217 protein-coding genes, 1 tRNA gene, 2 other RNA genes, 1 riboswitch and 6 other annotated features (1 of these 227 running past the window's edge) are annotated in these 230,686 nt (G+C 39.2%); of the genes, 185 read left to right on the top strand and 35 right to left on the bottom strand.

Annotated elements, in window-relative coordinates:
• Positions 1 to 9: 9 nt before the first annotated feature.
• Both trmB and AC2TFD_RS23980 read left to right on the top strand, forming a co-directional pair.
• The gene (gene trmB / locus AC2TFD_RS23985; RefSeq protein ID WP_335516229.1) at positions 10 to 651 is read left to right on the top strand and encodes a tRNA (guanosine(46)-N7)-methyltransferase TrmB; all 642 of its coding nucleotides are present in this window, start codon (positions 10 to 12) and stop codon (positions 649 to 651) included.
• Positions 652 to 729: 78 nt separating this feature from the next.
• Entirely contained in the window at positions 730 to 1,569 is an 840-nt protein-coding gene (locus tag AC2TFD_RS23980; protein ID WP_335516227.1) for a YtnP family quorum-quenching lactonase, read from the top strand.
• A gap of 53 nt (positions 1,570 to 1,622) precedes the next feature.
• On the opposite strand, the gene AC2TFD_RS23975 is transcribed toward AC2TFD_RS23980, so the two are convergent.
• The gene (locus AC2TFD_RS23975; RefSeq protein ID WP_335516225.1) at positions 1,623 to 1,949 is read right to left on the bottom strand and encodes a PepSY domain-containing protein; all 327 of its coding nucleotides are present in this window, start codon (positions 1,947 to 1,949) and stop codon (positions 1,623 to 1,625) included.
• 165 nt (positions 1,950 to 2,114) lie between these two features.
• Here AC2TFD_RS23975 and AC2TFD_RS23970 point away from each other — a divergent pair, with 165 nt between their 5' ends.
• The 7 genes from AC2TFD_RS23970 to murC all read left to right on the top strand — a co-directional run bounded on the left by AC2TFD_RS23970 (position 2,115) and on the right by murC (position 9,928).
• Positions 2,115 to 3,188 carry a M42 family metallopeptidase gene (locus AC2TFD_RS23970; protein WP_335569817.1) on the top strand — a complete coding sequence of 358 codons (1,074 nt, stop codon included), beginning with the start codon at positions 2,115 to 2,117 and terminating at the stop codon, positions 3,186 to 3,188.
• A gap of 60 nt (positions 3,189 to 3,248) precedes the next feature.
• Complete coding sequence (locus AC2TFD_RS23965) at positions 3,249 to 3,770, top strand: DUF84 family protein (protein WP_335516219.1); 522 nt, start codon at positions 3,249 to 3,251, stop codon at positions 3,768 to 3,770.
• 133 nt (positions 3,771 to 3,903) lie between these two features.
• Positions 3,904 to 4,395: a hypothetical protein gene (locus AC2TFD_RS23960; protein ID WP_335569815.1), complete on the top strand. Its 492-nt coding sequence runs from the start codon at positions 3,904 to 3,906 to the stop codon at positions 4,393 to 4,395.
• Between the two features lie 30 nt (positions 4,396 to 4,425).
• Positions 4,426 to 4,740: a thioredoxin family protein gene (locus tag AC2TFD_RS23955; protein WP_335519973.1), complete on the top strand. Its 315-nt coding sequence runs from the start codon at positions 4,426 to 4,428 to the stop codon at positions 4,738 to 4,740.
• A gap of 86 nt (positions 4,741 to 4,826) precedes the next feature.
• Positions 4,827 to 5,639, top strand: coding sequence for a DUF1444 domain-containing protein (locus AC2TFD_RS23950; protein WP_335519975.1), 813 nt, complete (start codon positions 4,827 to 4,829; stop codon positions 5,637 to 5,639).
• A 93-nt stretch (positions 5,640 to 5,732) separates the two neighbouring features.
• Positions 5,733 to 8,399 carry a DNA translocase FtsK gene (locus AC2TFD_RS23945; protein WP_484674104.1) on the top strand — a complete coding sequence of 889 codons (2,667 nt, stop codon included), beginning with the start codon at positions 5,733 to 5,735 and terminating at the stop codon, positions 8,397 to 8,399.
• A gap of 227 nt (positions 8,400 to 8,626) precedes the next feature.
• Entirely contained in the window at positions 8,627 to 9,928 is a 1,302-nt protein-coding gene (gene murC, locus AC2TFD_RS23940) for a UDP-N-acetylmuramate--L-alanine ligase (protein WP_335515737.1), read from the top strand.
• Positions 9,929 to 10,064: 136 nt separating this feature from the next.
• On the opposite strand, the gene AC2TFD_RS23935 is transcribed toward murC, so the two are convergent.
• Positions 10,065 to 11,180, bottom strand: coding sequence for an aminopeptidase (locus AC2TFD_RS23935; protein WP_335567185.1), 1,116 nt, complete (start codon positions 11,178 to 11,180; stop codon positions 10,065 to 10,067).
• Positions 11,181 to 11,392: 212 nt separating this feature from the next.
• Between AC2TFD_RS23935 and AC2TFD_RS23930 the strand changes: the two genes are divergently transcribed.
• The 5 genes from AC2TFD_RS23930 to ccpA all read left to right on the top strand — a co-directional run bounded on the left by AC2TFD_RS23930 (position 11,393) and on the right by ccpA (position 15,183).
• Positions 11,393 to 11,854, top strand: a complete 462-nt coding sequence (locus AC2TFD_RS23930; protein ID WP_335567184.1) for a DUF948 domain-containing protein — start codon at positions 11,393 to 11,395, stop codon at positions 11,852 to 11,854.
• A 30-nt stretch (positions 11,855 to 11,884) separates the two neighbouring features.
• Positions 11,885 to 12,250 carry a YtxH domain-containing protein gene (locus AC2TFD_RS23925; protein ID WP_335567183.1) on the top strand — a complete coding sequence of 122 codons (366 nt, stop codon included), beginning with the start codon at positions 11,885 to 11,887 and terminating at the stop codon, positions 12,248 to 12,250.
• Between the two features lie 75 nt (positions 12,251 to 12,325).
• On the top strand, positions 12,326 to 12,661 hold the full coding sequence (gene ytxJ, locus AC2TFD_RS23920; protein WP_335567182.1) for a bacillithiol system redox-active protein YtxJ: 336 nt from the start codon (positions 12,326 to 12,328) through the stop codon (positions 12,659 to 12,661).
• Between the two features lie 227 nt (positions 12,662 to 12,888).
• A complete protein-coding gene (locus AC2TFD_RS23915; RefSeq protein WP_335514373.1) occupies positions 12,889 to 13,965 on the top strand; it encodes a bifunctional 3-deoxy-7-phosphoheptulonate synthase/chorismate mutase in 1,077 nt (358 codons plus the stop codon).
• A 219-nt stretch (positions 13,966 to 14,184) separates the two neighbouring features.
• Positions 14,185 to 15,183 carry a catabolite control protein A gene (ccpA, locus tag AC2TFD_RS23910; protein ID WP_335514370.1) on the top strand — a complete coding sequence of 333 codons (999 nt, stop codon included), beginning with the start codon at positions 14,185 to 14,187 and terminating at the stop codon, positions 15,181 to 15,183.
• 77 nt (positions 15,184 to 15,260) lie between these two features.
• On the opposite strand, the gene acsA is transcribed toward ccpA, so the two are convergent.
• Positions 15,261 to 16,979, bottom strand: a complete 1,719-nt coding sequence (gene acsA, locus AC2TFD_RS23905) for an acetate--CoA ligase (RefSeq protein WP_335514368.1) — start codon at positions 16,977 to 16,979, stop codon at positions 15,261 to 15,263.
• A gap of 183 nt (positions 16,980 to 17,162) precedes the next feature.
• Between acsA and AC2TFD_RS23900 the strand changes: the two genes are divergently transcribed.
• The 3 genes from AC2TFD_RS23900 to AC2TFD_RS23890 are packed head-to-tail and all read left to right on the top strand — an operon-like array spanning position 17,163 to position 19,614.
• The gene (locus AC2TFD_RS23900; RefSeq protein WP_335514365.1) at positions 17,163 to 17,801 is read left to right on the top strand and encodes a GNAT family N-acetyltransferase; all 639 of its coding nucleotides are present in this window, start codon (positions 17,163 to 17,165) and stop codon (positions 17,799 to 17,801) included.
• On the top strand, positions 17,798 to 18,445 hold the full coding sequence (locus AC2TFD_RS23895; protein WP_335514361.1) for an acetoin utilization AcuB family protein: 648 nt from the start codon (positions 17,798 to 17,800) through the stop codon (positions 18,443 to 18,445). The genes AC2TFD_RS23900 and AC2TFD_RS23895 overlap by 4 nt, the downstream gene beginning before the upstream one ends.
• Entirely contained in the window at positions 18,442 to 19,614 is a 1,173-nt protein-coding gene (locus AC2TFD_RS23890; RefSeq protein WP_335514357.1) for an acetoin utilization protein AcuC, read from the top strand. The genes AC2TFD_RS23895 and AC2TFD_RS23890 overlap by 4 nt, the downstream gene beginning before the upstream one ends.
• A 729-nt stretch (positions 19,615 to 20,343) precedes the next feature.
• Here the strand turns inward: AC2TFD_RS23890 and AC2TFD_RS23885 are convergent.
• Positions 20,344 to 23,082, bottom strand: coding sequence for a transglycosylase domain-containing protein (locus tag AC2TFD_RS23885; RefSeq protein ID WP_335567181.1), 2,739 nt, complete (start codon positions 23,080 to 23,082; stop codon positions 20,344 to 20,346).
• 145 nt (positions 23,083 to 23,227) lie between these two features.
• Positions 23,228 to 23,445 (top strand) — a binding site (T-box leader).
• A gap of 52 nt (positions 23,446 to 23,497) precedes the next feature.
• Between AC2TFD_RS23885 and tyrS the strand changes: the two genes are divergently transcribed.
• Both tyrS and AC2TFD_RS23875 read left to right on the top strand, forming a co-directional pair.
• Positions 23,498 to 24,754: a tyrosine--tRNA ligase gene (gene tyrS, locus AC2TFD_RS23880; RefSeq protein WP_335520156.1), complete on the top strand. Its 1,257-nt coding sequence runs from the start codon at positions 23,498 to 23,500 to the stop codon at positions 24,752 to 24,754.
• 285 nt (positions 24,755 to 25,039) lie between these two features.
• Positions 25,040 to 25,228 carry a DUF6954 family protein gene (locus tag AC2TFD_RS23875; protein ID WP_335520154.1) on the top strand — a complete coding sequence of 63 codons (189 nt, stop codon included), beginning with the start codon at positions 25,040 to 25,042 and terminating at the stop codon, positions 25,226 to 25,228.
• 44 nt (positions 25,229 to 25,272) lie between these two features.
• Here AC2TFD_RS23875 and rpsD read toward each other — a convergent pair whose 3' ends face one another.
• Positions 25,273 to 25,875, bottom strand: a complete 603-nt coding sequence (rpsD, locus tag AC2TFD_RS23870) for a 30S ribosomal protein S4 (protein ID WP_335509178.1) — start codon at positions 25,873 to 25,875, stop codon at positions 25,273 to 25,275.
• A gap of 369 nt (positions 25,876 to 26,244) precedes the next feature.
• Here rpsD and AC2TFD_RS23865 point away from each other — a divergent pair, with 369 nt between their 5' ends.
• Together AC2TFD_RS23865 and megL are read left to right on the top strand one after the other, a co-directional pair.
• Positions 26,245 to 27,333 (top strand): sensor domain-containing diguanylate cyclase, encoded by a 1,089-nt coding sequence (locus AC2TFD_RS23865; RefSeq protein ID WP_335515674.1) that lies wholly within the window; start codon positions 26,245 to 26,247, stop codon positions 27,331 to 27,333.
• A gap of 108 nt (positions 27,334 to 27,441) precedes the next feature.
• Positions 27,442 to 28,629: a methionine gamma-lyase gene (megL, locus tag AC2TFD_RS23860; protein WP_484674103.1), complete on the top strand. Its 1,188-nt coding sequence runs from the start codon at positions 27,442 to 27,444 to the stop codon at positions 28,627 to 28,629.
• 26 nt (positions 28,630 to 28,655) lie between these two features.
• Here the strand turns inward: megL and AC2TFD_RS23855 are convergent, their stop codons facing one another.
• Complete coding sequence (locus tag AC2TFD_RS23855) at positions 28,656 to 29,138, bottom strand: GAF domain-containing protein (RefSeq protein ID WP_335515668.1); 483 nt, start codon at positions 29,136 to 29,138, stop codon at positions 28,656 to 28,658.
• A 155-nt stretch (positions 29,139 to 29,293) separates the two neighbouring features.
• On the opposite strand from AC2TFD_RS23855, the gene refZ reads away from it, so the two are divergent.
• From refZ to mbcS, 6 genes are all read left to right on the top strand, one after another.
• Complete coding sequence (gene refZ / locus AC2TFD_RS23850) at positions 29,294 to 29,923, top strand: forespore capture DNA-binding protein RefZ (protein ID WP_335515665.1); 630 nt, start codon at positions 29,294 to 29,296, stop codon at positions 29,921 to 29,923.
• A gap of 274 nt (positions 29,924 to 30,197) precedes the next feature.
• Entirely contained in the window at positions 30,198 to 31,883 is a 1,686-nt protein-coding gene (gene ezrA, locus AC2TFD_RS23845) for a septation ring formation regulator EzrA (protein ID WP_335515662.1), read from the top strand.
• Between the two features lie 130 nt (positions 31,884 to 32,013).
• Positions 32,014 to 33,168 (top strand): cysteine desulfurase family protein, encoded by a 1,155-nt coding sequence (locus tag AC2TFD_RS23840; RefSeq protein ID WP_484674102.1) that lies wholly within the window; start codon positions 32,014 to 32,016, stop codon positions 33,166 to 33,168.
• The gene (gene thiI, locus AC2TFD_RS23835; RefSeq protein ID WP_335515656.1) at positions 33,158 to 34,363 is read left to right on the top strand and encodes a tRNA uracil 4-sulfurtransferase ThiI; all 1,206 of its coding nucleotides are present in this window, start codon (positions 33,158 to 33,160) and stop codon (positions 34,361 to 34,363) included. The genes AC2TFD_RS23840 and thiI overlap by 11 nt, the downstream gene beginning before the upstream one ends.
• 411 nt (positions 34,364 to 34,774) lie before the next feature.
• Positions 34,775 to 34,981 (top strand): alpha/beta-type small acid-soluble spore protein, encoded by a 207-nt coding sequence (locus AC2TFD_RS23830; RefSeq protein WP_335567177.1) that lies wholly within the window; start codon positions 34,775 to 34,777, stop codon positions 34,979 to 34,981.
• A gap of 148 nt (positions 34,982 to 35,129) precedes the next feature.
• Positions 35,130 to 36,713, top strand: coding sequence for an acyl-CoA synthetase MbcS (mbcS, locus tag AC2TFD_RS23825; protein WP_335567176.1), 1,584 nt, complete (start codon positions 35,130 to 35,132; stop codon positions 36,711 to 36,713).
• A gap of 45 nt (positions 36,714 to 36,758) precedes the next feature.
• Here mbcS and AC2TFD_RS23820 read toward each other — a convergent pair whose 3' ends face one another.
• Positions 36,759 to 37,577, bottom strand: coding sequence for an NAD kinase (locus tag AC2TFD_RS23820; RefSeq protein ID WP_335513679.1), 819 nt, complete (start codon positions 37,575 to 37,577; stop codon positions 36,759 to 36,761).
• Positions 37,578 to 37,909: 332 nt separating this feature from the next.
• On the opposite strand from AC2TFD_RS23820, the gene sppA reads away from it, so the two are divergent.
• The 9 genes from sppA to AC2TFD_RS23775 all read left to right on the top strand — a co-directional run bounded on the left by sppA (position 37,910) and on the right by AC2TFD_RS23775 (position 45,314).
• Entirely contained in the window at positions 37,910 to 38,920 is a 1,011-nt protein-coding gene (gene sppA / locus AC2TFD_RS23815; protein ID WP_484674101.1) for a signal peptide peptidase SppA, read from the top strand.
• Positions 38,921 to 38,932: 12 nt separating this feature from the next.
• Complete coding sequence (locus AC2TFD_RS23810) at positions 38,933 to 39,400, top strand: RDD family protein (RefSeq protein ID WP_484674100.1); 468 nt, start codon at positions 38,933 to 38,935, stop codon at positions 39,398 to 39,400.
• 74 nt (positions 39,401 to 39,474) lie between these two features.
• Entirely contained in the window at positions 39,475 to 40,173 is a 699-nt protein-coding gene (locus AC2TFD_RS23805) for a DUF2953 domain-containing protein (RefSeq protein ID WP_335567174.1), read from the top strand.
• Between the two features lie 17 nt (positions 40,174 to 40,190).
• Positions 40,191 to 40,703, top strand: coding sequence for a GerW family sporulation protein (gene ytfJ / locus AC2TFD_RS23800; RefSeq protein ID WP_484674099.1), 513 nt, complete (start codon positions 40,191 to 40,193; stop codon positions 40,701 to 40,703).
• 164 nt (positions 40,704 to 40,867) lie between these two features.
• Positions 40,868 to 41,368, top strand: a complete 501-nt coding sequence (gene tpx, locus AC2TFD_RS23795; protein ID WP_335567172.1) for a thiol peroxidase — start codon at positions 40,868 to 40,870, stop codon at positions 41,366 to 41,368.
• Positions 41,369 to 41,436: 68 nt separating this feature from the next.
• On the top strand, positions 41,437 to 42,420 hold the full coding sequence (locus tag AC2TFD_RS23790; protein WP_335513666.1) for a class I SAM-dependent methyltransferase: 984 nt from the start codon (positions 41,437 to 41,439) through the stop codon (positions 42,418 to 42,420).
• Between the two features lie 243 nt (positions 42,421 to 42,663).
• Positions 42,664 to 43,851, top strand: coding sequence for an acetate kinase (locus AC2TFD_RS23785; RefSeq protein WP_335567171.1), 1,188 nt, complete (start codon positions 42,664 to 42,666; stop codon positions 43,849 to 43,851).
• A gap of 112 nt (positions 43,852 to 43,963) precedes the next feature.
• Positions 43,964 to 44,800, top strand: coding sequence for an EcsC family protein (locus AC2TFD_RS23780; RefSeq protein ID WP_484674098.1), 837 nt, complete (start codon positions 43,964 to 43,966; stop codon positions 44,798 to 44,800).
• Position 44,801: 1 nt separating this feature from the next.
• A complete protein-coding gene (locus AC2TFD_RS23775; RefSeq protein ID WP_335567169.1) occupies positions 44,802 to 45,314 on the top strand; it encodes a MogA/MoaB family molybdenum cofactor biosynthesis protein in 513 nt (170 codons plus the stop codon).
• Between the two features lie 375 nt (positions 45,315 to 45,689).
• On the opposite strand, the gene AC2TFD_RS23770 is transcribed toward AC2TFD_RS23775, so the two are convergent.
• A complete protein-coding gene (locus tag AC2TFD_RS23770; RefSeq protein ID WP_335513659.1) occupies positions 45,690 to 46,004 on the bottom strand; it encodes a hypothetical protein in 315 nt (104 codons plus the stop codon).
• An 88-nt stretch (positions 46,005 to 46,092) separates the two neighbouring features.
• Positions 46,093 to 46,548: a universal stress protein gene (locus AC2TFD_RS23765; protein WP_335513657.1), complete on the bottom strand. Its 456-nt coding sequence runs from the start codon at positions 46,546 to 46,548 to the stop codon at positions 46,093 to 46,095.
• Between the two features lie 104 nt (positions 46,549 to 46,652).
• Here AC2TFD_RS23765 and AC2TFD_RS23760 point away from each other — a divergent pair, with 104 nt between their 5' ends.
• From AC2TFD_RS23760 to ald, 3 genes are all read left to right on the top strand, one after another.
• Positions 46,653 to 46,805 carry a hypothetical protein gene (locus AC2TFD_RS23760; RefSeq protein WP_335567167.1) on the top strand — a complete coding sequence of 51 codons (153 nt, stop codon included), beginning with the start codon at positions 46,653 to 46,655 and terminating at the stop codon, positions 46,803 to 46,805.
• A 143-nt stretch (positions 46,806 to 46,948) separates the two neighbouring features.
• The gene (locus AC2TFD_RS23755; protein ID WP_335567166.1) at positions 46,949 to 47,353 is read left to right on the top strand and encodes a hypothetical protein; all 405 of its coding nucleotides are present in this window, start codon (positions 46,949 to 46,951) and stop codon (positions 47,351 to 47,353) included.
• Between the two features lie 104 nt (positions 47,354 to 47,457).
• Positions 47,458 to 48,579: an alanine dehydrogenase gene (ald, locus tag AC2TFD_RS23750; protein ID WP_335513655.1), complete on the top strand. Its 1,122-nt coding sequence runs from the start codon at positions 47,458 to 47,460 to the stop codon at positions 48,577 to 48,579.
• A 242-nt stretch (positions 48,580 to 48,821) separates the two neighbouring features.
• Here the strand turns inward: ald and ssrS (AC2TFD_RS23745) are convergent.
• Together ssrS (AC2TFD_RS23745) and AC2TFD_RS23740 are read right to left on the bottom strand one after the other, a co-directional pair.
• Positions 48,822 to 49,018, bottom strand: a non-coding RNA gene (gene ssrS / locus AC2TFD_RS23745) — 6S RNA.
• A gap of 56 nt (positions 49,019 to 49,074) precedes the next feature.
• Positions 49,075 to 50,169, bottom strand: coding sequence for a M24 family metallopeptidase (locus AC2TFD_RS23740; protein WP_484674097.1), 1,095 nt, complete (start codon positions 50,167 to 50,169; stop codon positions 49,075 to 49,077).
• A gap of 164 nt (positions 50,170 to 50,333) precedes the next feature.
• On the opposite strand from AC2TFD_RS23740, the gene AC2TFD_RS23735 reads away from it, so the two are divergent.
• From AC2TFD_RS23735 to AC2TFD_RS23725, 3 genes are all read left to right on the top strand, one after another.
• On the top strand, positions 50,334 to 51,014 hold the full coding sequence (locus AC2TFD_RS23735; protein WP_484674096.1) for a metal-dependent hydrolase: 681 nt from the start codon (positions 50,334 to 50,336) through the stop codon (positions 51,012 to 51,014).
• Between the two features lie 62 nt (positions 51,015 to 51,076).
• Positions 51,077 to 51,310 (top strand): hypothetical protein, encoded by a 234-nt coding sequence (locus AC2TFD_RS23730; protein WP_335513650.1) that lies wholly within the window; start codon positions 51,077 to 51,079, stop codon positions 51,308 to 51,310.
• A 134-nt stretch (positions 51,311 to 51,444) separates the two neighbouring features.
• Positions 51,445 to 52,764 carry a DRTGG domain-containing protein gene (locus AC2TFD_RS23725; RefSeq protein WP_335513648.1) on the top strand — a complete coding sequence of 440 codons (1,320 nt, stop codon included), beginning with the start codon at positions 51,445 to 51,447 and terminating at the stop codon, positions 52,762 to 52,764.
• Positions 52,765 to 53,030: 266 nt separating this feature from the next.
• Here AC2TFD_RS23725 and AC2TFD_RS23720 read toward each other — a convergent pair whose 3' ends face one another.
• Entirely contained in the window at positions 53,031 to 53,342 is a 312-nt protein-coding gene (locus AC2TFD_RS23720; RefSeq protein WP_335513646.1) for a YtpI family protein, read from the bottom strand.
• Between the two features lie 93 nt (positions 53,343 to 53,435).
• On the opposite strand from AC2TFD_RS23720, the gene AC2TFD_RS23715 reads away from it, so the two are divergent.
• The gene (locus AC2TFD_RS23715) at positions 53,436 to 54,380 is read left to right on the top strand and encodes a DHH family phosphoesterase (protein WP_335513644.1); all 945 of its coding nucleotides are present in this window, start codon (positions 53,436 to 53,438) and stop codon (positions 54,378 to 54,380) included.
• Positions 54,381 to 54,604: 224 nt separating this feature from the next.
• Here the strand turns inward: AC2TFD_RS23715 and ytrI are convergent, their stop codons facing one another.
• A complete protein-coding gene (gene ytrI / locus AC2TFD_RS23710) occupies positions 54,605 to 55,108 on the bottom strand; it encodes a sporulation membrane protein YtrI (protein WP_335513642.1) in 504 nt (167 codons plus the stop codon).
• On the bottom strand, positions 55,105 to 55,440 hold the full coding sequence (gene ytrH / locus AC2TFD_RS23705) for a sporulation membrane protein YtrH (protein WP_132093129.1): 336 nt from the start codon (positions 55,438 to 55,440) through the stop codon (positions 55,105 to 55,107). Before ytrH ends, ytrI begins: the two co-directional genes overlap by 4 nt.
• A gap of 175 nt (positions 55,441 to 55,615) precedes the next feature.
• Here ytrH and dnaE point away from each other — a divergent pair, with 175 nt between their 5' ends.
• The 8 genes from dnaE to AC2TFD_RS23665 all read left to right on the top strand — a co-directional run bounded on the left by dnaE (position 55,616) and on the right by AC2TFD_RS23665 (position 66,828).
• Positions 55,616 to 58,978 carry a DNA polymerase III subunit alpha gene (dnaE, locus tag AC2TFD_RS23700; protein WP_484674095.1) on the top strand — a complete coding sequence of 1,121 codons (3,363 nt, stop codon included), beginning with the start codon at positions 55,616 to 55,618 and terminating at the stop codon, positions 58,976 to 58,978.
• 129 nt (positions 58,979 to 59,107) lie between these two features.
• The gene (gene ystJ, locus AC2TFD_RS23695) at positions 59,108 to 60,346 is read left to right on the top strand and encodes an NADP-dependent malic enzyme (RefSeq protein ID WP_335513637.1); all 1,239 of its coding nucleotides are present in this window, start codon (positions 59,108 to 59,110) and stop codon (positions 60,344 to 60,346) included.
• Between the two features lie 7 nt (positions 60,347 to 60,353).
• Positions 60,354 to 60,977, top strand: coding sequence for a FadR/GntR family transcriptional regulator (locus tag AC2TFD_RS23690; RefSeq protein ID WP_335567162.1), 624 nt, complete (start codon positions 60,354 to 60,356; stop codon positions 60,975 to 60,977).
• Positions 60,978 to 61,178: 201 nt separating this feature from the next.
• On the top strand, positions 61,179 to 62,054 hold the full coding sequence (gene accD, locus AC2TFD_RS23685; RefSeq protein ID WP_335513633.1) for an acetyl-CoA carboxylase, carboxyltransferase subunit beta: 876 nt from the start codon (positions 61,179 to 61,181) through the stop codon (positions 62,052 to 62,054).
• Positions 62,048 to 63,022: an acetyl-CoA carboxylase carboxyl transferase subunit alpha gene (gene accA / locus AC2TFD_RS23680; RefSeq protein ID WP_335513631.1), complete on the top strand. Its 975-nt coding sequence runs from the start codon at positions 62,048 to 62,050 to the stop codon at positions 63,020 to 63,022. Before accD ends, accA begins: the two co-directional genes overlap by 7 nt.
• Before the next feature lie 310 nt (positions 63,023 to 63,332).
• Entirely contained in the window at positions 63,333 to 64,292 is a 960-nt protein-coding gene (gene pfkA / locus AC2TFD_RS23675; RefSeq protein ID WP_335513629.1) for a 6-phosphofructokinase, read from the top strand.
• 100 nt (positions 64,293 to 64,392) lie between these two features.
• A complete protein-coding gene (gene pyk / locus AC2TFD_RS23670) occupies positions 64,393 to 66,156 on the top strand; it encodes a pyruvate kinase (RefSeq protein WP_335513627.1) in 1,764 nt (587 codons plus the stop codon).
• A gap of 285 nt (positions 66,157 to 66,441) precedes the next feature.
• A complete protein-coding gene (locus tag AC2TFD_RS23665; protein WP_335519800.1) occupies positions 66,442 to 66,828 on the top strand; it encodes an FxsA family protein in 387 nt (128 codons plus the stop codon).
• Positions 66,829 to 66,870: 42 nt separating this feature from the next.
• Here the strand turns inward: AC2TFD_RS23665 and ytvI are convergent, their stop codons facing one another.
• Positions 66,871 to 67,986 (bottom strand): sporulation integral membrane protein YtvI, encoded by a 1,116-nt coding sequence (gene ytvI, locus AC2TFD_RS23660; RefSeq protein WP_335519802.1) that lies wholly within the window; start codon positions 67,984 to 67,986, stop codon positions 66,871 to 66,873.
• A 106-nt stretch (positions 67,987 to 68,092) separates the two neighbouring features.
• Between ytvI and AC2TFD_RS23655 the strand changes: the two genes are divergently transcribed.
• The 11 genes from AC2TFD_RS23655 (at position 68,093) to coaE (ending at position 80,525) form a co-directional block, all read left to right on the top strand.
• On the top strand, positions 68,093 to 68,554 hold the full coding sequence (locus AC2TFD_RS23655; RefSeq protein WP_335567160.1) for a DUF441 domain-containing protein: 462 nt from the start codon (positions 68,093 to 68,095) through the stop codon (positions 68,552 to 68,554).
• Between the two features lie 370 nt (positions 68,555 to 68,924).
• A complete protein-coding gene (citZ, locus tag AC2TFD_RS23650) occupies positions 68,925 to 70,043 on the top strand; it encodes a citrate synthase (protein ID WP_335567159.1) in 1,119 nt (372 codons plus the stop codon).
• Between the two features lie 126 nt (positions 70,044 to 70,169).
• Complete coding sequence (gene icd, locus AC2TFD_RS23645) at positions 70,170 to 71,438, top strand: NADP-dependent isocitrate dehydrogenase (protein WP_335519810.1); 1,269 nt, start codon at positions 70,170 to 70,172, stop codon at positions 71,436 to 71,438.
• A 107-nt stretch (positions 71,439 to 71,545) separates the two neighbouring features.
• The gene (mdh, locus tag AC2TFD_RS23640; RefSeq protein WP_335519813.1) at positions 71,546 to 72,484 is read left to right on the top strand and encodes a malate dehydrogenase; all 939 of its coding nucleotides are present in this window, start codon (positions 71,546 to 71,548) and stop codon (positions 72,482 to 72,484) included.
• A gap of 80 nt (positions 72,485 to 72,564) precedes the next feature.
• Complete coding sequence (locus AC2TFD_RS23635; protein WP_484674094.1) at positions 72,565 to 73,041, top strand: MaoC/PaaZ C-terminal domain-containing protein; 477 nt, start codon at positions 72,565 to 72,567, stop codon at positions 73,039 to 73,041.
• Between the two features lie 130 nt (positions 73,042 to 73,171).
• Positions 73,172 to 73,888 (top strand): winged helix-turn-helix domain-containing protein, encoded by a 717-nt coding sequence (locus AC2TFD_RS23630; protein ID WP_335519820.1) that lies wholly within the window; start codon positions 73,172 to 73,174, stop codon positions 73,886 to 73,888.
• Positions 73,885 to 75,642, top strand: coding sequence for a two-component system histidine kinase PnpS (gene pnpS / locus AC2TFD_RS23625; protein WP_484674093.1), 1,758 nt, complete (start codon positions 73,885 to 73,887; stop codon positions 75,640 to 75,642). Before AC2TFD_RS23630 ends, pnpS begins: the two co-directional genes overlap by 4 nt.
• A gap of 18 nt (positions 75,643 to 75,660) precedes the next feature.
• Positions 75,661 to 78,294 (top strand): DNA polymerase I, encoded by a 2,634-nt coding sequence (gene polA / locus AC2TFD_RS23620; RefSeq protein WP_484674092.1) that lies wholly within the window; start codon positions 75,661 to 75,663, stop codon positions 78,292 to 78,294.
• Positions 78,295 to 78,348: 54 nt separating this feature from the next.
• Positions 78,349 to 79,176: a DNA-formamidopyrimidine glycosylase gene (gene mutM / locus AC2TFD_RS23615; RefSeq protein WP_335517830.1), complete on the top strand. Its 828-nt coding sequence runs from the start codon at positions 78,349 to 78,351 to the stop codon at positions 79,174 to 79,176.
• A gap of 84 nt (positions 79,177 to 79,260) precedes the next feature.
• Positions 79,261 to 79,902 (top strand): sporulation membrane protein YtaF, encoded by a 642-nt coding sequence (ytaF, locus tag AC2TFD_RS23610; protein WP_335517832.1) that lies wholly within the window; start codon positions 79,261 to 79,263, stop codon positions 79,900 to 79,902.
• A 17-nt stretch (positions 79,903 to 79,919) separates the two neighbouring features.
• Complete coding sequence (gene coaE / locus AC2TFD_RS23605; protein ID WP_484674091.1) at positions 79,920 to 80,525, top strand: dephospho-CoA kinase; 606 nt, start codon at positions 79,920 to 79,922, stop codon at positions 80,523 to 80,525.
• A gap of 213 nt (positions 80,526 to 80,738) precedes the next feature.
• On the opposite strand, the gene AC2TFD_RS23600 is transcribed toward coaE, so the two are convergent.
• Positions 80,739 to 81,647 carry a nuclease-related domain-containing protein gene (locus tag AC2TFD_RS23600; protein ID WP_484674090.1) on the bottom strand — a complete coding sequence of 303 codons (909 nt, stop codon included), beginning with the start codon at positions 81,645 to 81,647 and terminating at the stop codon, positions 80,739 to 80,741.
• Positions 81,648 to 81,990: 343 nt separating this feature from the next.
• On the opposite strand from AC2TFD_RS23600, the gene AC2TFD_RS23595 reads away from it, so the two are divergent.
• From AC2TFD_RS23595 to AC2TFD_RS23535, 13 genes are all read left to right on the top strand, one after another.
• Positions 81,991 to 83,022 carry a glyceraldehyde-3-phosphate dehydrogenase gene (locus AC2TFD_RS23595; RefSeq protein ID WP_335567153.1) on the top strand — a complete coding sequence of 344 codons (1,032 nt, stop codon included), beginning with the start codon at positions 81,991 to 81,993 and terminating at the stop codon, positions 83,020 to 83,022.
• Positions 83,023 to 83,322: 300 nt separating this feature from the next.
• Positions 83,323 to 83,697 (top strand): adenosylmethionine decarboxylase, encoded by a 375-nt coding sequence (gene speD, locus AC2TFD_RS23590; RefSeq protein WP_484674089.1) that lies wholly within the window; start codon positions 83,323 to 83,325, stop codon positions 83,695 to 83,697.
• A gap of 110 nt (positions 83,698 to 83,807) precedes the next feature.
• Positions 83,808 to 84,197: a hypothetical protein gene (locus tag AC2TFD_RS23585; protein ID WP_335567152.1), complete on the top strand. Its 390-nt coding sequence runs from the start codon at positions 83,808 to 83,810 to the stop codon at positions 84,195 to 84,197.
• Positions 84,198 to 84,277: 80 nt separating this feature from the next.
• Positions 84,278 to 84,739, top strand: a complete 462-nt coding sequence (gene nrdR, locus AC2TFD_RS23580; RefSeq protein ID WP_045523558.1) for a transcriptional regulator NrdR — start codon at positions 84,278 to 84,280, stop codon at positions 84,737 to 84,739.
• A gap of 52 nt (positions 84,740 to 84,791) precedes the next feature.
• Positions 84,792 to 86,177, top strand: coding sequence for a replication initiation and membrane attachment family protein (locus AC2TFD_RS23575; RefSeq protein WP_335567151.1), 1,386 nt, complete (start codon positions 84,792 to 84,794; stop codon positions 86,175 to 86,177).
• Between the two features lie 12 nt (positions 86,178 to 86,189).
• Positions 86,190 to 87,119, top strand: a complete 930-nt coding sequence (gene dnaI, locus AC2TFD_RS23570; protein WP_335509279.1) for a primosomal protein DnaI — start codon at positions 86,190 to 86,192, stop codon at positions 87,117 to 87,119.
• Positions 87,120 to 87,260: 141 nt separating this feature from the next.
• Entirely contained in the window at positions 87,261 to 88,124 is an 864-nt protein-coding gene (gene ytxC, locus AC2TFD_RS23565; RefSeq protein ID WP_335567150.1) for a putative sporulation protein YtxC, read from the top strand.
• Between the two features lie 494 nt (positions 88,125 to 88,618).
• Positions 88,619 to 90,556 (top strand): threonine--tRNA ligase, encoded by a 1,938-nt coding sequence (thrS, locus tag AC2TFD_RS23560; protein WP_335567149.1) that lies wholly within the window; start codon positions 88,619 to 88,621, stop codon positions 90,554 to 90,556.
• Positions 90,557 to 90,725: 169 nt separating this feature from the next.
• Positions 90,726 to 90,857: a sequence feature (ribosomal protein L20 leader region), on the top strand.
• 133 nt (positions 90,858 to 90,990) lie between these two features.
• Positions 90,991 to 91,494, top strand: a complete 504-nt coding sequence (gene infC / locus AC2TFD_RS23555; protein WP_034676878.1) for a translation initiation factor IF-3 — start codon at positions 90,991 to 90,993, stop codon at positions 91,492 to 91,494.
• Between the two features lie 17 nt (positions 91,495 to 91,511).
• Positions 91,512 to 91,712, top strand: a complete 201-nt coding sequence (gene rpmI / locus AC2TFD_RS23550; RefSeq protein WP_045523549.1) for a 50S ribosomal protein L35 — start codon at positions 91,512 to 91,514, stop codon at positions 91,710 to 91,712.
• A gap of 35 nt (positions 91,713 to 91,747) precedes the next feature.
• Complete coding sequence (gene rplT / locus AC2TFD_RS23545) at positions 91,748 to 92,107, top strand: 50S ribosomal protein L20 (RefSeq protein WP_335513161.1); 360 nt, start codon at positions 91,748 to 91,750, stop codon at positions 92,105 to 92,107.
• A gap of 57 nt (positions 92,108 to 92,164) precedes the next feature.
• Positions 92,165 to 92,428, top strand: coding sequence for a DUF1294 domain-containing protein (locus tag AC2TFD_RS23540; protein WP_335567148.1), 264 nt, complete (start codon positions 92,165 to 92,167; stop codon positions 92,426 to 92,428).
• Positions 92,429 to 92,496: 68 nt separating this feature from the next.
• The gene (locus tag AC2TFD_RS23535) at positions 92,497 to 93,084 is read left to right on the top strand and encodes a TVP38/TMEM64 family protein (RefSeq protein WP_484674088.1); all 588 of its coding nucleotides are present in this window, start codon (positions 92,497 to 92,499) and stop codon (positions 93,082 to 93,084) included.
• Positions 93,085 to 93,088: 4 nt separating this feature from the next.
• Here AC2TFD_RS23535 and AC2TFD_RS23530 read toward each other — a convergent pair whose 3' ends face one another.
• A complete protein-coding gene (locus AC2TFD_RS23530) occupies positions 93,089 to 93,469 on the bottom strand; it encodes a sigma-w pathway protein ysdB (RefSeq protein ID WP_335513155.1) in 381 nt (126 codons plus the stop codon).
• A 101-nt stretch (positions 93,470 to 93,570) separates the two neighbouring features.
• On the opposite strand from AC2TFD_RS23530, the gene AC2TFD_RS23525 reads away from it, so the two are divergent.
• Both AC2TFD_RS23525 and AC2TFD_RS23520 read left to right on the top strand, forming a co-directional pair.
• Complete coding sequence (locus tag AC2TFD_RS23525) at positions 93,571 to 94,062, top strand: dUTP diphosphatase (RefSeq protein WP_484674087.1); 492 nt, start codon at positions 93,571 to 93,573, stop codon at positions 94,060 to 94,062.
• Positions 94,063 to 94,124: 62 nt separating this feature from the next.
• Positions 94,125 to 95,210, top strand: a complete 1,086-nt coding sequence (locus tag AC2TFD_RS23520; protein WP_484674086.1) for a M42 family metallopeptidase — start codon at positions 94,125 to 94,127, stop codon at positions 95,208 to 95,210.
• Between the two features lie 33 nt (positions 95,211 to 95,243).
• Here AC2TFD_RS23520 and AC2TFD_RS23515 read toward each other — a convergent pair whose 3' ends face one another.
• Both AC2TFD_RS23515 and sspI read right to left on the bottom strand, forming a co-directional pair.
• Positions 95,244 to 95,675, bottom strand: coding sequence for a hypothetical protein (locus tag AC2TFD_RS23515; protein WP_484674085.1), 432 nt, complete (start codon positions 95,673 to 95,675; stop codon positions 95,244 to 95,246).
• 36 nt (positions 95,676 to 95,711) lie between these two features.
• Complete coding sequence (gene sspI, locus AC2TFD_RS23510) at positions 95,712 to 95,918, bottom strand: small acid-soluble spore protein SspI (protein ID WP_335513147.1); 207 nt, start codon at positions 95,916 to 95,918, stop codon at positions 95,712 to 95,714.
• Between the two features lie 111 nt (positions 95,919 to 96,029).
• Here sspI and AC2TFD_RS23505 point away from each other — a divergent pair, with 111 nt between their 5' ends.
• The 3 genes from AC2TFD_RS23505 to pheT all read left to right on the top strand — a co-directional run bounded on the left by AC2TFD_RS23505 (position 96,030) and on the right by pheT (position 100,641).
• Complete coding sequence (locus AC2TFD_RS23505) at positions 96,030 to 96,779, top strand: TrmH family RNA methyltransferase (protein WP_335567144.1); 750 nt, start codon at positions 96,030 to 96,032, stop codon at positions 96,777 to 96,779.
• Positions 96,780 to 96,840: 61 nt separating this feature from the next.
• Positions 96,841 to 97,082 (top strand) — a binding site (T-box leader).
• Between the two features lie 68 nt (positions 97,083 to 97,150).
• Positions 97,151 to 98,188: a phenylalanine--tRNA ligase subunit alpha gene (gene pheS / locus AC2TFD_RS23500; protein ID WP_335567143.1), complete on the top strand. Its 1,038-nt coding sequence runs from the start codon at positions 97,151 to 97,153 to the stop codon at positions 98,186 to 98,188.
• A 38-nt stretch (positions 98,189 to 98,226) separates the two neighbouring features.
• Positions 98,227 to 100,641, top strand: a complete 2,415-nt coding sequence (gene pheT, locus AC2TFD_RS23495; RefSeq protein ID WP_484674084.1) for a phenylalanine--tRNA ligase subunit beta — start codon at positions 98,227 to 98,229, stop codon at positions 100,639 to 100,641.
• A 90-nt stretch (positions 100,642 to 100,731) separates the two neighbouring features.
• Here the strand turns inward: pheT and AC2TFD_RS23490 are convergent, their stop codons facing one another.
• Entirely contained in the window at positions 100,732 to 101,184 is a 453-nt protein-coding gene (locus AC2TFD_RS23490) for a cupredoxin domain-containing protein (protein ID WP_335517398.1), read from the bottom strand.
• A gap of 345 nt (positions 101,185 to 101,529) precedes the next feature.
• Entirely contained in the window at positions 101,530 to 102,465 is a 936-nt protein-coding gene (gene rnhC, locus AC2TFD_RS23485; RefSeq protein WP_335517395.1) for a ribonuclease HIII, read from the bottom strand.
• 134 nt (positions 102,466 to 102,599) lie between these two features.
• On the opposite strand from rnhC, the gene zapA reads away from it, so the two are divergent.
• The 13 genes from zapA to AC2TFD_RS23420 all read left to right on the top strand — a co-directional run bounded on the left by zapA (position 102,600) and on the right by AC2TFD_RS23420 (position 117,666).
• Positions 102,600 to 102,860 (top strand): cell division protein ZapA, encoded by a 261-nt coding sequence (gene zapA / locus AC2TFD_RS23480; RefSeq protein WP_335517391.1) that lies wholly within the window; start codon positions 102,600 to 102,602, stop codon positions 102,858 to 102,860.
• Positions 102,861 to 102,867: 7 nt separating this feature from the next.
• Positions 102,868 to 103,422, top strand: a complete 555-nt coding sequence (locus AC2TFD_RS23475; protein ID WP_335517388.1) for a CvpA family protein — start codon at positions 102,868 to 102,870, stop codon at positions 103,420 to 103,422.
• A gap of 52 nt (positions 103,423 to 103,474) precedes the next feature.
• Positions 103,475 to 105,196, top strand: coding sequence for a DNA polymerase/3'-5' exonuclease PolX (gene polX / locus AC2TFD_RS23470; RefSeq protein WP_484674083.1), 1,722 nt, complete (start codon positions 103,475 to 103,477; stop codon positions 105,194 to 105,196).
• Positions 105,197 to 105,208: 12 nt separating this feature from the next.
• Positions 105,209 to 107,563, top strand: coding sequence for an endonuclease MutS2 (locus AC2TFD_RS23465; RefSeq protein WP_335517382.1), 2,355 nt, complete (start codon positions 105,209 to 105,211; stop codon positions 107,561 to 107,563).
• A gap of 64 nt (positions 107,564 to 107,627) precedes the next feature.
• A complete protein-coding gene (locus AC2TFD_RS23460; RefSeq protein ID WP_335517379.1) occupies positions 107,628 to 108,035 on the top strand; it encodes a DUF350 domain-containing protein in 408 nt (135 codons plus the stop codon).
• Between the two features lie 246 nt (positions 108,036 to 108,281).
• The gene (locus AC2TFD_RS23455; protein ID WP_484674082.1) at positions 108,282 to 109,985 is read left to right on the top strand and encodes a long-chain-fatty-acid--CoA ligase; all 1,704 of its coding nucleotides are present in this window, start codon (positions 108,282 to 108,284) and stop codon (positions 109,983 to 109,985) included.
• Positions 109,986 to 110,283: 298 nt separating this feature from the next.
• Positions 110,284 to 110,868 (top strand): fatty acid metabolism transcriptional regulator FadR, encoded by a 585-nt coding sequence (gene fadR / locus AC2TFD_RS23450; RefSeq protein WP_335517372.1) that lies wholly within the window; start codon positions 110,284 to 110,286, stop codon positions 110,866 to 110,868.
• 30 nt (positions 110,869 to 110,898) lie between these two features.
• Positions 110,899 to 111,672, top strand: a complete 774-nt coding sequence (locus AC2TFD_RS23445) for an enoyl-CoA hydratase (RefSeq protein ID WP_335567137.1) — start codon at positions 110,899 to 110,901, stop codon at positions 111,670 to 111,672.
• Between the two features lie 96 nt (positions 111,673 to 111,768).
• Positions 111,769 to 112,542 (top strand): electron transfer flavoprotein subunit beta/FixA family protein, encoded by a 774-nt coding sequence (locus AC2TFD_RS23440; protein WP_484674081.1) that lies wholly within the window; start codon positions 111,769 to 111,771, stop codon positions 112,540 to 112,542.
• A gap of 63 nt (positions 112,543 to 112,605) precedes the next feature.
• Positions 112,606 to 113,583: an electron transfer flavoprotein subunit alpha/FixB family protein gene (locus tag AC2TFD_RS23435; protein WP_335517363.1), complete on the top strand. Its 978-nt coding sequence runs from the start codon at positions 112,606 to 112,608 to the stop codon at positions 113,581 to 113,583.
• Positions 113,584 to 113,745: 162 nt separating this feature from the next.
• Positions 113,746 to 114,060: a thioredoxin gene (trxA, locus tag AC2TFD_RS23430; protein ID WP_335517360.1), complete on the top strand. Its 315-nt coding sequence runs from the start codon at positions 113,746 to 113,748 to the stop codon at positions 114,058 to 114,060.
• Between the two features lie 213 nt (positions 114,061 to 114,273).
• Complete coding sequence (uvrC, locus tag AC2TFD_RS23425) at positions 114,274 to 116,046, top strand: excinuclease ABC subunit UvrC (protein WP_484674080.1); 1,773 nt, start codon at positions 114,274 to 114,276, stop codon at positions 116,044 to 116,046.
• A 104-nt stretch (positions 116,047 to 116,150) separates the two neighbouring features.
• Positions 116,151 to 116,328, top strand: a riboswitch (Lysine riboswitch).
• Positions 116,329 to 116,442: 114 nt separating this feature from the next.
• Positions 116,443 to 117,666, top strand: a complete 1,224-nt coding sequence (locus tag AC2TFD_RS23420) for an aspartate kinase (RefSeq protein WP_484674079.1) — start codon at positions 116,443 to 116,445, stop codon at positions 117,664 to 117,666.
• 48 nt (positions 117,667 to 117,714) lie between these two features.
• Here the strand turns inward: AC2TFD_RS23420 and AC2TFD_RS23415 are convergent, their stop codons facing one another.
• Complete coding sequence (locus tag AC2TFD_RS23415; RefSeq protein ID WP_484674078.1) at positions 117,715 to 118,167, bottom strand: YslB family protein; 453 nt, start codon at positions 118,165 to 118,167, stop codon at positions 117,715 to 117,717.
• Between the two features lie 449 nt (positions 118,168 to 118,616).
• On the opposite strand from AC2TFD_RS23415, the gene AC2TFD_RS23410 reads away from it, so the two are divergent.
• From AC2TFD_RS23410 to AC2TFD_RS23355, 12 genes are all read left to right on the top strand, one after another.
• Positions 118,617 to 119,225 (top strand): succinate dehydrogenase cytochrome b558 subunit, encoded by a 609-nt coding sequence (locus AC2TFD_RS23410; RefSeq protein WP_335514985.1) that lies wholly within the window; start codon positions 118,617 to 118,619, stop codon positions 119,223 to 119,225.
• A 62-nt stretch (positions 119,226 to 119,287) separates the two neighbouring features.
• Positions 119,288 to 121,045: a succinate dehydrogenase flavoprotein subunit gene (gene sdhA / locus AC2TFD_RS23405; protein WP_484674077.1), complete on the top strand. Its 1,758-nt coding sequence runs from the start codon at positions 119,288 to 119,290 to the stop codon at positions 121,043 to 121,045.
• A 6-nt stretch (positions 121,046 to 121,051) separates the two neighbouring features.
• On the top strand, positions 121,052 to 121,813 hold the full coding sequence (sdhB, locus tag AC2TFD_RS23400) for a succinate dehydrogenase iron-sulfur subunit (RefSeq protein ID WP_484674076.1): 762 nt from the start codon (positions 121,052 to 121,054) through the stop codon (positions 121,811 to 121,813).
• A gap of 164 nt (positions 121,814 to 121,977) precedes the next feature.
• Entirely contained in the window at positions 121,978 to 122,568 is a 591-nt protein-coding gene (locus AC2TFD_RS23395; RefSeq protein WP_335514978.1) for a class D sortase, read from the top strand.
• 155 nt (positions 122,569 to 122,723) lie between these two features.
• On the top strand, positions 122,724 to 122,948 hold the full coding sequence (gene gerE, locus AC2TFD_RS23390) for a spore germination transcription factor GerE (protein ID WP_009796032.1): 225 nt from the start codon (positions 122,724 to 122,726) through the stop codon (positions 122,946 to 122,948).
• A 174-nt stretch (positions 122,949 to 123,122) separates the two neighbouring features.
• Positions 123,123 to 123,572 carry a MarR family winged helix-turn-helix transcriptional regulator gene (locus AC2TFD_RS23385; protein ID WP_335514974.1) on the top strand — a complete coding sequence of 150 codons (450 nt, stop codon included), beginning with the start codon at positions 123,123 to 123,125 and terminating at the stop codon, positions 123,570 to 123,572.
• Positions 123,573 to 123,775: 203 nt separating this feature from the next.
• The gene (gene racE / locus AC2TFD_RS23380; protein WP_335567131.1) at positions 123,776 to 124,570 is read left to right on the top strand and encodes a glutamate racemase; all 795 of its coding nucleotides are present in this window, start codon (positions 123,776 to 123,778) and stop codon (positions 124,568 to 124,570) included.
• 643 nt (positions 124,571 to 125,213) lie between these two features.
• Positions 125,214 to 126,260 (top strand): GerMN domain-containing protein, encoded by a 1,047-nt coding sequence (locus tag AC2TFD_RS23375; protein WP_335567130.1) that lies wholly within the window; start codon positions 125,214 to 125,216, stop codon positions 126,258 to 126,260.
• 119 nt (positions 126,261 to 126,379) lie between these two features.
• Entirely contained in the window at positions 126,380 to 127,132 is a 753-nt protein-coding gene (rph, locus tag AC2TFD_RS23370) for a ribonuclease PH (protein ID WP_335514967.1), read from the top strand.
• 13 nt (positions 127,133 to 127,145) lie between these two features.
• Entirely contained in the window at positions 127,146 to 127,751 is a 606-nt protein-coding gene (locus AC2TFD_RS23365) for an XTP/dITP diphosphatase (RefSeq protein ID WP_335567129.1), read from the top strand.
• Between the two features lie 2 nt (positions 127,752 to 127,753).
• Positions 127,754 to 128,272 (top strand): metallophosphoesterase family protein, encoded by a 519-nt coding sequence (locus AC2TFD_RS23360; RefSeq protein ID WP_335567128.1) that lies wholly within the window; start codon positions 127,754 to 127,756, stop codon positions 128,270 to 128,272.
• 505 nt (positions 128,273 to 128,777) lie between these two features.
• A tRNA-Arg gene (locus AC2TFD_RS23355) sits at positions 128,778 to 128,854 on the top strand.
• A gap of 121 nt (positions 128,855 to 128,975) precedes the next feature.
• Here AC2TFD_RS23355 and AC2TFD_RS23350 read toward each other — a convergent pair.
• Positions 128,976 to 129,935, bottom strand: a complete 960-nt coding sequence (locus AC2TFD_RS23350) for a Vgb family protein (protein ID WP_484674075.1) — start codon at positions 129,933 to 129,935, stop codon at positions 128,976 to 128,978.
• A gap of 191 nt (positions 129,936 to 130,126) precedes the next feature.
• Between AC2TFD_RS23350 and AC2TFD_RS23345 the strand changes: the two genes are divergently transcribed.
• From AC2TFD_RS23345 to yihA, 6 genes are all read left to right on the top strand, one after another.
• The gene (locus AC2TFD_RS23345; RefSeq protein ID WP_484674074.1) at positions 130,127 to 131,152 is read left to right on the top strand and encodes a tetratricopeptide repeat protein; all 1,026 of its coding nucleotides are present in this window, start codon (positions 130,127 to 130,129) and stop codon (positions 131,150 to 131,152) included.
• 170 nt (positions 131,153 to 131,322) lie between these two features.
• Entirely contained in the window at positions 131,323 to 132,600 is a 1,278-nt protein-coding gene (tig, locus tag AC2TFD_RS23340) for a trigger factor (RefSeq protein WP_335510688.1), read from the top strand.
• Positions 132,601 to 133,131: 531 nt separating this feature from the next.
• A complete protein-coding gene (clpX, locus tag AC2TFD_RS23335; protein WP_484674073.1) occupies positions 133,132 to 134,391 on the top strand; it encodes an ATP-dependent protease ATP-binding subunit ClpX in 1,260 nt (419 codons plus the stop codon).
• Between the two features lie 160 nt (positions 134,392 to 134,551).
• Positions 134,552 to 136,219, top strand: a complete 1,668-nt coding sequence (gene lonB, locus AC2TFD_RS23330) for an ATP-dependent protease LonB (RefSeq protein WP_484674072.1) — start codon at positions 134,552 to 134,554, stop codon at positions 136,217 to 136,219.
• A gap of 199 nt (positions 136,220 to 136,418) precedes the next feature.
• The gene (lon, locus tag AC2TFD_RS23325) at positions 136,419 to 138,746 is read left to right on the top strand and encodes an endopeptidase La (protein ID WP_484674071.1); all 2,328 of its coding nucleotides are present in this window, start codon (positions 136,419 to 136,421) and stop codon (positions 138,744 to 138,746) included.
• Complete coding sequence (yihA, locus tag AC2TFD_RS23320; RefSeq protein WP_335510695.1) at positions 138,743 to 139,324, top strand: ribosome biogenesis GTP-binding protein YihA/YsxC; 582 nt, start codon at positions 138,743 to 138,745, stop codon at positions 139,322 to 139,324. The genes lon and yihA overlap by 4 nt, the downstream gene beginning before the upstream one ends.
• Positions 139,325 to 139,610: 286 nt before the next feature.
• Here yihA and AC2TFD_RS23315 read toward each other — a convergent pair whose 3' ends face one another.
• A complete protein-coding gene (locus AC2TFD_RS23315; protein ID WP_484676361.1) occupies positions 139,611 to 140,099 on the bottom strand; it encodes a LiaF transmembrane domain-containing protein in 489 nt (162 codons plus the stop codon).
• Positions 140,100 to 140,363: 264 nt separating this feature from the next.
• On the opposite strand from AC2TFD_RS23315, the gene hemA reads away from it, so the two are divergent.
• From hemA to ysxE, 8 genes are all read left to right on the top strand, one after another.
• The gene (gene hemA / locus AC2TFD_RS23310; protein WP_335567121.1) at positions 140,364 to 141,704 is read left to right on the top strand and encodes a glutamyl-tRNA reductase; all 1,341 of its coding nucleotides are present in this window, start codon (positions 140,364 to 140,366) and stop codon (positions 141,702 to 141,704) included.
• Between the two features lie 12 nt (positions 141,705 to 141,716).
• Entirely contained in the window at positions 141,717 to 142,550 is an 834-nt protein-coding gene (locus AC2TFD_RS23305) for a cytochrome C assembly family protein (RefSeq protein ID WP_335567120.1), read from the top strand.
• Between the two features lie 12 nt (positions 142,551 to 142,562).
• Entirely contained in the window at positions 142,563 to 143,501 is a 939-nt protein-coding gene (gene hemC, locus AC2TFD_RS23300; RefSeq protein WP_335510703.1) for a hydroxymethylbilane synthase, read from the top strand.
• Positions 143,495 to 144,268, top strand: a complete 774-nt coding sequence (locus tag AC2TFD_RS23295; RefSeq protein ID WP_484674070.1) for a uroporphyrinogen-III synthase — start codon at positions 143,495 to 143,497, stop codon at positions 144,266 to 144,268. The genes hemC and AC2TFD_RS23295 overlap by 7 nt, the downstream gene beginning before the upstream one ends.
• Positions 144,269 to 144,286: 18 nt before the next feature.
• Positions 144,287 to 145,267, top strand: a complete 981-nt coding sequence (gene hemB, locus AC2TFD_RS23290) for a porphobilinogen synthase (protein ID WP_335567118.1) — start codon at positions 144,287 to 144,289, stop codon at positions 145,265 to 145,267.
• Positions 145,268 to 145,292: 25 nt separating this feature from the next.
• The gene (gene hemL / locus AC2TFD_RS23285; RefSeq protein WP_484674069.1) at positions 145,293 to 146,579 is read left to right on the top strand and encodes a glutamate-1-semialdehyde 2,1-aminomutase; all 1,287 of its coding nucleotides are present in this window, start codon (positions 145,293 to 145,295) and stop codon (positions 146,577 to 146,579) included.
• A 570-nt stretch (positions 146,580 to 147,149) separates the two neighbouring features.
• A complete protein-coding gene (gene spoVID, locus AC2TFD_RS23280; RefSeq protein WP_484674068.1) occupies positions 147,150 to 148,268 on the top strand; it encodes a stage VI sporulation protein D in 1,119 nt (372 codons plus the stop codon).
• A 259-nt stretch (positions 148,269 to 148,527) separates the two neighbouring features.
• Complete coding sequence (ysxE, locus tag AC2TFD_RS23275; RefSeq protein ID WP_484674067.1) at positions 148,528 to 149,565, top strand: spore coat protein YsxE; 1,038 nt, start codon at positions 148,528 to 148,530, stop codon at positions 149,563 to 149,565.
• A gap of 17 nt (positions 149,566 to 149,582) precedes the next feature.
• Here the strand turns inward: ysxE and AC2TFD_RS23270 are convergent, their stop codons facing one another.
• Positions 149,583 to 149,780, bottom strand: coding sequence for a hypothetical protein (locus AC2TFD_RS23270; RefSeq protein WP_335510713.1), 198 nt, complete (start codon positions 149,778 to 149,780; stop codon positions 149,583 to 149,585).
• Positions 149,781 to 149,950: 170 nt separating this feature from the next.
• Positions 149,951 to 150,194 (top strand) — a binding site (T-box leader).
• Positions 150,195 to 150,429: 235 nt separating this feature from the next.
• Here AC2TFD_RS23270 and AC2TFD_RS23265 point away from each other — a divergent pair.
• From AC2TFD_RS23265 to minD, 25 genes are all read left to right on the top strand, one after another.
• Positions 150,430 to 153,075 carry a valine--tRNA ligase gene (locus AC2TFD_RS23265; protein ID WP_484674066.1) on the top strand — a complete coding sequence of 882 codons (2,646 nt, stop codon included), beginning with the start codon at positions 150,430 to 150,432 and terminating at the stop codon, positions 153,073 to 153,075.
• Between the two features lie 118 nt (positions 153,076 to 153,193).
• Positions 153,194 to 154,516 carry a bifunctional folylpolyglutamate synthase/dihydrofolate synthase gene (locus tag AC2TFD_RS23260; protein WP_484674065.1) on the top strand — a complete coding sequence of 441 codons (1,323 nt, stop codon included), beginning with the start codon at positions 153,194 to 153,196 and terminating at the stop codon, positions 154,514 to 154,516.
• Positions 154,517 to 154,586: 70 nt separating this feature from the next.
• On the top strand, positions 154,587 to 156,305 hold the full coding sequence (locus AC2TFD_RS23255; RefSeq protein WP_484674064.1) for a sensor domain-containing diguanylate cyclase: 1,719 nt from the start codon (positions 154,587 to 154,589) through the stop codon (positions 156,303 to 156,305).
• Between the two features lie 187 nt (positions 156,306 to 156,492).
• Entirely contained in the window at positions 156,493 to 156,927 is a 435-nt protein-coding gene (locus tag AC2TFD_RS23250) for a type IV pilus modification PilV family protein (protein WP_484674063.1), read from the top strand.
• A 5-nt stretch (positions 156,928 to 156,932) separates the two neighbouring features.
• Positions 156,933 to 157,331: a PilW family protein gene (locus tag AC2TFD_RS23245; RefSeq protein ID WP_484674062.1), complete on the top strand. Its 399-nt coding sequence runs from the start codon at positions 156,933 to 156,935 to the stop codon at positions 157,329 to 157,331.
• Positions 157,332 to 157,343: 12 nt separating this feature from the next.
• Entirely contained in the window at positions 157,344 to 158,732 is a 1,389-nt protein-coding gene (locus AC2TFD_RS23240) for a PilX N-terminal domain-containing pilus assembly protein (protein WP_484674061.1), read from the top strand.
• A gap of 295 nt (positions 158,733 to 159,027) precedes the next feature.
• A complete protein-coding gene (locus tag AC2TFD_RS23235) occupies positions 159,028 to 160,011 on the top strand; it encodes a UbiA family prenyltransferase (RefSeq protein ID WP_484674060.1) in 984 nt (327 codons plus the stop codon).
• A 29-nt stretch (positions 160,012 to 160,040) separates the two neighbouring features.
• Complete coding sequence (locus AC2TFD_RS23230) at positions 160,041 to 161,330, top strand: G5 domain-containing protein (RefSeq protein WP_484674059.1); 1,290 nt, start codon at positions 160,041 to 160,043, stop codon at positions 161,328 to 161,330.
• Between the two features lie 24 nt (positions 161,331 to 161,354).
• Positions 161,355 to 163,016, top strand: coding sequence for a GspE/PulE family protein (locus AC2TFD_RS23225; protein WP_484674058.1), 1,662 nt, complete (start codon positions 161,355 to 161,357; stop codon positions 163,014 to 163,016).
• 10 nt (positions 163,017 to 163,026) lie between these two features.
• Positions 163,027 to 164,076: a type IV pilus twitching motility protein PilT gene (locus AC2TFD_RS23220; RefSeq protein ID WP_484674057.1), complete on the top strand. Its 1,050-nt coding sequence runs from the start codon at positions 163,027 to 163,029 to the stop codon at positions 164,074 to 164,076.
• The gene (locus tag AC2TFD_RS23215) at positions 164,069 to 165,283 is read left to right on the top strand and encodes a type II secretion system F family protein (protein WP_484674056.1); all 1,215 of its coding nucleotides are present in this window, start codon (positions 164,069 to 164,071) and stop codon (positions 165,281 to 165,283) included. Before AC2TFD_RS23220 ends, AC2TFD_RS23215 begins: the two co-directional genes overlap by 8 nt.
• A 148-nt stretch (positions 165,284 to 165,431) precedes the next feature.
• The gene (locus tag AC2TFD_RS23210) at positions 165,432 to 165,920 is read left to right on the top strand and encodes a type II secretion system protein (protein ID WP_484676360.1); all 489 of its coding nucleotides are present in this window, start codon (positions 165,432 to 165,434) and stop codon (positions 165,918 to 165,920) included.
• Between the two features lie 43 nt (positions 165,921 to 165,963).
• Positions 165,964 to 166,725, top strand: coding sequence for a prepilin peptidase (locus AC2TFD_RS23205; protein ID WP_484674055.1), 762 nt, complete (start codon positions 165,964 to 165,966; stop codon positions 166,723 to 166,725).
• 16 nt (positions 166,726 to 166,741) lie between these two features.
• Complete coding sequence (gene pilM, locus AC2TFD_RS23200) at positions 166,742 to 167,737, top strand: type IV pilus biogenesis protein PilM (protein ID WP_484674054.1); 996 nt, start codon at positions 166,742 to 166,744, stop codon at positions 167,735 to 167,737.
• Complete coding sequence (locus AC2TFD_RS23195; protein WP_484674053.1) at positions 167,737 to 168,513, top strand: PilN domain-containing protein; 777 nt, start codon at positions 167,737 to 167,739, stop codon at positions 168,511 to 168,513. Before pilM ends, AC2TFD_RS23195 begins: the two co-directional genes overlap by 1 nt.
• Positions 168,510 to 169,274: a hypothetical protein gene (locus AC2TFD_RS23190; RefSeq protein ID WP_484674052.1), complete on the top strand. Its 765-nt coding sequence runs from the start codon at positions 168,510 to 168,512 to the stop codon at positions 169,272 to 169,274. The genes AC2TFD_RS23195 and AC2TFD_RS23190 overlap by 4 nt, the downstream gene beginning before the upstream one ends.
• 25 nt (positions 169,275 to 169,299) lie before the next feature.
• On the top strand, positions 169,300 to 169,758 hold the full coding sequence (locus AC2TFD_RS23185) for a prepilin-type N-terminal cleavage/methylation domain-containing protein (RefSeq protein ID WP_484674051.1): 459 nt from the start codon (positions 169,300 to 169,302) through the stop codon (positions 169,756 to 169,758).
• Between the two features lie 111 nt (positions 169,759 to 169,869).
• A complete protein-coding gene (locus tag AC2TFD_RS23180; protein ID WP_484674050.1) occupies positions 169,870 to 170,952 on the top strand; it encodes a hypothetical protein in 1,083 nt (360 codons plus the stop codon).
• A gap of 230 nt (positions 170,953 to 171,182) precedes the next feature.
• Positions 171,183 to 171,752, top strand: a complete 570-nt coding sequence (locus tag AC2TFD_RS23175; RefSeq protein WP_484674049.1) for a Maf family protein — start codon at positions 171,183 to 171,185, stop codon at positions 171,750 to 171,752.
• A 41-nt stretch (positions 171,753 to 171,793) separates the two neighbouring features.
• Positions 171,794 to 172,483, top strand: coding sequence for a RadC family protein (gene radC / locus AC2TFD_RS23170; protein WP_045523430.1), 690 nt, complete (start codon positions 171,794 to 171,796; stop codon positions 172,481 to 172,483).
• A 156-nt stretch (positions 172,484 to 172,639) separates the two neighbouring features.
• Positions 172,640 to 173,662 carry a rod shape-determining protein gene (locus AC2TFD_RS23165; RefSeq protein WP_335511063.1) on the top strand — a complete coding sequence of 341 codons (1,023 nt, stop codon included), beginning with the start codon at positions 172,640 to 172,642 and terminating at the stop codon, positions 173,660 to 173,662.
• A 78-nt stretch (positions 173,663 to 173,740) separates the two neighbouring features.
• A complete protein-coding gene (gene mreC, locus AC2TFD_RS23160) occupies positions 173,741 to 174,622 on the top strand; it encodes a rod shape-determining protein MreC (protein WP_335511061.1) in 882 nt (293 codons plus the stop codon).
• Positions 174,619 to 175,137 (top strand): rod shape-determining protein MreD, encoded by a 519-nt coding sequence (mreD, locus tag AC2TFD_RS23155; protein WP_484674048.1) that lies wholly within the window; start codon positions 174,619 to 174,621, stop codon positions 175,135 to 175,137. The genes mreC and mreD overlap by 4 nt, the downstream gene beginning before the upstream one ends.
• Positions 175,138 to 175,442: 305 nt before the next feature.
• Positions 175,443 to 176,123, top strand: coding sequence for a septum site-determining protein MinC (minC, locus tag AC2TFD_RS23150; protein ID WP_484674047.1), 681 nt, complete (start codon positions 175,443 to 175,445; stop codon positions 176,121 to 176,123).
• A 1-nt stretch (position 176,124) separates the two neighbouring features.
• Positions 176,125 to 176,925 carry a septum site-determining protein MinD gene (gene minD, locus AC2TFD_RS23145; RefSeq protein WP_335511055.1) on the top strand — a complete coding sequence of 267 codons (801 nt, stop codon included), beginning with the start codon at positions 176,125 to 176,127 and terminating at the stop codon, positions 176,923 to 176,925.
• A gap of 248 nt (positions 176,926 to 177,173) precedes the next feature.
• Here minD and speD (AC2TFD_RS23140) read toward each other — a convergent pair whose 3' ends face one another.
• From speD (AC2TFD_RS23140) to AC2TFD_RS23130, 3 genes are all read right to left on the bottom strand, one after another.
• Complete coding sequence (speD, locus tag AC2TFD_RS23140) at positions 177,174 to 177,554, bottom strand: adenosylmethionine decarboxylase (protein WP_335567096.1); 381 nt, start codon at positions 177,552 to 177,554, stop codon at positions 177,174 to 177,176.
• A 112-nt stretch (positions 177,555 to 177,666) separates the two neighbouring features.
• Complete coding sequence (locus AC2TFD_RS23135; RefSeq protein ID WP_484674046.1) at positions 177,667 to 179,436, bottom strand: spermine/spermidine synthase domain-containing protein; 1,770 nt, start codon at positions 179,434 to 179,436, stop codon at positions 177,667 to 177,669.
• Between the two features lie 323 nt (positions 179,437 to 179,759).
• The gene (locus AC2TFD_RS23130; protein WP_484674045.1) at positions 179,760 to 180,725 is read right to left on the bottom strand and encodes an SMP-30/gluconolactonase/LRE family protein; all 966 of its coding nucleotides are present in this window, start codon (positions 180,723 to 180,725) and stop codon (positions 179,760 to 179,762) included.
• A 398-nt stretch (positions 180,726 to 181,123) separates the two neighbouring features.
• On the opposite strand from AC2TFD_RS23130, the gene AC2TFD_RS23125 reads away from it, so the two are divergent.
• The 10 genes from AC2TFD_RS23125 to pheA all read left to right on the top strand — a co-directional run bounded on the left by AC2TFD_RS23125 (position 181,124) and on the right by pheA (position 189,086).
• Positions 181,124 to 181,909 (top strand): peptidoglycan DD-metalloendopeptidase family protein, encoded by a 786-nt coding sequence (locus AC2TFD_RS23125; RefSeq protein ID WP_484674044.1) that lies wholly within the window; start codon positions 181,124 to 181,126, stop codon positions 181,907 to 181,909.
• Positions 181,902 to 182,768, top strand: coding sequence for a M50 family metallopeptidase (locus tag AC2TFD_RS23120; RefSeq protein WP_335567092.1), 867 nt, complete (start codon positions 181,902 to 181,904; stop codon positions 182,766 to 182,768). Before AC2TFD_RS23125 ends, AC2TFD_RS23120 begins: the two co-directional genes overlap by 8 nt.
• Before the next feature lie 251 nt (positions 182,769 to 183,019).
• Positions 183,020 to 184,480: an Rne/Rng family ribonuclease gene (locus tag AC2TFD_RS23115; protein WP_335567091.1), complete on the top strand. Its 1,461-nt coding sequence runs from the start codon at positions 183,020 to 183,022 to the stop codon at positions 184,478 to 184,480.
• Between the two features lie 48 nt (positions 184,481 to 184,528).
• Positions 184,529 to 184,611: a sequence feature (ribosomal protein L21 leader region), on the top strand.
• Between the two features lie 12 nt (positions 184,612 to 184,623).
• Positions 184,624 to 184,932 (top strand): 50S ribosomal protein L21, encoded by a 309-nt coding sequence (rplU, locus tag AC2TFD_RS23110; RefSeq protein WP_045523405.1) that lies wholly within the window; start codon positions 184,624 to 184,626, stop codon positions 184,930 to 184,932.
• A 13-nt stretch (positions 184,933 to 184,945) separates the two neighbouring features.
• Positions 184,946 to 185,275 (top strand): ribosomal-processing cysteine protease Prp, encoded by a 330-nt coding sequence (locus AC2TFD_RS23105; protein ID WP_335511038.1) that lies wholly within the window; start codon positions 184,946 to 184,948, stop codon positions 185,273 to 185,275.
• A gap of 12 nt (positions 185,276 to 185,287) precedes the next feature.
• On the top strand, positions 185,288 to 185,581 hold the full coding sequence (gene rpmA / locus AC2TFD_RS23100) for a 50S ribosomal protein L27 (protein WP_034674968.1): 294 nt from the start codon (positions 185,288 to 185,290) through the stop codon (positions 185,579 to 185,581).
• A 211-nt stretch (positions 185,582 to 185,792) separates the two neighbouring features.
• Entirely contained in the window at positions 185,793 to 186,323 is a 531-nt protein-coding gene (locus AC2TFD_RS23095) for a Spo0B C-terminal domain-containing protein (RefSeq protein ID WP_335511034.1), read from the top strand.
• Positions 186,324 to 186,367: 44 nt separating this feature from the next.
• The gene (obgE, locus tag AC2TFD_RS23090; RefSeq protein ID WP_335511032.1) at positions 186,368 to 187,657 is read left to right on the top strand and encodes a GTPase ObgE; all 1,290 of its coding nucleotides are present in this window, start codon (positions 186,368 to 186,370) and stop codon (positions 187,655 to 187,657) included.
• A 76-nt stretch (positions 187,658 to 187,733) separates the two neighbouring features.
• Positions 187,734 to 188,189, top strand: a complete 456-nt coding sequence (locus AC2TFD_RS23085; RefSeq protein WP_045523396.1) for an ACT domain-containing protein — start codon at positions 187,734 to 187,736, stop codon at positions 188,187 to 188,189.
• Between the two features lie 48 nt (positions 188,190 to 188,237).
• A complete protein-coding gene (gene pheA / locus AC2TFD_RS23080; RefSeq protein ID WP_335511030.1) occupies positions 188,238 to 189,086 on the top strand; it encodes a prephenate dehydratase in 849 nt (282 codons plus the stop codon).
• A gap of 612 nt (positions 189,087 to 189,698) precedes the next feature.
• Here pheA and AC2TFD_RS23075 read toward each other — a convergent pair.
• Entirely contained in the window at positions 189,699 to 190,238 is a 540-nt protein-coding gene (locus AC2TFD_RS23075) for a transcription repressor NadR (RefSeq protein ID WP_335512789.1), read from the bottom strand.
• Between the two features lie 31 nt (positions 190,239 to 190,269).
• A complete protein-coding gene (locus AC2TFD_RS23070; RefSeq protein WP_484674043.1) occupies positions 190,270 to 191,400 on the bottom strand; it encodes an IscS subfamily cysteine desulfurase in 1,131 nt (376 codons plus the stop codon).
• 187 nt (positions 191,401 to 191,587) lie between these two features.
• Here AC2TFD_RS23070 and nadB point away from each other — a divergent pair, with 187 nt between their 5' ends.
• From nadB to AC2TFD_RS23020, 10 genes are all read left to right on the top strand, one after another.
• Positions 191,588 to 193,165, top strand: a complete 1,578-nt coding sequence (gene nadB / locus AC2TFD_RS23065) for an L-aspartate oxidase (RefSeq protein WP_484674042.1) — start codon at positions 191,588 to 191,590, stop codon at positions 193,163 to 193,165.
• Positions 193,134 to 193,982 carry a carboxylating nicotinate-nucleotide diphosphorylase gene (nadC, locus tag AC2TFD_RS23060; RefSeq protein WP_335512795.1) on the top strand — a complete coding sequence of 283 codons (849 nt, stop codon included), beginning with the start codon at positions 193,134 to 193,136 and terminating at the stop codon, positions 193,980 to 193,982. Before nadB ends, nadC begins: the two co-directional genes overlap by 32 nt.
• Positions 193,983 to 193,984: 2 nt before the next feature.
• The gene (gene nadA, locus AC2TFD_RS23055; RefSeq protein WP_335567087.1) at positions 193,985 to 195,082 is read left to right on the top strand and encodes a quinolinate synthase NadA; all 1,098 of its coding nucleotides are present in this window, start codon (positions 193,985 to 193,987) and stop codon (positions 195,080 to 195,082) included.
• Positions 195,083 to 195,243: 161 nt separating this feature from the next.
• On the top strand, positions 195,244 to 197,661 hold the full coding sequence (gene safA, locus AC2TFD_RS23050; protein ID WP_484674041.1) for a SafA/ExsA family spore coat assembly protein: 2,418 nt from the start codon (positions 195,244 to 195,246) through the stop codon (positions 197,659 to 197,661).
• Positions 197,645 to 198,625 carry a phosphotransferase gene (locus tag AC2TFD_RS23045; protein WP_335568523.1) on the top strand — a complete coding sequence of 327 codons (981 nt, stop codon included), beginning with the start codon at positions 197,645 to 197,647 and terminating at the stop codon, positions 198,623 to 198,625. The genes safA and AC2TFD_RS23045 overlap by 17 nt, the downstream gene beginning before the upstream one ends.
• Positions 198,626 to 198,727: 102 nt before the next feature.
• Complete coding sequence (locus AC2TFD_RS23040) at positions 198,728 to 199,426, top strand: YhcN/YlaJ family sporulation lipoprotein (RefSeq protein ID WP_335568522.1); 699 nt, start codon at positions 198,728 to 198,730, stop codon at positions 199,424 to 199,426.
• Between the two features lie 131 nt (positions 199,427 to 199,557).
• Positions 199,558 to 200,109 carry a BofC C-terminal domain-containing protein gene (locus tag AC2TFD_RS23035; protein WP_484674040.1) on the top strand — a complete coding sequence of 184 codons (552 nt, stop codon included), beginning with the start codon at positions 199,558 to 199,560 and terminating at the stop codon, positions 200,107 to 200,109.
• Between the two features lie 781 nt (positions 200,110 to 200,890).
• Entirely contained in the window at positions 200,891 to 201,616 is a 726-nt protein-coding gene (locus AC2TFD_RS23030) for an SDR family NAD(P)-dependent oxidoreductase (RefSeq protein ID WP_335568520.1), read from the top strand.
• Complete coding sequence (locus AC2TFD_RS23025; RefSeq protein ID WP_484674039.1) at positions 201,616 to 202,644, top strand: S-adenosylmethionine:tRNA ribosyltransferase-isomerase; 1,029 nt, start codon at positions 201,616 to 201,618, stop codon at positions 202,642 to 202,644. The genes AC2TFD_RS23030 and AC2TFD_RS23025 overlap by 1 nt, the downstream gene beginning before the upstream one ends.
• Positions 202,645 to 202,658: 14 nt before the next feature.
• The gene (locus tag AC2TFD_RS23020; protein ID WP_484674038.1) at positions 202,659 to 203,021 is read left to right on the top strand and encodes a VOC family protein; all 363 of its coding nucleotides are present in this window, start codon (positions 202,659 to 202,661) and stop codon (positions 203,019 to 203,021) included.
• Here AC2TFD_RS23020 and AC2TFD_RS23015 read toward each other — a convergent pair.
• Complete coding sequence (locus tag AC2TFD_RS23015) at positions 203,013 to 203,306, bottom strand: hypothetical protein (protein ID WP_484674037.1); 294 nt, start codon at positions 203,304 to 203,306, stop codon at positions 203,013 to 203,015. The genes AC2TFD_RS23020 and AC2TFD_RS23015 overlap by 9 nt on opposite strands.
• A 180-nt stretch (positions 203,307 to 203,486) precedes the next feature.
• On the opposite strand from AC2TFD_RS23015, the gene AC2TFD_RS23010 reads away from it, so the two are divergent.
• The 7 genes from AC2TFD_RS23010 (at position 203,487) to yajC (ending at position 209,580) form a co-directional block, all read left to right on the top strand.
• Entirely contained in the window at positions 203,487 to 204,596 is a 1,110-nt protein-coding gene (locus AC2TFD_RS23010; protein ID WP_484674036.1) for a GAF domain-containing sensor histidine kinase, read from the top strand.
• A 14-nt stretch (positions 204,597 to 204,610) separates the two neighbouring features.
• Entirely contained in the window at positions 204,611 to 205,249 is a 639-nt protein-coding gene (locus tag AC2TFD_RS23005) for a response regulator (RefSeq protein ID WP_335511790.1), read from the top strand.
• A 135-nt stretch (positions 205,250 to 205,384) separates the two neighbouring features.
• Complete coding sequence (gene ruvA, locus AC2TFD_RS23000; RefSeq protein WP_484674035.1) at positions 205,385 to 205,996, top strand: Holliday junction branch migration protein RuvA; 612 nt, start codon at positions 205,385 to 205,387, stop codon at positions 205,994 to 205,996.
• A gap of 11 nt (positions 205,997 to 206,007) precedes the next feature.
• Positions 206,008 to 207,009 (top strand): Holliday junction branch migration DNA helicase RuvB, encoded by a 1,002-nt coding sequence (gene ruvB / locus AC2TFD_RS22995; protein ID WP_484674034.1) that lies wholly within the window; start codon positions 206,008 to 206,010, stop codon positions 207,007 to 207,009.
• A gap of 24 nt (positions 207,010 to 207,033) precedes the next feature.
• Positions 207,034 to 208,062, top strand: coding sequence for a tRNA preQ1(34) S-adenosylmethionine ribosyltransferase-isomerase QueA (gene queA, locus AC2TFD_RS22990; protein ID WP_335568514.1), 1,029 nt, complete (start codon positions 207,034 to 207,036; stop codon positions 208,060 to 208,062).
• Between the two features lie 50 nt (positions 208,063 to 208,112).
• A complete protein-coding gene (tgt, locus tag AC2TFD_RS22985) occupies positions 208,113 to 209,252 on the top strand; it encodes a tRNA guanosine(34) transglycosylase Tgt (RefSeq protein ID WP_335511798.1) in 1,140 nt (379 codons plus the stop codon).
• Between the two features lie 28 nt (positions 209,253 to 209,280).
• Positions 209,281 to 209,580 carry a preprotein translocase subunit YajC gene (gene yajC / locus AC2TFD_RS22980; RefSeq protein ID WP_335511800.1) on the top strand — a complete coding sequence of 100 codons (300 nt, stop codon included), beginning with the start codon at positions 209,281 to 209,283 and terminating at the stop codon, positions 209,578 to 209,580.
• 39 nt (positions 209,581 to 209,619) lie between these two features.
• Here yajC and AC2TFD_RS22975 read toward each other — a convergent pair whose 3' ends face one another.
• The gene (locus AC2TFD_RS22975) at positions 209,620 to 210,012 is read right to left on the bottom strand and encodes a TIGR04086 family membrane protein (protein WP_335511802.1); all 393 of its coding nucleotides are present in this window, start codon (positions 210,010 to 210,012) and stop codon (positions 209,620 to 209,622) included.
• 192 nt (positions 210,013 to 210,204) lie between these two features.
• On the opposite strand from AC2TFD_RS22975, the gene AC2TFD_RS22970 reads away from it, so the two are divergent.
• Positions 210,205 to 210,867, top strand: coding sequence for a DUF421 domain-containing protein (locus AC2TFD_RS22970; RefSeq protein ID WP_484674033.1), 663 nt, complete (start codon positions 210,205 to 210,207; stop codon positions 210,865 to 210,867).
• A gap of 35 nt (positions 210,868 to 210,902) precedes the next feature.
• Here AC2TFD_RS22970 and spoVB read toward each other — a convergent pair whose 3' ends face one another.
• Positions 210,903 to 212,453 carry a stage V sporulation protein B gene (gene spoVB, locus AC2TFD_RS22965; RefSeq protein WP_335568512.1) on the bottom strand — a complete coding sequence of 517 codons (1,551 nt, stop codon included), beginning with the start codon at positions 212,451 to 212,453 and terminating at the stop codon, positions 210,903 to 210,905.
• Between the two features lie 325 nt (positions 212,454 to 212,778).
• On the opposite strand from spoVB, the gene AC2TFD_RS22960 reads away from it, so the two are divergent.
• From AC2TFD_RS22960 to dtd, 6 genes are all read left to right on the top strand, one after another.
• Complete coding sequence (locus tag AC2TFD_RS22960; RefSeq protein WP_335511917.1) at positions 212,779 to 213,075, top strand: post-transcriptional regulator; 297 nt, start codon at positions 212,779 to 212,781, stop codon at positions 213,073 to 213,075.
• A gap of 132 nt (positions 213,076 to 213,207) precedes the next feature.
• Positions 213,208 to 215,472, top strand: a complete 2,265-nt coding sequence (secDF, locus tag AC2TFD_RS22955; protein WP_484674032.1) for a protein translocase subunit SecDF — start codon at positions 213,208 to 213,210, stop codon at positions 215,470 to 215,472.
• A gap of 110 nt (positions 215,473 to 215,582) precedes the next feature.
• Positions 215,583 to 217,937 carry a single-stranded-DNA-specific exonuclease RecJ gene (gene recJ, locus AC2TFD_RS22950; RefSeq protein ID WP_484674031.1) on the top strand — a complete coding sequence of 785 codons (2,355 nt, stop codon included), beginning with the start codon at positions 215,583 to 215,585 and terminating at the stop codon, positions 217,935 to 217,937.
• On the top strand, positions 217,937 to 218,449 hold the full coding sequence (locus tag AC2TFD_RS22945) for an adenine phosphoribosyltransferase (protein WP_335568509.1): 513 nt from the start codon (positions 217,937 to 217,939) through the stop codon (positions 218,447 to 218,449). The genes recJ and AC2TFD_RS22945 overlap by 1 nt, the downstream gene beginning before the upstream one ends.
• Positions 218,450 to 218,676: 227 nt before the next feature.
• On the top strand, positions 218,677 to 220,872 hold the full coding sequence (locus AC2TFD_RS22940; protein ID WP_335511925.1) for a RelA/SpoT family protein: 2,196 nt from the start codon (positions 218,677 to 218,679) through the stop codon (positions 220,870 to 220,872).
• A gap of 14 nt (positions 220,873 to 220,886) precedes the next feature.
• The gene (gene dtd, locus AC2TFD_RS22935) at positions 220,887 to 221,330 is read left to right on the top strand and encodes a D-aminoacyl-tRNA deacylase (RefSeq protein ID WP_335511927.1); all 444 of its coding nucleotides are present in this window, start codon (positions 220,887 to 220,889) and stop codon (positions 221,328 to 221,330) included.
• Between the two features lie 82 nt (positions 221,331 to 221,412).
• Here dtd and AC2TFD_RS22930 read toward each other — a convergent pair whose 3' ends face one another.
• The gene (locus AC2TFD_RS22930) at positions 221,413 to 223,152 is read right to left on the bottom strand and encodes an N-acetylmuramoyl-L-alanine amidase family protein (protein ID WP_484674030.1); all 1,740 of its coding nucleotides are present in this window, start codon (positions 223,150 to 223,152) and stop codon (positions 221,413 to 221,415) included.
• Positions 223,153 to 223,307: 155 nt separating this feature from the next.
• Between AC2TFD_RS22930 and AC2TFD_RS22925 the strand changes: the two genes are divergently transcribed.
• The 7 genes from AC2TFD_RS22925 (at position 223,308) to AC2TFD_RS22895 (ending at position 230,606) form a co-directional block, all read left to right on the top strand.
• Positions 223,308 to 223,484, top strand: coding sequence for a hypothetical protein (locus AC2TFD_RS22925; RefSeq protein WP_165903056.1), 177 nt, complete (start codon positions 223,308 to 223,310; stop codon positions 223,482 to 223,484).
• A 56-nt stretch (positions 223,485 to 223,540) separates the two neighbouring features.
• Positions 223,541 to 223,781: a binding site (T-box leader), on the top strand.
• A 78-nt stretch (positions 223,782 to 223,859) separates the two neighbouring features.
• Positions 223,860 to 225,128 carry a histidine--tRNA ligase gene (hisS, locus tag AC2TFD_RS22920; RefSeq protein WP_484674029.1) on the top strand — a complete coding sequence of 423 codons (1,269 nt, stop codon included), beginning with the start codon at positions 223,860 to 223,862 and terminating at the stop codon, positions 225,126 to 225,128.
• Positions 225,129 to 225,145: 17 nt separating this feature from the next.
• Positions 225,146 to 226,936, top strand: a complete 1,791-nt coding sequence (gene aspS, locus AC2TFD_RS22915; protein ID WP_484674028.1) for an aspartate--tRNA ligase — start codon at positions 225,146 to 225,148, stop codon at positions 226,934 to 226,936.
• A gap of 48 nt (positions 226,937 to 226,984) precedes the next feature.
• A non-coding RNA gene (ssrS, locus tag AC2TFD_RS22910) (6S RNA) lies at positions 226,985 to 227,181 on the top strand.
• Between the two features lie 685 nt (positions 227,182 to 227,866).
• The gene (locus AC2TFD_RS22905) at positions 227,867 to 228,634 is read left to right on the top strand and encodes a tRNA threonylcarbamoyladenosine dehydratase (protein ID WP_335511914.1); all 768 of its coding nucleotides are present in this window, start codon (positions 227,867 to 227,869) and stop codon (positions 228,632 to 228,634) included.
• Between the two features lie 102 nt (positions 228,635 to 228,736).
• Positions 228,737 to 229,663, top strand: coding sequence for an ABC transporter ATP-binding protein (locus AC2TFD_RS22900; RefSeq protein WP_335568505.1), 927 nt, complete (start codon positions 228,737 to 228,739; stop codon positions 229,661 to 229,663).
• Positions 229,656 to 230,606 (top strand): ABC transporter permease, encoded by a 951-nt coding sequence (locus AC2TFD_RS22895; RefSeq protein ID WP_335511910.1) that lies wholly within the window; start codon positions 229,656 to 229,658, stop codon positions 230,604 to 230,606. The genes AC2TFD_RS22900 and AC2TFD_RS22895 overlap by 8 nt, the downstream gene beginning before the upstream one ends.
• 28 nt (positions 230,607 to 230,634) lie before the next feature.
• Here the strand turns inward: AC2TFD_RS22895 and AC2TFD_RS22890 are convergent, their stop codons facing one another.
• A protein-coding gene (locus AC2TFD_RS22890; protein WP_335511908.1) for a replication-associated recombination protein A crosses the window boundary here: on the bottom strand, positions 230,635 to 230,686 show its final stretch. 1,220 nt of this gene lie beyond the right edge of the window; only the last 52 of its 1,272 coding nucleotides appear in the window; the start codon falls outside the window, past its right edge — the gene reads right to left on this strand; its stop codon occupies positions 230,635 to 230,637.

Here is a 230,686-nt window from a genome sequence, read left to right as displayed (position 1 = left end):
AGTGGCAAAATGAGACTTAGGAATAAACCATGGGCAAGGGAATATATTGAGGCACATCCACAGTATATTGTGGCCGACCCAGAAACTTATAAAGGAAAGTGGCATGAGGTTTTTAACAATCAACAGCCGCTTCATATCGAGGTAGGGACAGGCAAGGGACGTTTTATTACAGAAATGGCTAAGGCCCACCCCGACATTAATTATATGGGAATTGAAATTTATGATTCGGTTATTGTGAAGGCGTTAGATCGGCTAATTGAAGCAGATTTACCAAACCTAAGGCTTCTTAATGTGAATGCGGGTGACTTAAATAAATATTTTGAAAAAAATGATGTTGATAGGGTCTATTTGAATTTCTCAGATCCTTGGCCAAAAACTCGTCATGAAAAAAGAAGATTAACCTATAAGGATTTCTTAAAGCTTTATGAATCCATATTGGTGGATAAAGGAGAAATCCACTTTAAAACGGATAATCAAGGATTATTTGAATATTCTTTAAAGAGTTTTTCTGAATATGGGTTATTATTAACCTTCCTCAGCCTTGATCTTCATAAAAGTGAATTTGAAGGAAACATCATGACAGAGTATGAGCAAAAGTTCTCTGAAATGGGAAATCGTATCTATCGTTGTGAAGTAAAATATCAAAACTAATCGCAGGACAGTCTTTCAAAGGGACTGTCCTTTTTATATGTGTTAATATGGAAATAACAGGACAAAGGAGGGAAGGAAATGGAAACGTTAACAATCGGCAGGGTTCAGCTTACATGGTTATCAGGAGGAGTCACAAATTTAGATGGCGGTGCAATGTTTGGTGTAGTTCCCAAAGTATTGTGGTCGAAAAAGTATCCGCCTAATGACAAAAACCTAATTGAACTTCCTACAGATCCAATCTTAATCCAAATGGATGGCAAAAATATTTTAGTGGAAGCAGGAATCGGAAGCGGAAAATTATCGGAAAAACAACTTCGGAATTTTGGTGTTACTGCGAAATCTGACGTGGAGGGCTCATTACAAAAGTTAGGGTTACATCCAGAAGATATTGATTATGTTTTAATGACACATATGCATAATGATCATGTGGGTGGATTGACCAAGTTGGAAGATGGGGAGTATCAATCAACATTCCCTAGAGCCAAGATTATTACCTCAACCATTGAATGGGATGAAATGCGGAATCCAAATATACGCTCAAAAAGTGCATATTGGAAGGAAAATTGGGAAGCAATCCAATCACAAGTGATTCCATTTGATGAAAAATGGAGTTTGGGAGCCATTAGTATGTTTCATACGGGAGGTCACAGCAATGGACATTCTATCCTTATGATTGAGGATGAAGGAGAAATGGCTATCCATATGGCAGACTTAATGCCGACACATGCCCATAAAAATCCTTTATGGGTTATGGCCTATGACGATTACCCGATGGATTCAATAGCGGCAAAGGAAAAATGGGGGAACTATGTGAAGGATAAAAATGCTTGGTTCACTTTTTATCATGATGCTTTTTACCGAGCAGTTAAATGGGGCCCAGATGGGCAAATTCTCGAAAGCATAATGAGAGTAAAATAAGGTCAAAATAACAACGAAACTGCCGTACCCATTATGGATACGGCTTCTGTCTTTTATAGGGCTGGCTCTGTGGCTGCTTTTACGTCTAAAAGGGTACCTGTTGAAGCGTCTGCTATAAATTCAAATTGCTCATTAACTCCATTATGGCTTTTTGAGATACCGCCCTTATAAACCTGATACTTGATTTGGTGCTTTTCAAAAGGCTCTGTGACCATATGTATCCAAGAGCCGCTAATCGGTCCATTTTGATTAAATTGTTTTTTGACGTTCTCCAATACTTTTTCAGGGGAAACATATGTCTTTTGTGAAATGATTTCCTTAACAGCATAGCCGCTGATGACTCCGACTGCGGCCCCAAGGATAAATGATTTCCAGTTCATAAAGCACCTCCAAAATAAAATTGCGCTTATTTCCAGTATATCTCATTTAGTAAGAGGAACATAATAATTCCTTTAGACAAATTAATTATTGGTAAGCGATGCAAAATTTCAGTAATATAAAAATATACATATTGTTGTACATACTCAATTGAGGGGGAAATATCTTTGAATCAACAGACATTGAATCTTTTTAAAACATTAACGGAACTACAAGGGGCACCTGGCAATGAACATTTAGTCAGAAATTTCATGAGAGAACAGTTAGCCCAATATTCAGATGAAATTGTCCAAGATAAACTAGGAAGTATATTTGGGGTTAAAAAAGGTACTCAAACGGGACCAACCATCATGGTTGCTGGTCACATGGATGAAGTAGGATTCATGGTTACGCAGATTACGGACAATGGGATGCTGAGGTTTCAACCACTAGGAGGCTGGTGGAGTCAAGTATTATTAGCGCAGCGTGTTCAGGTTATGACAAATAACGGACCAGTAATTGGAGTCATAGGCTCTATACCTCCACATTTATTAGATGAATCTAAGAAAAACAAACCAATGGATATTAAAAATATGCTCATTGATATTGGTGCGGATGATCGTGAAGACGCAGAACGCATCGGAATTAGACCAGGTCAGCCGATCTTGCCAATTTGTCCTTTTACACCAATGGCAAATGAAAAGAAAATTCTCGCAAAAGCGTGGGACAACCGTTACGGCTGTGGTCTTGCTATTGAACTTCTTCAGGAGGTAAAAGACGAAACCTTGCCGAATATCCTCTATTCTGGGGCAACGGTTCAAGAGGAAGTAGGACTCCGTGGTGCACAAACTGCAGCCAATATGATTAAACCAGATATCTTTTTTGCATTAGATGCGAGCCCTGCAAACGATATGTCTGGAAGTAAATCAGAATTTGGTCAATTAGGGAAGGGAGCGTTACTCCGAATTCTAGATAGATCAATGGTAACACACCGTGGATTAAGAGAATTTATTCTTGATACGGCAGAAACAAACAAAATCCCGTACCAATATTTCGTTTCGCAAGGTGGAACCGATGCAGGACGCGTACATCAATCAAATGAAGGTGTCCCAAGCGGTGTAATCGGTATTTGTTCACGCTACATTCATACACATGCTTCTATGATTCATACGGATGATTATGCTGCAGCGAAGGAATTACTTGTTAAGCTTGTAAAGGCTTGTGATCAAACAACGGTAGATACCATCAATGCAAACAGTTAATTGAGATGAAGGAGGCATGGATGATGCCTTCTTTTTATGTGGAAAAAAGGAGACTGAAATATGAAAGTAATTATTGGGTCAAATAATCCTGCAAAAGTTGCTGCAGTAAAAAGATCTTTTCATAATCAACAAACGGAGTTTCTTTCGTTAGACATCCCCTCAGGAGTAAGTGAACAGCCATTTTCAGATGAAGAGACCATTAAAGGAGCTATTAATCGAGCAGTTGGTGCAATGCAAATGGGGAATGGCGATATTGGAATCGGTCTTGAAGGAGGGGTACAGGAATCTGCTCATGGTTTGTTACTGTGTAATTGGGGTGCTTTAGCTTCAAAGAATAGGGAACCGATTATTGCTGGCGGTGCAAGGTTACTCCTCCCAGAAGAAATTGCAGGGAGATTAAGAGCTGGAGAAGAACTAGGACCAGTAATGGCCGATTATGCTAAAAAAGAAAATGTCCGTAAGAATGAAGGAGCGATTGGCATCTTTACCAATGGTTTGATAAACCGTTCAGAGATGTTTTCACATATTACGAATCTTTTAGTAGGACAATATCACTATCAAACAGCCTTGAAAAATAAATAATAGTGATATCTATCCTGTTTTGTCGCTAAATATCGACAAAAAACTTGTCATTTCTACTTTATGGAATGTATGATGTAGATAGGATAATTGTCGTTATAGGAGGCGAAGGAAGCTGAGATTCTTTAATGCCATTTTGATTGTACTCGTATCCATTTTTTTACTAAGTGCCTGTGGAAAATCGAACTTTAAAGCAGAAAGTAAAGAAACAATTAAAGTAGTAAAAGAAGCACTTAATGAAAAGGACAAAAAGACAAATAAAAATAGTGGAGATATTGATTTTTACTTACCATTTGGTTATGAGATCGAAGATGAATCTCCGAATAATATACTTTTAAAAAATGGATCAAAAAAATATATTCTTTTTAATAATCCTCAAGAAAATAAAGCAAGCGATGTCGTGTATAAATCAACAGTTGCACAAAATAAAGACATTGAGATAAATGAGAAATTTAAGGAAAACGATCAGTTTGGTTACTTAATTATCAACCAATTAGAAGAAGATATGAATGAAATGACCATTGGGATAGGTGGAACAAAAATTACTACCCTGATTAAAACAAGCAGCTTAAAAAATGAGGCGGCAGCGATGACACAAATCGTTAAATCTGTGGAAAATGGAAAATAACGAGAATTTTTTTAAAAGGAGAGGTTTGGTTTGGAAAATTTAGCTTCTATAGAGCAATTTGAACAGCTTCGTGATGGAGAAAAAACAATATTCATGTTTTCAGCAAACTGGTGTCCTGATTGTCGGGTTATTGAGCCGATACTCCCAGAAGTAGAGGCGAAGTATAGTGAATTCACTTTTATTCATGTTGATCGAGATCAGCATATTGAGTTATGCCAACAGTTAGAGGTCTACGGTATTCCAAGCTTTATCGCATTTGAAAACGGGAAAGAACTAGGTCGATTTGTAAGCAAAGATCGGAAAACCCAAGAAGAAATAGAAGAATTTATTAATGGTTTAAAATAAACCATTCCAAAACCTCCATCGTCTTTCTTTTGCGATAGAGGTTTTTTCATGTACAATGAAGGGGCTATGGAGGGATGAAAATGAAAATGGATAGTATTAAAATGAAAAGAGAATTAGAATCACGCTTAGCTGGTGATGATCGGTTAATCACATATGATCGAGAAAAGGATCAGCTGCGGATTGAAAATAAAAGTATTGGAAAAGGAATAACGATAACGTTAGCAGGTATTGTTGCTAAGTGGTATACAGAAAAAGAAAAGGCAATTGATGAAGTGGTTTATTATGTAGAAGAAGGTCTAAAGGCCATGACGGATACAGTCCAGTTAACAGACCATGAGAAAAAAATTTTTCCAGTTATTCGCTCTACCTCCTTTCCGCTTGAAGCCGAAGAAGGTGTTGCATTTTTAACGGATGATCATACAGCGGAAACCAAAATATATTATGCTTATGATATGGGAAATACATACCGTCTAATAGATTCACGAATCATGGAAAAAGAGGGATGGCAGGCAAGCCGGATTAAAGAAATTGCCTTATTTAATGTCAGATCCCTGAAGACAGCTTTGAAAGAGGACAAAGTAGCTGGAAATACATTTTACTTTCTAAATTCAAATGATGGATACGATGCAAGCCGGATATTAAATAAAGGCTTTTTAAATGAGATGAATAAAAAAATCACTGGGACCATGGTACTTGCTGTTCCCCATCAGGACGTCTTAATTATCGCCGATATTCAAAATAACACAGGGTATGATGTATTAGCACAAATGGCCATGAGCTTTTTTGCGAATGGCCGTGTGCCAATAACGGCATTATCTTTCTTGTATGAGGATGGAGAACTAGAACCAATATTTATCCTAGGGAAGACAAGAAATACGGACGGAAAAGGATCACGATAAGTGGTCTTTTTTGCTTATTCTTAGATTTTTTGTCGAAAAATTAATAATACCTGTTAAAATAGAGTGATAGAAAGAGTAGAAAGAGTGATTGTTTTGAGCTGGATACAAAACTTTTTTCAAAAGTTTATAAAGGACAAGGATGATGAATATGCTGAATATGACATACATAACAAGCAGCAGGATAGAATTTCGTCTCATAAAATATTGGAGGGCCGTCATTATCTAGAAACTAAAATTTCTTATCAATATCCTAAAGGAAGCCTTAAATTCCAGCTGAAATCTGAGGTACCTATAGTTAAATCTGAAAAGGCAGACCGCCGAATTAGGCAAGAGCAAGCTCCTGAAAGTAAAAGTTCAGAGAAAAAGAGCTTGCCGGAAATTAAAAAAATTCTGCCTCCTGTTCAGAAAAAACCGTTCCAGCTGACAGAAATCCCTTCACCTATTTTTGGGTTTAACAGACCTGCTAAAGCAACAGAGACTGTTGTAGAACATGAGTTGAGCCATTTCTTTGATGATGAAATAGAATACCAATTGGATTCAAGGACCCAAGCAATAGAGCCAGAGTCATATACTGAAATTGAAATAGCTGCTTCTGAGACTGCCGTTGGGTTAACCGAAGTAGTGGAGACTGTTATTGATTCGCCGGTAACTGAAATTGGGTTAACCGAAGTAGTGGAGACTGTTATTGATTCGCCGGTAACTGAAATTGGGTTAACCGAAGTAGTGGAGACTGTTATTGATTCGCCGGTAACTGAAATTGGGTTAACCGAAGTAGTGGAGACTGTTATTGATTCGTCGGTAACAGAAATTGGGTTAACTGAAGTAGTGGAGACTGTTATTGATTCGTCGGTAACTGAAACGAAAGTTGAAGAAAATACTCAAGAACCTAAAGAAAAAGAGAAACCAAGACGCTCTCCTCTTCCGTTCAACGTCATGATGCTAAAACAGGATAGGTTAAAATGGGAAGAACGTAAAAGAACAAAAACAGTCCCTCCGAATGAGACTCAGACCAAGGTTGTCTCTCATGAGAATAAAACGATCGAGGTACAACCGGAAAATACTGCTGTAGGAGATAAACCGGAAGGGGTCCAATCGGAAAATACCGCTCCTGTGGATAAACCGATTGAAAGCCAACCAGAGACCCTTGCAGTAGTGGATAAACCGAAAGAGATTCAATCAGAAACGATTGCTTTAGAGGTTCAACCAAAAGAGTCTCAACCAGAAACCATTGCGCTAGTAGATAAACAGAAAGAGTCTCGACTAAAAACCAATGTTTCAGCATTGCCTAAAAAAGAAATCCTAATAGAGGAAAATCATGTGGAGTCGGGACCAAGCGTATATGAGTTTCCTAAAATGGATTTGTTAAACCCGCCCGTTTTGGTAGAAGACGATACGGCATGGCTATTGTATCAAGAAGAACTTTTAAACCAAACGTTACAAAATTTTAATGTCGGTGCAAGTGTTGTCAATGTCACACAAGGTCCAGCCGTTACTCGGTTTGAAGTCCAGCCGGAGCCGGGGGTAAAAGTAAATAAAATTACAAATTTAAGTGATGATATCAAGCTAAGTCTTGCAGCGAAAGATATCCGGATTGAAGCACCGATTCCTGGTAAACATACGATCGGTATCGAGGTGCCAAACAAAAAATCACGTCCAGTGCTCATCACTGAGATTATTCAAAGCTCGGTTTTTAGAGAGTCTGAATCTCCCTTAACTGCTATCCTAGGTCTAGATATATCCGGAAAGCCAATCGTTACGGATCTTAATAAAATGCCCCATGGGTTAATTGCCGGGGCAACAGGTTCTGGAAAAAGTGTATGTATAAACACCATTTTAATAAGTTTATTATTTAAAGCCAGTCCAGAAGATTTAAAGCTATTATTAATCGATCCTAAAATGGTGGAGCTTGCTCCATATAATCGAATTCCGCATTTGGTTAGTCCTGTTATAACAGACGTAAAAGCAGCCACGGCAGCCTTAAAATGGGCAGTAGATGAAATGGAACGACGCTATGAACTATTTGCGCATACAGGAGTCCGCGACATAAAACGATTTAATGAAATTGCAATGAAGCATAAGCAATACTCTGATAAACTTCCTTTTATTGTAATCATTATTGATGAATTAGCAGATTTAATGATGATGTCACCTGCAGATGTGGAAGAGGCAATATCTAGGATCGCTCAAAAAGCAAGAGCATGCGGTATCCATTTAATTGTTGCGACTCAAAGGCCATCAGTGGATGTTATTACAGGACTAATTAAAGCCAACATCCCTACAAGGATTGCCTTTTCTGTTTCTTCACAGGTGGATTCTCGGACCATTATTGATATTAGTGGCGCTGAGAAATTACTGGGTCGAGGCGATATGCTCTTTTTAGAAAATGGTTCTTCAAAACCAGTTCGTCTCCAAGGAACCTATGTCTCGGATGAAGAAATCGATCTTGTTGTTGGACACGTCAGAGAGCAGCGCGAGCCGCAATATTTATTTGAACAAGAGGAACTATTAAAAAAGGCACAGATAACAGAGGACGAAGATGAGCTTTTTTATGAAGCTTGTGAATTTATTATTGAACAGGGGCTGGCATCTACCTCCAGCTTACAGAGGAGATTTAAAATCGGCTATAATCGGGCAGCACGACTTATGGATATGCTTGAATCCAATGGTTTTATCACAAGTGCCAACGGCAGTAAGCCTCGAGAAGTCTTGATTACAGAGTCAGACTTAGAATTGCTCCACGAAACTGGGGCAATAAATTAATCTTGGTATTTTTTGATAACTTGAACAAAAAATAAGATGTGAAGATGTATCAAATAGTTTTTATTGATAAACAATGTTATAATACTTAAATGTGATTCAAATATAGACTTTTTTCCGTTAGCAAGTTAAAGCGCCAAGGCGCTTCCGCTTTCCGGTTTAAAAATTAGCATTTCAAGATAGATGTCATATACTGTTTTACAGATAGACGTTGGTTGGAGGTTCTTTATATGACTATTTACCATTTTGTAGGTATAAAGGGGTCAGGAATGAGTGCATTAGCACAAATTCTCCATGATATGAATTTCGATGTACAAGGCTCCGATGTCGAAAAGCGCTTTTTTACTCAACTGGCCCTTGAACAATCAGGAATAAAGATTCTCCCCTTTCAAAAGGAAAACATTAAACCGGGGATGAACATTATTGCTGGTAATGCATTTCCTGATACACATGAGGAAATTCAAGAGGCTATGAAGCTCGGTTTACCAATTATTCGTTACCACCGATTTTTAGGCGATTTCATGCAGAATTTTATAAGTGTGGCCGTAACAGGTGCACACGGTAAAACGTCAACAACAGGTCTGCTTGCCCATGTCATTAAAGGTGCTAAGCCAACTTCGTTTTTAATCGGTGACGGTACAGGTAAGGGCGAAGAAGGCTCTAAATATTTTGTTTTCGAAGCATGTGAATATAGAAGACACTTTTTGTCCTATTTTCCAGACTATGCAATTATGACAAATATTGATTTCGATCATCCAGATTATTTTGCCAATATTGATGATGTGTTTTCAGCATTCCAGGAAATGGCCGTTCAAGTGAAGAAGGGTATTTTCGCTTATGGGGATGATGAACAACTTCAAAAAATCCAAGCAAAGGTTCCTGTTTTATTTTATGGCTTTGAAGAGGGAAATGATTATCAAGCCAAAAATCTTGTAAAGACTACAAGCGGAACCAGCTTTGATGTATTTATTCGGAATACATTCTATGATACATTTTCAATCCCTACCTTTGGTGAGCATAGTGTTTTAAATGCACTAGCTGTTATTGGTGTGTGTCACTATGAGGAAATTGATGTTGCGATTGTAAAGGAACAATTAATCACTTTCCAAGGTGTGAAACGTCGATTCACCGAGAAAAGAATAGGGTCACAAATTTTGATTGATGATTATGCCCATCATCCAACAGAAATTAAAGCAACGATTGATGCGGCCAATCAAAAATACCCAGATCGTGAAATTGTTGCTGTATTTCAGCCTCATACGTTTTCCCGAACGCAAGCATTTCTTGAGGACTTTGCAAAAAGCTTGAGACTTGCTGATAAAACCTATTTATGTGAAATTTTCGGATCCGCCCGGGAGAATCATGGGAAACTGACTATTAACGACCTGCAGAAAAAAATCGAAGGTGCGGAAATCTTATCAGAAGATAATACTTCGCTGCTTGAGAAACATCAAAATAGTGTAATTATTTTTATGGGTGCTGGAGATATTCAAAAATTCCAAGAATCCTATGAAAACCAATTAACCTTATAAAAACAAAGGATGTCAGTCCAACTGACATCCTTTGTTTTATTATTGTATAGCTCCAGCGCCTGGGCACTAAGGAAAGCTCCTTAGATTAATCCTCGCAGGAACAAGCTGTGCTTGTTCCAAAGGCGCTTCCGCTTTTCTATTTTAAATTCTCTGGGTTTAATCCTTCTAGTTCCGGAATGACGAAAAGCCCGTCTCTGCGGATCAAGACATCATCAAAATAGATTTCTCCCCCGCCGTATTCTGGGCGCTGTATGTTAACCATATCCCAGTGAATATTCGAATGATTTCCGTTAAAGGCTTCATCATAGCATTGACCAGGAGTAAAATGGAAGCTGCCTGCAATTTTTTCATCAAACAAAATATCTTGCATCGGATTTAAGATATATGGATTCACACCGATGGCAAATTCTCCAACATAGCGTGCTCCTTCATCGGTATCTAATATTTTATTGATTCGTTCTGTATCATTCGCAACAGCCTCAACAATTTTTCCATCCTTAAAGGTTAGCTTTACATTTTCAAAAGTAAACCCTTGGTAAGGGGATGGCGTATTATAGGTGATCACACCATTAACTGAATCACGCACAGGCGCAGTATAAACCTCTCCATCTGGGATATTTGCTTGACCAGCACACTTAATAGCAGGGATATCCTTTATAGAAAAGCTGAGGTCCGTTCCAGGACCCGTTAGACGAACTTTGTCTGTACGGTTCATCAAATCAACTAGGCTCTCCATTGCCTTGTCCATTTTTCCATAATTCAAATTGCAAACGTCAAAATAGAAATCTTCAAAGCCCTCCGTACTCATTTTTGCAAGCTGTGCCATGTTGGATGTTGGGTAACGAAGGACCACCCATTTTGTTTTTGGTACTCGGATGTCACGGTGGACTTTTTTACCGATTGTATTTCCATGAATCTTGACCTTATCATCTGGTACGTCTGCCTGCTCATTAATGTTATCACCAGAACGAAGTCCTATGTATGCATCCATTTTGCTCATGACATTTGCTTCAAAATCAGCAATCATGTTAAATTGTTCTTCCTGTGCACCTAGCAGCAGAGCACGATCTACCTGCTGATCCTTTAGCAGTACAAATGGGTATCCGCCAGCAAGATAGGCTTCCTTCACTAGTGCGGTTACCAGTTCACGCTGCAGACCAAAGTTTTCAATTAAAACCTTTTCACCTTTTTGCAGCTCTACAGAGTAATTAATTAAATTTTTTGCTAATTTATCAATACGAGGATCTTTCATGTTTACGCCTCCTAGAACGAAAAATGTTAAACCATATCATCTATTGTAACCGATTACCAAGGATTTTGATAAATTTTAACATTTAAAAGTGAAACGTATTGTAATCCCTGGCAGGAAAATGAGACAATCATCTTGAAGTAGTATTAGATCCTTTCTAGGTTTAACAGGTGAATAGTTAGGTAATACATAAGGTATATACGGAGGTAAAAAATATGGAAATCATTTTATACTTTAGTGTCGCATTGATAGCGATTGCGTTTTTAGTGCTTGTGATTTATTTATCAAAAACACTTAAATCTCTCCAAGGAACCCTTCAAAGTGTTTCAACTACGTTAAGTGGTTTAGAAAAACAATTGGATGGCGTTACGAAAGAAACAACAGAGCTATTACAAAAAACGAATGCACTAGCGGAAGATATTCAGGAGAAATCACAGAATTTAAATAGTGTTGTCACAGCGGTAAAAGACGTTGGGGCAACTGTCAGTAAATTCAATGGTTCCTTAAGGAATTTAACCAATTCATTTGATATACATGTGGAGGAAAATAAAGAAAAAGTTTCCCAAATTGTACAATGGAGTAACATCTTTTTTGAACTAAAAGATAAATGGAATGAGAAAAAGGAAGCAAAAAAGGCGAGCAATACCGAAGCGATGAAGAGAGTTAGGTCAAGATAATTTTTATTATATTTAAGGGAGGATTCCATAATGAGTAGTAAGGATTATGAAATGCGGGAAGCCAGCCAAAGCAAGCGGGAGGAATCATCAAGCAGTTTTTTACTTGGAGCACTTATCGGCGGATTAGTAGGTGCAGCAGCAGCCATCTTCTTAGCACCAAAATCAGGGAAAGAGCTTCGAAGCACGCTTAACAGTCAGGCGGGAACATTAAAGGAAAAAACGGTACAACTTATGAATAAAACAAAGGCAGCAGATGAAGAAGTAGAAGATGATTACTACATTCCAATCGGTGACGTTCCTAAATCAGAAGGGTCTGTAGACGAACTAGCGATAAGAAAAAAATTAGAAGAGGCCAAAAAAGCATTCGAAGAGGAAGAATACAAAGTAACCCATTAGGCAATCTAAATATTTGTAACAGTAATGGTGAAGTGATAGAATTACTTCACCGTTTATTTTTTTGGAGGGAAGTATATGTTAACAAAAATTGATACTTTTGAACAATTTGAAGATGTACTAAAGAAGGATGAGCCATTTTTTCTTTTAAAACATAGTATAACATGTCCGATTAGTGATGCAGCTTACAAGGAATACGAGAAATTCTCAGGGGAAGATGAAAGCGTTCCAACCTATTATTTAGCCGTTCAAGAAGCTCGTCCTTTATCAACTGAAATTGCTGAGAAATTTGAAATAAAACATGAATCACCTCAAGTACTTTTATTTAATAAAGGTGAGGCTGTCTGGAATACTTCACATTGGAAAATCACCAATAAGTCTTTAAAAACAGCAAAAGTTGAAAATAATTTGTAGTCAACTTTGGTATATCTATGCATAGAATGACTAAGAATACAACATTTCACTTTAGTGCTTAAAAGCGTTTAATCATTAAAGAAAAGCGTGACAAACAAATTCTTTTTGGATATAATGAGCCTAATTATTAAATTTTTCTAACAACTTATTTCTAAGGGAGCTAGCTGGCAGGGTACCGCAGCCTTGATGAGGAATCTGTCATGCTATCGAAAGGACGGGGACTAAAATTGAGCAAAAGTAATTTGGAACTATTAAGGACACGTGTTGATGATCTAAACCTAGAATTGTTGAAATTAATTAATGAAAGGGCTCAGCTCGTCCAAGAGATTGGAAAGGCTAAAGAAAGTCAAGGTGTTTTCAAATACGACCCAGTGCGTGAGAGAAAAATGCTGGATGTTATTAAAGAGCATAATGACGGGCCATTTGATAATGCAACAATTGACCATTTATTTAAGGAAATTTTCAAAGCAGGCTTAGATTTGCAAAAAGATGACCATCAGAAAGCACTTCTAGTCTCTAGAAAAAAGAAACCTGAAAATACGATTGTTAATATAAAAGGTCAAACTGTCGGTGACGGGAAACAACATTTTGTGTTTGGTCCATGTGCAGTTGAGTCTTATGAACAAGTCGCAACAGTTGCAAAAGCAATGAAGGAAAAAGGATTGAAACTACTTCGCGGCGGTGCTTATAAGCCTAGAACTTCTCCTTATGATTTCCAGGGTCTTGGCGTGGAAGGCTTAAAGATTCTAAAAAGAGTAGCAGACGAATACGATATGGCTGTTATTAGTGAGATTGTAAATCCTGCTGACATTGAGATGGCTATTGATTATATTGATGTAATCCAAATTGGAGCACGCAACATGCAAAACTTTGAATTACTAAAAGCTGCAGGCGCAGTAAATAAACCTGTTCTTTTAAAACGAGGAATTGCGGCGACGATTGAAGAATTTATAAATGCGGCTGAATACATTATGGCGCAAGGTAATGGGCAAATCATTTTATGTGAGCGTGGAATTCGAACATACGAACGTGCAACAAGAAATACGCTTGATATTTCTGCTGTACCGATTCTAAAGCAAGAAACACATTTACCAGTTATGGTCGATGTCACTCACTCAACAGGAAGAAGAGATTTACTCCTTCCATGTGCAAAAGCGGCACTTGCCATAGGTGCAGATGGCGTTATGGCAGAGGTTCATCCAGATCCAGCAGTAGCTCTTTCTGATGCACAGCAGCAAATGAATCTTGATCAGTTTGATACGTTCTATAATGAACTACTAGCTTCCAACCTTGTTCGTATTTAAATAAGTGAAAAACCCTCTGTTGTTGTCTAGCGGAGGTCTTTTTTTATTATTTAATGAAAATATAGTGAAAATGAGAACAAATACAATTGCGACTTATTTGTACTTATCGTATGATTAAATACATATAAAAGTTTGTATATTTTATCACAATGACTAAATCATTGAAGAATGCTGTAAAATAAGAAAAATACGTATCGTTTTTTAAGGAGAGTGTAAAACGTGAATATTACAATTTATGATGTTGCCAGGGAGGCAAATGTTTCAATGGCAACCGTTTCACGTGTTGTCAATGGTAATCCAAATGTTAAACCTGTTACCCGCAAAAAGGTTTTAGAAGTAATTGAAAGACTTGGCTACCGGCCAAATGCTGTTGCTAGGGGACTGGCTAGTAAGAAGACTACAACTGTTGGGGTAATTATTCCCGATATTTCGAATATCTTTTTTGCAGAATTAGCACGTGGAATTGAAGATATTGCAACCATGTATAAGTACAATATTATTTTAAGCAATTCCGACCAAAACAAAGAGAAAGAATTACACTTATTAAATACAATGCTTGGTAAACAAGTGGATGGGCTTGTATTTATGAGTGGCAATATTACAGAGGAACATGTAGTGGAATTTGGAAAGTCACCAGTACCAATTGTTTTAGCTGGATCGATTGAAGAATCTGAACAGATTCCTTCTGTTAATATTGATTATGAGCAAGCAGTTTATGACTCAGTAAAGGAATTTATTGATAAAGGACATAAAAATATTGCATTCGTTGTTGGACCATTACAAGAACCAAGAAATCTCCATAAAAAACTTAAGGGGTATCAACGAGCATTAGCAGAAGCTGGAATGGATTATAATGATGCGCTAATCGTAGAAGGTGATTATACCTATGACTCGGGCGTTGAAGCGTTCGAAAAATTATTAGAAGCCACAGACAGACCAACTGCAATTCTTGTTGGATCAGATGAAATGGCATTGGGTGTCGTTCATGGTGCCCAAGATAAAGGATATAAAATTCCTGAGGATTTTGAAGTAATCACTTCAGATAATACCAGACTATCCCTAATGGTTCGTCCGCAGCTAACCACACTCGTTCAGCCATTATATGATATTGGTGCTGTTGCAATGCGATTACTTACTAAACTTATGAACAAAGAAGAAGTAGAAGAGCAAACGGTTATTCTTCCACACCGCATTGAACACCGTCAATCAACAAATTAAATTGAAAAGCGTAAGCGTCTTGGTGCTGGAGCTGGACAAAAGAAAAGCGTAAGCGCCTTGGCGCTTACGCTTTTTTATTAGTCTTCCATCGTTGAAAGGTCACCAGTTGGTAAATTAAGCTCCCATGCTTTTAAAACACGTCTCATAATCTTACCACTTCTCGTTTTCGGAAGCTTATCTCGGAAATCGATTTCTCTAGGAGCTGCATGTGCTGCTAGTCCTTTTTTTACAAAAACCCTGATTTCTTCCTTCAGCTCATCAGATGGCTCATATCCATCTCTTAGCGCAATGAATGCTTTAATGATTTCCCCGCGTACTGGGTCAGGCTTTCCAATTACCCCGGCTTCAGCTATCGCAGGGTGCTCTACAAGCTTGCTTTCAACCTCAAATGGTCCAACGCGCTCGCCAGAGGTCATAATAACATCATCAACCCGGCCTTGGAACCAGAAGTATCCATCTTCATCCATATACGCAGAATCACCTGAGAAATACCAGCCGCTCGGCATAAAATAGGAATCATATTTTTCAGGATTATTCCAAATTAAGTGCATCATGGATGGCCAGCCCTTTTTAATCGCAAGATTCCCCATACGATAAGGAGGAAGTTCATTGCCTTGGTCGTCAACGATTGCAGCAACGACACCAGGAATCGGTTTACCCATTGAGCCTGGTTTAATCTCCATACATGGATAGTTACTAATAAGTTGTGCGCCTGTTTCCGTCATCCACCAGTTATCATGTATACGTTTGTTAAAGACCTTCACACCCCATTTTACAACCTCAGGGTTTAACGGCTCCCCAACACTTAATACATGACGAAGGCTGCTTAAATCATATTTCTTAACAAGTTCATCTCCTGCTCCCATTAACATTCGGAAAGCAGTTGGGGCACTATACCAAACAGTCACCCCGAAGTCTTCAATCATTTTATACCAAGTATCTGGACTAAAGCGACCGCCAACAATGACATTAGATGTTCCTGTTAACCATGGTCCAAAAATTCCGTAGGATGTTCCGGTTACCCAGCCTGGGTCAGCTGTACACCAGTACACATCATCTTCTTTCAGATCCAGAACCCATTTGGCTGTTTGATATTGTTGAATCATTGCATTATGTACATGCAGAACGCCTTTAGGTTTACCAGTTGAACCAGAAGTATAATGAAGAATCAAACCATCTGTACGGTCAACCCATTCAATTCTTAACTTGTTGCTTGCAGTCTCGAATTTACTCAAAAAGTTAAGGTATGGTCCTTGTTCTTCAATATTTTCACCGATAAGGAAAATGTGTTTTAATGCTGGCAGCTCATCAACCGGGACACGTTCCAATAGTTCAGGAGTAGTAACCAGTACTTTCGCTTCGCTATCTTGTAAACGATCTCTAACGGCCCCCTCCATGAAAGCTTCAAATAATGGACCCACAATGGCCCCAAGCTTAATTGCACCCAAAACGGTAAAATATAGTTCTGGTGAGCGAGGCATAAAGATGAAAACGCGGTCGCCTTTTTCTACATCTCCATATGTTTTTAAGACATTGCCGGCCTTATTTGAGAGCTCTTTCATTTCTTTAAACGTATACTTTTCATTTCGAGAATTATCGCGATAATAAAGAGCTACTTTATTTTTTCGAAAGGTTTCTGTATGACGGTCAATTGCTTCATAGGCCATATTAACAAGACCCGTTTCATGCCAAGAGAATTCCCTTTCAGTCTCCTCCCAACTAAAGTTTTTATACGTTTGATCATAGTTCGCTAAGTTATGCTCACCTTGCATGACCGGCAGCTTTTCCACTTTCATTCCAATTCCCCCTTTTGATGGTATGAAATTATTATAGCAGAAACTATTCTTAATTTTAAAATAATTTTATCTTTTTGTAAAATTAACACAAAATAAGACGAAAATTATGTAAAGGTGCTAAATATAGAATGAAATTATGTATAATAGAAGTGATTCGCGAATGATTTTTCAGGTGGTGTAGGGATGGAACACAAAAAAACGTATAATGCCAAAGAATTAAAAACTCCCCATGGTAACTTAATCATTGAGGGTCCTATTTCCTCAGATAAACTTGCTGGATATGAATTTCATGAACATCTTACCGCTTTTCGTCAGCCAGAACAGCAGCATCAAGCTTTAGTTGGAATTGCCCAGTTAGAAGAAGGAAGAATCATAATTGCTAGACATCACCATACCATCGTAGGTTATGTGACATATCTTTTTCCTGACCCTCTTGAACGATGGTCAGAAGACAGAATGGATAATTTAATTGAATTAGGAGCAATAGAAGTAATTCCTAAATTTAGGGGCTGCTCCGTCGGAAAAAATCTTCTCACAGTGTCGATGATGGATGATGCCATGGAGGATTACTTAATCATTACAACCGAATATTATTGGCATTGGGACTTAAAGGGAACAGGGCTAAATGTTTGGGAGTATCGTAAAATTATGGAGAAAATGATGAATGCTGGCGGGCTCCAATGGTATGCCACCGATGATCCTGAGATTTGTTCACACCCTGCAAACTGCCTGATGGCGAGAATTGGCAAAAGAGTGGATGTAGAGACGATACAACGGTTTGACCGTCTCCGTTTTATGAACCGAGGGGGGTATTTGGGATGATTGCTGAAGAGATTATGAAAACGAAGGTTTACACAGTTACTCCAGCTGTATCAATTGCTGACACATTGAGATTAATGGAAGAAAGAAAAATTCGGCATATACCTGTGATTAATGCCAATCAACAGCTAGTTGGTATTGTAACCCTATCAGATATTCGCGAGGCTGCACCATCAATATTTCGTGCAAACGAGCATTTGGAGGATTTGCAAAAACCAATTGAATCTATCATGAAAAAAGACGTTATTACTGGTCATCCGCTCGATTTTGTAGAGGAAATAGCAGCTCTCTTTTATGAACACAAAATTGGCTGCCTGCCGATCACAAATGATCAGAAACTGGTAGGAATCGTGACTGAAACGGATTTATTAAGAACACTTGTGGAGTTAACTGGTGCGCACCAGCCTGGTTCCCAAATTGAAATAAGGGTGCCAAATCTTGCAGGAAAGCTTAGTGATATTACAAGTATCATAAAGGGACGAAAAGCAAATATCCTGAGTGTTCTCGTTTATCCTGACAAAAAGGATGACCAATTTAAGATTCTCGTTATAAGGTTACAAACGATGAATCCTACGGCGCTTATCCAAGATTTAAAGCAATCTGGTTATGACGTTCTATGGCCCAATCTGCCAGGTGTATCCCTATGACTGACCAATGTTCATTTGTTTTTTCAGAAGACTTGTTGAAATATAAATTTAACAGTAATCATCCTTTTAATCAGTTTCGTCTCAAACTAACTGTTGATTTGCTGCATAGATTAAATGCCCTGGATGATAATTTTGTAGTTCCTCCTAGAATGGCAACAGAGGAAGAACTAAGCCTTGTTCATGACCCAAGCTATATCGAGGCAGTAAAAATGGCTGGACAGGGACAGCTGCCGCAGCTAGTGGCTGAAAACCATGGGTTAGGTACTGAAGATACTCCTATCTTCCCTAATATGCATGAAGCCAGCGCCTTCCTTGTTGGAGGAACATTAACGGCGGTTGATCAAGTCATGACAGGTCAAGCGCTGCATGCTCTACACCTAGGAGGGGGATTACATCATGGCTTTCGAGGAAAAGCCTCTGGATTTTGCATTTACAATGATAGTTCAGTAGCTATTAAATATTTGCAAGAGAAATATAATGCCAGGGTTCTTTATGTTGATACCGACGCCCATCATGGAGATGGTGTTCAATGGTCCTTTTATGATGATCCCAATGTTTGTACCTTGTCTATTCATGAAACAGGTAGATACTTGTTCCCAGGCACCGGTAATGTTAATGAAAGAGGTCAAGGAAAAGGTTACGGGTATTCATTTAATATTCCTGTTGATGCATTTACAGAGGACGAATCATGGCTTCAGGTTTATACTCAAGCATTGAAGGAAGTAGCTGATTTTTTTAAGCCAGACGTTATTCTTACTCAAAATGGGGCTGATACCCATTATTATGATCCCCTAACTCATTTATCTGCTTCCATGAAAATCTATCGTGAAATCCCAAAGCTAGCTCATGAAATTGCCCATCAATATTGTGGAGGTAAGTGGATTGCAGTCGGCGGAGGGGGCTATGATATTTGGAGGGTGGTCCCGAGAGCCTGGGCACTTATATGGATGGAGATGACTGAAAAATCAAACTGTTATGGCAACTTGCCGAAGGATTGGCTGGATTTCTGGCAAGCAAAGGCACCAGTTACTCTTCCTGCACATTGGGATGATCCACATGATATGTACAAGCCAATCCCAAGGAAAGCGGAAATAACGGAAAAAAATCTACTTACCCTTGAAAAAGCACTCTATCCAATTAGAAATTATCAAAAAAGTGAATCGTCATAGTAGGAAGATAACGGAAAAAGGAGCTTGGATTTCCAAGCTCCTTTTTCAGAATGTAGAGAAAAGGTATTTTTGTAGGCATTATTTTTTTATGTGCCTTGAGGACAAATTGTTCGCGCCGTTGGTCAGATTTGTCCCCAATACAGGTGCTTGAGGACGAAACGCATGAACACCGAGCAAAGATTTGTCCTCAATACGGGGGCTTGAGGACGAAACGCATGAGCACAAAGCAAAGATTTGTCCTCAATACAGGGGCTTGAGGACGAAACGCAGAAGCACCGAGCAAAGATTTGTCCTCAATACAGGGGCTTGAGGACAAATTGTTCTAGCCGTTGGTCAGATTTGTCCTCAATACAGGGGCTTGAGGACGAAACGCATGAACACCGAGCAAAGATTTGTCCTCAATACGGGGGCTTGAGGACGAAACGCATGAGCACAAAGCAAAGATTTGTCCTCAATACATGTGCTTGAGGACGAAACGCATGAACACCGAGCAAAGATTTGTCCTCAATACGGGGGCTTGAGGACGAAACGCAGAAGCACCGAGCAAAGATTTGTCTCAATACAGGGGCTTGAGGACGAAACGCATGAGCACCGAGCAAAGATTTGTCCTCAATACACGAATCAGCACTAGTCCACTTTAAACCATTGCCAAAAACCATAAAGGCTGCCAATACCTCCTCGACAGCCTAAAAAAAGGAGCTTGGGAATCTTTCCAAGCTCCTTTTTCCGTTATTCAATAGGTGTAACTCCAACATCCACTTTATTAGAGGGAGGTGATTCCTTCCCAGCAATATCTACAGCCGCAACATAATAAGAACCGGCTGAAGCAGTGAAGGAAAGGCTTGAACCGCTTTTGATACTTGCGACCTTTTTACCATTGTGATACACACGATACCCAACGATATCATTATCGGCCGGCTGTGACCAAATAAGGTTGTTACCGGATAGTGAAAGCGTCACACCATCAGGGTGTTTGCCATTATCGACTATTTTATTATTAGAAACTAAAATATTTGCCCAACGATCCATTTTAGGTATTAGCTGACTAGGATTGCTAAAATTCTTTCCAACCATTTGCGCAATGAAGTCAGGATTTAGGATGACTCCTTGCTGCGAAAATTCGGCTGGTGTAGAATCTAATGCCAAATACTTTTTGTCGCCAATTTGCACATAGTTCCCAGCAATTAAACTATCATCTCGTTTTGTAGGAACATTATCAGCGTTAAAATAATCACTTTCGACTAACCCTGCCTTTGAACAGGCATCAGAAGGCAACAGGCCTGAAACGACACAGTACGAGCGCTTTACAATTCCTGCTGGTACAGGAAATGATTCAGCAGGACTAATTAACTCAGGTTTAATGTCATATGCTGCATTTATTAATGCCGCCCATAAATTGTTCGTTCTTTGTGAATAGGACATCCCGCCAGTTTTTAATGACTTCGGCGTATCATAGCCATTCCAGATTCCAAACGTTACATTTGGGTTGGTAGCCACAAACCAATTGTCATGATAATCATGTCCAGTCCCAGTTTTACCTGCCCAATCGGCCCTAAACTTCAATTTACTGTTGAGACCAGCTGCAGTACCACTTTTGATTACATCCCGCATCATATCAAGCGTCAAAAATGCTGTCTGCGGTTTGAAAACATCGACTGGTTTTACCTCATGCTGGTAGATAGTCTTGCCGTTTTTATCCACTATTTTTTCAATCATGTACGCATCAATAAATTTACCCTGATTTGCAAAGGTACCAAATGCATTGGTGTTTTCTTCGACAGTTACCCCATTTTTCATTGATCCAATAGAAGTTGAGAGATTGGTATAATCCTCACTTCTTAGGGAGGTAAAGCCCATTTTTTCAAGATATTTTGCAGGCTGCTGATCAAGTATATCTTTGTATAGCTTAACAGCTGGAACGTTATAAGATTTCTTTAGTGCATGTCTTGCTGAAGTAATCCCGCTGTATCGTCTGTCATAGTTGTTTGGCCATGGTCTCGAAATAGAGGGTTCAAGTCTTAAAGCTACATCCGGTAATGGAGTACCTGGTGAAGCTTTTCCAAGTTCTATAGCAGGTGCATAAACAAGTAAAGGCTTCATGGTAGAACCATTTTGACGAACAGCACCCGTTGCATGATTCAATTCTTGTTGATTATGGTCTCTTCCACCCACAAAACTGATAATTTTACCTGTTTTATTCTCAATGAGCATTGCGCCTACTTCAACTGGTTCCATAACAGTAATTGGTTCATTCGTTTCCGGATCAAGTTTCTGTTCTGCCTTAGCAGGTCCATAATGCGGGTAGTTATTTTTTACTTCTTGAAATACATCATATATTTCTTTGTTAATCGTTGTATGGATTTCGTATCCATTTTGTCTTAAATTTTGCTTTGCTAATGTTTTGTACTTATAAAAAAGATTCTCGTCTTCCTTTAAAGCTGTCTCATCATAGCCATCATTTTTCGCCAATACATTGGTTAATACTTCGACAGCTCGCTTTTCAATTTCAAATGATAAGTATGGATATTTTTCAAGAGGATTTTCTCCTGCTGGAACAAAATCCTTTGTAATATCGTAGGCGGACGCTTCTGCATACTGTGTTTCATCAATATGACCGCCATCATACATTCGTTTTAGAACGGTCTTCATACGAGTAAGCCCTGGCTCTAAATTGTTTTTTACTGTACCTTCTCGAGTAAAAGGTGTATACCCAAAGGGACTTTGTGGTAAACCTGCAATAAAGGCAGCTTGTGGAAGAGTTAATTCACTAGCATTTTTTCCAAATATGCCTTTTGCAGCTGCTTGAACGCCACCGATATTTTTACCTGATGAGTTTCTTCCAAAGGTTGAAACATTTAAATACGCTTCAAGAATTTCCTTTTTGCTAAAATATTTCTCTAAGCGAAGGGCAAGTAAGATTTCATTTGCTTTTCTTTCAAATGAAACTTCATTTGTTAAAATTTGGTTCTTGATTAATTGCTGTGTTAAAGTACTACCGCCTGATTGAACAGCAGAGTTGGTTACCTCTTGGAAAAGTGCACGAAAAACAGCTTTTGGCACAACACCTTTGTGTGTATAAAAATACTCATCTTCCGTTGCAATGACTGCTTTTATAAGGAAATCAGATACTTGATCAATTTTTACCTCTTCACGTTCAAGATCTGTCCTCAGCTTTCCAAGATAAACATTATCAGAAAAATATAAGTCCGAAGTTTCTGTATAATTATAAATATCCTTTTTCATGCTGTCGTAAGACCGGACAGGTTCGTCCTTAACAAGCGAGGCAAAATATCCCGCACCCACACCCGTTGCAAATGCTCCCCCTAGGATGACGACCGTCATAACTAGCAGCAAAAGGTTCCAAAATACCTGGTAGGTAATTCGTGCGCCTTTTACAGTTTTTTTATGGGTAAACAAGCTGGGTATGGACTTTGCTTTCGCTTTCCATGCTTGCAATTTATCATTCATAGAATCACCTCGTTTAAAATCACATATATTATAGCATAATGAGGATTATAAAAATGACAAACTTCTACATTTTTCTGATATTACCAGTTCATGTTTGACAACAGAAGTATATTATGGTAAAAATTCTATAAGTTATAAATTAAATAATCAAGCGTTGAAGGGAATCTACTGTAGTTCTTCTATCCCTGTTAATAGAGAGTCAGCGGCTGGTGTAAGCTGATACAAATAGAAGAGTGAATTACGTCCCAGAGCTTTCCCCGTGAATATAGAAGTAGCGGAGAACGGTCAAAAACCGTTAATTTTTCGAGTTGGAGGAATTCATTCCTCAAGCCGGGTGGTACCGCGCGTATATGCGTCCCTGCAATTTTGCAGGGGCGCTTTTTGTTTTTATTTTGAGTAAATGGAGGACAATGACATGGATTTATTACAGGATTTAGCTTGGCGGGGACTTATCTACCAGCAGACAGATGAAGAGAGTCTTAAAGATTTAATGGGAAAGGAGAAAATTTCCCTTTACTGTGGAGTTGATCCAACAGCAGACAGTTTGCATATCGGTCACATGGTGCCGTTTTTAACGCTGAGAAGATTTCAGCAGCACGGACATCGTCCAGTTGTTTTAGTTGGTGGTGCAACAGGTCTGATTGGTGATCCGAGTGGAAAAAGTGAAGAGCGTAATCTCCAAACACTAGAAGCTGTACAGAAAAACGTAGTGGGCATTCAAAAACAGTTAGCTGCGATATTTGACTTTGATGGTGAAAATGGGGCTATTATGGTGAATAACTATGACTGGGCTGGATCCATGGATATCGTTACGTTTTTAAGAGATATTGGGAAGCATATTGGGGTTAATTATATGCTTGCAAAGGATACAATTGCTTCAAGACTTGAATCAGGGATTTCCTTTACAGAGTTTACCTACACGATTCTCCAAGCAATGGATTTCAATCACCTTTATGAGAATTTCAACTGTAAGTTACAGGTTGGAGGAAGTGACCAATGGGGGAATATCACTTCCGGCCTTGAATTGATTCGTAAAATGCAGCCGGAAGGTTCTAAGGCATTTGGATTAACCATTCCACTTGTTACAAAAGCGGACGGTACTAAATTCGGAAAAACAGAGGGCGGAGCAGTTTGGCTTGACGCTAAAAAGACGACTCCTTATGAATTCTACCAATTCTGGATCAACGCCGCAGATGCGGACGTAGTTAAATACTTAAAGTACTTTACTTTCTTGTCACACGAAGAAATCGAAGGCTTAGAAAAGTCCGTTCAAGAGGAACCGCATTTACGTAAGGCTCAAAAGGCTTTGGCGGAGGAAATGACTCGTTTGATTCATGGGGAAGAATCGTTACAGCAGGCGATTAAAATAACGGAAGCATTATTTAGTGGTGATGTTCGAAGTCTATCCGCTTTTGAAATCGAGCAAGGGTTCAAAGATGTACCATCATTTAATGCAGCAGATGTAGAGGGCAACTTGGTTGACTTATTAGTGGCAGCGAAAATTTCACCTTCCAAGCGCCAGGCACGCGAGGACATTTCAAATGGCGCCGTTACAGTAAACGGTGAGCGAATTACAGATACATCTTATGAATTACAAGAGTCTGACCGGATTGAAGGGCAGTTTACGATTATTAGAAGAGGTAAGAAGAAGTACACGCTTATTAGATATTAATATTGTAGAGTACCGGCCTGATTTTAGGTCGGTTTTCTTTAGGACTTGACTTGCAGGAGTGGAAATACGGCAACAATCGTTTGATAATTGTGCCCGTAATTGCGGGAAAGATAAAAATACGGTAACAATAAATCGTTATTTGTGCCCGTAAAAGTAGAAATAGAAAAATACGGTCACAATAACGTGCTTAACACTAAAATGCAAACTTCAGTTTACAATCAAAAACGTAACATTAAACGTACCGACATCGTTAATGATTATAGATTCACAACAGGAGGTACTATTATGAAGTTTCTAATTCATGCTTTTTTTATCATTCTCCTACTCCTCGTTACTTTCTTTGGACTAGGACCAGTGCTATACGCTGACGGGGTATTATCAGAACGCCTTTTGACCGCAGCAGTGGTTGTCATCCTATATGCCATACTTGCATTCTTATATGCAAGGGCAATCAAATGGATAAAAAGAAAATAAAAAAACCGTGCCAAGTAAATGGCACGGTCTTTCTTTCGAACTTATTATCTTGAGTAGAACTCGACGATAAGAGTTTCGTTAATTTCAGCAGGTAATTCAGAACGCTCTGGTAAGCGAGTGAAAGTACCTTCAAGCTTGTCTGCATCAAATGTTAAATAGTCAGGTACGAAGTTATTTACTTCTAGTGCTTCTTTAACAACATCAAGATTACGTGATTTTTCACGAAGAGTGATTGTTTGACCAGCAGCTAAACGGTATGATGGAATATCTACGCGAGATCCATCAACCAAAATGTGACCGTGGTTAACTAATTGGCGAGCTGCACGACGAGTACGAGCAAAACCTAAACGGTAAACTACGTTGTCAAGACGTGATTCAAGTAGGATCATGAAGTTTTCACCGTGAACCCCACCCATTTTGCCTGCTCTATCAAAAAGGTTACGGAATTGACGCTCAGTTACTCCGTACATGTGACGAAGTTTTTGCTTTTCTTGTAATTGCAATCCGTATTCAGAAAGCTTCTTACGTTGGTTAGGACCATGTTGTCCAGGAGCGTAAGGACGCTTTTCTAATTCTTTACCTGTGCCGCTTAGAGAGATTCCAAGACGACGAGAGATTTTCCAGCTAGAGCCAGTATAACGAGCCATGAATGACTCCTCCTTAGTGTTTTTATTTTGGTAAAATAAAAACCGTTATGAAACATCAATGATAGCCATTTTGTTTTCATGCACCTTCGCCCTAGCAGCAGAGGGTTACAAGATACACCATCATATGAGTACAATTGACTCATGAGGAACAAAATGAATCCATTCACGTGTTCACATAGGCTGCAGTTATTTTACACAAAGAATATTATATAATTTTACCCGCAGAGCTGTCAAGTTAATTCACGAAACTATGAATAACCATCAATAAATCAAATAAAAATTAAAAAATCTCTATCACTCTCACCTGTTTATTTACTATAATAGTATCGATGTATAAAATTGGAAAATGGCAATAAAAAGGTGATAAATATGGATGCCAAAGAGTTACAAGAAGAGTTAACGAAATATAAGGAGCTATTTCATGCAATTAACACGATTACGTTACTAGCAAATACAGCTAGCAGCACAATTGAAGAGGCACAAATTTACAAGCAGTTTAAACAGACCATTTCAGAACTGCAATCCATGAATGAAACCTCTCAAGAATTAAATGCAAATTTCCGCTTATATAAAATCATGGAATTTATGTCGAAGCAAATTATTCAAACATTTCATGCCCAGGAAGTAGGATTTTTCCTTTTTTCCAAAGATCACAATAATCTGAGAGTACTTCCAGGTACAACCCCGTTTTTTTTGACAAAACAGTCAAAGATTTATACTGACCTCCTAGAAGCCAAGATACAAACAGAAAAAGAATCTATATTTATTGGAGACTTTAACCTTCCACACATTAATGACAGTAAAAAATTCCATTCCCTAATGGCAGTACCAATCCTTCTAAGCAATAGTATAAAAGGATTCACGATTGTGATGCACCAAAAACCTAACTACTTCACATTAGAGACATTTAATCTCTTGCAGTCACTCCTTTTTCATTCATCACTTGCATTGACCAATCTATTGCTTAGGGAGGAACTACAACATATGGTCATAACGGACCATTTAACCAAACTTCATTCCCGGAATTTCTTAGATGAAAATATACAGTATTCCATGAAGGATGATCCGGAAGGGACCTTTATTTTAATTGATATTGATAATTTTAAAGAAATCAATGACACATTTGGTCATCAGGTAGGTGACGATGTATTAATTCAGGTAGCAAAATTAATCAAAGAGAATATACGCGGAAATGACGTTGGTGCTCGGTGGGGAGGCGAAGAGCTAGCCATCTATCTTCCTAGAGTTTCAATTGACGAGGGATTAGCGATAGCCGATAGACTAGTGAAAACAATAGCACTATGTACTTTCCCAAAAATAACGGTATCCTGTGGTGTTTCCTATTGGAATAAAGATAAACATGATACATATAAATATTTATTCAAACGGGCAGACGATGCACTTTATCTTGCCAAGGGCACAGGTAAAAATAAAGTGGTTGCACAGAAAACGGCCTAATAAATGGAAGGGCACTTGAATGAAGTTGATTTGAGTGCCCTTCCTATCGTTAATGAATAGGATATAACAACCTATATTTGGAAGCGTTTACAAGCAGGAGGGGTCACATTGGAAAATAAAAATTATCGTTTTGAAACGGAAGCAATTCATTCAGGTTATCATTCTGATGAGCATAAGGGAAGCTTAGTTCCTCCTTTATATCAAACATCCACTTTTACCTTTTCAAGTGCTGAACAAGGGGAAAGGAGATTTGCAGGGCAAGAAGAAGGTTTTATTTATTCCCGGCTGGGAAATCCAACTGTTAAAGTTCTCGAAGATCGGATGGCGCATCTTGAAAGAGGTGAAGCGGGCCTGGCATTTTCCTCTGGGATGGCAGCCGTATCTGCTGTGCTCACGGCCTTAACCAAAACAGGTGACCATATCTTGTGTTCTCAAGGCGTATATGGTTGTACATTTGGTTTACTGGAGTTATTAAAGAGTAAATACAACATTGACCATGACTTTTCTGCAATGACTTCAAGTGAAACGCTGGAAAATGAGCTCCGACCTAATACTAGTTGTATTTATATTGAAACGCCAATTAACCCGACAATGCAATTAGTTGATTTAGAAATGGCAGCGAGCGTCGCAAAACAGCGTGGTATTCCTGTCGTTGTGGACAATACCTTTTGTTCGCCTTATTTACAAACCCCTATCAGTCATGGCTGCGATATTGTTATTCATAGTGCAACAAAATATATATGTGGACACGGTGATGTCATTGCTGGACTTGTAATCGGTACAAGTGAATTTATTAAAAGAGTAGCAAAAACAACGCAGAAGGATTTTGGCGGCACCATCTCTCCATTTGACGCTTGGCTTTTACTAAGGGGGTTAAAAACACTTCCGGTTCGGATGGATCGGCATTGTGAGAATGCAAGTATGCTTGTTGAGTACTTAAAAACACATCCAAAAGTGGAAACACTCTATTTTCCATGCTTCAGTGACTATGAAAATGATACTAAAATCATGCATAAACAAATGAAAAAACCAGGTGGTTTGATATCGTTTACGATTAAAGGAACAAAAGAAACCGCTCAATTATTTATGAATCATTTAAGATTGATAAAAATAGCGGTGAGTCTAGGGGATGCAGAGACGTTGATACAGCACCCTGCCACGATGACACATGCTGTCGTCCCGAAAGAAGAACGAAGAAAAATGGGAATAGAGGATACATTACTTCGTTTGTCTGTAGGTCTGGAAGCATGGGAGGATATAAAAGAAGACTTAGAGCAGGCACTACAGAATATATAAAAAACTCGCCTCGGCGAGTTTTTTATTTACAAATGCTCAACAAGTATAGCTGTAATTCCTTCTAACTGCTCTCGGTCCAATTCATCGAAACGGTTTTTCTCTGGTGAGTCAATATCCAGGACACCAAGTAATTTTCCATCCTTAATTAGCGGAATGACGATTTCAGAATTGGAGGCAGCATCACAAGCGATATGTCCGGGAAATTGATGAACATCTTCCACTCGGATGGTTTCCATATTCTTAGCAGATGTGCCGCACACACCTTTGCCAAGCGGGATGCGAACACAAGCTGGCAATCCTTGAAAGGGCCCCAATACTAGCTCACTATTGTCATCCATGAGATAGAAACCCACCCAGTTTATCCGATCAAGAAATTGATTTAACAATGCAGCAGTATTACTAAGATTCGCAATTTGATTTTTCTCGCCATGGAGCAGGGCCTGTAATTGTTTCACTAACAATTGATAGTTTTCTTGACGAGTCCCTTTGTACATTTCGACATTAAACATGTTTTTTCACCTCCCGCCAAATAAATCACTTATTTATTTTATCAAATTAACAGGAAAAAGAGCATACTTTGTCGATATTTTTATAAAGGAAAACACTGTGATTAAAAGAATTGTTATAGAAAGGGATAAGTCAAGCGAAAACAGGAGGTGTACGGATGAAAAAGGATTCTAAAGAAGAAATTGTAAAGGCAGCCATATCGCTTTTTAATTCAAATGGATTTGCTGGGACATCGATACGTGATATTGCATCCGTAGCAAGAGTGAACTCAGCAACAATAGCCTACCATTTTGAGAATAAGCGCGGTCTTTTAGAATATTGCTTTACTATCTTTTTTGAGCAATATCTTAGCATTATTGAAAAAAGGTTTTCAATGATGGAAGCAGGAGTAAAGGAATGTTTAAAACAAATTACTGCTGACCTGCTTCACTATCAATGTGAAAATAATGAACTTACAAGCTTTGTCTACCGAGAAATGTCAATGGATTCACAGGTGGTTAGAGAAATTATGTCCACATATGCTTTGAAAGAAAAGTACTATTTTCAAAAGATATTTGAAAAAGGGTTTGAAAGAAAAGAATTCCGTCCACATTCCATTCCCTACCTGATTATCCAATACAAGGGTTTATTGATGATGCCTTTTATTAATGCTCATTATTTACGAGAGGTACTTTATATTTTTCCAAATGAAAGGTTTTTTGAACAAAAGTATTTAAAGGAAATGAATAGGTGGATTGAAAATACAATGGAAATGAAAATAATTGAAAAGAAAGAGGCCATACTTTAATTGAAACGATTATACCGATATTTATATGATGAGCACTAGCTTGGAAAGAATATTTTCTTCAGGCAAGTGCTTTTTCATTTGGTTTTATCAGGGCATTCTGCTCCAATATATTAAATTCACATTTCTTTTTCAAAAAAAATGAAATTAATAGTCAAAAAATGTCGTTTACATGGTATCATAGAAACATTGAACTTAACCGAAATTTAAAGGTTTTTATAGATTCGTATCCACACCATTGGAGAATTATGAAGTGTTTGAAACAGGAGGCTTGAACGTGAAATTTATTATAGGATTCATTATCCTGCTACTCGCCTTATTCGTACTGGGATATTTTATAAAGAAGAAGTATTTTAAAGAGATGGATAGGTTAGAAGCCTGGAAAATTGATTTATTTAATCGACCAATATTGGATGAAATGTCAAAGGTTAAACAATTGAATATGACAGGGCAAACAGAGGAGTTGTTTGAGGGCTGGCGTAATCAATGGGATGATATTGTAACGGTTAAATTACCGGATCTGGAAGAGATGTTATTCGATGCTGAAGAATATATTGACAAATATCGCTTTAAAAAAGCAAAAGGAATCCAACGGGATATCAATGATAAGTTACTAGCAACTGAAAATGAGATTAATAAAATTGTTGAAGAACTTCATGAGCTTGTTGGCAGCGAAGAAAAGAACAGAATAGAAATAGAACAGCTAAAGGAACTTTACCGAGAAACGAAAAAAACGCTGCTGGCTCATCGTCATAGCTTTGGTAAATCCGAAAAATACCTAGAAACTCAATTGGATGATGTAACGAAAAAGTTTCACGAATTTGATGAGAAAACGGAGCTTGGTAATTATCTTGAAGCGCGTGAACTCGTATTATCAATACATGACCAACTTATTACGATTAAAAATAATATGGATTTAATCCCACAGCTATTAATTGAATGTCAATCTCTGATACCTTCTCAGCTGAGCGATATTCAAGATGGGTATCGTGAAATGAATGAAAAAGGGTATTACTTAAATCACCTTCAGTTAGAGCAGGAAATTGAGAGTTTGCGAGAGAATTTGACCAAGTTTTTGGGGTTTATTGAAGAAACAAAAATAGAGGAAGCGCAAGAAGGAATAGGTGAAGTGAAAGAACGCATTGACATTTTATTTGATCTTCTCGAGAAAGAAGTAAATGCGAAACATTTTATCCTTCAAAATGAAAAAGGAATGAGCGGACTGTTAACTTCTGTATTAGAAGAGCATGATCATCTTTCTAGTGAAGTAAAGCATGTTCAAGAAAGCTATCATCTTACAGACAGCGACTTTGAGATTCAACGACATTTAGAAAGCCAGCTTTCCACTGTTACCAAGCATTATGAAATTTTGATGGAAAAAATTAATCTCAATGAAACAGCATTAACCGCACTTTGTGAGGAACTAAAAGACATAAAAATGCATATTGAAATGATTCAAGAAGAGCAGGAAAGTTTTGGACTCAAGCTTCAAGCACTGCGAAAGGATGAGTTTGAAGCAAGAGAAACACTAAGGGATTTAACGAAAAAAGTGGGCGAAACCATTCGTTTAGTTTCCAAGAGCAATATTCCGGGTTTGCCGGAGGATTATAAGTACTTATTCGAAGATACAAATGAAAGTATCCAGAACGTGAAGCAGCAGCTTCAGGAAAAACCACTTAATGTTTCTGCACTAAACCAATATCTAGAAATAGCGGTTTTAACAGTGGAAAAATTATCTAATTCTACGATGGAATTGATCGAAAATGTTATACTTGCTGAAAAAGCGATTCAGTATGGTAACCGCTATCGAAGCCAATATCCTTCTATTGCTAAGGGACTGGGCGATGCGGAACATGCCTTTAGACATTATGAATATCAGGAAGCTTTAGAACAGGCAGCTGCTTCCCTCGAATCAATAGATCCGGGTGCCCTTAAAAAAATCAAAGCCACAGTTGGAAAGTAAGAAAAAATAAAGCTAAAACCGATTCAGCAAAAAAGCGAATCGGTTTTTATTTGTTGTAAATCACAAAACTTTTTCAATTGTTTAAGTTTATGGTAAGATTTATTCTGCGCAAAGATGAGGTGTATATAAAATGATTTATTTCGATAATAGTGCCACAACAAGACCTTATAAAGAAGTTCTGGATTCCTTTCTGAAGGTATCAAATGATTTTTATGGTAATCCTTCTTCCCTGCATGGGTTAGGGGTGCAGGCTGAAAAACTTCTGACACAGGCACGTTCACAAATAGCTAACCTCCTATCGGTAAAATCAACTGAGATCTATTTTACCTCCGGCGGTACAGAAAGTAATAACTTGGCAATTAAGGGGACAGCGTTAGTCCATAAAAATAAAGGGAGACACTTACTATTTTCTAGCATTGAGCACCCTTCAGTGCGTGGGGCAATGGAACAGCTAAAAAAGCTCGATTTTGATATTACCACCATCCCAGTTGACTCAAATGGAAGAGTGAATATAGAAGATGTTAAAGCGTCCATACGTAAGGATACAATCCTTGTTTCCGTAATGCAGGTAAATAATGAAGTAGGAACAATTCAACCCATTAAGGAAATTGGCAAACTTTTGAAACAATATCCTAATATTCTTTTCCATGTGGATGCTGTACAAGCAATTGGAAAGCTGCCATTGGATTTAGTGGGAAATGGTGTAGACTTATGCTCCATTTCTGCACATAAATTTCATGGATTAAAGGGAACCGGAGCGCTGTTTATTCGAGAAGGAGTTAGAATAGACCCATTATTATCTGGCGGTAACCAGGAATGGCAAATTAGAAGCGGAACGGAAAATGTCGCAGGTGCTGTAGCGATGGCAAAAGCTTTAAGAATGACAATGGAAAAAAGTGTATCGGAATTGAAAAGAATGGAAAGAGTAAAATCTGTGCTAAAAGCAGAATTAGAAAAAACGGATGGATTATCGATCAACACACCAGTGGAACATTCAGCGCCGCATATCCTGAACTTTTCAATCAAAGGAATTAAAGCAGAAGTTTTAATTCATACACTTGAACAAAAAGGAATCTATTTATCAACAACAAGTGCATGCTCCTCTAAGAAACAATTACCAAGTCAGACACTATTAGCAATGGGGGTGCCTGACGACTTAGCTGACAGTGCATTTAGGATAAGCTTATCGTATGATAATACAGAAGAGGAAGCAAAACTTGTGGCAGCAGCAATCGAAGAGGCTGCTAAACACCTAAGAAAGGTTATGAAATTAAATGAATTATGATCATATATTGATTCGCTATGGTGAAATTTCCACCAAAGGCAGAAATCGAAACAAATTTGTGGATAAGCTGCGGAAAAGTGTTCGACTTGCGCTGGCTCCCTTTCCAAAGGTAAAGATACGGGCTGAACGGGATCGAATGTATGTGTTATTAAATGGGGAAGACGCTCATGAAATTACAGAGGCATTAAAAAATATTTTTGGTATACAATCCTTTAGTCCGGCGATAAAAGTCAGCAGGGATATTGAACAAATGAAGGCTGCTGCACTTTCATTAGTGAAAAGTCTTTATAGCGAGGGAAAAACTTTTAAAATATCTCCTAAACGCTCTGATAAAACATTTGAATTGGATTCAGATGGGATTAATCATACTTTTGGCGGTCATATATTAGAAAATATACCTGGAATCAAAGTTAATGTTAAAAATCCAGATATCAATTTAAAAATTGAGGTTCGAATTGACGCCATATACATGTCCTCTGAGACCATCTTAGGTGCTGGCGGATTACCTGTTGGATCAAGTGGAAAAGCGTTGTTAATGCTTTCAGGTGGAATTGACAGCCCGGTAGCAGGGTATTTCACGATGAAACGCGGTGTGGAAATAGAGGCGGTTCATTTTTTTAGCCCGCCGTTTACAAGTGAAAGATCGAAGGAGAAAGTGGTTGATTTAGCTAAAAAGCTAGCTGAAATCTCTGGACAAATGAAACTTCATATTGTTCCATTCACTGCTATTCAGCAAACCATTAAAGAACAAATCCCTGAAAATTACTCGATGACATCGACAAGAAGGTTTATGCTTCGAATAACCGATGAAATTCGAAAAAAACAGGAAGCACTTGCGATAATTACAGGAGATAATCTCGGGCAGGTTGCCAGCCAAACATTAGAAAGTATGTACGCTATTAATGAGGTAACGAATACACCGCTTCTTAGGCCGTTGTTGACAATGGACAAAAATGATATTATAAAAATTGCGAAAGAAATTGATACCTATGATATATCAATTCGACCTTTTGAGGATTGCTGCACGATTTTTGTTCCATCTTCTCCAAAAACAAAACCAAAAAGAGAAAAAGTTCAGCGCTATGAAAGCTACTTTGATTTTGAACATTTGATTCAAGAAGCTGTTCAAAAAACAGAAACCTTAACAATAAAGCCCGATAGCAAACAAGACACTGAATTTGAAGATTTATTTTAAAAAATGGCTGTGTTAAAGAGTAATATTGATTTTGGCACCTATTGATTTGCGCGGAAGGCACGGAGACTCCTCGAAAATGCTATCGCATATTCTTCGTGCGTGGGCAAATTCGAGGAAGAAATTCAATGTCCTGCAGGAGGACGGGACAGGGGAGACCCCGCAGACGCTTTAGCGTCAAGGAGGCTTCCCGAACCGCCTGCGGAAAGCGAAGTGCCTCGGACAGGCAAAAACGGCCTGTCCCTGCGATGATTATTCCTAGAAGCTTTCCTTAGTGGAGTGCAAATCAACAGCCCAGTTAAACACAGCATAAATGAAAAATATGTGAAATATTTGTGAACATTTACCAATTGATAAAAAGAATACAGCCATGTGATTCTACACATTCTATACTCACAAGGAGGTGAATATCACATGGCAAACAACAATAGCTCAAATCAATTACTAGTTCCTGGTGTAGAACAAGCACTTGAACAAATGAAGTATGAAATTGCTTCTGAATTTGGTGTAAACCTTGGTGCTGACACAACTTCACGTGCTAACGGTTCTGTTGGTGGTGAAATCACTAAGCGTTTAGTCGCTATGGCTGAGTCTCAATTAGGCGGCGGATTTTCACGATAAAAAATGAATAAGATGGCTACAGAGGGTGGGATTTTCCCACTCTCTTTTTTGCGGATTTTTTATGACCAGATACTATAGGCTGGTTTAAATATTTCAAATAATTTTGTATAATAATGTTTGTAAAGAATTTTATGTGAGGAGGAGAAACATGAACCGCGAAGAATTAATAGCACCAGAAAAGTATAATTTAGTGTCTGAGGTTGAAAAATTTGCAAAGGATCCACAACGATTGGCGTTAAAGTGGGAAAATGAAGCAGGGGAAACACAACAGGTTACATATGCAGAATTATTGAAAAAGGTAAACCAAGCGGGAAATGTTTTCACACAAAATGGTTTAAAAAAAGGTGATGTGGCCCTAGTCATCATTCCAAGATTAATAGAGGCTTACGTAGTATACTTGGCCGCATTAAAAGCAGGGCTGGTAGTCATTCCAAGTTCGGAGATGCTCCGTGAAAAGGACCTTCAATATCGAGTTACTCATGGAGATGTAAAAGCTGTCATCAGTTATTACCCATTTGTTGATCAATTTGAAAATATTACTAGTAAACAGCCGCTTTTAAAAGTTTCCGTTGGAGAAAAGAAGGATGGCTGGGTCCACTTAGAAGAAGAAATGAAAGCAGCCTCAGAAAACTTTGAGATTGCAGATACCCTTCGCGATGACATGGCGTTTTTATCCTATACATCTGGTACAACTGGTAATCCAAAAGGTGTTGTACATACGCATGGATGGGCATTTGCACATCTAAAAACCGCAGCACCAAAATGGCTGTGTATTGAAGATGGTGATACAGTTTGGGCAACTGCGGCACCGGGATGGCAGAAGTGGATTTGGAGTCCATTTTTATCTGTACTAGGTTCAGGAGGAACTGGACTAGTGTATAACGGGAAGTTTGAGCCACAAAAGTATTTAAGTCTTTTGGAGAAATACTCCGTTAATGTCCTTTGCTGTACACCAACAGAGTATCGATTAATGGCCAAAGTAAAAAACCTAGATGAGTTTAAATTACCAAATCTTCATAGTGCTGTTTCTGCAGGGGAACCTCTCAATCGTGAGGTGATTGAAACCTTTAGGAGGCATTTTAATGTAGATGTTCGGGACGGCTATGGACAGACAGAAAATACCCTGTTGGTGGGTGTAACAAAAGGAATGGAGTTAAAACCAGGTTCAATGGGTAAACCAACCCCTGGCAATACTGTAGAAATCATTAATGATGATGGTGAAATTTGTTCAGTGGGTGAAGTAGGGGACATTGCCGTACATGTAGAGACACCTGCTTTATTTAAAAATTATTATAAAGACCCAGAACGAACAGCCATGCAGTTCCGTGGCGATTACTATGTAACAGGGGATAAGGCCAAAAAGGATGAAGATGGATACTTTTGGTTTGAAGGCCGCGGAGATGATATTATCATCAGCTCAGGCTATACCATTGGGCCTTTCGAGGTGGAGGATGCACTTGTCAAACACCCATTTGTTAAGGAATGTGCGGTTGTGGCAAGTCCAGATGAAATTCGCGGGTTTATTGTAAAAGCATTTGTCGTATTAAAAGAGGATGTCAACGCAAATGATCCGGACTTAACAAAAAACCTTCAAGAGCATGTAAAAACACTTACTGCACCATATAAATATCCAAGAAAAATTGAGTTCATTTCCGAACTGCCGAAAACAACCTCAGGGAAGATTCGAAGAATTGAACTGCGCCAACAGGAATCACAAGCCATGAAACAATAGGTATAAGGGGAGAGGGCTGTCGAAATTTCGACAGCTTTTCTTCCCTTACAAAAATGTTCTCTTAACTTTTTCCCAGAAGGAATTGTCTTTCAGTTTTAATGTTTTGATCTTTTTATCACTAAGTCTAATTTGAATCTTATCTACAAGCCGAATGCTAAGGGCCTCATTGTCTAAGCCCATTGTAGGGTGCTCATTTCCTTCTGAAATAACCTTCAGGGTAAGGGTGCGGCTGCCGCCGATAACAAAAGGAGAACCTAATGTCCGATACTTGTTATTGTTAATGGAAGCAACCTCGCTCACCTGCATGCAGGGAATTAATGGGTCAACTACAGCACCATTTACAGATTTATTGTATGCCGTACTTCCTGTCGGTGTAGCAACGATTAATCCGTCACCGCGGAAGGTTTCAAAATGAATATCACCAATAAAAACATCTAATTCAAGTGTTTTTATGATGGATGAGCGAATACTAAATTCATTCAGGCATGGAAAAATTCCCTGACCGTCGACCATTACCTCGATGATAGGATAACGCCGTACTTTTAAATCTTCATTGGTCACAGCCTCGACCTTAGAAACAGCCTCGACCATTTTTGAGGAATCATTGATTTTGAAATCACAATACATACTTAAACTATCCTTTGTTGTGATTCCACAATAAAGTACATCATCGCGAAAACCAGTCTTCCTTACTGCCTGAAGGAATGTCCCATCATCACCAATGCTTGCAATAATATTGGCGTCACGATGGTCATTTACAATTGTCAAATCATACTGCTTTGCAGAATCATCTAAGTTTCCTACCTTTTCCAGCATTTCATTATCTAAGTGATGATAAAAGAAAATATTACGTCTATGTCCCATATTGTCCTCCATTTTATGTAAATAATGTGTAAAAACACCCCTAAACCTGTTGAATTTTGGTAAACTTAGGTGGTTGCATTTATTTTAGCATTATTTTGAAACAATATTAAATTATATAGGCTGTTTTCGTAACGATTGCTGTTAAAATCTAAAGCCGATTTTAACGTGGAAATAGTTATTTTGCGCCAATGAATTAAGTTTGCAAGCTCTTTTCTTATTAAATTTTTCGCGAAAACACAGTACAATCATTAATTTTTGTTATAAGAAGCAAAGTTTAAGAAAAGAGCCATTATATAAGAAAATATTTAGATGGAAACGAGGAGGATTACAACATGAATGGGAAACGCTGGGCAGCCCTTGGAATTGCTGCCGCATTATTCTTTGTATCAGTTATGGTTAATTTTTTATCTGCCTTTGCATTTAAAGGGGTGGAAACAGACTTAAGTGAGCTTTTTGCAGCCACGGAGCTTCCTTTTACGGAGGAAATTATCCAGGAAGGAAATGAAATGAAAAAAATTGTTGTACTTGATGTCAATGGAGTTATCCAGGAAACAAATGACGCTGAGTCATTGTTTCAGTCTGCTGGATATAATCATCAAGGATTTATGAAACAATTAGACTACATAAAAGATGACGATACTGTAAAAGGGATCGTTCTTAAAGTTAACTCACCAGGCGGCGGGGTCGTTGAGAGTGCTGAGATTCATGATAAGCTTGTAGAAATCCAAAAAGAAACAAAGAAACCAGTGTATATTTCGATGGGATCAATGGCAGCATCAGGGGGCTATTATATATCTGCTGGAGCGAAAAAAATCTTTGCCAGCGAAGAAACACTAACAGGATCGCTTGGGGTAATCATGCAGGGCATTAATTATGAAGGATTGGCGGATAAATATGGTGTGGATTTTGTAACCATCAAAAGTGGCCAATATAAAGATATTATGAGTCCGACCCGACAAATGACAGATGAGGAACGGCAAATTCTCCAAAATATGATTGATAATTCTTATGAAGGTTTTGTTAAAGTCATTTCTGAAGGCAGGAATATGACAACTGAGCAGGTTAAACAGATTGCCGACGGAAGAATTTACGATGGCAGACAGGCGAAAGAATTAAATCTTATTGACGATTTTGGGTATTTAGAAGACGTAATCGAGGGTATGATGGATCAAGAGAAACTAGAAGGTGCAAAGGTTGTCCGCTATACGGATGCACTTGGATTTGGATCATTGTTAAATATAAAGGTACAAAAATTATTCAATGCAAATAGTGAGATGGCTGGACTTATGGATATTTTATCAAGGCCTAATTCTCCGCGGTTAATGTATTTATATTCAGAGTAGGGGGAACATCGGATGGAAAATGAAAATCTAGAAACCATTAAAGAAGAATCAGAAGAGAATCACTCTATTCGCTATGCTGGATTTTGGATGCGCTTTTGGGCGTATCTACTCGATTTGATTGTGGTGGGAAGTCTTGAGCGGCTAATTATGAAACCTATTTTTAGAAGCTTCGGAATGCCTTTAGTAGAATTTAATATATTTGCCCCTATTTCTATCGCTTCTGCAATCATCTTTTATTTATATTTCGTGTTGATGACCAAGTATTTTAAGCAAACCCTTGGAAAAATGGTATTTGGGATAAAAGTGATTGATTTGAAGAATGACAAATTATCATGGGGAACGGTTCTTTTTCGGGAATGGATTGGGCGGTTTATCTCTGCAACCGTCGTTGTGGGTTATATCATTGTTGCTTTTCTTCCAAAAAAACAAGGTCTTCACGACCTTTTTACGGACACCTCTGTGGTCCACGTTGAAAGATGAATTTTCGACCCGCTAACTATACGTTAGTGGGTTTATTTTTTTGTCTTCAGGTGATACTAATAGGCTGAAAGGTTGTGAAAAAATTGGTTTGGCTGCTAACCGTACTTTTTATTATTATTCTTTTACTTCTGCTAATCATTTTTTCGAAATTGACCATCCATCTTACCTATTTTCATCATAATGACAATGATGAACTAACTCTGAAGTTCAGTATCTGGTTTGGATTAATTAAATACACGATGAATGTACCCTTAATAAAAATTGATGATAATTCGCCGAGTATTGTCGTAAAGGAAAACACGAAAATGGGAGATTCGGGTGAAAGCGAAGCCTCTCAAAAGGAAGCACAAATTACAGAGGATGACATCATATCCAAATGGAATAACGCAAAAGAATTAATCCAGCATGTTTTTAATCTACAGGTGATTGTTAGCAAATTTTTAAAAAGAATAGTAATCAAGCATTTCGAATGGCATTCATTAGTTGGCATAGGGGATGCCGCCCATACAGGTGTTATAGCTGGTGCACTTTGGACAATAAAAGGAAGCATAGTAGGTTTGATTAGCCATTTTTTAAGCCTTAAAAACATGCCGGTATTATCGGTTACCCCCCATTTTCAATTGGCGATCATCCAAACTCGAATCACATGTATTATTCAGTTTCGTATCGGGTATGCTATTTTAGCAGGATTAAAACTAATTAAATTCTGGAAGGGCGGACGCCCGAATCTCAAAATGAATAATGTCTATTCAAAGGGAAATAATACCGTTTAAAAGAGGAGGCAACAGCTATGTCTGAACATCCAATTCAAGGTTTAATGACAACTGCAATGGAAAGTTTAAAAGAAATGATTGATGTTAATACGATTATCGGTGATCCTGTTGAAACACCTGATGGCAGCGTTATACTTACTGTCTCAAAGGTAGGTTTTGGCTTTGCTGCAGGTGGAAGTGAATTTAAACTTGATGGGTCGTCGTCACAGTCGAAGGGTGAAGGTCAAGGTCAAGGGCAAGGTCAGCCAAAGCTTCCATTCGGAGGCGGTAGCGGTGGAGGAGTTTCTATTACTCCAATTGCTTTCTTAATCGTAAATTCGCATGGAGTAAAAATGCTTCATCTAGATGAAAGCACCCATCTTTATGAGAAAATTTTAGAAATGGCGCCGCAGGCAGTTGATAAGATTCAGCAAATGTTCTCGAAAAAAAATGAGCAGCAAGGATCACAGCAAGGATCACAGCAAGGATCACAGCAAGGATCACAGCAATCGAAACAAAACGAACATCAAAAGCAAGAATTTGATATTTAGGAAAAAAAGTTAATCTTCCATGTGCAGAAGGAAGGTTAACTTTTTTTCGTAGAGTGTAATTGATTGCAAAAAGAATTCTGAAAAGTTATATTAACACTGTACATAATTATGATGAAGGCGTAATTTACTTCGCTTTTGTTCGTACGAAAAAGGAGGATGTTTAAATGGCAAACGTAACTTTTAAGGGGAACCCAGTAACATTGCTAGGCAACGAAGTAAAGGTAGGAGATAAAGCTCCAAACTTCAGCGTATTAGCGAATGATTTATCACCTGTAACATTAGAAAATACCAAAGGACAAGTTCGTTTAATCAGTGCAGTACCTTCACTAGATACTGGAGTGTGCGATGCGGAAACACGTCGTTTTAATGAAGAAGCAAATAGTTTAGGAGACGTGAAAATCTTAACGATCAGCGTTGACTTGCCATTTGCACAAAAGCGCTGGTGTGGAGCAGCTGGTATTGATAAAGTCCAAACATTATCTGACCACCGTGATCTTTCTTTCGGAGAAGCATTCGGTGTAGCGATTCAAGAATTAAGATTATTGACTCGTGCAGTATTTGTTGTGGATTCTACGGATACGGTTACGTATGTAGAATATGTAAGCGAGGCAACAAATCACCCGAACTATGAAGCAGCTCTTGAAGCAGCGAGAAATGCAAAGTAAGTATTAATGATGGCGAAAAAGGCCTCGTCAGTGGATGAGGCCTTTTTCATTGTCTGGGAGGTATTCGTATGAAAATTGCTCCAGTAGAACAGCTTTTTACATTATTTAGTGAAACAGCTCGTGTTTTGCAGGAAGAACTGTCTTGTACATATCTAGAAGCATTAGCAGAAACAGGGGAAAATTTATTTCACGGTTCTGTACTTCAAGATGAGTTAAGCGAAATAACGGAAAAAAGACTTAAGAAACAGTATATGGAAGTCAATTTAGGCAATTTTACAAAGGAAGAAATTCGAAAAGCATATCAGCTTGTGATCTTAAAAGGGATGAAAGAAAATGTTCAACCCAACCACCAAATGACACCTGATAGTGTGGGAATGTTGATGAGCTATTTGGTGGATAAATTTGTACAGCAGCCTTCCTTTCGTTTAATGGACCCGGCGATTGGGACCGGAAATTTATTAACGACTGTTTTAAATCAATTACAAAAAGATATACATTCCATTGGTATTGAAGTTGATGATCTGTTAATTAAACTTGCTTATGTGAACGCAAATTTACAAGAGCACCCTCTAGAGCTGTTTAATCAAGATAGTCTAGAACCATTATTTATTGACCCAGTGGATGCAGTTATTGCTGATTTGCCAGTCGGTTTTTATCCCAATGATATTCGTGCAGCAGAATACCAATTAAAAGCAAATGAAGGACACTCATACGCTCATCATTTGTTTATTGAGCAAAGTGTCCGTCACACGAAGCCCGGTGGATATTTATTTTTTATCATTCCAAATGGTCTTTTTGAAAGTGACCAGGCAGGAAAGCTTCGTGCATTCTTTAAAGATGAAGTTATGATTCAGGGGGTCCTGCAGCTGCCATTAAGTATGTTTAAGAATAAAAATGCTGCTAAAAGTATTTTAGTTTTGCAAAAAAAGGGTGAAGGAATCGTCTCGCCCAAACAGGCATTACTTGTTAATTTACCAAATCTATCTAGTGCTGTTGAGATGGAAAGCATTTTGAAAAAGATTGAGAAATGGGTTCAGGAAAATAAGCGGTAAAATCGGTTATAACAATCGGTTTTATCGCTTTTTTTATAGGCTTTAAACTATTAGGAATAATGCGAATAGATTTACATTTAAGGGGTAACCGTTTCCATCCAAAATACCCCTTGAATTGTAAAAAATACAGTGAAATAATGAGATGATGATAGCAATATTCAATGTCGGTTAGTACAAAATAACCATGTACGGAAAATGGACCTTTAACCGATGTTGCTTTTATACAAAGGAGCGGTAAACGAAATGTCTAAAATTATTGCAATTAATGCTGGGAGTTCTTCTTTGAAGTTTCAATTATTTGAAATGCCAAGTGAAGACGTAATCACAAAAGGAATCATAGAAAGAATTGGCTTAAAAGATTCAGTTTTTACTATTTCAGTTAATGGTGAGAAAGTTACAGAAACATCTGATATTCCTGATCATGAAGTAGCAGTTAAAATGCTTTTAGATAAATTAACTACTTTGGGTATTATTCAATCCCTTAATGAAATTGACGGAATTGGACACCGTGTGGTACATGGCGGAGAAACATTTAATGACTCTGTTCTTATTACAGATGAGGTACTAAATAAAATTGATGAGCTTTCCGAATTAGCCCCGCTTCATAATCCTGCTAATGTTACGGGAATTAAGGCTTTCCAACGCGTACTGCCAAACGTTCCTGCGGTTGCAGTATTTGATACAGCCTTTCACCAAACAATGCCAGAAAGTTCATACCTATACAGCCTTCCATATGAATACTATGAAAAGTATGGAATCCGTAAATATGGCTTCCATGGCACGAGCCATAAATACGTTTCACAGCGTGCAGCTGAACTTCTGGGCCGTCCGGTTGAACAGCTTCGCCTGCTTTCTTGCCATTTAGGTAATGGAGCTAGTATTGCAGCCATTGAGGGCGGAAAATCAATTGATACATCAATGGGCTTTACACCACTTGCTGGGGTAACAATGGGTACACGTTCAGGGAACATTGACCCTGCATTGATTCCATACATTATGGAAAAAACGAATAAAACCGCTGAAGAAGTGCTCGATGTATTAAACAAAGAGAGTGGAATGTTAGGTGTTTCTGGTTTCTCTAGTGACCTTAGAGACCTCGAGATTGAAGCGCGTAATGGAAACGATCGTGCACAACTGGCTTTAGACGTTTTTGCGAACCGTATTCATAAATATATTGGCTCTTACGCATCACGTATGTACGGTATCGATGCGATTATTTTCACAGCTGGTATTGGTGAAAATAGTGATGTTGTTCGTGAAAAAGTTCTCAAGGGTCTTGAGTTTATGGGTGTTTATTGGGATCCAGCTCTAAATAAAATTAGAGGCGAGGAAAGATTTATTAACTATCCTCACTCTCCAGTTAAAGTTATTGTTATCCCTACAAATGAAGAAGTTATGATTGCACGCGACGTTGTACGTTTAGCGAAATAAACCATGAAAAAGGCAGACTGTCCAATACGACAGCTGCCTTTTTTCATTTTTTAAGTATAGCTCCATTTGTGTTATACTGGAAAAAAACGAGTGAAGTGAGGAGGGATTGCCTATGCCATTAACTGAGCGGGAAACAAAGGTATTGAATGAAATTCGGGAATGGGAAAATCACTTATTAAACTACGAGGCAAATGATTTACAACTTACATATGAAAAATATTTAGAACGGTCATTCTCCTTATTACCTGAAAATATTCAACGCCAATTTTTTTCAGTCATTGATAGCTGGCTGTTCCATTTACATGGGATGATTCAGAGTTCTCAAATTCAGATGGATGCAAAGGATAGGATCCTTGCTTCAGGCCGTGTTTTTCTACAGGATTTACATCAAATAGAGGATTTGAAAAAATTAGAAATTGACCAGTTACAATACATAGCCATGCAGCAAATCGCACGACATCGACTTTATTCATTTGCCCAAGGCGGGTTAGCAGGAACTGGCGGAACGCTTCTTTTAGGTACTGACATACCAGCAATGGCTGTCATTAATTTAAGGGCGGTTCAATTAATTGCCATGACATATGGTTTTGAGGTGAATACCCCATATGAAATGATGAGTTCTTTAAGGGTTTTTCATACAGCTACACTTCCTCCTCGTTTACAAAAAGAAGGATGGACAATTTTAATGAATGAAATGGACTTAAGCGGTGACAGTTATTTCTATGAAGGAAATGAAGAAATTACGGATGTGACCTGGTTGGAGCAGCCCATTCAACAATTATTTAAAGCATTGGTCATCACCCTGTTTCGAAAAAAGCTTATTCAAGGGCTGCCGGTTGTAAGTATGGCTATTGGGGCAGGGACGAATTATCAATTAACACGGAAAGTGACGGAGTTCGCCCATAATTATTACCAGCTGAGATATCTCAATCAGAAAGAGGAAATGTAAGATGAGTACCACTGAACATAAGCAATCAGCACCAAAAATCGTATTTTGTAAAGTCATTACAGTTAGTGATACTAGAAATAATGACACAGACAAAAGTGGTAAACTGATGAAGGAATTATTAGAACAAGCCGGACATACCATAGTGGATTATGTGATTGTGAAGGATGAATCAGAACCGATCAAAGAAGCAATCTTAAAGGGGTGTGAGCGTGAAGATATCGATGTCATTCTTACAAACGGGGGGACTGGAATAGCAAAGCGTGATGTTACCATTGAAACCGTCCAAGGCCTGCTTGATAAAGAAATCGTAGGATTCGGAGAGATATTTAGGATGTTGAGCTATCAAGAGGATATCGGTTCCGCAGCCATTCTTTCACGTGCTGTTGCTGGAGTGGTAAAAAATAAAGCTGTCTTTTCTACGCCTGGCTCTACTGGGGCAGTAAATCTTGCTATGAATAAGTTAATCCTGCCTGAATTGGCTCATGTAGTAAGAGAAATAAAAAAAGATCTATAAAGGTAAGCTCCCAGAAAAGGTGCTGGGAGTGACCGAAATCCGATCGAAAAAGGGTTTGGGGTCAATGCAAGGGTGCTGGAGTGACCGAAATCCGATCGAAAAAGGGTTTTGGGTCAATGCAGGGGTCCTGGAGTGACCGAACCTGATTATCCAAGCATTTGGGTAACTATAGAGGATTCCAATAATCATACCAAAAGAGCTGGCTCACTCGCCAGCTCTTTTAGTGTCCAGCTCCAGCGCCCTAGCGGCTAGTGTCCTTCGGTCTCCGCCCTACGATGAGTCAACATCGAATCGCCTCCGGCTCTTCGTGTTTCCTTTATCTCAGTTGGAGCCCTCCAGGCCATACGCCGCTGAGCAGGGCGCTTCCGCTTTTCTTCATTGGTGCATTTTATCTGATACAGTTTGATTTGCTCGATACCAGAGCCATAAATCGTTAATAATCGAAGCCAGTTCAGCTATTTCACTGTTTAATTCACATGAGGTTTTAAAGTTACTCTCTTCAGATAATTGTGCCTGCTTTTGATTGATCATTTTTTCAAGGTCAGCAATTCTATCTGGAATGCTGCCTCTGATTTTTTCCCAATGAAACAGGATAGCATGCTGGGTTTCATCACTTAATTGTGCCCATTCCATTGTTAAGTTAGGAATAGGAATACCAAGACGTTGATCAAAGGAAAAATGTTCTTTCAATGTGATAGCCTCCAAGACGGTTATTACCTTATTCTACAACACATCAAGAAAGCATTCACGAATTAATTAGAGCTTTTCTTAAAACTAGTTAAAGGCTGGAGCTTTTTTGTGAACGGACTACGAGGACATCACATGGGGCATAACGAGTTATGTGTTCAGAAACACTGCCAATTAAGAATCTTTCAACGGCATTCATTCCAGTCGCACCGCAAATAATTAGATCTATAGGGTGCATTTTAGCCATTTCCTTAGGTATTTTCACTTTAGGTGAGCCATACTCAATTTCATACTGAACGTGGACCACACCAGCAGCTAATGCTTGTTCTTGATATTTTTCAAGCATATCGATCGCAAGTTTGTTTGCTCTGTCAGCAATATCTGGGTCATAAGAATCAATTACTAGAAAGGACCTTGTGTCGATCACATGTGCCAGTAACAATTTAGCATTGTTTTTTTTCGCGATTTCAATCGATTTTTCTAATGCCCACTCCGATTCTTTTGAACCATCAATCGCAACTAAAATATGGTCATAATGAACGCCCATTGTAATCCCTCCTCATTTAAATTATACAATATTTTCTAGGAGTAAGATGTTTCAATTTTTCGAAAAATAAAAGGGTATTAATTCATTGAAGGGAGATCGAAAATATGTTTAAACAGGAGCCTAGTAAAACTTTTGAATTTAATGAACATGGAGCTAATGAGGTAAGTGAACAAATCATGGATTCCTATAATAGTGGATTCATCGGTCAGGATTTTGGAGTAACAAACGAGGATAAAGCACAGTACACAGCTGAATAGGTATTTACAGGCTCGCCAATCGGCGAGTTTTCCTATGTATATGTCTATTAAATTTCTTGCAGCGGGACATTTACCCAAGAATCTCTTTTTAAGTCTGCATATTCTTTTAATGTGTTAGTAATAAAAATGAGGAGGAATATAAAATGCAAGAAATTGCTAATTATATGGAGTCAATTGATCAAAACGACCAAAGGTTTGGTCACCATGGATTTGGTGGGTTTGGTCACGGGTTTGGAGGGTTTGGTCATGGGTTTGGATTTGGAAGACCAGGGTTTGGATTTGGAAGACCGGGGTTTGGATTTGGAAGACCAGGATTTGGATTTGGCAGACCATTTGGATTCGGCTTTGGCAGACCATTTGGATTCGGCTTTGGTAGACCATTTGGATTCGGCTTTGGTAGACCATTTGGATTTGGATTTGGATTACCATTCTTAGGGGGATTAGCACTGGGGGCAGCATTATCCCCATGGTACGGATATGGATATGGATATGGGTACCCATATTACGGATACCCATATTATGGATATCCATACTATCCTTATTTTTAATATTAGTAAAAATTATCGGCTCCATAACTTATTGCTTGGAGCCTTTTCTATTATATTATGATAAAATGAAAGTGTTTTCAAAGTTTATATTAGGAGGTTTGTATATGCGGATCGGCGTTCCTAAAGAGATAAAAAATAATGAAAACCGTGTTGCAATGACACCGGCTGGGGTTTTCAATATATTGAAATTCGGACATGAGGTTTATATTGAAAAAGGAGCAGGCCTAGGTTCTGGATTCACAGATGAAGACTATGCGTCAGCGGGTGCAAAAATAGTAGAAACGGCATCGGAAGCCTGGTCAATGGAAATGGTGATGAAGGTTAAAGAACCCCTCTCAAGTGAATACCCATATTTCCGTGAAGGTTTAATTCTATTTACATACTTACATTTAGCTCCTGAGCCTGAACTAACGAAAGCCTTAATCGATAAAAAAGTAGTAGGTATTGCATATGAAACGGTACAACTTCCAAATAAATCATTACCATTATTAACACCAATGAGTGAGGTAGCCGGAAGAATGGCGGCACAAATTGGCGCCCAATTCCTTGAAAAGGTTCATGGAGGGAAAGGTATTCTGTTATCAGGAGTCCCAGGTGTACAAAGAGGAACCGTTACCATCATCGGCGGCGGCGTGGCAGGTACAAATGCAGCGAAAATGGCAATTGGGCTAGGAGCAAAAGTTACCATTATCGACCTGAATCCAGACCGTCTTCGTCAATTGGATGATATTTTTGGATCAGAAGTGACAACCCTTATTTCTAATCCATATAACATTGCAGAAGCAGTAAAAGAATCAGATGTAGTAATAGGAGCCGTACTTATACCTGGAGCAAAAGCACCTAGGCTGGTAACGGAAGAAATGATTAAATCTATGAATCCAGGAAGTGTGGTTGTGGACATTGCCATTGACCAAGGCGGTATTTTCGAAACAACTGATCGAATTACCACACATGATAACCCAACATATCTTAAGCATGGGGTTGTTCATTATTCTGTTGCAAATATGCCTGGAGCGGTACCAAGAACTTCAACTATGGCCTTAACAAACGTAACTGTTCCCTATGCAATCCAAATTGCAAATAAGGGATATAGGCAGGCATGCCTCGAAAATGAAGCGTTATTAAAAGGGATTAATACACTAGGCGGCTTTGTAACCTATGAAGCAGTGGCAGAAGCACATGGTCTCCATTATTCAGATACAAAAACATTACTTGGACAAATATAAAACAAATTAAGGCTCTTTTCTTAAACCGTATTGCTTTATGGAACTAAATTTAATGATTTTGCTAAGTTTCCGCAGAAAATAGAATAATTCCAATAAGAGAAGAGCCTGCAAACAAAATTCTAAAGCCCAAAATTACTATTTTCACGTTAAAATCGGCTTTAAGATTTTAACAACAATCTATACGAAAACAGCTTAAATAAAAAAGCCAGCTTCATTACGAAGCTGGCCTTAGAAATATTAGTGATAGAGCCGCATTTGCCGTACCTCATATAAGAAAGTTTTAAACCACCACTCCTCAAAGTGGGTGTTCGCAAAAGCCCTTCTGCATGTCCTCCATGTCGTATAGACAGAGGCTTGTCATTACAGCTTCGATAATAAAACTCCCTTTTACAGCTTAAAGGTTAAAACTTTATTATCACTACGAGCAACGCAGCTTGTATAAGTATCTTACTGCAATTCCTGTAAAAGTTCAATGGTAAAAAAATCAAATACCTACTAAATAATTTGTAATTCTTTAGGGAATTTGGTTAAGACTTTTACTCCATCAGCCGTAATATACACATCATCCTCGATACGGACCCCTGCTACTTCTGGTACGTAAATCCCTGGCTCAATCGTATAAACCATTCCTTCTTCAATTACCAATTGGTTTGTTTCTGTCATTGAAGGATATTCATGGACACTAATCCCAAGTCCATGTCCAAGTCGGTGCGGGAAATATTCTCCATAGCCAGCATCTGAAATGATTCTTCTTGCTGTTAAGTCAACCTCAGCAGCCGTAACACCAGGTTTACTAGCCTCAATCGCTGCTAATTGAGCCTTTAGAACGGTGTCATAGATTTCCTTTTGTTTTTCATTTATATCGCCGTAGGCAACCGTTCTTGTAATATCTGAGCAGTAGCGGTCTACAACAACGCCTAAATCAAATAAGACCAAATCACCTTTTTGGATTTTTGCAGCTCCTGGATTGCCATGTGGTGAAGCAGCATTTGCACCGGTAAGCACCATTGTCGAGAATGACATTTCGGTAACCCCTTTTTTCTTAAGGGCATACTCAACGGCATTGAGGACGTCTAATTCTGTTTTTCCTTCTTCAATTTCACTGCACCCGACTTCAATGGCATAATCAGCCAAAGCACATGCTTCTTCAATTATTTTTAGTTCCTTGGAATCTTTAATCATTCGCAGTTGTCTTAACTTTTCTTCTGCTGAAACAAAAGCAGCATTCGGAAATAGAGCGGTTAAGTATTCAAACCGTTCAACATTCATATGTTCTTTTTCAATGGCAACTTTACGAACGTTATGAATTCTTTTATTGATCGACTTATGTACTAATTCCCATGGATTTTGGATATCGCTATAGCCGATGATTTCATGATTCCAACCAGAAGCTTTTACATCATGCACTTCCATTCCTGGACATACAAGGAATGGTCCTTCTTCTTGGAATACAGCTAACCCTAATAAACGCTCGTGAGGATTTGAGAAAAATCCGCTTAAATAAAAGACATTCTCAGTTGAACTGACGAAGCTAACATCAACTCCATTTTCCTTCATCCATGCTTGAAGTTTTGTTACGCGATGATTCATATTATGACCTCCTAAATAAAAACTCCTACATGAGCGTATCAATTTTAAATCCATGTGTAAATATAGCATGTACTAAAACAACTATTTTAAGGATATAAATGATGAAGGAATTTAGAACTTTGTATGGAAGTAATTAATGATGAAACTTTGGAGGAGATGAGCAGATGAAAGTATCTTATCATGGACATTCGGTAGTTCAAATTGATTCAAACGGAAAAAAGATCATTATTGATCCTTTTATCAGGGGTAACCAATCAACTGATTTAAAAGTAGAAGATGTGAACCCAGATGTGATTCTCGTAACGCATGGTCACAATGATCACGTCGGCGATACCGTAAAGATTGCCAAACGAAATAATTCACTTGTTATTGCCAATCATGAGATTGCTACCTTCCTAGGATGGCAAGGAGTAAAAACACATGGTATGCATATCGGCGGTTCACGTCAATTCGATTTTGGAAAAGTTAAATTAACACAAGCTTTTCATGGTTCCAGCTATGAAACGGAAAATAATGAACTGATATATTGCGGTATGCCAGCAGGAATTCTTTTTATGGCAGAAGGAAAAACGATTTATCATGCAGGTGATACCGGGTTATTTTCAGATATGAAACTTATTGGTGAAAGACATCCGATAGATGTAGCTTTCTTGCCAATCGGAGATAATTTTACAATGGGGCCAGAAGACGCGGCATACGCAGCAAAATTACTAGGGGCAAAAATGGTTGTTCCCATCCATTACAACACATTTCCGCCAATTAAGCAGGATCCTTTCCAATTTGTTGAAATGCTTGAAAATAAAAATGGAAAAGTACTCGAACCAGGAGAATTTATTGAGTTATAAGACTTTTTTCTCCCTTTCATGCATAAATTGAAACAAGCAGTAGTTGGAAGGGAGAGTAAAAATTGAAAAAAAACAGATATATACTATGCTTGTTGCTCTGTGGTCTAATGATTTATTTTGCTGTTCCAAGATTATCAGTTGGTGCAGAAGGCCTAGGAGGGATCTTTGCTCTAGCCTGGCTTGCATTTGCATTAATCGTAATGGCGGGAAATCTTACCGCACTGTTGTATAGTCCAAAAACTGCGGTAAGAAGCCGGAAGCAGCACAGTATAAACAAAAAATCACGTTCTTATTAAAAGTGATTTACTATGCAGAGGGAGCCTTGGATTTAGGCTCCCTTTGAATTTTTATAAAAGAATTTATGAAATTAATTAAAATAATGGTAAAATTGTATAATGATTATAAAGGGTAATAGAAATGGGTGAAGGACTTGGCTACAAAGCATGAACAGATTCTACAGTATATTGATGAGCTGCCTGTTGGGGAAAAAATATCTGTACGTCAAATCGCCAAGGCGATGAATGTAAGTGAAGGGACAGCTTATAGAGCAATCAAGGAAGCTGAAAATAAAGGGTATGTCAGTACGATTGAGCGTGTTGGTACCATCCGGATTGAACGGAAGAAAAAAGAAAATATTGAAAAGCTCACCTTTGCTGAGGTCGTGAACATTGTAGAGGGTCAGGTTTTAGGCGGAAGAACTGGTTTGCATAAGACGCTTAATAAGTTTGTTATCGGTGCCATGAAACTTGAAGCGATGATGCGCTATACCGGTCCAGATAACTTGTTAATTGTCGGGAACCGCTCGCAGGCACAGGAGCTTGCTTTGAAAGCAGGTGCTGCTGTTTTAATTACTGGTGGATTTGATACAGAAGACGATATCAAAAAATTAGCAGACAGTCTTGAAATGCCGATTATCTCGACTAGTTATGATACCTTTACCGTGGCAACGATGATAAACCGTGCCATCTATGACCAGTTAATTAAAAAAGAAATTATTCTAGTTGAAGATATCCTAACCCCGCTTACTGAAACATATTATTTGAAGACCTCAGATAAGGTTTCTAAGTGGCATGATTTTAATCAAGAAACCACTCATAGCCGTTACCCTGTAGTTGACCAGAACATGAAGGTACAAGGAATGGTAACAGCTAAGGATATTATGGGACAGGATGCAGAGACGATTATCGATCGGATTATGACAAAACAGCCAATGACGGTCTCGGGGAAGACGAGTGTTGCTTCTACAGCACATATGATGGTATGGGAAGGAATTGAAGTCCTTCCAGTTGTGGATGATTCTAACCGTCTTGAAGGGATTATAAGCAGGCAGGACGTATTAAAAGCACTGCAAATGAACCAGCGTCAGCCGCAGGTAGGGGAAACACTTGATGATATTGTTACAAATCAAATGGTATTAATGCGCGGAAGAGCAAAAGGCGAGGAAGTCTATACCTGTGAAGTAACACCGCAAATGACCAATCATTTAGGGACAATATCCTATGGAGTGTTTACCACCATTGTTTCAGATGCAGCGAACAGGGTATTACGTAGTTATAAAAAAGGAGACTTGGTCGTTGAGAACATGACCATTTATTTTTTAAAGCCAGTACAGATGGAAAGTGTTTTAGAAATTTATCCAAAAGTGCTTGATGTAGGCCGTAAGTTCGGAAAGGTTGACGTCGAAGTATTTAACGAAGGCATATTAGTCGGTAAAGCAATGATGATGTGTCAGCTGCTTGATCGGAATTAAGAAAAGCGCAAGCGCCCTCGGACCAAGCCAAAGTGCAGCTTGGTCCTACGATGATTATTCGAAGCAGCTTTTCTTAGTGGTCAGCGGTGTATGGCCTCCTCGTAAAAGCTAACGCTTTAGAGCCGGAGGCGCATTCGTGCTTGACTTATCGTAGGTAGGTAAAAATCCTGAAGGGATTTTTACTCGCGGAGAGCGAAGGACACTAGTCGTTAGGGCGCAGGAGCTGGACAGTAAAATAAAAAGCCGCTTTAACTAAGCGGCTCTCCTTACGATTTTGCATCAAGACCCTGAGCTTCCTCAATGGCAAATGGCAGGTAGTGTTTATACTTTTTAAAACCAACCCATGAAAACACACCGCCATACAAGACGAAAATGACAGATACGATAAAGGTAACAGTTGTTTCTGATATAAAGAATAAATGATTAATACCAAATAAGCAGACAAATAAACCAAGCGCAATATTGGATTTGGCTCCAAGCCATTTCTTTTCAACTGGACGGCTGCTTCTAAAGTACTTCGTTTTATAGAATAAGTAAAAAGCAAATAGAATCACAATAAAAAACACTAGAATAGTCATTAGATTTCCTCCAAGCCTAAAATTCTCTTGTTTATTGTACATATTATTTTACCAAAATACTAGACATGCTTCAAAAACTATAGAGGTGATACCATGAATGAAAAAATTCTAGAAATGATTGAACAATATGAAACCATTATTGTTCACCGTCATGTCCGCCCGGACCCCGATGCATATGGGTCCCAATGTGGATTAGTAGAAATATTAAAAGTATCTTATCCGAATAAAAAGGTATTTGCTGTTGGGAAGGAAGAAAAGTCGCTCCATTTCATGCGCCGTCTAGACTCTATTCCAGATGAGCTTTATAAAGGGGCATTAGTCATTGTTTGTGACACTGCAAATGAGGAAAGAATTTGTGACAAACGCTATTCATTAGGTGATAAACTAATAAAAATTGACCATCACCCTAACGAGGATCCTTACGGTGATTTACTATGGGTTGATACAACGGCAAGTTCATGCAGTGAGATGATTTATGAATTTTATTTATTTGGTAAGGACCGCGGTTTAAAATTAAATGACGAAGCTGCCAGACTTTTATTTGGCGGTATAGTGGGGGATACAGGAAGATTCCTGTTTCCAAGTACAACGGACAAAACCTTTGCCTACGCCGGGGAACTTATTCATTATAATTTTTCCCGTACTGAACTTTTTGATAAAATGTATGAACTCGACGACAATATTATTAAATTAAACGGTTATGTGTTACAAAACTTTGAAATGCAGAGTAACGGTGTGGCTTCTGTCCTTCTAACCAAGAAGCTATTGGAAGAATACAATGCTGAGCCGCCAGAGGCCTCCTTACTTGTTGGAACATTAGGGAATGTTAAAGGAATTAAAGCATGGGTGTTCTTCATTGAAGAGGAAGACCAAATCCGGGTTCGTCTCCGCTCAAAGGGTCCAGTCATAAATGGAGTTGCCAGGAAGTTTAAAGGCGGCGGGCACCCGCTTGCTTCAGGTGCATCCATTCATTCCTGGGATGAAGTGGATCTAGTATTAAAAGAGCTAAGTCAAGTGTGTGAAAACTTTTCTTCATAAAGTCTGTTTTCGTATTGATTGTTGTTAAAATCTTAAAGCCGATTTTAACGTGGAAATAGTCATTTTGCTCTTTAGAATTTAGTTTGTAGGCTCTTTTCTTATTGAAATTACTCTATTTTCAGCGGAAACTTTAGCATAATCATTATATAGTTCCATAAAGCAACAAAGGTTTAGAAAAGAGGCTCTATAAAAAAGAATCGACCCAAAATTGCGGGTCGATTCTTTTACTCTTCAAATTCGATTTCAAGCTGAATAGATAACGTGGTGAAGATTACCATTTCCTTAATTTTTAGTTTATATCTTTTATCCTGTATTTTAACGGTTTTAATATGAATGATTTTTTTTATTAATTCTCTGCTTTTATAAACGGTATCCATATCCTTTGCAATCATCATACTAATGTCATCTCTTACTGAGTCTTCTATTTCTGAAACACTTAGTGAGTCTAGCTTGTATTTTTCCGAATTTGTTATTTTTATATTGATTTTTTGAATCGTTAGCTGTTCAATTGTCCGTTTATTTATCTCTTTATATTCTTCCTGCCATATCTTCTTTTCGTTCTCCAGGTCAACAATCTTTTCGCTTTGTTTTTCAATGAGTGCGGTGTGTTCCTCCTGCCATACACCAAAAATATAAATGAAAATACACCAGCTGATCGCACCGCCGATCGCCATCCCGGCAAAAAGGCGCTGCCAAGCAGGTCTTCGATAAAATGGTGGGATTCTCACGATATATACTCCTGCGTTAACCAATTAATAATGAGTGCTCCTGTTTGGGCACCGCCTAATGCAGAAAGAATAATGAGAAGCTGCTTAAAAATATCTCTCGTTTCTGCGTTGAATAAGCCTCTCTCAAAGGTGTAGACGGCATCAAATGTCCCGCCAATCGCAGCGACAATTGCCCATATCCGTAAGTCTGTAGACAGTCGATATACAGCCGTCAGTGGTGGTTGTCCAGTTAGAAAGGCAGCGATTCCCCCTATTAAGGCACCGCCTAAAATAACTCCTAATGCAATAAAATAGCTCTCAATAAAAGTGGGAAAAAAACCAATCTCTTTCATCGCTTTAACCGCCCTTACTCCAATATCCTATGCATCATGTATATGGACAAACATCTCCGATTATGAATTATAAAAATAGGCGGCGTATGTAAGCTGTAAATAAGAACATATTTTCCTTTTTTCAGGTTTGGCTCTATAATAAGGATAAGAGATTTACTAGGAAGGGTTGACAAAAATGTCTTTTATTCACCTTCACGTATATAGTGCATATAGCCTGTTGTCGAGCACAGCTTCCGTTCCTGAATTGGTACATCAGGCAAAGAATAAAGGTTTCAAAGCTGTAGCGTTAACGGACAGAAATGTCATGTACGGAACGATTGAATTTTATAAGTTATGTTTAAAAAATAATATCCAACCCATCATTGGGTTAACAGTAGATGTTGAAAGTGAAATTGAAAAAGAAAATTCATACCCCTTAGTCTTACTTGCTGAAAATGAAATAGGATTTAAAAACCTTTTGAAAATATCAAGTGCTGTTCAAACAAAAGCAGAAAATGGTATTCCTTTTAAATGGTTAAAACATTATGCTGAAGGTCTTATTGCCATTTCTCCTGGTATAGAAGGGGAAATTGAACAAAATTTACTGAGTGATCACCGAGAACAAGCAATTGAAATCATAAAAAACCTTGAGTCTATCTTTGGCAAAGGTTCTTTTTTTCTAGCACTCCAAAATCATCAACTAGAGGAGGAAGCTACCTTAACAGATAGAATTCAAACGATAGCGAAAGAACTGAATACTCCGTTGGCAGCAACAAATCGAGTACATTACATAGAGCAAGACGATATGTTTGCTCATGAGTGTTTACTAGCAATAAAGAATGGGGACAAACTTCAGGATGACCACCGTGAGAAATTGGGCAGTGACCAATTTTACTTGAAAACTGCAAAGGAAATGATCGAAGGATTTTCTGATATACCAGAAGCATTAGAGAATACGATTACTATCGCTAGAAGATGCATGGTAAATATTGAATTGAACAAAACTTATTTACCTGAATTCCCAACTGAAAATGGCCAGCCAGCCGAGAAATACTTAGAAAAACTCTGTAAACAAGGATTACGGGAGCGCTTTGATTCTCCAACCGAAGAACACTTGGAGCGCTTGGCATATGAATTATCGGTTATTAACTCAATGAAATTCAGTAATTACTTTTTAATTGTTTGGGATTTTATGAGATATGCTCGTGAGAATGGTATTTTGACGGGTCCAGGAAGGGGCTCAGCTGCTGGATCACTTGTAGCCTATGTCTTGTATATTACCGATGTTGATCCCTTAGCCCATAATTTACTATTTGAGCGCTTTTTAAATCCTGAGCGGATATCAATGCCAGATATTGATATTGATTTTCCGGATCACCGACGGGATGAAGTGATAGAATATGTCGCAAAGAAATATGGTGAATTACATGTTGCACAAATCGTAACGTTCGGAACACTGGCCGCAAAAGCAGCGATTAGGGATGTCGGCAGGGCCTTTGGACTAAATACGAAGGAACTGGAGCAATTATCAAGAAGAATCCCAGCGCGCTTAGGAATAAATCTGGAAGACGCATACAAAGAATCGCAGCCTTTAAGAGCTTTTATTAATGAAAGCCCGATAAATCGCAAGCTTTATGAAACAGCATTGAAGCTAGAGGGGCTGCCTCGTCACACGTCTACACATGCTGCAGGCGTAGTGATTAGTGAGAAGCAGCTGATTGAATTAGTGCCTATTCAAAAGGGACATAATCATGTTTATTTAACCCAGTATTCGATGGAGTATCTTGAAGAAATCGGGTTACTAAAAATGGATTTCTTAGGTTTAAGAAATCTTACGCTGATTGAATCAATCGTATCCACGATTCAGAAGAAAACAGGGAGAAAGATCGATATAAAATCCGTACCATTACAGGATGAAAAAACGTTCGAACTTTTAGCAAGAGGAGAGACAACTGGTATATTTCAGCTGGAATCTGAGGGAATGCGAAAGGTTTTGACTCGTCTGAAACCCTCCCGTTTTGAGGATATTGTCGCAGTTAATGCGTTATATCGGCCAGGTCCAATGGAAAATATCCCTTTGTTTATTGATAGAAAACATGGAAAACAAGCTGTGGAATATCCCCATAAGGATTTGGAACCCATTCTGGAAAATACCTATGGAGTCATTGTATACCAGGAACAAATAATGCAAATTGCCTCCAAAATGGCTGGTTTTTCTCTCGGGGAAGCTGACCTGCTGCGGAGGGCGGTAGGTAAAAAGCAAAAGGATGTATTGGACAGGGAGCGGGATCATTTTGTCAAAGGTGCTTTAAAGAAAGGGTATGAAGTTTCACTTGCAAATGATCTTTATGATTTAATTGTACGATTTGCAAATTATGGCTTTAATCGAAGCCATGCTGTTGCCTACAGTATGATTGCTTATCAGCTTGCCTATCTAAAAGCAAACTATCCTCTCTATTTTATGGCTGGCTTGCTCACTTCAGCAATCGGGAATGAGACAAAAATAGCTCAGTATATCTTGGAAACAAAACAAAAGGATATAGATATCCTGCCTCCTTCGATCAATTACAGCGGGTATTCCTTCCAGGTAGAAAAGGCAGGTATTCGATATAGCCTCGCTGCCATTAAAAGTGTCGGCGCGCAAGCCTTAAGAGAAATCTTCCGAGAACGAAGAAATAAAAAGTTTGAGGATTTATTCGACTTTTGCACAAGAGTTTCATCCAAAGCAATCAATCGTAAAACCCTTGAGGCTCTAGTCCACTCTGGAAGCTTTGATGAATTTAACGAAGACCGGGCTGTCTTACTTGCAAGTTTGGATGTCGCCCTTGAACACGCCCAATTGTTTAAGGTAGACGAGTCAAGCCAAGTGGAATTATTTCCTGATGAATTTCAACTTAAGCCCAAGTATGTTCAGGTTGACCCTATTAGACTGGAAGATAAGCTGCTTTTTGAAAAAGAGGCTCTTGGATTCTACCTCTCAGACCACCCGGTATCGATCTTTGAAAAAGGGCTTAAACAAGCTGGTGCTTGTGTATTGTTTGAGTTATCAGCGGACCATAAACGAGCAGCTGCTGGAGTTTATGTTACAGCCTCACGGAAAATCCGTACAAAAAAAGGGGATTCGATGGCATTTTTAAATGTAAGTGATTCTAGCGGTGAAATGGAAGCTGTTGCATTTCCGATTGTATACAAGAAATATTCTCACCTTTTAGACCATGGAAAGTTTGCTGTGATAGAGGGGAAAGTAGAAGAACGAGATGGGAAGCTTCAGTTTATTATTCAGCAAGTAACTGAAATGGAAACATGGTTACGTACAAAAACGAAGAAGGAATCCATTTTATATCTAAAAATCGTTAAAGCAAAAGAAGATGAACAATCGTTAACCCATTTAAAGCAATTGTTTAAGGATAATCCTGGGGAAACGAATGTGGTTTTGCATTACGAGACTAGTAAAAAAACGATCAGGCTGGGGAGCGAATTTATGATTAAACCCAGCAATCATCTATTGGAAACATTGTGTGAATTTTTAGGAAATAAAAATGTTGTTTTGAAAGAATAATTCTTTACAACGCTTTCAAATGTGATATAGTTTAAATGATATGGGTGTGGTCTGACCACTAAAAAAACAACTTAGAATTACTAGTATTTAATGATAACTTTTTTGTACTAATTTAAGGGGTGACATATCTTGACGTTACGGGAAGAAGCACTACACATGCATCGAATTAACAAAGGAAAGCTTGAGTCTAAATCAAAAGTACCTGTAAGAAATGCCAAGGATCTGAGTTTAGCGTATTCACCAGGTGTGGCCGAACCGTGCAAGGATATTTATGAAAAGCCAGAAACGGTTTACGAATACACGATGAAGGGTAATATGGTTGCTGTAGTTACTGATGGTACAGCGGTTCTTGGTCTTGGAAATATCGGACCGGAAGCTGCACTTCCAGTTATGGAGGGTAAAGCAGTATTATTTAAGAGCTTTGCTGGCGTCGATGCCTTCCCAATTTGTTTAAACACTACCGATGTTGAGAAAATTATTGAAACCGTTAAGTTACTTGAGCCAACATTTGGCGGAGTAAATCTTGAAGATATCGCAGCGCCAAATTGCTTTGTGATAGAAGAAAGATTGAAAAAAGAAACCAATATTCCTATTTTTCATGATGATCAACATGGTACTGCCATTGTTACTGTAGCTGGTCTTGTTAATGCTCTGAAGCTGATTGGGAAAAAAATAACCGAAATCAAGGTTGTTGCCAATGGTGCGGGTGCTGCTGGAATTGCCATTATAAAGTTATTACACAGCTATGGTGTAAGAGATATCATCATGTGTGATACAAAAGGTGCAATTTATGAAGGCCGCCCTCAAGGTATGAATGATGTGAAGGCAGAAGTAGCAAAATTTACAAATCGAGATAATCTTACTGGAAGCCTCGAAGAGGTTATAAAGGGTGCGGATGTTTTTATTGGTGTTTCTGTTGCAGGAGCACTTACAAAAGAAATGGTTGCTTCCATGAATAAAGATTCAATTATTTTTGCAATGGCGAACCCTACTCCAGAAGTCATGCCGGATGAGGCAAAAGAAGCAGGAGCTAGAGTGGTAGGTACAGGAAGATCAGACTTTCCAAACCAAGTAAATAATGTACTGGCTTTCCCTGGAATTTTCCGTGGTGCCCTAGACGTTCGCGCGACACACATAAATGAAGAAATGAAGGTAGCGGCTGTTGAGGCCATTGCTGGTTTGATAACGGACGCAGAGCTAAACGAGGATTATGTGATCCCAGCACCTTTTGATCCAAGAGTGGCTCCAGCTGTTGCTTCGGCAGTTGCAAAAGCGGCTATGGATACCGGAGTGGCTCGTATTAAGGTTGACCCTGAAGATATAAAAGAAAAAACAAAAAGGCTCGCTATTATTGGTAAAAGTGAGTGATTAGCTAGTGGCAAATACAAAGGTATACCTAGAGATAGTTAAGCAACTAAGAGAGATGATATCTGCAGATAAGTTAAAATCTGGAGATAAAATCCCATCTGAACGGGAATTGTCAGAGCGCCTGAATGTCGGGCGCTCTTCTGTTCGAGAGGCCTTAAGAGCTTTGGAATTACTTGGTTTAATTGAAACAAGACGTGGTGAAGGTACGTTCATCAGGGATTTTCAGGGAAACCAGCTTGTGCAGCTGCTTGGCACCTTTATTCTTCAAGATGAAAAAGCAAAGCACGATGTAATTGAAACAAAGAACCTAATGGAAATGGATTTACTTCGATTAGTTCTAAAGAGAGCAGACAAAAAGGAATTATTACAGATAAGAAATTTGGTTGAAAATGAACAATTAAACGACGATCAATTCTTTTATCAACTAATTAAAATTGCGGATAATTATTTGTTTTCAAGAATTTGGTTAGTATTAAAGGATTATTACAATTCTGTTCATTTAGAAAAAGTAGTGTATAATAGGAACATCTTATTTCTGTTAATAGATGCATTGATTGAAAAAGATGAGGAAAAGACTTTATCCTTGTATCGGCAATTAAGAAATTTGTCTATTATTACCGACAAATACTAACAGATTTTGAAGGATTTTTCCTTTATAGTGATAGACAAGCAAACAAGCCCTTCTCAATGGGCATTTTTCATTTTAAGGTGGTCTGACCAGTTTTTAACGCTTAGGTTTGAAATATCATTGTTTAAGGAAAGACTTCAATATAAGATCATAAAAACTTGCCGTTTGGCTTGATTTTTTTCCAACGAGGGAGGTTTGGGCAAATTGCTTAAAGAACTTTTTACAAAAAATACACCTAAAAAGAAAAAATACGCAACGATTCCTACCGAGGCTGCAAAAAGTGATGTACCGGAAGGGATTATGACAAAGTGTCCATCATGTAAAACCATTATGTATACAAAAGAATTAACGAAAAATATGAAGGTTTGCTTGCAGTGTGGATATCACTTTGCTATGAACGCAAAAGAGCGGATAGCCAGCTTTTTAGATGAGGACAGCTTTGTAGAAATCAATGATAACATGGTATCTGAAAATCCCTTAAACTTCCCGGATTATCTTGAAAAAGTAGAAAAAGACCGTCAAAAAACAAAAATGAATGAAGCAGTAGTAACGGGCTGTGGAAGTGTAAACGGAAATAAGCTTGTTTTAGCTGTAATGGATTCTACATTTAGGATGGGAAGCATGGGGTCCGTTGTAGGTGAGAAGATCACTCGTGCAATTGAGAAGGCTGATGAACTGTCCGTACCATTTATTATTTTTACTGCATCGGGCGGTGCCAGAATGCAAGAAGGTGTTTTAAGTTTAATGCAAATGGCAAAAACGAGCGTTGCATTAAAACGATTTAGTGAAAATGGGGGACTTATTATCTCAATGATGACCCACCCAACAACGGGCGGTGTTTCAGCGAGCTTTGCGTCACTGGGTGACTACAACTTTGCAGAACCAGGTGCACTAATTGGTTTTGCTGGCCGCCGGGTGATTGAACAATCGATTCGTGAGGAACTCCCTGAAGATTTTCAAACAGCTGAATTCTTATTAAAGCATGGTCAGCTTGATGCGATCATTTCTCGTCCTGAATTAATCGACAAAATCACAAACTTACTTGAAATTCATCAACCAGGAGGTGAGCTCGGATGGTAGGAGAATTAGAATTTGAACGTCCAATCGTACAACTGCGGGACAAAATCGCCGAACTAAAAGAGTTTACAAAAACCGCAGATGTTGATTTATCTTCAGAAATTGAAAAATTAGAATCAAGGCTTGAAAAACTTGAAAAAGATATCTATAACAACATTAAACCATGGGACCGTGTGCAGATTGCGCGTCATCCAAATCGACCGACCACATTGGATTATGTTGATAACCTGTTTGAAGGATTTTTTGAATGCCATGGAGATAGAGCTTTTGGAGATGATGAAGCAATTGTCGGTGGTGTTGCCAAATTTCGAGGTCTGCCGGTTACGGTGATAGGACATCAAAGAGGAAAAGATACCAAAGAAAATATTCGCAGAAATTTTGGAATGCCTCATCCTGAAGGCTACAGAAAAGCTTTGCGGTTAATGAAGCAAGCCGATAAGTTTAAGCGTCCAATCATTTGTTTTATTGATACAAAAGGTGCCTACCCAGGAAAAGCTGCCGAAGAGCGAGGTCAAAGTGAAGCTATAGCACGTAACCTTTTTGAAATGGCCGGGCTAAAAGTTCCAGTCATTTGCATCGTTATTGGTGAAGGCGGAAGTGGTGGTGCGTTAGCTTTAGGAGTAGGTAACCGCATGTATATGCTTGAAAACTCAACTTACTCTGTTATCTCACCAGAAGGTGCTGCTGCTATTCTTTGGAAAGACTCTTCACTTGCAAAAAAGGCTGCTGAGTCTATGAAGATAACGGCACCTGATTTGAAGGAGCTTGGCATCGTTGATGATATTATCCCAGAAATTAAAGGTGGGGCACATAAAGACGTAAAAGGTCAAGCGGAGGCGATTGACAACTTCCTGAAGAAATCCTTAAAGGAACTTTTAGAATTATCAGAAGAGGAATTAATCGTAGATCGCTATAATAAATTTAGAACAATTGGAGAATATTCCTTTTTAAAAGATTATATAAGTATCTAAAAACGTGCTTACAGAGCGCGTTTTTATTATTTTGGAGATTTCACACATTTGTCAATAAATTACCATTATCTGTTAATGTTGGCGTTACCATTTTTCTATTAAGCGTTTCCAGTTTACCGACAATTCCGTCTATTAATTTTACTAATGTGATTAAGTTGTTATAGGTAACTCTTCATGGTATTTTATAAATATTCCCGGCTTTTATGTGAATAATAGATAAAGTACCGTTGGACCTATTTCATATACTTGAAAAAAGAATTCTATCATGGCTATACATACAATTTTAATAAATAAGCATGAGGTGGTATAAATGAAAAAAATTGGTGTTTTGACTAGCGGCGGTGACTCACCTGGAATGAACCCGGCTATTCGGGCGGTTGTCCGAAAGGCAATCTATCATAACGTTGAGGTTTATGGGATTTATGGTGGATACACTGGACTCATTTCTGGAAAAATAAAAAAACTTGAACTTGGCTCTGTAGGTGATATTATTCATCGCGGAGGAACAGTGCTGCAAACAGCACGCTGTCCAGAATTTAAAACACCAGAGGGACAGCAAAAGGGAATTGAACAGTTAAAAGCACATGGTATTGAAGGAATCGTTGTTATAGGCGGCGATGGTTCTTATCAAGGTGCCAGAGCATTGACACAACAAGGCTTTCCATGCGTGGGTGTGCCTGGAACGATTGATAACGATATTCCTGGTACTGAAGCTACCATTGGTTTTGATACAGCCTTAAACACCGTTATTAATGCATTAGATAAAATCCGTGACACTGCAACATCTCATGAAAGAACCTTTGTCATTGAGGTAATGGGAAGGGACGCAGGGGACCTAGCATTGTATGCTGGATTAGCCGGTGGTGCAGAAACCATACTAATCCCTGAAGAAGTCTATGATTTGGATGAGATCGTAGACAGACTTCGCAAGGGACAGGAACGCGGGAAAAAGCATAGTATCATTATTGTGGCTGAAGGAGTTTGCAACGGCAATGATATTGCCAAACAGCTTAAAGAAGCAACTAACTTTGATGTTAGATTATCTGTACTTGGGCATATACAACGCGGTGGTTCACCAACAGCAGCTGATAGAGTGCTGGCAAGCCGCTTGGGAGCAAGAGCAGTCGAATTATTAATTGAGGGCAAGGGCGGACGTGCTGTGGGAATTGAAAAAAATAGCCTTGTGGATTACGATATCGTCGAAGCTTTAGAAAGAAAGCATAAGCTAGACCTGGAACTTGTAAAACTTTCAAAAGAATTATCTATCTAGGCTGTTTTCTTAAAGATTGTTGTTAAAGTCTTAAGGTCGATTTTAATGTAAAATAGTTATTTCGCGCAAAGTACTAGCTGAATTATAGGAGGAAACAAAGATGTTACGTAAAACGAAAATCGTATGTACGATTGGTCCTGCAAGTGAAAGTATAGAAAAGTTAACTCAATTGATGGAATCCGGAATGAATGTAGCACGCTTGAATTTCTCCCATGGTGACTATGAAGAACATGGTCAGAGAATCCAAAACATTCGTGAAGCAACGAAAATGACTGGTAAAACAGTTGCGATTCTCCTTGATACCAAAGGTCCTGAAATCCGCACAAATAATATGGTAAATGGAGCAATTGAACTTACATCAGGGGATAACATTATTGTTTCAATGACTGAAGTCGAAGGTACCACAGAGAAGTTTTCAATTACATATCCTGGATTAATTGATGATGTTCACGTGGGCTCTAAAATTTTATTAGATGACGGTCTTATTGGACTAGAAGTCCTTGATATTGATAAGGAACAAGGTGAAATTCATACCAAAATCCTTAACACTGGAACCTTGAAAAACAAAAAAGGTGTGAACGTTCCAGGAGTTTCTGTAAAGCTTCCAGGTATCACTGAAAAAGATACAAATGATATTCTTTTCGGTATTGAGCAAGGTGTGGATTTTATCGCGGCTTCATTTGTTCGTCGTGCAAGTGACGTATTGGAGATTCGTCAGATCCTAGAAGAAAAGCAAGCGACACATGTTCATATTATTCCTAAGATTGAAAACCAAGAGGGCGTCGATAATATTGATGAAATCCTTGAAGTTTCTGATGGTTTAATGGTAGCTCGTGGCGATCTTGGCGTGGAAATCCCAGCAGAAGAAGTACCGCTAGTGCAAAAAATGTTAATTAAGAAATGTAATGCACAAGGTAAACCTGTTATAACTGCTACACAAATGCTTGATTCCATGCAGCGGAATCCTCGTCCAACACGTGCAGAAGCAAGTGATGTTGCCAATGCGATCTTTGATGGTACAGATGCTATCATGTTATCCGGTGAAACAGCTGCAGGAGTATATCCAGTTGAAGCTGTACAAACTATGCACAATATTGCTTCTAGAGCTGAACAGGCTTTAGACCATAAAGAAATTCTATCTGCACGCAGTAAAAATACAGAACACAATCTTACGGATGCCATTGGCCAGTCAGTTGCTTATACTGCTTTAAATCTTGATGTAAATGCAATTATTACACCAACTGAGAGTGGACATACCGCTAGAATGATTTCAAAATACCGTACAAAGGCACCAATTGTGGCAGTTACTGCCAACGAGCAAGTTTGCCGCCGTCTATCACTTGTTTGGGGTGTATATTCCCAACTTGGCAGAATATGCAGCTCTACTGACGAAATGCTCGATAGTGCTGTTGAAGAAAGTGTAAACAGCGGAATCGTCAAACATGGTGATTTAGTTGTCATCACTGCTGGTGTTCCAGTTGGTGAAACAGGCACAACCAACTTAATGAAAATTCATGTGGTCGGTGATATCATCGTAAGAGGCCAAGGAATCGGCCGTAAGTCTGCATTTGGTAAAGTGGTAATTGCCAATAATGCGCAGGAAGCAATCGATAAAGTTAAACCAGGTTCCATTTTAGTTACGCTTGGCTCCGACCGTGACATGGTACCGGCTATTGAAAAATGTGCGGCCTTGATTACGCAAGAAGGCGGGTTAACCAGCCATGCAGCAGTCGTCGGACTTAACCTAGGAATACCAGTCATTGTGGGTGTTGAAAACGTCCTAGAACTGTTCAGAGATGGCCAAGAGATAACAGTTGACGGAACAAGAGGTGTCATCTATAACGGGCATGCAAGTGTCCTCTAATGAGAAAAGCGGAAGCGCCCTGGTCAGCGGCGTATGGCCTGGAGCACTCCAACTGAGATAAAGGAAACACGAAGAGCCGGAGGCGATTCGATGTTGACTTATCGTAGGGCGGAGAGCGAAGGACACTAGCCGCTAGGGCGCTGGAGCTGGACAGTAAACAAAGTTTAAGAACTATAACATACTTATTTTTAGAAAAAGGAAGGGATTACCCCTTCCTTTTTTTGAGCATTTTTTCACCCATTCGGTATATAATGTATACAAGCTGGTTTTGAAGGAGATTAAAACATGCGCTATTTGGCTTTATCAATTATTGTGATACCCGCAATCGATATTGGGGTGCTGTTATTATCAGGTAAAACATTCGGTTTTTTACCAACCCTAGCATTTATTATCTTAACAGGAGTTGTGGGAGCCTATTTGGCAAAAAGAGAAGGACTGCAAACCATAAAAAAAGCACAGGAACAACTTGCCTACGGTCAAATTCCTGGTGACTCCGTCTTGGATGGCATTTGTATATTAATTGGCGGGACACTTCTATTAACACCTGGTTTTATCACTGACATATTCGGATTCTTTCTGTTATTTCCTCCAACAAGAAAGCCATTTAAATTCCTTATGATTAACGCTATACGCAGGCGAATCGAAAAAGGGAATATAAAGATAATCAAATAAAAAAACGTCAACTCCTAATGTTGGGGTTGACGTTTTTATTTATTAGTCTTCTTTTCCTTTAATAAAAGCCCACAAATCATGAAAAACATTTGCACGATAGAGCGTGCTTATGATAACAAGGGCAACGGGACCGACGATTAGTCCTAGGAAACCAATTAATTTAAACCCGACAAACAACGCGATTAAGGTGGCCAATGGATCGAGACCAATATTGGACGAAAGAATTTTAGGCTCCATAACTTGTCTCTGAACTAAGACGAGTAAATAAAGTACTCCTAATCCCACGGCAAGTCCCATATCCCCAGCAATGATTTCATAAATAATCCATGGCACAAAAACAGCGCCAGTGCCCAAGTAGGGAATAATATCAACCATCCCCGTGATTAAGGCGATCGTAATTGCGTAATCAACCCGAAGGACCAAGAGCCCAATTAAAATAATGACGGTTGTAATGGAGATAAGTGTTAGCTGAGCCTTCAAAAAGCCAAATAGGGCCTTTTGCAGATCAATAAATACGGTTTTACCACTTGTTTTAGCTTTCTCAGGTAGTATTTTGTTTCCAAGTTGAGAAAACCGCTGCCAATCCTTACTAATAAAGAAAGTGGCTAATAATGAGAAAATAAGCACCGTTGCGGCATTTGGAAACCAGGATAAAATCACAGGAATATTGCCAAAGAGATTTTGAATGAACGTTCCCACAGTGGATCCAATCGTGGCACCCACATTTTGTATGTTTGATATAATGGTATTTTGTTGTCCATCCTCTAACTGGTTAAACATGCTGGTTAATTGATTATAGAGAGGGATAATTTGAGCAGTAATGTATTCTTCAATGTAACCGATTAATGTATCCAAATGCTCCGGTACCACTCTAGCCAGATAATTTGCTCCGGAGACGATTTCCGCTACCAAGAGTGTAACTAAGCCAACAGCTAAGGCGAAAATAATAATTAAAGCTACAAAAACAGCTAATCCCCGAGGCATTCGAAGTTTCTTTTCAAAAGCATTAACAATTGGATTAATAAAAAATGCAATAACTAAGGCAATTAGAAATGGATAGGTCACCTTTGACAAATAATAAAAAGATAGAAGTGCAAGAACTACACTGCCAATGACCAAAATAAATCTCATGGTTCTGTACAAGTACTTTTTATCCAATAACATGCCTCCTTAACCAGTCAACTAGGTACTTTAAGTTTAACATTTTTTGTACAAAACTGCATGATTTTCCATATTAGATTCGAGAAAAGGATGAGTGAAATGGATGTTTAATGAGTCGTTTTTATTCTTATTGCTGCTATTGATTATTGGAATTATTGCAAAAAACCAATCCTTGATCATTGCTATCGTCGTTTTACTTGTATTAAAATTGAGTGGACTTGAAACAAAAACCTTCACTTTTATACAGAGTAAAGGAATAAACTGGGGAGTTACTGTTATTACGATTGCCGTTTTAGCACCGATTGCTTCGGGAGAAATTGGTTTCAAGGACCTTTCTGGTGCCTTTAAATCATCATTAGCTTGGGTGGCACTGATTTCAGGAATAGCCGTTGCCTTACTTGCCAAGGGCGGGGTCTCACTATTAGAAGATGACCCACATATTACAACGGCACTAGTTCTAGGAACGATTTTGTCTGTATCAATCTTTAAAGGTGTGGCCGTAGGTCCATTAATTGGGGCAGGAATAGCCTATACAGCAATGAAAATAATCAACTTTTTTAGTTAGATATTTTGTAAAATAATATTTTTTTGAACTTTTCGGCTCCTTTTCGTTCACAAAAATCTGATAATTGTTTATAATAGGACTTGAAAGCGTATCCTTTTTTACATAAGTCACATAAATATGCTAGATTACTTGGTAATAACTTTTTTTAATAAAGAAAAGGTTATTCAATTTGCTGGCTTTAACCCGAGCAAGCGCTCAATCTAGATATTTGTTTGATGGGTGCGCGCGTTAGTAATTCATATGCAAAATTTGAAATGAAGAGTTTCTTTCAACATGGCTGTAATTAATAACAATTTTCAGCTGATAAAAATAATTCTTTTTTTACAGAGATGGACAATGGGGAAATTAGAAAGCGAAGGAGAGATTTTCTATGACAGTAACACGCGGTCTTGAAGGGGTAGTGGCAACAACTTCTTCTATCAGCTCAATCATTGACGATACGTTGACCTATGTTGGGTATAACATCGATGATTTAGCTCAAAATGCAAGTTTCGAAGAAGTTATTTATTTGTTATGGCACCGTAAATTACCGACAGAACCTCAATTAGCTGAATTGAAACAGCAGCTAGCTGACAACGCGGCATTACCAAAAGAAGTGATTGAGCACTTTAACATGTATCCGATTGATAAAGTTCATCCAATGGCTGCGCTTCGTTCAGCAGTATCATTGTTAGGACTTTATGATGAAGAGGCAGACTTGATGGACGCTGAGTCAAACTATCAAAAGGCTATTCGACTACAAGCTAAAATGCCTGCAATTGTAGCTACTTTTGCACGTGTCAGAAAAGGTCTTAAGCCAATTGCTCCAAAAACAAATTTAGGCTTTGCGGCAAACTTCCTTTATATGTTAACAGGTAATGAGCCGGATAAAATTGCAGTCGATGCATTAGATAAGGCCCTTGTCTTACATGCAGACCACGAACTTAATGCTTCTACATTTACGGCAAGAGTTTGTGTTGCAACTCTATCAGATGTTTATTCCGGTATTACAGCTGCAATCGGAGCACTTAAAGGTCCACTTCATGGCGGTGCGAATGAAGCAGTAATGAAAATGCTTAAAGAAATTGGCACCATCGAAAATGTTGAGCCATATGTTCGCGGAAAGCTCGAAAACAAGGAAAAAATCATGGGCTTTGGACACCGAGTTTATCGCTTAGGCGATCCTCGTGCCAAGCACTTAAGAGAAATGTCTAAAAAGTTAACAGAGCTTACAGGCGAGCCTCATTGGTATGAGATGTCTGAAAAGATAGAAAGCATCGTTACAGGCGAAAAGAAATTACCGCCAAACGTAGATTTCTACTCTGCGTCTATGTACCACAGCTTAGGTATTGACCATGATTTATTTACACCGATTTTTGCTGTAAGCAGGGTTTCTGGATGGCTGGCTCATATCTTAGAACAGTATGATAACAACCGTTTAATTCGTCCGCGTGCGGAATATACTGGTCCCGGCATGCAGACATACGTTCCAATTAACCAAAGAGGTTAATTAATTATTTTACTTTTTTGAAAAAAATTGGTCTAATAGGATTGTATCCTTTGGTTAGAGATACGTATCTCTAACCAAGGAATCAATCTATTGATTGCTTTTTACATACGGAGGGAGACTTTAATCATGACAGGCGAAAAAATCACAGTTACCAATGGAGTATTGAATGTACCAAACAATCCAGTTATCCCATTTATCGAGGGAGACGGAATTGGTCCAGATATTTGGGCAGCTTCCGAGAGAGTTTTAAATGCAGCAGTTGAAAAAGCCTATAAAGGTGAGAAGAAAATCGTTTGGAAAGAAGTTCTTGCGGGGGAAAAGGCTTTTAACCAAACTGGTGAATGGCTTCCACAAGAAACACTTGATCTAATCAACGAATATTTGATTGCAATCAAAGGCCCGCTTACAACACCTGTTGGCGGCGGTATTCGTTCATTGAACGTAGCTTTGCGCCAAGAGTTAGATTTATTTGTATGCTTACGACCAGTTAGATGGTTTGAAGGTGTTCCTTCTCCTGTAAAGCGTCCGCAAGATACGGATATGGTTATTTTCCGTGAAAACACTGAAGATATCTATGCAGGAATCGAATATGAAAAAGGCACAGAAGCTGTTAAAAAAGTAATCAACTTCCTACAAAACGAAATGGGTGTTACGAAAATCAGATTCCCTGAAACTTCAGGTATTGGTATTAAGCCAGTTTCTGAAGAAGGAACTTCTCGTCTTGTACGCGCAGCGATTAACTATGCCATTAAAGAAGGCCGTAAATCTGTTACGCTTGTTCACAAAGGAAATATCATGAAATTCACAGAAGGCGCGTTCAAAAACTGGGGTTATGAGCTTGCTGAAAAAGAATTTGGTGAAAAAGTGTTTACATGGGCTCAATATGATCGCATTAAGGCTGATCAAGGTACAGACGCTGCAAATAAAGCACAGGCTGAAGCTGAAGCAGCTGGAAAGATTATTGTAAAAGATGCAATTGCTGATATCTTCTTACAGCAAATTCTTACACGTCCACGTGAGTTTGATGTTGTAGCAACTATGAACTTAAACGGGGACTTCATTTCTGATGCGCTTGCTGCACAAGTAGGCGGAATTGGAATTGCTCCTGGAGCAAACATCAACTATGAATCTGGTCATGCTATTTTCGAAGCAACACATGGTACAGCTCCAAAATACGCAGGACTTGATAAGGTAAATCCTTCATCTGTTATCCTTTCAGGTGTATTACTGCTTGAGCACTTAGGCTGGAATGAAGCAGCTACTATGGTTATTAAGTCAGTAGAAAAAACGATCGCTTCTAAAGTAGTAACCTATGACTTCGCTCGTTTAATGGATGGAGCAACAGAAGTTAAAACATCTGAATTTGCAGATGAATTAATTAAGAACATGGAATAATTAGTAGGCTAGTGCACCTAGAGAAAACTTGACATGGATAATCAGGGCTGTTTTCGAACAGCCCTTTCGACTATCGACAATAATACTTTCAAAGGGGAGAGTTAAAAATGTCTTTACAGCGTAAAAAGGTTTCCGTAATTGGTGGAGGTTTCACTGGTGCTACAACTGCATTCTTACTTGCTCAAAAAGAATTGGGCGATGTCGTTCTGGTTGATATCCCTCAAATGGAAAATCCTACTAAAGGAAAAGCATTAGACATGCTTGAAGCTAGTCCAGTACAAGGATTTGATTCGAATATCACTGGTACCTCTAATTACGAAGATACTCGTGATTCTGATATCGTTGTTATTACTGCAGGTATTGCTCGTAAGCCTGGAATGAGCCGAGATGACTTAGTTCAAACCAACCAAAAGGTAATGAAAAGTGTTACAAAGGAAATTGTAAAGTATTCTCCAAACTGTATAATCCTTGTATTAACCAATCCGGTTGATGCCATGACTTATACGGTATTTAAAGAATCAGGATTCCCTAAAAACCGTGTAATCGGTCAATCTGGTGTATTGGATACTGCTCGTTTCCGTACATTCGTTGCACAAGAATTAAATCTTTCTGTGAAAGATATTACCGGTTTTGTATTAGGTGGTCATGGTGACGATATGGTTCCACTTGTACGCTATTCCTATGCAGGTGGGATTCCATTAGAAACCTTAATCCCTAAAGATCGTTTAGAGGCTATTGTCGAGCGTACTAGAAAAGGCGGCGGCGAAATCGTTAATTTACTAGGAAACGGCAGTGCCTATTATGCTCCTGCAGCTTCCCTAGTAGAGATGTGTGAGGCAATCTTAAAAGACCAGCGTCGTGTTCTTCCTTCGATTGCCTATCTTGAAGGAGAATTTGGATACGAAGGTATCTACCTTGGTGTGCCAACCATCCTTGGTGCAAACGGAATTGAAAAAGTAATTGAGCTTGATCTAACAGCTGAAGAGAAAGCTGCATTAGACAAGTCCGTTGAATCCGTTCAAAACGTAATGAAAGTATTAGTTTAATAAACTAGAAATTCGGGGAAAAACTTTTCCTCGAATTTTTTCTACCGCACGATGAAACCGTTTACAAAGGAGGCCGCTAAATGCTTTTAGGAAAAAAAAGAAAACTAGGAAGAGAAATTAAAGAAATATCAGTCGGGGAAAAACTAGCATTAACTGAAAAAATCGAGGATAAGGACATTCTTCTTTTTTTAGGGCTTACCGATGATGCCAATCCCCTATTTATTCAACATGATTATGCATCCCAAACACCTTTCAAAAAGCCGATTGTCCCCAGCGTTATGCTTACAGGAATGATTACATCGGCTGTTTCAAAATATTTACCTGGGCCTGGAAGCCATATTATCAGCCAGGAAATCAATTTCCCTAAGCCTGTTTACCACTATGCAACTGTCGAGTTATTGTTAGAGGTTGTTCAAATCAATCACGATGACCATACCGTGGCAATTACAGTTGTTGGGACAAATGAAGAAAACGAAGTTGTTATAACTGGAAAATTAATGGTTTGCCCTCCCTATCGCTTAGGTGGAATGGATGGTACTGTGTTAGATAATTTTTAATACGGTACGATCTGAAAAGGAATGTGCTCACACATTCCTTTTTTTGTGGTTAAGTTGGATAGGAGGTAATCTTTTTGGTTCTATATTATAATGAAAATGTGAAGATTTAAACATACACGCGGAGGGGAATATGAAGAATAAGGTACTTGTTGTAGATGATGAACAGTCAATTGTCACTTTGCTCCAATATAATTTGGAAAAAGCAGGGTATGATGTAATAACAGCCATGGATGGATTGACGGGCAAACAATTAGCAGAAACAATGGCACCTGATATTATTGTTTTAGATCTGATGCTGCCAAATATGGACGGTATAGAAGTCTGTAAACAGCTTCGTCAACAAAAAATCATGACTCCGATTCTTATGTTAACGGCTAAAGATGATGAGTTCGATAAAATATTGGGCCTAGAGCTAGGTGCAGATGATTATATGATCAAGCCCTTTAGTCCAAGAGAAGTAGTTGCCAGGGTAAAAGCAATCCTAAGAAGAATCCAAATACAAACAATTAATAAGGAAGAAGAACAACCGGATACATCAATCATTGCGATTGGAAACCTGCAGATTTATCCTGAGAAATATGAAGCGTATTTTAAAGGGAAGCAATTGGAAATTACGCTAAAAGAATATGAGTTGCTGCATTATTTAGCTCAAAATAAAAATCGAGTTTTAACTCGTGATCAGTTACTAAGTGCTGTTTGGAATTACGAATTTGCTGGTGATACTCGGATTGTTGATGTACATATTTCCCATCTGAGGGAGAAAATTGAAGCTGATACGAGGAAACCAATTTATATCAAAACAGTGCGTGGGTTGGGATATAAACTCGAGGAGCCAAAGACGGAATGAATAGATTTCGGTCTAAGCTCCTTTTCGCCCTTATCTCATTAGTTGTCATTGGTTTGGTCGGATTGGGGATATTACTTGGTCAGCTATTTAAAAGCAATTACCTTGATACATATAATGAACGGCTAAATAAAGAAGGCAGCTTACTAAAGCTTTATATTGAAAATAATGGCGGAGTGAACTCAATCAATCAGGATCAGGTAAACGAAATAAGCCAAATGCTAGATGTAAGGCTCGCCATTACAGACTCCAATGGCGTTCTTCTGTTTGACAGTGGGAAACAGTCAAATTTAAACGGGATTAAAGAAAACATTAATGAGGTTTTAAAGGAAAAACCTGAGAACGAAACGAAGCTGGTAGAACACGATGAATACGACCTGCACTATTCATGGAAACCCGTTTTAAAAGCTGGGAAGTTAGAAGGATATATCTTCATCATTACTAAAACGAGTGAACTTCAAAAGGCATATGGACAAATATGGTTAATTTTATCCATAAGTTTAGTTATTGCATTAGTTGTCTTCATCTATCTTGGATATAGAATAACAGCACGTTATTCAAAACCAATTGAAGCAGCTACCCATGTCGCCATCGAATTAGCTGAAGGAAATTACTGGGCAAGAGTAGAAGGTGATGAACGAAGCGAAACAAGGATGTTAAGTTCATCCATTAATGTGCTTGCCAAAAATCTTCAAGAGATGAGTAAAGCGCAGGAAATTCAGCAGGATCGTTTAAGTGCACTGATTGAAAATATGGGTGCTGGGCTTCTGTTAATCGACAGCGGCGGATTTATAAATCTTATCAATAAGGGATACACTGAAATTTTCCATGTAATATCTACTAATTACCTAAATAAAGCTTATTACGAAGTGATTGAGCAGGAAGAAATCCGCAATGTCATAGGGGAAGTTTTTCGGACAGAACAAAAGGTTAAAAAACATTTGTTGTTACCATTGGGTATTGAAAGAAGGTACTTCGATGTTCAAGGGATACCGATCATCGGAATTAATAATGTCTGGAAAGGTGTTTTACTGGTATTCCATGATATTACAGAAATTAAAAAGCTTGAACAAATGCGAAAAGATTTTGTTGCCAATGTCTCTCATGAACTAAAAACACCGGTCACCTCTATCAAAGGATTTACCGAAACGTTGATTGATGGTGCGATGAACAATCAGGATACACTGGAAGCATTTTTATCCATTATCCATAAAGAAAGCGATCGAATGCAAAAGCTTATCCAAGATCTCCTTGATTTTTCAAAAATTGAGCAGCACGGGTTTAAGCTGTACATTCAGAATTTGGATCTCTTAGAATTAATTAATGAAGTGATCACCATGCTGGATAAAAAAGCAAAATTAAAGAATATTCGTCTAGAACTTGAGATTAATAGGGAAGAATTATATATACAGGGAGATTATGACCGATTAAAGCAGGTTTTTATTAATCTAATAAGTAATGCCATTTTGTATACACAGCCAAATGGAAATGTGAAAATATCACTATTTGATCACGAGAAAACCGTGAAAATACATGTGAAAGATTCAGGTGTAGGAATTAAAAAAGAGGAAATCCCAAGGATATTTGAACGATTTTATCGTGTGGATCGGGCACGAGCCCGTGATTCAGGCGGGACAGGTCTTGGATTAGCGATCGTAAAACATTTAGTTGAAGCGCATCATGGAAACATCAACGTGAGAAGTACGGTTGGTGAAGGCAGTGAATTTATCATCGAATTACATAAATATATTAATTAACCTGAAAGGGGTAAATGGATGGAAAAGAAGAAATTAGTATTAATTGATGGGAACAGTATCGCTTACCGTGCATTTTTTGCGCTGCCCCTGTTAAATAATGATAAAGGTGTCCATACAAACGCAGTTTATGGGTTTACCATGATGCTCAATAAAATTATGGAAGATGAAAAGCCCACACATATACTGGTTGCATTCGATGCGGGGAAGACTACGTTTCGGCATAAGACATTTGGTGAGTATAAAGGCGGCAGGCAAAAGACGCCTCCAGAATTATCGGAGCAATTTCCTTATATTCGGGAACTGCTTGATGCGTATGGGATTCAGCGATATGAACTCGAAAATTATGAGGCAGACGACATTATTGGGACTCTTTCATTATCTGCTGAAAAGGAAGGCTATGAAATTAAAGTCATTTCAGGAGATAAAGACTTAACACAGCTTTCCTCTGAACAAACGACAGTGGGAATAACGAGAAAAGGAATCACAGATATAGAGGAATATACGCCAGAACATGTAATGGAAAAGTACGGTCTAACGCCTGAGCAAATTATCGATATGAAGGGGCTAATGGGTGACGCTTCAGATAATATTCCAGGTGTACCCGGTGTCGGAGAAAAAACGGCGATTAAGCTGTTGAAGGAATTTTCTACATTAGAGAAGTTACTAGATTCGATCGATCAAGTAGCTGGAAATAAGTTAAAGGAAAAACTCGAAGAATTTAAAGAGCAGGCAAAGATGAGTAAGGAGCTTGCCACGATTGAAAGGCAGGCACCCGTCGAAGTATCCGTAGAAAATGCCCTTTTTGAGGGATATGAAAGAGAAAAAATTGTCGCTTTATATAAAGAACTTGGCTTTCATTCATTATTGGAAAAGTTAGGCGGCGACACAACAAGTACCGAACAGCTTGAACTTGAAGAAATAGAGTTTCAAACACCTGAAGTCATAACGGATGAGTTGTTCGCTGAAGATAATCATTTTTATATTGAAATGCTCGACGATAACTATCATTATGCAGATATTATCGGTTTTTCACTTGTAAATGAAACTGGCTATTATTATTTTCCAACTGATGTAGCTTTAAAATCTGAAAGCTTTAAAAAATGGGCTGAAGATGATTCAAAAAAGAAAACAGTTTATGATGCGAAACGTTCAGAGGTTTCCTTAAGAAGGCATGGCATTCATTTAAAAGGGGTCAATTTTGACACGTTAATGGCTTCTTATATTATCAATCCAACTGAATCGATTGATGATCTTGCAGACATCGCGAAAAAATATGGAATTACGATGCAATCAGATGAGTCGTTCTATGGAAAAGGAGCAAAAAGAAAAATTCCAGAAGACACAATGCTGGCAGAGCATCTTGTTCGAAAAAGTCTCGCAATGTTTGATTTGAGACAAAAGCTGGAAGACGAGTTAAAAACAAATGAACAATATGAATTATTTACTGAGCTGGAAATGCCATTATCACTGATATTGGCGGATATGGAATCGTGCGGAATCAAGGTCGACAAGGAACGGTTGCTTAAGATGGGCGGCGAAATTCATGACCGCCTCATTGAAATTGAAGGTACCATTTATGAGTTGGCCGGTGAAAAGTTCAACATTAATTCAACTAAACAATTAGGTGTGATTTTATTTGAAAAGTTGAACCTGACAGCCTTTAAGAAAACAAAAACAGGATATTCCACATCCGCAGACGTCTTGGAGAAATTAGCAGATGATCATGAAATCATTGTGCATATTCTCAATTACCGACAGTTAGGAAAGCTGCAATCTACCTATATTGAAGGTCTGCTTAAAGTGATCAATCCAGAAACAGGGAAGATTCATACAAGATATCAACAAACCTTAACATCGACAGGCAGATTAAGCTCCATTGACCCAAATCTACAAAATATTCCTATCCGGTTAGAAGAGGGGCGGAAAATCCGTCAATCCTTTGTACCATCAGAACCTGGATGGATCATTTTTGCTGCGGACTACTCACAAATTGAGCTTAGAGTTCTTGCCGACATTGCCGGTGATGAGAAACTAATTCAGGCATTCAAGGATGATCTTGATATTCACACGAAAACTGCAATGGATGTATTCCATGTGAGTGCTGATGAGGTAACATCCAATATGAGGCGTCAGGCAAAGGCAGTTAACTTTGGGATTGTTTATGGAATAAGTGATTATGGTCTTTCGCAGAGCCTTGGTATTACCCGTAAGGAAGCTGGACTATTTATTGACCGCTACCTTACAAGCTATCCAGGAGTGAAAGAATATATGGATGACATTATCCATTCCTGCAGAGAAAAAGGCTATGTTACTACCCTTCTGCACAGAAGAAGATATATTCCGGAGATTACGGCCCGTAATTTTAATATTCGAAGCTTTGCCGAAAGAACGGCAATGAACACACCCATTCAGGGAAGTGCCGCTGACATCATCAAAAAGGCCATGATCGATATGGCGGATGCATTGAAGGACTATGGGTTAAAAACAAGACTCCTTCTCCAAGTTCACGATGAACTCATCTTTGAAGCACCAGAAGAGGAAATCGAAACGCTGAAGAAATTAGTTCCGGATGTTATGGAAAATGCACTCGAATTAAAAGTGCCATTAAAAGTAGACTTTTCCTATGGCCCAACATGGTTTGACGCGAAATAGAAAAGCGGAAGCACCTAGAAGCTGAAGCTGGTCATCTTAGGGAGGACTTATTGTATGCCAGAGCTGCCAGAAGTAGAAACAGTTAGAAAAACGTTAAAAAAACTTGTTTCGCAAAAACAGATTGAAAATGTAACCATTCATTGGCCAAAAATTATCAAAAATCCACTCGAAGTTGAACAATTCATGGATGCCCTTAAGGGCGAGACCATTGAGGATGTCGGCCGAAGAGGAAAGTTTTTAATCATCTATACGAATACGTACGCCCTCGTCTCTCATTTACGGATGGAAGGAAAATATGGGCTTTATCCAAGTGAAGAACCATATGACAAGCATACACATGTAATCTTCCATTTTACAGATGGAAGTGAGCTGAGGTATCGCGATGTTCGTAAATTTGGAACGATGCACTTGTATAAAAAAGGGGAGGAATTTCTCAAGCCCCCGCTAATTGACCTTGGACCAGAGCCATTTTCAGAGGAGTTTACTGTAGAGTACTTGACTGAAAGGCTAAAAAAGACGAATCGAAAAATAAAACCTGCACTCCTGGATCAAAAAGTCTTTGTCGGACTCGGGAACATCTATGTGGACGAGGCTTTGTTCCGTTCAGGAATTCATCCCGAAAGGCTAGCCAATTCTTTGAGTGAACCTGAACTAACATTACTTCATCGGGAAATCGTGGCGACATTAGGTGAAGCGGTTGAAAAAGGGGGAAGTACCATTCGTTCGTATGTAAATTCACAGGGTGAAATTGGAATGTTCCAGCTCGAGTTATATGCTTACGGCCGCGAAGGGGAAGCCTGCAAAAACTGTGGAAGGCCGCTGGAAAAAACCAAGGTCGGCGGAAGAGGAACCCATTTCTGTCCTAACTGTCAAAAGCTTTAAGCAAGAGAAGTGTCAATTTAATAACAAAGGATGGGCTCCTGCCATATACTATCGTAGTGATTGACGGAAGGAGCCCTAGACATCATGTTTCAATTGTTCTCACTTCTCCTGCTGGCTTTTGCTCTCAGTCTTGATAGCTTTAGCGTAGGGTTTACGTACGGATTAAGAAAAATGGTACTGCCGCTCAAATCAGTACTCATTATTGCTACCTGTTCTGCAATTTCATTGTTGGTTGCTGTGTCAATTGGACATGGTCTGGAAAGAATCTTATCACCTGGTATCACGGCAAGCCTGGGGGGCTTAATATTAATTGCTCTCGGTGCCTGGGTATTGTATCAATTTTTCCGGCCTGAAAAAGAAAAGGATTCCGAACTGCTCGAACATGAAAAGTTAATTGTCAATTTTGAAATTCAATCTTTAGGAATCGCCATCAATATTCTAAAAAAACCAATGTCTGCGGACTTTGACCGTTCAGGTACCATTACTGGAATTGAGGCATTTATGCTGGGTTTTGCCTTGTCTATTGATGCATTTGCCGCAGGAATTGGTGCGGTTATGATTGGATTCTCCCCTATTTATCTAGCTGTCAGCGTAGCGGTGATGAGTTCTTTATTTGTTCTTTTAGGAATAAAAAGCGGTGCCTATTTTCATAGGTTTAGTTGGGTCCAGAAATTTACCTTTCTACCAGGGATTTTATTAATTATCATCGGTATTTGGAAATTATGATAAGAAAGGAAAAGAGTATGTCACTAGTAATCGGGTTAACAGGCGGAATAGCCAGTGGAAAAAGTACAGTTTCAAACATGTTAAAAGAAATGGACATTACAGTAATTGATGCAGACATAGAAGCCCGCCTTGCTGTTGAAAAAGGAGAACCCGGCTATCAAAAAATCGTTGCTGAATTTGGTCAGGATATTTTACTGGCTAGCGGTGAAATTGATAGGGTGAAACTCGGTTCGATCATTTTTCATAACGCTGAGAAACGACAGCTCTTAAACAATATTGTTCATCCTGAAGTAAGAAAAAGAATGAGTGACAAAGTGGAAGCGGCGAAGGGGAGCGGGGAACAAGTCCTTGTCCTCGATATCCCACTCTTGTTTGAAAGTAAATTAACATATATGGTTGAAAAGACCATTTTGGTCTATGTAGATCGTTCGGTCCAATTGCAGCGGCTAATGGAGAGGAATGATCTCACGTTGGAAGATGCGGAGGCACGCGTAAAATCGCAAATGCCGCTTGCGGAAAAAGTGGCTTTAGCCGATGCGGTTATTGATAACAACGGGGCCGTGGCTGAATCGAGGGAACAGCTCGTTGAAATATTACGGGGTTGGGGAATTGATAGCTTGTAAAAAAAGAAGGGGAGGCCCCTTCTTTTTTTGTATATAAGATTATAATACAGTGGTGATTGTTCCCTTAAATCCGGTGACCGCGTATTATCGTAACAATCCGGCCAAGATTGTGCCGATAAATCCGTTGAACGCGAATTATCGTAACAATCCAGCGATGATTGTGCCCGTAAACCAAGTAAGTAGTAATTACGGGAACAATCCCTATATTGTAAGTTACTCATAATAGCATTCCTTCGTATTTCCGATTGCCTTGAAGTTTTTCTTTAGAATTCGTCTAATTGTTTTTATTGAAATACTACCCCCACACCACTCATGCAAAAGTTTTGTTGTTATTCTTACTCCTGGAAACAGTATTCGTAGTTCCTTTACACTTCTCATTATCACGGAATCAACGTCGTCTACATACCCACATTGATTACAGGTTATTATCTTTCTGTTGATTGATAGCGATGTCAAGTGGCAATTCCCACAGAATACTGCTTTTTTGAGCATATTAAAATTGTATTTTGGTAACCGACTATAAGGATTTTCAGTTAGATGCAAGGAAACTAACAGGTCAGCAAGTTTCGAATGCCGTTCATTCAACCCCGAAGGGATCTTTTTTAGTTTTTTAATGAAAGAGTTTACTTGTGTAGGTAAGATGATTTGTGGATTTTGGGTTGGCAGAGTTAAAGTAAATTCGGGGTTATTGAAAACCAAATGTGCTTCAGTGGGAAAATTAAAACCATTTTTTTGGAGTAATTGGCGGAACAAGGAATGACATCTCTTTAACTGAAGCAGTGGGTCCTTCTTTTCGCTTCCAGTTTTTGTTTTAAATAATTCATTATCATCATAATAGTACTCTCCTTCAAAATATTTCACATCAATCAGGTGTATTACTCCTGAAAAGATAATCAAAGAGTCGATTTGGAATAAGGATTCACCCACTTCAAGTAACAAATCATTAAGAATCAAATTTTCGTTTTCTAACCCCTCAGTCAGTGCGTCAAACTTCACTTCGCCTTCATACCCTTTTTCCTGATTTGAAAGATGAAGCTTCTCTTTTTCTGTTAACTTCATTCTATTACTCAGAATTCGCAAAATGATTATTTCTACTGATATTTCTCGCGGCCGAATTAACATTCCCCACACCCTTTCTCTACCGCTAATTTTATACAAGTTTCCCACTTCAGCGACGCATTAAACATGGACATTTTGTTAACAAGTTTCCCACCTCAGCGACGCATTAAACATGGACATTTTGTTAACAAGTTTCCCACCCCAGCGACCCATTAAACATGGATATTTTGTTAACAAGTTCCCTGCCCCCAGCCCATTAAACATGGATATTCTGTTAACAAGCTATACGGATTAAAAACTTTTGAAAAATCCGCACATTATATATCGCATTTTCATCCAAATATGTTATACTAATTACATCGAATTAAGTTAATAAGTATAACATTATTACGGAAGGGGCCGTGAAATGAAGGCGAGAGTTGCAATTAATGGTTTTGGGAGAATTGGAAGGATGGTTTTTAGAAAAGCTATCCTTGAAAATAAGCTTGATATTATTGCTATTAATGCGAGCTATCCTGCAGAAACATTAGCTCATTTAATTAAATATGATACGGTTCATGGACCATTTCAAGGGGATATCATTGCATTAGATGAAGAGCTAATTGTAAACGGTAAACGTGTAAAATTATTAAGTAATCGAAATCCGGAACAGCTTCCATGGAAAGATTTAAATATTGATGTGGTGATTGAAGCGACCGGAAAATTTAATTCACGTGACAAAGCTAGTCTGCACTTAGACGCAGGAGCAAAAAAGGTAATTATTACTGCGCCGGGGAAAGATGAGGATATTACAATTGTTATGGGGGTTAACGAAGAAAAGTTGGATATCCACCAACACGATGTGATTTCCAACGCTTCTTGTACGACGAACTGTCTAGCACCAGTGGCGAAGATTTTGGATGAAAAATTTGGAATCGAAAATGGTCTTATGACAACCATTCATTCCTATACAAATGATCAGAGGAATATCGATAATCCGCATAAAGATTTGCGGAGAGCCAGAGCATGTGGACAATCTATCATCCCAACCACAACGGGAGCAGCTAAAGCATTGTCACTAGTATTACCGCAGTTAAAGGGTAAGCTGCATGGAATGTCACTTCGCGTACCTACACCAAATGTGTCACTCGTTGACCTGGTTGTCGATTTGAAGCAGGACGTGACACTTGATGAAATCAATCAAGCATTTATTGAAGCAAAAAATGGCCCACTAAAGGGGATTCTAGACTTTACATTGGAACCGCTTGTCTCCGTTGATTTCAATACAAATCCGCATTCTGCGATCATCGATGGACTGTCTACAATGGTAATGGGGGACAGAAAAGTAAAGGTGCTGGCTTGGTACGATAATGAGTGGGGATATTCTTCACGCGTGGTTGATCTTACCTTATATGTTGCCCATTTAATGGCGAATAGCAATTCAGTGAAAGTTGGATAGAATAAAGAAATGCTGTCGATGGACAGCATTTTTTTGTGCCGTTTCCTTTTCCATACAGATTATTGTTTTTTTTGAGGTACATGCCCCTCAAAAAGAAATGGGAATTTTTAGAATGATAGGTTGCAAAAGAAATATAAACTTAGTATACTAATCATCGTGAACTTCTTGAAATTAGGTGCCGATTAATTACTTAAAGGGTTAGGACCTCATTGGACTAACTTTCCCCCGTTGTAATTACTAGATACCATCAACAAATGATTTCAAGAATGAAGCAAAAATGTTTGGAGGGGGAACATAAATATGGAAACAATAGGACGTCACGTAATCTCTGAATTATGGGGATGCGACTTTGAAAAATTGAATAATATGAATTTTATTGAACAAACTTTTGTCGAAGCAGCCCTTAAATCCGGTGCAGAAATTCGTGAGGTAGCTTTTCATAAATTTGCACCACAAGGCGTGAGCGGTGTTGTCATCATTTCTGAATCTCACTTAACCATTCACAGCTTCCCTGAACATGGCTATGCAAGCATTGATGTTTATACATGCGGAGATTTAGATCCCAATGTAGCAGCAGATTATATTGCTGAAAACTTAAATGCACAAACACGTGAAAATATTGAAATTCCACGTGGTATGGGTCCTGTTCAAGTAAAACAGGCAAAAGCTCTTTAAAATCTATAAAAATAATAATGACAAGGGGTGTATTTTGAGTACACCTCTTTTATTTTTTTCGCAAAGTATTGTAAACTAAGGTAAAAGATATATTTGGAGGCAATTATTCTATGTTAGGTAACTTATTTATTCGTTTTAGAAAGCAGGTCGAAACTTCAGATAATCAAAAGGATAGTGCCTTAACTACCCATTACTATAAAGCCACTTTCAATCAGGTATTTAAATCTGTTGAGGATCTCTTTAGACAGGACGCGGATTGCCGAATCGCAACTGTTTCGAAAGATCATGGGGAAATTGCCGTTGAAATTGATAAACCGGTTCCTTGCTTTCTTATTGTAACGGTAGTTTCAGTGAAACCTATGGAAACAGCAGTAGATTTTAATATTTCTACTGAAAGGTTTTCACCCGTCGGTATGTATCCCGTTTTAAAGAAAAGGTTAATTTCATATTACGAGAAAATTAACAAATTACATACTCTAGTTCGAAGCGGAAAAAATTGATAATTTCTTGTGTTACCGTTTTCTTTTTAATAAGATAGTTCATATATAAATATGTATGGATTGATTTGGGAGTTGATCAAATGAAGTGCCCTTCATGTCAAAATTATGGTACACGTGTGCTTGATTCCCGGCCAGTTGATGAGGGTCGTGCAACCCGAAGAAGGCGTGAGTGTGAAGAATGTGGATATCGTTTTACGACATTCGAGAAGATTGAAGAAATTCCACTGATCGTCGTCAAAAAGGAAGGTACGAGGGAAGAATTCAGTCGCGATAAAATTTTACGTGGCTTAATTAAAGCCTGTGAAAAGCGTCCTGTTGCTTTAAAGGAATTAGAGGATATTACCCAAGGGGTAGAAAAGGAACTGCGCAGTCAAGGAATATCCGAAATAAAAAGTGAATTGATTGGTGAAATGGTCATGGACAGGCTTGCCCATGTGGATGAGGTAGCCTATGTACGGTTTGCGTCTGTGTACCGTCAATTTAAAGATATTAATGTTTTTATTCAAGAATTAAAGGAATTGATAAACAAGGAGAAATCCTAGAGAGCTAAAGAAGTCTTTGGCTCTTTATTACTTTTATAAAAGGGTGAATGAAATGGCGCAGCATTGGCAGGAATTGATTCCGATTGACCGTTACCTTGTTACGTCAAGTGGATTGCTGCATGAATATGACCGCAAAGTGCTGACTTTTTTGTACCAGCCCTTAATCGGCTCTGCTTGTTTAAGTTTATATTTGACACTCTGGGCTGAGATTGAAGAAAATAGACTATGGTCGGAGTCTTCCACCCATCATTTATTAATGAATTTATTAAGTGTCAATTTAAAGGATATCTATGAAGCAAGGCTAAAGCTTGAAGGAATTGGTTTACTAAAAACATACGTAAAATCAGATGATGATGGACGTTCTTTTATCTATGAACTCCATCCGCCGTTAAATCCGGAACAGTTCTTTCTTGATGGAATGTTAAATATTTATTTATATCGTAAAATTGGAAAAAACCACTTTGCCCGGTTAAAACGCTTTTTTAGTGATAAGCAAAAACCTTTGGATGAGGAGTATTCCGACGTAACACGGTCTTTTCAGGATGTGTTTGCATCGGCTACACCTGGAAGTGTTCAATATATGCAAGACCATTCGGAAGACCTAGAAGCACAGCACAACCTAGAATTTATCGGCCGTCAGGATCAAAAACCAATCCAAATCGATACGAAAACCTTTGATTTTGACCTATTAATGGCAGGTCTTCAAGAATCGCTCGTTCCTCAAAAGTCACTAACCAAAAAGGTAAAAGAGGTTATCAGTAACCTAGCCTTCCTTTATGGAATTGGTCCCATTGAAATGAAAAACTTTATTTTAGGGGCTATCAATGAGAAGGATGAAATTGATATTGAGGACTTAAGAAAAGGTGCGCGTGATTGGTATCAATTTGAAAATTATGACCAACTGCCGAGCCTGGTCAATCGAACCCAGCCCGCTGTTCATCAGGAACAAGTAACGGAACCGAAAACGCAGGAACAAAAGTTAGTGCGTTATTATGAAACGACACCACCGATTGTGATTTTTAAAGAACTTTCAGGCGGCGTTGAACCATCAGCTTCGAATCTAAAGATATTAGAGGAAGTAATGATTAAATATAAACTTCCTCCTGGTGTGGTAAACGTGTTGATTGAGGTTGTCCTTAGAAAAACAGATATGAAATTTACTAAGGGATTTGTTGAATCGATAGCCAGCCATTGGGCTCGCCTTAAGATTAAGACCGTTAGGGAAGCAATGGAAGCTGCACGAAAAGAAGAGCGAAGCGTTAAAGAAAGTAAAAAAACCGGGAAATCTTCTAAAAAACCTATCCGGACTGAAGTTTTACCTGATTGGTTTGATGAGAATGGTAAAGATAGTAGTAAAGAAATTCAAACAGATGATAACACAGAGCTTGAAGCGAAAAAGCGTGCAATTGAAGAAAAGCTAAAAGCCTTTCGTAAATAGGGGTTGAGGGTAATGGAAAAAATAAATCGAACACTAAAGCGTTTAGCCTCAAATGAAAGCTTTCAGAAACGCTATGAAGAGCAGCGGCAGCAAGTTCTAAAGCAACCTGATGTTCAAGCTTTTCTGACGGAACATCAAAATGAGCTAACACAGGCAACCATTGAAAAAAGCATGAGTAAGCTTTATGAGTATACCCAGCAAAGTAAAGAATGCAATCGGTGTGAGAGTCTCGATGGCTGTATTAACTTCATGAAAGGATACCATCCGGATTTAGTGCTGGTTCGTAACTCGATTGATGTGGTTTATAAGCGTTGTCCTAGAAAAGTGATGGCAGACGAACAAAAGAAAAATCAAAAACTTATTAAAAGCCTTCATGTGCCAAAAGATATTTTGGAAGCTACTTTTGAAGAGTTCGAAGGTGACTTGGGACGTTTAGACGCAGGAGACAAGGCTGCTACCTTTTTAATGAATTACGAGGCCGGCCTAAAACCAAAGGGCCTATATTTATATGGCAAGTTTGGCGTCGGAAAATCCTATTTATTAGGAGCCATAGCCAATGAATTGGCCAAAAAGCAAATCTCCTCGATGATTGTGTATGTACCTGAGTTGCTGCGTGAAATGAAAAGTGCAATAGGTGATTCTACCTTAAATGAAAAAATTGAAGCTCTCAAAAAAGAACCTATCTTAATGCTTGATGATATCGGTGCAGAAGCGGTTTCCAGCTGGACAAGAGATGAAGTATTAGGTCCAATCCTACAGTTCAGAATGCTTGAAAAGCTTCCAACCTTCTTTACCTCTAATTTTGACTTTCAAGGACTAGAGCACCATTTAACCTACAGTCAACGCGGTGAAGAGGAGAAAATGAAAGCACGAAGAATCATGGAAAGAATCCGAAGTTTAAGTGAACCTGTTCTAGTTGATGGACGAAACCGCAGGGATTAAAAAATAGGGATTGCCGAGTTATTTTCGGTAATCCTTATTTTTTTTCACAATATCGTTGTAACCTAGCTGTCTTAACTTCTATTTTGTCCAAGTCCCCCATATAAATAGTAAAACAGAGTATGGGTCAGAGGGGGGATTTGGTTGGCAGAAATCATCTTCCGAAGCAAGATGGATGTGAAGAGATTTTATGATCACTTGCGGGAGTGCTTAAAATATAATCAAGATATTCTTCTAATAGAAGATCGACATATAGTAAGGATTCTGGAAAACAAGGTAAGTTTAGAAGAGGTCAAGGACGCATTTTATCAATTTATCATAAAAATAAAACGTGATGATTGGCTGCGCTCCATTTTACAGGAGCAGTATTTTTTCGAGGACCCAGAAGAGCAACAGCACATCATGGAGATTATTGATTCTGTTCTTGAGGGTGCTAGGGAGGACCTGACTGTTTTAATTAAGAAAAATGAGGAAATGCCAGATATTAGAGAAGCGATTGATGAAATTTTTCAAGAGAATGTTTCTTTTTCATTTGATTCCTTTCTAAAATTTCGATTGCGTCCTTATATAAAAATGTTAGAGAGTTACGTAGAAATATCCATTGATGAATATAAAATGGAACAAGAGTATCAAATGTTTATCCAAACATTACGGGATTTTTTAGCATGCCGTGAACCAAGAATGGACACGCTGCATTTGTTATTTGATGAGGAGATTACCTTTTTTGATGAAAAATTTGAAGAGATAAAAAGGGGAGAGCTGGTGAGAATGATAGATCGGAAGCTTTTGTTTAATCATCCGGTTTATGTGGATTCTGCATCCATTGCACCTTTATTATCAATCGCACCTAAGAATATTTACCTTTATACAAAAAATCCGGAGGAACCGCTTGTAAGGACGATTAAAAACATCTTTGAAGAAAGAGTTTTAATCAAGTCATATAAAGGTTTGCGAGATACAAAAGAAAGGGTTCAACAGGAAAACAGCGCAAATGAAAACGGTGCTTAAAAAATTGTGTGCTTGGTGTATTGATTTTTTATAAAATTATCATTATAATAACGTACATAATCTAAATGAAGCAAAAGTAATGATAAGGACAACAGTATTTTTTCACGGTTACCAGAGAGGGAGGACCTGGCTGAAAGCCTCCTAGCACGGATTGAATGCTTACCACCTTTAAACTTCAGCGGTGAACGCTTCTTTGAAGTGAGTAATCGACTGACGGGAAACAGCCCGTTACCCTGTCCTAAAGTCATTTTTAAGTGTGTTTATAAAAATGAAAAATTGGGTGGAACCACGTGTTTAATAAACTCGTCCCTTTTCCAGGGACGGGTTTTTTTATTTTTTATCAAATATTCGAGAATTGTCTAGCTGCAGCGCCTAGGGGCTTGGGTCATAAGCCAATCCGTCAAAAAGGTCAAAGAACGACCTTTTCGCCGGCTCGTCTAGACTCACGCCCCTGGGCAAGGCGCTTCCGCTTTTCTCACAAAGGAGGAAAAACCATGTCAGACGTTGTTAAGATTTCGTTTCCAGATGGAGCAGTGAAGGAGTTCCCTCGTGGAACAACAACGGAAGATATTGCCGCTTCCATCAGCCCGGGACTGAAGAAAAAGGCTATTGCCGGGAAATGGAATGGTCAATTATTTGATCTTCGCCGTCCAATCGTAGAGGACGGTTCCATAGAAATCGTTGTCCCAGATTCAAAAGATGCCTTAGAGATTTTGCGTCATAGTACTGCACACTTAATGGCACAAGCGATTAAAAGGCTGTATGGCAAAGAAGTAAACCTTGGGGTAGGTCCCGTTATTGAAGGTGGATTTTATTATGACATCGACCTTGAAGAATCAATTACTCCAGAAGATCTTCCGAAAATTGAAAAAGAAATGGCGAAGATCGTCAATGAAAACATTGAAATCGTTCGTAAAGAGGTTAGCCGTGCGGAAGCCGTTCAGTTCTTCAAAGCAGCCGGTGACCCATACAAGCTTGAACTCATTGAAGCGATCCCTGATGATGAGACAGTGACAATTTATGAGCAAGGTGATTTCGCTGACCTTTGCCGAGGTGTTCACGTACCTTCAACTGGAAAAATTAAAGAATTTAAATTATTAAGCATTGCAGGTGCCTACTGGCGTGGTGACAGCAAAAATAAAATGCTGCAGCGTATTTATGGTACTGCGTTCTTTAAGAAAGAAGACCTTGCAGAGCACCTTCGCTTATTGGAAGAAGCGAAAGAACGTGACCACCGTAAAATTGGTAAAGAGTTGAACCTTTTCACAAGCTCACAATTAGTTGGACAAGGGCTGCCATTATGGTTACCAAAGGGTGCAACTATTCGACGAGTAATTGAACGTTACATTGTTGATAAAGAGCAGCGTCTTGGCTATGACCATGTGTACACTCCAATCATGGGCAGTGTGGATTTATATAAAACTTCAGGTCACTGGGATCATTACCAGGAGGATATGTTCCCTATAATGGACATGGATAACGAGCAATTGGTACTTCGTCCAATGAACTGTCCGCACCACATGATGGTGTACAAAAATGCTATACACAGTTATCGTGAACTTCCAATTCGAATTGCTGAACTTGGAACTATGCACCGTTACGAAATGTCCGGCGCTTTATCTGGACTGCAGCGTGTTCGTGGGATGACATTAAATGATGCTCATATCTTTGTTCGACCTGATCAAATTAAAGATGAATTTAAACGAGTGGTTAATCTTGTTTTAGCTGTATACAAAGATTTCAACATTAATGACTATTCCTTCCGTCTTTCCTACAGAGACCCGCAAGATACTGAAAAGTATTTTGATGATGATGCAATGTGGGAAAAAGCACAAAGTATGTTGAAGGATGCGATGGATGACCTTGGCCTTGATTATTATGAAGCAGAAGGAGAAGCTGCTTTCTACGGTCCTAAGCTCGATGTTCAAGTAAAAACTGCTTTAGGAAAAGAAGAAACACTTTCTACTGTACAGTTAGACTTCTTGCTTCCTGAAAGATTTGATCTGAATTATGTGGGTGAGGACGGGAAACAGCATCGCCCAGTTGTTATCCACCGCGGTGTTGTGTCAACAATGGAACGGTTTGTAGCCTTCTTAATTGAGGAATACAAAGGTGCCTTCCCAACTTGGTTAGCGCCAGTACAGGTACAGGTCATTCCTGTTTCTCCCGATGCACATTATGATTTTGCTAAGCAGGTTCAGGAACAGCTTCAAAATGAAGGCTTCCGTGTTGAAATAGATGGCCGTAATGAAAAAATCGGCTACAAAATCCGTGAAGCACAAATGCAAAAAATTCCATATATGCTCGTTGTCGGTGACAAGGAAGTTGAAGAAAATGCCGTTAACGTCCGTAAATATGGTGAGCAAAAGTCAGTAACAGAGCCATTTGCACAATTCCTTGAATCATTAAAAGCAGAGGTAAAAAGAGGATAAATGATCGCAAGGGGAGATTTTTCTCCCCTTGTTTTTTTGAAAAGAAAAAATTTCTATTGAATAATATTTCATTTCTTGATAGAATGATTTTTGTTGTCATACGAAATGTGTGTTTGACATCATATCTTTGTTTATGTTATAGTTACTAAGGAAAATTGAATACTAGTTTTGGGAAAAGAAGAAGCACCCGCTTCTCACCTGATTGACGCAATTGGCAGTTGGCAGGTTTTACGTGAACTTTTTAGTTTATTACTTTTGTTTCGTAAAGTGTGGGTGTTCGCATCCGCACTTTTTTATTTGCAAAAAAACAAAACATCTAAAAGTTGTTCATTTCTTGCCGAAACAGCAAAGTGTCATAAGTCAGTCAGCTGATTAACTTGACCCAAATGTTGTATTCGTGAAAACCTTGGAGGTGGCTAATTATTAGCAAAGACATGTTGTTAAATGAGGGTATTCGCGCTCGTGAAGTTCGCCTAATTGATCAAAACGGCGAGCAATTGGGGATTAAAACCAAATTTGAAGCGTTGGAGATTGCTGGAAGAGTGAATCTTGATTTGGTACTAGTTGCACCAAATGCGAAGCCTCCGGTAGCCCGAATTATGGACTATGGCAAATTCAAATTCGAGAATCAAAAGAAAGAAAAAGAAGCTCGAAAGAATCAAAAGATTATTGTTACCAAAGAAGTTCGTCTCAGCCCAACAATTGATGAGCACGACTTTAATACAAAACTTCGCAATGCGATTAAGTTTTTGGAAAAAGGCGACAAGGTAAAAGCTTCAATCCGCTTTAAGGGCCGGGCGATTACCCATAAAGAAATCGGTCAACGTGTATTAGACCGTTTTGCTACCGAGTGCAAGGAAGTTGCAACAATCGAGTCTCATCCAAAAATGGATGGACGAAGCATGTTCCTCGTTCTAGCACCTAAAACTGAAAAGTAATAAGGAGGACTATCCCAATGCCAAAAATGAAAACTCACCGTGGCGCTGCAAAGCGTTTCAAGAAAACTGGTTCTGGTAAACTGAAGCGTTCACACGCTTATACTAGCCACTTATTTGCAAATAAGTCTACTAAAGCAAAGCGTAAGCTTCGCAAAGCGTCTGTTGTTTCTAAAGGCGATTTCAAACGCATCCGTTTCTTATTAACAAACATCAAGTAAATTCGAGCGATCGATTTATATAGGAGGGTAATTACATGCCACGTGTAAAAGGCGGTACAGTTACGCGCAAGCGTCGTAAAAAAGTTTTAAAATTAGCAAAAGGTTATTATGGTTCAAAACATACATTATATAAAGTAGCTAACCAACAGGTTATGAAATCTTTAATGTATGCATTCCGCGATCGTCGCCAGAAGAAGCGCGACTTCCGTAAACTTTGGATTACTCGTATCAACGCAGCAGCTCGTATGAACGGTCTTTCTTACAGCCGTTTAATGCATGGCTTAAAGCTTGCTGGTATCGAAGTAAACCGCAAAATGCTTGCTGAATTAGCAGTGAGCGATGCTGCAGCATTTACTGAATTAGCAAACGTTGCAAAACAACAACAATCTAAATAATTTATAAAAAGCCATTCTCCGTCGCGAGGATGGCTTTTTCTATAAGGGAGTGGGGAAATGAATACACTATTAGCGGTGTACATCATCATGAATCTGATTGGTCTTGTGGTGATGAAGGCAGATAAAGAACGGGCAAAAAAACATGAATACCGAATAAGTGAAAGGACGTTGTGGCTGATTGCGGTATTTGGCGGGGCGGTTGGAACAACTGCCGGGATGCAGCTATACCGGCATAAGACAAAGCACCAGGCCTTTAGGATTGGATTTCCCTTACTGGCGGCCGCAGAAATAATTCTTTTCGTTTATATTTACAGATTGTAGACATAACAGCTTGCCCCTATTTATAAGCTTAATTATCAACAAAGAGTAACACCCAGGGGGCATGTACAATGAATGAGGATTTGTCTTTGCTGTTAATCATGGTAGAAGCAGGAGGGATTTTTGCTCCTTTGGCATTCATTCTCTTTCATTTGCTAAGATCGTTCCTATTCATTCCTGTATCAGTTGTCGTCATCGCGGGAGGAGTGCTATTTGGAACGGTATGGGGAACGATTTATTCGGTTATTGGCTTAATGGGGGTTAGTATTTTTTTCTATGCTTTTATAGATAGATTGCCGAAAACCCAGAACCGTTTGATAAAAATAAAAAATCGCTGGTTCGGTGAATACCGAAATCTTACTGTTGGTCAAATTGCTATTTTAAGACTTATTCCATTTGTACATTACCATTTATTAAGCTTCTGTTTAAAGCAAAGAAAACAAAGGTTTAAGGACTACATGAAGGCTTCTTTCCTGACAAATATTCCGATTGCCTTTTTTTGTACTATTGTTGGAGAGTACATCAGCACGTTTACCCCATCCGTTATTGCAGTGATTCTGCTTGGGTTAACATTTCTTGTTTATTTGTTAAGGGAGAAACAAAATGTGATTAAATGGAAGGAGTTTTTTAAAAGAACAAAAGAAAAAGCCGCTGGTTAAGCGGCTATTTTTGATGCAAAAATTCATGGATCGGGCTTTTCCAATTGATCTGGGCAACCGGATATTTTTCATGGATTTTTTTCTCTATAAAATGAAAGTCCTCCTTCGCCATTCCTTGAATGGAAGTAGTCTGATCCGGCCAAAGTGAGATGGAAACAACATCTATTGTATTTTTCGTGGCACCTAGGTATTTTTCTCCTGTAAACAATGCACCATTGTAGGTAAGTTGAAAATTCTTGATAACCTCCTCATTATCAACAAGCAAGAAGCGTTTGTGTTTTCGTGCTGCTTCTAATTTACGGGTTGGTTTGAGGAGGAATTTAATTGTTCGATAAAACAAAAAGATAAACATGCATACTAACAGTAAGCGTAGCAGCCAAACCATGATTTTGCCTCCTAGACCTTTTTCCTACTATACGAAACAGAAAGCGAAAAGTTTCATTCTTACCATAGTTTGATATAATTTTACTAAGGGAGTGTTGTTGAATGCAGCTAGATCAATTATTTGAAATGCAGCAAGGATTGGACCAGCATATTGAAGAAAAGCATGGATTACAGAACGAAGATTTGTTTAATAGAAAGGTTCTAGCATTGCTGGTGGAGCTCGGAGAATTGGCAAATGAAACACGCTGTTTCAAGTTTTGGAGCTTCAAGCCTTCATCGGAAAAGAGTGTGATTTTAGAGGAATATGTTGATGGGGTGCATTTCATTTTATCACTTGGAATTGAATGCAAATTTCAAAAACTCGATTACACACTTGATTTGGAACCAACAACAGTAAGCACAACAGAGCAATTCCTTTTGATTTATGAAAAAGTAAATGCGTTTAAAAACAGTAAAAATGAACGTGATTTCAAAACTTTGTTGCAATCTTATTTGCAGCTTGGCGGACTGCTTGGAATATCCTACAATGAAATGGAAAAAGCATATTTTGCAAAAAACGAAGTAAATTATCAGAGACAGCAGAATAATTATTAGCTGAACATAATCACTATATTCTGTATAATAAATTTCGATATACATAAAAAGGGGGAGCAGCAATGGCTAATTTGGATGAGACCTTAACGATGTTAAAGGATTTAACCGATGCCAAAGGAATTCCTGGCAACGAGCGGGAAGTCCGCGAAGTAATGAAAAAATACATAGCTCCATATGCGGATGAAGTGACAACCGATGGACTTGGCAGTTTAATCGCCAAAAAGGTTGGAACAGAGGGCGGTCCGAAAATTATTGTGGCTGGCCACTTAGATGAAGTCGGTTTTATGGTTACGCAAATTGACGACAAGGGATTCCTCCGTTTTCAAACCCTTGGCGGCTGGTGGTCGCAGGTGATGCTTGCGCAGCGCGTCACAGTGGTAACGAATAAGGGTGATATCATAGGTGTCGTCGGGTCGAAGCCTCCGCATATCTTACCTGCAGAAGCGCGTAAAAAACCAGTAGACATTAAAGACATGTTTATTGATATTGGCGCTTCTAGCCGCGAGGAAGCCCTTGAATGGGGTGTTCTTCCAGGAGATATGGTTGTACCGTATTTCGAATTTACTGTTATGAATAATGAAAAATTGCTGTTAGCAAAGGCATGGGATAACCGAATCGGCTGTGCGATTGCGATTGATGTATTGAAGCAATTAAAGGGTAGTGACCATCCGAATGAGGTGTATGGACTCGGAACCACCCAAGAAGAAATTGGCTCTCGTGGTGCAAAGACTGCGGCTGAAAAAATCAATCCTGATATCGCTTTTGCGGTGGATGTAGGAATTGCCGGAGATACACCTGGAATTTCTGAGAAAGAAGCCATGAGCAAAATGGGGAAAGGTCCACAAATTATATTATATGATGCGACCCTTGTAGCCCATAAAGGATTACGCGACCTTATTATTGATGTTGCGGATGAATTAAATATCCCTTATCAATTTGATGTTATTCCTGGAGGCGGGACAGATGCTGGTCCAATCCACACTGCCCATAATGGCGTTCCATCAATCGCCATTACGATAGCAACACGCTATATTCATACGCATGCCGCAATGCTCCACCGTGATGACTATGAAAACACAGTGAAGCTTATCGTAGAAGTCACCAAGCGGCTGGACCGGGAAACAGTTGATAAGATTACCTATGAGTAACAGCTCTATCCCCGACGGATTCGTTGGGGATTTTTAATGCAGATGGAGGGTAAGCGGAAAATACTGGCGGATAGCGAAAAATACTGGCGGATAGGAAGAAATACTGGCGGATAGCAAGAAATACTGGCGGATAGGAAGAAATACTGGCGGATGGCGGAAAATACTGGCGGATAGAGAAATACTGGCGGATGGCAAGAAATACTGGCGGATAGCGAAAAATACTGGCGGATAGCGAGAAATACTGGCGGATACGAAGAAATACTGGCGAATAGCGAAAAATACTGGCGGATAGCGAGAAATACTGGCGGATAGCAAGAAATACTGGCGGATGGCAAGAAATACTGGCGGATAGCGAAAAATACTGGCGGATGGCAAGAAATACTGGCGGATAGCTGAAAATACTGGCGGATAGCAAGAAATACTGGCGGATGACAAGAAATACTGGCGGATAGCACACAAAAACAAGTAAAGCTGCCGAGTTAGAATCGGCAGCTACAACTATTACTTCAATCCACTCTCAAGTGCAGCGAGCATTTCCTTCTTCTCATCCTCAGATGAATTCTTCCAAATGATTTCAAACAGTACACCTAGACCTGGCAGCATTTTTTCCTCGCCATTTTGGATTGCGTCAACGATTGTATCTTCTAATTCAGCTTGTGAGTTACCAGTGACATTGTGTACAATGGCATTTCGCAAATTTAAATTCATGATTATACACTCCTTTATTATCCTGCATTACTTTTATATGTTTTCTAATTTTGGTTTTATTATGTATTTTTTTTGGGATATAATGAGGAAAAACACTAGAGGGGTACAAACTTGAAACATATTGAATCCATTCAAAATCCAAAAGTAAAACAATGGAAAAAGCTTTTAACAAAAAAGGAACGAGATAAATCTGGGACATTTTTAGTGGAAGGGTTTCATTTAGTTGAAGAAGCATTAAAACATAGTGAAAGTGTAATCGAAATCATCGTTTCTACGAATGTAGGGATTCCACCGCGCTGGGACTTTAATGAAATACCTGTCACGACCGTCACAGAAGAGATTTCAAACACTTTATCAGATACGGAAGCACCGCAAGGAATCTATGCAGTTTGCAGACAAGTCTCAATCGAGGTACCAGATGGGAAGACATATCTTTTAATAGATGCGGTGCAGGATCCAGGGAATTTAGGCACCATGATTCGCACAGCGGACGCAGCTGGTATTGACGCTGTTATAGTAGGAAGGGGCAGCGTAGACGTATATAATTCAAAGGTACTCCGATCAGCTCAGGGAAGTCATTTTCACCTGCCGATTATAACCGGTGACCTCCATGAATGGATGGAACAGCTAAAGGAAAAAAATATTTCCGTTTATGGTACAGCACTTGAAGGGGCATCTGCATATACTGATATTTCAACAGAGGATAGATTTGCATTACTTGTTGGCAACGAGGGCAGCGGGGTTAGCAAAGAGCTGCTTTCTAAAACGGACGCGAACCTGTATATTCCGATTTACGGAAAAAGCGAGTCGCTTAATGTTGCCGTAGCAACCGGCATCTTGTTATATTTTTTGAAAAAATAGACGATACTTGTTTGAAACCACTGATAAAGTATTATATAATAATCTACATTATTGAAAAATACTAAAAACGATGACGGAGAAAAGTATCTTATCACAGACCAATTAGGGAGAAAGTGCCGTGACTGAAAGCACTTTTATGGGAATGGTAAGAGAAGTTCACCTCCTGAGTTGGCACCGGGACCACGTAGAAAGCGCGTGTAAAGGTGCACCGGCCTAGCCGTTATCCGAATGAAGCGAACACATGTGTTTTATACATACCGTGTTTACAAGGGTGGTACCGCGACTATAAACCTCGTCCCTTTCCAGGGATGGGGTTTTTTTGTTTTCATTTACTTCATTCGAAATATCATCAAATTTAAGGAGGAATTTCAATGCAAGAAAGATTAAAGGAATTGCAGCAGGAAGCTATTCAAAAAGTTGAACAGTCTTCAAGCTTGAAAGAATTAAATGACATTCGTGTTGCCTATCTAGGAAAAAAAGGTCCCATTACCGAAGTACTGCGCGGCATGGGGAAACTTTCAGCAGAAGAGCGCCCTGTTATGGGAGCACTGGCAAATGAGGTTCGTGAGGCGATTGCTACTACATTAGAAGCGAAACAAAAGGATCTAGAGGAAGCAGCCGTATTAGAAAGACTAGCTTCTGAATCTATTGACGTTACCTTACCAGGAAGTCCGGTTAAGGTTGGAAATCACCATCCTTTAACGAGAATTATTGAAGAAATTGAAGATTTATTTATAGGAATGGGCTATCAAATTGCGGAAGGACCAGAAGTTGAGCAGGATTATTATAACTTTGAAGCTCTAAATTTACCAAAAGGTCACCCGGCACGCGATATGCAGGATTCCTTCTATATTACAGATGAGATTTTGCTGCGTACGCATACTTCACCCGTACAGGCTCGGACAATGGAAAAGAACGAGGGGAAAGGGCCAATCAAAATTATCTGCCCCGGTAAAGTTTACCGCCGCGATAATGATGACGCGACACATTCTCACCAGTTTATGCAAATCGAAGGTCTTGTCATCGGCGAGAATATTCGCATGAGCGATCTAAAAGGTACTTTAGAGGTTTTTGCAAAGAAAATGTTTGGTGAAGATCGTGAAATTAGATTACGCCCAAGTTTCTTCCCATTCACAGAACCATCTGTAGAAATGGACATTTCCTGTATGATTTGCGGCGGACATGGCTGTAATGTTTGTAAGAAAACAGGCTGGATTGAAATTCTTGGAGCAGGAATGGTCCATCCAAACGTTCTTGAAATGGCTGGCTATGATTCTAAAAAATACACTGGATTTGCCTTCGGAATGGGACCAGAGCGAATTGCTATGTTGAAATACGGTATCGATGATATTCGTCATTTCTACACAAATGATGTTCGTTTCTTAAAACAATTTTCAAAACATGAATAAAATTACCACCTCGAATTAGAAAAAAGGAGGAACACGAGATGTTCGTTTCATATAAATGGCTCCAGGATTATGTTGATTTATCCGGAGTTTCAGCTGATGAATTAGCTGAAAAAATCACAAAAAGCGGGATTGAGGTTGAGGGTGTAGATGTCCTTAACGAAGGAATTAAGGGAGTAGTCGTTGGTCACGTGGTTGAACGTGTCCAGCATCCAAATGCAGATAAATTAAGCAAATGTCAGGTAGATATCGGTCAGGGAGAACCTGTACAAATTATTTGTGGAGCACCAAATGTTGCCGAGGGGCAGAAGGTTGCAGTAGCAACAGTTGGGGCAGTTCTGCCAGGTAATTTTAAAATTAAACGTGCAAAGCTTCGCGGTGAAGAATCAAATGGAATGATCTGCTCGCTAACCGAACTTGGAATGGAAGCGAAGATTGTACCGAAGGAGTATTCAGAAGGGATCTTTGTTTTCCCTCAGGATGCAGAGGTTGGAAGTGATGCGATTGCATTATTAAACCGTGATGATGAAGTTCTTGAACTTGGCCTAACACCAAACCGTGCAGATTGCTTGAGTATGCTAGGAGTGGCTTATGAGGTTGCTGCGATTCTTGGCCGTGATGTAAAATTGCCAGAAATCAATCTTGAGCCTGTGAATGAAAAAGCGACAGATTATATAACCATAAAAGTGGAAGCAAATGAAGATAATCCTTTATATGCAGCAAAAGTCATTAAAAATGTAAAAATCGGTCCTGCACCACTATGGATGCAAACAAGACTAATGTCTGCAGGCATTCGTCCGCACAATAATGTGGTCGATATCACCAATTATATTCTATTAGAATATGGTCAGCCATTACATGCGTTTGACTATGATCGTTTAGGTTCAAAAGAAATTCTTGTTCGCCGTGCACAGGATGGCGAGAAATTTGTAACTCTTGATAACGCGGAGCGTACCTTAACATCTGATCATTTAGTGATTACCAATGGAACAGAACCTGTTGCATTAGCAGGTGTAATGGGCGGAGCAAATTCGGAGGTAACGTCAGATACAACATCAGTATTGTTGGAGGCGGCTTATTTCGCAGGTGGTACTGTGAGAAAAGCTTCAAAGGACCACGGTTTACGAAGTGAAGCGAGTGCTCGTTTTGAAAAGGGCGTTGATCCAAATCGAGTTCGTGCTGCTGGAGAACGTGCAGCTTACTTGATGGCAAAATATGCAGGCGGGGAAGTATTAGAAGGTACATCAGAAGTTGATACACTAACCGTTGAACCAGCAGTCGTTTCTGTTACCTTGGAAAAAATTAATAATGTAATTGGCACAAACCTGACAGTTACTGAGGTTGAGGCTATTTTCGAACGTCTTCAATTTTCGGTCAGCAGTGAAGGTGAAACAATTACAGTAACAGCTCCAACACGCCGCGGCGACATCAAAATTGAGGAAGACTTGATTGAAGAAGTGGCACGTTTATTTGGTTACGACAATATTCCAAAAACATTGCCAATCGGTGAAGCGACACCAGGAAAGTTATCTGCTTATCAGGAAAAACGCCGTGTTGTGCGCCAATATTTAGAAGGTGCTGGTTTGTACCAAGCAGTAACATATTCATTAACAAGTGAAGAAAAGGCTGCCCAATTCGCACTTGAAAAGCGCGACTTCATTCGTTTAGCAATGCCGATGAGTGAGGATCGCAGTATCCTGCGTTTAAGTATTATGCCGCAGCTATTGGAAGTTTTAAAATACAACAGTGCTCGTAAAAACGACAGCCTCGCTGTATATGAGACAGGCGCAGTATTCTTAGCAAATGGAAACGAAGTCTTACCTGAAGAGCAGGAGCATTTAGCTGGAGCGATTACAGGTCTATGGCACAGCCATTTATGGCAGGGTGAGAAAAAGGCTGTTGACTTCTATGTTCTTAAAGGTATTTTAGAAGGTTTGTTTGCAAAATTAGGACTTACTGAAAAGGTGAATTATGTTCAAGCTAAAGTGGACAATATGCACCCAGGACGTACGGCAGAGATTCACTTAAATGGTCAAAGAATCGGTTTTGTTGGCCAAGTGCACCCAACGATGCAAAAAGAGCTTGATTTAAAAGACACCTATGTATTTGAGCTTTCCTTGAAAGCAGTACTTGAGGAAGCGACAGCAGCCCTAAGATACGAAGCCATCCCACGTTTCCCTTCCATCACAAGAGACATCGCTCTAGTCGTGGATAAAGAAACTGTTGCAGGTGCATTAAAGGGTATCATTCAAACAGCAGGCGGACAGCTATTAAAAGAAGTACAGGTATTTGACCTATACGAAGGTGAACGCATGGAAGAAGGTAAAAAATCCATTGCCTACTCGCTGAAGTATATGGACCCAGAACGAACATTAACAGATGAAGAAGTAACAAAAGTCCACTCTCAAGTGCTAGAAGCTTTGAAGAATAAGGCTGGAGCTGTACTTAGAGGATAAATAGTACCGCAAAAAAGAGTATCGATTACCGATACTCTTTTTCTTATCCCCTACACTTTGTTATTTTTTTGAATAAAAAGAGTGCTAGCTCTAATTAACAACAATATAACCAATCATAGGGACCGAGTGGTCACGATGAGCATGCGTTTCACAAATTAATCGGTATGTTCCCGCTTTATCGAATTGAAGCGGAACCATTGTTTGCTCGCCTTTACTAACTTTTCCGCTAATATCTGTGCCTTCAATATAAAAAGGGTGCTCTTCATTCCCGATACCACTAATATATAAATTAACTTTCTCGCCCTTTTCTAAAAAAATAGTTCCTGGGTCCCAGCGAAAAGTCTCCATCTGTTTACCATCTACCGTATGAGATTTTAATTCAGCTGTAATCATATCAATTTCCCGAACTTCACTATCAGATTGTTGATTAAATACCATCGTACTATCTTCTTTGAACATAAACCATCCGTATAAAGCAGCGAGAACTACAGCACCTGCCAAAACGAACAGAATGGTATCTTTCTTAATTGCTAAAAATCTCATGTCAAAACCCCTCTCAGATATTTGTCCTAATTCATACATATGCAGGGTAGCTATGTAAACTTGTCTACTTTTTGTGTGAGTTAGAAAAAATCTGAATGAGGTGCAACTTAAAGGGTTCATGAAGCACGAAATTCTTCAGATTCAAAAAAAGTGACCTCATGAAAGGTTCATGAAGCCCGAAATCCCCCATTTTGGAAAGAAGAGGCCTCATGAAAGGTTCATGAAGCCCGAAATTCCTCAATTTCAAAAAAAGTGACCTTATAAACCCTTCATGAAGCCCAAAATCCCCAAGATTCTAAAAAGGAGGCCTCATGAACGGTTTACTTAAAAACAATTGCAAACCCATTATCCTCTCTTTTTATTCACAAGATTCATTGCCTTTTCCGTATTAGCAAAGTGCAGCTTCACAAATTGCGGCAATACTTCGCGGCCTTTTTTTAAAATTAGCCTAGCTGCAGCCTCATCGACTTGAGCACCGGCACCTTTTGGTATCTTAAAGCCTGCTGATTCACTAAGTTTGTCGATATATTGAACAAACGCATACCTGGCAAGGATTGACGCTGCTGCTACAGCCAGATGAATACCCTCCGCTTTCGTACTAAAATAAACATTTTCCTGCGCTACGGCTTTTTGATTTTTTACATGCTGATAATAGGTGCTCCCCTGGACAAATTGGTCAATGAGTATAGCATCTGGTTTAACGGGAGAAATTTTCTCCAATACATTTAGAATCGCCTGGTTATGAAGAATTGCTTTCATTTTACCCTGGGACATTCCTGACTTTTGAAGTTGGTTGTATTTATCATTTTTTAACGTCATCAAACTAAATGGAACGACATCTTTGATTACCTTAGCTATCGCAATGATTTTTTCATCATTTAAATCCTTGGAATCTCTGACACCTAATTCCTTTAATAACGGGATATCTTCTTTTCGAACATAGGCGGCTACGACAGTTATGGGGCCAAAAAAATCACCGGTACCAACTTCATCAGAACCTATGACAGACAATTGACTGAACCCCTGCGGTAAATTACCGCTGGGAGCTTTTGATTTTGCAGGGGCATTCGAACTAGTTGCCTCTCCCCACCTGCTGGCCTCCGCTTCATTGCCCATTCCCTGAAACAACACCTTACCTGATTTATAGGCTGTAATTGTACAGCCCGCCGTTTTCGCTGCAAACACACTGCCTGGTGGCATTTTTTCTAGCAATTTACCCTGATAATAGGTTTTCATTTTATTAATTTCTGACAAACTTAGATTTAGTACTACATTTCCCAATCAAAAACCACTCCTCGACAATTTTCTATTAAAAGGAAAAAAAGTCCACGTGAGACTGTTTCCCTTTTCGACACATATCTGTTCGTGTTATATTATAAAATAGGGATTTCTTCGAATCGAATGGAGGCAGTAACTTGTCAAATAAAGAAAAAACCAGAACAACCGTAGATATATACGGAACCCAATATGTTATTTTAGGTAACGAGGATCAAAATCATGTTCGACATGTCGCTTCATTGGTTGACAAGAAAATGCGCGAAATTGGTTCCAGAAATCCATTGTTAGATGTGAATAAGCTCGCTGTTTTAACTGCGGTTAATGCTGTCAATGATTTTATTAAAGTGAAGGAACAATTAGAGCGGCTTCAAGCTGAACTACAAAAGGAAAAGGACTGAATAAGTCATGCTTGATTTAGCAATTATTTTATTATTCGTTTTTGGTTTTTTCATCGGTTTAAAAAGAGGTTTTATTTTACAGTTCGTCCATATAACAGGTTTTATTATTGCATACATCGTAGCATATTTATACTATGGTGATTTGGCGCCTAAATTAACACTATGGGTTCCATATCCGAATCTTGGAACCACTTCTCCTTTAAAATTATTAAGTGAGAATGGTAATATGGAGGAGGCTTTTTACCGCGCAATAGCATTTGTTATCATATTTCTTGCGGTGAAAATACTGCTGCAAATTATTGGATCCATGCTCGATTTTATTGCCCATTTGCCTATTCTTAGACAATTAAATGTATGGGCAGGGGGAATACTAGGTTTTGCTGAAGTCTATTTAATTATCTTTATTTTATTATATATTGGTGCGCTAGTACCAATGGAATTTATGCAGAAACCTTTGGATGATTCCATTATCGCAAACTTAATGGTCAACCATACGCCGTTCCTTTCGCAACAAATAAAAAGTATGTGGATTGAATATTCAGCTGCATTGACTTCTCTGTAAGGAGAAGTTTTTCTATTAGAAAGGTTAAAATAAAGCAAGGTGGGTGGAAATTGTGGAGATAAACAAAAAGGATGTTATCCGTCATTTAGAAATGATTGCTATATATATGGAGCTGAAAGGTGAAAATCCCTTCAAGGTATCTGCCTTTCGCAAAGCTGCGTCTGCATTGGAATTTGATGATCGCAGCGTAACTGAGATCGAGGATTTTACTAAGCTATCAGGAATCGGCAAGGGGACGGCAGCTGTTATTGAAGAATACATAAACGAGGGGACTTCCTCGGTGTTGGAAGAGCTAAAAGAAGAGGTTCCGAAAGGTTTAATTCCGTTATTACAATTACCTGGGCTTGGCGGGAAAAAGATTGCAAAGCTTCACAAAGAATTAGGAATTGAAGATGTCACTACATTAGAAGAAGCCTGTAATGCAGGAAAAGTACAGGCTCTGGCAGGCTTTGGCAAAAAAACGGAAGAAAAGATACTAAGTGCAATTGCTAATGTGGGTTCAAGACCTGAGAGACTGCCGCTTGCCTACATGCTTCCTATAGCAGAGCAGATTGAAGCAAAGCTTTCTGAACTTCCTGAAATTCATCGATTCTCACGTGCAGGAAGTTTGCGAAGAGTACGGGAGACCGTTAAAGATCTAGACTTTATTATTTCAAGCGAACAGCCTGAAAAGGTAAAGCAGTTCTTGCTGGATTTACCTAATAGTAAAGAAATAATTGGCGCTGGAGATACGAAGGTATCACTTGTTTTTGGGTTTGATTATGATGTTTCTGTTGATTTTCGAATTGTGAAACCAGAAGAATTTATTACCACTCTCCACCATTTTACCGGTTCAAAGGACCACAATGTCCGGATGAGGCAGCTGGCGAAAGAACGCGGTGAAAAAATAAGTGAGTATGGCGTGGAGAATGTGGAGACAGGTGAAATTCTTACTTTTACTTCGGAAGAAGAGTTTTTCAAGCATTTTGACCTGCCATTTATTCCGCCAGAAGTACGGGAAGACGGAAAAGAAGTCGAGGATTATCACGCCTTTAAAGATGAATTAATCCAACTAAGTGATATCAAGGGTGACCTCCACATGCATACCACCTGGAGCGATGGCGCTCATACGATTGAAGAAATGGTTGAAGCGTGCCGTGCAAAGGGTTATAAATATATGGCCATTACCGACCACTCTCAATACTTAAAAGTCGCAAATGGGCTGACGCGTGAGCGGCTGCTGCAGCAAAAAGAAGAAATAAAAAAATTAAATGAAAAATACGATGATATACTAATATTATCAGGTGTTGAAATGGACATCTTGCCAGATGGTACGTTGGATTATGAGGATGATCTGCTGGCAGAAATGGATTTTGTCATCGCATCTATTCACTCTGCCTTTTCACAGCCAAAAGAAAAAATTATGGAACGGTTAACGACGGCATTAAAAAATGCACATGTTGATTTAATAGCCCATCCTACCGGCAGGAAAATTGGCCGCCGCGAAGGGTATGATGTTGATATTGATCTGCTTATAGACTTAGCAAAACAAACAAATACAGCTTTAGAGCTGAATGCCAACCCTAATCGCTTAGACCTTAAAGCGGAATATCTTAGGAAAGCCCAAGACGCTGGGGTGAAACTATTTATTAATACAGATGCCCATAAAAAAGAAACGTTATCACATATGGATGTTGGTGTTTCAACTGCGAAAAAGGGCTGGATAAAAAAATCTTCGGTTATCAATACATTGGAACCGACTAACTTACTAGAGTTTTTGCATAACCGAAAATAAGGAGGTTACTCCATGCAAGAAAGAACCTTAAAGGTATTGGAATTTACCAAAGTGAGGGATCAGCTCATTGAGCATGCATCATCATCACTAGGAATAGATAAGTTAAGGAATTTGATCCCATCAACGGATTACGAAGAAGTTGTACGGCTTCAAAAGGAAACAGATGAGGCCTCAACGGTTATAAGGATTAAAGGAAATGTCCCATTATCAGGAATTTATGACATCCGCGGACATGTTAAACGCTCGGTAATTGGCGGTGTCTTAAGTTCTCATGAGTTGGTGCAAATCGCTAGTACCATCCGTGCCAGCCGGCAAATGAAGCGATTTATTGAGGAGATTGCTGAAGAAAGAACAGAAATTCCGATTCTAATGGAACATGTAGACCGGATTATCGTTTTAGCAAACCTAGAAGAGTCCATTCGGCACGCGATTGATGAAAGCGGTGAGGTCCTTGATAGTGCAAGTGATCTTTTACGTACGTTAAGGCAGCAGCTGAGGTCAAATGAAGCACGTGTCCGTGAAAAATTAGAGAGTATGATCCGCTCGTCAAATGCAGCTAAGATGTTGTCGGATTCCATTGTCACCATCCGAAATGACCGTTTTGTTATTCCTGTCAAACAAGAGTATCGGGGTCATTATGGCGGTATTATCCATGACCAAAGTGCATCAGGGCAAACGCTCTTTATTGAACCGCAAGTGATTGTCCAATTAAACAATCAGTTGCAGGATATTCGAGTAAAAGAACAGCTTGAAATTGAAAGAATCTTGATGGAGCTTTCTGCCAAAACTGCTGAATTTGAGTCGGAGCTTCAAGTAATCGTAGAGGTACTGGCGAATTTGGATTTTATTTTTGCTAAAGCCAGATATGGTCGGAAAATTAAAGCAAGTATGCCTCAGATTAATAATGAGGGACGAATTGCATTGTATAAAGCAAGGCACCCATTAATAGCTATTGACGAGGTTGTTCCAAATGATATTTTGCTTGGGAAAGACTATACAACCATTGTCATTACTGGACCAAACACGGGTGGTAAAACGGTTACCTTAAAGACACTCGGTTTATGTTCGTTAATGGCGCAAGCAGGATTACAGGTTCCTGCTTATGACGGGTCAGAGCTGGCAGTTTTCGATGCCATCTATGCAGACATTGGTGATGAGCAGTCCATTGAACAAAGCTTGAGTACTTTTTCATCCCACATGGTTAATATTGTTGATATTTTGGAAAAAGTTGATTTCAACTCTCTGGTACTGTTTGATGAGCTTGGTGCGGGTACTGACCCGCAGGAAGGTGCTGCGCTTGCGATTTCCATACTAGACGAGGTGCATAATCGAGGTGCGAGAGTAATAGCTACCACGCATTACCCAGAATTAAAGGCATATGGCTATAATCGTGATGGTGTCTTAAATGCCAGTGTCGAGTTTGACGTTGAAACATTGAGCCCAACCTATAAGCTCCTGCTTGGAGTTCCAGGACGAAGTAATGCCTTTGAAATATCAAAACGATTAGGTTTAAATGATCGTGTCATTCAGGCGGCAAGGTCACATGTAAGTGAGGATAGCAATCAGATTGATAAGATGATTGCTTCGCTTGAGGCAAGTAAGCGGCAGGCTGAAACGGAACAAGAAGAGGCACGTGATTATTTAAGACAGGCAGAAAAGCTTCATCAGGATATGCAAAAGCAAATGATTGAATTTTATGAGAACAAGGATGCCATGCTTGAAAAAGCTGCTGAACAAGCTGGTGAATTACTCGAAGAGGCGAAGAGTGAGGCTGAAAAGGTTATTCGTGATCTTCGTAAAATGAGGATTGAAAAGCATGCAGAAATTAAGGAACATGAATTAATTGATGCAAAACGCCGTCTCGAAGCCGCGACACCTGAAGTGAAGAAATCATCTCAAGCTAGCAAGAAAACGAAAAAGCATACCTTGACACCCGGTGATGAGGTCAAAGTTCTCACATTTGATCAAAAGGGTACACTGGTTGAAAAAGTCTCCAATAATGAATGGCTGGTTCAAATCGGTATCCTGAAAATGAAGGTCAAAGAAAAGGATTTAGAGTTTATGAACACGCCGAAGCCGGTAGAGACAAGACCAATGGCAATCGTTAGAGGCAGAGATGCGGATGTGAAGCTTGAGTTGGATTTACGTGGAGAAAGATATGAGGCAGCCCTTTCAAGAGTGGAAAAATATATAGATGATGCCTTATTATCAAACTATCCTCGTGTATCGATTATTCATGGGAAAGGCACGGGTGCATTAAGACAGGGAGTACAGGAGTATTTAAGAAATCATCGCTCTGTTAAGAAAATCCGGTTTGGAGAAGCTGGAGAGGGCGGCTCAGGTGTTACCATCGTGGAATTTAAATAAGGTCCTTTTTGTATGGTTCTCGATTGTATAAAAAGCCTTTAATAATATTCGGGGAGATTGTGCAATGAACCAGTTTTGGGATAATATGTATGTTCAAAGTGCAGCCAATTATAGCGTAGTTATATTATGTGTCATAGTATTTTTAGCCATTTTTGAATTAGTTACAAAATATAAAAATTGGGATGAAATCAAAAACGGTAATTTTGCTGTGGCAATGGCAACCGGAGGGAAAATATTCGGAATTGCTAACATTTTCCGTTATTCCATTGAACAAAATGATTCTTTGGTAACAATGATTAGCTGGGGAGTATTTGGTTTTATGCTTTTACTGGCTGGATATTTTATCTTTGAATTTTTAACACCTAAATTTAACATAGATGATGAAATTAAAAATGACAATCGTGCTGTTGGATTCATTGCCATGATTATATCGATCGGCTTATCCTATGTAATAGGTGCGGGAATATTGTAAGGGGAGAAAAAAGTGGAGACATTAGCTAAAGTACTTCTTGGTTTATGCGCCTTGTTTTTGCTAATCGGTTTGGGGTACATGTTGTTATAATCAATCAGAAAAATCATCGCCGTTACATTTGCGCGATGATTTTTTTCTTTCGTGAAATAGTAAACATATCTTATAATTCTAATTGTTTAAAGAGTCTGACTATATTATAATGAAGGGGAGTGGAAAATTTTACAATTGAATATAAGGAGGGTTACTATGTATGAGTCAAAACCGTGGCTCGTGTCTTATCCAGATGAAATTCCTAGAGAACTAGAATTTAGAAAGGCGCCAGTTCAACAGTATCTTGTTGATGCGGCGAATAACTTTCCAGAAAAAACAGCTATCCATTTTATGGGGAAGGAAATGACCTATAAAGAGCTATACGAAGAGTCATTATCTTTTGCCAGCTACCTTCAGCAAATTGGGATATCAAAAGGTGACCGAGTTGCGATCATGCTAGCTAATACCCCGCAATCCGTCATCAGTTATTTTGGGATACTAATGGCTGGTGGGATTGTTGTTCAAACAAACCCATTATACACGGAACGTGAACTTGAATACCAAATGAAGGACTCCGGAGCAAAAGCGATCATCACACTCGACATCCTCTATCCTCGTGCTTCTAAGGTGATGCCTAAGACTAATTTGCAGCACATAATTGTAACCGCTATCAAAGACTATCTGCCATTTCCAAAAAATTTAGTTTACCCTTTTATCCAGAAAAAGCAATATGGAATTGTCGTGAATGTTAAACATGAAGGCAATACTCACTTATTTAAAGAAATCGTAAAAATGAAACCTACAAAACTAGTGGAGTATAGCTTCGATTTTGAGGAGGATGTTGCCCTGCTTCAATATACAGGCGGAACAACAGGTTCTCCCAAAGGAGTTATGCTGACACATCGAAATTTAGTAGCAAACTCTTCCATGTGCAGCGCCTGGCTGTACAAAGCAAAGCCAGGAGAAGAGTCAATTTTAGGGATTGTCCCATTTTTCCACGTATATGGGATGACAATCATTATGATTTTATCTGTTATGCAGGCATATAAAATGATTATCTTACCAAAGTTTGATGCTTTAACTACATTAAAAACGATTCAAAAGCAGCGGCCAACACTTTTTCCAGGTGCACCAACCATTTATATCGGTCTATTAAATCATCCAGATATAAAAAAATACGATTTGTCATCGATTGATTCCTGCCTAAGCGGCTCGGCACCACTGCCAATTGAAGTACAAGAGGCATTTGAGGAGATTACAGGAGGAAAACTCGTTGAAGGATATGGATTGACAGAATCATCCCCTGTGACACATGCAAATTTCTTATGGGATCGTCCACGGATAAAAGGAAGTATCGGTGTTCCATGGCCAAATACAGAAGTGAAAATTGTTTCGATGGAAAATGGGGACATCGTACCTGTTGGAGAAATTGGTGAAATCATCATTAAAGGTCCTCAAGTCATGAAAGGGTATTGGAATAGTCCAGAGGCAACGGAGGAAACTATAAAAGATGACTGGCTGTATACAGGTGACCTTGGATATATGGACGATAATGGATACTTCTATGTCGTCGATCGAAAGAAAGATATGATTATCGCTGGCGGATTTAATATATATCCAAGAGAAATTGAAGAAGTTTTGTATGAACATCCTGAGGTTGTAGAGGCAGTTGCTGCTGGTATTCCTGACCCATACCGTGGAGAAACCGTAAAAGCCTATGTGGTGTTAAAAGAAGGCTCAAAGCTTACTTCTGAAGACTTAAACCAATTTGCAAGGAAATATTTAGCTGCCTATAAGGCGCCAAGATTATATGAATTTAGAGAGGAATTACCGAAAACAGCAATAGGGAAAATTTTACGAAGAACACTCGTTGAAGAAGACATGAGAAAAATAGAGGAAGAAAACAAAAAACATGCCTAACTTCTTGCACTTCTTTTTTTTGCATGATAAAGCTTGTCTCTTAACATGGAGTAAAGTAATATAAAATAGTCTTTGTTTTCTTGACAGAAATCAAAGTAATATCTATTATAAAAATATGAATGATTATTCATTCATATTTTTTTCTTTTTGATAAAGGCTATTTTCGTAATGACTGTTGTTAAAATCTTAAAGCCGATTTTAACGTGGAAATAGTTATTTTTCGTTTTTAGAATCTAGTTTGCAAGCTCTTTTCTTCAAAAGAGCTTTAATAAATCTTCTTTACAGAGGAGAGAAAATAGTGAAAAAAAATAAACCTAAATACATGCAGATCATTGATGCAGCGGTCATTGCGATTGCTGAGGTGGGATATCATCAGGCACAGGTTTCGAAAATCGCGAAGCAGGCAGGTGTCGCGGATGGTACCATATATCTTTATTTTAAAAACAAAGAAGACATCCTCATTTCACTCTTTGAAGAGAAAATGGGAAGCTTTATTGAAAAAATAGAGGAATTAATAGCAGGAAAAGAGACGGCGGTGGAGAAGTTATTAATGATGATAGATGCTCATTTCAAAAACCTAGCTGATGATCATCACATGGCAATCGTAACACAGCTCGAATTACGACAATCTAATAAAGAGCTGCGTCTGAGAATAAATAATGTTCTTAAAGGATATTTGCAAGTGATCGATAAAATCATCATCGAAGGTAAAGAATCGGGAGAGTTTGCGAGTGATCTCGATGTCCGTCTTGCTAGACAAATGATTTTCGGCACGATGGATGAGACCGTTACAACCTGGGTTTTGAATGAGGAAAAATATGATTTAGTTGCACTTGCTCAGCCTATTCATCAGCTGCTGGTTAAGGCCTGCAGCAGGCAGTAAAATCCAAGTGTAAGAAGGGGAGGGAGTCTTTTGGAATACTTAAAATGGTCTTATCAAGACGGGATAGCGACAATCGCCATCGAACGTCCGCCGGCAAACGCCCTATCAACAGGATTATTAAGGGAATTGTCAACTGTTCTAGACGAGATCGAACCTAATACTGACATCAAGGTGATTGTCATTCATGGGGAAGGTCGATTCTTCTCAGCGGGTGCGGATATCAAAGAATTCACAACCGTTTTTTCTTCAGAAGGATTTGCGAATATTGGAAAGTATGGCCAAGCTTTGTTTGAACGGATGGAGAAATTCCCCAAACCAATCCTTGCGGCTATTCATGGTGCTGCACTTGGCGGCGGCTTAGAGCTGGCAATGGCATGTCATATCCGTTTAGTGGGAGAAAACACGAAACTTGGCCTGCCAGAACTACAGCTCGGCTTAATCCCAGGGTATGCTGGTACACAACGACTGCCTAAATATGTCGGAGTGGCACGGGCCGCAGAAATGCTATTTACCTCTGAACCAATCACAGGATTGGAAGCGGTTCAATTTGGTTTGGCGAACCATGCATATCCAGAAAACGAAGTGTTGGAGCAAGCATTGAAAATGGCAGGTAAAATTGCCAAGAAAAGCACTGGTTCATTAAAAGCTACAATCCAACTATTAAATTATGCAAAAACCGAAGAGTTTTATGAAGGCGTGAAAAAGGAAGTTGAGCTGTTTGGAGAAATATTTGAAACACCTGATGCGAAGGAAGGAATTCAGGCATTCATTGAAAAAAGGGAGCCTCACTTTAAAGGTGAATAACTTCTATTCTTACTAGAAGTTACCAATAAATTTTTTTGCTATAAATATTCTTAATCTTGGGAACAGAAATAATCTTTGCATTTTAGGAGGGAAAACATGAACATTTATGTACTTTTGAAAAGAACATTCGACACTGAGGAAAAAATCACCATTGCTGGCGGAAAAATTAATGAGGATGGAGCAGAGTTTATCATCAATCCTTATGATGAATATGCAGTTGAAGAGGCGATCCAAGTCCGCGATGCCCAAGGCGGTGAGGTAACGGTTATCTCCGTTGGTACGGAAGAATCCGAAAAACAATTACGTACAGCCCTTGCAATGGGTGCGGATAAAGCAGTGTTAATTAATACGGAAGACGATGTAGAAAGCGGTGACCAATTTACCACTGCAAAAATCATAGCTGAATATCTAAAGGATAAAAATGCTGACCTTATTTTAGGTGGAAATGTAGCCATTGACGGTGGTTCTGGCCAAGTTGGTCCACGTGTAGCTGAATTGTTGAACATTCCATATGTAACAACTATAACTAAGCTGGAAATTGATGGTACAAACGTAACGGTTACCCGTGATGTTGAAGGTGATTCTGAAGTAATCGAAACGAGCCTGCCGTTACTCGTTACTGCTCAGCAAGGGTTAAATGAGCCGCGTTATCCATCTTTACCAGGAATCATGAAGGCAAAGAAAAAGCCTTTAGAGGAACTAGAATTAGATGATTTAGATCTAGAAGAAGACGATGTCGAAGCAAAAACAAAAACAATCGAAATCTACTTACCGGCTAAAAAGGAAGCGGGAAAAGTTTTATCTGGAGACTTAAATGATCAGGTAAAGGAACTTGTAAACCTTCTTCACTCGGAAGCAAAAGTCGTTTAATACTTATTTACGTAAATTTTCAGAATACTGTTAAGCAAAAATTGATTTGCAGGAGGTAAAGGGATGACTAGAAAAGTATTGGTATTAGGGGAAACACGTGACGGTTCTTTACGTAATGTTACGTTCGAAGCAATTGCTGCTGGAAAAACAGTGGCAGAAGGCGGAGAAGTTGTAGGGGTTTTAATTGGACAGAATGTTAGCGCTTTATCTGCAGAAATCGTTCAATATGGTGCGGACCGTGTTGTTGTGGTAGAGGATGAAAAGTTAGGTCAATATACTTCTGATGGTTTTGCTCAAGCATTACTAGCTGTACTTGACCAAGAAAAACCAGAAGGGCTTGTTTTGGGACATACATCTCTTGGGAAAGATCTTTCTCCAAGAATTGCTGCCAAACTATCTTCTGGATTAATTTCTGACGCAACAGCTGTTGAGGTTGCAGGTGGAAATGTTGTCTTCACTAGACCAATTTATTCAGGAAAAGCCTTTGAAAAGAAAATTGTTACAGATGGACTTATTTTTGCAACAGTAAGACCAAATAATATTGCACCACTAACAAAGGATGAAAGCAGAACTGGTGAAGTGGCTTCCCTTTCTGTTGAAATTAAGGACCTTCGTGCCATTATTAAAGAAGTAGTAAGAAAAGCGAGTGAAGGTGTAGATTTAAGTGAAGCAAAAGTTGTTATCTCAGGCGGACGCGGTGTAAAAAGTGCGGAAGGCTTCGAACCTCTAAAAGAACTCGCCAATGTCTTAGGCGGCGCTGTTGGAGCTTCACGTGGTGCTTGTGATGCGGACTATTGCGACTACTCCTTACAAATTGGACAAACAGGTAAGGTTGTAACACCTGACTTATATATTGCCTGCGGAATTTCTGGTGCCATCCAGCACTTAGCGGGTATGTCTAACTCAAAGGTAATTGTTGCAATTAACAAAGATCCTGAGGCAAATATCTTTAAAGTAGCGGATTACGGTATTGTTGGTGATCTATTTGAAGTGGTGCCACTTTTAACAGAAGAATTTAAAAAGCTTAAAGTTCATTCTTAATGTCAATACTAGATAAGGTGAGCGAGCAATCGCTCGCCTTATTACATAGAATATCAAAAGAAATTTAGGGAAAATTACATGCGAGACAGATTATTAGCATGATGATTTAAACAATGCTATACTTTCGTTAGTAATTAGTAATTTTTTAGGAGGCATAAACAAATGGCTATTTCAAACGTAACCGATTCAAATTTCTCTGCCGAAACAGGCTCTGGTCTTGTACTTGCAGATTTCTGGGCTCCATGGTGTGGACCTTGTAAAATGATCGCTCCAGTTCTTGAAGAACTTGATTCAGAAATGGGCGAGAAAGTTAAAATCGTGAAATTAGATGTAGATGATAACCAAGAAACTGCTGCAAAATACGGCGTTATGAGTATCCCTACATTATTAGTGTTCAAAAATGGCGAAGTAGTTGACAAAGTTGTCGGCTTCCAACCAAAAGACGCATTAGCAAGCGTATTAGAAAAGCACGTATAAGAAAGAAAAACCTTAGCTGGATTTGTTCTAGCTGGGGTTTTTTATTTTTGAAAGACCGGGTTAAACATAAAAATTTTGGCACCCTGTTGATTGAAGCGGAAATCAACAGGTCAGTTTTAAACAGCCAATGGAAAAAGATTAGGCTTTTCTTTATTCGCTTAATCATTTAAAATTTTAGGATAGATAATTAAGAGACGGGGAGGAGCAGCTGGAATGAATGAAAATATTAAACAAAAATTAACACTGCTGCCTGATCAGCCTGGCTGCTACTTAATGAAAGACCGTCAGGGAACGATCATTTATGTAGGAAAAGCAAAAGTACTTAAAAACCGAGTTCGCTCTTATTTCACTGGCTCGCATGACGGGAAAACATTACGGCTGGTCAATGAAATTGAGGACTTTGAATATATAGTTACCTCATCCAATATTGAAGCACTGCTGCTTGAATTAAATTTAATCAAAAAATATGATCCAAAATACAATGTCATGTTAAAGGATGATAAAACTTATCCGTTCATCAAATTGACAGCGGAAAGACACCCGAAACTTATCATTACTAGAAAAGTAAAAAAGGATAAAGGCAAATACTTTGGTCCATATCCAAATGTCATGGCAGCTAACGAAACAAAAAAACTGCTTGACCGAATTTATCCCTTACGAAAATGTTCAACGCTTCCGGACCGGGTTTGTTTGTACTACCATTTGGGTCAGTGTCTGGCACCTTGTGTGAATGAGGTACACGATGAGGAATACAAGCAAATGACAGACGAGATTACCCGTTTCCTTAATGGCGGATTTAAAGAAATAAAGAATGAACTGACGGAGAAAATGACGAGTGCTTCGGAAGAATTGGATTTTGAACGTGCCAAGGAATTCCGAGATAAAATTATTCATATCGAAACCATAATGGAAAAGCAAAAAATTACGATGACGGATTTTACAGATCGTGATGTATTTGGCTATGCAGTCGATAAGGGCTGGATGTGTGTACAGGTTTTCTTCGTACGCCAAGGAAAACTAATTGAACGTGACGTCTCGATGTTCCCGTTTTACAATGAGCCGGAAGAAGAAATTCTCACTTTTCTTGGTCGATTTTATGAAAAATCCAATCATATTAAACCTAAAGAAGTTCTTATTCAGGATGAAATCGATTTAACGATTGCCGAACAGCTCCTTCAAGTGAAAGTTCTAAAGCCGCAGCGCGGTCAGAAAAGGGACCTTGTTAAGATGGCGATCAAAAATGCGAAAATTGCATTGGCTGAGAAGTTTTCACTGATTGAAAAAGATGAGGTAAGAACGATAAAAGCGGTTGAGAATCTTGGTGAACTTATGGGAATTTATACCCCTCATCGAATCGAGTCATTCGATAATTCGAATATTCAAGGGACAGACCCTGTATCCGCCATGGTTGTATTTATCGATGGCAAGCCGAACAAGCGTGAATACCGAAAATATAAGATCAAATCTGTTACGGGTCCTGATGATTACGAATCCATGCGTGAAGTAACAAGAAGAAGGTATTCGAGGGCACTTAAGGAAGAACTGCCGCTGCCAGATTTAATTCTTATAGATGGCGGTAAAGGACATGTTGAGGCTGTCAGGGATGTACTCGAAAATGAGTTAGGATTAGATATTCCGTTAGCTGGAATGGTGAAGGATGAGAAGCACCGGACTTCTCAGCTTCTCTATGGAACTCCGCTTGAAATTATACCACTTGGCAGAAACAGCCAAGAGTTTTATTTATTACAAAGAATCCAGGACGAAGTTCACCGTTTTGCGATTACCTTTCATCGTCAAACCCGCTCAAAAAGCGCATTTCACTCCTTGTTGGATGACATTCCTGGTGTAGGGGAGAAGCGAAAAAAGCAATTGCTTAAAGAATTTGGCTCTGTTAAGAAAATGAAAGAAGCCACTTTTGAAGAGTTTAGGGCAATTGGGATTCCTGCACCTGTAGCAGAGGAATTAATGAAAAAACTTCAATCATAGCAATGGTCTTTTTACAATAATCTTAACAAAAACAGCCTTGTAAGAAAAAATTGGCTATGCTATAATGAGTGAAAATTTAAATTACTATCACTTTTTAATACTGAAGTGAAGGTAGAGGTGCGAGCTTCAATAGTAATGATTCTGAGAAGGATGAGCTTCTGGGAAGAATCATGAAAGGGGATGTTCGCCGAAGTGAAGAAAGTCTCATTTCTTTCTTTGCTGGTCCTGCATTGAATAAATGCCGGATTGTCAAGACGATTGTCTTGGAGAGCTATCTTACATTGTAGACGCAAGAATTTTTTGTGTATGTTAAACAATGAGATGCCCTCTCATTGTTTTTTATTTTTTACGGAAAGATAATGATTCTTAATCTACAAGTGAAAGCAGGGGAAAAAGATGGGTTTAATTGTTCAAAAATTTGGCGGCACTTCGGTAGGAAGTGTGGAAAAAATTCTAAATGTAGCAGGGCGGGTAAAAGCAGAAACAGACCAAGGAAATCAGGTGGTAGTCGTTGTCTCAGCAATGGGAAAATCAACAGATCATCTGGTCGGCTTGGCGAAAGAAATTTCTGGGCAGCCAAATAAACGCGACATGGATATGCTGTTAAGCACTGGAGAACAGGTGACCATATCATTATTATCAATGGCTTTAAATGAACAGAAATTGCCTGCGGTATCATTTACTGGCTGGCAGGCTGGTATTTTAACAGAGCCTGTCCATGGCAATGCACGTATTACAACGATTCATGCAGAATCCGTACAGAAACAGCTGGACGAAGGTAAAGTCGTTATTGTTGCGGGATTCCAAGGGATCACTGAAGATGGCGAGATTACCACACTCGGCCGTGGCGGATCTGATACGACAGCGGTAGCACTTGCGGCAGCTCTTAAAGCGGATAAGTGTGATATCTATACGGATGTAACTGGGGTATACACCACTGATCCAAGATATGTAAAGAGTGCACGTAAATTAAAATCAGTGTCTTATGATGAAATGCTTGAACTTGCTAATTTAGGTGCGGGGGTATTACACCCAAGAGCAGTAGAATTTGCAAAAAATTATCAAGTACCACTTCAGGTACGTTCGAGCTTGGAGATAGAAGAAGGAACAGTGATTGAGGAGGAAGCATCGATGGAACAAAACCTTGTAGTTCGTGGAGTGGCATTCGAAGATGAAATTACGAAGGTGAGCGTACTGGGTCTCGCCAATTCTTTAACAAGTTTATCTACAATCTTTTCAACGCTTGCGGAAAACCATTTAAACGTTGATATTATCGTGCAAAGTACAACAGAAGCAGAAACAGCGAATCTTGCCTTCTCGATTAAAACGGATGACCTTATAGAGACGTTAAATGTCCTTGAAAATAACAAGGATGTACTTAACTATGAGAGACTTGACGCTGAAAATAAATTGGCTAAAGTATCAATTGTCGGTTCAGGCATGATTTCAAACCCTGGGGTCGCAGCACAAATGTTTGAAGTCCTTGCAGCCAACGGGATCCAAATCAAAATGGTCAGCACCTCAGAAATCAAAGTTTCAGTCGTCCTTGAAGAAAAACATATGTTAAAAGCAGTAGAAGTACTACACCAAGCATTTGGTCTTTCTGCGGTCAGCGAATAAAGAGAAAAAAAGCTTTCATCTATTCGATGAAAGCTTTTTTAAAATTTTTTAAAGTGTATCTTTTCGATCCCATTTGACGGTGAATTGTACTTTATTTGCTTTTTTTACTGGGTGTTCGAAGGTTTCGGTGATGGCTTGTTTTTGGAGTTCGATTTGCTGGGCAAGGAAGCCTGCTTCAATTTGAAAGTAATGTTCCGCTTTTGATTTGACTCGAGAGACAATGAGCGGGCTTGTTAGTTCAAGTTCGATTTCATTTTTTCGCTCATTTTGTAATTCGAGCTGCCCCCAAGAGGCTTTTGTGAAAAAATCAATTACTTCATCAAGAGTGTTTAATGGGTGCTTGCGCGCTAATCGTTTTCCGGCCCAGTAAAGAATTTCGGGAGTGTCTTTTCCTAAGATTTCTGGCAATACAAATTCCCTAATTAATTCATAGCCAAACAACGAAATATTTTTTGGTTCGTCCGAATGTAAATTAAGTTCGACGACATTACTATCTTTCATATAGCTTCCCCTCTTTCTACCATTCTATTATATACAATTATGGCTTCCGATAAGAACACTTTTTATCGTGATGTGTGTAAAGCATTAGAGTAATAAAGGATTGTTATTTTGCAATATAATAGCCTGTCTTTCATCATAATTATGTTTTCCAAAAACGATGGAGGGCTCCCGGATAATTGTAAAAAATGTTAGGAATTTTATTGGGTTTCATACAAAATAATCCCAATTACTAGAAAAGAAACTTATAATTTAATATAATATCAATATATTTTAAAAATTTTATTTTTTTAAAGTTTTTGTGTATACGTTTTCTTGACGCTCTATGCGGATGAGAGTAAAATGGACTTGTCACATAATTGTCACAGTGGTGCTAAGTTTACTAACTATTAAAATGAACTGTAAGTTAAAAAGGGCTTAACATCATTTTAAAAATTCAAGGGGGGTTAATTATGGCGGGGAATCGTGAGTTTTTGAATCGAAGATTGCATTCATTACTAGGAGTTATTCCAATAGGTTTATTCCTTGTGCAGCATCTAGTAGTCAACCATTTTGCTACAGGAGGACCGGAATCCTTTAACAAAGCTGCAGGTTTTATGGGGAACCTACCTTTTAGAATTATCCTAGAAACAGTAATTATTTATTTACCAATCTTATTTCATGCAATCTATGGGCTTTACATTGCTTTTACAGCGAAAAACAATGCAGGGAATTATGGGTTTTTCAGGAACTGGATGTTCCTATTACAACGCGTATCAGGTGTTATTACCCTAATCTTTATTGCATGGCACGTTTGGCAAACTCGGGTTGCGGCAGCATTCGGTACAGAAGTTAACTTTGATATGATGGCCAATATTCTGTCTTCACCATTTATGTTTATTTTCTATATAATTGGTGTAATCTCGACTATTTTCCACTTTGCTAATGGTCTGTGGTCATTCTTTGTAAGCTGGGGTATTACAGTTTCCCCTCGTTCACAAGTAATTTCTACATATTTTACAATTGGCGTTTTTGTAGTTCTATCAATTGTAGCCATTCGAACACTTTTAGCATTTGCTTAAAAAATTACATCATACTATGTGTTGAAAAATATCGGATTTTTGGATTAAGGGAGTGAGTCACAATGAGTAAAGGTAAGGTGATCATAGTTGGCGGCGGCTTAGCCGGCTTAATGGCAACCATAAAAGTTGCTGAGTCAGGAACACCTGTAGAATTATTTTCACTTGTTCCAGTTAAACGTTCCCACTCAGTTTGTGCCCAAGGCGGTATAAATGGAGCAGTAAATACAAAAGGAGAAGGCGATTCTCCTTGGATTCACTTTGATGATACAGTTTATGGCGGTGACTTCCTAGCTAACCAGCCGCCTGTAAAGGCGATGTGTGAAGCAGCACCTGGAATTATTCACTTAATGGACCGTATGGGCGTTATGTTTAACCGTACCCCAGAAGGACTATTAGATTTCCGCCGCTTTGGCGGTACGCAGCACCACCGTACAGCATTTGCGGGTGCGACAACAGGTCAGCAGCTTCTATATGCGTTGGACGAGCAGGTTCGCCGCCACGAAGTAGCTGGATTAGTTACAAAATATGAGGGCTGGGAATTCTTAGGCTCAGTTGTGGATGACGATGGCGTTTGCCGCGGAATCGTTGCACAGAACTTAACGTCTATGGAAATCAAATCCTTCGCAGGGGATGCCGTAATCCTGGCAACCGGCGGCCCTGGCATAATCTTTGGTAAGACAACAAACTCTGTTATCAATACAGGTTCAGCTGCGTCTATCGTTTATCAACAAGGTGCATATTATGCAAATGGTGAGATGATTCAGATTCACCCAACTGCTATTCCTGGAGATGATAAGCTCCGATTAATGAGTGAATCAGCTCGTGGAGAAGGCGGCCGGGTTTGGACGTATAAAGACGGAAAACCTTGGTACTTCCTTGAAGAGAAATATCCTGCATACGGAAATCTCGTACCGCGTGATATTGCGACACGTGAAATTTTCGATGTGTGTGTGAATCAGAAACTAGGAGTGAATGGTGAGAACATGGTTTACCTTGACCTTTCTCACAAGGATCCACATGAATTGGATATTAAACTCGGCGGAATTATCGAAATCTATGAGAAGTTCACTGGAGACGATCCGCGTAAACTTCCTATGAAAATCTTCCCTGCTGTCCACTATTCAATGGGCGGATTATGGGTTGATTATGATCAAATGACCAACATTCCAGGACTATTTGCTGCTGGAGAATGTGATTTCTCACAGCATGGTGCCAATCGTCTAGGAGCCAATTCATTACTTTCAGCGATATACGGCGGTATGGTTGTTGGACCAAATGCTGTTCGATATATTAAGGGTCTTGAGAAGAGTTCAGATTCTGTATCTTCTACTGTGTTTGACCGTCACGTCAAGGAACAGGAAAACAAGTGGAACTCTATTATGTCATTAAACGGTACAGAAAATGCTTATGTTCTTCATAAGGAGCTTGGCGAGTGGATGACGGATAATGTTACCGTTGTACGTTTTAATGACAAGCTATTAAAGACGGATGAGAAAATCCAAGAACTTTTAGAACGTTATAAAAATATCAATATTAATGATACTTCTAAGTGGAGTAACCAGGGAGCAGTATTTACCCGCCAATTAGAAAACATGCTGCAATTAGCACGTGTTATTACCATTGGCGCTTATAACCGTAATGAAAGCCGTGGTGCTCACTACAAGCCTGAATTCCCTGACCGTAATGATGAAGACTTCTTAAAAACAACAATGGCGAAATTTGTTGATGGTTCATCTGCACCGGCATTCCATTACGAAGAAGTAGATGTTTCATTGATTCAGCCACGTAAACGCGATTACTCAAAAAGCAAGGGGGAGTAGAATAGCATGTCTGAAAATAAAACAGTAAAATTTATTGTCTCACGTCAAGATGGCCCAGATTCTGCTCCATATGAAGAGGAGTTTGAACTAGCATATCGTCCGAATATGAACGTAATTTCTGCATTAATGGAAATTCGTAGAAATCCTGTCAATACAAAAGGACAAACTACTACTCCAATTACATGGGATAGTAACTGTCTTGAAGAGGTTTGTGGAGCATGTTCAATGGTTATTAACGGTAAGCCGCGCCAATCATGTTCGGCACTCGTCGATCAGCTGGAGCAGCCTATCCGTTTAGAGCCAATGAAAACATTCCCTGTTGTGCGTGACCTGCAAGTTGACCGCAGCAGAATGTTTGATGCCTTAAAGAAAGTTAAAGCTTGGATTCCAATCGATGGTACCTATGACCTTGGACCAGGACCGCGTATGCCTGAGAAAAAACGTCAATGGGCTTATGAACTTTCAAAATGTATGACTTGCGGTGTCTGCCTTGAGGCTTGCCCAAATGTAAACAGCAACTCAAGCTTTATTGGACCACAGCCCCTTTCCCAAGTACGTCTTTTCAATGCTCACCCAACCGGTGAGATGAATAAAGCTGAGCGCCTGGAAACAATTATGGGCGATGGCGGACTTGCTAACTGTGGTAACTCACAGAACTGTGTACAATCATGTCCGAAAGGAATTCCTTTAACTACATCGATTGCAGCATTGAACCGTGATACTACCATCCAAGCATTTAGAAGCTTCTTCGGAAGCGACCATGCTTAAATAAAAGCTGCGCCTTGGTGCTTTAGCTGGATCTAAAACATAATTCTAAAACCTTCTTTTCTATTATGAAGAGAAGGTTTTTCTTTCCTAATGGTTAAGACTTTTACTAGGTCTTTTGCTATACTAGAAGTAAGAATTTCTCAAAGTTAGAAAAAGGATGGTATATGAGTGTGAAAAAGCTTCCGTTATTAATCATACTTGCCGGTTTGGTTGTCATTGGAGTCGGAGTCTGGCAAATTATAGAGACCAAGTTTCAAACTGATACTTCACTCAAAGAAGCAAAGGAGATTGTTGCAAAGGCCGAGTCTCCTGAATTTAAAGAGGAACTTCCGAAAAGAAATAAAAAGATGGAACCTCCAAACTTTGGCGATACAGTAGGATTATTGACGATACCAAAAATTAAAGCTGAGTTGGCTATTGTTGAAGGCACAGACCCGAATGATTTGAAAAAAGGTGTTGGACATTACAAGGGCTCTTACTTTCCAGGAGAGAATGGCCAGATTGTTTTATCTGGACACCGTGATACGGTTTTCAGGCGTTTAGGAGAATTGGAGCCTGGGGATATCTTTGAAGTTCATATGCCGAATGGGAAATTTAAATATGAATTAACCCATACAAAAATCGTCGATAAGGATGATCGAAGTATTATTACTTTGCAAAATACCGAAGAAGAATTAATCGTCATCACCTGTTATCCATTCCGTTTTGTTGGAGACGCTCCGGAACGCTACATCATATATGCTAAACCAATTTAAAGTCCTTTGAATAGGGACTTTTTATTTTTTTATAAAATTATTATCTCTATAGCAATTATAGTCACTCCACCAGTGTCATTCACATATGATATCGTGACTAAATATATACCCACCCCAAGGTTCATTACTGGCGAAGGCAAGGAGGGTCACAATACTTGAAGGAGAATGAATATACTCACAAGCCGTTACTCACCAAACGTGAAAGAGAAGTATTCGAACTGTTAGTACAGGATAAAACTACTAAGGAAATCGCTGGTGAATTATTTATAAGCGAAAAGACGGTTCGAAATCATATTTCCAATGCTATGCAAAAGCTTGGTGTTAAGGGGCGTTCACAAGCAGTTGTAGAGCTCCTTCGTATGGGAGAGCTAGAACTTTAATCATGACCGGCATCCTACGGGAGGCCGGTTCATGTTTTTAAAAGCGCTTTTTCTTGCTTTGAAATTTTTTCAACTTGAAATTTCACCGGAAAAGGTAGAAAATAAGAACAAGTTTAAAGTACGGGAAAAGACTACGAAATTGCATTGGGAAAACCAATATAGGAGTGTTATAGAATGACTGTGGAAAATTCACAAAAGGTTAGTGCAGAAATTGTGGCTAAAATTGAAAAAGATTTGCGTTATATTTCAGGAATCATTAAGCAAAAAGGCAGAGAAATATTAAGTCATTATAAAATAACTCCGCCGCAATTTGTGGCACTTCAATGGCTTTTTGAGGATGGCGATATGACTATTGGGGAGTTGTCTACTAAAATGTATTTGGCATTCAGTACAACAACCGACCTTGTAGATAGAATGGAGAAAAATCAACTGGTTGTACGAGTGAAAGACCCGAAGGATCGCCGGGTTGTTAGAATTCACTTACTTGAAGAAGGTGAAAGAATAATAGATGAGGTCATTAAGAAACGTCAAGTTTACTTACAGGAAGTTTTGGCAAATTTCACGTTGGACGAGGTCCAGCAACTTCAAAACAATATGATGAAACTGCATCAAGATATGCTTTAAAAAGTTCTGTTTCCGTAAAGATTGTTGTTAAAATCCTAAAGCCGATTTTAACGTGGAACAAACTATTTTTTGCTTGAAATAAAGTTTGCAGCTCTTTTCTTACAATTGAAGGCTATTTTGGACCAAATCATAGCCTATATAAGCGCTTTTATCTCAAAAAGCAATAAAGTTTAAGAAAAGAGCCTTAAAAAGAGGCGAGAATTTTGAAACAACCGATTGGTGTGATTGATTCCGGAGTTGGTGGATTAACGGTTGCGAAGGAAATCATTAGACAGCTTCCGAATGAAAAAATAATCTACTTGGGTGATACAGCACGGTGCCCGTATGGCCCGAGACCTCTCAAGGAAGTCAAACGCTTTACTTGGGAATTAACAAATTTCCTATTAGAAAAAAACATAAAAATGCTCGTGATTGCGTGTAATACGGCAACGGCAGCAGTCTTGGATGATATTCGAAGAGAGCTGCGTATTCCAGTGATAGGAGTGATTTATCCTGGAGCACGTACAGCAATCAAGCGTACAAAAAATTATCGGGTTGGGATTATTGGTACAGAAGGGACCATCAAAAGCGGTGCTTATGAAAAAGCGTTAAAGGCACTAAACAGCCGTTTGTTTGTAACTGGACAAGCATGCCCTAAGTTCGTTCCACTTGTTGAGAGTGGAGAGTACGACGGGGAGATTGCGGAAAGAATTGTCATAGAAGCCTTAAAGCCATTGCAAAATCAAAATCTTGATACCCTAATCCTTGGCTGCACCCATTACCCTCTGCTCGAACCTCTCATCCAAAAGGTGATGGGAGACAGTGTAAATGTCATCAGCTCAGGTGATGAAACGGCAAGGGAGATTAGTGCCATTCTTCAGTATAACGGTATCCTAGAAACCGATGAGAATGAACCAAGCCATGAATTTTATACTACAGGATCGAGATATATTTTCTCGAAAATTGCTACCCAGTGGCTCGGATTCCCTGTAAACGATGTAAAAAAAATAAAACTATAGTCAAAGCTCCCTATTTAGGGGGCTATTTTTCAGGTTTTTAAAAGGCCACTTGAATTGTAGACGTATGAATTGGTATACGTCTTTTTCCATATTAATAAAGTAAGGTTATAAAAGCTGTTGATTCCCACATCTCGGATCAAGAGGGTCCGGGGGATCAGATTAAGCACCTGCTCTGATAAATAGACGGAAAAATTCCGCTTAATTAATAAATACTAATAAAAATAGCTCAAATAAACGGAGAGATTCCGCCTATTGACTCGAATAACGTGAAAATGGGAGGTTTTGATTTGCATAACCGGAAAATCTCCCCCTATATTCCATGAAATGAGCTTCATTCTGCAGATAACCGGAAAATCTCCGTTTATTTTACATATGCTGGTTACTCGGTTAAATAATGTTTTTATATTCCTAATAAAGAAACTCACTAGCGGCGAGTTTTACCTTTTTATATACCAATAGCGCTGCCAATCCAACTGTCATTTCACCACTTATTTTAGGGAAAGCACCCAAAGCGGAACGCTATTCTATGTCAAAGTGCTATTTTTCAAGAAAATATTTGTCCCATTTTCTTTCCTAAGGCGGTCTAATTAGTTTAATAGGCTCGTATACATGATAGTACAAACTGTCTTAGGAGGGAAAAAATATGTCAAAAAATAAAGTGAAACCACTAGTCACAGCTGTTTTTGCTTCAACACTTCTTTTATCGGGGTGTGGTTTGTTTGGAAACGAAGTGCAGAAAAAAGTAGATCCACCAAAACAGGTTACAGAAAATAAAGCAAACCCGACTAAGGAAACCACTGGTCAAAATGAAGAAGTTGAAGGAACAGTAAAAACAGAATTATACTTAATTAATAAAGATGGATATGTGGTACCGCAAACATTAACGCTTCCAAAAACAACCTCTGTAGCAAAACAGGCATTGGAGCACTTGGTTACAAATGGACCAGTTACTGACATGCTGCCAAATGACTTCCGAGCCGTGCTGCCGGAAGATACTCAGATTTCCGTTAATATTAAAGATGGGCTTGCGGTAGTCGATTTCTCGAAGGAGTTTAAGAACTACCAGCCTGAGGATGAAAGGAAAATCCTTGAATCCATTACATGGACGCTCACTCAGTTTGATACCATAAAAAAGGTTAAGCTTCAAATGAATGGGCATGAACTTAATGAAATGCCTGTAAACGGCACACCAATTAGTGAAAACCTATCAAGAGCTACAGGTATTAATCTTGATACTGAAGGGGTTACGGATATTACCAATACCAAACCGGTAACCGTCTATTATATTGGCGGTGAAGAAGATTCATATTACTATGTACCGGTAACAAAACGTGTTAACACAAGTGAGAAAAATAATGTGGTTGCAGTCGTAAATGAGTTGGTGAAAGGTCCAAATACAAAATCAAACCTTGCTTCAGACTTTATGCCTGACGTGGAATTATTAGAGGCACCAAAAGTCGAAGATGGAAAAGTCACGTTAAATTTCAATAAGTCGATTTATGGTAGCTTTGAAGAAAAAATTGTTTCCGAACAATTACTTAATGCACTCGTACTTTCATTGACCGAACAAAAGGGGATTGAAAGTGTTGCTGTTATGGTAGATGGCAAGGGCGAACTGGTAAATGATAAGGGTGTAAAATTATCTGAACCAGTAACTCGTCCAGAAAAAGTCAATACAGGTAGTTTCTAAAAATTTATTTTTGATATACTATATAGTGACAATCTCGAGGAGGGGCCTTTTTGGCTTCCTCTTCTTTATTTGATTTTTTATGGTGGTGAGGTTATTTCACCATTAAGGAGGAAATGGTAGTGCGTGTTGATGGTAGAGAAAGACTGCAATTAAGACCTATACATATTGAAACAGGCTATTTAATGCACCCTGAAGGCTCTGTCCTTATTTCTGTGGGGAATACAAAAGTGATTTGCGCGGCAAGTATTGAAGAGCGAGTGCCGCCGTTTATGCGAGGAGAAGGAAAGGGCTGGATCACTGCAGAATACTCTATGCTGCCTCGGGCAACCGAAACAAGGAACATTCGTGAATCATCAAAAGGGAAGGTTACCGGCAGAACCATGGAAATCCAGCGGTTAATTGGCCGTGCTCTAAGAGCCGTTGTGGATCTTTCTGCCCTTGGTGAAAGAACGGTTTGGATCGATTGTGATGTCATTCAAGCCGATGGCGGTACAAGAACTGCTTCGATTACGGGAGCATTTGTGGCAATGGCTATTGCCCTCAATCGTCTGGGTGATAAAAAAGGTTTTAAGTTCCCGATTACAGATTACCTAGCTGCAACGAGTGTAGGGATTTTAAAGAATAACGAAACCGTTCTTGATTTGAATTATGCGGAAGATTCAAAAGCCTTAGTGGATATGAATATTGTAATGACGGGCAATGGTGAATTTGTAGAATTGCAGGGCACAGGAGAAGAATCTACGTTCTCTTACCAGCAGCTGCACGATTTATTAGGAGCTGCTCAAGAAGGGCTGATGGAACTGTTTGAACACCAAAAGACCGCATTAGGGGAAGAAATCAAATCAAAAATAGAAGCAAGAAAAAAGAAATAAGGGGCTAGACGGTATGAAGGAAGTAATTATTGCGACAAAAAATCCGGGTAAGGCTAGAGAATTTGAACATATTTTTGCTCCTAGAGGAATAGCGGTGCGGACACTGCTAGATTACCCTGAAATCGAAGATGTGGAAGAAACAGGTACAACGTTTGAGGAAAATGCAACATTGAAAGCAGAGGCCATATCGTTGCGATTGAATAAAATGGTGATTGGTGATGATTCTGGTTTAATCGTGGATGCCTTAGAAGGCAGACCTGGAATTTACTCAGCAAGGTATGCTGGTGAGCCTAAAAATGATCAAAGGAATCTTGAAAAGGTGTTGGAAGATTTAAAGGGTGTTTCAGTGGAGAAACGAACTGCCCGCTTTTATTGTGCACTTGCCGTTGCAATCCCTGATAAAGAGACCATTACTGTAGCTGGTACGTGTGAAGGCCGGTTACTAGATGAGCAAAGGGGAACGAATGGATTTGGCTATGACCCGGTCTTTTATGTTCCGGAAAAAGACTGCACAATGGCAGAATTATCTTCCGATGAGAAGAACAAAATAAGTCATCGGGCCAATGCTTTGAAAAAACTCGATGTCATCTTAGATTCCATTGTAGAAAGAGCGGAATAATCATGAGTAAAATTCTTGTTGTAAGTGATAGTCATGGTTTAACGGAGGAACTAGAGGAAATAAGGGAAAGGCATTTGAACAACGTTGATTTAATGATTCATTGTGGCGATTCAGAAATAATGCCTGACGAAGAAGTGATGAAGGGTTATTTGACTGTGAGGGGAAATTGCGATTTTGACAATTATCCATTAGAGACGACAACGATGGTCGCTGGAAGGAAGTTGTTTATTACCCATGGTCACAAGTATTCAGTAAAAACATCCCTAATGAATCTGTCCTACAAAGCAGCAGAAGTAGCCGCCAATATTGTTTGTTTTGGCCATTCACATGTATTAGGTGCAGAAGTAATTGGAGGCACGCTTTATTTAAATCCCGGCAGCATTCGTTTGCCCCGCGGGCGTATCGAAAAAACGTATGTTATCTTAGACTTATTAGAGGATAAGATTAAGATGTCGGTGTATGACATTAGCGGACGTGAACTAAAAGAGTTAGCTAATGAGTTTGTATTGTCAAAAGGATGAGGGAAGAGGGCTATCCCGCCATTAGACTAGCTGGAATGCCCCAAAAGCTTTTAAGAAGTGGATTTGGGTCAATGCAGACTAGCTGGAGTGCCCCAAAGGCCTTTCAGAATTAGTTTTGGGTCAATGCAGGATAGCTTGAGTGCCCCAAATGCCTTTCAGAATTAGTTTTGGGTTAATGCAGGATAGCTGGAGTGCCTCAAAGGCCCTTCAAAATAAGTTTTGGGTCAATGCAGACTAGCTGGAGTGCCACAAATGCTTTTCAAAATTAGTTTTGGGTCAATGCAGACCACTTGCATTGACCCAAAAGTTTTTCATAAACAGGTTTGGGTCACTCGAAATATCTGCATTTCTATCACTTACTATTTTTGGAAGAAAATATCCGCTACAAGTCGAATAAAATCTTCAATCAACCCAATATTTTTAGGAACAAAAAATTTCTACAAATAGTGTTGACTTTTACCTATATCCTTTATATAATAAATCTTGTCTTTGAAAAACTTATTATGTCCCAGTAGCTCAGCCGGATAGAGCATACGCCTTCTAAGCGTACGGTCGGGAGTTCGAATCTCTCCTGGGACGCCATTTAACTACATACCAAAATAGAATTATATTCACCTCTTATATCACTTTCGATATAAGAGGTTTTTTTGTTGCCGAAAAGGGCGGTACCGCTCGGGTCCGCCCTTCATACATAAAGCTCGTCCTATTCGCCCTGATAAGCTAAGGTCCCAGGATCCGTTTTATCAAATGTCAGATACCAGAATTGAGCTAATGGTACTTGTGCGAAAACATCAAAAGTTTTGCTCTGAACGTCATAACGCCGTACAGAGCCTGTATCAGGTCCGCTGCCTGAAATCGGAACAAACAATTTTCCGTCTGGTCCAAATAGGATGGCCATTGCAAAGGCACGCGGTTGACCAACGACATCAAGGTCAATCTTGTCCAAAAATGCGCCAGACTCGCCATCAAAAATAAGAATTTTATCGGTGTCATTCTCGTCCGCACGGAAACTCGTTACATAATGATTGCCATCTGGACCAAAGACTAAGCCTTCAGGACGGTGGAGGTTGTTGATAGCATTGCTTTCGACGAAAACGTCAATAAACTCCATTGTTCCAGGATCGAAGCGCAGCACCCAGCCATCTAGTGGATTAAAAGGGTTGAAGACCGATACATATAGTAAATTGTCTGGCCCAATTACTACACTTCGAGGAAAAAACGTTCCTTCGAAGCAGGAGTGATCGAAAAGACCGAGAAAAGCACCTGTAGTACCATCATAAGCTCGCAGTTCGCCTGGCTCTGGCTGGTCAGGGTCGACACTAGGGCTTTGTAGGTCTGCAACATATAAAACATTGTTGCTCGAAAGGACAATGCCGCGCGGTGCAAACGGAGCGCCATTTTGGACGGAGCTGACGAGAGCTCTCAGAAATGCCCCGGTCTGTCCATTGTACTCTAATATATTGCCGTTCTGGGGTTGTTCAACGTTCTGATTGGAGACAAGAAGATTGCCCGTATGGTTGAAAATAATTCCTCTAGGCCCATTCAAGCCACCGCTAAAGGATGTCACAAAACTATCAATTACCTGCCCTGTTATAGCATTGAAACGAACCACAGAACTATCGCTGACATCACCGACAAATAAAAAATCTCTGCGAATTCCCAAAAAAAACTCCCTTCAAATAATATTAAGCAAAAAAATTTGCTTACTTTAATCTATGAGAATGTGAGACTTTTGGTATGGACAAGCATAGTGATGAAATGACACAATTTTCGATAGAGAACATAGTTTTTTGTTTTTCATAAAATTCATGCTAAACTATTTTTCATAATGGAAAGAAAAGGGAAGGTAATCATATGAAAAAACGGGAACGAGTGAAACGGAAAGATAATGTCATATTCCTTCCCGGACTCGAAAAGAGACTAACGGATAAGGGCTTAGAGAGCTTGCAGAATAAAAGGTATGGAGAAGCGATTACCTTGCTTGAGGGAGCAAGGGAGCATGATGCGGAAAATAGTGAAATTTTAGTCGGGCTCGTGCTTGCATACTTTGAGTCCGGAGCCTTTACAAAAGCCAAAGAACTTGCCAATGAAATGCTGCTTAAAGGAATTGGTGATTATTTTCAGATGGTCGATCTATATTTGACCATCTTAATTCAGCTGCATGAATACCAAGAAATTGTCTCAACCATTGAAGCCCTCTTTGATGAAAAAGAGATTCCGCCTGACCGGCAAGACCATTTTCTTACAATCCTGCAATTTAGCAAACGAATGGCAGACAACGATCATCCTGAGCCAAGTGAATTTCCTAAAGAAAATGTTCCTGTAAAGGAGCTGAAACTTTCTTCATTAGATAGCCTTAATGAGCAAATGCTTGTTATTTCTGGTTTGGCAGAAAAAAATATCCGGCCATTTATGGAAGAAATCAAGGAATTCCTCGACTCTGATTCAGGGCATCCCTTCTTAAAAACAATGTTGTTAACACTGTTAAGAGAGCAGGAATATGACAAAGAAATGAACGTTAATAAGTTTAGTGAAGAAATAATGGTGGTGCCAACAGAACTGCCTGATATTCAATCACAGCCGATAATGAAAGAAATCCTCCATTTACTAGAAAAAAGATTGGAACATAGTGACCCCGTTCTATTTGAAAATATTAAAGGGATGGTAGAAAGGATTTTCTTTATCAGTTATCCTTTTGAGCTTGAACCTAGAAACGTATCAGCTTGGGCAGCAGCTTTTCATTTCCTTGTTCTTGGGTATCTAGGAATTGAGCAGGATTTAAGTGATCTATCAGATGAATACGAGAGTTCTACTGAAATGATAGAGCAGGCACTAGTAAAAATTACAAAATTAGAAGAAATTTCTTATCCTAATATATAAGTAACTGTGTTGAAAGTAAAAAATCCTGTGTTATAATGTAAGGGTTGCATTGTGTAAAAACTATATTTTACATAAAAAAAGCGGATAATGGCTTGGAGGACAAGACATCTTCCTACCAAATTTGTTACGAATGAAATGATAATAGATTATTGTTGGAGGGAAAAAAAGGTATGACAGTAAAGTGGGAAAAGTTAGAAGGAAACACCGGTGTCCTTACTGTTGAAGTAAGCGCGGAAAAAGTAAACGAAGGCTTAACAGCTGCTTTTAATAAAGTTGTTAAACAAGTAAATGTACCAGGCTTCCGTAAAGGAAAAATGCCTCGTCCAATGTTTGAAAAGCGTTTCGGTGTAGAATCTCTTTATCAAGACGCATTAGATATTCTTCTTCCTGAAGCATATGGCAATGCGATTGACGAAGCAGGAATCGAGCCAATCGACCGTCCGGATATCGACATCGAGCAAATGGAAAAAGGTAAAGAACTAATCTTCAAAGCTACTGTACAAGTTAAGCCTGAAGTAACATTAGGCGAGTACAAAGGTTTAGAAGTTGAAGAGTTAGATACAAACGTAACAGATGAAGACGTAGCAAAAGAATTAGAAACTCTTCAAAACCGTCAAGCTGAGCTTGTGGTGAAAGAAGAAGGTACTGCTGAACTTGGTGATACAGTTGTTTTAGATTTCGAAGGATTCGTTGATGGCGAAGCATTCGAAGGCGGGAAAGCTGAAAACCATTCACTAGAATTAGGTTCTGGTTCATTCATCCCTGGATTCGAGGAGCAACTAGTAGGTGTGGCTGCTGGCGAATCTAAAGATGTTGAAGTATCATTCCCTGAAGAATATCATGCGGCTGAACTTGCTGGTAAACCAGCAGTATTCAAAGTAACCGTTCATGAAATCAAAGGAAAAGAGCTTCCAGAATTAGATGATGAGTTTGCAAAAGATGTGGATGACGAAGTTGAAACATTAGACGCATTAAAAGAAAAAATCAGAACTCGTTTAGAAGACAGCAAGAAGCACGAAGCTGAGCACCACTTACGTGATACATTAGTTGAAAAAGCTGCTGAAAATGCACAGGTTGAAATTCCAGAAGTAATGGTTACAAACGAAGTGAATCGTATGCTTCAAGAATTTGAACAACGTTTACAAATGCAAGGAATGAACCTTGAGCTTTACTTCCAATTCTCAGGTCAAGATGAAAATGCATTACGTGAACAAATGAAAGAAGAAGCTCAAAACCGTGTTCGCGTTGCTTTAACTTTAGAAGCAATTGCAAAAGCTGAAAACATTGAAGCTACTGATGAAGATGTTAATGCTGAACTTGAAAAAATGGCTGGCATGTACAACATGACAGTTGACAATATTAAGGCAGCACTTGGCGGTCTTGAAGGTATCAAAGGCGATCTTCAAAAGCAAAAAGCAGTTGAATTCTTAATCGAAAACAAAAAATAATTCATAATTAAAACACATGGCACGATTTTATCGTGCCTGTTTTTATACTTTTTTCCAATTACATATTATAATAAGGACAGGGAAACCTTTTTAATGTCGAGCTGCAGCGCCTAGGGGCTGGGGGTCATAAGCCAATCCGTCAAAAAGGTTAAAGAGCAATCTTTCTGCCGGGCCCGTCTTATGCCCGATGCCCCTGGTCAAGGCGCTTCCGCTTTTCTTTTAACAAGCAATGAAACTAATGCAGGAAAAACAGGTTTACATAGCGAATTAAGTAAAACCGGCTTAATGAGATTTATTTTTAGAAAAAGTGGTTATGCTTAATGGGTACAATGGCTTTTATTTAAAGGTTGTTCAAACAAAAATACGCTTTCAAAAAAACATAATTGAAGTAAGCTTTTTATTACCTGTCCTTTGGGTGCATGTGTTACAATGCAATACATACCGCTGAATAGTTTCGAAAAAATACGGATTTTTTGTTTGTAGTAGACAACTTTAAATATGGTTAAAACACGTTTTCAAGGGGTGAAAGATTTGTTTAAATTTAATGATGAAAAAGGTCAATTAAAGTGTTCATTCTGTGGAAAAACACAAGACCAAGTACGTAAATTGGTTGCCGGACCAGGTGTATATATATGTGACGAGTGTATCGAGCTTTGCACAGAAATTGTTGAAGAAGAGCTAGGAACAGAAGAAGAAGTAGAATTTAAAGACGTTCCGAAGCCAAAAGAAATCTGTGAGATTCTTGATGAATATGTCATTGGTCAGGACCAAGCTAAAAAATCGCTTTCGGTTGCGGTTTACAACCATTATAAGCGTATCAATTCTAACAGCAAGATTGATGATGTTGAACTTGCTAAGAGTAATATCTGTATGATCGGACCAACGGGAAGTGGTAAAACATTATTAGCGCAAACATTAGCTCGTATTCTTAATGTTCCGTTTGCCATCGCAGATGCAACGTCTCTAACCGAAGCAGGTTATGTAGGTGAAGACGTTGAAAATATTCTTTTAAAATTAATACAAGCTGCTGATTACGATGTTGAGAAAGCAGAAAAGGGTATCATTTATATCGACGAAATCGATAAAATTGCCCGTAAATCTGAAAATCCTTCCATCACAAGAGATGTCTCTGGTGAAGGTGTACAGCAAGCATTATTGAAAATCTTAGAAGGTACGGTTGCGAGCGTTCCTCCACAAGGCGGACGTAAACATCCTCACCAGGAATTCATTCAAATTGATACAACAAATATTTTATTTATTTGTGGTGGAGCATTTGATGGAATCGAGCCAATTATTAAGCGCCGTTTAGGTCAAAAGGTTATTGGTTTCGGTTCTGATGTGAAGCAAGTGGATATTACACAGAAAGAGCTTCTTTCAAAAGTGCTGCCTGAAGATTTACTTCGCTTCGGCTTAATTCCTGAATTCATCGGTCGTCTGCCTGTAATTGCAAGCCTTGAGCAGTTGGATGAGTCCGCATTAATTGAAATCTTAACGAAGCCAAAGAATGCTTTAGTTAAGCAATATCAAAAAATGTTGGAAATCGATGAAGTTGAATTGGAATTCGAAGAAGGCGCCCTAATTGAAATCGCGAAGAAGGCGATTGAACGTAAAACAGGTGCCCGCGGATTGCGTTCTATTATTGAAGGAATCATGTTAGACGTGATGTTTGACTTGCCTTCTCGTAATGATATTCAAAAATGTATCATTACACAAGAAACGGTCATCGATAATAGCCTTCCCAAGCTTATCTTAGAAGATGGAACGGTTGTAGCAGAGGAAAAATCTGCTTAATATAAAATGTAAGAGGATCCGGTAAATTTACTGGGTCCTTTTTTCGTTTATTATTCATTTATCCTTCAACAGTTTCTTACAAATTGTGGTTTATTCCATCTCTATGCAGGAAATACTTATTAATATCTATTGAAGTATTCTTGTAGCAGGAGGGAAAAATATGAGTTGGACGGGGATTGCCTTATTTATACAGCTTTTTTTCGGGATTATTATCGGGCTGTATTTCTGGAATTTGCTTAGGAACCAACGGACACAGAAGGTTTCCATTGATCGGGAATCCCGTAAGGAAATGGAACAGCTTCGCAAAATGAGATCAATTTCATTAACAGAACCATTAGCGGAAAAAGTACGCCCTACAAGCTTCCATGATATTGTTGGACAAGAAGATGGCATAAAGTCATTGAAGGCAGCATTATGTGGTCCCAACCCTCAGCACGTGATTATTTATGGACCACCGGGGGTAGGGAAAACAGCTGCAGCCAGATTAGTTTTAGAAGAAGCGAAAAAAAATCAGAAATCACCATTTAAACAAAACTCAGTATTTATTGAATTAGATGCCACAACCGCTCGATTTGATGAAAGAGGGATTGCCGACCCGTTAATAGGATCGGTTCACGACCCGATTTATCAAGGAGCTGGAGCGATGGGACAAGCTGGAATTCCACAGCCGAAGCAAGGGGCTGTTACAAATGCACATGGTGGTGTCCTATTCATTGATGAGATTGGCGAACTACATCCAATTCAAATGAACAAGCTGTTAAAGGTCCTTGAGGATCGTAAGGTATTTCTTGAAAGTGCCTATTATCATGAAGAAAATAATCAAATCCCTACACATATCCATGACATTTTTAAAAATGGGCTTCCTGCTGATTTTCGCTTAATTGGTGCAACAACAAGAACGCCTAGTGAAATACCGCCAGCGATTCGGTCGCGCTGTATGGAAGTTTTCTTTAGAGAATTAACACAAGAAGAAATCATTCAGGTTGGTAAAAAAGCGGCTGAAAAAGTGAATTTAGACATTAGTGAAGTTGGATTAGATATTTTATCTACATATGCAAGGAATGGGCGCGAAGCCGTAAATATGGTTCAGATTGCGGCCGGGCTTGCCATTACGGATGAACGCAATTTTATAAAAGATGAAGATTTAGAATGGGTTGCTCATTCCAGTCAATTGTCTCCAAGAATGGAAAGGAAAATCAATGACGATTCCCGGGTAGGTCTTGTTAATGGATTAGCTGTTTATGGACCAAATACAGGGGCGCTGCTTGAAATCGAGGTAACGGTGATCCCTGCGAAGGATAAAGGTTCTATTAACATTACTGGAATTGTCGATGAAGAAAGTATTGGCGGCCAAGGTAAATCTATCCGCAGAAAAAGTATGGCACGCGGATCGATTGAAAATGTTATTACTGTTCTTCGGTCGATGGGTGTTCCAGCTGATGATTTTGATATTCATGTAAATTTCCCAGGCGGGGTTCCAATTGACGGTCCCTCGGCAGGTATTGCGATGGCAACAGGAATCTATTCTGCCATATATAAAATTCCAATTGATAACAAAGTAGCGATGACGGGAGAAATAAGCATCCATGGGAATGTTAAGCCAATCGGCGGCGTTTACCCGAAAGTAAAGGCAGCCAGGAAGGCAGGAGCCACGACCGTGATCATTCCTGAGGAAAACATGCAGTCGATTTTAAATGAAATAACAGGAATTCGCCTTGTTCCAGTTACGCATTTGAGTGAAGTCTTTGACGTTGCTCTTGTCCATAACCAGCCGCTCAATCAAGTGATTCCGGCTTCTATCGAGCTATCGAAAAAAGAATCCATTTAAACGATAACACTTCGGTTGTCTGACCGAAGTGTTTTTTATGAAAGAAATCTTAGAGGTTGGGGAAAATTAATTATTGACAACACATTCTTAAGCTTTCGTAATATTAGACACATATTTGCAAATAAGATAGAATTGTACAAAGATGTTTTTCTTGTTATCAGCAGGAAAGATTGATTAATGCATGTGGAGGTGCAAGTTAATGGCGGAAGATAGAGAATTGATCGTCCCCCTCCTGCCGCTTCGAGGGTTGCTGGTGTATCCGACAATGGTTCTTCATTTAGATGTAGGCCGTGAAAGGTCGGTTGAAGCTCTTGAAAAAGCGATGGTAGATGACCATTTAATTTTTTTAACGACACAAAAGGATATAGCTATAGACGAGCCATCTGAAGAAGATTTATATGAAATTGGTACCTTAACAAAGGTAAAACAAATGCTTAAGCTTCCGAACGGTACGATACGAGTGCTGGTTGAGGGACTAAATAGAGCAAAAATCCAGTCATTCCATGATGAAGACGACTATTATGCAGTCAGTATTGTGACTTATGATGAACCGACAACCAAGGATGTTGAGGATCAGGCATTAATGAGAACAATGCTTGAGTATTTCGAGCAATACATAAAGTTATCGAAGAAAATTTCGGCCGAAACGTATACTTCCGTTGTAGATATTGAGGAACCAGGCAGAATGGCTGATATTATTGCTTCCCATTTGCCAATCAAACTAAAGGAAAAACAAGAAATCCTCGAAATGATTGATGTCAAAAAACGCATGAATAGCGTCATTTCAACGATTCAAAATGAAAAAGAAGTACTTAATCTTGAGAAAAAGATTGGGCAGCGCGTAAAGCGCTCCATGGAAAGAACACAAAAGGAATATTATTTGCGTGAGCAAATGAAGGCAATTCAGAAGGAATTAGGCGATAAAGAAGGTAAAACTGGTGAAATTGCCGAACTCACTGAAAAAATTAAAAATGCCGGTATGCCTGAACATGTTCAGCAGACTGCCTTGAAAGAACTTGACCGTTATGAGAAAGTTCCGTCCAGTTCAGCTGAAAGTGCAGTTATTCGCAACTATATCGAGTGGCTGATTACCATTCCATGGTCAAAAAAGACCGATGACGATATTGATATAAATCGCGCTGAGAAAATCCTGAATCAGGATCATTTTGGTCTCGAAAAAGTAAAGGAACGTGTATTGGAGTTTTTGGCGGTTCAAAAGCTGACGAATTCCTTAAAAGGACCGATTCTATGTCTTGCTGGACCTCCTGGAGTGGGGAAAACCAGCTTAGCCCGTTCCATTGCGAATTCATTAAATCGTAATTTTGTCCGTGTCTCCCTTGGAGGCGTTCGGGATGAGTCCGAAATTCGCGGTCACCGCAGAACGTATGTCGGGGCAATGCCAGGACGGATTATTCAAGGAATGAAAAAAGCGGGCACGATTAATCCAGTCTTTTTATTAGACGAGATTGATAAAATGTCGAGTGACTTCCGCGGCGATCCATCCTCTGCCATGCTTGAAGTTTTAGACCCTGAACAAAACCATAATTTTAGTGATCATTATATTGAAGAAACATATGACCTTTCCAAAGTCATGTTTATTGCAACAGCCAATAACTTATCCACGATCCCTGGCCCGCTGCTGGATCGAATGGAAATTATCACAATTGCGGGCTACACTGAACTTGAAAAAGTCCATATCACAAGAGATCATTTGCTCCCTAAGCAAATTAAAGAAAATGGACTGACTAAAGGAATTCTGCAGGTGCGCGATGATGCCATCCTTAAGGTAGTGAGATATTATACCCGTGAAGCTGGGGTACGGAGTATGGAGAGGCAAATGGCCACCATCTGCCGGAAGACAGCAAAAATCGTGGTTTCTGGAGAGAAAAAACGAGTGATCGTAACGGAAAAGAACGTCGAGGAGTTCTTAGGGAAACCAAGGTTCCGGTATGGTCAAGCTGAAACAGAAGATCAGGTCGGTGTTGCAACAGGTCTAGCCTACACAACGGTGGGCGGCGATACACTGCAGATTGAAGTTTCCTTGTCTCCTGGTAAGGGTAGACTTGTTCTAACAGGAAAGCTTGGCGATGTCATGAAGGAATCTGCGCAGGCTGCCTTTAGTTATGTACGTTCTAAAGCTGGAGAGCTAGGAATTGAAGAAGATTTTCATGAAAAATATGACGTACACATTCACGTTCCAGAAGGGGCTGTTCCAAAAGATGGACCTTCTGCGGGAATAACAATGGCTACTGCCCTGGTGTCCGCCTTAACAGGAAGAGCGATTCGACGTGAAGTAGGGATGACAGGAGAAATTACCCTTAGAGGAAGGGTTCTCCCAATTGGAGGCTTAAAAGAAAAAACACTCAGTGCTCATAGAGCGGGATTAACAAAGGTCATTCTTCCGAAAGATAATGAATTGGATATCGATGATATACCAGAAAGTGTTAGAAATGAAATTGAGTTTGTCCTTGTTTCACATGTCGATGAAGTTCTCCGGCATGCACTAGTAGAAGGTGGTTTGCAATGAAAGTAGTAAGTTCAGATATCGTCATCAGTGCCGTGAGGCCGGAGCAGTACCCAGAAACAGAACTGCCTGAATTTGCCTTGGCCGGACGATCAAATGTAGGCAAGTCTTCTTTTATTAATAAGATGTTAAATCGAAAAGGTCTTGCAAGAATATCGTCTAAGCCAGGAAAAACTCAAACGTTAAACTTTTATTTAATTAATGAAATTCTTCATTTTGTCGATGTTCCTGGTTATGGATATGCGAAAGTATCGAAGTCGGAACGGGCAGCGTGGGGGAAGATGATTGAAACGTATATCACCACTCGTGAACAATTAAGAGCGGTCGTTTTGATTGTTGACTTAAGGCACCCGCCGACCCAGGATGATATCATGATGTACGACTTCCTTAAGCATTATGACATTCCGTGTATCGTCATCGCGACGAAAGCAGATAAAATCCCAAGAGGAAAGTGGCAGAAATATTTAAAAGTCACAAAAGAAACCCTCGACTTAGCAGAAAATGACCAAATTGTCCTTTTCTCATCCGAAACGGGCGAAGGTAAAGACAAAGCGTGGTCGATTTTGCAAAGCTATATGTAAATATTAAAAATGGCGTGTTAAGTATCTCACTTTTCACGCCATTTTGTCTTTTCATAATGTTTTTGCATCACTTTTTGGATTGTTACCATAAATCAACATTTCCGCAATTACAGGCACAAATAATGAGTTATTGTTACCGAAAAATAACTTTTCCACAAATACGGGCACAAATGATGATTTATTGTTACCGTAAATCATCATTTCCGGAATTACGGGCACAAATAAAATTTGTTGTTACCCATAAATCAACAATCCCACAATTATGGGCACAATTAACACTTTCTTGTTATTTTTTTCTCCGAAACAGAAAGTAGACCCCAACCAAAATAATAATCGCCGGCCAAAACTTCCAGGCGAAACTTAAACCATTTTGAAGTAAATTTAGGTAATCTGTAACTTTATCGTAAAATAATAGCAATAATGCCAATACTAAAAAAAGAAAGGCTTGAAATAAACCGTTATTGTTTTTTTGAAAACGAAGAAAGCATCCGATGGATATAAATAATACCAGCATCCCAATCGTATTGTTCGGCCAGAAAGAGATTTTTCCCGCAAGATGAAAATGGAGACCGAAGCCCGCGATGATAACTCCAGGCAGGATCGCTTCATAATCATTTGCTGAATATCCCTGTCCTAAAAATGCCACGCCAACAATAATAAGAAGGGTTGGCCATGAATACAATGGTTGTAGAGCTGTAAATCCTGATTGCTGTAAGAATAAAAAGGCACCAAAGCCTATGAGAATAATTCCAGGAAATATCCGTTGATTCTTCATTTTAACACCACTTCCAGTAAGGTTTACTTGAATCTCTTCTGTTTTTTTGGTACTGTACATAAGATGATACATTATTAAAACATAAATTTTTTCCTATTTAACAGGTTTATTCTAGATATAAAGCTTCCGCTTTTTATAGTAACATATTGTTTCGCTTTCTGTTCACAATTTAAGGGTAAATTTGAAAAAACCCATGTTATAATCAGACTAGTTAATTATGCAGCAGGAGTTTTATTGTATTACTTATTGGGGGTGTTCTTAGAAATGCATATTGTAGTAATCGGTTTAAACTATAAAACTGCCCCTGTGGAAATCCGAGAGCGGTTGACATTTAATGAAGCCGAACTTGCGGATGCCATGACAAAATTAAATTCTAAAAAAAGCATCCTGGAAAATATCATTGTGTCGACATGTAATCGTACAGAGATTTATGCAGTTGTCGATCAAATGCATACAGGCCGCTATTATGTGAAGGAATTTCTATCTGAATGGTTCGGAATTGAACAATCTGAGTTTTCACCATTTCTATTTGTTTATGAAGAGGACGGTGCTGTTGAGCATTTATTCAAGGTAGCATGCGGTCTTCATTCAATGGTGTTAGGGGAAACACAAATTTTAGGGCAGGTTCGGTCAAGCTTTATATTAGCTCAAGAACAAGGAACAACTGGAACAGTCTTTAACCACCTGTTTAAGCAGGCCATCACAGTGGCGAAGCGTGGACATGCTGAAACCGATATCGGTGCCAATGCTGTATCCGTGAGCTATGCTGCTGTAGAACTAGCAAAGAAAATTTTCGGCTCGCTTGAGAACAAACATGTGTTAATTTTTGGTGCCGGAAAAATGGGTGAGTTAGCAGCCCAAAATCTGCATGGCAATGGTGTTAAAAAGGTTTCAGTTATTAACCGTACATTTGAGAAGGCACAGGTTCTGGCTGCGCGTTTTGCTGGAAATGCCAAAACAGTTGATGACCTTCAAAAAACGCTTATTGACGCAGATATTTTGATTAGTTCTACGGGTGCGAAAGATTTTGTTATCACGAAAGCCATGATGGAAAAAGTGGAAAAGCAGCGTAAAGGTAAGCCGTTATTTATGGTGGATATTGCTGTTCCGCGTGACTTAGATCCAAAAATTGCAGAACTAGAAAGTGTATTTTTATATGATATCGATGATTTAGAGGGGATTGTTGAGGCAAACCTTCAGGAGCGGAAGAAAGCAGCTCAAGTCATTATGCTGATGATCGAAAAGGAAATCGTTGATTTCAAACAATGGCTTGGAACACTGGGCGTGGTTCCTGTTATCGCTGCTCTTAGAGATAAGGCTGGTGCGATTCAGTCTGAAACAATGGTCAGCCTTGAACGTAAACTGCCGCATTTATCAGACCGTGATATTAAGGTATTAAACAAACATACGAAGAGCATTATTAATCAGCTATTAAAAGATCCTATCTTACAAGCAAAAGAATTGGCTGCTCGTCCTGACGCCGATGAGGCATTGGACTTATTTATGAAAATATTTAATATTGAAGAGCTTGTTGAAAAACAAACAAAAGCAGCCGAAACCAAAAATGCAATGGTTCATGTACCTCAGGCTACTTTTCAGTCATAAGAGGTACTCATTATGTATGACTTTTATATGACACGACTGCACGAATTGACAGTAGTCCTATATGCCTTCAGTGTATTGTTATATTTTTTCGATTTTCTCAATCATAACCGGAAGGCAAACCGTATTGCCTTCTGGTTACTTGCGTTTGTATGGGTTTTACAAACAATCTTCCTAACCTCTTATATGATAAAAACAGGCAGATTTCCTGCGTTAACGATATTTGAGGGTCTTTATTTTTATGCATGGGTATTGGTTACGCTATCACTCGGAATTAACAAACTGCTGAAGGTAGACTTTATCGTCTTTTTTACAAATATTCTTGGTTTTATTGTTATTGCGATCCACACGTTTGCTCCAGTTCAATATGATTCACATGTGATAAGCAACCAGCTTATGTCTGAACTCTTGCTTATACATATCACGATGGCAATCTTATCGTATGGGGCTTTCTCATTATCTTTCGTCCTTTCGCTTCTCTATCTGATTCAATATGACTTGTTGAAGAGGAAAAAGTGGGGAGCGAGACTTTTGAGAATCGCAGATTTAAGCAAGCTGGAGAGGTCTTCTTATATTTTAGTAGTCATAGGAGTTCCTATGCTGTTATTAAGCCTAATTCTTGGCTTACAGTGGGCCATTTTAAAGGTTCCAGGAATGCCTTGGTATGATATGAAAATTGTAGGTTCATTTCTTTTATTAACAGGCTACAGTATTTATTTGTACCTGCGAATTGTAAAAAACATGTCAGGCAGACAACTAGCCCTTTGGAACGTCGGATCTTTTTTAGTTGTATTAGTTAACTTTTTCTTATTTGGTCAATTATCATCATTTCATTTTTGGTACTCATAATAGGAGGCAGTCATGAGAAAAATTATCGTAGGTTCTAGACGCAGCAAATTGGCTTTAACACAAACAAATTGGGTAATTGAACAGCTGAAAAAGCTCGGAGGACCTTTTGAATTTGAAGTAAAAGAAATTGTCACAAAAGGGGACAAAATCCTTGATGTGACCCTTTCAAAAGTAGGCGGAAAAGGCTTATTTGTGAAGGAAATCGAGCAGGCTATGATGGATAAAGAGATTGATATGGCTGTTCATAGTATGAAAGACATGCCGGCCGTGCTTCCAGAGGGGCTGACAATTGGCTGTATTCCTTTCCGTGAGGACCACCGTGATGCATTGATTTCAAGAGACCATATTAAGCTAAAAGATTTGAAGCCTGGATCCATTATTGGCACTAGCAGTCTTCGCCGCAGTGCACAGCTGTTAGCGCAGCGTCCTGATTTAGAAATTAAATGGATCCGTGGTAACGTCGATACGAGATTACAAAAGCTTAAAGATGAGGAATACGACGCAATAATCCTAGCTGCGGCAGGCCTTTCACGTCTTGGCTGGGCAAAGGAAACCATCACTGAATTTATTGACGAGGATATTTGTGTACCGGCTGTTGGACAAGGGGCATTATCAATCGAATGCCGCGAGGATGATAAAGAACTTCTTGAACTCTTTGAAAAATTCACATGCAAGAAAACGGAAAGAGCTGTTAAAGCGGAACGTGCTTTTCTTCATAAAATGGAAGGCGGCTGCCAAGTGCCAATCGCTGGTTTCGCCCAAATACAGGAAAATGATGAAATCGCTCTAACGGTATTAGTTGGTTCCCCTGAAGGTCAGGAAATCTTCAAAGAAGAAGTGAGAGGCCAAGATCCAGAGGCACTTGGTATTCAAGCGGCAGACCTGCTAATCGAAAAAGGAGCTAAAGACCTTATCGAAAGGGTTAAACGGGAGCTCGAAGGTCAATGCTAGAACCATGTGGTTTGAAAGACAAAAAGGTCCTTGTTCCACGCGGAACAGGGCAGGCAAAATCCTTTTCACAACTTGTAGAAAAGTATGGAGGGATTTCAATCGAAATCCCTCTAATTGCGTTTCGTCCGATTGAAATCAATCAGCGTCTTCAAACTGCAATGGATCAAATTGATACATATGAGTGGATTATCTTTACGAGCAATGTCACGGTGGAAACTTTCTTTTCTTTTAAAAAAAAGGAAGAGTTCTGCAGCTTCCCGAAGATTGCTGTTATTGGAAAAAAAACCGAAGAAGTCTTGAATGAATTTGGCTTACATGCCGAATTTGTCCCATCGGCCTATGTGGCAGAGGTTTTTGTTGAAGAATTTCTTCCTTTTGTCGAAAAAGGGTCAAAAATTCTTTTGCCAAAAGGAAATCTGGCCAGGGAATATATCGCAAGCTCGCTCATTCAGAACGGTTCGTATGTAGATGAAATCGTCATTTACGAAACATACATGCCGACTGAGAGCCGTGAAAAACTAGCTGGGATGCTTTCTGCAGGTGAGCTGGACATTCTAATGTTTACGAGTCCCTCCACTGTGGACCATTTAATGAGTGTGGTGCAGGAGTACAAACTTGAGAGTCATCTAGAGCAATGCATTATAGGCTGCATTGGACCGGTCACCGAGAAAAAATTGCTCTCTTACGGATTGCCAATCCATGCCTCAGCTGAGGAATACACCGTGAAAGAAATGATTAAAAGTACAATAAAATACTTAGAAAAATGATTTTGGGGGTAAATATAAATGGAACTTCAATTTTCACGTCATCGCCGCTTACGTTCAAGTGCTAATATGCGCGCACTTGTAAGAGAAAATCACTTGCGGCCAGAGGACTTCATCTATCCGTTATTTATTTATGAAGGCGAAAACATTCGTAAGGAAGTATCATCCATGCCAGGTGTATTCCAGGTATCAATGGACAATTTAAAAGCTGAAATGGATGATATCGTAGCACACGGAATTAAGTCTGTTTTATTATTTGGAATTCCGGCTGTAAAGGATGAGTGTGGAACACAGGCGTTTCATGATCACGGAATCATTCAAGTTGCCACTCGTTACATAAAAGAACATTACCCAGAGATGATTGTTGTCGCAGATACTTGTTTGTGTGAATATACCAGCCACGGTCACTGCGGTGTCGTAGAAGGAGAACAGGTACTTAACGACGAATCTCTTGAATTACTCGTGAAAACAGCGATTGCTCAAGCAGAGGCCGGAGCAGACATCATTGCACCGTCAAATATGATGGACGGCTTCGTGGCAGCTATTCGTGCTGGCTTAGATGAAGCGGGATTTAAAGAGATTCCGATTATGTCCTATGCGGTTAAATATGCTTCAGCATTCTACGGACCGTTTCGTGAAGCTGCTGAGGGAGCACCGCAATTTGGAGATCGTAAAACCTATCAAATGGACCCTGCCAACCGGATGGAGGCATTTAGAGAAGCTGAATCGGATGTTGCTGAGGGCGCCGACTTTTTAATCGTGAAACCAGGATTACCTTATCTTGATATCGTCCGTGATGTAAAAAACAACTTCAATCTTCCAGTGGTTATTTACAATGTCAGCGGTGAATATGCAATGGTGAAGGCAGCCGCTGCAAACGGCTGGATTGATGAAAAGAATACAGTTCTAGAAATGTTAGTAGGGATGAAGCGGGCAGGTGCTGATTTGATTATTACGTATGCAGCAAAAGATGCATGCCGCTGGCTAAAAGAGGATCAATAATATCAACTGAAAAGAGGAACGCAAAATGCGCTCATATACAAAATCAATTGAAGCCTTTAAAGAAGCTCAAAACTTAATGCCTGGCGGGGTGAACAGCCCGGTACGTGCATTTAAATCTGTGAATATGGATCCAATTTTCATGGAAAGAGGAAAAGGATCAAAAATCTATGATATTGATGGCAATGAATATATTGATTATGTATTGTCATGGGGTCCATTAATCCTTGGTCACTCTAACGATCGAGTGGTGGAAGGAATCAAAAAGGTGGCTGAGCTTGGTACGAGCTATGGTGCACCAACGTTAATGGAAAATGAATTGGCGAAGCTAGTGATTGAACGTGTACCATCGATTGAAGTGGTAAGAATGGTATCTTCCGGAACAGAAGCAACGATGAGTGCGCTTCGCCTAGCACGCGGCTATACGGGCCGTAATAAGATTTTAAAATTCGAAGGTTGTTACCATGGACATGGTGATTCCCTATTGATTAAGGCAGGCTCTGGCGTCGCTACACTTGGTTTGCCAGACAGCCCTGGTGTTCCTGAAGGAATTGCTAAAAATACGATCACAGTCCCTTACAATGACCTAGAAGCAGTGAAATATGCTTTTGAACAATTTGGCGACGATATTGCTTGTATCATCGTCGAGCCTGTTGCTGGAAATATGGGTCTTGTACCACCGCTACCAGGATTCTTAGAAGGTCTTCGTGAAATTACGACCGAAAAGGGAGCATTGCTGATTTTTGATGAGGTAATGACAGGCTTCCGTGTAGGCTACAATTGTGCTCAAGGCTATTTCAATATCACTCCGGATATCACTTGTCTTGGAAAAGTAATCGGAGGAGGACTTCCAGTTGGTGCATACGGAGGTAAAGCGGAAATCATGAAGCAAATTGCTCCATCCGGACCAATCTATCAGGCAGGAACTCTTTCCGGAAATCCGCTTGCGATGACGGCAGGTTATGAGACTTTAAGTCAACTAACACCAGAGCACTACGAGGAGTTCAAACGTTTAGGCGACTTACTCGAAAAAGGAATCACGGAGGCAGCTGAAAAATATGATATCCCTGTTACCTTTAACCGTGCTGGTTCCATGATTGGGTTCTTCTTCACCAATGAAGACGTCATTAACTATGAAAAAGCAAAAACGTCGAACTTAGACTATTTTGCTGCCTACTACCGCGAAATGGCTGAACAAGGTGTATTCCTGCCGCCATCTCAGTTTGAAGGTTTATTCTTATCAACCGAACACACCGATGAAGACATCGAAAAAACAATCAAAGCAGTAGAAATAGCATTTTCAAAACTTAAATAATACCTTTTTCAGACACTTATCAACTTGATAAGTGTCTTTTATTTTTTTGAGTGGAGCTGGAGTGACCGTGAGATGGAAAAAGGAAGAGTTTCGGTCAATGCAGGAGGTCTGGAGTGACCGAGAGATGGAAAAAGAAAGAGTTTCAGTCAATGCAGGAGGTCTGGAGTGACCGTGAGATGGAAAAAGAAAGAGTTTCAGTCAATGCAGGAGGTCTGGAGTGACCGAAAGATGGAAAAAGAAAGAGTTTCAGTCAATGCAGGAGGTGTGGAGTGACCGAAAGATGGAGAAAGGAAGAGTTTCGGTCAATGCAGGAGGTCTGGAGTGACCGAAACAAAGAAAGAGAAAGATTTTCGGTCAATGCAAGTGGATCAGGAATATTCCGGTCTATGTGAATGACCCCTTGAATAATCATATATCCCATAGAAATTTTTAAACCCAATCCAATGAAACTACCCTACCCCTAATCTTTTTTACATCAAAAGGCATTTTTATCATATTTAAAAGCATTAGTTCATAAAGTGTAAGTGACATAGTGATTTTACGTGAAAGGAAACGAAAGGAGGAGTCGCTTTGTCTCAAGAGAATCAATCGTGCCTGCGATTTTCCTTGGAGGAATCTTTGTGGTTTAGAAAGGGACAGGAAGTAGCAGAACTTGTGTCGATTTCTCTAGACCCGGATATTACCATCCAAGAAAACGATCAATACGTAACAATACGTGGTTCGCTAGAATTAACAGGGGAATATAGAAATGACGAAGATAGCGCTGAGAATGATGATGAAAATGTACCACATCAAAAGTATGTAGAAAGAGTGGATCCCCAGGAGGAAGGAATCTGTGAATTCACACACCGTTTTCCTGTTGATATTACCATTCCAAACAACCGAATTCAAAGTATCTACGATATCGACGTCATCGTCGAGTCATTTGATTATGCCCTCCCGGAGCGCAGCTGTCTGAAACTATCCGCAGAATTAACCATCAGCGGCTTGTACGATTCATCCTTGCAGCAAGAGGATGAGGAAGTGGAAGAAGAGGCAGTGGAAGAAGAGGAGTTTGAAGTACTCCATCGTTATCAGGTGGAAGCTCCGGAACAAGCTGAACAAGAAGAAGAAACACAACCAGAAGACAATCAATTTGAGGATACTTTCTTGTTTGAAGCAGAAGCCAGAAAGCAGCCAGAGGAAGAGAAAAAGGTTGAAGCTTTTCCGAAATTTCCAACCTTTACCTATCAGGAGCCTGAAGAGGAAGAAGAGGAAGAAACACCTCAGCAGCCTGCCATATTTGAGTTTGCCCGTAGTGAAGTAAGCGAGCCGGTTGAGGTGAAACAGCAAGTGGAAGAAGCTCCTGCAGCACCAATTGCAAAAGAGGCAAAGGAGCCTGCGCAACAGAAGGAACCTGTGATGGAAGAGAGTTCCTCCTCACCTGAAGAACCGCCTAAGCAGGCAAAAAAGAAGCCAGGCAAAAAGAAAACAATGACACTCACGGAGTTCTTTGCCCGCAAGGAAGATAGCTCCGATCAAGCTAGATTAAAAGTTTGCATTGTTCAAAAGGGCGATACACTCGACAGTCTTTCCGATCGTTACGACGTTTCTGTCCCAAATCTACTTAGATATAACAATCTCGAACTCAATCAAGATGTGTACGAGGGTCAAGTACTATATGTACCAGTTGCATTAGCGAAAAAATAACTAAACGATACAAGGTGAGCGGGTGTTAAACCTGCTCACATCTTTTTAAGAACAAGATAATAAAAGTTTTTGGAACTTAGTTTACTGTCTAGCTCCAGCGCCCTAGCGGCTAGTGTCCTTCGCTCTCCGCCCTACGATAAGTCAAGCACGAACGCGCCTCCGGCTCTTCGTGTTTCCTTTATCTCAGTTGGAGCGCTCCAGGCCATACGCCGCTGACCAGGGCACTTACGCTTTTCTAATGAAAGGCAGTTGAAAGCCGATGAGTGAATCAAATCTGGTGGATCCACTACTACCCATATTAAACAACTATCAAGTAAAACCGTATTATGTTGAAGAACATGGCAATATAAAAAAAATCTATTCTGATAAGGGTACGTTTGCATTAAAGAAAATTGTCCCAACAACCGGAACCGATTTTATCCGACATGTTCATCTGCTTTATCAAAAGGGATATAATCGGATTGTACCGATCTATCCAACCATTGACGGAAGATATGCAGTCCTGCATGATAAGGCTCTCTATTACTTAATGCCTTGGATGCCCAATGAAGTAAAGGGAGAACGCGAGCATAAACATCAACAGCTATTTCGGGAATTAGCAAGGCTCCACACGCTCTCTGCTAAAGAAATCACAGTGAATAAAGAGGAGCGGACAGAGCATTATGAGAAAACCATTGAATTACTTGATAAAAAACAGGAGTTTCTTGATGGTTTTATTGATGAATGTGAAAAAAAGACGTATATGTCACCGTTTGAACTCGTGTATTGCTTGTACTATAACGAAATAACCCAGGCACTTCGTTTTTCAAAAACCAAATTTGAGGAATGGTATGAAAAAACAAAGGAAGAAGAAAAAGCACGAATGGTGATTACCCATGGAAAATTATCAACCGAGCATTTTCTTTATGACGACAAAGGGTATGGTTACTTTATTAACTTTGAAAATGCCCGTTTCGGCTCACCGATTCATGATTTATTGCCATATCTTTCACGGTCCTTTAACACGCGGCCAACACGGAATGATGAATCAGTTGACTGGGTGTACCATTATTTTAAATATTTTCCTTTTAAAGCCGATGAGAAACTTCTTTTCCATAGTTATTTGGCCTACCCGATTCCCATCATCCAGGTAGTCGAACGGTATTATAAAAAAGAAAAGCCCAAAAATGAACTGAAATATGTACGGATGCTGCAGCGCAAATACTGGAATTTAAAGAATTCAGAGTATGTAGTGATGAGGATGACAGAGATCGACGAACAACAAAAGAAGGCAAAAGAAGGAGCCCAGCAGCAATAACTTTTGCTTTTGGGCTCTTAAACTATTTCAAAGTAGATCGATACGGCAATCGCAATAAAAACGCATAATAATAAAACATCAAAAACGGTTGGAATAAACAGGGTTCGGATTAATTGAAAAATTGTAAACGGCAGTACCAGCTGCGCGAATACTCCCCTAATGGTTCGATACCAAGGAGTGTAGGCATACTTGGTGATAAATTTCCTCCGCTTCATACATACCTTCCTCTCCAAAATGGCATTTCTTTTATGTATATTCTTCCTGTCTAATGAATTCCCCTAATTCCTTAACGTTTTTTTCAAAATGGTATATAATATAAAAAAATTGGCTATCATTATTGACGCCAAGATAACTTTTTGGGTAGTATAACTATATCAATTAAAAAGCAAAAGCATAGACAGGGAAGAGTACGATGTGCCCCTGCTTCAAGAGAGGGAAGCCATTAGCTGAAAGGTTTCCTAAGCAGACACTCGGAAGGTCGCCCTTGAGCTTCTTTAGTGAACGGATTCCACGTACGAATCTTATTAGTTAAAGACGGATCAAATCCGTTATCCATTTAAGCGCCAACTCAATTTTTTTAGGGTTGGAAAAAAGGTGGTACCGCGAAGCAAACTCCATTCGTCCTTTTATGACGAGTGGGGTTTTTTGTTGTTGATGAAGGTGTTTTTGTAACGATGTTGTTAAAATCTAAATGCCGATTTTAACGTGGAAACAGTTATTTTACGCCTTCGAATTTAGTTTGCAAGCTCTTTTCTTAATAAATTTTTTCTGTAATCTGCGAAAATACAGACACTATTAATTTTTGCTACAAAAAGATACAAGGTTTAAGAAAAGAGCCTTGATTGGAAAAAGGAGGAAAATGAAATGGAAACAAAAGAAATTACCATGCCGACGAAGTATGACCCACAGGCAATCGAGCAGGGACGTTATGAATGGTGGTTAAAAGGAAAGTTTTTTGAAGCTCAGAATGATGAGGGCAAACAGCCTTATACCATCGTAATTCCACCGCCAAACGTTACCGGAAAGCTTCATTTAGGGCATGCTTGGGATACAACATTACAAGATATTGTTACACGTATGAAGCGGATGCAGGGGTATGATGTTCTCTGGCTCCCTGGAATGGACCACGCTGGTATTGCTACACAGGCGAAGGTTGAAGAAAAGCTCCGCAGTGAAGGCAAAAGCCGTTATGATTTAGGAAGAGAAAAGTTTGTTGAAGAAACCTGGAAGTGGAAGGAAGAGTATGCCTCCCATATCCGCCAGCAATGGGCGAAATTAGGCCTAGGATTAGACTACAGCCGTGAGCGTTTCACGCTAGATGAAGGTTTATCTGCAGCGGTTCGGGAAGTATTCGTTGCTCTATATAAAAAAGGTCTTATCTACCGCGGCGAATACATTATAAACTGGGATCCATCCACGAAGACGGCTCTATCTGATATCGAAGTTATCTACAAGGATGTACAAGGTGCCTTTTATCATATGAAATATCCGTTAGCTGACGGTTCTGGACATATCGAAGTAGCGACTACCCGTCCGGAAACCATGCTTGGTGATACAGCGGTTGCGGTTCATCCAGAAGATGAGCGCTACAAGCACTTAATTGGAAAAACTGTTATCCTGCCGATCGTTGGCCGTGAAATTAAAATTGTTGGCGATGATTATGTGGATATGGAATTTGGTTCTGGTGCCGTTAAAATTACTCCAGCACATGACCCGAACGATTTTGAAATTGGTAACCGCCATAATCTTGAGCGTGTTCTTGTTATGAACGAAGACGGCACAATGAATGACAGAGCCGGAAAATACAAAGGGTTGGACCGTTTTGAATGCCGAAAGCAAATTGTGAAAGACCTTCAAGAACAAGGCGTTCTTTTCAAAATTGAAGAGCATTTGCACTCCGTTGGACATTCCGAGCGCAGCGGGGCAGTAGTTGAGCCTTACCTATCCACACAATGGTTCGTTAAAATGCAGCCACTTGCCGACGAAGCAATCGCTCTTCAAAATAGAGAGAACAAAGTTAATTTTGTTCCAGAGCGTTTCGAAAAAACATACCTGCACTGGATGGAAAATATCCGCGACTGGTGTATTTCAAGACAGCTTTGGTGGGGACACCGAATTCCTGCTTGGTATCATAAGGAAACAGGCGAAGTTTACGTTGGTCACGAAGCACCTGCAGACGGCGAAAATTGGGAACAGGATAAAGACGTATTGGATACGTGGTTTAGTTCAGCGCTATGGCCATTTTCCACAATGGGCTGGCCAAATGTAGAGGCAGAAGACTTCAAGCGCTTCTTCCCAACAGATGTACTTGTAACCGGCTATGATATCATCTTCTTCTGGGTTTCTAGAATGATTTTCCAAAGCCTTGAATTTACTGGTGACCGGCCATTTAAAGACGTTCTTATCCACGGCTTAGTACGGGATGAACAAGGTCGGAAAATGAGTAAATCCCTTGGTAACGGTGTGGACCCAATGGATGTTATCGCAAAATACGGTGCAGATTCCCTACGTTACTTCCTTTCAACTGGAAGCTCTCCAGGCCAGGATTTACGTTTTAGCTTCGAAAAAGTTGAATCTACATGGAATTTCGCCAATAAGATTTGGAATGCTTCTCGTTTTGCCTTGATGAACATGGATGGCATGACCTATGAAGAGATTGATTTTAGTGGTGAAAAATCAGTTGCAGATAAATGGATCCTCACTCAATTAAACGAAACGATTGAAAGTGTTACGAAGCTTTCAGAGCGTTACGAATTCGGAGAAGCGGGTCGTGCTCTTTACAACTTTATCTGGGATGACTTCTGTGATTGGTATATTGAGATGGCAAAGCTTCCTTTATATGGGGAGGATGAAGCTGCAAAGAAAACAACACGTTCTATCCTTGCTTATGTTCTCGATCAGACGATGAGATTGTTACATCCGTTTATGCCATTCATTACCGAGGAAATCTGGCAGAACCTTCCGCATAATGGCGAGTCCATTACAACTGCCAAGTGGCCTGAGGTAATTCCAGCTTATTCTGATGAACAAGCGGCGCAAGAAATGAAGATGTTAATGGAAATGATTCGATCTGTACGAAATATCCGTGCAGAAGTTAACACGCCAATGAGCAAAAAGATTAAAATGCTTATTAAGGCAAAGGATGATTCGGTATTAAAAGCGATCGAAAAGAACCGCAGCTATATTGAAAAATTCTGTAATCCAGAAGAATTACAAATGGGTACAAATCTCGAAACACCTGAGAAGGCTATGACAGCAGTGATTACCGGGTTGGAAATCTATCTTCCACTCGAAGGTTTGATTAACATTGACGAAGAAATTGCTCGATTACAAAAAGAATACGACAAGTTAACAAAAGAAGTAGAGCGAGTTGAAAAGAAACTAAACAACGAAGGCTTTATGAAAAAAGCTCCGGAAAGCGTTGTTGCCGAGGAGCGTGCAAAAGAAAAAGACTATCGTGAGAAACGAGCACTTGTTGAGGCGCGCATTAATGAGCTAAAAGGTTTATAATAAGAAGTGAAGACGAGTCCAAAATAGGATTCGTCTTCTTTTAGAAAGGCTCTTTTCTCAACTTTGTTGCTTTTTCAATACGATAACAGCCTTCAAAAAATAAAATGGGGTGTCATAGATGTTTACGAAATATAGCGAAGCCCTTGAATGGATTCATGGAAGATTAAGACTTGGGATCAAGCCTGGACTATCACGAATGGAATGGATGATGGACAAGCTGGGTCATCCTGAACGGAAAATGAAAACCGTTCATATCGGCGGTACAAATGGTAAAGGTTCAACGGTGACCTACCTGCGCTGTATTCTTGAAGCGGCAGGCTACTCCGTTGGAACATTTACATCACCATATATTGAACAATTCAATGAGCGGATTTCTGTTAATGGAAAGCCAATCTCTGACGAAGAAATCCTGGAGTTAACGAATGTAATTCGTCCCCTTGCAGATGAATTAGAAGAAACCGAGCTAGGCGGACCAACCGAGTTTGAAGTGATTACGGCGATGTCATTCTATTATTTTGCGAATGTAAATCAAGTGGACATTGTCATCTATGAAGTCGGCTTGGGCGGAAGATTTGATTCTACGAATATTATTCAGCCAATCGCATCTATCATCACAAACATTGGCTTGGATCATACCAATATTCTAGGCTATACGTACGGAGAAATTGCCTTTGAAAAAGCGGGGATTATCAAAGATGGGATACCTACTTTCACCGCAGTGAAAAATGAAGAGGCAATTAAGGTCATTACAGAACAGGCTGAAATAAAGCAGGCAGCTCTTTTTAGATTGAATCAGGATTTTAAAGTAACCTCCCACAGCCCACAAGCTAATGGAGAGATTTTTACTCTAAAACAAGCTGGACAGACTTTAGAGCACTTGGAAATTGGTATGATTGGCCAGCACCAAACTGAAAATGCAGCCTTAGCCGTCATGGCAGCTCAGTCCATCAATCAAGATGAGAATTTTATTATTACCGAAGAAGCTATAAGAACAGGATTAAAGAGAGCCTATTGGCCAGGAAGATTTGAAATTCTTTCCAATCAACCACTTGTCATTATTGATGGTGCCCATAATGACGAGGGTATTTCGGCACTTGTTCAGGAACTTTCCACTCGTTATTCTAACAATAGTATTCATATTGTATTTGCCGCTTTAAAGGATAAAAAGCTGGACAAAATGATTGCCCAATTGGATCAAATTGCAGATGAAATTTCCTTTGTATCCTTTGATTTTCCTCGGGCAGCTCAAGCGGAAGATTTATTTGCTTTAAGTAAATCCAAAAATAAAGTTATGGCAGACAAATGGGATACACATCTTTCTGAGGTTATTAAATCTCTTCAGAACGAACAAATTCTAGTTGTTACAGGATCTTTGTATTTTATTTCAGAGGCGAAACCGTATTTAAGTGAATTTTTGAAAAACAATAAGGTTTCATTATGACAGGCTATTGAATTTTTGGTAAAATAGATATATCTTGATTTCAAAATAATCTCAGGTGGGAGGGGTAAGAATGACAGTTGCCGCAAAAACAAAACGAAATATTTTTCTTGTCTGGCTCTTGTTGGTTCCAGCAGGAATGTGGTTTACTTATCAAACTTTCCCTCCTCACTTTTCAGGGAAATGGGTAGATTTACTAGCATTTTTGATCTTAACATCTGTTGTTGCCTTTATGCCAATGGTGATCAATAATACCCCTATTTTCTTAATTCAGTGGGTATCACTCGCAACATTTTTAAGTTTTGGACTATTTGTTGAAATGGTATTTGCACAGGCAGCTGTTATACTGCTGCTGCTTAGGCTGCGAATTCCAAATGAACAAATTTTTCGAGTCCCACTAAACTTGATTATGTTTTTTATCGTATCTTTCGTAAGCGGTATCGTGTATTACTCTCTTGGTGGACAAACCGGTCCCAGCCTAATAAATGATCCGCACTCCCTTTGGCTTGCAGGAGTATATGCAGTGGTGAGTTACCTCCTTAATCAGGTCATCGTCTCCTTTAATCTATACTTTATTTATAAGAGTAAGGGATCCTACTTTGGGAAGGATTTCGTCGTAGAGACGGTTACCACATTTATTACTTTGCCGCTAGGCTTTGTGCTTTATATGTTTTATAACCATGTAGACCTGTTAGCGCTTGTGATTGTAGCTTTTCCGTTTGCAAGTTTATCCATCATTTTTAAGCTTTATTATGCCAGCGAAAAAATTAACGCCTATTTACAAAAGGCTGCTGAAATCGGACACCAAATGGCAGAGCGGCTGGAGGTAAAAGGGGTAATTGATCTGTTCATTCAAAAGCTAAGCGAAATGCTTCCAGTAGACTATGCCTATATCTTCGAGGTCGTAAATGAGGACGAACTTCAATTAATCCGTCGTATTCAAGATGGAGATCATGAATTACCATTGAACAGCCCCAAGTTAAAAAAGAATGAAGGAATAAGCGGATTTGTTTGGTTAAAAGAGAAAGCGCATTTATATGCAACAGCAAAACAATGGAAACGATATTCGAAAGGAAATATTCCTGCTGATGCGGAAAGTATTCTAGCCGTACCCATTCGGAAAAATAAAAAGGTAATTGGTGTAGTATTGTTAGCTTCCAAACGTAAAAGAGCATACGAAAAAGCTCAGTTGATGATCGTTGATATCTTATGTTCCTATTTTGCGGTGGCAATGGAAAATGCAAAGCATTACGAGGAAACAAAAACACAGAGTGAACGCTGCGCGTTAACGAAATTGTATAATTATCGCTATTTTGAAAAACTATTGAATTCGGAATTTGATAAATTATATCAATTTGAACGCAGGGTATTATCATTAATCATTCTTGACATCGACCATTTTAAAGCAGTCAATGATACATATGGGCACCAGAGCGGAAATGAAATCCTGTGTGAATTGGCTGCTAGAATAAGTAGTCTAATAGATTCACGGGGAACGGTCGCTCGGTACGGCGGTGAAGAATTTGTGGTTTTACTGCCGGAGGTGGATAAAGTAGAAGCCTATCACCTTGCAGAAATGATTAGACAATCTATTGCTAACTGGCCATTTACATTACAGCAATCCTTAGAGTTGAAGCACCAGCAAGTGAAAATTACTGCTTCGATTGGAGTGGCAACTGCACCAGAGGATGCGGAAGATTCATTAGCACTTATTCGACATGCCGACAGGGCACTTTATGTTGGTGCAAAACGGGCAGGTCGAAATCGAGTTGCGGAATATTCATCCTGTTAATTAATCTAAAGGTGACCATAAATGTTATTTTCTAGCATTTATGGTCACCTTTTTTATTTGGTACTATATGACTATCTATTGAAAAGTAAATATCTTACTGCTAAACTGAAAATGATATATACTAGCAAAAATATACAAAAAAATACAAATATTTATATAGTTAGAATACACTAAAGGGTGATGAAGCTTGAATGAAAAAGGTCTGACATTAATTGAGGTACTGGCTTCAATTGTTATATTGTCAATAATTGGAGTGTCACTTCTAACATTTTTTGTGCAATCCGCTCGTTCTAATAATCTTTCAAAAACTATGATGAATGCGACTTACGTTGCCCAATCAAATATAGAGGAAATTAATAATCTGAACAATAAGTCAACAACACCCACCAACATTACTGTACTAGGGACTAAACTAATTGATGCAGGTTTTGTACTTGACACTAGTCCTGAGACAGGGTGTGCTAGTTGTTATAAAAAGAATATTTCAGGGAGTAATCGTTTTGTTCATATCAAGTTAAGCGATCATTCTGCTAAACTTGGTAATGTACTAGTTAAAGTATTTACCGGGACAAAACAAGAGGCACAAATGGAGATGTTAATAACTTGGAAAACTAGTGGGTGACTTAAATGAAAAACAATGAAAAAGGTATTACATTGATAGAGGTTTTATGTGCTCTCGCACTTGTTTCCCTAGTTATTCTCCTTGCAAGTTCCATTAACATTTTTGGTCATAAGCAAATGAATGACCAAAAGGCAGAAATTCAAAACCAGTCTAATGATCGATTAGCTATGAACATTATTACAAAAGCAATAAGACAAGCAGACCCTACCACCGTGGAGGTTATTAATGATCAAAATGTCTTCAAAATAAATGGAGTAACATACAAGCTTGATGGAAACTCCCTAAAAAAGGGGACAGATGTCTTAATTTCAGGGATCAGCAAGTTTACTGTTAAAAGAACTGGTGACCAGATATTATTGGAAATAGGAAAACTCCCACAAACGAAAATATATTTAAGGGATTAGGTGGATCTGTAAATGAGAAAATTCCTCATTCGTTTAAAAAATCATAATAATGAACAAGGTATGGCACTAGTTATGGTTCTACTAGTTGTAGTAGTCGTTTCAATCCTAGGAGTCAGCCTCATGGGGTTAGCAGCTTCAAATGTTAAGATGAGCTCTGGGGAACGAAACAATCAATCTGCTTATTACATTGCTGAATCTGGTGCTACCTTAATGATGAACGATGTTACTAGTGAAGTAAAGGCCGCCTATAACACCGCTGCAAATCAATCCGCATTTTATATGGATGTGAAATCAAGATTATCCAACACCACTTTTTCTAATGAACGAGTGATAAATAGCTTTGCAGATAATTTTGGACAACAGCCAGTAGCAAAAGTGAAAGTTGAAAAAGTAGACCCAGCTAACGACAATAATGGGGAATATAAAATCATATCGACAGGGACGATTAATAATCGAACAAGAACAGTTGAGCAAATATTTAATATTAGATGGAGTGTAGCATTTCCACATACAGCCGTATTTGTAGAAAATAAAATAACAGTAGGCAGTGGAGGCGCAATAATTAACGGTTCGATTGGTACAAATTCAATTGAAAAAAATGCTATTACTTTGCATGATTCAGGTAGTATTAAATCAACAGACCCTACTAAAGCTGTGCAAATTTTAGTAGGCCCTGGTGGCGGCAAAGATGTAGTAAATCTTGAAAACTTTACAAATATTACTCCATTACCAGAAAAAATATCCTTAGCCATGAGACCGTTTAAGGCAACCCCATTAGGTGCATATACTTCACCTTTCGGCGATATCGCTGTTCCAACAGATGGTAATGTAATTATTAATGCTGATAAAACCTTTAATAATTTACCTAATACCATTAAGCTTAATAATCTAACAATAGATAAGAAATCTTTAACCCTAAATATAGGGGTAAATAATGTTGACATGTTTGTTAATGATTTATTTTTGGATAATAATAGTATTCTAAGTATAAAGGGAACAGGTACACTATCAATTTATGTTGCAGGTAATCTCACAATCAATAATTCAGAAATAAAACAGGATGACCCACAGAAGGATAGCCTAACGATATATTTGAAAAAATCGTCAAATTCTGCTGAACCTAAAATTATTAAGGCAAGTTCAAGTAATACAGGTATTACGGCTAGTATTTTTGCTGAGGATGCAACATTTCAATTCACAGGTGGGGACTTCCACGGCCGATTTGTTACTGGTGGAATTGTAAATATTGCAGGTAATAATGTAATCCAAGGATCACTTATTGCAAATTCATTAGATATAACTGGTAGTTCAAGTATTACTTTCTTACCAGGATATGCTTCCTTGCCATTGCCTGATTTTAAGGTATTTCCTTTGAATCCTGAGCCAGTACGTGAAAAGTAGTTTTGTATTGAAATAATTACGTATTACACCACTTTAAATTCGGTAATATTTACCGGTTAAAAAAGCGGTGTTTTTTGTTTTGCATGGATCTATGGCAAAAGTTCAAGATTTTACCATGATTTGTATTATATTTCACTAAATGTTTTCCAGCTTCTTTAAAATTTAATCATTTTGTAATAAAATATGAAATAGACGAAATTTGTCTAAATTAGACTAATAAACCCATGATATAGAAAAAATTGTTATAATTTGTAGATTGCTAGGGAAATTGAACTAAATTAAGGGGATGTATGGAATGCAGTCAATTATTTGGGCCTTTGGGTCTATGATCGTACTTATAGGTATTATTTCTTTTCTTCCAATAGGTCTTACATTAAAAGGTAAAATAGTTGTTGGTATTGCTGGTTTTGTTATATCAATTGGAGGGGTGGCTGCAACTTCTACGTTCCCTTTATGGTCTACTTTTTTACTGCTTCTAGTAATTACCTTCTTCACTGCCTATATTATTGATTCTCGTATGAAGAAAATATTATATATTGGGAAAGTATCTCTAGAGGAAGAAAACTTTCAAGACATTGATTTAGCTTTTTCCACCAGCCAAAAAGTAGGAAGAGAAATAAAACTTACTGATTATGAATTAACCGAAATAAATAGTGACAAAGAAATTGATATCGGTGAATTAGATAATTCAGGTTTAGAACTGCAAAATTCCGTAGAGCAGGAAACCTTAGAAGGGCTAACATCCATAGATTCTGAACTAATACAAGATGATTCCAAACTTACGGAAGTATTTTTTACAAAAAATGAAGGTATATTAAATGAGCTCTCTGAAGTAGATGACCTCCATGAGATTGTGGGATTATCTACAATTAACGAAACAGATAAAGAAGATTGGCTTGGAGAATTTTCAGCTTCTGAACTGTCAGGTGAAAAGGAAAACTTTGCAGATATGGAAATTAATGATTCCGACCTAGGGGAAGGGTATCTCTCAGAAATTGAAAGTCTACTAGAAGAGCAGCATAGTGAAGAACTTTATGATGAGGTTTCAGAGCCCCCTACAATAGAAAGTGAGATAAGCTCTAATATTCCCGAAGAAACCTGGCTTAATGAGCTCTGGGAGACTGAAGTAATTGCTAATGAAGAAAATAGTGAAAGTAAAAAGTATGAAATAGAGCTTGAACTTAAAGATTCAGAGTTAGAAATATTGTTTGCAGCAAAAGAAGTGGCAGCAAGTGTTAAAGAGCATGAACCCGAAAAGAAACTTGTTGAGCTACGATAGTAACACTATGAGAGAAGAGGGACAGACTTGTGGGGAAAAATCAACAATTAATAAAATTGTTTGTAGTTCTATTTTTTAGTACAGCATTTATATTTAGTTCTTCTCATTTTGGTTCACAAGTTTTTGGCAAATTATCCAATGTTAATGGAAAATTTTTGAATGGTACAACGGTTGGGCCTGTTGATTTATCAGGTAAAACAGATAGTGAAGCCATTCCGTTGCTAGAAGAAAGCTTTGTTAACTGGGTAAGTAATACAAAAATCGAGCTGCAGTATAGTGAAAAAATAGTTCCTTTTGATTTGAGCTTATTCCATTTTGACGCGACGCAAACTGTTCTTTCAATACAGGATGGACAAAGTAATCCAGCGTCTATTTCTTTAGAAATATTATTAGTAGAAGAACAAATAAAACTGCTTTTTCCCGAAATTGACAGTACAGAAATAGCGGTTGATAAGCTTACAAACCATTTAATTCAAATAGCTTCCCAACTCACAAACGGGACAAATCTCATTTATTTAAATAAAGACTTTGTATTAAACGAAACACCAAAAGAGGTTATGGTTAGTGAAGCGACAATTTCCTTAGCAGAAATTCCGAATGACTTACATGCCATTATTTCAGCTTATCCAGAAATTCAAGTTACTGAAGAGGGAACATTCTCTTTACTGGAATTTGCTAAACAAAATGGATTAGAAAATTCTTCATCATTAAATGTCTTAGCAACAGGTATTTATCAGGCGATACTCCCAACTAATTTTTCGATAACTGCCAGAAATATCAGCAGTGCACTTCCGTATTATGCTCAACTCGGTTTTGAGGCAAAGGTGAATTTTGCAGAGGGAATAGACTTGGTGATAGTTAATCCAAATAAGTCTAAGTACACCTTCATCCTTCAATTAGAAGGCAACAACCTGAAGATAACTTTAAAAGGCGATAGACTTCTAAACAGCTATATGATTAGCAAAAAAGATGAACAGTTATTAAAACCTAAAACAATAATCCAATACAGTCCATTGTTAATTCCTGGACAAATTACGGTCCAGCAGGAAGGGGCAGATGGAAAAATTATAAAGGTAATTAGAGAAATCTACCAGGGAAACCAACTGCTAAAGAGTGAACAAATTTCAGAAGATTATTATCCACCGGTATATCGTGTAGAAATACACAGCTTAGCAGGTGGAGGAACTGCGAATGGGCAGACAAGCACTACAACAGAAACCAGTCCAAATGGAAGTCAAACACAGACACAAACAACAACTGAAACAACTGAACAACAATCTGATGACCTTTGGGGGAAACCAAATGAACAACCAAAATAATGTCATTATAAGCTGGGATCTAAAATGAGGCAGGTCAGGAAAAGACTTGGTGATTTGTTAATAGAGGCGGGAATCATTACTCCTGAACAATTACAAACTGCACTAGAAGAAAAGGCTCCTAATCAAAAGATTGGGGATGTCTTATTACAGCGAGGGTATATTACAGACCAGCAGTTAGCTGAAGTACTCGAACGTCAGCTTGGGATACCACATATTAATCTTTTACAATATCCCTTTGATACGAATCTTTTTTCACTCGTTTCTAAGGAAACTGCTAAACGAAATTTGATTATTCCTTTAAAAAAGGAAGGGAACAAGTTATATATAGCAATGGTCGACCCTATGGACTTTATCGTTATAGACGATTTGAGATTAGCGACTGGTTTTCAAATAGAAACCGCTATTGCAACTAGGGAAGATATCATAAGAGCTATTAATAAATACTATAACGTGGATGAAGGTTTAGAAGAACTTTTTGATGATCTTCCTTCAAATCAGTCAGGTCAAGATGACGATGTTACCAATCTCGACTCACCAATTGTCAGACTGGTTAATCAACTTTTAACAAATGCAGTCGTTCAAAAGGCAAGTGATATTCACATCGATCCACATGAAACCAAAATAGTCGTACGATACCGGGTTGATGGTGTACTAAGGGTAGAACGTGTTTTACCCCGTCATATGCAGAGTGTATTAACTGCTAGAATTAAAATTATGTCAAATCTTGATATTACCGAGCATCGTATCCCCCAGGACGGCCGGATAAAGATGAATTTAGATTTTCATCCAATTGATCTTCGGATTTCAACGCTGCCAACCGTATATGGTGAAAAAATAGTAATGCGGATTTTGGACATGGGTGCCGCATTAAATGATTTAAATAAGATTGGTTTTAACACGCTGAATTATAAAAGGTTCACGGAAATGATTGAACAGCCAACAGGCATTGTGCTAATTACAGGTCCTACTGGTTCAGGTAAGTCCTCTACTCTTTATGCAGCATTAAATAAATTGAATAGTGAAGAGGTAAATATTATTACCATCGAGGATCCTGTTGAATACCAATTAGAAGGAATTAACCAAATTCAGGTCAACACGAATGTTGGCATGACATTTGCGGCTGGTTTGCGTTCCATTTTACGTCAAGACCCTAATATTATTATGGTCGGGGAAATTCGTGATAAGGAAACGGCCGAGACTGCGGTTCGTGCTTCCTTAACGGGTCACTTAGTACTTAGTACCCTGCATACCAATGATTCATTAGGAACAGTTACAAGGCTGATTGATATGGGAGTAGAACCTTTCTTAATTGCATCTTCCTTAACAGGAATTGTTGCACAACGACTTGTCCGTAAAGTGTGTCGAGTTTGTGCCGAGGAACAAGAACCATCCCAACGTGAGAAGGAGATCTTTGCAAGACGCGGGTTAAAAATTGATAGAATTGTAAGAGGTAAGGGTTGTCCTTCTTGTAACTTGACTGGTTATAAGGGAAGGGTTGCACTTCATGAGGTGCTGGTCATTAATGATGATATGCGAAGAATTATCATGAACGATGATTCTTTTCAAAGGTTAAAAGATCAAGCCATTAAGAATAAAACAATCTTCTTAATAGACGATGGTTTACTTAAGGTAAAACAGGGATTAACGACCACTGAAGAAGTGTTACGTGTAGCCATTTTGGAATAGGAGAAATATCATGAGAGAAAAAATCGATAATATACTGCGTGCAGCCATTGAATTTAAAGCATCAGATATTCATTTAACAGTTGGCGTACCCCCGATTTTTCGTATAAATGGGGACATCAAACGTTATGGCAAGGACATATTACTCCCAGATGATACGGAAGAAATAGCTAGACTGACGATTCCAGAGAGCATGTATGACTTATTTAAAGAAAAAGGTGAACTCGACTATTCCTATGGAGTCCCAGGAGTTTCACGTTTCCGTTGCAATGCTTATCATCAACGAAAAAGCGTTTCGCTTGCCTTAAGGGTTGTTGCTTCTAAAACACCTACGATTGAGGATTTGAAAATGCCACCAATTATTCCACAGCTATGTGAAAGACCACAAGGGCTCATATTGGTTACGGGTCCAACTGGAAGCGGGAAGTCGACAACACTTGCTTCAATGATTGACTTTATGAATCGAACGATGCGAAAACATATTATCACGTTAGAAGACCCAATCGAATATCTCCATAAGCATGGAAACTGTATTATCGACCAACGTGAAATTGGTTTTGATACAAAATCATACGCAAATGGTCTAAAAGGTGCATTGCGTCAAGACCCTGATGTTATTCTTGTCGGTGAAATGCGTGACCTTGAGACGATTGGTATTGCCATTACAGCGGCAGAAACAGGGCACCTTGTTTTTGGAACACTCCATACATCCAGTGCTCCCGCAACCATTAACCGTATCATAGACGTTTTTCCACCAGAACAGCAGCCCCAGATCCGTATTCAGTTGGCATCTGTTTTAGTGGGAGTTATTTCACAGCGTTTATTTCCGACATCTGATGGAAAAGGGCGACGGGCTGCTACTGAAATCATGGTTAATAACCCGGCGATAGCGAACTTAATCCGAAGTGAAAAGGTTCATCAAATTCAAAGTACAATGCAGACATCCCGTTCCCATGGAATGCACACTCTTGAGATGAGTATTAAAGAATTAATCGACCGAGGAATTATTCAAACCGAGGCAGCAACCAAATATCTTCAGGAAAAGATGATGCTCGATGGCTAGATTTAAATTTTCAGGTCGAGATCGCCGCGGTAAGCGTCAAGGGTCCATTAATGCCTCTTCAAGAAGAGAAGCGATGGAAAAGCTAAAGGAGCAGGGAATTCGAGTTATTGAAATGAAGGAAGTTCCGGAAACCTTAATGACAAAAGATCTTTCATTTGGGGAACCCGTTAAGCTTCAACATTTTGTTATTTACTTAAGACAGTTTGCGACTCTCTTAAAAGCTGGTGTAACAGTTGTAGATGCGACTGGTATTCTAGCAGCTCAGACAGAAAGTAAAGGTTTGAAGAAGGCATTATTGGCAGCAGAACAAGAAATGCGTGAAGGAAACCCCTATTCGGAGGCAGTCTCTAAACATAAGAAAATCTTTAATTCTATGTATATTAACATGATAAAAGCTGGTGAAGTCAGCGGAAATATGGATGAAACACTTGAACGCCTTGCTGAACATTTTGAAAAGCAGCATTATACAAGGCAAAAGATTAAATCTGCACTTTCATATCCAATAGTAATAGGTATTATAGCTATTGCGGTTGTAATTTTCTTGCTTACTTCTGTTGTCCCTACTTTTGTTACTATGTTTGATGATCTTGGAGGAGACCTTCCTGCAATAACAAAGTTTGTTCTTTCTGCTAGTAATTTTGTAACAAGTTATTGGTGGATCTTAGCAATAATTGTACTGTTCTTAGTAGTCTTATTTATCTATTTGCAAAAAAATAAAACATCTAAATACTACCTTGATTATATATTTTTAAAAATTCCGGTTTTTGGAAAAATGCTACAAAAAGCAGCATTAGCGCGTATGATGAGAACATTAAGTTCTCTATTCTCAAGCTCTGTTCCGATACTGCAAGCAATGGCTATTGTTGAGAGGGTCGTTGAAAATGATGTCCTAGCAAAAGTTATTCATGAGTCACGAGACTCTTTAGAAAAAGGGAAATCAATGACTGAACCAATGAAAGACCACTGGGCCTTTCCTCCTCTTGTCACTCAAATGATTATTATTGGTGAAGGTACTGGTGCTTTAGATACGATGTTAAATAAAATTGCGGAATTCTATGAAAAAGAAGTTGAAACAGCTACGGACCAATTAAAATCTTTAATTGAACCGATGATGATTGTAGTTTTAGCAGGCTTAGTAGGTACAATTGTGCTCGCGATCATGATGCCAATGTTTGGTATGTTCGACGCGTTTCAACAAAACGCTTAAGAATATTACAAGAATATTAAAATTATAGGTTAAAATGACAAAAATATTAAAAATACGTCTTTTATCACATTGTAAATTACTGTATAATAAAGAAGACAATATTACTAGGTTTATAGGACCATATAAGGGAGAGTGTAAAATGCGTCAATTGTTAAAGAACAAACTTAAAGAACAAAGAGGTTTAACACTAATTGAATTATTGGCAGTTATCGTAATTCTAGGGATTATTGCTGCGATTGCAGTACCTTCTATTTTAGGGTTAATTGATAACTCTAAAAAGGATGCTCATGTGGCAAATGCTCAGCAGATGATTAGTGCTGCAAAAATGGCAGTTGCTTCAGAATCTAGTTTGCAAACTGGCACCCATTATTTAAGTTTAGCTGATTTAGAAAACAAACAATATCTTGACCCAGTAGATAGCCCTGATAAAGAAGATTATGAAAAAGGAACTGTAAGTGCTGATACTACAGTTGTAATCACAGATGTTTCATTTGTAAAATTGGAAGAGGGTAAAGTAACTGAGATTAGTCTGCTTACAACAGATGGAACTGACCTTGTGAGAGGTATTGAGTTGACTGCTTCAGGTGCAGTTATTGCCTCTAAAGATATAGTTCGTAGTCTTGTATTAGATAAATAATAATCTTGTATAAAAGTCAAATTAAGGGGAATATAGAAATTAAATGTTAATAACTTATTTTTTATTAATGTTATATGGGTTTACATTCGGTTCTTTCTTCAATGTAGTTGGTCTCCGTATTCCATTAAATAATTCAATTGTTTCCCCGCGTTCGGCTTGTCCAAGATGTGGACATCAATTGAGATTTTTTGAACTAATACCAATATTTTCATATTTGCTTCAAAAAGGGAAATGCCGCGGCTGTAAGTCGCGGATTTCTCCTATATATCCAATTTTTGAACTACTTACTGGCATTTTGTTTGCAACAGCACCACTTGTTATTGGATGGTCCGGAGAATTAGTAGTTGCATTATCACTAATTTCGTTGTTTATCATAATCACCGTATCTGATATTCACTATATGATCATCCCTGATAAGATTTTAATCTGGTTTGCAGGGATTTTTTTATTGGAGCGGATTGTTTGGCCGTTAACGCCATGGTGGGACAGCCTTCTTGGTGCAGTCACAGGTTTTGTGCTTCTGCTCATCATTTCACTTGTCAGTAAGGGTGGAATGGGCGGTGGCGATGTGAAATTATACGCATTACTTGGTTTCGTTTTAGGTTTTAAACTAGTACTATTATCATTCTTCCTTTCGACATTATTTGGTGCTGTTATCGGCGGTTTGGCAATGTTATTGAAAATTGTAAAAAGAAGGCAGCCGATACCTTTCGGTCCATTTATTGCAGCTGGAACCTTGACAGCTTATTATTGGGGATCGGATTTGATAGATTTATATCTACAATTTCTTAATCAAGGATTTTAAGTAAGGGGTTATTATTATGGCATTTTCCCTTTTTTCTTCAAAAAACCGAATAATTAACATGGTACTAAATGACCATTCGATTCGATATGTTGAATTAAAACAGTCGAATCCCCCTGCTGCACAAAAATGGAGTGAACGCTTTCTCCCACCGGGAATTATTGTTGATGGGAAAATAGCTGATTTCGATTCTTTAACCTCCATTCTGGAGCAATGTATCGATGAATGGAAAATACAAAGGCGTTCGATCCGTTTTATCATACCAGATGCGTTAGTAATTATTCGAAAAGTATCCATTCCGGCAGATGTCCAGGATGATGAAATAAAAGGTTATCTGTATTTAGAACTAGGATCCACTATTCATTTACCGTTTGAAGAACCTGTTTTTGATTATTATCCACTTGAAGGTAATGGAAAAACCAGGGATATTCTTCTTTTTGCAGCACCTGAGCGATTTGTTATGGAGTACTCGGATGTATTTTTGAGCCTAAAGCTTAATCCGATTGCTGCGGATATTTCGCCTTTATCCCTTTATCGTTTATATCATTATCTTGAACAATCTTGTAGAGATGAAATTCTGTTTTCTGTCCAATTTGATTTAACAAGTGTGAACTTATGTATTTTTGACGAAAATGTACCTTTAGTCATGCGGCATTTTGCTTTGCCGTTTAATATTGACCAATGGGAACATAAAATAGGGATAGCTGGTTCACTGGAGTTCATGTTTAATGGAGATTCTGAAGAACTCACCATGCAGATTGAGGATATTTTTAATGAGATAAATAAATTAGTCGACTTCTATCGCTATACGTTAACGAACGAAAAACAGGATGTAACAAAGTTTTTAGTAAGTGGGGACCATCCAATGCTAGAGGCAATAATTGACGAAATGAAAGATAGATATGATATTCCGGTAGAGATGATTACCCTCGACAAAGAATCTAATGGTAAAGGAAGTTACTTACCAAGTAATCTTTCCCTTCCTTTAGGTCTTGCTTTAAAAGAGGTGCGGTAATGTTAATAGAAATTAATTTACTTCCTCAAAAAGAACCACGAAAATTTAATTTAATCATTTTAATTATCCTGATTTCTTCAAGTGTTATGATTAGTAGTTTTTATATTTGGCAAATTCAATCTACTAAGGACAATGTCAAAGAGGTTGATCGACAAATTGAAACTATTAAAGAGATTTCCGCTAAAGAAGCTGAAAATGCTCAACAAGACCAATCTTTAATGTCCGTTAGTGTTTTGAAGAATGCTGTTGAATGGGCTAATACTTACCCTATCCAAACTATTCCAGTGATGCAGCATCTGACAGCGTTGTTACCTGAAAGGGGATTTATTCAATCATTCGGCTATACCGAAACTGGAACAGTTACAATTTCTGTACAGTTTGATAACCCTAGAGAAGCTGCCTATTTCTTGGACAGTTTGAATAAGTCTGATTGGATAGCGAAAGTTAGCCTTAGCAGTTTAAATGCGAAGGCTGTAGTGGATCCATCTTCATCCGGCACTGCAAGCACAACAACAACTACTGAGTCTGTAAACAGCACTCAACAAACCGATACAAATGTTTCGGACCAAAGTACTCAAACAGAAACTACAGCTGAACAAACTACAGAACCTAACTCTACTACAGCCTCTGCAACATCATCGGGTACTGTTGCCAATGTAGAGGATAAATATCTGCCGAGGTATATTGGTCAATACGAAATTAAGTTTAGTAAAGATGCTATTAAAAAGGTCCTTAATAAAGGGGAAACTGATAGGGAAGAGGTGACTGCTTCATGAAGCTTCGCCTCTCAAAAATTGATCGGTTAATGGTAATCTTCGGTACTCTATTGTTGATTTTGCTCTTAGTTATTGGTCAATTTATTTTTCTTAGTCCGCTAAAATCTGAGCTAGTAACAAAAAAACAGTCACTAGAATCAGAGCAAAAGCTATTAGATGTGATGAATGGAAAAAAAGAAGACGACACGACTAAAATAACAGAAGATACAAAGGAATTACAGAAAAAGGTACCTGTATCCCCCTTGCAGGAACAACTAATCTTTGATTTGGAAAGAGCAGAGAATGTATCAAACAGTAAAATTACATCAATAGGATTCTCAACAGATGCTGAGGTAACAATGGAAGCAACACAAACAGATGCTGCTAATACGGAAGCAGAGCAAACTCCTGAAACAACTTCTGGAACAGCACCTGAAAATACGACCGATCCTGGTGCCAATCAACAAGAAACACAGGTATCAACAAATGGATTAAAAAAACTGACGGTTAGTTTAAGCGTGGAGTCACCTACTTATGAGGACTTAGAAAAATTTATTGGCACACTCGAAAATCTAAATCGGATTATTGTGGTCGAGTCAATAAATTATTCAGGTGGTCAAGAGATTACCAGTTTAGAGGCTGTACCTGAGAATATAAGTTACAGTTTAAATATATCTGCATATTATTTACCTACTTTAGAAGACTTGATTGCTGATCTGCCTAAGATCGATGCACCAGCACCAGCAAATAAGAAAAACCCTTTAAGCACTTTTGCTGATTAAAATTAACGGAGATTCCATTACAAGTATGATAAAAAAATACTCTCAAGAACAGTATCAAAAAGGGTATAGTTTGATCGAAGTCCTGGCGGTCATTGTAATTTTAGGCATTATTTCTTCTATTGGAATAATTTCCATGACCAGGGTAATAGCTGTTGCAAAAGATCAAGCTTTTGTGGGAAATGCTATAGCTCTAAAAGAAGCTGCACAGTTATTTTTGAAGGATGAAGAGTTACAAGAGGAAAGTTTAATTAGGATCTCGTATAAAGAATTAATAGAGTTAAATTTTCTTGATAAACTTATAGATCCTTATACAAGTGAGAGTATAGAACCATCTGATGAATCATATGTTTTGGTAGAAGAGAATAAAATAGCTGCCATTTGTTTAATTGGGAAGAATCGTAACCTCTGTTCAAAAGATGGCGGAGACGACAGCCCGATACCAATAGATGAACTATCAGTGGACATTATTACCTTGAATAAGTAAAAAAATTGACGAAAGCATTGTATAACAAGACGACAAAAGTCTTGTTATTTTTTTTTGCCACTATGTTAGGATGGAGGAAATTAGCTATCGTAGAGGGAGGAGTACGTGTTAGTGGACAAGCCGAATCGTGGCAATACCATCAAAATAAAGTTAAACGGAGAAACTCAAACATTCTCAGAAGAGCCCATCCAAAAAGAACCTACTACGGGTCCTTTAGATAAAGTGATAAAAATCGACGAGGATTTCAACGAGCAGGATGTATTTGTAGAAACTGCCGCTGCCAAGGAACCTATTGAGGATGAGAGTTTTGACTGGATCATTCCTGAATCTTCAGATCAAGACATTCAGCCATATAAAATAGTTAGCAGCCAGAATCAGAAGCAGAAAAAAGGCGGAGGTAAGAAGCCTATTGCATTCTCCACTTTTTCAAACAAGCGGAATGGTGGGATGTTAAAAACAATATTGTTAACAGCCCTATTTGCAATTTTGATCGGGACAAGCTTTGGTGTCCTAATGCTTCAGTTATTCATTACTGATAACAGTAAACCGGCTATAACAGAGCCAGTCGTGGTAGATAAGGGGTCGAATCAAGGTTCCGAAAACAAAGGTGAGAAGGGGATTTCTGCCGTCATAGGAGCCCAAACTGCGTTTATTGTCCAAGGTGGTGCTTTTACAACCAAGGATGCCGCTTCTGCTGCTGCCAGTCAAGCAAAAGGGAAGGGATTGCCAGCCCAAACACTGACTATGGACAATAAAGAGTTTTTGTTTTTAGGCGTTGCTGACTCGATTGAAACTGCCAAGGGGTTAGGAGCACAGTATAAAACAAATGGATTTGAGGATGTTTTTTCAAAACAAATTCCTATTGTCGAAAAAACAGTTTCGGATATAAACGAAAGCGAAAAAGGTTTTTTAGAAACAGCACCAGCTATTTTTCAACAGTTGTCAAAGGTTACATCTAATGCGATGGTCTCAGGCAGTATTTCAGCAGAGGCTGGTAAAGAAGTCACAAGTTTGTCTGATCAATTGAAAGACAGTGGTAAAGAACTAAAAAGTGAAAAGGTTAAAACATTAAATGTGGAATTATCTGGTGCACTCACAAAGGTTAAGGCATATCAAGAAAAGAAGAATAAAGATAGTTTGGTTGAAGCACAACAGCATTTATTAAACTATTTATCTATTTATTATTCCTTGTAGTCGACAAAAGTTGATATTTTCCGGGAAATTATTTTACAATTCAAGCCTGTCATTCAACCGACAGGCTTTTTGAATTACTATCAAAATATTTTGAATTTGGCGTCATAAGTTTTTTTGCATAATCTGCCAAATTTCTTCAAACTTTAATGAAGTAAAAATTGTTTGCTTCTACAAATTCTGATACGATTAACATGTATCTCCCTAAATGATGCAAAAGGTAAGGTGATTAAATGCAGAACCTCATTTTAGCCTCTTCTTCTCCACGGCGAAAAGAACTTCTAGAAAACCTCCGATTAACATTCACGATCTCAAGCAGTGAAGTAGATGAAAGCTTTGATCCAGCGCTTTCTCCAGAGGATGTAGTCATGGATCTTGCAGAGCGAAAAGCACAGGTGATTTTTAAAGAAAACAAACAAGCCTATGTTATTGGCTCCGACACGATTGTTGTGGCTGATGGCCAAGTGTTAGGTAAACCAACTGACGAGGCTGAGGCCACAAGAATGTTAAAGATGCTTTCTGGTCGAAAGCATGATGTTTACACAGGTGTGTCCATTTTGTCTCCGAATGGGACAGCGCGTTTTTATGAAAGAACAGAAGTTTGGTTTTGGGAGTTAAGTGACGAAGAAATAAAGTCCTATGTTCAAAGTGGTGAACCGCTTGATAAAGCAGGATCATATGGCATTCAGCAGCTTGGAAGCATGCTTGTCAAAAAAATTAATGGAGATTATTTTGCGGTTGTTGGCCTGCCGGTCGCGAAAACCTATCGCGAATTAAAAAGGTTGGGCTATCAGTTGCCATAAGGGTTGGTTCCTTAACTCCCTTATTATAGGGAGGACAAAAAATGTCTACGAATTCATTAATGATCCGTGATTTCCCGCAAGACGAAAGACCAAGAGAACGATTTATTCAGAATGGTCCTGAGAGCTTATCGAACCATGAACTAATTGCCATCTTACTAAGAACCGGCACTAAGGATGAATCAGTTCTACAATTATCCAATCGCTTGCTGACAAACTTTGAAGGCCTACGGCTTTTAAAAGCGGCGACTCTGGAAGAAATGACAGAAATAAAGGGAATTGGTCAAGCTAAGGCCATTCAGATTCTCGCTGCCGTTGAAATAGGCAGAAGGATAGCGAATCTAAACTATACAGACCGTTATGTGATTCGCTCTCCAGAAGACGGTGCTAATTATGTGATGAATGACATGCGCTTTCTATCCCAGGAGCATTTCGTTTGTTTATATCTCAATACGAAAAACCAAGTGCTGCATAAGCAAACGATTTTTATTGGCAGCTTAAACGCCTCGATCGTCCATCCGCGCGAGGTGTTTCGGGAGGCATTAAAGCGCTCAGCAGCTTCCATTATTTGCCTCCATAATCATCCCTCTGGAGATCCCGCACCAAGCCGCGAAGATATAGAGGTCACAAAGCGGCTTGTGGAATGCGGGAAAATGATAGGTATAGACGTGCTCGACCACTTGATCATCGGTGAAAATAAATTTGTCTCTCTCAAGGAAAAAGGCTATTTATAATACTATGATTTTAATTGACGTTAGGATATAATAATGGTTATGATTTTTTAGGACATCTATTGGATTTACGATATAAATTACTAGAAAATATACATGGATTAGAAGGTATATTTACTTACCTTTTGCAATTTTCGTATCAGAAAGGGAGATACAACTATGTTTGGAATTGGGACTAGAGACCTTGGAATTGACTTGGGGACAGCAAATACCCTTGTTTATGTAAAAGGAAAAGGGATTGTATTAAGAGAGCCATCCGTTGTGGCTATGCAAACAGACACGAAAGCGATTGTAGCGGTTGGAAATGACGCAAAAAACATGATTGGACGAACTCCAGGAAATGTCGTAGCGATGAGACCGATGAAAGATGGCGTTATTGCCGACTTTGAAATCACAGCAGTGATGATGAAATACCATATTCGTCAGGCCATTAAAAGTAAGAGCATTTTCTCAGGTAAGCCATATGTCATGGTTTGTGTACCATCTGGTATTACGGCAGTAGAGGAACGAGCGGTGATCGATGCTACACGTCAAGCTGGTGCAAAGGACGCATATACGATTGAGGAGCCATTTGCGGCTGCCATCGGAGCCAATCTGCCTGTATGGGAGCCAACTGGCAGTATGGTCGTTGATATTGGCGGTGGTACAACGGAGGTAGCGATTATCTCTCTGGGCGGTATCGTTACAAGCATATCGATTCGCGTTGGCGGGGATGAAATGGACGATTCGATCGTTTCTTTTATCCGCAAGAATTACAACCTGATGATTGGGGAACGTACTGCAGAAGCAATTAAAATGGAAATTGGTTCTGCTGGTGATTCTGAAGGCATCGATAATATGGAGATTCGCGGACGTGATTTATTAACCGGGCTGCCTAAAACAATTGAAATCACGGCGAAGGAAATTGGTTCTGCCTTAAAAGATACCGTTTATGCAATTGTGGAGGCTGTGAAAAATACATTAGAAAAGACGCCGCCAGAGCTTGCTGCTGATATTATGGACCGGGGAATTGTCTTAACAGGCGGGGGTGCGTTACTTCGCAATTTGGACAAGGTCATTAGTGAAGAAACCAATATGCCTGTACTCATTGCAGAAAACCCGCTGGATTGTGTGGCGATAGGGACTGGAAAAGCCTTAGACCATATCCAATTATTTAAAAACAAAGCGAAAGATACAAGATAATTGAAAAGTGAAGCGGTGCAAAAGGGCGGAAGGTCCTAGGTGCTGAAACTAGACATAAAGAAATAGAGGTGTATCATCATGCCACAGTTCTTCTTGAATAAACGATTGATCGTTTTGCTGGTAAGCATAATTATTCTCGTGGCATTGATTGGGTTTTCGTTAAGGGAGAGAAGTAAACTAACCTGGCCGGAGCAATTCTTAAAGGATACTGTCGGCTTGGTTCAATCCCTGGTTTCAAAGCCTGCTCATTTAGTGGCAGGTTTCTTTGAAAATCTTCAGGACTTGCAAAATACATATGAAGAGAATAAAGAACTAAAATCACGGATGGAGAAACTTGTTAGCCTTGAAGCACAGGTACAGGAGCTAGAAAAGGACAATAAAGAGCTGCGTGATATTCTCGGTGAGGAAGAGACCCTGAGAGATTTTGAACCTTTACAGGCAACTGTAATAGGTAGAAACCCTGATCGTTGGCATGAAATGATTATTATCAATAAAGGGAAAACAAACGGAATTAAAAAAAATATGGCAGTTATCACTGCGCATGGGTTGATTGGCAAAGTCAAAACTGTCAACCAGTTCAGCTCAACGGTTCAATTATTGAGCGCAAAGGATCCGAAGAATCGGATTTCCGCGATTGTCCAAGGCGATACAAATATTTTTGGACTTGTTGAGGGCTTTGATGAAGAGAAAAAAGCTTTATTGATAAAGGCGATTCCTTCAGGAGTTGAAATTAAAAAAGGTCAAAACGTGATTACCTCCGGTTTAGGAGGAGTTTTCCCTCAAGGCTTGCAAATTGGGAAAGTCATTGACGTGAAGCCAGACCAGTATGGATTGAACCAAACAGCCTTGGTAGAACCAGGTGCTGACTTTTATGATTTGGAAAACATTATTGTGATTAAAAGAACCATGACTCAGCCTGCACAGGCGGATATGGGCGGTGGAGAGGAGGAGGATTTGTGAAGAAATTCCTACTTCCTCTTTTGTTTCTATTCCTATTTCTTTTAGAAAGTTTGTTTGTCCAATATATTCCTCCTGAGGTATTTGGGCGAAACTACATATTGGCTCCGCATTTTCTGTTTGCAGGAATTTTGTTTCTTACGATCTATGCAGGCAGAAAATATGGAATTATTTATGGTGCCATTTTTGGATTGATTTTTGATATTGTCTGGATCGAGATTATCGGCATTTACTTTTTCCTTTTTCCATTTATTGCGTACCTTATTTCGAAAATCATGCATGTGCTGCAGACAAATATTATTGTCGCCTTTTTAGTTTCTTTAGTGGGGATTGCCCTACTTGAATTGGGTGTCTATGAAATGGACTTTTTAATTCATATCACGACGCTCGAATTTATGAGCTTTTTAGAGATTCGCTTTTATTCTTCACTCCTTTTAAATGCCGCCTTTCTGTTGATTGCAGCATATCCTTTAAAGCGGTATTTTGAAAGTTTTGCGGAAAGTTTACGGGATGAATGAATTTTTAAAGCTCTTTTCATAAACTTTGCTGTTTTTTGAACAAATTTAATGATTGTACAAGTACGGCAAGAAATAAATTTAATAAGAAAAGAGCCTGTAAACTAAATTCTAAAGCGCAAAATACTATTTCCACGTTAAAATCGTCTTTAAGATTTTAACCACAATCTTTACATTCACAGCCTTTTTAAAAAAGGAGAATACACAAAGCGTGTCGAATTGTATAATAAAAGTGTGTCTCTGGCTTGGGTAGGGTGCCAATTTCTGGGCACTACTGTGTTTCTTATTATTTGAGGTGAGTTTTCTCCATGAAAAAGCGACAAAACGTTACGATTAAAGGTACGAAGGATGGAATTGTCCTTCATCTTGATGATAGCTGTTCCTTTCAGGAGCTTCAAAAGGAGCTCGATGAAAAACTTTCTGCAAACCAGCAAACTCAGGCTGAGCGTCATTTAACTCCTGTAAAAGTCGACGTGGGCAACAGGTATTTGAATGATGCTCAGCGAGAAGAAATAAAGAATCTCATACGCCAAAAGAAGAATTTAATGGTGGATGATATTGAATCCAATGTTGTCACAAAAGCAGAAGCAGATAAGCTGAAAGCGGAAAACGAAGTTGTCACCGTGGCTCGAATCGTTCGATCTGGACAAGTTTTAGAGGTCCCAGGTGATTTATTGCTTATTGGGGATGTAAACCCAGGTGGAACTGTAATTGCAGGCGGAAATATTTTTGTTATGGGTGCATTGAAGGGAATTGCTCATGCAGGTGTTTTCGGAAATGATCAAGCGGTTATTACGGCTTCGAGCATGCAGCCGTCGCAGCTGAGGATTCATGATTGTATCAACCGATCACCCGATAAAGTACAAACTAACGAAAAACGAGAAATGGAATGTGCATACATCGACGATAACCATCAAATCATCGTAGATAGATTGCAAGTTTTAATAAATTTAAGGCCTAATTTAACGAGATTAGAAGGGGGACTTTAATGTGGGAGAGGCAATAGTAATAACATCTGGTAAGGGCGGCGTAGGAAAAACTACGACTTCTGCAAATATTGGTACAGCGTTGGCCCTTCAAGGTAAAAAAGTATGCTTAGTGGATACAGATATTGGCCTTCGAAATTTAGATGTTGTTATGGGGCTTGAAAATAGAATCATTTATGATCTTGTTGATGTAGTTGAGGGAAGATGCAAAATCCATCAAGCATTGGTGAAGGATAAAAGATTCGAAGATTTATTATATTTGCTTCCAGCCGCGCAAACGGTTGATAAATCAGCTGTTAAGCCTGAACAGATGCACAAACTAATCAATGAACTTAAACAAGACTATGATTATATTATTATTGATTGTCCTGCAGGAATTGAGCAGGGCTTCCAAAATGCCATCGCAGGTGCTGACCGTGCAATTGTCGTGACAACCCCTGAAGTATCAGCTGTACGCGATGCAGACAGAATTATTGGATTGCTCGAGAAATCTAAGACAGTGGAGTCGAAATTAGTAATCAACCGGATCCGGAATCATATGATGAAGAGTGGCGATATGTTAGATGTGGATGAAATTACAACCCATTTATCGATCGAGTTAATTGGGATTGTCGCTGACGACGAAGAGGTCATTAAAGCCTCTAACCACGGCGAACCAATTGCTTTAAATCCAAACAGCAAAGCCTCCATTGCATATCGAAATATCGCAAGACGTATTCTTGGCGAATCAATCCCGCTGCAGCCTCTTGAAGAAAACAACAAAGGTATGTTTGGTAAAATTAAAAAATTCTTTGGTGTACGATAATAAATGAAGCCTGCCCAAGTGGACAGGCTTTTTCCTGTTTTCATGCTGCTACTCTAGTAAATGCACAGTTAGCGTTGCACGATGATAACTTGGCAGTCTGCCCCAGGAGCAAAAAATATCTGCAAAATAAATTCCGATGTCGTCGTCAGCATTCATCAAAGCTTGTACACTTGTACCTGTGACGCTCCACCAATAGCACCTAACGTAGAACCAATCTGAGGTCCAGAACCATCACCTCTGAGGTTATTTCAACTGTCTATTTCTTCACAGTTAATCACTTGAGGATAAGAAACGCCACGGGAAACGGAGTAAACCATTGCACGCTTTGATGACAATTCTTTTATAAGAAATTCTACCTGTGGTGTAAGCTCAAGTGTCCCGCAAGTATAGAAATCTAGTGACACATATTTTTCTTCAGGCCATGTATGAATGGATAAATGTGAAGTCGATAAAACGAGCACCCCGGTTACACCTTGTGGATCAAATTGGTGAAAGTACGTGTATAAAATCTCCATATCTGCGTCAAGAGCAGCCTTCGTACACATTTCTTCTAAAAATTTGATGTCATCTAAATGGGCAGAATCGCACTCAAATGCGTCAATGATTATATGTTTTCCTTCTTTCGTCAATGTCTTATCATTCCCCTCCGTTTTCCTTTGTAAATTATCGTATGGGATTACGCGTAAAATAAATTGTACGGTTGTCCATGTTTATTGAATATAGTGCTCAAAATGTTAAAAGTTATTTTCGTAATTCTTGTTTATATATATCATGTAATTTTAGGTTGGACAGGGTATTCTGATGTGAATTCTCCAGAACAGAGCGGCTATTCGATGAAAAGACAAATAAACTTGACAGGTCTTCTGGGAGTGTAGAATATGGGACATAATTTTTCCTTTTTCTTACTTGCAGCGGCTTTTTCGAAGCGAGGTGAAACCCCCAGTCTCCAAATGAAGGGACAGGAATATGATAGCTCCGGATATTCAGACCAGTTCCCTTGAGTGTTAATCCGATACTCCAGTATACAAACGGTGCATACTCCGGCGAATGAGATTGACAGACAAGAATGCCGTCTTCCGTTAACAAATTACATAATTTACTAAAAAACTCTACCGTGTACAATCGGCTCAATACTTCATTGCCTGGGTCTGGCAGGTCCACGATGATAACATCATAAGGTTCGTTTTGTTCTCTTTGGAATACCTGGATATCTTTTTGATGAACAGATACCCGTTTATCATGGAGGGCTCTATCGTTAAGGGAAGATACATTTGAAATATTACGTGCCAGATGGATCATCAATGGATCGAGATCGACCAAATCAATATGTTTCACATCATGGTATTTTAATACTTCGCGAACGGCAAACCCATCTCCGCCGCCGGCAATTAGGACACGATCACGTTTTTTGGCCATAGAAAGGGCTGGATGAACAAGTGCCTCATGATAGATTTGCTCATCTAAAGAACTAAACTGAAGCTGCTTGTCTAGGTATAAGCGGACATCATTTGTCTTCAAGACTAATACCCGATCCCCAGCTGGTCCGCCTTCATAAAGCACAGTGTGGGGATTGGAGAGCAGATGACAAAGTTCTTTCTTGTCTTCCGGTTCCTGAGTACCTTCTGAAAAAGGTTTGTATAGGTTTAAGGATTTTATTGAGTTAACTACCGCTTGTTTCCTTGCTGACATCACACGCTGCGAAAAAGTAAACCATGTTTTTAGATTTTCAGGGAGTGAACGATTGTGAACACACGGCTTTTCCTCTTGACACCATTGTAAAACTTTCTTCCCAGCAAGATGAAATCCGCAATCTCCAAACCAAGGAACATTGACATGATAGTTAAGGGTATGAAGAGCCGTACTTCGCAGTGTTTTTTCAATACTCCAGAATGTTAACGGAGTGTCTTCAGGCGACGCAGACTGGATAACCAATATTCCACAATCAGTCAGGAGATTGGACAACTTCCTAAAGAATTCTTTTGTATAGAGTTTGCAATTTTCCTCGGTTTCCGGATCTGGAAGATTCGCTATTATCACATCAAACTGCAGTTGTTCTGTTTTTAGGAAATCATTTATACTTTTGCTGATTTGAACACGTTTATCGTAAAAGGAACCTTCGTTCAGTTCAGAAATTTCAGGTGTTTTCTCGGCAGCTAGAAGGGTTGCTGCGGATAGTGATACTTGACTAACGTGGCATACACTGGAATATTTGAGGACCTCTCGCAAGGCCAATCCGCATTCATCCCCGATAATTAGAACTCGTTCGTGTTGTTCTGCTAAAATAAAAGCCGGATGGACGAGAGCTTCATGAAAAATCCGTTCATCCAAGCTATTCCAAACTATTTGATCGTTCTGGTATAAGCGTATATTCTTGGATTCTAGCAAGAGCACGTCCTGGAATGGACTTTTTCCCTCAAAAAGTACTTGGTGAGGACTCTTTAATAATTGCTCTAACTCAATTAAATCGTAAACATCACCACGAAAACTGTCATGGTTTTGACTATTAGACAAATTGATTCACCTCTATATATTTAACTTACAGCCATTATATGGATAAGCAATAAAAATGTGTGGCTTATCCAGTTTATCAAAGCGTATTTTAATTGTAAAAAATTGGTAATAAATGTCTAAATGTACAAAACCCATAAAGAAATGTACAAAAGCCTAAGAAAAATGTACAAAAGTCTAAGAAAAATTTACAAATCAACTTGAAAACATCCAAAACGCATTAGAAAGTCCCCAAAATAATTGGAGTGAAAAACGTGTGTACAAAAAAAGGCTGCCGCATTTGCGACAGACCCAGAGAATCCGAGAGATATTTAAAGGATCTTTGTCTATTGTAAACCGTAAGGCACTAAACCTTCTTTTTTAACTTTGATACGCCAAACCTCATTTTTTAATGACTCGGTCACATATAGATAGCCATTATGAAAAGTCAGGTTAGTAGTAAATGTACCTGCATCTTCAGGCAGGCGAATCGTACCATACTTAAATCCACTCGCATCCACTACGACAATCTCACCTGCTTGGAAATGTGCCACATAAAGATTACCCTCTTTATCCACAGCTAATCCATCTGGTCCAATCCCGCCTTCAAACTGAGAGAAAGCAAATGCCATTTCCCGCTGGTCTTTCGCAGTCTTCGATGGAACTGAAATGATTCGGTTGCTGCCAAATTCAGAGATATAAACACGCTGTCCATCAGCAGAAATGGCTATACCATTTGGATAAGCAATGCCTTCTTGAAAAAGCTGCAGCTCGGTCCCGCCTGGAGGCAAATAGAAGACACGGCCTACAGGATTCGTTACGCTTGATCCAAATGGCTCGGTAAAGTAAAGCCCTCCAGCGTCATCAAATACCAAGTCATTAAGTCCTTTCAAAGGCGAACCATTGTAAGAATTAACAATGGTCTGACGCTCTTTGGTTTTGGTGTTAAAAGCGTAAAGTTCACCTGTTCCATCGGTGATAAAAAGGCGTCCGTCTTTATGAAACTTTGCGCCGATAGGAAATTTATCTTTATCAACAATTGAAACCTTATCTCCCTCAACCTTCATAATTTCGCCCGTGGCCGGACTGACCATCCATATTTGGCCGTTACGGTCAAAATTAATTCCTTCCATAAATCCGCTGCCAGTGGCTACCTTTTCCCATTTACTATTAGGATGAACAATTTCTGAAATGTTGTGTCTATCTTTTGTTGGAACAGGTTTTGAAGGATAAAGTGATTTTGCTCCAGCCAATGTTAAGGTTACCAGTGATAAGATTATTAATAGTGTTATGGTTAATACTCTTTTTCTCATTTCAAAAAATTCCTCCTTTATTCTTGTGAAATTTTGTAGTTTACTAATCTCTCGGTTAGTAGAACTGTGATAAATTACTTTCACATAATAGTAATAACCAATGAAAGCGCTTATCGTCCCATTAACATAGCATTATAAAATGGCTGGAAACAACATGAAAAACTATCTGAATTCTTTTAAAAAATAGTGGCTTTTTTATGCTATCTGCAAAATGCATGTTCTGTTAAACTTATAGTTTTCGTTAAGTGCTAGTGTAATGGATTGCCATTACCGAAAAGAGTAGTTGATAGTATAAGACTAAAACCGAAATCGTCTTGAAAAAAATCTTAAAGTCATACTCCTGAGGACAACCTCATAGACTTGTACAAAAAGCTGTTTAAAAGGTTGGTGGATAAGAAATGCGGTCTACACCAGAGGAAATACGGCGACGAATCGCAAAGCGAAAAAAGGACAATGGCTCATCTGGAAAGGGTCCAGAACGAGAAATAAACTGGCCAGGGGAGGATGAAAAATACGGTTTTAACCATTATTCATCTTATGAAGTTGGTAAGGACGATGACGTACATCCATTATTTAAAAAAGAAGTTTTCATCTTTAAAATCCTGGCATCCGCTCTCCTATTTCTCGTAATCGCAATACTTTTCCGAGAAAACACGGCAACATTTGCTCCAGCACGGGATTTTGTGATGAAAACCATGGAGCAGGATTTTAAATTTGCAACCGTATCAAAATGGTATGAGGATCAATTTGGCAAGCCGCTTGCTCTCCTGCCGTTTACCGGCGAAGAAACAGAAGGAGAGAAGAAAGTAGTCGAAAAAGATCATGTGGTACCTGTTTTTTCAGGAAAGATTCTCGAAAACTTTGAAAAGAATGGACAGGGAGTCATGATTGAAACCACAAAAGGGGCTCCTGTGGAAGCGATGAATGAAGGAAATGTTATGTTTGCAGGTGTTAAGGAAGATACGGGTAAGACCGTTATCATTCAGCATGCGGATCAAACAGAAACTACCTACGGTAACCTTGAGGAAATAAAGGTAAGTCTATATGAGTTTATAAAAACAGAAACGGTCGTGGGTACAGCATCAGAATCAACAGGTGAAGACAAAACCAAGGGCAGGTATTACTTTGCGATTAAAAAGGGCGATGATTTTATTGACCCGATCCAGGTGATTCGCTTTGAATAAAGCCATCTATTTATTACAACAAGTCCATGTACATCCATTATTATGGATTGTCATCGCCATATCCATTGCTACAGCACATTTCCTCGAGGTTTGCCTATTAATCGGCATTATTTTTATCCATGAAATGGGGCATGCTGCTGCGGCTTCTTTTTTTTCATGGAGAATCAAAAAAATCACCCTCCTCCCCTTTGGAGGGGTGGCTGAAATGGAAGAGCATGGGAACCGCCCGTTAAAGGAAGAAGCAATTGTTGTGCTTGCAGGTCCGCTGCAGCATATCTGGATGGTTGGACTTGCATATGCACTATTATTTTTTAATCTTATTCCGGAAGATTTGTATCAATTATTTTTCCAATACAATCTAATGATACTTCTATTCAATCTGTTTCCAGTCTGGCCGCTGGATGGCGGAAAGCTAATCTTTATGCTTCTTTCATTAAAAAAATCATTTCCGATTGCTCACCGCTTAACCTTGCTAATCTCTTTTCTTAGCATTGCGGTTTTTTCTATTCTCACACTCATAGCAGCCCCACAGCAAATAAATGTATGGATTATCGTCGGCTTCTTATTATTCTCTCTTTATCACGAGTGGAAGCAGCGCCGCTATATTTTTATGAGATTCCTTCTCGAGCGTTACTATGGGAAAAAGAGCGACCTCCAAGCACTCAAACCCATCCAAGCCAATGAGCAAGATTTGCTGATAGACGTGTTAGAAAAATTCCAACGCGGCTGCAAACATCCGATTATTGTTGAGAGTGACGGCAAAGAAAAAGGAATGTTGGATGAAAATGAACTGCTGCATGCTTATTTTACAGAAAAACGATTAACCGATAAAATCAGCGACCTTCTCTTTTCTTACTAAAAGGGTATAATATATACACCAATTAAAAAAAGCGAAAGCGCCTTCGGAACAAGCACAGCTTGTTCCTGCGAGGATTAATCTAAGGAGCTTTCCTTAGTGCACAGGGAAAAAGGAAGTTCATTTTTTCCTCGGGGCGACAGGCATAAGACGAGCCGGCATGAAGGTTGTTCTTTAACCTTCTTGACGGATTGACTTATGACCCGAGCCCCTAGGCGCTGGAGCTGGATTAGTAAAAAAGCGAGGATGTTAGTTTGGAGAAATTAATTATTAACGCAGCTTCTAGAGAAAAGAGATTTGCTTTTGTTCGAAATAATACAGTTGAAAAGATTATTTTTGACCGACCAGAGCAGCAATCTCTGGTCGGTAATATTTATTATGGGACAGTAACCAAGGTTTTGCCTGGGATGAACGCTGCATTTATCGATATTGGCGAGGAGAAAAACGCCTACCTTCATCGTGATGTGCTCCCTTCCTATGTATTATCACCGGAACGGAGTATTGATAAAGAGAAGAAAAGTGTCTCAGCTTTTGTTCATCAGGGTGAGAAGTTATTGGTGCAAGTGGAAAAGGACGCAACTGGAACAAAAGGACCGAGAGTAACAGGAATTATTGAGATTACAGGAACGAATATTATCTATATGCCGCAAGGGCGGTATGTTGCTGTTTCGAAAAAGATTATCCATGAAAAAGAATATCTTCGCCGAATCGGTATGGTGTTGAAAACGGAAGAAGAAGGGATTATTTTTCGAACATCAAGTACATCAGTGTCTGAATCGGAAATTGAAGAGGAACTTACCACTCTTAGACAGGTAGCCATTGAATTAAAGGAGAAATCTGCTGGACTTAAAAAGCCCGGTGTCATTTTTCAAAAAGACACATTTACAGAAATGGTCATAGATTCTATGATGCAAATGTTTGAGGGTGAGGTAATTGTCGATGACCTTTCTTTAAAAAAAGTCCTTGATAGCAGAAATCCAAATCTAAAGATAACCTACTATAATGGTAAAGAAAATATTTTCACTGTTCATCGAATTGAACATGAAATTGACAAAGCGTTGAAGCGAATTGTCTGGCTGGACAAAGGAGCTTATCTGATATTTGATGAAACCGAGGCTTTAACGGTGATTGATGTCAATACCGGCAAGTTCTCAGGTAAACATGATTATCAGGATACAGTGGTAAAAACAAATACGCTTGCTGCCATCGAAATTGCACGCCAGCTTAAGCTTCGTGATATCGGGGGGATCGTCCTCATTGACTTTATTGATATGAAAAATGAGAAGGACAAACGTTCCATCTTGGAGACGATAGAATCCGAATTACAGAATGATAAAACGGTAACAAAAATAATGGGTTTTACCTCACTTGGAATTCTGCAGCTAACAAGGAAGAAAACCAAAGTCTCGCTGTCAGAAGCTCTTCAGGTGAAATGTCCAGTTTGTGACGGAACTGGCCGGATTATTAGCGCGGAGACAATGGCGTTTCGTTTAGAGCGGGAATTGCTTGAACATCGGAATTCAGATGCAGAAGCGGTATTAATTGAAACAACAAACGAAGTAAAAGAGGCAATACTGCCACATATAGAAATGGTAGAAGAGTGGATACATATGAAAGTGTATTTTTCAATCCAGCCATCACCCCATCATCACTATGTGTTAAAACAATTTGGAAATCATGAAGAGATCGCCCAAAAAGCTGGAGAACTCTATTGACACTATCGCTTATACCATGTTAAAATTATCGATGTTATGTTTGTAGCACCCGTGCTACAACCGCACAGAACAGGTCTTAAGTCGATTGCTTTTTGCATGAGCGCCTGTATTTGGCGAGTCTGAGTTTATAAGGAGGTGCAAGTATGTACGCAATTATCGAAACAGGTGGTAAGCAAATCAAGGTAGAAGCTGGTCAAGCTATCTACATCGAGAAGCTTAACGCAGAAGCAGGCGAAACAGTTACATTTGATAAGGTTTTATTCGTTGGCGGAGAAAACGTAAAAGTAGGAAGCCCATTAGTGGCTGGTGCTACTGTTACAGCTAAAGTTGAAAAACAAGGCCGCGCTAAGAAAATCATCGTTTTCAAATACAAAGCGAAGAAAAACAACCGTAAAAAGCAAGGTCATCGTCAGCCATACACTAAAGTTGTGATTGAAGCAATCAACGCGTAAGGTGTTGGGATAGATGATATCTATTACAATTAATCGTTCTGAATCCGAATCGATTCAATCATTTACCATAAGTGGTCATGCATTCTTCGCTGATCGGGGAAAGGATATCGTCTGTGCAGGCGCATCCGCAGTTTCCGTCGGCGCAATCAATGCCGTGCACGCCATTACTGGTGTTACACCTGAGATTGAACAAGGAGATGGCTTTCTCCGCTGTGTTCTTCCAGATAAACTTCCGGAAGATATAAATGAGAGAGTTCAGCTCCTGCTAGAAGGTATGATCGTTTCATTGCAGACGATTGAAGAAGAGTACGGAGAACACATAAAAATAACCTTCAAAAAGTAGGAGGTGGAATACATGTTATTAAAATTAGATCTTCAGTTGTTTGCATCTAAAAAGGGAGTAGGTTCTACAAAGAACGGACGTGACTCTATCGCAAAGCGCCTTGGTGCTAAGCGTGCAGATGGTCAATTCGTAACTGGTGGTTCAATCCTTTACCGTCAACGCGGTACAAAGATTTACCCAGGTGAAAACGTAGGCCGTGGCGGTGACGACACTCTATTTGCGAAAATCGACGGCGTTGTAAAATTTGAACGTTTAGGTCGTGACCGTAAAAAAGTGAGCGTTTATCCAACAGCTCAAGAAGCGTAAGCTTTCAGTGAAAACTCTAACCCGATTGGTTAGGGTTTTCTTTTTTAAATAATAAGGAAAAATTATCCAAATGAACTCCATTTGATCTCCTGAAAAGATCCTCATACCTTCCTCAATTGGAAAACAAAAGCATAAAATGCTTACTCCTGGCAAGTTTTTTGATATACTAACAGAAAATAGTTTTTTTGACACTTAAGCTAGGAGAGCGATTATGGAGAAAGAATGGGATATCGTTGAAGTGCTGCGGCATTCACGGCATGATTGGCTCAATCGATTGCAGCTAATCAAAGGAAACTTGGATTTAAATAGAATTGACCGGGCAAAAGCATATATAAATGAAATTGTAATTGAAGTACAGCATGAATCTAAGCTTTCAAATTTTCATTTGCCGAAATTTGCCTCCTTGCTTTTAAAATCTAACTGGGAGAGTCATTTATTTCAGCTTGAATACGAGGTGCTGAACGATTTAGAAGCTGTGAAAATAAATGATCACATCTTATCAAATTGGACAAAAGCCTTCTTTTCTGTATTAGATCAAGCGATAGAGGCTTTTCAAGAAAATCATTTATCAATTACAATACAACCGCAATCAGATGGAGTTCGTTTCTTTTTTGATTTTAGCGGAATAATAATTAAAAAAGAACTGATAGAACAATTCCTGGAAGCATCTGAAAATGATGTGATGGTAAAGGAGTTTTCAGAAAACGAACTGGGGTTAGAAGTCTTTATGTCGGTGATGTAAGTTTTAATTTCGTTCGTTTGTCAGTCAAAATCAGGAGGAATTAAATGTTTGTCGATCAAACGAAGATATACGTAAAAGGCGGAGACGGCGGTAATGGAATGGTCGCATTTCGTCGTGAAAAATATGTTCCAATGGGCGGACCTGCTGGCGGAGATGGCGGTAAGGGTGCAGATGTCGTTTTTGAAGTCAATGAGGGTCTGCGGACATTAATGGACTTCCGTTATCAACGCCATTGGAAAGCGCCTCGTGGTGAGCATGGCATGTCCAAAAATCAGCATGGGAAAAATGCGAAAGATATGATTGTTAAGGTGCCACCGGGTACTGTCGTTATGGATGCAGAAACGAAAGAAGTCATTGCCGATCTTGTTGAGCATGGTCAGCGTGCAGTCATTGCCAAAGGTGGACGTGGCGGACGCGGAAATTCGCGGTTTGCGACCCCTGCTAATCCAGCTCCAGAGCTTGCTGAAAATGGCGAACCAGGTCAAGAGCGCGATGTTGTCCTAGAATTAAAGCTGCTTGCAGACGTTGGACTAGTCGGCTTCCCAAGTGTTGGGAAATCTACATTATTATCCGTCGTTTCTTCAGCAAAACCTAAAATTGCTGAATACCATTTCACCACCATTGTGCCAAATCTTGGGATGGTTGAAACAGAGGATAATAGAAGTTTTGTTATGGCAGACCTGCCAGGTTTGATTGAGGGTGCAAGTGAAGGTGTAGGACTTGGCCATCAATTTTTACGTCATATTGAACGAACACGTGTTATCGTTCATGTCATTGATATGGCTGCAACCGAAGGACGAGATCCTTATGAGGATTACTTGACGATCAATAAAGAGCTGGAAGAGTACAATTTACGTTTAACCGAGCGTCCACAGATTATTGTTGCTAATAAAATGGACATGCCGGAAGCGGAAGAGAATCTGCAAAAATTTAGAGAACGAGTTCAAGAAGATTTCCCGATTTTCCCGATTTCTGCTTTATCAAGAAAGGGCTTGAGAGAGCTATTATATGCGGTTGCGGATAAAATCGAAGAAACTCCAGAATTTCCACTTGAGCATGAAGAAGAAGAAACGGGTATTAACCGGGTTCTTTATAAGCATGAGGCAGATCCAGAGGCCTTCTATATTACCAGAGAACCGGATGGATCATTTGTGGTTTCAGGAGAAAAAATTGAAAAGCTGTTTAAGATGACAAATTTCCAAACCGAAGAATCGATTCGACGTTTTTCAAGACAGCTTCGTGGTCTTGGAGTCGATGAAGCCTTAAGGCAAAAAGGGGCAAAAGACGGGGATACGGTTAAATTATTAGACTTTGAATTTGAGTTTGTTGAGTAGTAGAAATTCTAGCTGAGGCGCCCGATGAATAGTAAAGGCGGGTGCCTATGCTTTTTCTAATCAGGTGGGTAGAGAGATGAAAAATGAAAAATTTGATAAGAAATTTTATTTAATTAGAGAAGATGTCTTGCCTGAAGCGATGAAGAAAACACTTGATGTAAAAGAGATGCTTGAACGAGGCAAGGCTGAGTCGATTTGGGACGCCGTTCAACAGGTTGATTTAAGCAGAAGTGCCTACTACAAATATAGGGATACGGTATTTCCGTTTTCCACGATTGTAAAGGAACGATTGGTGACACTCTTTTTTCATCTTGAGGACCGTTCAGGTACACTTTCGAAACTACTGGGTGTTGTTGCTTCTTCTGGCTGCAATGTGTTGACTATACATCAAACCATTCCATTGCAAGGAAGGGCAAACGTTACACTTTCGCTCAATACCACCGAGATTTCAACTGACATAGATGAGTTGCTTGCTGAATTACGGAAGCTTGAATTTGTAGAAAAAGTGGAAGTACTTGGAACAGGCGCTTAAGTTTATTTTAACAGTAGATAGAGATTTTGTTAGGGAGTGTATGAAATCATGAGAGTTGGTTTTTTAGGACCAAAGGCAACATTCACCGAAATAGCGGTGAAGAAAGTTTTTCCTGGATTTGAGCTTGAACCATTTCGAACCATTCCCGAATCCATGGATGCTGTGGTTAGTGAAAAGGTAGAAGTTGCGGTTGTTCCTGTGGAAAATACCCTGGAAGGTACCGTTAATATTACATTAGATTATTTAACCCATGTTGTTCAATTGCCGATTGTTGGGGAAATTACTATCCCTATTAAGCAGCATTTAATGGTTCACCCGGATAATCGCGAAAATTGGCAGGATGTAAATAAGGTATTTAGTCACTCCCATGCGATTGCGCAATGCCATAAGTTCTTACATACTCAGTTAAATGGGGTTCCTTATGAAAGTGTAAGCTCCACGGCTGCTGCAGCCAAAATGGTGAAAGATCAGCCGGAATTACGAGTGGCTGCGATTGCCAATGAATTGGCCGCTGAAGAATACGGTTTGTCGATTGTACAAAAGGATATTCACGACTTCGATCACAATCATACTCGGTTTTTCGTTCTCTCAGAACAAGCGCTTAATTTTGAAGAGCTTAGCGGGTCCAACCATTATAAAACAACACTAATGGTCACCCTTCCAACTGACAAAGCTGGAACGCTGCATATGGTTCTATCTGCCTTCGCTTGGCGGAAAATTAACTTGTCAAAAATTGAATCAAGACCAATGAAAACAGGAATAGGCAATTATTTCTTTATTATTGATTTGGAAATGAAGCTTGATGAGGTTTTGATTCCGGGCGCAATGGCCGAGCTCGAAGCACTAGGATGTGGAGTGAGGTTACTGGGGAGCTACCCATCGAAGATGATTAAATAACAGTAAAAACAGTGGGAATTCGAGTGAATCCTACTGTTTTTTTGTTTTTGGAACCCTAAACATTCCATCATCGGTTCTGACATAGGAAGAGGTTCTATAGTTACCCAAGTGCTATTTCAACCAAAGCTACAGTCACTATAAGAGCTCTATAGTTACCCATAATCTATTTGGATCAAGGCTATGGTCACTATGAGAGCTCTATAGTTACCCAAAAGCTATTTCCAACAAGGCTAAGGTCACTATAAGAGTTCTATAGTTACCCAAGAGCTATTTCCAACAAGGCTAAGGTCACTATAAGAGCTCTATAGTTACCCAAAAGCTATTTGGATCAAGGCTACGGTCACTATGAGAGCTCTATAGTTACCCAAAAGCTATTTCCAACAAGGCTACGGTCACTATAAGAGCTCTATAGTTACCCAAAAGCTATTTCCAACAAGGCTACGGTCACTATGAGAGCTCTATAGTTACCCAAAAGCTATTTCCAACAAAGCTACGGTCACTATAAGAGCTCTATAGTTACCCATGTGCTGTTTCAACCAAGGCTACGGTCACTATAAAGTTACGATAGTAAAAAAGTGGTCCCAAGTATGGGCCACTTTTTATAGTTACAATCTAATATTCAATCAAAAACCCAGCTTCTTTCAAAGCCGCCTCAGCTTTGTCTAGAATTTGAACACTGGATCCTGCAATCGTATGAAGATGAATGCCTCCCGTTAATTCCGATAATAACGAAGCATTTGTCTGATACATGTTTTCTAAAAATTGTTTTACCTCTTGGCGATTGGATACCATAATCGAGGCTGTTAAATCTCCGTAAACTCCATGCTCAATTTTTACATCCTTGACTAATACACCATGATCCACCATTAAATTTAGCTCATTTTCAGTGTCATCCGGTGAGTGTTTGCAGGCAATGGTCCGTTCAAATAATGGCGCACCTGTGTTTTGTTTAAAATACAGATAACCTTGGCTAGTTGCAATGATTGGCTCATCTCTTGCTTTAAGGAGTGTAATATCGCCGACAATCACCTGCCTGCTTACATTTGTTCGTGTGGCTAACTCACTTCCTGTTAGCGGCGTAGGGCTGTCTTTAAGCAGCTCTAGAATGAAAGCTCTCCTTTCATCTCCTAATCTCTTTTTCTGCTCTGCCATCATATTCACCTCATCTTTCTCAGTACCCTATTTAGTTTTTAAATTTTTTTACGATATTGACTATAGTTTCCCCAAGCTTTATAACATCTTCCCTCTTGGTTGAATTCCCAAAAGAAATTCTGATAAACTCTTTTGCTTCTTGCTTGCTTAACCCTAAGGCCTGTGTCACTTTTGCAGGTGACTGCATGCCGATTTGACAAGCACTACCGGTAGAAATCGCGAATCCAAACCGGTTGCATTCCAACATCATCCATTGTCCCTCAATTCCGGCGATTCGTAAACCAATGATAGAAGGTAATTGTGAATTGATATTTGCTTGATGAAGATGGACAAATTCCTTAATAGACTCAAGCGACTCAATAAAATCGGCACGCAAAGATAGGAACCGCTCCTGATTACTCGCAATTTGGTTATTTATTTTTTGCGCAGCTGCAGTCATTGCCGCAATTGCAGGAACGTTTACGGTTCCAGGTCGGAATCCTTTTTCGTGTGAACTCCCTGGGAAAAAAGCCTTCCAGGAAATGGCTGGGTCGATATAGACACCGCCAACCCCTTTTGGACCATAAATTTTATGACCTGAAAAAGAAAAGCTGCTAACCAGCGGGGCAATCCTTTTCAGGTCAACTTTTCCAAAGGACTGAACAAAATCACTGTGAAAATGAATATCTTGTTCTTCGCAAATGCGAGTGATGTCTTCAATCGGCTGAATCGTTCCAATTTCTGAATTAACATGCTGTATCGCCACTAATACGGTGTCAGGGGTAATGGCTCGGACCAGCTCATCTATGTCAATTAAACCAGATGGATTAAAAGGTAAATAGGTAACATTGTACCCTCCTAAACGGTTTAGGACACCATGAATAGAAGAGTGCTCTGCCATTCCGGCAATGATGTGCTTTCCCTGTTTTTTAGGAGCGGACAAAAGAGCCTCAATGGCTAAGAAATTCCCCTCAGATCCACCGCTTGTAAAGTACAAGCCTTTTTTATTTACACCTACTAAATTTGCCAGCTCTTCACGGCAATTTTCTAATAAGTCCTGTGACTGTCCACCGATATCATGAAGCGAGCTTGAATTTCCAAAGTACTCAGTTGAAGCCTGAACAAAAACCTCGGCTGCTTCTGAATCTAAAGGAGTAGTGGCCGCAAAATCAAAATATATCATTTGTAATCTCCAATACTTGTATTTTGCCTAGCATACTAGAGAAGCTTTGCATTGAACGAAAGAAAAGCGTTAGCTCTTCCGAGGAGTTTAAATGCCGCTTCCGCTTTTTGAAAAAAATTTCTTGTATTTAGTTTAATTCTATGTAAATATAGATGTCAAGACACCTGTTAATCCAGGAGGAGTCAAAATGATGAAAAATGATGATGTGTTAATTTTAGGAAGTGGGATAGCTGCACTTCAGTTAGCCTCACTTTTAAATAAGGATTTGAATGTGAGGATACTCACAAAAGAGAAAATGAGAACAGCCAATTCTTATCTTGCTCAAGGTGGTATTGCAGCTGCGGTTGGCACTCATGACCATCCATCGAAACATGTTGCTGATACGCTGGAAGCAGGAAGATATCACAATAATAGAGAAGCAGTCGAGGAAATTATAAATGCTGCACCTGGGCTCATCAAGTTCATTGCTGAACAAGGATCTGTTTTTGATAAAAATCAAAATGGTGAATTGCTTTTGGGGATGGAAGGGGCCCATAGTGAAAAGCGAATTGTTCATGGCGGAGGTGACGCAACCGGCAAGAATATGGTTGAGTTCCTAATAACAACGCTAAAGGACAATATCACAATCGAAGAAAATGTTTTTGCCTATGAGCTGTTGTTGAATGCAGAGAAACGATGTATCGGTTTAAAAGCAAAAATGCCTGATGGTACGATAAAGAACTACTACAGCCGGAATACAATTTTAGCTACAGGCGGCTGTGGTCAATTGTTCACGTATACCTCTAATGCCCAAACCGTCTCAGGTGATGGAATTGCAATGGCCTACATGGCAGGTGCAGAAGTGACCGATATGGAGTTTATTCAATTTCATCCGACGCTTCTTTACTTGAATGGTGAAACAAAAGGCCTCATCTCCGAAGCGGTTCGCGGTGAAGGCGCCATCCTAGTAACCGAGGACGGAACGCGGATTATGGAAGGTGTTCATCCGCAAAAGGATCTAGCTCCAAGGCATGTAGTGTCACAGAAAATCTATGAATATCTTAAAAATGGACATAACGTATTTTTAGATATTCGTAATATAGAAAATTTTTCACAGCGATTCCCGTCGATAACGGCCATTTGTGAGGAAAATGGGCTTCAGTTATCTGATGGCAAAATCCCGGTAGCTCCCGGTAGTCATTTTTTAATGGGAGGAATCAAAACCGACCTTTACGGGCGAACATCCATAAATGGCTTATATGCAATTGGTGAAGCGGCCTGCACGGGATTGCACGGCGCCAACCGTCTAGCAAGCAATTCGTTATTAGAAGGTTTATATATGGGTGAAAAGCTATCTTCATGGCTAAATACGGCCGTAAATGAAGACTACCCTCGGATAGAAGCAGTTCGTCCTTATACGCCTTATGAAAAAGTAAGCTTACCAACGAAACAAGAAATTAAGAATTCCATGATGGAACGGGTAGGAATAGTCCGGAACGAGGTCAATCTTAAAAAGCAAAAAACATGGCTGGATACTTTTAATATCCATCAAATAAATGATCTCAAGGCTTATTCCTTTGAAGAGATGACAAAGATTTTTATGCTCGTAATCGCGAGTCTCATTACCGACTCGGCATTGAAACGGACAGAAAGCCGTGGGGGTCATTTTCGAAGTGATTATCCAATGGAAGACGATCAACATTGGTTAAAGAAATCAATTATTCATAAAAATAGCTGGGGAATGGGGTCAAACCATGAACACGTTGAAACTGCGCTCGCTACTTGAGCAATTTTTTATTGAAGATATTGGAGAACAGGATATCACAACCGATCTAATTTTTCCGGATGATACAACAGGAGAAATTGTTTTCCTCTCAAAGGATAACGGAATTTTTTGTGGGGAAGAAATTATTAAAACAGGTTTTAACCTTTTGAATCAAGACATTGAAACGAAGCTTTTTGTGAAGGATGGTCAAAACATTGAATTTGGTCAGAAACTTGCAACAGCCTCTGGAAAGATTGCTGATTTATTAAAAGGGGAAAGAGTGGTTCTTAACCTTATCCAAAGAATGAGCGGGATTGCGACACTTACACGTAACGCTGTTTCAACATTGGACAGTGGCCATACCAAAATTTGCGATACGCGAAAAACAACACCCGGCTTAAGAATGCTTGAAAAATATGCCGTTACTGCTGGAGGAGGCTTTAATCATCGTTTTGGTTTATATGACGGTATTATGATTAAAGACAACCATATTTCGTTTGCGGGCTCTATTACAAATGCAGTTGAAAGTGTTCGAAAAAAAGCCGGTCATATGGTGAAGGTAGAAGTAGAAGTTGAAACAGAGGCACAAGTGAGAGAAGCTGTCAGCGCTGGAGCAGATGTGATTATGTTTGATAATCGTACGCCAGAAGAGATTAAAGAACTTATCAAATTGGTTCCTTCAGGATTTATAACCGAAGCTTCTGGCGGTATACAATTGGCTAATTTAGCTGGCTATCGTGATACAGGTGTTGACTATATTTCACTAGGTTTCTTAACACATTCATATAAAGCCCTTGATATAAGCGTTAAAGTTCTAGTAAAGGAAGGGGAGGAATAAAAATGAGTATTTTAGCAGCCATGCAAAAAAATAAAATGATTCCTGAAAAGTATAAACAAATGTCGAAGGAAGAATTAGAAGCTAGAGTGGTTGAAGTGAAAAGTAAATTAGGCTCAAAGTTATTCATTCCTGGCCACCACTATCAAAAAGATGAAGTAATTCAGTTTGCTGATGCTACAGGAGATTCTTTAAAACTGGCTCAATTATCAGCTGAAAATACGGAAGCAGAATTTATTGTTTTTTGCGGTGTTCATTTTATGGCGGAAACAGCAGATATCCTAACTAACGATAACCAAAAGGTTATTTTGCCTGATATGCGTGCTGGCTGTTCGATGGCGGACATGGCTGACCTTGATCAAACTGAAAAGGCATGGGTAATTCTCCAAGGGATTTTTGGAGATACGATTTTGCCTTTAACCTATGTGAATTCAACCGCTGCGATTAAATCTTTTGTCGGAGCACATGGAGGGGCGAGCGTAACGTCCTCTAATGCCGAGACCATGGTCAAGTGGGCATTTACTCAAAAAGAAAGAATTCTATTTTTACCAGACCAGCATTTAGGACGGAATACTGCTTATGACTTAGGCATTGGCTTAGATGAAATGGCTGTTTGGAACCCAATTACGAATAAGCTTGAATACGAAGGTGACACTTCGAAAATAAAAGTTATCCTTTGGAAAGGTCATTGCTCTGTACATGAGAATTTTACCGTTCATAATATCCATGAAACACGCAGCCAATACCCTAACATGACGATTATTGTACACCCTGAGTGCCGTCGTGAAGTTGTCGAACTATCAGATATGGCAGGTTCAACAAGTTATATCATTAATGCCATTGAAAAAGCAGAGCCGGGCTCTGAATGGGCAATTGGAACCGAAATGAATCTCGTTAATCGCCTCATTCAGAATCATCCTGATAAAAAAATTATTTCTTTAAATCCAGCGATGTGTCCATGTTTAACGATGAATCGAATTGATCTTCCGCATTTAGTGTGGAGCTTAGATACATTAGAGGAGACAAATAATACGATTAAGGTCGCTCCGGAAATTGCTGAAAATGCAAAATTAGCGCTGGAACGTATGTTACAAAACGCATAATAATAAGGTAGGTGCAATTTTTAATAATTGCATCTATTTTTATTTTCCTACTGGTTGATTCATATTCTTCCGAAAAAAAGCATAAGTTTTTCTGAAGAATGTTAGCACTTTGCCTATCATCACATAGAATATATGGACTTATGCATAGGAGGGAAATCAGAGTGAAGATCCATATCGTACAGAAAGGGGATACTCTTTGGAAAATCGCCAAGAAGTACGGCGTGAATTTTGAAGAGCTGAAAAAGATGAATTCACAGCTCAGCAACCCTGATATGATTATGCCCGGTATGAAAATTAAAGTCCCAACAACAGGTGGAAATATAAAAAAAGAAGCGCCTATGGGAACAAAGCCGGGGGCCACAATCAACTTAGGCGCCAAAAAGGAAATGCCGATTACCAAAGAGAAACCAAAAGAAATGCCAATTAAAACAGCTCCAAAAAAGGAAGTTCCAATTAAAGAGGTTCCAAAAGCAGTTCCAATCCCAGTTCCAATTCCGATTCCAATTAAAGAAAAACCTGTAAAAGAGATCCCTATCAAAGAAGTACCTAAGAAGGAAGTGCCTGTAAAAATACCAGTAAAAGAACCAATAAAAGAACCAATAAAAGAGCCAATAAAAGCACCAATAAAAGCACCAATAAAAGCACCAATAAAAGCACCAATAAAAGAACCAGTAAAAACTCCAATTATGGAAACACCTAAAACACCATATACTCCAAAAATGCCTCTGCAAATCATTCCAGAAATTGATATTAATAACTATTATATGAACAATATGTCCAATATTGAGGTTAAACAGCCTCAACTGCCGCCGAAACCAGCCAATATACTTCCAGAAGTAAAAGTACCACAGAAAGAAAACCCAGTAATGCCTGAGGTATCTCCATTCATGGAGCAGCCGCTAATGCAGCCGCAAATGCAAATGCCCCAGGATTACTGTGTACCTGTAACACCGATTATGCCTGGATCAGGATTCTGCCCGCCACCACCACAATGGTGTCCGCCGCCTCCTTGTCCGCCAATGTCGTTCATGCCATATTCTCAAGTGCAAGGAGCAGCAATGGAGCCTATGCCTAATATGCTGCCTAATCAACCTGGAGGAATGCCAGGAGTTGCTGGAACAGAATTTATGCAGCATGGATATGTTGATGAATCTTCTTCCTTCATGCCACAATTACCAATGGGCAGCCAAATGCCGGTAATGGGGCAGATGCCAATGGGCGGCCAAATGCCAGGAATGGGTCAAATGCCAATGGGCGGCCAAATGCCAGGAATGGGTCAAATGCCAATGAGCGGCCAAATGCCGGAAATGGATCAAATGCCAATGAGCAGCCAAATGCCGGGAATGGGACAAATGCCAATGAGCGGCCAAATGCCGGGAATGGGACAAATGCCGATGGGCGGCCAGATGCCAGGAATGGGACAAATGCCGATGGGCGGCCAGATGCCAGGAATGGGACAAATGCCGATGGGCGGCCAAATGCCAGGAATGGGACAAATGCCGATGGGCGGTGAGATGCCTGAAAATTTTGAGCAAATGCCATTTTTTGATGAAAGCTCTGAAATGCCAGTTGGCTCACCAGCAGCAATGTATCAGGAACAAATGCAGGGTATGCATGGAATAGGAGGTCAAATGGGTCACGGCTTCGGTCAGCCAGGAATGGGAGGCCAAGTGGGTCACGACTTCGGTCAGCCAGGAATAGGAGGTCAAATGGGTCACGGCTTCGGTCAGCCAGGAATGGGAGGCCAAGTGGGTCACGGCTTCGGTCAGCCAGGAATGGGAGGCCAAATGGGTCACGACTTCGATCAGCCAGGAATGGGAGGCCAAATGAGTCACGGCTTCGGTCAGCCAGGAATGGGAGGCCAAATGGGTCACAGCTTCGGTCAGCCAGGAATGGGAGGCCAAATGGGTCACGGCTTCGGTCAGCCAGGAATGGGAGGCCAAATGGGTCACGGCTTCGGTCAGCCAGGAATGGGAGGCCAAATGGGTCACGGCTTCGGTCAGCCAGGAATGGGCGGCCAAATGGGTCACGGCTTCGGCCAGCCAGGAATGGGAGGTCCAATGGGAGCAGGCTTCGGTCAGCCAGGAATGGGAGGTTCAATGGGAGCAGGCTTCGGTCAGCCAGGAATGGGAAGTCCAATGGGAGCAGGCTTCGGTCAGCCAGGAATGGGTGGTCCAATGGGGGCAGGCTTCGGTCAACCGGGAATGGGAGGACCATATGGTCAAATGCCATTCGGTTATCCACAAATGGGTTCAGCCCCACAGGTAATGGGAAGGGAAGATTTTGAATTACCAGATATGGGAATGCCTTTTGCCGGTGAACAAATGCCAGCAATGCAACAGCCATATCCTGCCCAGGGAGGCATACCGGCTGGGTCAGGTGGTGACTGTGGCTGTGGCGGTCCACAACCAGCAGCCATTCCGCAGCAGAACTTTGTTCCGCCCACGCCTCCAATATATAGTGCACCATACACAGGACCAGTAAATGCAGCGCAGCCTCCGTTCATGAACCCTTATGGAATGGGACCGATGGATGGAATGATGCGATACGAAGATGAAAGCAATGAGTATGACTTTTAATCAAAAAGGAGACGATGATTACTTCATTCGTCTCCTCTCTTATTTACGCTCGCAATTTAGTGAAAAAATCCTCGAAATGGTGCCCTATCGAAAAAGTGTTATTTTAATAAGAACAGTGAAAAACACTTATATGCTAAAAGGATTTCATACCAATAAACGACTTCGCCTCCAAGAGGCCTTTACTTCTACACTTAGAAAGGAAGGATTTACAAAAACCTATCTATTTGTTCAGCCGCAATTAAAAGAGACATTATTCTTTGAGGGAACGTACTTTGGGTGTATGGAATATATTCCCCCAAATAAAATACCTTTTTCCTTTAAATCTCAAAAAAACCGGCAGGAGGGGCTTGAACTCTTAGAACAGTTCCATCAATTCACCTCGTCCTTTGAGTCACGTTATCGAACGTTAATTCCAAAAGGTGTAATTATTGAAAAATGGAAAGACAGAGGGAAGATGTTTTCCTCCAATATTTCATTTTTAAAGTATTTTATTAATGACAAAATCTTAGCAGAGCTTCTGGATTGGGCAAACTGGTCATTAAGCGGAATGGAAAAAGATCGGTCCCTTTTTATAGATGAACCATTTTGCATACTCCATGGCGATGTTGCTCATCATAATTTTTTACGTGATTCAAAAGGAACTTTGCATCTTATTGATTTTGATTTAATTAGTATTGGTCCCCAATCGTTGGATTATTTACAGTATGCAAATCGAATTCTTCCCAGTTTGGATTGGTCATACGATCGGCTGGAACGTTTTTCACAATTCAATGAATTATTAAAAGAGAAAGCATTTCTATATGCACTGGCTTTTCCTGCAGATATTTTTCGGGAATGGAACAGATTAATTCGTGAAGGATCCTATCGAGAGCAGCATAAATATAAACAGGTAATGGACTTAACCATTGGTCAGTTTTCTTCGCGAAAAAATTTTATTGATACCTTAAAAAAGATGACGAAATGATTCATATGGTCCTTTCTGGAAGAATGATATCCCCCCAAAGCTCACAACCTAACCATGAGCATATTTTCTAATGCTCATGATCCTAGCGAGGGGGTTTTTCGCTTGAACTTGAAACAGTGGATGATTCCCCTGTCAGCCTTATTCGCTTTTGGGCTGTCAGGTTGTGCAAATGATGACCGTGCTGCTATGGATAAAGATCACAAAAATATGGGTCAGCCTGTTGGTTACTATTCCGATGAAAACCATAAAAATGGATCAAATGGCATGCCTGGGGACAATGATGGTCTGTTCACAGAGATGATGGACCATAATCTTGGCGTTGAAAACCAAGCAAATAATGATGAGCGAAGAAAGCAGTTTAGTAATAGAGATGAAAATGGAAATCCACCCAACCCGTCAAAACCGCTCGCAAAACATGACAAAAATTTCTTTCAACGGGATAATAAGTTCAGTACGAGTGATGCCAATTATCATGGTCATTTAAATCAAAGACTAGGGAATACAGGTACCACTACAAATCCTGAACATCAAGATAAAGCAACAGAAAGAATTAAAAGTAAGGTAGCAGACGTTGAGAATGTTCAACAAGTCCGCTCTGTTGTTTATGGAAACTCTATTATGGTTTCCGTAAAATTAACTGATGGTAATAGAGCGGAGGAAACAAGAAGAGCCATTCAAGAAGCCGTTAGGCCATTAGCAGCTGGGAGATCCGTGCAAGTTATCTTTGATGATGGAACTCTTGGGCGTGATCGGAACAGAAACAATGATTCCCAGCTATTAGAACCAAATAGCCGAAAATAATATGTAAAAAGAGGCAAGGCTGAAAACGGCTTGCCTCTTTTGATTTTTTTAAAATAGGATAAAAAGGGAAAAAAAGGCTAAACTAGTAATGAAAATGAATTAGATCTCGAAAAACTAAGAGGTGATTATGCATGAGGTTCAATTGGGTAACAAAGTATCGGCTTGGTTTAGCCCTTGTTGCGGTTGTTCTCTTCATGTCTTTCGTAAAGGTGCCTGGCGTTATGTACAATGGCTCCGCCGAACAAATGGAAAACCATCAAGATCAGCAGAAATCGGAACCTCAGCAATTGACCATTATTTTGGAAAGAGTCTATCTTGATGGAGAAATAAGCGAGGAAGTTGTCCTTGATTCTTATTGGTCAATTGAAAACTTTTGGGCCAAGTATGACCAATGGCAGTTAGTGGACATGGATGAATCAACGATGGTTTTTAGAAAACAAGAGGATGATATTTCACCGTTACTTAAGGCAAATGGCTATTTTGGACTTAGTGAGGATGGGGTATTAACTATATTTAATGGACGTCCTGACCGTTCGCGAATCATTCAATCTTTTTTTCAAATAGATGTGAAAAAGCTTGAAAGTAATAAGCAAGAAGAACTTCTCCAAGGTATCCCCATTAAAACTAAAGATCGGTATGTAGAGGTTTTAGAAACCTTTAAACCATATTCTAAGCAGGAATAAGCAAGGTGAGAAGTTTTGTTTCCCTTAATGGGAGATTTCACGGGATGAAGGGAGCCAAAGAGAGTTTTTGATTCCCTATGCCGGGATATACTACCGGTCAAGGGAAACAAAGATGGTTTTTGATTCCCATTAACCTGAATTTCACGAATAAAGGGAAACAAACACATCAAAATAGTATTTAATTTTGGGGCCACTTGAATTTTTTTCACGAGGCCCATACTTTTTATATGAGTAGTTTTCGGGCTTCATGAACCAATCATGAGGCCCGTACTTTTTATATGGGTAGTTTTCGGGCTTCATGAACCAATCATGAGGCCCGTACTATTTATATGAGTAGTTTTCGGGCTTCATGAACCAATCATGAGGCCCGTACTTTTTATACAGGTAGTTTACGGGCTTCATGAACCAATCATGAGGCCCATACTTTTTATATGAGTAGTTTTCGGGCTTCATGAACCAATCATGAGGCCCGTACTATTTATATGAGTAGTTTTCGGGCTTCATGAACCAATCATGAGGCCCGTACTTTTTATACGGGTAGTTTACGGGCTTCATGAACCAATCATGAGTCCCGTACTTTTTATATGGGTAGTTTTCGGGCTTCATGAATCAATCATGAGGCCCGTACTTTTTATACGGGTAGTTTTCGGGCTTCATGAATTTCAACCAATTTTTCTCATCCTAAAGTTGTAGATAAAGTTCAAGCTTTTTTCGGAGGGAGGAATTTCCAAAATCCTTTAAGCTAAAGACATCAAGTTAAACACTTAAAGGAGCGATAAAAATGATAAATAAAAAAGTAGTCATGATTACAGGCGCATCAAAAGGGTTAGGAAGGGCATTAACTCTAGCATTCGCAAAAGAAGGAGCGAGCCTTGCCATTTGTGCTAGAACTCCTAAAGGTATACTAGAAGTAAAAGAAGAAGCCGAAGCATTAGGTGCTAAGGTGCTGGCTGTTACAGCAGACATTTCCCTTACTAGAGATGTAGAACGGTTTGTAGCCATGACAGAAGAGGAGTTTGGTCAAATTGATATTCTCATCAATAACGCTTCCATTTTAGGACCAAGTCCCATGCCGTTATTGCTCGATTATCCGGAAGACGACTTTGCTGAAGTCTTACGAGTCAATTCAATGTCAACATTCCTTGTAACCAGAAGAGTCATCCCAGGAATGCTGCAGCGCAATCAAGGCTCAATCATCAATGTGACCTCAGAAGCGGGGAATGTGGGCTATGCAGGCTGGGGCGCTTACGGGATCTCTAAATTTGCTGTTGAAGGTCTCACGGAAACATGGGCAGATGAACTAAGCTCAACCAATGTTCGTGTTAACATGGTCGACCCTGGAGAAATGGATACCGACATGCACCGCCTAGCTGTTCCTGACTGTGATTACTCACTCGCAAAACCGGAGGATGTCGTCCATGTGTTCCTATATTTAGCTTCAGAGAAATCAATTGGAATTACCGGTCAGCGCTTTGAAGCACAAGAGTTTACAGGGGAGGGATTATGATGGTTTCTACTGCATTTGATTTCTATTTACCGTCTAAGTTAAATGCTTCACACCCGCCTGAGAGGAGGGGAGTAAGAAGAGACCATGTTAAGATGATGGTTCTAGACAAAAAAACAGGTTCTGTCAGTCATGACCAATTCTTTCGCCTTGGTGATTATTTAAAGCAGGGGGACTTGGTTGTTATGAACAACAGCCGAACCGTACCTGCAATCCTGCAAGCCAGTTTATTAAGGGATTCAAAACTAGTACAACAAAGGGTTGAAATTCGGCTAGCAAGACGACGTAATGAGGAGATTTGGGATGTGCTGATTGTGACAGATGAAGTAAGATTGGGTGACATCCTCCAATTTTCGTCAGACCTTACTGCAGTTGTCATTGACATGAAAGCAAACTCACCACTTAAAACCATGATTTTTTCAAAAAAAGGAACAGAGCTTTTTAATACTATTTATGCGCTTGGTGAACCTGTTCGTTATGAATATATCCATGACAAATGGGGTTTGGATTATTATCAAACCGTGTTCGCCAGCCATCCTGGTTCCGTTGAAATGCCGTCAGCGGGCAGAGCTCTCAGCTGGGAATTGTTATTCAATCTCCAGCGGAAAGGGATCGAGCTTGATTTTATACAGCTTCATACGGGGTTAAGCTACCTTCTCGATGATGAATTGGAAACATCACCAACTGACAATTACGAAGAATACCATCTTTCCGAAAAAACAATTGAAAAGATTCGTAAGGCAAAAGCAGCGGGTGGAAGGGTAATTGCAGTTGGGACAACGGTGGTGAGAGCCCTTGAGAGTGCTGGCATATCTGGTGCTTTAAGTGGAGTGACAAATCTATATATTAATCAATGTTTTCAACTAAAAATGGTTGACGGGATTATTACTGGGTTTCATGAACCAAAAGCGAGCCACCTCGATATGCTCACTGCATTTATTCCGCAAGAGTTATTATGGAGTGCCTATGAGGAAGCCATTGAACAGCAATACCTTTGGCATGAGTTTGGCGATATGAATTTAATTTTATAAAGGGGAAAACTATCATGCGTTTTCATCATTTTGCGATTGAAGTAAAGGATATGGAAACATCAATCGCTTTCTATCAAAAGTTTATTGGTCTCCGGGAAGAGGGAAGATTGTCACTCAATGATGAAGAGATTGTATTTCTAGCAAATCATGATTTTAGGCTTGAACTGATAGCAGGAGGACAAAAGCCTAATTCTCATGGTGTTCACATATGTTTTGAAGTAGACAGAGTCCACGAGGTAATCAATACTTTTCACGAAAATGGTATCCATGCTATAGAAGGCCCATTCAAACTGAAAAATGGCTGGGAAACCGTTTTTTATCAAGGTCCAAATGGTGAAGTGATAGAATTTTTAAAACCTAGGAACAAATCAAATTAGAGTTTCCTTCTTTCGGTTTCCAGTCAGAATCCATGTTTCTGCTCTAAATTGCATTCCTTCAGAATTATGGGAAGAATTCAACCAAGATTCTGCCCCTAATCCGACTCCGGCTGAATTACGGTAAGAATCCAACCAAGATTCTGCCCGTAATCCGACTCCGGCCAATTTATGGTAAGAATCCAACCAAGATTCTGCCCGTAATCCAACTCCGGCCAATTTATGGGAACAATCCAACCAAGATTCTGCCCGTAATCCGACTCCGGCTGAATTACGGTAAGAATCCAACCAAGATTCTGCCCCTAATCTCAATCCCTGCTGAATTACGGGAAGAATCCCACCTCAGCTTTTAATCAAAAGGTAAAACCTACTTCAAAAAAATTTAAGATACCTCGTTTTATTAATTGAAATGAAAGGGTGCTTACGAATATGATTTAATCAACAGATACAAAATCGGGAGAGTGTTACATGGCCAGATATGAAGAAATCGGTATTTTAAAAGAAATAGCCGAATTATTGAATGAGGGGACAGATTCAAAAACCGTTTTAGAAGGGGTGTTAAAGAAACTCCTGCATTTAACCGGGCTGCAGACTGGCTGGATATTTTTAATTGACGAACTGGGTGACCATCAGCTGGCAGCAAACGTATCGCTGCCAGAACCATTAGCACATAACAATAACCTTCGAATGTGCACAGGTGATTGCTGGTGTGTAAGCCGCTATAACAACGGGAAATTGAACAAAGCAGTAAACATAATCGAATGTCAGCGAATCGAGAACGTCCTCCTTGAAAAAGCAGGCGATACTGCCGGTCTGACCCATCATGCTACCGTCCCATTAAGAGCTGGGAATGAGAAATTTGGACTATTAAATGTCGGCTCACCTTATAAAACCCATTTTGAAAAAGATGAACTTGCTCTGCTCGAGGCTGTCGCCTTTCAAATCGGCACTGCCCTTAAACGAATTAAATTAACACAGAGGGAACAGGAGACCGCGCTGATATCCGAACGGAATCGACTCGCTAGGGATTTGCATGATTCTGTGAATCAATTACTTTTTTCCTTAAGTCTGACAGCTAGGGCAGGCAGGGAAATGACGGATAACGAAGAAGTGAAACAAACCTTTTCCTATATTCAGTACCTTGCCCAGGACGCACTTGGGGAAATGCGGGCGCTGATATGGCAGCTTAAACCGCAGGGACTTGAAAATGGCATTATTAGTGCCTTAACGGGCTATGCGGAAATGCTGGGTTTAACGTTGGAGGCTAAATTATCTGGAATCTCAAGCTTTCCAGAAAAGGTGGAGGAAGCTCTTTGGAGAATAGGACAGGAAGCGCTTGGCAATTGCAAAAAACATTCCCAAACCGCACATGTTACCTTGTTTTTAAATAGAAGCAGGGATTTCGTCACAATGACTATTCAAGATGATGGCTGTGGCTTCTACTATGATGAAAAGCTTGAACTTCCATCGTTTGGATTAAAAAATATGAAATTACGAACAGAGGCCTTAAATGGGACATTTTTATTAACGAGTGAACCAGGAAAAGGAACGGCAATTGAGATACAGATTCCAATTTAGGGGGGGGAGAAACAATGGGAATTCGAATTTTGATAGCAGATGACCATCATGTGGTTAGACGGGGGCTGGCATTTTTTCTAAAAACACAACGTGATATTGAAATTATCGGAGAAGCAGCAAATGGCAAGGAAGCGGTTGAACAGGCACGTAGATTGAAACCTGACCTTATTCTGATGGACCTTGTTATGCCGGAGATGGATGGAATTCAGGCGACAAAACTGATAAAAAGTGAACTGCCAGAAATAAAAATTATGATGTTAACCAGCTTTTCTGATCAGGATCATGTCATTCCTGCATTAGAGGCGGGTGCGTCCGGATATCAGTTGAAAGACATTGAGCCTGATGAACTAATTATCAGTATTAAAAAGATTATGGCTGGTGAAAATCAGCTTCATCCGAAAGCTACCTCGCATCTGCTAGCTAATTTATCCAACAAAAAAGAGGAAGGTAATTTACTTTCCGAGTTAACGAAAAGAGAATTGGATGTTCTCAAAGAAATAGCTAAAGGAAAAAGTAATAAGGAAATTGCCTCATCGCTATTTATAACAGAAAAAACTGTAAAAACACACGTTTCCAACTTATTGTCAAAGCTAGAATTACAAGACCGTACCCAGGCTGCACTTTATGCAGTAAAGAACCAGCTCGTGGAATAACCAGCGGCCTCACACTTGGCCGCTATTTTATTTCACTGAATATTTTTATTCTTCCTTAACCCAGCGTTCTTTTACAAATCCATTAAAATTATGTGGTAGAATGGAGTACATGAAACGCTGAGGGAGAGAAAGCGATTGTACGAATTTATTAAAGGAACCGTTGAGTTTGTTGGTCCTGAGTATCTAGTGATAGAGAATAATGGTATAGGCTATCAAATTTCAACGCCGAATCCGTTTATTTATTCTGGTAAAATAAATACTATTGTTACTGTCTATACATATCATTATGTTCGCGAAGACCTAATGGCGTTATACGGTTTTGAATCACGAGAAGAAAAAAAGCTTTTTACAAAATTGTTGAATGTTTCTGGGATTGGGCCGAAAGGGGCACTGGCGATTTTGGCTTCTGGTGAAGTACAACAAGTTGTTTCCGCTATCGAAAATGAAGATGAAAGCTTCCTTGTAAAATTCCCAGGAGTCGGAAAAAAGACAGCAAGACAAATGATTCTAGACTTAAAAGGAAAATTGCAGGATGTTGTTCCTGATTATTTCCCTAATCTATTTAATGCGGATACGTTCACAGCCGCAGCACAGTCAACCAATCATGCATTTGAAGAGGCAGTACTTGCCTTAAAAGCACTTGGCTATTCTGACAAAGAAGTGAAGAAGATTTCACCTGAGTTAAAGAAAGAGCAGTTATCAACCGACCAATATATTAAAAAAGCCCTGCAGCGGCTATTAAAATAAGGTGATTATTCATGGATGAGAGAATTATTTCTAGTGAAGCAAACCAGAACGAAATCTCCTTAGAGCAAAGCCTCCGGCCGCAAACGTTAAAACAATATATTGGCCAGGATCAAGTGAAAAAAAGTCTTGAGATTTTCATTGAGGCTGCAAAACTCCGTAAGGAAACATTAGATCATGTACTTCTTTATGGGCCTCCTGGATTAGGAAAGACAACGCTGGCTGTCATTATTGCCAATGAAATGGGTGTGAATATTCGAACAACCTCTGGCCCCGCAATTGAACGGCCTGGTGATTTGGCTGCGATCCTTACAGCCCTCGAACCCGGTGACGTGTTGTTTATCGACGAAATTCACCGTCTTCCTAGGCAGATTGAAGAGGTTCTTTATCCGGCGATGGAGGACTTTTGTCTCGATATCGTCATTGGCAAAGGTCCAAGTGCTCGGTCTGTAAGACTTGATCTGCCGCCGTTTACACTTGTGGGTGCAACCACTAGGGCTGGCTCCTTATCAGCTCCACTTCGCGATCGATTTGGAGTTTTGAGCAGACTCGAGTATTATAAGGAAGACCAACTAAAAAATATTGTACTAAGAACAGCAGATTTATTTGAAACTAAAATAGATGACCAGTCGGCTGCCGAGATTGCAAGAAGAGCGCGGGGAACCCCTCGAATTGCCAACCGTTTACTACGCAGGGTAAGGGACTTTGCCCAAGTGAAAGGAAATGGGGAAATCGATTTGGCATTGGCGAGGAAGTCTTTGGAGCTCCTGCAGGTAGACAAACTGGGGCTTGACCATATTGACCATAAGCTCCTAAAGGGAATTATTGAAAGATTCCGTGGTGGTCCTGTTGGTTTAGATACAATTGCAGCCTCTATCGGAGAAGAGTCTGAAACCATTGAAGATGTATATGAACCGTATTTACTGCAAATTGGCTTTTTGCAGCGAACACCTAGAGGAAGAATGGTAACGGAATCAGTCTATTACCATTTTGGTATGGAGCCGCCAAAACAGTAATTTTAATAAGTAGGGATGTTTTATATGAAGGTAGATTTATTTGATTTTCATTTGCCTGAAGAGTTAATTGCTCAAGTTCCGCTTCAAAACCGGACAGATAGCAGGTTAATGGTTGTTAATAAGGAAACAGGCGAACTTAAGCATGAAATTTTTAAAAATATTGGTGAATACTTGCGTGAAGGAGATTGCCTCGTATTAAACGATACGAAGGTACTCCCAGCACGCCTTTTTGGTGTAAAAAAGGATACCGGCGCAAAAATTGAAGTATTACTTTTAAAACAGCTTGAAGGTGATCACTGGGAAACACTTGTAAAGCCTGCTAAGCGTGTCAAAGAGGGAACAGAAATTGATTTTGGTGACGGATTGCTTACGGCTGTTTGTACAGGTACCTCTGAACATGGCGGAAGAGTATTGGAGTTCAATTATGAGGGTATTTTTTATGAGATTCTAGATCAGCTTGGTGAGATGCCCTTACCGCCTTATATAAAAGAACAGCTTGATGACAGAGATCGATATCAAACTGTGTTTGCGCGTGAACCTGGTTCAGCTGCTGCTCCAACAGCAGGACTTCATTTTACGGAAGAGCTGTTAAATGAAGTGAGAGAAAAAGGTGTTCACGTTGCATTTATTACCCTTCATGTTGGGCTTGGTACTTTCAGGCCTGTAAGTGTTGAGGACGTGCTCGAACATGATATGCATGCGGAATTTTATATGCTTACCGAAGGGACTGCAAGGTTGTTAAATGAAGTGCGGAAAAATGGCGGCAGAATTATTACGGTGGGGACCACATCAACCCGAACGCTTGAAACTATCGCTTCCGAAAACAATGGCAGCTTCACGGCAAGCAGTGGATGGACCAATATCTTTATTTATCCAGGGTATCAATTTAAGGCGATCGATGGCATGATTACTAATTTTCACTTGCCAAAATCAACGTTGATTATGCTCGTTAGTGCGCTGGCAGGAAGAGAACATATCTTGCATGCATACAATACTGCGGTAAACGAACGCTATCGCTTTTTCAGCTTTGGCGACGCCATGCTGATCATTTAGGTGAACGAGGTTAATCATTTTGATTAACCCGAAAGGAAGGAGAAAAATATTTGACTGCGATTCGATATGAATTTATTAAAACCTGTAAGCAAACGGGTGCCCGCTTAGGAAGAGTACATACACCTCATGGTTCCTTTGATACACCTGCATTTATGCCGGTAGGAACGCTTGCCACAGTAAAAACTATGTCTCCCGAAGATTTAAAAGAAATGGGTGCAGGCATTATCTTAAGCAACACCTACCACTTATGGCTTCGTCCTGGAAATGAGATTATCAGGGAAGCTGGCGGTCTTCATAAGTTTATGAATTGGGACCGGGCGATATTAACCGACTCTGGCGGCTTCCAGGTTTTCAGTTTGAGTGAGTTCCGTAAAATAGAAGAAGAAGGCGTTCATTTCCGTAATCATATGAGTGGTGAAAAATTATTTCTATCACCAGAAAAAGCAATGGAAATTCAAAATGACCTTGGTTCCGATATTATGATGGCATTTGATGAATGTCCGCCGTATCCGGCAACATATGAATACATGCAAAAATCAGTAGAGAGAACTTCTCGCTGGGCTGAGCGCTGTTTGAATGCTCATCAAAGACCTAATGATCAAGGACTATTTGGAATTGTTCAAGGTGGAGAGTACGAAGAACTTCGTAAGCAAAGTGCAAAAGACCTTGTGTCACTTGATTTTCCTGGTTATGCAGTAGGTGGTCTATCTGTTGGTGAGCCTAAGGACATCATGAATAGAGTGCTTGAATTTACGACTCCGCTGCTGCCGGCAAATAAGCCAAGATACCTTATGGGGGTTGGTTCTCCGGATTCCTTGATTGATGGGGCAATACGCGGGATTGATATGTTTGATTGTGTCCTGCCAACCCGAATTGCTAGAAATGGTACATTGATGACAAGTACTGGACGTTTGGTGGTAAAGAATGCTAAATTTGCGAAAGATTTTGGACCGCTGGACCCTGATTGTGATTGCTATACTTGCCGTAACTATAGCCGGGCATACATTCGTCACTTAATTAAATGCGATGAAACCTTCGGAATTCGATTAACATCTTATCATAACCTATATTTTCTGTTAAGATTAATGGAGAAAGTCAGACAAGCAATCCGAGAGGATAGGCTTGGTGATTTCCGCGAAGAGTTTTTTGAACGTTATGGTTTTAATAAACCGAACGCGAAAAATTTCTAATAGATACTATTTGAAAGGAGGGAACAACATGCAAGGACTTGGTTCAATCATTCCATTGATTTTAATGTTTGTATTATTTTATTTCCTACTCATTCGTCCACAGCAAAAACGTACAAAAGCTGTACAGCAAATGCAAAACGAATTGAAAAAAGGTGATAAAATTGTCACGATCGGCGGTTTACATGGCTTTATCGATTCAATCGACGAAAATAAAGCTGTGATTAAATGTGGAGACGGAAGCCGTCTTACATTTGACAGAAATGCGATTCGTGAAGTAACAGAATCAGCAAAAACATCAACAACTGCAGAAGTTTCATTAGATAAGTAGAACGCATAAAAGGAAGCCAATTAACTGGCTTCCTTTTATTTATGCTGTCCTTGAATTATTAGTTGAAATATTTACCCCTAGAATTCCACCCATCATCGCGATTAACGTATAGCAAACGTGGTAGATTACTTGCTCTGCATCAAAAAGGCGGTCGTAGCCTAGGTATTGGGATAAAAATACAATCAGGCTATAAATCAGGCCTGTTAAACCACCTATCAGCCACCCTTTCTGCTTACGTTTACCGCCAGACAAAAATCCTCCTCCAAATACCCCGATAAACGATAGAGCTGTTACAACATATTGAAGTGAAACTTCTCGAACTGAGGTAAAGTTAAGAATTAAGGCAAATATGGCGCTGCTTACGATGGCAAATAAGAAAATAAAAATTAACCCGTACAAAATAGCTGTACCAAAGCTTTTTGATTCGATCATACTCTCCCCCTTACGTTATTTATCTTTGTGTTGTAAATCTTAGATAAACAGATTCTTACCTAGTACAAGCATATTCCCGGCTTTTTAAAATAGAATAAAAACTTCTTATTTTTAATGGGATAATATTCCTTAAATGATTAAGCCGAAAAAGCGAACAATAACCTAGAGTGCTAAACAAAGGGGCGGACAGTTGTGGAACAATACTTAACGGTTATTTTCCGAACAATACTTTTTTACGTACTTATCCTCATCATTTTTCGCTTAATGGGAAAACGTGAAATAGGAGAGTTAAGTATTCTCGATCTTGTCGTTTTTATCATGATTGGTGAGTTAGCCATAATTGCGATTGAAAATCCTAAACAATCAATTACGACCACTTCCCTCTCCATGATTTTATTAATGTTTATCCAGATAGTCATGGCAAAAGTATCGTTAAAAAGCAAAAGGTTTCGTGATTTTGTAGATGGGAAACCCACCATTATTATTAACAAAGGAAAAATTGATGAAAATGCGATGAGAAAGCAGCGCTACAACTTCGATGATTTATTGACACAATTAAGAGAAAAGGATATCCGCAGTATAGGTGATGTGGAGTTTGCCATCTTAGAATCCTCAGGAAGCCTTTCTGTGATCGAAAAAAAGTATAACAAAGATGGACAGCCCCAAGAAGGGGATATTACCATTCCCTTAATTATTGATGGGAAGATTGAGGAAGAAAATTTAAAGCGGATCGACAAAACAAATTTTTGGTTGCGCCGGGAATTACAAAAAATGGGTTATCAAGATGTTCGAAAAATATCATTTTGCAGCTATGAAAATGGAAAGTTCTTTGTAGACATTATAGACGAAAGGTAAGAAGACACGTTCCTAAGGAGTGTCTTCTTATCTGTTTAAACCGGTATGATATTACGGATAATCGGAATTCTTCTCAGTTCTTCTTTTTTAATTAAGCCAGCAAGAATGAGCAGAAAAATATATACGAACGACATGCCGCTAGCAGCAGATAGAACTCTGATTACTAGATGTTCGCCTAACAGGATGTGATTGAATAACCAGTAACCGATCCAAGCGGAGATACCCATAACAATAGCACCCTTCAGGTAATCCCTTATATAAAAACTAAATGAAATCTTCTTCAATACAGTCGCAAAGTGAAGAACAGTTACTAATACAAAGCCTACGATAATGCCTAAGGCAACTCCTGTTATTCCAAAAGAAGGCTGTGAGGCAAGTAAGAAGATTACAGCTGTTTTTACAACCGCACCAATTAAACTATTAATCATGGCAGCTCTAGCTAGATTTAAGGCCTGCAATACTGCCTGCAGCGGACCCTGATAATAATAAAATAAAAAGAAAGGGGCCATTATCCGAATAAAATAAGATCCTTTTGTCGAGCCATACATAAGCTGCATGAGTGGATCGGCTAGAACATATAGGACAATAACCGATAATCCTCCCGTTAAAAAGGCAAAACGCAGCGCCTGCTGCAAACGATGTTCAATCAATTGATTGTTCTTTTGTGAATTCGCTTCGCTTATGGCAGGGACAAGAGAAGTGGCTAACGAATAGGTAATAAACGAAGGCAGTAATAATAATGGCATGGCAAAACCAGTTAATGAACCGTATTGTTTCGTTGCTTCAACCGCAACAACTCCAGCAATTGCTAAACTGTGGGCAACAACAATCGGTTCAAAGAACCAAGCGACAGACCCAATCATTCTGCTGCCCATTGTTGGCAGGGCAATTTCCATTAACTCCTTAAATGTTTTCTTTCCTGAATGAACAAATTGAAAGAAATTCTTTCGAAGTTTAAATCTTTTCTTTAATTTAAACGCGGTCATGAGATAGACTAAAGAAACTACTTCCCCAACGATGGCTGCGACCATTGCTGCAGCCGCGGCATATTCAATTCCATATGGAAGAAAAGCTTTTGTCATGACAGCAATCAGGGTAATTCTAACAAGCTGTTCTAAGATCTGCGATACAGCAGATGGTCTCATATTTTGTCTGCCTTGGAAATAGCCTCTCAAGACAGAGGAGACGGCAATGACTGGGACAACTGGCGCGATTGCGATTAACGGATAATACGTTCTTGGGTCAGTAAAGAGAGTGGTAGATAGTATAGGTGCTAATAGAATTAACGCTGGGGTAAAAATGAGTGATAAGGAAATCGTGATAGCGAGTGAAACAACAAGAATTTTTTTAATTTCTTGATGATTTCCCTTTGCCTCGGCCTCGGCGATATTCTTTGAAATCGCAACCGGGAGTCCCATTTGTGTTAAGGTTACCACAAGGATAAAAGTGGGAAAAGCCATCATGTAGAGGCCTACCCCTTCTTCACCAATACTTCGTGCTATGACAATTCTGTTAATAAAACCTAGTACTCTCGTTATTAATCCTGCAATTAACAGGATAAAAGTCCCTTTTAAAAACTTTGACATCCTACTTCCCACCTTCTCAAAAAAGAAGAATTCATATACAATTAATCTATATGCATAAGGGTGGACAAAGCATGACAAGGTGTTTTTTATTTAAGGCTCTTTTCTTAAACTTTGTGGCTTGATGGAACAATTTAATTTTTATGCTAAGTTTCCGCAGAAAATAGAATAATTCCAATAAGAAAAGAGACTGCAAACTAAATTCTAAAGTGCAAAATAACTATTTCCAGGTTAAAATCGGCTTTAAGATTTTAACAATAATCATTTCATAAACAGCCTATTTTAAAAACAATTGAGATGGACTTAAGTGTCTAGGGAGGCAGCTGCATTGGAGAAAAGCCACGCATACAATCATTTTCACACCCAGGTAAAGCCTGCATTAGTAAGCAAACTGGAGGAGTTTCGCTTGCTTGGCTATATTGATGTATCAGAAAGCAATCTTTGGGAATTTTTATTAAAAAAGAAATGGAAGAAGGTTAAAGAGGAAATAAGACTTTATGAGATTATCGATGATATACTCTCCGTTAAGGTCAGTGATTATATAAGCTTTACAACGATAGAAATGTATAAAAACAATGATTTTAAATTAGAAGATGAAAATGAATGGAAAGAGTTATTGAAATAAATAGTGATAACAACTTTCTTAGAATAAATTGACAGCATTTCTAAACTATTTCATAATAAAATCAACGTTTATTACTATATGGCATTTACATGGCAGTACTTTGGTTTAAGCCCTAAGGAGGAACATTACATAATGGTTAAGCGCAGTAGAATCATCGCTTTCCTGCTAGTTATATTACTAATAGGAAGTACAATGGGATTAACAACGAATGGTATATTAAAAGACATTAAGTTAGGATTAGACCTTCAGGGTGGTTTTGAAGTCCTGTATAAGGTTGAAACTGTAAAAAAAGGGGAGAAAGTAACCCAAGATACATTAGCAAGTACGGCTGAAGCGCTGACTAAGCGTATAGACGTCCTCGGTGTGAATGAACCGACTATACAAGTTGAGGGAGTAGATCGTGTTCGCGTTCAGCTTGCAGGGGTAACCGACCAAAATGAAGCACGGGATATTTTATCTACACAAGCAAACCTAACCTTCCGTGATGCCAATGACCGGATCATGATGGACGGAACCGACTTAGCTGAGAATGGCGCAAAGCAAACTTTTGATGAGAATGGAGCACCTAGTGTTTCCTTAAAATTAAAAAGTGCAGAAAAATTCAAAAGTGTTACAGAAGAAATTGTAAGTATGGCACCAAACAATTTTTTAGTTATTTGGCTTGACTTCGAGGAAGGAAAAGATTCCTTTAAAACAGAAATCACAAAAGAAAATCCTAAATTTTTATCTGCACCAACTGTAAGAGAGGTATTTAATCAAAATACAGTTTCTATCACAGGAAACTTTACCGTGGAGGAAGCACAAGAATTATCTTCGCTCCTAAATGCCGGTGCCCTTCCTGTTAAACTAACTGAAGTATACTCTACCTCTGTCGGAGCCCAATTTGGTGAAGAAGCATTAAATGAAACGATCTTTGCAGGTATAATCGGTGTGGCTGTTATCTTCTTATTCATGCTGTTTTACTATCGTTTCCCAGGTTTGATTGCTGTTATTACTTTGTCTGCTTATATTTATCTTGTGCTGTTAATATTTGATTGGATGAATGCCGTATTAACCTTGCCGGGAATCGCTGCTCTTATCCTCGGGGTGGGTATGGCTGTCGATGCGAACATCATCACCGCTGAACGGATTAGGGAAGAACTTAAGGTAGGCAAATCGGTAAAATCCGCATTTCAGGCAGGTAACAAAAATGCTTTTACATCCATCCTTGACGCTAACTTAACAACAATGTTAACTGCAGCTGTTCTGTTCTTTTACGGGACAAGCTCAATTAAAGGATTTGCCACCATGTTATTGGTGAGTATTCTGCTAAGCTTTATTACAGCTGTGTATGGATCACGTCTATTACTAGGTTTATGGGTATATAGCGGTTTCTTAAATAAACGGATCGGCTGGTTTAGTGTGAAAAAATCAGCGGTTAAGGATATTAAAGAAAACTTTGATACAATTGATCTTCCAACAAGATGGGACAGGTTTGATTTTGTAAAATATAGAAAACTATTCTTTATGATTTCAGGCGCGCTTCTTGCTGTTGGATTAGTATTAATTCTTATATTCCGTCTGAACCTTTCCATCGACTTTTCAAGCGGTACACGGATTGATGTATCGTCAGATGCACCACTTACAACCGAACAGGTGGAAAGTGCATTTGCTAAACTTGATTTAGAAACAGAAGGTATTGTTATTTCTGGCGATAATAAAGACAGAGCCTCAACCAGATTAGTAGGGGTATTATCAAAAGACGAAATTGCTGAGTTAAAAGCGGAGTTTCATAAAGAATTTGGTGCTGATCCTAATGTAAGTACTGTTTCACCAACAGTCGGAAAAGAACTAGCGAAAAATGGTGTCGTCGCACTCATTATCGCTTCAATCGGAATTATAATCTATGTAACCATCCGATTTGAATTTGCCATGGCCGTTGCTGCTATTGCTTCCTTGTTACACGATGCATTTTTCATGTTTGCCTTCTTCAGTTTCACTAGACTGGAAGTGGACTTAACCTTTATTGCCGCTGTGTTAACAATTATTGGTTATTCAATTAATGATACCATTGTAACCTTCGACCGGATGCGCGAGAACTTGAATAAGAAAAAGCGCCTCAAGACCTTCGACGAAATTGCAGAGATTGTGAATGTAAGTGTTCGACAAACATTAACACGCTCATTTAACACAGTGCTTACTGTAACATTTACTGTTGTTGCGTTGGTTATCTTTGGTAATGAATCGATTCAAAACTTCTCCATTGCTTTATTAGTAGGATTAATTTCTGGTGTATATTCTTCAGTCTTCATTGCGACAAACCTTTGGGTTGTTATAAAAGCAAAGGAATTGAAAAAGAAGGGTACCATTAAAACAGTAAAAGAAAAAAGAGTGTACTCTGATGAGCCGCAAGTTTAATCATAGAAAAGACCGCAGATTCTCCTGCGGTTTTTTTGTATTGGCAAAATATCCATGATTGAAAGCTCTAAATCACTCCTGTATAATAGTAAAGTCTGAGGGGTGAACGCATGTTAAAGTCGAAAACTAGATGGATTGTTCGTAAATCCGATCAGCAATTAATAAAAACTCTCGAAAGTGAATTGAAAATAACGCCGCTTGTTGCGTCGATGCTTATCAACCGAGGAATGGATACCGTTGATTCAGCACGGTATTTTTTATTTGGGAAAGAACAATTCCACGATCCCTTTTTGTTAAAAGGTATGGATATAGCTGTAAATAGAATTCATAAAGCAATTGAAAATCAAGAACCTATCTTAATATTTGGAGATTACGATGCGGATGGTGTAAGCAGCACTACCGTGTTAATGGTTACCCTGAGAGAATTGGGTGCCAATGTCCAATTTTATATTCCAAATCGTTTCACGGAAGGATATGGACCGAATGAACCTGCCTTTCGCCGTGCAGCTGAATCAGGAATAAAGTTAATCATCACTGTAGACACAGGTATTTCTGCCGTAAATGAAGCAGCAATTGCACATGAACTGGGTCTTGACTTAATTATTACCGATCACCATGAGCCAGGTCCGGTTTTACCTGAAGCACTGGCTATTATACATCCGAAACTGCCTGATAGTAGTTATCCATTTCGTGAGTTAGCTGGGGTAGGAGTGGCTCTTAAATTAGCCCATGCCTTATATGGGGAACTTCCCGAGCACTTATTAGAAATCGCCGTTATCGGTACGATTGCGGATTTAGTATCTTTGAAAGATGAAAATCGCCTGATTGTAAAAAAAGGTTTGGAGAAATTAAAAGTGACCTCCAACAAAGGGCTAAAAGCTATATTTAAGGTAGCAAGTGTTGATCCAAAAAATATTAACGAAGAAACCATAGGCTTCACTCTGGCGCCAAGAATTAATGCTGTTGGCAGATTAGGGGACGCCGATATGGCAGTTGAGCTATTATTGACAGATGATCACTTTGAAGCTGAAGCCTTAGCACAAGAAATGGATGAATTAAACAAGACTAGACAGTCCATTGTCAATTCTATTACTCAAGAAGCGATAGAAGAGGTTGAAAAAAATTATCCAATCGATTCGAACTCCGTATTGGTGATTGGGAAAGAAGGATGGAATGCCGGTGTCATTGGGATTGTTGCTTCTCGGTTAGTGGAAAGATTTTACCGGCCGACGATTGTTCTTAGTTTTGACAAAGAAAAAGGTCTGGCAAAGGGCTCTGCTCGCAGTATTACCGGGTTTGATTTGTTTAAAAACCTATCAACCTGTCGGGATATCCTGCCACATTTTGGAGGACATCCAATGGCAGCGGGGATGACCTTAGAATTAGACAATGTTTCAGAACTGCGACATAGATTAAATAATCTTGCGAATGAACAGTTAACAGATGATGACTTTGTTCCGATTACCTTACTTGATCATCAAATAAATATTGAAGAGATCAACTTAGCTTCTCTAGATGAATTACATTTACTTGCTCCATTCGGAATGGACAATCCTAAGCCGAAGGTCTTAATTCATGATGTTCAAATCTCCACAATTAGAAAGATAGGCTCGGAGCAAAATCATCTGAAAATAATGGTAAATGAGAATGGTGCGAACTTAGATGGAATTGGTTTTGGACTTGGGCAGTTAGTCGACCAAATTTCACCAGCATCAAAAATTTCGTTAATTGGTGAATTAGCCATCAATGAGTGGAATAATATTCGTAAACCACAAATTTTTATTCAGGATGTTGCAGTTGAGTCGTGGCAATTGTTTGATCACCGCGGTGACAAACGTATTCATTCACTATCTCAATCTATTCCTAAAGAAAATCGAAAATATGTTATTTTTAACAGGGACCAGCTTACTAAAATTGACCCTGCACTTTCGAGTGAGGCAATACTCATACAAGATGAAGCCGAGGCCAAAGCATTTGATTCTCATCAGGCAAATGTTGTTCTTGTTGACTTGCCGCCATCGAAAGACATTCTTTGCCACTTATTTAATGGAAAACCGCCAGCCCGTATTTATGCATATTTCTATAAAGAATCCAGCGATTTCTTTAGCACCGTACCTACTAGGGACCATTTTAAATGGTTTTACGCCTTATTATTAAAAAGAGGCCCTATTGATTTAGGCCGTTATGGGGATGAAATTGCAAAGCAACGCGGCTGGTCGACAGAAACCGTCACTTTTATGTCAAAGGTGTTTTCTGAACTAGATTTTGTTACAATTAACAATGGATTTATTACATTGAATAAACAATCACAAAAGCGTGACCTTACTGATTCAATTACCTACCAAACCAAACATGCTCAGTATGCACTTGAAAGAGATTTATTATTTTCATCCTTTCAGCAATTAAAGAGCTGGTTTGACCAGGTTATAGAGGAATCAGTTACTATTGAGGAGGCAGTTAAGTAATGAACTTAGAGCAATTTATAGCAATCGTACCGGATTACCCAAAACCAGGTATTTCCTTCAAGGATATTACGCCGCTAATGAACAATGGCGCTGCGTACAAATATGCAACCGACCAGATTGTTGCTTATGCAAAGGATAAGCAAATTGATTTAATTGTTGGACCAGAGGCAAGAGGATTCATTATCGGCTGTCCTGTAGCCTATGCCCTTGGTATTGGTTTTGCACCGGTTCGTAAAGAAGGTAAACTTCCACGAGAAACTGTTAAAGTCAGCTACGGGTTAGAATATGGCAGTGATGTCCTAACCATTCATAAGGATGCCATTCAGCCGGGGCAGCGTGTTCTGATTACAGATGACCTGTTAGCAACAGGTGGAACGATTGAAGCAACAATCCAATTAGTTGAACAGCTTGGCGGTGTGGTTGCTGGAATTGCTTTTCTGATTGAATTATCCTACCTTGATGGTCGTAAGAAACTTGATGGCTACGACATCATGACATTGTTGAATTATTAATAATAATGAGGGCACTCGTGAAGGAGTGCTCTCTTGTTATAAGAAGAGAACGGTTCATGGTAGTAATTAGTTGTTTTTCGACACTTTTTTCTTAAAATACTGTAAAATAAATATCAATCCCTTTACATCTGATGTTTTTTTTTCGATAATAGGTACATTCATTAATAATTAGTAATAATATATCAACATTCAATTATAAAAAATGAGACGAAAAATAAGGTGATTTTATGGCGAACGATCAAGTGCTAACCGCCGAACAAGTCATCGACAAGACGCGGGCCTATTTAAACGAAGAGCATTGTGAATTTGTTCAGAAAGCATATGAATTCGCCAAACAATCTCATCGTGAACAATATAGAAAATCTGGGGAGCCTTACATTATTCATCCTATTCAAGTTGCTGGGATTCTGGCGGATTTGGAGATGGATCCTGCAACGGTCGCCGCCGGTTTTCTCCATGATGTTGTTGAAGACACCGATGTTACCTTAAAAGACATCGAAACTGAATTTAATGACGAAGTGGCCATGCTTGTCGACGGGGTTACGAAATTAGGAAAAATTAAATATAAATCACATGAGGAACAGCAGGCAGAAAACCACAGAAAAATGTTTGTGGCAATGGCTCAGGATATCCGCGTTATTTTGATTAAGCTTGCCGATCGTTTGCATAATATGAGGACGCTTAAACACCTTCCAGTTGAGAAGCAGCGCCGGATTTCAAATGAAACACTTGAAATCTTTGCTCCTCTTGCCCATCGCCTTGGTATTTCTAAGATTAAGTGGGAGTTGGAAGATACTGCATTAAGATATTTAAATCCACAGCAATATTACCGTATTGTGAACTTAATGAAAAAGAAGCGGGCGGAAAGGGAGCAATACTTAGTCGATGTAATGGACGAGGTCAGCAGCAGGATGAAGGAAGTGTCCATAAATGCTGAGCTTTCTGGAAGACCAAAACATATTTACAGCATTTATCGCAAAATGGTCCAGCAAAATAAACAATTTACTGAGATTTATGACCTGCTGGCAGTTCGAATTGTCGTGAATAGTATTAAGGATTGCTATGCAGTTTTAGGAATTATTCATACATGCTGGAAGCCTATGCCTGGAAGGTTTAAAGACTATATTGCGATGCCAAAGCCTAATATGTATCAATCACTTCACACAACGGTTATTGGACCAAAGGGTGATCCACTAGAGGTTCAGATTCGGACATCTGAAATGCACCGAATTGCTGAATTCGGTATTGCTGCTCATTGGGCATATAAAGAAGGGAAAGCACTAAGTGATACCACTTCTTATGAACAAAAATTAACTTGGTTTAGAGAAATTCTTGAATTCCAAAATGACACGGCGAACGCAGAAGAGTTTATGGAATCATTAAAAATTGATCTATTCTCTGATATGGTTTTTGTTTTTACTCCAAAGGGAGATGTCATTGAATTACCGTCAGGTTCTGTTCCGATTGATTTTGCTTATCGAATTCACTCTGAAATCGGCAATAAAACGATTGGGGCAAAAGTGAACGGGAAAATGGTAACGCTGGATTATCGTCTCAAAACAGGTGACATTATCGAAATCCTTACATCCAAGCATTCTTATGGACCAAGTCAAGACTGGTTAAAGCTAGCTCAAACGTCTCAGGCTAAGAATAAGATTCGTGCATTCTTTAAGAAACAGCGCAGGGATGAAAACGTCGATAAGGGCAGGGAGCTTGTTGAAAAAGAAATCCGTGCCATGGAATTTGATTTAAAGGAAATCTTAACTGCTGATAACTTGAAAAAGGTAGCTGAAAAGTTTAATTTCGCCAATGAAGACGATATGTATGCTGCTGTCGGCTATAATGGGGTTACAGCACTACAAGTAGCCAATCGATTAACCGAAAAATGGCGAAAAAAGCGTGATCAGGAGCAATCCGCGACCATCACAAATGCAATTTCAGATATGAAGGCTTTCCCTTCAACAAAGAAAAGGGAATCGGGAGTTCGTGTTGCTGGAATTGATAATTTATTAATCCGCTTATCCCGATGCTGCAATCCAGTTCCAGGTGACGAAATCGTCGGCTTTATTACAAAAGGCCGCGGTGTATCGGTTCATCGGGCAGATTGTACCAATATTGATTCAAATGATGCGCAAGCAAGGTTAATTCCTGTTGAGTGGGAATCCTCTTTAAATGACCGAAAAGAGTATAATGTCGATATTGAGATAAGTGGTTATGATCGCCGCGGCTTACTGAATGAGGTTCTGCAGGCGGTAAATGAAACGAAAACAAATATTTCCGCTGTTTCTGGCCGATCTGACCGCAATAAAATGGCGACCATTATTATGTCGATTGCGATTCACAATGTTAGCCATTTGCAGAAAGTGGTAGAACGCATTAAACAGATCCCAGATATTTATTCGGTTCGCCGGATTATGAATTAAGGAGTTAAGGTAAAATGCGGGTTGTTGTACAGCGCAGTAAAAATGCAAAGGTGACTGTTAACGGAGAGATTACTGGTGAGATTTCTAAGGGCCTTGTTCTCCTGGTTGGCGTAACCCATGATGATAAAGAAGAGGATGCCGCTTTTTTAGCTGATAAAGTAGCAAATCTACGGATTTTTGAGGATGAAGCCGGTAAAATGAATTTATCTTTATTGGAGGTCGGCGGTGAAATCCTTTCTGTTTCTCAATTCACCTTGTATGGTGATTGCCGGAAAGGAAGAAGACCGAATTTCATGGAAGCGGCAAGGCCGGAACAGGCAAATCAACTATATGAAGTATTTAACAGTTTATTACGTGAAAAAGGTATCAAGGTTGAAACGGGAATCTTTGGAGCGATGATGGATGTTGAATTAATCAATGATGGCCCTGTTACACTAATCGTTGATAGTAAAGGTTAAAAAATGCTTGGCACTTACTAGCTGCCAAGCATTTTTTTATTTTGGCTGTATTCCTAATGTATATTGTTAAAACCTAAAGCTCTTATTTTTCTTTAAAATACATTGCCAAGCCGTTGTATAACCCTGTTGCGACACTTTCTTGAAATTGACCGGAAGTAAGTGTCATTTCTTCTGCTGAATTACTGATATAGCCTAATTCCATAAGTACCGCTTGTCTTTTGTTTTCACGAACAACATGATAATCACCTGAGCGGATACCGCGGCTTTTTAATTTTGTTTGGGCATTGGTAGAGTAATAAACAGACTCAGCCAATTTTTTTTGATAAGAATGATAATAATAGGCTGTCATGCCGCGAATATTTCGATCTATGCTGCTATCATAATGCAGACTGATGAAGGCGTCTGTCTGATGAACACTTGCCATTCTAACCCTTGAAGGAAGGGGAAGATAGGAATCACTGCTTCTTGTGAGAAATACATTTGCTCCCGCGGCTTTTAATTTATCCGACAATAGCTGGGCGGTTCTTAAGGTTAATTCTTTTTCAAGTGTGCCGCCTGTACCGGTCGCCCCAGTATCAATACCCCCATGACCAGGGTCAATGACAATCGTTTTATATTTTAAATGGCCTTCTGCTCCTTGTTTATCAATCCCAGGTCCTGTTCCATTTGTTGAAACAATCCAGCCGGCAATATATCCCGTCGTGCCGTTTGGCAGAATGATTTCGTACCAATCGTTTGATAGGCTTTTAATGGGGAAGCTTTCGCCTTCATTTGCTCGCAGCAGGACATTTGATTGAACACTAGGATCTTTTCGAATATTGGTTCCATCATGTAAAATAGTAATCCTGCTATTTTTGGTAAGCGAGCTGGAGCTTTCTTTATCCTTATTGAAATACCAACCAGCTGCCCAGCCTATTTTTCCTGGTTGAAATTCAATTTTCACCCAGTTATTTACTTCGTCTAAAATGGTAAACTTCCGTCCTTTAGAAACGGAGCCTATTATTTCGGCGTTTAGGGAAGAACTGCTGCGAACACTAAGATTGCTTGCTGTAACAGTCCCAATACTTCCAGTATTCGTGTTGGAAGGCTGACTTTGATTACCCATTTGAACATAATCGGCACTTACCCATGCCTTTTGATCGCGATACTTAATCTCCAGCCAATTGTTCTTTTTTGAATAAATACTAACTGAAGTCCCTTTAGCCAGCTTTCCTATTACTGTTCCAGTGGCGGAAGGTTCTTTCCTCATATTCAATGTATCTGTAACAATCCCTGTCCCGATGGAAATACTTGTATCTTCCTCTTTCGAAGAATTACTAGTAGTAGTTTTAAAATCTATGTATTCTCGTGCAACCCAGCCTTCCCCAATTGATGAAGCAGATATCTTCAACCAATTTTCATTATCGTCTAGAACAGTAACAGCTTGTCCTTTCGATAAGTAGCCTATAATCCGGAAGCTGGTCCCTGGACCTGAACGCACTCTTAATTGATTGGTATTAGCTTGTGCAGCCGATTTTTTGTTAGATGTGGTAATCGTCGATCCATTAGCTGATTTTGTAACTACCCAATTGGCAACCCAGCCTGATTTCGAACCTGAAAGCTGAATTTGAATCCAATCTCCTTGTTCTTTGATTATCGTGAATTTTTCTCCCTTTTTTACTTGTTTCACCAGCTGATAGCTTAAGCTTGGGCCACTTCGAATATTCACAGTAGACTCAGCAATGGTAACAGAACCGGTTGCTGCCACACTTTTTTCTTGTGGAAGGAATACTGCAAAAAACAAGGTGAAACATATTACCAGAAGGTTAAATCTCTTTATCATCTATTCTCTCCCTTCACAATATCTTTCATTTTATCGTAAAAAGGGATGGAAATCATTCCTTTATTGTGAAAAAAACGGTTATTTTCTTTCGCATGTAAGTTTTTTAGCGAGATGGAAATAATAAAACAATAGAAGAAGATGATGGGGTGATGGGATTGAGATCGAGCGACAAAGGAAATAGCATTCAATCAATGGATAGCAGGCTTTTTGGTGTAGACTTTCATGATTTTATTCAAAGTGAACAGCATAATACTACTTTTGAGCTTGCCTCCGAATTTGGACTAACGATCGGTGATGTAAGAAAGTTGAAAAAACATTTGGAAAGATCCTAAATCCTTCTTGACAATGGATTCAATGCTCCGTAATATAATATAAATACAATACATGCATAGAACCAGTGATGGAGCATAGTAATTAAGGTAAAACATGAAAAGAGAGGAAATGCCTTAGGCTGAAAGCATTTCTGCATGATTCTTAATGAATGAACACTCCGTAGGCTTCTCTCTGAAAAGGAACTAACGTTGCCCTAGTAGGAGTAGAACGTGAGCAGGCGTTAACTGTAAAAGAGGTTGGCAGAAATTTGCCTTCAACTAGGGTGGCACCGCGGGAATATAACTCCCGTCCCTTGTATTTATACAAGGGACGGGAGTTTTTTGTTTTTTATACAATGCTTTACCTATAAAAGTAACAGTAAGGAGGAATTCTTTATGTCTATTAGCATTCCAAGAGGCACGCAGGACATTCTGCCAGGAGAGGTTGAAAAATGGCAGCTGATCGAAGCAAAAGCTCGAGAGCTTTGTGAAAAATATCAATATCAAGAAATTCGGACTCCGATTTTTGAACATACAGATCTGTTCGCACGGGGTGTTGGAGATACCACAGATATCGTTCAGAAAGAAATGTACACATTTGAAGATCGCGGCGGACGCAGCCTCACATTAAGACCAGAAGGAACAGCTGCCGTGGTACGGTCATTTGTAGAAAAGAAGATGTTCGGCTATCCCAATCAGCCTGTAAAGCTTTATTATATGGGACCAATGTTTCGCTATGAACGTCCGCAGGCAGGACGCTTCAGACAGTTTGTACAATTTGGCATTGAAGCATTGGGCAGTAATGACCCGGCCATTGACGCAGAAGTCATTTCACTTGCGATGAATTTATACAAGGAAATGGGTTTGAAAAAATTAAAGCTTGTGATCAATAGTCTTGGGGATAAGGAGAGCAGGAATGCTCACCGTAATGCATTAGTGAATCACTTTCAACCAAGAATCGGAGAGTTTTGTCAAGACTGTCAAAATCGTTTAGAAAAAAACCCATTGAGAATTCTGGATTGCAAACAGGATCACAATCATGAATTAATGAAATCTGCACCATCGATTATTGATTATCTAAATGGTGACTCTAAGGCATATTTTGAAAAACTACAGCAGTATTTAACACAATTAGAGATTGAGTTTGTAGTGGATCCAAACCTGGTTCGCGGTTTAGATTATTATAATCACACTGCTTTTGAAATTATGAGTGATGCTGAGGGCTTTGGTGCCATTACCACCCTTTGCGGCGGCGGCCGCTATAATGGTTTAGCGGAAGAAATGGGCGGTCCAGAGACACCGGGAATTGGCTTTGCAATGAGTATTGAACGTTTTATTGCTGCACTAAATGCTGAAGGAATTGACCTAGAAGTCAAGCAAGGCATTGATTGCTATATTGCTTCCCTTGGCGACCAAGCAAAGGACTACACGGTAGGGCTTTTACAAAAGCTTCGGTTAGCAGGTATTTCAGCAGAAAGAGATTATTTAAACCGAAAAATTAAGGCGCAATTTAAAGCAGCTGATCGTCTGAATGCAAAATATGTAGCAGTTTTAGGTGACGAGGAACTTACGAATAATAAAATTAATCTAAAGAATATGGCTACAGGTGAACAAGTGGAAATTGAATTAACAAATTTTGTCGAATATTTTCAAGAACTAAAGTGATAGAGGAGAGGATCTTCATGTACGGAAGAACGTATTTTTGTGGCGATGTACCTGAGTCAGCCATTGGTGAAAAAGTTACACTAAAAGGCTGGGTTGCAAAGCGCCGAGACTTAGGCGGACTAATCTTTATCGATTTACGCGACCGCTCAGGTCTTGTCCAGGTTGTTTTCAATCCTGATGTATCAAAAGAAGCACTTGAAACGGCCGAGAAGATCCGAAACGAGTATGTACTAGATATTCAAGGTACCGTTATTGCCCGTGAAGAGGGAACGATTAACTCTAATTTAAAAACAGGGAAAATTGAAGTTCAAGCTGATTCCGTAACGATTATAAACGAAGCGAAAACACCTCCATTTGTGATTTCAGATAAGACGGATGCGTCGGAAGATATTCGCCTTAAATATCGTTACTTAGACTTCCGTCGTCCGGTAATTTTTGAAACATTAAAAATGCGTCATCAAGTAACAAAGCAAATCAGAAATTTCCTTGATTCCGAAGGGTTTTTAGATATTGAAACACCAATCTTAACAAAAAGCACACCAGAAGGAGCACGTGACTATCTCGTTCCAAGCCGTGTACATCCAGGTGAGTTCTATGCCCTGCCGCAATCACCACAGTTATTCAAGCAGCTCTTAATGCTTGGCGGCATTGAGCGTTATTATCAAATCGCCCGCTGTTTCCGTGATGAAGATTTACGGGCAGATCGTCAGCCAGAATTTACTCAAATTGATATTGAAACAAGTTTCCTTGGTCAGGAGGATATCTTGGGCTTAATGGAAAAAATGATGACGGGGTTGATGAAGGAAGTTAAAGGGCTTGAAATTCCTGCTCCATTCCCACGAATGACGTATGACGATGCAATGAATCGCTTTGGCTCTGATAAGCCTGATACTCGTTTTGGTCTTGAGTTGGTAGACCTTTCTGAAGTGGTTAGGGATTCAGGATTTAAAGTATTTGCCGCAGCGGTTGCAAATGGCGGTCAAGTAAAAGGAATTAATGTAGTAGGCGCTGCTGAAAAATATTCTCGTAAAGATATTGACGCGCTAACTGAATTTGTGAGCGTTTATGGGGCGAAAGGTCTTGCATGGCTGAAGGTAGACGCAGAAGGATTAAAAGGTCCGATTGCTAAATTCTTTGCAGGTGAAGACGCGAATGCTTTAAGAACTGTACTCGATGCAAATGAAGGAGACTTGCTCCTATTTGTAGCTGACAAGAAAAATGTGGTTGCTGACGCCTTAGGAGCATTGCGTTTAAAGCTAGGGAAAGAATTAGGATTAATCGATCAAAGCAAGTTCAATTTCTTATGGATTACCGATTGGCCATTGCTTGAGTATGGGGAAGAAGAAGGTCGTTATTATGCTGCCCATCATCCATTTACGATGCCAGTAAGAGAAGACCTGCCTTACCTAGATACAGATCCTGGCAGAGTCCGGGCGCAGGCGTATGACCTTGTATTGAATGGCTATGAGCTTGGAGGCGGTAGTTTAAGAATTTTTGAACGTTCTGTTCAGGAAAAAATGTTTAGCGTTCTCGGCTTTACACCAGAAGAAGCCCAGGAACAGTTTGGGTTCTTGTTAAATGCTTTTGAGTACGGTACACCGCCGCATGGTGGAATTGCGCTAGGCTTAGACCGTTTGGTTATGCTGCTAGCAGGCAGCACGAACCTGCGTGACACGATTGCTTTTCCAAAAACCGCAAGTGCAAGCGACTTATTAACAGATGCACCTGGTGGAGTTTCCGAGGCACAATTAAAAGAACTTTATTTGTCACTAAATGTTAATAATAAAACGAATGAAACGCTTTCATAATATCTTGATTGGTTTTTCATTATATGATATTATAAAGGCAATCCAATAAGTGTCCTGAAATGTTCGTTGTATTACCTAACTTTTGACCAACATTATTTCTTCGGGAGTCTGCAGTTTTCAAACCGCGTAAAAGCCTCAACCTATACGGTTAAAGGGACTTACAAAAACTTGGAACAAGACACCCACCTGCGAGAGTGGCGGGATCAAAAGAAGGAACTAAGCGCGACGGCACCATTGGGACCCTTATAAAAATAGTCTCCTGCAATGCAGGGGGCTATTTTTATTTTTTAGTTTTTAGAATGAAATGAGATTGTGCCCGTAAATGGGGAGTTGACAGATTAGGGGAAGAATCCCCGGATGATTGTGCCGATAAATGTGAAGTTGGAGAAATAGGGGAAGAATCCCCCTCATGATTGTGCCGATAAATCTAGAGTTGAAGGAATAGGGGAAGAATAACCGGATGATTATGCCGATAAATGCAAAGTTGGAGAAATAGGGGAAGAATCCCCCTCATGATTGTGCCGATAAATCTAGAGTTGAAGGAATAGGGGAAGAATCCCCTGATGATTGTGCCGATAAATGTGGAGTTGGAGAAATAAAGGAAGAATCCCCGGATGATTGTGCCGATAAATGTGAAGTTGGAGAAATAGGGGAAGAATCCCCGGATGATTGTGCCGATAAATGTGAAGTTGGAGAAATAGGGGAAGAATCCCCCTCATGATTGTGCCGATAAATGTGGAGTTAGAGAAATAGGGGAAGAATCCCCCCTAAAATAATTGTGCCGATAATCTGGAGCTGAAGAAATAGGGGCAACAATCCCTCTTTGGCATTTTAATTCCCATAGAAATACTTGAATTAATACAAGAGTATGTTATATTTTTTTAGGGTAAAAGATAATAGTAAATCGAATTTAATTTTTGGAGGATTCACATGCTGCATCAATTTTCTCGTAATGAACTTGCATTTGGCAAAGAAGGCCTGGATATAATGAAAAACGCTACGGTTGCTGTGTTAGGAATTGGCGGTGTCGGAACATTTGCTGCTGAAGCGCTTGCACGCTCCGGAGTTGGCCGTTTAGTATTAGTTGATAAAGACGTTGTTGATATTACCAATGTTAACCGTCAGCTTATTGCTCTTCTTTCTACGGTTGGTCAGCCGAAAGCAGACCTAATGAAAGAACGTATTAAAGATATCAATCCTGATTGTGAAGTCATTGCCCTAAAAATGTTTTATACCGAAGAGACGTATGAAGAGTTTTTTAAATATGGATTGGATTTTGTGATTGATGCTTCGGATACGATTATTTACAAAATTCATCTCATGAAAGAATGCTTAAAAAGGAATATTCCGATTATCTCCAGCATGGGTGCGGCTAATAAAATGGACCCAACTCGCTTTAAAATTGTGGATATTTCCAAAACACATACCGATCCAATCGCGAAGGTAATCCGTACAAAGCTTCGTAAGGAAAGAATTCACAAAGGTATTCCAGTGGTTTTTTCAGATGAGAGCCCAATTGTCATTCGTGAGGATATCAAGAAAGAGGTTGGGAATGAGAACGCACCGACTCGTAAGGGACAAATGCCCCCTGCTTCAAATGCCTTCGTCCCATCTGCCTGCGGGTTGATCATGGCAAGCTATGTAGTTCGAGAATTACTTAAGGATATCAAAATCCATCGTGTATCGGATGAAAAATAAGCGATACCCCTGAATCAAAATGTTCAGGGGTATTTTTTTATGTGAAATTGGTAAATTTTATCTAGTATAAGTTACACTTGTTAAGAGAGAGGGGGAGTTTTCTTGGAATCTATCGTCGTTATCAAGGATTTAACAAAAGTAATAAAAGGCAGAACCATTATAGATAACATTAGTTTCAACGTAAATAAAGGGGAAGTCTTTGGATTTTTAGGCCCAAATGGAGCTGGTAAAACGACTACCATTCGAATGATTGTTGGTCTTATGAGTATTACATCAGGAGACATTACAATCGGCGGTGCGAGCATCAAAACCAAGTTCGAAGACGCTGTTAGACATGTCGGTGCCATTGTTGAAAATCCGGAAATGTACAAATTTCTAAGCGGCTATCAAAACCTAGTCCACTACGCGCGGATGGTAAGAGGGATATCAAAGGAAAAAATTGATGAGACAGTTAAACTTGTGGGATTATCTGACCGGATCCACGATAAAGTAAAAACCTACTCCCTAGGAATGCGGCAAAGATTGGGTTTGGCTCAATGTCTTTTACATGATCCCAAAGTGTTAATTTTGGATGAGCCCACAAATGGCCTGGACCCTGCAGGGATAAGAGAAATACGTGATTATATCCGTCTCTTGGCAAGGGAAAAGGGGATGGCCGTGATTGTCTCCAGCCACATCCTTTCAGAAATGGAAATGATGTGTGACCGAATTGGAATTATTCAAAATGGGCGTCTCATTGATGTCCAAATGGTACAAGAATTCGTGCATAGTAATACTGCAAGTTTTGAATTTGACGCGATACCAAGTGAAAAGGCGTTAGACCTTGTCCGTGCAACCTTTCCGAATGTCCCAGTAACCCATTCACGAAATGGTATAACGTTGGAACTTCCTAAAAAAGAAGTACCTGAAATGGTTAAACTGTTCGTGGAAGAGGATATTCAAGTGTTTGGCATTAAAGAAGTTTCCAAAACATTAGAAGACCGCTTCCTTGAAGTGACGTCAGATAAGGGGGCGTCTGACCATGATTAACTTGATTCGGAATGAATTAATGAAGATTTTCAGAAGACCTGGTACATATGTAATGATTGCGATACTATTGATAATTATTTCGGTAACGGGCGTTTTTATGAAGTATAATTTGGTCGAAGAAGAGCCTAATGTGACGGAAAACTGGAAGCCGGTACTTCAGCAGGAAAATGAAGCGTTGAAAAAACAGTTAGAATCAAGTTCCTTTAAAACGGAGCAGGATTACTATAAAAAACAAATTGCAATCAATGAATATCGAATAGAGAATGATATTCCCTTTAGAGAAAAGTATAATATCTGGTCCTTTGTAAAGGACAATTCTGAGCTTATTTTACTCGCAGGACTATTTACGATTGTCATTTCAGCAGGAATTGTTGCCAGTGAATTTAATTGGGGGACGATTAAGCTGCTGCTCATCCGTCCAATTAATCGAAGCAAGATATTATTATCAAAGTACTTAACCGTATTATTGTTTGCTTTGATCATGGTAGGGCTTTTATTTGGCTTTTCCGCATTGCTTGGGGCAATGCTATTTGGATTGCCAGACCAAACACTGCCTTATTTGAATTATTTAAATGGGAAAGTGACCGAGCAGCACATTGTACTCCACCTGCTCGTTTACTATGGTCTAGGGTCGATTGAAATGATTATGCTGACTACTATGGCATTTATGATTTCATCTGTCTTCCGAAATAGTTCACTGGCGATTGGGTTATCGTTGTTTTTAATGTTTACCGGGGGACAATTCACTGCACTATTGTCAATGAAGTTTGATTGGGCAAAATATATTTTATTTGCGAATACGAATTTAATGCAATATATTGAGGGAGCCCCGCTGTTAGAGGGGATGACGATGTCATTCTCGATTATCGTGTTAATTATTTACTACGTGATCTTTCAGTTTTTGGCGTTCTACGTCTTTAATAAAAGAGATATTGACGCATAAAAATAACCTTTGGGACCCCTCCCAAAGGTTATTTTTTGCGAATAAGTTTTTCGTAAACGACAGCAAGTGCCTGTTCAAAT

The sequence above is a fragment of the Neobacillus sp. plas4 genome, assembly GCF_057221695.1.
The sequence above is the reverse complement of the archived record's forward strand: the minus strand, read 5'-3'. Positions and strand labels throughout refer to the sequence as shown.

Coding starts and splice junctions, on each gene's coding strand:
- AC2TFD_RS23195 (WP_484674053.1), top strand. CDS start 167,737: ATGTTAATAGAAATTAATTTACTTCCTCAAAAAGAACCACGAAAATTT.
- AC2TFD_RS23780 (WP_484674098.1), top strand. CDS start 43,964: ATGCCATTAACTGAGCGGGAAACAAAGGTATTGAATGAAATTCGGGAA.
- ytrH (WP_132093129.1), bottom strand. CDS start 55,440: ATGAAAGAGATTGGTTTTTTTCCCACTTTTATTGAGAGCTATTTTATT.
- mbcS (WP_335567176.1), top strand. CDS start 35,130: ATGAACCGCGAAGAATTAATAGCACCAGAAAAGTATAATTTAGTGTCT.
- AC2TFD_RS23005 (WP_335511790.1), top strand. CDS start 204,611: ATGGGAATTCGAATTTTGATAGCAGATGACCATCATGTGGTTAGACGG.
- tpx (WP_335567172.1), top strand. CDS start 40,868: ATGGCAAACGTAACTTTTAAGGGGAACCCAGTAACATTGCTAGGCAAC.
- AC2TFD_RS23740 (WP_484674097.1), bottom strand. CDS start 50,169: ATGAATCATCGCGTAACAAAACTTCAAGCATGGATGAAGGAAAATGGA.
- AC2TFD_RS23045 (WP_335568523.1), top strand. CDS start 197,645: ATGAGTATGACTTTTAATCAAAAAGGAGACGATGATTACTTCATTCGT.
- sspI (WP_335513147.1), bottom strand. CDS start 95,918: ATGAATTTAAATTTGCGAAATGCCATTGTACACAATGTCACTGGTAAC.
- hemL (WP_484674069.1), top strand. CDS start 145,293: ATGCGCTCATATACAAAATCAATTGAAGCCTTTAAAGAAGCTCAAAAC.
- AC2TFD_RS23020 (WP_484674038.1), top strand. CDS start 202,659: ATGCGTTTTCATCATTTTGCGATTGAAGTAAAGGATATGGAAACATCA.
- AC2TFD_RS23035 (WP_484674040.1), top strand. CDS start 199,558: ATGAGGTTCAATTGGGTAACAAAGTATCGGCTTGGTTTAGCCCTTGTT.
- AC2TFD_RS23635 (WP_484674094.1), top strand. CDS start 72,565: ATGCTTTTAGGAAAAAAAAGAAAACTAGGAAGAGAAATTAAAGAAATA.
- AC2TFD_RS22905 (WP_335511914.1), top strand. CDS start 227,867: ATGCTGCATCAATTTTCTCGTAATGAACTTGCATTTGGCAAAGAAGGC.
- AC2TFD_RS22975 (WP_335511802.1), bottom strand. CDS start 210,012: ATGATCGAATCAAAAAGCTTTGGTACAGCTATTTTGTACGGGTTAATT.
- sdhB (WP_484674076.1), top strand. CDS start 121,052: ATGTCTGAAAATAAAACAGTAAAATTTATTGTCTCACGTCAAGATGGC.
- AC2TFD_RS23900 (WP_335514365.1), top strand. CDS start 17,163: ATGGAACACAAAAAAACGTATAATGCCAAAGAATTAAAAACTCCCCAT.
- AC2TFD_RS23190 (WP_484674052.1), top strand. CDS start 168,510: ATGAAGCTTCGCCTCTCAAAAATTGATCGGTTAATGGTAATCTTCGGT.
- AC2TFD_RS23260 (WP_484674065.1), top strand. CDS start 153,194: ATGTTTACGAAATATAGCGAAGCCCTTGAATGGATTCATGGAAGATTA.
- AC2TFD_RS23255 (WP_484674064.1), top strand. CDS start 154,587: ATGACAGTTGCCGCAAAAACAAAACGAAATATTTTTCTTGTCTGGCTC.
- queA (WP_335568514.1), top strand. CDS start 207,034: ATGAAGGTAGATTTATTTGATTTTCATTTGCCTGAAGAGTTAATTGCT.
- AC2TFD_RS23525 (WP_484674087.1), top strand. CDS start 93,571: ATGCAGCTAGATCAATTATTTGAAATGCAGCAAGGATTGGACCAGCAT.
- hemA (WP_335567121.1), top strand. CDS start 140,364: ATGCATATTGTAGTAATCGGTTTAAACTATAAAACTGCCCCTGTGGAA.
- AC2TFD_RS23465 (WP_335517382.1), top strand. CDS start 105,209: ATGCAAGAAAGAACCTTAAAGGTATTGGAATTTACCAAAGTGAGGGAT.
- AC2TFD_RS23435 (WP_335517363.1), top strand. CDS start 112,606: ATGACTAGAAAAGTATTGGTATTAGGGGAAACACGTGACGGTTCTTTA.
- AC2TFD_RS23075 (WP_335512789.1), bottom strand. CDS start 190,238: ATGGCAGAGCAGAAAAAGAGATTAGGAGATGAAAGGAGAGCTTTCATT.
- AC2TFD_RS23665 (WP_335519800.1), top strand. CDS start 66,442: ATGCGCTATTTGGCTTTATCAATTATTGTGATACCCGCAATCGATATT.
- infC (WP_034676878.1), top strand. CDS start 90,991: ATGTTGTTAAATGAGGGTATTCGCGCTCGTGAAGTTCGCCTAATTGAT.
- AC2TFD_RS22930 (WP_484674030.1), bottom strand. CDS start 223,152: ATGATAAAGAGATTTAACCTTCTGGTAATATGTTTCACCTTGTTTTTT.
- aspS (WP_484674028.1), top strand. CDS start 225,146: ATGTACGGAAGAACGTATTTTTGTGGCGATGTACCTGAGTCAGCCATT.
- AC2TFD_RS23460 (WP_335517379.1), top strand. CDS start 107,628: ATGAACCAGTTTTGGGATAATATGTATGTTCAAAGTGCAGCCAATTAT.
- AC2TFD_RS23950 (WP_335519975.1), top strand. CDS start 4,827: ATGGATAGTATTAAAATGAAAAGAGAATTAGAATCACGCTTAGCTGGT.
- AC2TFD_RS23935 (WP_335567185.1), bottom strand. CDS start 11,180: ATGAAAGATCCTCGTATTGATAAATTAGCAAAAAATTTAATTAATTAC.
- lon (WP_484674071.1), top strand. CDS start 136,419: ATGGCGGAAGATAGAGAATTGATCGTCCCCCTCCTGCCGCTTCGAGGG.
- AC2TFD_RS23220 (WP_484674057.1), top strand. CDS start 163,027: ATGAGAGAAAAAATCGATAATATACTGCGTGCAGCCATTGAATTTAAA.
- pnpS (WP_484674093.1), top strand. CDS start 73,885: ATGAATAGATTTCGGTCTAAGCTCCTTTTCGCCCTTATCTCATTAGTT.
- AC2TFD_RS23575 (WP_335567151.1), top strand. CDS start 84,792: ATGGCGCAGCATTGGCAGGAATTGATTCCGATTGACCGTTACCTTGTT.
- trmB (WP_335516229.1), top strand. CDS start 10: ATGAGACTTAGGAATAAACCATGGGCAAGGGAATATATTGAGGCACAT.
- AC2TFD_RS23855 (WP_335515668.1), bottom strand. CDS start 29,138: ATGTTTAATGTCGAAATGTACAAAGGGACTCGTCAAGAAAACTATCAA.
- AC2TFD_RS23455 (WP_484674082.1), top strand. CDS start 108,282: ATGTATGAGTCAAAACCGTGGCTCGTGTCTTATCCAGATGAAATTCCT.
- AC2TFD_RS23410 (WP_335514985.1), top strand. CDS start 118,617: ATGGCGGGGAATCGTGAGTTTTTGAATCGAAGATTGCATTCATTACTA.
- citZ (WP_335567159.1), top strand. CDS start 68,925: ATGACAGTAACACGCGGTCTTGAAGGGGTAGTGGCAACAACTTCTTCT.
- AC2TFD_RS23655 (WP_335567160.1), top strand. CDS start 68,093: ATGTTTAATGAGTCGTTTTTATTCTTATTGCTGCTATTGATTATTGGA.
- AC2TFD_RS23540 (WP_335567148.1), top strand. CDS start 92,165: ATGAATACACTATTAGCGGTGTACATCATCATGAATCTGATTGGTCTT.
- thiI (WP_335515656.1), top strand. CDS start 33,158: ATGAATTATGATCATATATTGATTCGCTATGGTGAAATTTCCACCAAA.
- AC2TFD_RS23840 (WP_484674102.1), top strand. CDS start 32,014: ATGATTTATTTCGATAATAGTGCCACAACAAGACCTTATAAAGAAGTT.
- coaE (WP_484674091.1), top strand. CDS start 79,920: ATGTCACTAGTAATCGGGTTAACAGGCGGAATAGCCAGTGGAAAAAGT.
- AC2TFD_RS23420 (WP_484674079.1), top strand. CDS start 116,443: ATGGGTTTAATTGTTCAAAAATTTGGCGGCACTTCGGTAGGAAGTGTG.
- AC2TFD_RS23875 (WP_335520154.1), top strand. CDS start 25,040: ATGAAGTTTCTAATTCATGCTTTTTTTATCATTCTCCTACTCCTCGTT.
- recJ (WP_484674031.1), top strand. CDS start 215,583: ATGTTAAAGTCGAAAACTAGATGGATTGTTCGTAAATCCGATCAGCAA.
- AC2TFD_RS23240 (WP_484674061.1), top strand. CDS start 157,344: ATGAGAAAATTCCTCATTCGTTTAAAAAATCATAATAATGAACAAGGT.
- AC2TFD_RS23395 (WP_335514978.1), top strand. CDS start 121,978: ATGAGTGTGAAAAAGCTTCCGTTATTAATCATACTTGCCGGTTTGGTT.
- hisS (WP_484674029.1), top strand. CDS start 223,860: ATGTCTATTAGCATTCCAAGAGGCACGCAGGACATTCTGCCAGGAGAG.
- AC2TFD_RS23010 (WP_484674036.1), top strand. CDS start 203,487: ATGGCCAGATATGAAGAAATCGGTATTTTAAAAGAAATAGCCGAATTA.
- AC2TFD_RS23475 (WP_335517388.1), top strand. CDS start 102,868: ATGCTTGATTTAGCAATTATTTTATTATTCGTTTTTGGTTTTTTCATC.
- rplU (WP_045523405.1), top strand. CDS start 184,624: ATGTACGCAATTATCGAAACAGGTGGTAAGCAAATCAAGGTAGAAGCT.
- lonB (WP_484674072.1), top strand. CDS start 134,552: ATGAGTTGGACGGGGATTGCCTTATTTATACAGCTTTTTTTCGGGATT.
- rpmI (WP_045523549.1), top strand. CDS start 91,512: ATGCCAAAAATGAAAACTCACCGTGGCGCTGCAAAGCGTTTCAAGAAA.
- AC2TFD_RS23270 (WP_335510713.1), bottom strand. CDS start 149,780: ATGAAGCGGAGGAAATTTATCACCAAGTATGCCTACACTCCTTGGTAT.
- AC2TFD_RS23025 (WP_484674039.1), top strand. CDS start 201,616: ATGGTTTCTACTGCATTTGATTTCTATTTACCGTCTAAGTTAAATGCT.
- AC2TFD_RS22940 (WP_335511925.1), top strand. CDS start 218,677: ATGGCGAACGATCAAGTGCTAACCGCCGAACAAGTCATCGACAAGACG.
- AC2TFD_RS23385 (WP_335514974.1), top strand. CDS start 123,123: ATGACTGTGGAAAATTCACAAAAGGTTAGTGCAGAAATTGTGGCTAAA.
- dnaE (WP_484674095.1), top strand. CDS start 55,616: ATGTCTTTTATTCACCTTCACGTATATAGTGCATATAGCCTGTTGTCG.
- AC2TFD_RS23755 (WP_335567166.1), top strand. CDS start 46,949: ATGCAAGAAATTGCTAATTATATGGAGTCAATTGATCAAAACGACCAA.
- nadB (WP_484674042.1), top strand. CDS start 191,588: ATGATGAAAAATGATGATGTGTTAATTTTAGGAAGTGGGATAGCTGCA.
- AC2TFD_RS23225 (WP_484674058.1), top strand. CDS start 161,355: ATGAGGCAGGTCAGGAAAAGACTTGGTGATTTGTTAATAGAGGCGGGA.
- AC2TFD_RS23830 (WP_335567177.1), top strand. CDS start 34,775: ATGGCAAACAACAATAGCTCAAATCAATTACTAGTTCCTGGTGTAGAA.
- ald (WP_335513655.1), top strand. CDS start 47,458: ATGCGGATCGGCGTTCCTAAAGAGATAAAAAATAATGAAAACCGTGTT.
- pilM (WP_484674054.1), top strand. CDS start 166,742: ATGGCATTTTCCCTTTTTTCTTCAAAAAACCGAATAATTAACATGGTA.
- yihA (WP_335510695.1), top strand. CDS start 138,743: ATGAAAGTAGTAAGTTCAGATATCGTCATCAGTGCCGTGAGGCCGGAG.
- AC2TFD_RS23030 (WP_335568520.1), top strand. CDS start 200,891: ATGATAAATAAAAAAGTAGTCATGATTACAGGCGCATCAAAAGGGTTA.
- uvrC (WP_484674080.1), top strand. CDS start 114,274: ATGAATGAAAATATTAAACAAAAATTAACACTGCTGCCTGATCAGCCT.
- sppA (WP_484674101.1), top strand. CDS start 37,910: ATGAATGGGAAACGCTGGGCAGCCCTTGGAATTGCTGCCGCATTATTC.
- AC2TFD_RS23595 (WP_335567153.1), top strand. CDS start 81,991: ATGAAGGCGAGAGTTGCAATTAATGGTTTTGGGAGAATTGGAAGGATG.
- obgE (WP_335511032.1), top strand. CDS start 186,368: ATGTTTGTCGATCAAACGAAGATATACGTAAAAGGCGGAGACGGCGGT.
- AC2TFD_RS23365 (WP_335567129.1), top strand. CDS start 127,146: ATGAAGGAAGTAATTATTGCGACAAAAAATCCGGGTAAGGCTAGAGAA.
- pyk (WP_335513627.1), top strand. CDS start 64,393: ATGTTACGTAAAACGAAAATCGTATGTACGATTGGTCCTGCAAGTGAA.
- AC2TFD_RS23890 (WP_335514357.1), top strand. CDS start 18,442: ATGACTGACCAATGTTCATTTGTTTTTTCAGAAGACTTGTTGAAATAT.
- AC2TFD_RS23295 (WP_484674070.1), top strand. CDS start 143,495: ATGCTAGAACCATGTGGTTTGAAAGACAAAAAGGTCCTTGTTCCACGC.
- AC2TFD_RS23820 (WP_335513679.1), bottom strand. CDS start 37,577: ATGGGACATAGACGTAATATTTTCTTTTATCATCACTTAGATAATGAA.
- AC2TFD_RS23095 (WP_335511034.1), top strand. CDS start 185,793: ATGGAGAAAGAATGGGATATCGTTGAAGTGCTGCGGCATTCACGGCAT.
- AC2TFD_RS23490 (WP_335517398.1), bottom strand. CDS start 101,184: ATGAGATTTTTAGCAATTAAGAAAGATACCATTCTGTTCGTTTTGGCA.
- mutM (WP_335517830.1), top strand. CDS start 78,349: ATGCCAGAGCTGCCAGAAGTAGAAACAGTTAGAAAAACGTTAAAAAAA.
- AC2TFD_RS23760 (WP_335567167.1), top strand. CDS start 46,653: ATGTTTAAACAGGAGCCTAGTAAAACTTTTGAATTTAATGAACATGGA.
- dtd (WP_335511927.1), top strand. CDS start 220,887: ATGCGGGTTGTTGTACAGCGCAGTAAAAATGCAAAGGTGACTGTTAAC.
- mreC (WP_335511061.1), top strand. CDS start 173,741: ATGCCACAGTTCTTCTTGAATAAACGATTGATCGTTTTGCTGGTAAGC.
- AC2TFD_RS23315 (WP_484676361.1), bottom strand. CDS start 140,099: ATGAAGAATCAACGGATATTTCCTGGAATTATTCTCATAGGCTTTGGT.
- AC2TFD_RS23980 (WP_335516227.1), top strand. CDS start 730: ATGGAAACGTTAACAATCGGCAGGGTTCAGCTTACATGGTTATCAGGA.
- radC (WP_045523430.1), top strand. CDS start 171,794: ATGTCTACGAATTCATTAATGATCCGTGATTTCCCGCAAGACGAAAGA.
- rplT (WP_335513161.1), top strand. CDS start 91,748: ATGCCACGTGTAAAAGGCGGTACAGTTACGCGCAAGCGTCGTAAAAAA.
- AC2TFD_RS23930 (WP_335567184.1), top strand. CDS start 11,393: ATGGAAATCATTTTATACTTTAGTGTCGCATTGATAGCGATTGCGTTT.
- AC2TFD_RS23630 (WP_335519820.1), top strand. CDS start 73,172: ATGAAGAATAAGGTACTTGTTGTAGATGATGAACAGTCAATTGTCACT.
- AC2TFD_RS23185 (WP_484674051.1), top strand. CDS start 169,300: ATGATAAAAAAATACTCTCAAGAACAGTATCAAAAAGGGTATAGTTTG.
- ruvB (WP_484674034.1), top strand. CDS start 206,008: ATGGATGAGAGAATTATTTCTAGTGAAGCAAACCAGAACGAAATCTCC.
- secDF (WP_484674032.1), top strand. CDS start 213,208: ATGGTTAAGCGCAGTAGAATCATCGCTTTCCTGCTAGTTATATTACTA.
- AC2TFD_RS22945 (WP_335568509.1), top strand. CDS start 217,937: ATGAACTTAGAGCAATTTATAGCAATCGTACCGGATTACCCAAAACCA.
- nadA (WP_335567087.1), top strand. CDS start 193,985: ATGAGTATTTTAGCAGCCATGCAAAAAAATAAAATGATTCCTGAAAAG.
- AC2TFD_RS23765 (WP_335513657.1), bottom strand. CDS start 46,548: ATGGGCGTTCATTATGACCATATTTTAGTTGCGATTGATGGTTCAAAA.
- AC2TFD_RS23865 (WP_335515674.1), top strand. CDS start 26,245: ATGGATGCCAAAGAGTTACAAGAAGAGTTAACGAAATATAAGGAGCTA.
- trxA (WP_335517360.1), top strand. CDS start 113,746: ATGGCTATTTCAAACGTAACCGATTCAAATTTCTCTGCCGAAACAGGC.
- AC2TFD_RS23085 (WP_045523396.1), top strand. CDS start 187,734: ATGAAAAATGAAAAATTTGATAAGAAATTTTATTTAATTAGAGAAGAT.
- AC2TFD_RS23735 (WP_484674096.1), top strand. CDS start 50,334: ATGAAAGTATCTTATCATGGACATTCGGTAGTTCAAATTGATTCAAAC.
- AC2TFD_RS23345 (WP_484674074.1), top strand. CDS start 130,127: ATGAAAAAACGGGAACGAGTGAAACGGAAAGATAATGTCATATTCCTT.
- AC2TFD_RS23070 (WP_484674043.1), bottom strand. CDS start 191,400: ATGATATATTTTGATTTTGCGGCCACTACTCCTTTAGATTCAGAAGCA.
- refZ (WP_335515665.1), top strand. CDS start 29,294: ATGAAAAAGGATTCTAAAGAAGAAATTGTAAAGGCAGCCATATCGCTT.
- thrS (WP_335567149.1), top strand. CDS start 88,619: ATGTCAGACGTTGTTAAGATTTCGTTTCCAGATGGAGCAGTGAAGGAG.
- ysxE (WP_484674067.1), top strand. CDS start 148,528: ATGAGTGAATCAAATCTGGTGGATCCACTACTACCCATATTAAACAAC.
- minC (WP_484674047.1), top strand. CDS start 175,443: ATGAAAAAGCGACAAAACGTTACGATTAAAGGTACGAAGGATGGAATT.
- AC2TFD_RS23175 (WP_484674049.1), top strand. CDS start 171,183: ATGCAGAACCTCATTTTAGCCTCTTCTTCTCCACGGCGAAAAGAACTT.
- tyrS (WP_335520156.1), top strand. CDS start 23,498: ATGGATTTATTACAGGATTTAGCTTGGCGGGGACTTATCTACCAGCAG.
- AC2TFD_RS23965 (WP_335516219.1), top strand. CDS start 3,249: ATGAAAGTAATTATTGGGTCAAATAATCCTGCAAAAGTTGCTGCAGTA.
- rpsD (WP_335509178.1), bottom strand. CDS start 25,875: ATGGCTCGTTATACTGGCTCTAGCTGGAAAATCTCTCGTCGTCTTGGA.
- AC2TFD_RS23265 (WP_484674066.1), top strand. CDS start 150,430: ATGGAAACAAAAGAAATTACCATGCCGACGAAGTATGACCCACAGGCA.
- AC2TFD_RS23715 (WP_335513644.1), top strand. CDS start 53,436: ATGAATGAAAAAATTCTAGAAATGATTGAACAATATGAAACCATTATT.
- nrdR (WP_045523558.1), top strand. CDS start 84,278: ATGAAGTGCCCTTCATGTCAAAATTATGGTACACGTGTGCTTGATTCC.
- polA (WP_484674092.1), top strand. CDS start 75,661: ATGGAAAAGAAGAAATTAGTATTAATTGATGGGAACAGTATCGCTTAC.
- AC2TFD_RS23165 (WP_335511063.1), top strand. CDS start 172,640: ATGTTTGGAATTGGGACTAGAGACCTTGGAATTGACTTGGGGACAGCA.
- pfkA (WP_335513629.1), top strand. CDS start 63,333: ATGAAAAAAATTGGTGTTTTGACTAGCGGCGGTGACTCACCTGGAATG.
- AC2TFD_RS23215 (WP_484674056.1), top strand. CDS start 164,069: ATGGCTAGATTTAAATTTTCAGGTCGAGATCGCCGCGGTAAGCGTCAA.
- icd (WP_335519810.1), top strand. CDS start 70,170: ATGACAGGCGAAAAAATCACAGTTACCAATGGAGTATTGAATGTACCA.
- yajC (WP_335511800.1), top strand. CDS start 209,281: ATGCAAGGACTTGGTTCAATCATTCCATTGATTTTAATGTTTGTATTA.
- AC2TFD_RS23810 (WP_484674100.1), top strand. CDS start 38,933: ATGGAAAATGAAAATCTAGAAACCATTAAAGAAGAATCAGAAGAGAAT.
- pheT (WP_484674084.1), top strand. CDS start 98,227: ATGTTCGTTTCATATAAATGGCTCCAGGATTATGTTGATTTATCCGGA.
- AC2TFD_RS23585 (WP_335567152.1), top strand. CDS start 83,808: ATGTTAGGTAACTTATTTATTCGTTTTAGAAAGCAGGTCGAAACTTCA.
- AC2TFD_RS23440 (WP_484674081.1), top strand. CDS start 111,769: ATGAACATTTATGTACTTTTGAAAAGAACATTCGACACTGAGGAAAAA.
- AC2TFD_RS23535 (WP_484674088.1), top strand. CDS start 92,497: ATGAATGAGGATTTGTCTTTGCTGTTAATCATGGTAGAAGCAGGAGGG.
- accA (WP_335513631.1), top strand. CDS start 62,048: ATGGTAGGAGAATTAGAATTTGAACGTCCAATCGTACAACTGCGGGAC.
- ytxJ (WP_335567182.1), top strand. CDS start 12,326: ATGTTAACAAAAATTGATACTTTTGAACAATTTGAAGATGTACTAAAG.
- pheS (WP_335567143.1), top strand. CDS start 97,151: ATGCAAGAAAGATTAAAGGAATTGCAGCAGGAAGCTATTCAAAAAGTT.
- AC2TFD_RS23125 (WP_484674044.1), top strand. CDS start 181,124: ATGCGGTCTACACCAGAGGAAATACGGCGACGAATCGCAAAGCGAAAA.
- AC2TFD_RS23530 (WP_335513155.1), bottom strand. CDS start 93,469: ATGGTTTGGCTGCTACGCTTACTGTTAGTATGCATGTTTATCTTTTTG.
- hemC (WP_335510703.1), top strand. CDS start 142,563: ATGAGAAAAATTATCGTAGGTTCTAGACGCAGCAAATTGGCTTTAACA.
- AC2TFD_RS23205 (WP_484674055.1), top strand. CDS start 165,964: ATGTTAATAACTTATTTTTTATTAATGTTATATGGGTTTACATTCGGT.
- speD (WP_484674089.1), top strand. CDS start 83,323: ATGGAAACAATAGGACGTCACGTAATCTCTGAATTATGGGGATGCGAC.
- AC2TFD_RS23105 (WP_335511038.1), top strand. CDS start 184,946: ATGATATCTATTACAATTAATCGTTCTGAATCCGAATCGATTCAATCA.
- AC2TFD_RS23520 (WP_484674086.1), top strand. CDS start 94,125: ATGGCTAATTTGGATGAGACCTTAACGATGTTAAAGGATTTAACCGAT.
- dnaI (WP_335509279.1), top strand. CDS start 86,190: ATGGAAAAAATAAATCGAACACTAAAGCGTTTAGCCTCAAATGAAAGC.
- AC2TFD_RS23235 (WP_484674060.1), top strand. CDS start 159,028: ATGCAGTCAATTATTTGGGCCTTTGGGTCTATGATCGTACTTATAGGT.
- AC2TFD_RS23305 (WP_335567120.1), top strand. CDS start 141,717: ATGTATGACTTTTATATGACACGACTGCACGAATTGACAGTAGTCCTA.
- rpmA (WP_034674968.1), top strand. CDS start 185,288: ATGTTATTAAAATTAGATCTTCAGTTGTTTGCATCTAAAAAGGGAGTA.
- pheA (WP_335511030.1), top strand. CDS start 188,238: ATGAGAGTTGGTTTTTTAGGACCAAAGGCAACATTCACCGAAATAGCG.
- AC2TFD_RS23775 (WP_335567169.1), top strand. CDS start 44,802: ATGAGTACCACTGAACATAAGCAATCAGCACCAAAAATCGTATTTTGT.
- AC2TFD_RS23895 (WP_335514361.1), top strand. CDS start 17,798: ATGATTGCTGAAGAGATTATGAAAACGAAGGTTTACACAGTTACTCCA.
- tig (WP_335510688.1), top strand. CDS start 131,323: ATGACAGTAAAGTGGGAAAAGTTAGAAGGAAACACCGGTGTCCTTACT.
- ytaF (WP_335517832.1), top strand. CDS start 79,261: ATGTTTCAATTGTTCTCACTTCTCCTGCTGGCTTTTGCTCTCAGTCTT.
- AC2TFD_RS22895 (WP_335511910.1), top strand. CDS start 229,656: ATGATTAACTTGATTCGGAATGAATTAATGAAGATTTTCAGAAGACCT.
- hemB (WP_335567118.1), top strand. CDS start 144,287: ATGGAACTTCAATTTTCACGTCATCGCCGCTTACGTTCAAGTGCTAAT.
- murC (WP_335515737.1), top strand. CDS start 8,627: ATGACTATTTACCATTTTGTAGGTATAAAGGGGTCAGGAATGAGTGCA.
- AC2TFD_RS23885 (WP_335567181.1), bottom strand. CDS start 23,082: ATGAATGATAAATTGCAAGCATGGAAAGCGAAAGCAAAGTCCATACCC.
- AC2TFD_RS23375 (WP_335567130.1), top strand. CDS start 125,214: ATGTCAAAAAATAAAGTGAAACCACTAGTCACAGCTGTTTTTGCTTCA.
- AC2TFD_RS23720 (WP_335513646.1), bottom strand. CDS start 53,342: ATGACTATTCTAGTGTTTTTTATTGTGATTCTATTTGCTTTTTACTTA.
- acsA (WP_335514368.1), bottom strand. CDS start 16,979: ATGAAAGTGGAAAAGCTGCCGGTCATGCAAGGTGAGCATAACTTAGCG.
- sdhA (WP_484674077.1), top strand. CDS start 119,288: ATGAGTAAAGGTAAGGTGATCATAGTTGGCGGCGGCTTAGCCGGCTTA.
- AC2TFD_RS23975 (WP_335516225.1), bottom strand. CDS start 1,949: ATGAACTGGAAATCATTTATCCTTGGGGCCGCAGTCGGAGTCATCAGC.
- ytfJ (WP_484674099.1), top strand. CDS start 40,191: ATGTCTGAACATCCAATTCAAGGTTTAATGACAACTGCAATGGAAAGT.
- mdh (WP_335519813.1), top strand. CDS start 71,546: ATGTCTTTACAGCGTAAAAAGGTTTCCGTAATTGGTGGAGGTTTCACT.
- AC2TFD_RS23130 (WP_484674045.1), bottom strand. CDS start 180,725: ATGAGAAAAAGAGTATTAACCATAACACTATTAATAATCTTATCACTG.
- AC2TFD_RS23600 (WP_484674090.1), bottom strand. CDS start 81,647: ATGTTAATTCGGCCGCGAGAAATATCAGTAGAAATAATCATTTTGCGA.
- AC2TFD_RS23785 (WP_335567171.1), top strand. CDS start 42,664: ATGTCTAAAATTATTGCAATTAATGCTGGGAGTTCTTCTTTGAAGTTT.
- AC2TFD_RS23925 (WP_335567183.1), top strand. CDS start 11,885: ATGAGTAGTAAGGATTATGAAATGCGGGAAGCCAGCCAAAGCAAGCGG.
- AC2TFD_RS23790 (WP_335513666.1), top strand. CDS start 41,437: ATGAAAATTGCTCCAGTAGAACAGCTTTTTACATTATTTAGTGAAACA.
- AC2TFD_RS23415 (WP_484674078.1), bottom strand. CDS start 118,167: ATGAAAGATAGTAATGTCGTCGAACTTAATTTACATTCGGACGAACCA.
- spoVB (WP_335568512.1), bottom strand. CDS start 212,453: ATGTCAAAGTTTTTAAAAGGGACTTTTATCCTGTTAATTGCAGGATTA.
- AC2TFD_RS23360 (WP_335567128.1), top strand. CDS start 127,754: ATGAGTAAAATTCTTGTTGTAAGTGATAGTCATGGTTTAACGGAGGAA.
- AC2TFD_RS23245 (WP_484674062.1), top strand. CDS start 156,933: ATGAAAAACAATGAAAAAGGTATTACATTGATAGAGGTTTTATGTGCT.
- nadC (WP_335512795.1), top strand. CDS start 193,134: ATGAACACGTTGAAACTGCGCTCGCTACTTGAGCAATTTTTTATTGAA.